The organism is Kitasatospora sp. NPDC098652, from assembly GCF_044760155.1.
In the GTDB taxonomy this organism is placed as follows: domain Bacteria; phylum Actinomycetota; class Actinomycetes; order Streptomycetales; family Streptomycetaceae; genus Kitasatospora.
Map to the genome: position 1 here is coordinate 284,010 of NZ_JBIWAQ010000001.1, position 225,777 is coordinate 509,786.

202 protein-coding genes and 2 pseudogenes (2 of these 204 running past the window's edge) are annotated in these 225,777 nt (G+C 73.4%); 103 read left to right on the forward strand and 101 right to left on the reverse strand.

Annotation, left to right across the window (positions count from 1 at the left end; genetic code table 11):
* Positions 1-468, reverse strand: partial view of an AAA family ATPase gene (locus ACIQWA_RS01235; RefSeq protein WP_402476564.1) — the 5' portion only. The gene continues 192 nt to the left of window position 1, outside the view; the window shows 468 of its 660 coding nt (coding positions 1-468); its start codon is at positions 466-468; its stop codon lies off the left edge, out of view.
* Between the two features lie 192 nt (positions 469-660).
* On the opposite strand from ACIQWA_RS01235, the gene ACIQWA_RS01240 reads away from it, so the two are divergent.
* Positions 661-2,208: an AMP-binding protein gene (locus ACIQWA_RS01240; protein WP_402476567.1), complete on the forward strand. Its 1,548-nt coding sequence runs from the start codon at positions 661-663 to the stop codon at positions 2,206-2,208.
* A 150-nt stretch (positions 2,209-2,358) separates the two neighbouring features.
* Positions 2,359-2,541: a hypothetical protein gene (locus ACIQWA_RS01245; RefSeq protein WP_360240896.1), complete on the forward strand. Its 183-nt coding sequence runs from the start codon at positions 2,359-2,361 to the stop codon at positions 2,539-2,541.
* A gap of 43 nt (positions 2,542-2,584) precedes the next feature.
* On the opposite strand, the gene ACIQWA_RS01250 is transcribed toward ACIQWA_RS01245, so the two are convergent.
* The 3 genes from ACIQWA_RS01250 to ACIQWA_RS01260 form a co-directional block, all read right to left on the reverse strand.
* A complete protein-coding gene (locus ACIQWA_RS01250; protein ID WP_360240893.1) occupies positions 2,585-3,574 on the reverse strand; it encodes an ABC transporter ATP-binding protein in 990 nt (329 codons plus the stop codon).
* A gap of 196 nt (positions 3,575-3,770) precedes the next feature.
* Positions 3,771-6,575 (reverse strand): hypothetical protein, encoded by a 2,805-nt coding sequence (locus ACIQWA_RS01255; RefSeq protein WP_402476570.1) that lies wholly within the window; start codon positions 6,573-6,575, stop codon positions 3,771-3,773.
* Entirely contained in the window at positions 6,572-9,901 is a 3,330-nt protein-coding gene (locus ACIQWA_RS01260; RefSeq protein WP_402476573.1) for an FtsX-like permease family protein, read from the reverse strand. The genes ACIQWA_RS01255 and ACIQWA_RS01260 overlap by 4 nt, the downstream gene beginning before the upstream one ends.
* Positions 9,902-10,306: 405 nt before the next feature.
* Between ACIQWA_RS01260 and ACIQWA_RS01265 the strand changes: the two genes are divergently transcribed.
* A complete protein-coding gene (locus tag ACIQWA_RS01265) occupies positions 10,307-11,041 on the forward strand; it encodes an ABC transporter ATP-binding protein (RefSeq protein ID WP_402476575.1) in 735 nt (244 codons plus the stop codon).
* A 611-nt stretch (positions 11,042-11,652) separates the two neighbouring features.
* Here the strand turns inward: ACIQWA_RS01265 and ACIQWA_RS01270 are convergent.
* Together ACIQWA_RS01270 and ACIQWA_RS01275 are read right to left on the reverse strand one after the other, a co-directional pair.
* Positions 11,653-13,275, reverse strand: coding sequence for an alpha/beta hydrolase (locus tag ACIQWA_RS01270; protein WP_402476578.1), 1,623 nt, complete (start codon positions 13,273-13,275; stop codon positions 11,653-11,655).
* Between the two features lie 312 nt (positions 13,276-13,587).
* Positions 13,588-14,244 (reverse strand): TetR/AcrR family transcriptional regulator, encoded by a 657-nt coding sequence (locus ACIQWA_RS01275; protein WP_402476579.1) that lies wholly within the window; start codon positions 14,242-14,244, stop codon positions 13,588-13,590.
* A 174-nt stretch (positions 14,245-14,418) separates the two neighbouring features.
* On the opposite strand from ACIQWA_RS01275, the gene ACIQWA_RS01280 reads away from it, so the two are divergent.
* Positions 14,419-15,600 carry an FAD-dependent monooxygenase gene (locus ACIQWA_RS01280; protein WP_402476580.1) on the forward strand — a complete coding sequence of 394 codons (1,182 nt, stop codon included), beginning with the start codon at positions 14,419-14,421 and terminating at the stop codon, positions 15,598-15,600.
* A gap of 194 nt (positions 15,601-15,794) precedes the next feature.
* Positions 15,795-17,282 (forward strand): purine-cytosine permease family protein, encoded by a 1,488-nt coding sequence (locus ACIQWA_RS01285; protein ID WP_402476582.1) that lies wholly within the window; start codon positions 15,795-15,797, stop codon positions 17,280-17,282.
* 140 nt (positions 17,283-17,422) lie between these two features.
* Here ACIQWA_RS01285 and ACIQWA_RS01290 read toward each other — a convergent pair whose 3' ends face one another.
* Positions 17,423-17,800: a bleomycin resistance protein gene (locus ACIQWA_RS01290; RefSeq protein WP_402476584.1), complete on the reverse strand. Its 378-nt coding sequence runs from the start codon at positions 17,798-17,800 to the stop codon at positions 17,423-17,425.
* A 115-nt stretch (positions 17,801-17,915) separates the two neighbouring features.
* On the reverse strand, positions 17,916-18,482 hold the full coding sequence (locus ACIQWA_RS01295) for a dihydrofolate reductase family protein (RefSeq protein ID WP_402476587.1): 567 nt from the start codon (positions 18,480-18,482) through the stop codon (positions 17,916-17,918).
* A 257-nt stretch (positions 18,483-18,739) separates the two neighbouring features.
* On the opposite strand from ACIQWA_RS01295, the gene ACIQWA_RS01300 reads away from it, so the two are divergent.
* Together ACIQWA_RS01300 and ACIQWA_RS01305 are read left to right on the forward strand one after the other, a co-directional pair.
* Complete coding sequence (locus ACIQWA_RS01300; RefSeq protein WP_402476589.1) at positions 18,740-19,156, forward strand: hypothetical protein; 417 nt, start codon at positions 18,740-18,742, stop codon at positions 19,154-19,156.
* Positions 19,153-19,584, forward strand: coding sequence for a thiol-disulfide oxidoreductase DCC family protein (locus ACIQWA_RS01305; RefSeq protein ID WP_402476592.1), 432 nt, complete (start codon positions 19,153-19,155; stop codon positions 19,582-19,584). The genes ACIQWA_RS01300 and ACIQWA_RS01305 overlap by 4 nt, the downstream gene beginning before the upstream one ends.
* A 285-nt stretch (positions 19,585-19,869) precedes the next feature.
* Here ACIQWA_RS01305 and ACIQWA_RS01310 read toward each other — a convergent pair whose 3' ends face one another.
* A complete protein-coding gene (locus ACIQWA_RS01310) occupies positions 19,870-20,436 on the reverse strand; it encodes a DUF4232 domain-containing protein (protein ID WP_402476594.1) in 567 nt (188 codons plus the stop codon).
* A 384-nt stretch (positions 20,437-20,820) separates the two neighbouring features.
* On the opposite strand from ACIQWA_RS01310, the gene ACIQWA_RS01315 reads away from it, so the two are divergent.
* Positions 20,821-21,081, forward strand: a complete 261-nt coding sequence (locus ACIQWA_RS01315) for a hypothetical protein (protein ID WP_402476597.1) — start codon at positions 20,821-20,823, stop codon at positions 21,079-21,081.
* Between the two features lie 146 nt (positions 21,082-21,227).
* Positions 21,228-22,436 (forward strand): response regulator, encoded by a 1,209-nt coding sequence (locus tag ACIQWA_RS01320; protein ID WP_402476600.1) that lies wholly within the window; start codon positions 21,228-21,230, stop codon positions 22,434-22,436.
* Positions 22,437-22,538: 102 nt separating this feature from the next.
* Here ACIQWA_RS01320 and ACIQWA_RS01325 read toward each other — a convergent pair whose 3' ends face one another.
* The 3 genes from ACIQWA_RS01325 to ACIQWA_RS01335 all read right to left on the reverse strand — a co-directional run bounded on the left by ACIQWA_RS01325 (position 22,539) and on the right by ACIQWA_RS01335 (position 24,708).
* Positions 22,539-22,862: a hypothetical protein gene (locus ACIQWA_RS01325; RefSeq protein ID WP_402476602.1), complete on the reverse strand. Its 324-nt coding sequence runs from the start codon at positions 22,860-22,862 to the stop codon at positions 22,539-22,541.
* An 83-nt stretch (positions 22,863-22,945) separates the two neighbouring features.
* Entirely contained in the window at positions 22,946-23,899 is a 954-nt protein-coding gene (locus tag ACIQWA_RS01330) for a hypothetical protein (protein ID WP_402476604.1), read from the reverse strand.
* Positions 23,900-24,021: 122 nt separating this feature from the next.
* Positions 24,022-24,708 (reverse strand): alpha/beta fold hydrolase, encoded by a 687-nt coding sequence (locus tag ACIQWA_RS01335; RefSeq protein ID WP_402477840.1) that lies wholly within the window; start codon positions 24,706-24,708, stop codon positions 24,022-24,024.
* 371 nt (positions 24,709-25,079) lie between these two features.
* Here ACIQWA_RS01335 and ACIQWA_RS01340 point away from each other — a divergent pair, with 371 nt between their 5' ends.
* Complete coding sequence (locus ACIQWA_RS01340; RefSeq protein ID WP_402476607.1) at positions 25,080-25,571, forward strand: YcxB family protein; 492 nt, start codon at positions 25,080-25,082, stop codon at positions 25,569-25,571.
* 7 nt (positions 25,572-25,578) lie between these two features.
* Here the strand turns inward: ACIQWA_RS01340 and ACIQWA_RS01345 are convergent, their stop codons facing one another.
* Positions 25,579-26,436, reverse strand: coding sequence for a hypothetical protein (locus ACIQWA_RS01345; RefSeq protein ID WP_402476609.1), 858 nt, complete (start codon positions 26,434-26,436; stop codon positions 25,579-25,581).
* A gap of 594 nt (positions 26,437-27,030) precedes the next feature.
* Here ACIQWA_RS01345 and ACIQWA_RS01350 point away from each other — a divergent pair.
* From ACIQWA_RS01350 to ACIQWA_RS01390, 9 genes are all read left to right on the forward strand, one after another.
* Positions 27,031-28,020, forward strand: a complete 990-nt coding sequence (locus ACIQWA_RS01350) for a nucleotidyl transferase AbiEii/AbiGii toxin family protein (RefSeq protein ID WP_402476612.1) — start codon at positions 27,031-27,033, stop codon at positions 28,018-28,020.
* Positions 28,021-28,147: 127 nt separating this feature from the next.
* The gene (locus ACIQWA_RS01355) at positions 28,148-28,669 is read left to right on the forward strand and encodes a MarR family winged helix-turn-helix transcriptional regulator (protein ID WP_402476614.1); all 522 of its coding nucleotides are present in this window, start codon (positions 28,148-28,150) and stop codon (positions 28,667-28,669) included.
* Between the two features lie 157 nt (positions 28,670-28,826).
* Positions 28,827-29,369 carry a hypothetical protein gene (locus ACIQWA_RS01360; protein WP_402476617.1) on the forward strand — a complete coding sequence of 181 codons (543 nt, stop codon included), beginning with the start codon at positions 28,827-28,829 and terminating at the stop codon, positions 29,367-29,369.
* Positions 29,366-30,232: an NmrA family NAD(P)-binding protein gene (locus tag ACIQWA_RS01365; protein WP_402476619.1), complete on the forward strand. Its 867-nt coding sequence runs from the start codon at positions 29,366-29,368 to the stop codon at positions 30,230-30,232. The genes ACIQWA_RS01360 and ACIQWA_RS01365 overlap by 4 nt, the downstream gene beginning before the upstream one ends.
* 370 nt (positions 30,233-30,602) lie before the next feature.
* Positions 30,603-34,553, forward strand: coding sequence for a Pls/PosA family non-ribosomal peptide synthetase (locus tag ACIQWA_RS01370; RefSeq protein ID WP_402476621.1), 3,951 nt, complete (start codon positions 30,603-30,605; stop codon positions 34,551-34,553).
* An 83-nt stretch (positions 34,554-34,636) separates the two neighbouring features.
* Positions 34,637-35,962 carry a M1 family metallopeptidase gene (locus tag ACIQWA_RS01375; RefSeq protein WP_402476623.1) on the forward strand — a complete coding sequence of 442 codons (1,326 nt, stop codon included), beginning with the start codon at positions 34,637-34,639 and terminating at the stop codon, positions 35,960-35,962.
* 71 nt (positions 35,963-36,033) lie between these two features.
* On the forward strand, positions 36,034-37,428 hold the full coding sequence (locus tag ACIQWA_RS01380; RefSeq protein WP_402476624.1) for a serine hydrolase domain-containing protein: 1,395 nt from the start codon (positions 36,034-36,036) through the stop codon (positions 37,426-37,428).
* A gap of 340 nt (positions 37,429-37,768) precedes the next feature.
* Positions 37,769-38,605, forward strand: a complete 837-nt coding sequence (locus ACIQWA_RS01385; protein ID WP_402476627.1) for a GNAT family N-acetyltransferase — start codon at positions 37,769-37,771, stop codon at positions 38,603-38,605.
* On the forward strand, positions 38,602-39,459 hold the full coding sequence (locus ACIQWA_RS01390; protein WP_402476628.1) for a lysophospholipid acyltransferase family protein: 858 nt from the start codon (positions 38,602-38,604) through the stop codon (positions 39,457-39,459). The genes ACIQWA_RS01385 and ACIQWA_RS01390 overlap by 4 nt, the downstream gene beginning before the upstream one ends.
* 165 nt (positions 39,460-39,624) lie before the next feature.
* On the opposite strand, the gene ACIQWA_RS01395 is transcribed toward ACIQWA_RS01390, so the two are convergent.
* On the reverse strand, positions 39,625-41,187 hold the full coding sequence (locus ACIQWA_RS01395; RefSeq protein WP_402476630.1) for an MFS transporter: 1,563 nt from the start codon (positions 41,185-41,187) through the stop codon (positions 39,625-39,627).
* 125 nt (positions 41,188-41,312) lie between these two features.
* Between ACIQWA_RS01395 and ACIQWA_RS01400 the strand changes: the two genes are divergently transcribed.
* The 4 genes from ACIQWA_RS01400 (at position 41,313) to ACIQWA_RS01415 (ending at position 44,675) form a co-directional block, all read left to right on the forward strand.
* Complete coding sequence (locus tag ACIQWA_RS01400) at positions 41,313-42,011, forward strand: TetR/AcrR family transcriptional regulator (RefSeq protein WP_402476632.1); 699 nt, start codon at positions 41,313-41,315, stop codon at positions 42,009-42,011.
* Between the two features lie 108 nt (positions 42,012-42,119).
* On the forward strand, positions 42,120-42,545 hold the full coding sequence (locus ACIQWA_RS01405; protein ID WP_402476635.1) for a hypothetical protein: 426 nt from the start codon (positions 42,120-42,122) through the stop codon (positions 42,543-42,545).
* 133 nt (positions 42,546-42,678) lie between these two features.
* Positions 42,679-43,641 carry a prolyl aminopeptidase gene (gene pip / locus ACIQWA_RS01410; protein ID WP_402476638.1) on the forward strand — a complete coding sequence of 321 codons (963 nt, stop codon included), beginning with the start codon at positions 42,679-42,681 and terminating at the stop codon, positions 43,639-43,641.
* A 35-nt stretch (positions 43,642-43,676) separates the two neighbouring features.
* Entirely contained in the window at positions 43,677-44,675 is a 999-nt protein-coding gene (locus ACIQWA_RS01415; RefSeq protein WP_402476640.1) for a YdcF family protein, read from the forward strand.
* A gap of 107 nt (positions 44,676-44,782) precedes the next feature.
* On the opposite strand, the gene mca is transcribed toward ACIQWA_RS01415, so the two are convergent.
* The gene (gene mca / locus ACIQWA_RS01420; RefSeq protein ID WP_402476643.1) at positions 44,783-45,712 is read right to left on the reverse strand and encodes a mycothiol conjugate amidase Mca; all 930 of its coding nucleotides are present in this window, start codon (positions 45,710-45,712) and stop codon (positions 44,783-44,785) included.
* A 51-nt stretch (positions 45,713-45,763) separates the two neighbouring features.
* Positions 45,764-47,230 (reverse strand): DHA2 family efflux MFS transporter permease subunit, encoded by a 1,467-nt coding sequence (locus tag ACIQWA_RS01425; RefSeq protein WP_402476645.1) that lies wholly within the window; start codon positions 47,228-47,230, stop codon positions 45,764-45,766.
* A 126-nt stretch (positions 47,231-47,356) separates the two neighbouring features.
* Between ACIQWA_RS01425 and ACIQWA_RS01430 the strand changes: the two genes are divergently transcribed.
* From ACIQWA_RS01430 to ACIQWA_RS01440, 3 genes are all read left to right on the forward strand, one after another.
* Positions 47,357-48,046: a TetR/AcrR family transcriptional regulator gene (locus ACIQWA_RS01430; protein ID WP_402476648.1), complete on the forward strand. Its 690-nt coding sequence runs from the start codon at positions 47,357-47,359 to the stop codon at positions 48,044-48,046.
* A 164-nt stretch (positions 48,047-48,210) separates the two neighbouring features.
* Complete coding sequence (locus ACIQWA_RS01435) at positions 48,211-49,182, forward strand: hypothetical protein (protein ID WP_402476650.1); 972 nt, start codon at positions 48,211-48,213, stop codon at positions 49,180-49,182.
* 86 nt (positions 49,183-49,268) lie between these two features.
* On the forward strand, positions 49,269-49,715 hold the full coding sequence (locus ACIQWA_RS01440) for a nitroreductase family deazaflavin-dependent oxidoreductase (RefSeq protein WP_402476653.1): 447 nt from the start codon (positions 49,269-49,271) through the stop codon (positions 49,713-49,715).
* Positions 49,716-49,729: 14 nt separating this feature from the next.
* On the opposite strand, the gene ACIQWA_RS01445 is transcribed toward ACIQWA_RS01440, so the two are convergent.
* Positions 49,730-50,500 (reverse strand): alpha/beta fold hydrolase, encoded by a 771-nt coding sequence (locus ACIQWA_RS01445; protein ID WP_402476656.1) that lies wholly within the window; start codon positions 50,498-50,500, stop codon positions 49,730-49,732.
* 106 nt (positions 50,501-50,606) lie between these two features.
* Between ACIQWA_RS01445 and ACIQWA_RS01450 the strand changes: the two genes are divergently transcribed.
* Complete coding sequence (locus tag ACIQWA_RS01450) at positions 50,607-51,467, forward strand: AraC family transcriptional regulator (protein ID WP_402476659.1); 861 nt, start codon at positions 50,607-50,609, stop codon at positions 51,465-51,467.
* 400 nt (positions 51,468-51,867) lie between these two features.
* Here ACIQWA_RS01450 and ACIQWA_RS01455 read toward each other — a convergent pair whose 3' ends face one another.
* Entirely contained in the window at positions 51,868-52,320 is a 453-nt protein-coding gene (locus ACIQWA_RS01455; protein ID WP_402477843.1) for a hypothetical protein, read from the reverse strand.
* Between the two features lie 485 nt (positions 52,321-52,805).
* On the opposite strand from ACIQWA_RS01455, the gene ACIQWA_RS01460 reads away from it, so the two are divergent.
* From ACIQWA_RS01460 to murQ, 8 genes are all read left to right on the forward strand, one after another.
* Positions 52,806-54,200 (forward strand): DUF2079 domain-containing protein, encoded by a 1,395-nt coding sequence (locus ACIQWA_RS01460; protein ID WP_402476661.1) that lies wholly within the window; start codon positions 52,806-52,808, stop codon positions 54,198-54,200.
* A gap of 809 nt (positions 54,201-55,009) precedes the next feature.
* Positions 55,010-55,606 (forward strand): hypothetical protein, encoded by a 597-nt coding sequence (locus ACIQWA_RS01465; protein WP_402476663.1) that lies wholly within the window; start codon positions 55,010-55,012, stop codon positions 55,604-55,606.
* A 218-nt stretch (positions 55,607-55,824) separates the two neighbouring features.
* On the forward strand, positions 55,825-56,787 hold the full coding sequence (locus ACIQWA_RS01470; protein WP_402476666.1) for a phosphotransferase family protein: 963 nt from the start codon (positions 55,825-55,827) through the stop codon (positions 56,785-56,787).
* 117 nt (positions 56,788-56,904) lie between these two features.
* Positions 56,905-57,312 carry a GntR family transcriptional regulator gene (locus ACIQWA_RS01475; RefSeq protein WP_402476668.1) on the forward strand — a complete coding sequence of 136 codons (408 nt, stop codon included), beginning with the start codon at positions 56,905-56,907 and terminating at the stop codon, positions 57,310-57,312.
* A gap of 113 nt (positions 57,313-57,425) precedes the next feature.
* Positions 57,426-58,421, forward strand: coding sequence for an ABC transporter ATP-binding protein (locus ACIQWA_RS01480; protein WP_402476669.1), 996 nt, complete (start codon positions 57,426-57,428; stop codon positions 58,419-58,421).
* Entirely contained in the window at positions 58,418-59,434 is a 1,017-nt protein-coding gene (locus ACIQWA_RS01485) for an ABC transporter permease (protein ID WP_402476672.1), read from the forward strand. Before ACIQWA_RS01480 ends, ACIQWA_RS01485 begins: the two co-directional genes overlap by 4 nt.
* Positions 59,435-59,639: 205 nt before the next feature.
* Positions 59,640-60,320, forward strand: a complete 681-nt coding sequence (locus ACIQWA_RS01490) for a DUF6445 family protein (RefSeq protein ID WP_380587683.1) — start codon at positions 59,640-59,642, stop codon at positions 60,318-60,320.
* 70 nt (positions 60,321-60,390) lie between these two features.
* Positions 60,391-61,341, forward strand: coding sequence for an N-acetylmuramic acid 6-phosphate etherase (gene murQ, locus ACIQWA_RS01495; protein WP_402476676.1), 951 nt, complete (start codon positions 60,391-60,393; stop codon positions 61,339-61,341).
* Between the two features lie 112 nt (positions 61,342-61,453).
* On the opposite strand, the gene ACIQWA_RS01500 is transcribed toward murQ, so the two are convergent.
* The gene (locus tag ACIQWA_RS01500) at positions 61,454-61,966 is read right to left on the reverse strand and encodes an isochorismatase family protein (protein ID WP_402476679.1); all 513 of its coding nucleotides are present in this window, start codon (positions 61,964-61,966) and stop codon (positions 61,454-61,456) included.
* A 54-nt stretch (positions 61,967-62,020) separates the two neighbouring features.
* On the reverse strand, positions 62,021-62,686 hold the full coding sequence (locus ACIQWA_RS01505; RefSeq protein ID WP_402476681.1) for a TetR/AcrR family transcriptional regulator C-terminal domain-containing protein: 666 nt from the start codon (positions 62,684-62,686) through the stop codon (positions 62,021-62,023).
* 195 nt (positions 62,687-62,881) lie between these two features.
* Between ACIQWA_RS01505 and ACIQWA_RS01510 the strand changes: the two genes are divergently transcribed.
* Positions 62,882-64,156 (forward strand): MFS transporter, encoded by a 1,275-nt coding sequence (locus ACIQWA_RS01510; protein ID WP_402476684.1) that lies wholly within the window; start codon positions 62,882-62,884, stop codon positions 64,154-64,156.
* Between the two features lie 62 nt (positions 64,157-64,218).
* Here ACIQWA_RS01510 and ACIQWA_RS01515 read toward each other — a convergent pair whose 3' ends face one another.
* The 3 genes from ACIQWA_RS01515 to ACIQWA_RS01525 form a co-directional block, all read right to left on the reverse strand.
* On the reverse strand, positions 64,219-65,427 hold the full coding sequence (locus tag ACIQWA_RS01515) for a hypothetical protein (RefSeq protein WP_402476687.1): 1,209 nt from the start codon (positions 65,425-65,427) through the stop codon (positions 64,219-64,221).
* Complete coding sequence (locus ACIQWA_RS01520) at positions 65,424-68,159, reverse strand: hypothetical protein (RefSeq protein ID WP_402476689.1); 2,736 nt, start codon at positions 68,157-68,159, stop codon at positions 65,424-65,426. The genes ACIQWA_RS01515 and ACIQWA_RS01520 overlap by 4 nt, the downstream gene beginning before the upstream one ends.
* Before the next feature lie 215 nt (positions 68,160-68,374).
* A complete protein-coding gene (locus ACIQWA_RS01525; RefSeq protein ID WP_402476692.1) occupies positions 68,375-69,937 on the reverse strand; it encodes a glutamate synthase subunit beta in 1,563 nt (520 codons plus the stop codon).
* Between the two features lie 162 nt (positions 69,938-70,099).
* Here ACIQWA_RS01525 and ACIQWA_RS01530 point away from each other — a divergent pair, with 162 nt between their 5' ends.
* A complete protein-coding gene (locus tag ACIQWA_RS01530; protein ID WP_360242265.1) occupies positions 70,100-70,783 on the forward strand; it encodes a response regulator transcription factor in 684 nt (227 codons plus the stop codon).
* On the forward strand, positions 70,780-72,165 hold the full coding sequence (locus ACIQWA_RS01535; protein WP_402476695.1) for an ATP-binding protein: 1,386 nt from the start codon (positions 70,780-70,782) through the stop codon (positions 72,163-72,165). The genes ACIQWA_RS01530 and ACIQWA_RS01535 overlap by 4 nt, the downstream gene beginning before the upstream one ends.
* Before the next feature lie 115 nt (positions 72,166-72,280).
* On the opposite strand, the gene efeB (ACIQWA_RS01540) is transcribed toward ACIQWA_RS01535, so the two are convergent.
* The 3 genes from efeB (ACIQWA_RS01540) to ACIQWA_RS01550 form a co-directional block, all read right to left on the reverse strand.
* On the reverse strand, positions 72,281-73,654 hold the full coding sequence (gene efeB / locus ACIQWA_RS01540) for an iron uptake transporter deferrochelatase/peroxidase subunit (RefSeq protein ID WP_402476698.1): 1,374 nt from the start codon (positions 73,652-73,654) through the stop codon (positions 72,281-72,283).
* Positions 73,654-75,732: an iron uptake transporter permease EfeU gene (efeU, locus tag ACIQWA_RS01545; protein ID WP_402476700.1), complete on the reverse strand. Its 2,079-nt coding sequence runs from the start codon at positions 75,730-75,732 to the stop codon at positions 73,654-73,656. Before efeU (ACIQWA_RS01545) ends, efeB (ACIQWA_RS01540) begins: the two co-directional genes overlap by 1 nt.
* A gap of 249 nt (positions 75,733-75,981) precedes the next feature.
* Complete coding sequence (locus tag ACIQWA_RS01550) at positions 75,982-76,308, reverse strand: hypothetical protein (protein WP_402476703.1); 327 nt, start codon at positions 76,306-76,308, stop codon at positions 75,982-75,984.
* A 409-nt stretch (positions 76,309-76,717) separates the two neighbouring features.
* Between ACIQWA_RS01550 and ACIQWA_RS01555 the strand changes: the two genes are divergently transcribed.
* Positions 76,718-78,340 (forward strand): ubiquinol-cytochrome c reductase cytochrome b subunit, encoded by a 1,623-nt coding sequence (locus ACIQWA_RS01555; protein ID WP_360242279.1) that lies wholly within the window; start codon positions 76,718-76,720, stop codon positions 78,338-78,340.
* A gap of 83 nt (positions 78,341-78,423) precedes the next feature.
* Here the strand turns inward: ACIQWA_RS01555 and ACIQWA_RS01560 are convergent, their stop codons facing one another.
* Positions 78,424-78,822 carry a cytochrome C oxidase subunit I gene (locus ACIQWA_RS01560; protein WP_402476706.1) on the reverse strand — a complete coding sequence of 133 codons (399 nt, stop codon included), beginning with the start codon at positions 78,820-78,822 and terminating at the stop codon, positions 78,424-78,426.
* Positions 78,823-79,025: 203 nt separating this feature from the next.
* Here ACIQWA_RS01560 and ACIQWA_RS01565 point away from each other — a divergent pair, with 203 nt between their 5' ends.
* The 4 genes from ACIQWA_RS01565 (at position 79,026) to ACIQWA_RS01580 (ending at position 82,595) form a co-directional block, all read left to right on the forward strand.
* Positions 79,026-79,640: a TetR family transcriptional regulator gene (locus ACIQWA_RS01565; RefSeq protein WP_360230815.1), complete on the forward strand. Its 615-nt coding sequence runs from the start codon at positions 79,026-79,028 to the stop codon at positions 79,638-79,640.
* Between the two features lie 27 nt (positions 79,641-79,667).
* Entirely contained in the window at positions 79,668-81,218 is a 1,551-nt protein-coding gene (locus ACIQWA_RS01570) for an FAD-dependent monooxygenase (protein WP_402476709.1), read from the forward strand.
* Between the two features lie 217 nt (positions 81,219-81,435).
* Positions 81,436-82,089, forward strand: coding sequence for an NADPH-dependent F420 reductase (locus ACIQWA_RS01575; RefSeq protein ID WP_402476712.1), 654 nt, complete (start codon positions 81,436-81,438; stop codon positions 82,087-82,089).
* 74 nt (positions 82,090-82,163) lie between these two features.
* Positions 82,164-82,595, forward strand: coding sequence for a YchJ family protein (locus tag ACIQWA_RS01580; protein ID WP_402476714.1), 432 nt, complete (start codon positions 82,164-82,166; stop codon positions 82,593-82,595).
* A 22-nt stretch (positions 82,596-82,617) separates the two neighbouring features.
* Here the strand turns inward: ACIQWA_RS01580 and ACIQWA_RS01585 are convergent, their stop codons facing one another.
* Complete coding sequence (locus ACIQWA_RS01585) at positions 82,618-83,652, reverse strand: polysaccharide deacetylase family protein (protein WP_402476717.1); 1,035 nt, start codon at positions 83,650-83,652, stop codon at positions 82,618-82,620.
* 157 nt (positions 83,653-83,809) lie between these two features.
* On the opposite strand from ACIQWA_RS01585, the gene ACIQWA_RS01590 reads away from it, so the two are divergent.
* Positions 83,810-84,331 carry a GNAT family N-acetyltransferase gene (locus ACIQWA_RS01590; RefSeq protein ID WP_402476718.1) on the forward strand — a complete coding sequence of 174 codons (522 nt, stop codon included), beginning with the start codon at positions 83,810-83,812 and terminating at the stop codon, positions 84,329-84,331.
* A 20-nt stretch (positions 84,332-84,351) separates the two neighbouring features.
* Here ACIQWA_RS01590 and ACIQWA_RS01595 read toward each other — a convergent pair whose 3' ends face one another.
* Positions 84,352-85,257 carry a carbohydrate kinase gene (locus ACIQWA_RS01595; protein WP_402476720.1) on the reverse strand — a complete coding sequence of 302 codons (906 nt, stop codon included), beginning with the start codon at positions 85,255-85,257 and terminating at the stop codon, positions 84,352-84,354.
* Positions 85,258-85,768: 511 nt separating this feature from the next.
* On the opposite strand from ACIQWA_RS01595, the gene ACIQWA_RS01600 reads away from it, so the two are divergent.
* On the forward strand, positions 85,769-87,292 hold the full coding sequence (locus ACIQWA_RS01600; RefSeq protein ID WP_402476723.1) for a M1 family metallopeptidase: 1,524 nt from the start codon (positions 85,769-85,771) through the stop codon (positions 87,290-87,292).
* Positions 87,293-87,500: 208 nt separating this feature from the next.
* Here ACIQWA_RS01600 and ACIQWA_RS01605 read toward each other — a convergent pair whose 3' ends face one another.
* Positions 87,501-88,040, reverse strand: coding sequence for a pyridoxamine 5'-phosphate oxidase family protein (locus ACIQWA_RS01605; RefSeq protein ID WP_402476726.1), 540 nt, complete (start codon positions 88,038-88,040; stop codon positions 87,501-87,503).
* Positions 88,041-88,233: 193 nt separating this feature from the next.
* On the opposite strand from ACIQWA_RS01605, the gene ACIQWA_RS01610 reads away from it, so the two are divergent.
* Positions 88,234-89,271 carry a terpene synthase family protein gene (locus tag ACIQWA_RS01610; protein ID WP_402476729.1) on the forward strand — a complete coding sequence of 346 codons (1,038 nt, stop codon included), beginning with the start codon at positions 88,234-88,236 and terminating at the stop codon, positions 89,269-89,271.
* Between the two features lie 29 nt (positions 89,272-89,300).
* Here ACIQWA_RS01610 and ACIQWA_RS01615 read toward each other — a convergent pair whose 3' ends face one another.
* Positions 89,301-89,984 carry an alpha/beta fold hydrolase gene (locus ACIQWA_RS01615; protein WP_402476732.1) on the reverse strand — a complete coding sequence of 228 codons (684 nt, stop codon included), beginning with the start codon at positions 89,982-89,984 and terminating at the stop codon, positions 89,301-89,303.
* Between the two features lie 178 nt (positions 89,985-90,162).
* Here ACIQWA_RS01615 and ACIQWA_RS01620 point away from each other — a divergent pair, with 178 nt between their 5' ends.
* Positions 90,163-90,399, forward strand: a complete 237-nt coding sequence (locus tag ACIQWA_RS01620) for a hypothetical protein (protein WP_402476735.1) — start codon at positions 90,163-90,165, stop codon at positions 90,397-90,399.
* Positions 90,400-90,500: 101 nt separating this feature from the next.
* Here ACIQWA_RS01620 and ACIQWA_RS01625 read toward each other — a convergent pair whose 3' ends face one another.
* The 8 genes from ACIQWA_RS01625 to ACIQWA_RS01660 form a co-directional block, all read right to left on the reverse strand.
* Positions 90,501-91,259 (reverse strand): hypothetical protein, encoded by a 759-nt coding sequence (locus tag ACIQWA_RS01625; RefSeq protein ID WP_402476738.1) that lies wholly within the window; start codon positions 91,257-91,259, stop codon positions 90,501-90,503.
* A gap of 215 nt (positions 91,260-91,474) precedes the next feature.
* The gene (locus tag ACIQWA_RS01630; RefSeq protein WP_402476740.1) at positions 91,475-93,052 is read right to left on the reverse strand and encodes a sigma-70 family RNA polymerase sigma factor; all 1,578 of its coding nucleotides are present in this window, start codon (positions 93,050-93,052) and stop codon (positions 91,475-91,477) included.
* A 199-nt stretch (positions 93,053-93,251) separates the two neighbouring features.
* Positions 93,252-94,238 (reverse strand): CAP domain-containing protein, encoded by a 987-nt coding sequence (locus ACIQWA_RS01635; protein ID WP_402476742.1) that lies wholly within the window; start codon positions 94,236-94,238, stop codon positions 93,252-93,254.
* A 186-nt stretch (positions 94,239-94,424) separates the two neighbouring features.
* On the reverse strand, positions 94,425-94,904 hold the full coding sequence (locus tag ACIQWA_RS01640) for a GNAT family N-acetyltransferase (protein ID WP_360230786.1): 480 nt from the start codon (positions 94,902-94,904) through the stop codon (positions 94,425-94,427).
* Positions 94,905-95,147: 243 nt separating this feature from the next.
* Complete coding sequence (locus ACIQWA_RS01645; RefSeq protein WP_402476745.1) at positions 95,148-96,539, reverse strand: MFS transporter; 1,392 nt, start codon at positions 96,537-96,539, stop codon at positions 95,148-95,150.
* Between the two features lie 6 nt (positions 96,540-96,545).
* Positions 96,546-97,337 carry a glycerophosphodiester phosphodiesterase gene (locus tag ACIQWA_RS01650; protein WP_402476748.1) on the reverse strand — a complete coding sequence of 264 codons (792 nt, stop codon included), beginning with the start codon at positions 97,335-97,337 and terminating at the stop codon, positions 96,546-96,548.
* Positions 97,338-97,425: 88 nt separating this feature from the next.
* Complete coding sequence (locus ACIQWA_RS01655; RefSeq protein ID WP_402476751.1) at positions 97,426-98,184, reverse strand: hypothetical protein; 759 nt, start codon at positions 98,182-98,184, stop codon at positions 97,426-97,428.
* Between the two features lie 98 nt (positions 98,185-98,282).
* The gene (locus tag ACIQWA_RS01660) at positions 98,283-98,633 is read right to left on the reverse strand and encodes a hypothetical protein (RefSeq protein ID WP_402476753.1); all 351 of its coding nucleotides are present in this window, start codon (positions 98,631-98,633) and stop codon (positions 98,283-98,285) included.
* A 109-nt stretch (positions 98,634-98,742) separates the two neighbouring features.
* Here ACIQWA_RS01660 and ACIQWA_RS01665 point away from each other — a divergent pair, with 109 nt between their 5' ends.
* The 5 genes from ACIQWA_RS01665 (at position 98,743) to ACIQWA_RS01685 (ending at position 102,938) form a co-directional block, all read left to right on the forward strand.
* On the forward strand, positions 98,743-100,284 hold the full coding sequence (locus tag ACIQWA_RS01665) for an ATP-dependent DNA ligase (protein ID WP_402476755.1): 1,542 nt from the start codon (positions 98,743-98,745) through the stop codon (positions 100,282-100,284).
* 269 nt (positions 100,285-100,553) lie between these two features.
* Entirely contained in the window at positions 100,554-100,772 is a 219-nt protein-coding gene (locus tag ACIQWA_RS01670; RefSeq protein ID WP_402476758.1) for a ferredoxin, read from the forward strand.
* Between the two features lie 93 nt (positions 100,773-100,865).
* On the forward strand, positions 100,866-102,077 hold the full coding sequence (locus ACIQWA_RS01675) for a cytochrome P450 (protein ID WP_402476761.1): 1,212 nt from the start codon (positions 100,866-100,868) through the stop codon (positions 102,075-102,077).
* A gap of 239 nt (positions 102,078-102,316) precedes the next feature.
* Complete coding sequence (locus ACIQWA_RS01680; RefSeq protein ID WP_360230773.1) at positions 102,317-102,493, forward strand: hypothetical protein; 177 nt, start codon at positions 102,317-102,319, stop codon at positions 102,491-102,493.
* A 103-nt stretch (positions 102,494-102,596) separates the two neighbouring features.
* A complete protein-coding gene (locus ACIQWA_RS01685) occupies positions 102,597-102,938 on the forward strand; it encodes a hypothetical protein (RefSeq protein WP_402476764.1) in 342 nt (113 codons plus the stop codon).
* A 128-nt stretch (positions 102,939-103,066) separates the two neighbouring features.
* Here ACIQWA_RS01685 and ACIQWA_RS01690 read toward each other — a convergent pair whose 3' ends face one another.
* From ACIQWA_RS01690 to ACIQWA_RS01700, 3 genes are all read right to left on the reverse strand, one after another.
* The gene (locus ACIQWA_RS01690; RefSeq protein ID WP_360230769.1) at positions 103,067-103,351 is read right to left on the reverse strand and encodes a DUF427 domain-containing protein; all 285 of its coding nucleotides are present in this window, start codon (positions 103,349-103,351) and stop codon (positions 103,067-103,069) included.
* Positions 103,352-103,459: 108 nt separating this feature from the next.
* Positions 103,460-103,696, reverse strand: a complete 237-nt coding sequence (locus ACIQWA_RS01695; protein ID WP_360230768.1) for a DUF6296 family protein — start codon at positions 103,694-103,696, stop codon at positions 103,460-103,462.
* A 23-nt stretch (positions 103,697-103,719) separates the two neighbouring features.
* Positions 103,720-103,956 (reverse strand): DUF2277 domain-containing protein, encoded by a 237-nt coding sequence (locus ACIQWA_RS01700; protein ID WP_360230766.1) that lies wholly within the window; start codon positions 103,954-103,956, stop codon positions 103,720-103,722.
* Positions 103,957-104,139: 183 nt separating this feature from the next.
* Here ACIQWA_RS01700 and ACIQWA_RS01705 point away from each other — a divergent pair, with 183 nt between their 5' ends.
* Positions 104,140-105,408 carry an MFS transporter gene (locus tag ACIQWA_RS01705; RefSeq protein WP_402476768.1) on the forward strand — a complete coding sequence of 423 codons (1,269 nt, stop codon included), beginning with the start codon at positions 104,140-104,142 and terminating at the stop codon, positions 105,406-105,408.
* Between the two features lie 3 nt (positions 105,409-105,411).
* Here the strand turns inward: ACIQWA_RS01705 and ACIQWA_RS01710 are convergent, their stop codons facing one another.
* The gene (locus ACIQWA_RS01710) at positions 105,412-106,668 is read right to left on the reverse strand and encodes an alpha/beta hydrolase (protein ID WP_402476770.1); all 1,257 of its coding nucleotides are present in this window, start codon (positions 106,666-106,668) and stop codon (positions 105,412-105,414) included.
* A 113-nt stretch (positions 106,669-106,781) separates the two neighbouring features.
* On the opposite strand from ACIQWA_RS01710, the gene ACIQWA_RS01715 reads away from it, so the two are divergent.
* Complete coding sequence (locus ACIQWA_RS01715) at positions 106,782-107,243, forward strand: MarR family winged helix-turn-helix transcriptional regulator (protein WP_402476772.1); 462 nt, start codon at positions 106,782-106,784, stop codon at positions 107,241-107,243.
* A gap of 34 nt (positions 107,244-107,277) precedes the next feature.
* Here the strand turns inward: ACIQWA_RS01715 and ACIQWA_RS01720 are convergent, their stop codons facing one another.
* From ACIQWA_RS01720 to ACIQWA_RS01730, 3 genes are all read right to left on the reverse strand, one after another.
* Positions 107,278-107,796, reverse strand: a complete 519-nt coding sequence (locus tag ACIQWA_RS01720; protein ID WP_402476774.1) for a gamma carbonic anhydrase family protein — start codon at positions 107,794-107,796, stop codon at positions 107,278-107,280.
* Between the two features lie 58 nt (positions 107,797-107,854).
* A complete protein-coding gene (locus ACIQWA_RS01725; RefSeq protein WP_402476777.1) occupies positions 107,855-109,219 on the reverse strand; it encodes a serine hydrolase domain-containing protein in 1,365 nt (454 codons plus the stop codon).
* A gap of 184 nt (positions 109,220-109,403) precedes the next feature.
* Positions 109,404-109,970, reverse strand: a complete 567-nt coding sequence (locus ACIQWA_RS01730) for a DJ-1/PfpI family protein (RefSeq protein ID WP_360230754.1) — start codon at positions 109,968-109,970, stop codon at positions 109,404-109,406.
* Between the two features lie 414 nt (positions 109,971-110,384).
* Between ACIQWA_RS01730 and ACIQWA_RS01735 the strand changes: the two genes are divergently transcribed.
* Positions 110,385-110,933: an RBBP9/YdeN family alpha/beta hydrolase gene (locus ACIQWA_RS01735; protein WP_402476779.1), complete on the forward strand. Its 549-nt coding sequence runs from the start codon at positions 110,385-110,387 to the stop codon at positions 110,931-110,933.
* 19 nt (positions 110,934-110,952) lie between these two features.
* Complete coding sequence (locus tag ACIQWA_RS01740) at positions 110,953-111,573, forward strand: hypothetical protein (RefSeq protein WP_402476782.1); 621 nt, start codon at positions 110,953-110,955, stop codon at positions 111,571-111,573.
* A 73-nt stretch (positions 111,574-111,646) separates the two neighbouring features.
* Here the strand turns inward: ACIQWA_RS01740 and ACIQWA_RS01745 are convergent, their stop codons facing one another.
* Both ACIQWA_RS01745 and ACIQWA_RS01750 read right to left on the reverse strand, forming a co-directional pair.
* The gene (locus ACIQWA_RS01745; RefSeq protein WP_402476784.1) at positions 111,647-113,956 is read right to left on the reverse strand and encodes a transglycosylase domain-containing protein; all 2,310 of its coding nucleotides are present in this window, start codon (positions 113,954-113,956) and stop codon (positions 111,647-111,649) included.
* 163 nt (positions 113,957-114,119) lie between these two features.
* A complete protein-coding gene (locus ACIQWA_RS01750) occupies positions 114,120-115,604 on the reverse strand; it encodes an alpha/beta hydrolase (RefSeq protein WP_402476787.1) in 1,485 nt (494 codons plus the stop codon).
* A gap of 234 nt (positions 115,605-115,838) precedes the next feature.
* On the opposite strand from ACIQWA_RS01750, the gene ACIQWA_RS01755 reads away from it, so the two are divergent.
* On the forward strand, positions 115,839-117,146 hold the full coding sequence (locus ACIQWA_RS01755) for a YibE/F family protein (RefSeq protein WP_402477846.1): 1,308 nt from the start codon (positions 115,839-115,841) through the stop codon (positions 117,144-117,146).
* 31 nt (positions 117,147-117,177) lie between these two features.
* Here ACIQWA_RS01755 and ACIQWA_RS01760 read toward each other — a convergent pair whose 3' ends face one another.
* Both ACIQWA_RS01760 and map read right to left on the reverse strand, forming a co-directional pair.
* The gene (locus ACIQWA_RS01760) at positions 117,178-117,603 is read right to left on the reverse strand and encodes an acyl-CoA thioesterase (RefSeq protein ID WP_360230744.1); all 426 of its coding nucleotides are present in this window, start codon (positions 117,601-117,603) and stop codon (positions 117,178-117,180) included.
* A 61-nt stretch (positions 117,604-117,664) separates the two neighbouring features.
* Positions 117,665-118,432 (reverse strand): type I methionyl aminopeptidase, encoded by a 768-nt coding sequence (map, locus tag ACIQWA_RS01765; RefSeq protein WP_402476791.1) that lies wholly within the window; start codon positions 118,430-118,432, stop codon positions 117,665-117,667.
* A gap of 86 nt (positions 118,433-118,518) precedes the next feature.
* On the opposite strand from map, the gene ACIQWA_RS01770 reads away from it, so the two are divergent.
* Positions 118,519-118,788 carry a helix-turn-helix domain-containing protein gene (locus ACIQWA_RS01770; RefSeq protein ID WP_402476794.1) on the forward strand — a complete coding sequence of 90 codons (270 nt, stop codon included), beginning with the start codon at positions 118,519-118,521 and terminating at the stop codon, positions 118,786-118,788.
* A gap of 77 nt (positions 118,789-118,865) precedes the next feature.
* Here ACIQWA_RS01770 and ACIQWA_RS01775 read toward each other — a convergent pair whose 3' ends face one another.
* The 3 genes from ACIQWA_RS01775 to ACIQWA_RS01785 all read right to left on the reverse strand — a co-directional run bounded on the left by ACIQWA_RS01775 (position 118,866) and on the right by ACIQWA_RS01785 (position 122,153).
* Complete coding sequence (locus tag ACIQWA_RS01775; protein ID WP_402476797.1) at positions 118,866-120,260, reverse strand: ABC transporter substrate-binding protein; 1,395 nt, start codon at positions 120,258-120,260, stop codon at positions 118,866-118,868.
* A 109-nt stretch (positions 120,261-120,369) separates the two neighbouring features.
* Complete coding sequence (locus ACIQWA_RS01780; protein WP_402476800.1) at positions 120,370-121,266, reverse strand: carbohydrate ABC transporter permease; 897 nt, start codon at positions 121,264-121,266, stop codon at positions 120,370-120,372.
* Complete coding sequence (locus ACIQWA_RS01785) at positions 121,263-122,153, reverse strand: carbohydrate ABC transporter permease (protein WP_402476802.1); 891 nt, start codon at positions 122,151-122,153, stop codon at positions 121,263-121,265. Before ACIQWA_RS01785 ends, ACIQWA_RS01780 begins: the two co-directional genes overlap by 4 nt.
* A 281-nt stretch (positions 122,154-122,434) precedes the next feature.
* Between ACIQWA_RS01785 and ACIQWA_RS01790 the strand changes: the two genes are divergently transcribed.
* Complete coding sequence (locus ACIQWA_RS01790; RefSeq protein ID WP_402476805.1) at positions 122,435-123,088, forward strand: SMI1/KNR4 family protein; 654 nt, start codon at positions 122,435-122,437, stop codon at positions 123,086-123,088.
* A 64-nt stretch (positions 123,089-123,152) separates the two neighbouring features.
* On the opposite strand, the gene ACIQWA_RS01795 is transcribed toward ACIQWA_RS01790, so the two are convergent.
* The 3 genes from ACIQWA_RS01795 to ACIQWA_RS01805 form a co-directional block, all read right to left on the reverse strand.
* Positions 123,153-123,914, reverse strand: a complete 762-nt coding sequence (locus tag ACIQWA_RS01795; RefSeq protein ID WP_402476808.1) for an SDR family NAD(P)-dependent oxidoreductase — start codon at positions 123,912-123,914, stop codon at positions 123,153-123,155.
* A complete protein-coding gene (locus tag ACIQWA_RS01800; protein WP_402476810.1) occupies positions 123,911-125,425 on the reverse strand; it encodes an MFS transporter in 1,515 nt (504 codons plus the stop codon). Before ACIQWA_RS01800 ends, ACIQWA_RS01795 begins: the two co-directional genes overlap by 4 nt.
* 143 nt (positions 125,426-125,568) lie before the next feature.
* Positions 125,569-126,147 carry a TetR family transcriptional regulator gene (locus tag ACIQWA_RS01805; protein WP_360230726.1) on the reverse strand — a complete coding sequence of 193 codons (579 nt, stop codon included), beginning with the start codon at positions 126,145-126,147 and terminating at the stop codon, positions 125,569-125,571.
* Positions 126,148-126,298: 151 nt separating this feature from the next.
* Here ACIQWA_RS01805 and ACIQWA_RS01810 point away from each other — a divergent pair, with 151 nt between their 5' ends.
* The gene (locus ACIQWA_RS01810) at positions 126,299-126,766 is read left to right on the forward strand and encodes a DoxX family protein (protein ID WP_402476814.1); all 468 of its coding nucleotides are present in this window, start codon (positions 126,299-126,301) and stop codon (positions 126,764-126,766) included.
* A 3-nt stretch (positions 126,767-126,769) separates the two neighbouring features.
* Here the strand turns inward: ACIQWA_RS01810 and ACIQWA_RS01815 are convergent, their stop codons facing one another.
* Both ACIQWA_RS01815 and ACIQWA_RS01820 read right to left on the reverse strand, forming a co-directional pair.
* Positions 126,770-127,066, reverse strand: coding sequence for an MTH1187 family thiamine-binding protein (locus ACIQWA_RS01815; RefSeq protein ID WP_360230722.1), 297 nt, complete (start codon positions 127,064-127,066; stop codon positions 126,770-126,772).
* Between the two features lie 146 nt (positions 127,067-127,212).
* Positions 127,213-128,733, reverse strand: coding sequence for a SulP family inorganic anion transporter (locus tag ACIQWA_RS01820; protein WP_402476815.1), 1,521 nt, complete (start codon positions 128,731-128,733; stop codon positions 127,213-127,215).
* Between the two features lie 638 nt (positions 128,734-129,371).
* Between ACIQWA_RS01820 and gcl the strand changes: the two genes are divergently transcribed.
* Both gcl and ACIQWA_RS01830 read left to right on the forward strand, forming a co-directional pair.
* Positions 129,372-131,153 (forward strand): glyoxylate carboligase, encoded by a 1,782-nt coding sequence (gene gcl, locus ACIQWA_RS01825; protein WP_402476818.1) that lies wholly within the window; start codon positions 129,372-129,374, stop codon positions 131,151-131,153.
* A 147-nt stretch (positions 131,154-131,300) separates the two neighbouring features.
* Positions 131,301-131,789 (forward strand): glutathione peroxidase, encoded by a 489-nt coding sequence (locus ACIQWA_RS01830; RefSeq protein ID WP_360230716.1) that lies wholly within the window; start codon positions 131,301-131,303, stop codon positions 131,787-131,789.
* A gap of 39 nt (positions 131,790-131,828) precedes the next feature.
* Here ACIQWA_RS01830 and ACIQWA_RS01835 read toward each other — a convergent pair whose 3' ends face one another.
* Together ACIQWA_RS01835 and ACIQWA_RS01840 are read right to left on the reverse strand one after the other, a co-directional pair.
* A complete protein-coding gene (locus ACIQWA_RS01835) occupies positions 131,829-132,659 on the reverse strand; it encodes a glycosyltransferase family 2 protein (protein ID WP_402477847.1) in 831 nt (276 codons plus the stop codon).
* 349 nt (positions 132,660-133,008) lie between these two features.
* Entirely contained in the window at positions 133,009-133,977 is a 969-nt protein-coding gene (locus ACIQWA_RS01840; RefSeq protein ID WP_402476822.1) for a LysR family transcriptional regulator, read from the reverse strand.
* A 96-nt stretch (positions 133,978-134,073) separates the two neighbouring features.
* On the opposite strand from ACIQWA_RS01840, the gene ACIQWA_RS01845 reads away from it, so the two are divergent.
* The 4 genes from ACIQWA_RS01845 to ACIQWA_RS01860 all read left to right on the forward strand — a co-directional run bounded on the left by ACIQWA_RS01845 (position 134,074) and on the right by ACIQWA_RS01860 (position 138,107).
* Positions 134,074-134,778, forward strand: coding sequence for a succinate dehydrogenase cytochrome b subunit (locus ACIQWA_RS01845; RefSeq protein ID WP_402476825.1), 705 nt, complete (start codon positions 134,074-134,076; stop codon positions 134,776-134,778).
* The gene (locus ACIQWA_RS01850) at positions 134,775-136,724 is read left to right on the forward strand and encodes a fumarate reductase/succinate dehydrogenase flavoprotein subunit (RefSeq protein WP_402476827.1); all 1,950 of its coding nucleotides are present in this window, start codon (positions 134,775-134,777) and stop codon (positions 136,722-136,724) included. The genes ACIQWA_RS01845 and ACIQWA_RS01850 overlap by 4 nt, the downstream gene beginning before the upstream one ends.
* A complete protein-coding gene (locus tag ACIQWA_RS01855) occupies positions 136,721-137,458 on the forward strand; it encodes a succinate dehydrogenase/fumarate reductase iron-sulfur subunit (protein WP_360230706.1) in 738 nt (245 codons plus the stop codon). Before ACIQWA_RS01850 ends, ACIQWA_RS01855 begins: the two co-directional genes overlap by 4 nt.
* A gap of 337 nt (positions 137,459-137,795) precedes the next feature.
* Complete coding sequence (locus tag ACIQWA_RS01860) at positions 137,796-138,107, forward strand: hypothetical protein (RefSeq protein ID WP_360230704.1); 312 nt, start codon at positions 137,796-137,798, stop codon at positions 138,105-138,107.
* Positions 138,108-138,179: 72 nt separating this feature from the next.
* Here ACIQWA_RS01860 and ACIQWA_RS01865 read toward each other — a convergent pair whose 3' ends face one another.
* Entirely contained in the window at positions 138,180-139,118 is a 939-nt protein-coding gene (locus ACIQWA_RS01865) for a DUF2797 domain-containing protein (protein WP_402476830.1), read from the reverse strand.
* Positions 139,119-139,275: 157 nt separating this feature from the next.
* Here ACIQWA_RS01865 and ACIQWA_RS01870 point away from each other — a divergent pair, with 157 nt between their 5' ends.
* A complete protein-coding gene (locus ACIQWA_RS01870) occupies positions 139,276-139,908 on the forward strand; it encodes a maleylpyruvate isomerase N-terminal domain-containing protein (protein ID WP_402476833.1) in 633 nt (210 codons plus the stop codon).
* Positions 139,909-139,942: 34 nt separating this feature from the next.
* On the opposite strand, the gene ACIQWA_RS01875 is transcribed toward ACIQWA_RS01870, so the two are convergent.
* The gene (locus ACIQWA_RS01875) at positions 139,943-140,161 is read right to left on the reverse strand and encodes a hypothetical protein (RefSeq protein ID WP_402476835.1); all 219 of its coding nucleotides are present in this window, start codon (positions 140,159-140,161) and stop codon (positions 139,943-139,945) included.
* A gap of 320 nt (positions 140,162-140,481) precedes the next feature.
* Here ACIQWA_RS01875 and ACIQWA_RS01880 point away from each other — a divergent pair, with 320 nt between their 5' ends.
* From ACIQWA_RS01880 to ACIQWA_RS01890, 3 genes are all read left to right on the forward strand, one after another.
* Positions 140,482-142,710, forward strand: coding sequence for a restriction endonuclease (locus ACIQWA_RS01880; RefSeq protein ID WP_402476837.1), 2,229 nt, complete (start codon positions 140,482-140,484; stop codon positions 142,708-142,710).
* 205 nt (positions 142,711-142,915) lie between these two features.
* Positions 142,916-143,686 (forward strand): ABC transporter ATP-binding protein, encoded by a 771-nt coding sequence (locus tag ACIQWA_RS01885; protein ID WP_402476840.1) that lies wholly within the window; start codon positions 142,916-142,918, stop codon positions 143,684-143,686.
* Positions 143,687-143,745: 59 nt separating this feature from the next.
* Positions 143,746-146,313: an ABC transporter permease gene (locus tag ACIQWA_RS01890; RefSeq protein WP_402476843.1), complete on the forward strand. Its 2,568-nt coding sequence runs from the start codon at positions 143,746-143,748 to the stop codon at positions 146,311-146,313.
* Between the two features lie 230 nt (positions 146,314-146,543).
* Here ACIQWA_RS01890 and efeU (ACIQWA_RS01895) read toward each other — a convergent pair whose 3' ends face one another.
* From efeU (ACIQWA_RS01895) to ACIQWA_RS01910, 4 genes are all read right to left on the reverse strand, one after another.
* Entirely contained in the window at positions 146,544-147,377 is an 834-nt protein-coding gene (gene efeU, locus ACIQWA_RS01895) for an iron uptake transporter permease EfeU (RefSeq protein ID WP_402476846.1), read from the reverse strand.
* A 34-nt stretch (positions 147,378-147,411) separates the two neighbouring features.
* The gene (efeB, locus tag ACIQWA_RS01900) at positions 147,412-148,716 is read right to left on the reverse strand and encodes an iron uptake transporter deferrochelatase/peroxidase subunit (RefSeq protein WP_402476849.1); all 1,305 of its coding nucleotides are present in this window, start codon (positions 148,714-148,716) and stop codon (positions 147,412-147,414) included.
* Between the two features lie 152 nt (positions 148,717-148,868).
* A complete protein-coding gene (gene efeO / locus ACIQWA_RS01905) occupies positions 148,869-150,017 on the reverse strand; it encodes an iron uptake system protein EfeO (protein WP_402476852.1) in 1,149 nt (382 codons plus the stop codon).
* Positions 150,018-150,159: 142 nt separating this feature from the next.
* A complete protein-coding gene (locus ACIQWA_RS01910) occupies positions 150,160-150,975 on the reverse strand; it encodes an ATP-binding cassette domain-containing protein (RefSeq protein WP_360230688.1) in 816 nt (271 codons plus the stop codon).
* 229 nt (positions 150,976-151,204) lie between these two features.
* On the opposite strand from ACIQWA_RS01910, the gene ACIQWA_RS01915 reads away from it, so the two are divergent.
* The gene (locus ACIQWA_RS01915; protein ID WP_402476855.1) at positions 151,205-151,471 is read left to right on the forward strand and encodes an AMP-binding protein; all 267 of its coding nucleotides are present in this window, start codon (positions 151,205-151,207) and stop codon (positions 151,469-151,471) included.
* Complete coding sequence (locus tag ACIQWA_RS01920) at positions 151,444-153,321, forward strand: AMP-binding protein (protein ID WP_402476857.1); 1,878 nt, start codon at positions 151,444-151,446, stop codon at positions 153,319-153,321. The genes ACIQWA_RS01915 and ACIQWA_RS01920 overlap by 28 nt, the downstream gene beginning before the upstream one ends.
* 111 nt (positions 153,322-153,432) lie before the next feature.
* Here ACIQWA_RS01920 and ACIQWA_RS01925 read toward each other — a convergent pair whose 3' ends face one another.
* Positions 153,433-154,761, reverse strand: coding sequence for a hypothetical protein (locus tag ACIQWA_RS01925; RefSeq protein ID WP_402476859.1), 1,329 nt, complete (start codon positions 154,759-154,761; stop codon positions 153,433-153,435).
* Between the two features lie 228 nt (positions 154,762-154,989).
* Between ACIQWA_RS01925 and ACIQWA_RS01930 the strand changes: the two genes are divergently transcribed.
* The gene (locus ACIQWA_RS01930) at positions 154,990-156,579 is read left to right on the forward strand and encodes a M4 family metallopeptidase (RefSeq protein WP_402476862.1); all 1,590 of its coding nucleotides are present in this window, start codon (positions 154,990-154,992) and stop codon (positions 156,577-156,579) included.
* Positions 156,580-156,637: 58 nt separating this feature from the next.
* On the opposite strand, the gene ACIQWA_RS01935 is transcribed toward ACIQWA_RS01930, so the two are convergent.
* The 4 genes from ACIQWA_RS01935 to ACIQWA_RS01950 all read right to left on the reverse strand — a co-directional run bounded on the left by ACIQWA_RS01935 (position 156,638) and on the right by ACIQWA_RS01950 (position 160,261).
* The gene (locus ACIQWA_RS01935; protein ID WP_402476865.1) at positions 156,638-157,678 is read right to left on the reverse strand and encodes a hypothetical protein; all 1,041 of its coding nucleotides are present in this window, start codon (positions 157,676-157,678) and stop codon (positions 156,638-156,640) included.
* Between the two features lie 41 nt (positions 157,679-157,719).
* A complete protein-coding gene (locus ACIQWA_RS01940) occupies positions 157,720-158,688 on the reverse strand; it encodes a D-2-hydroxyacid dehydrogenase family protein (RefSeq protein ID WP_402476868.1) in 969 nt (322 codons plus the stop codon).
* Positions 158,685-159,071: a hypothetical protein gene (locus ACIQWA_RS01945; protein WP_402476870.1), complete on the reverse strand. Its 387-nt coding sequence runs from the start codon at positions 159,069-159,071 to the stop codon at positions 158,685-158,687. Before ACIQWA_RS01945 ends, ACIQWA_RS01940 begins: the two co-directional genes overlap by 4 nt.
* Positions 159,072-159,202: 131 nt before the next feature.
* A complete protein-coding gene (locus tag ACIQWA_RS01950; protein ID WP_402477849.1) occupies positions 159,203-160,261 on the reverse strand; it encodes a DUF5937 family protein in 1,059 nt (352 codons plus the stop codon).
* Positions 160,262-160,334: 73 nt separating this feature from the next.
* Between ACIQWA_RS01950 and ACIQWA_RS01955 the strand changes: the two genes are divergently transcribed.
* From ACIQWA_RS01955 to ACIQWA_RS01980, 6 genes and pseudogenes are all read left to right on the forward strand, one after another.
* A complete protein-coding gene (locus ACIQWA_RS01955; RefSeq protein ID WP_402476872.1) occupies positions 160,335-161,267 on the forward strand; it encodes an oxidoreductase in 933 nt (310 codons plus the stop codon).
* A gap of 76 nt (positions 161,268-161,343) precedes the next feature.
* Positions 161,344-162,018 carry a histidine phosphatase family protein gene (locus ACIQWA_RS01960; RefSeq protein WP_402476874.1) on the forward strand — a complete coding sequence of 225 codons (675 nt, stop codon included), beginning with the start codon at positions 161,344-161,346 and terminating at the stop codon, positions 162,016-162,018.
* Between the two features lie 142 nt (positions 162,019-162,160).
* Complete coding sequence (locus ACIQWA_RS01965; protein WP_402476875.1) at positions 162,161-162,751, forward strand: TetR/AcrR family transcriptional regulator; 591 nt, start codon at positions 162,161-162,163, stop codon at positions 162,749-162,751.
* 246 nt (positions 162,752-162,997) lie between these two features.
* Positions 162,998-164,062 (forward strand): SDR family oxidoreductase, encoded by a 1,065-nt coding sequence (locus ACIQWA_RS01970; protein ID WP_402476878.1) that lies wholly within the window; start codon positions 162,998-163,000, stop codon positions 164,060-164,062.
* A 109-nt stretch (positions 164,063-164,171) separates the two neighbouring features.
* Complete coding sequence (locus ACIQWA_RS01975) at positions 164,172-164,324, forward strand: hypothetical protein (RefSeq protein WP_402476881.1); 153 nt, start codon at positions 164,172-164,174, stop codon at positions 164,322-164,324.
* A 46-nt stretch (positions 164,325-164,370) separates the two neighbouring features.
* A pseudogene (locus ACIQWA_RS01980) lies at positions 164,371-164,922 on the forward strand (IS5 family transposase); the annotation flags it as partial.
* A 36-nt stretch (positions 164,923-164,958) separates the two neighbouring features.
* On the opposite strand, the gene ACIQWA_RS01985 reads toward ACIQWA_RS01980, so the two are convergent.
* Complete coding sequence (locus ACIQWA_RS01985; RefSeq protein ID WP_402476883.1) at positions 164,959-166,179, reverse strand: IS30 family transposase; 1,221 nt, start codon at positions 166,177-166,179, stop codon at positions 164,959-164,961.
* A gap of 46 nt (positions 166,180-166,225) precedes the next feature.
* On the opposite strand from ACIQWA_RS01985, the pseudogene ACIQWA_RS01990 reads away from it, so the two are divergent.
* Positions 166,226-166,486: pseudogene (locus ACIQWA_RS01990) on the forward strand (transposase); the annotation flags it as partial.
* A 5-nt stretch (positions 166,487-166,491) separates the two neighbouring features.
* Here the strand turns inward: ACIQWA_RS01990 and ACIQWA_RS01995 are convergent.
* Together ACIQWA_RS01995 and ACIQWA_RS02000 are read right to left on the reverse strand one after the other, a co-directional pair.
* Positions 166,492-166,896 (reverse strand): DUF6896 domain-containing protein, encoded by a 405-nt coding sequence (locus ACIQWA_RS01995; protein ID WP_402476886.1) that lies wholly within the window; start codon positions 166,894-166,896, stop codon positions 166,492-166,494.
* Positions 166,897-167,099: 203 nt separating this feature from the next.
* Positions 167,100-167,936, reverse strand: coding sequence for a helix-turn-helix domain-containing protein (locus ACIQWA_RS02000; protein WP_402476888.1), 837 nt, complete (start codon positions 167,934-167,936; stop codon positions 167,100-167,102).
* A gap of 127 nt (positions 167,937-168,063) precedes the next feature.
* Here ACIQWA_RS02000 and ACIQWA_RS02005 point away from each other — a divergent pair, with 127 nt between their 5' ends.
* Entirely contained in the window at positions 168,064-169,128 is a 1,065-nt protein-coding gene (locus tag ACIQWA_RS02005; protein WP_402476889.1) for an aldo/keto reductase, read from the forward strand.
* Between the two features lie 631 nt (positions 169,129-169,759).
* Here the strand turns inward: ACIQWA_RS02005 and ACIQWA_RS02010 are convergent.
* Positions 169,760-170,731, reverse strand: coding sequence for a S41 family peptidase (locus ACIQWA_RS02010; RefSeq protein WP_402476892.1), 972 nt, complete (start codon positions 170,729-170,731; stop codon positions 169,760-169,762).
* Between the two features lie 57 nt (positions 170,732-170,788).
* Between ACIQWA_RS02010 and ACIQWA_RS02015 the strand changes: the two genes are divergently transcribed.
* Positions 170,789-171,307: an ArsR/SmtB family transcription factor gene (locus tag ACIQWA_RS02015; protein ID WP_402476895.1), complete on the forward strand. Its 519-nt coding sequence runs from the start codon at positions 170,789-170,791 to the stop codon at positions 171,305-171,307.
* Between the two features lie 321 nt (positions 171,308-171,628).
* Here ACIQWA_RS02015 and ACIQWA_RS02020 read toward each other — a convergent pair whose 3' ends face one another.
* Genes ACIQWA_RS02020 through ACIQWA_RS02030 form a run of 3 tightly spaced genes read right to left on the reverse strand, consistent with a single transcriptional unit; the run spans position 171,629 to position 173,099 of the window.
* Positions 171,629-172,324, reverse strand: a complete 696-nt coding sequence (locus ACIQWA_RS02020) for a class I SAM-dependent methyltransferase (RefSeq protein WP_402476898.1) — start codon at positions 172,322-172,324, stop codon at positions 171,629-171,631.
* 8 nt (positions 172,325-172,332) lie between these two features.
* A complete protein-coding gene (locus tag ACIQWA_RS02025) occupies positions 172,333-172,827 on the reverse strand; it encodes a hypothetical protein (RefSeq protein ID WP_402476901.1) in 495 nt (164 codons plus the stop codon).
* A gap of 41 nt (positions 172,828-172,868) precedes the next feature.
* Positions 172,869-173,099: a hypothetical protein gene (locus ACIQWA_RS02030; RefSeq protein ID WP_360230653.1), complete on the reverse strand. Its 231-nt coding sequence runs from the start codon at positions 173,097-173,099 to the stop codon at positions 172,869-172,871.
* Positions 173,100-173,225: 126 nt separating this feature from the next.
* On the opposite strand from ACIQWA_RS02030, the gene ACIQWA_RS02035 reads away from it, so the two are divergent.
* From ACIQWA_RS02035 to ACIQWA_RS02045, 3 genes are all read left to right on the forward strand, one after another.
* Positions 173,226-173,888 (forward strand): hypothetical protein, encoded by a 663-nt coding sequence (locus ACIQWA_RS02035; RefSeq protein ID WP_402476904.1) that lies wholly within the window; start codon positions 173,226-173,228, stop codon positions 173,886-173,888.
* A gap of 259 nt (positions 173,889-174,147) precedes the next feature.
* Entirely contained in the window at positions 174,148-174,621 is a 474-nt protein-coding gene (locus ACIQWA_RS02040) for a hypothetical protein (protein WP_402476906.1), read from the forward strand.
* Entirely contained in the window at positions 174,611-175,504 is an 894-nt protein-coding gene (locus tag ACIQWA_RS02045; RefSeq protein WP_402476909.1) for a pentapeptide repeat-containing protein, read from the forward strand. Before ACIQWA_RS02040 ends, ACIQWA_RS02045 begins: the two co-directional genes overlap by 11 nt.
* Positions 175,505-175,567: 63 nt before the next feature.
* On the opposite strand, the gene ACIQWA_RS02050 is transcribed toward ACIQWA_RS02045, so the two are convergent.
* The 3 genes from ACIQWA_RS02050 to ACIQWA_RS02060 form a co-directional block, all read right to left on the reverse strand.
* A complete protein-coding gene (locus tag ACIQWA_RS02050; RefSeq protein WP_402476911.1) occupies positions 175,568-177,775 on the reverse strand; it encodes an acyltransferase family protein in 2,208 nt (735 codons plus the stop codon).
* 181 nt (positions 177,776-177,956) lie between these two features.
* On the reverse strand, positions 177,957-179,741 hold the full coding sequence (locus tag ACIQWA_RS02055) for a glycosyltransferase family 2 protein (protein ID WP_402476914.1): 1,785 nt from the start codon (positions 179,739-179,741) through the stop codon (positions 177,957-177,959).
* Positions 179,742-179,982: 241 nt separating this feature from the next.
* On the reverse strand, positions 179,983-180,531 hold the full coding sequence (locus ACIQWA_RS02060) for a GNAT family N-acetyltransferase (RefSeq protein ID WP_402476916.1): 549 nt from the start codon (positions 180,529-180,531) through the stop codon (positions 179,983-179,985).
* Between the two features lie 357 nt (positions 180,532-180,888).
* Here ACIQWA_RS02060 and ACIQWA_RS02065 point away from each other — a divergent pair, with 357 nt between their 5' ends.
* From ACIQWA_RS02065 to ACIQWA_RS02085, 5 genes are all read left to right on the forward strand, one after another.
* Complete coding sequence (locus ACIQWA_RS02065; protein WP_402476918.1) at positions 180,889-181,458, forward strand: hypothetical protein; 570 nt, start codon at positions 180,889-180,891, stop codon at positions 181,456-181,458.
* Between the two features lie 252 nt (positions 181,459-181,710).
* Complete coding sequence (locus tag ACIQWA_RS02070) at positions 181,711-182,112, forward strand: hypothetical protein (RefSeq protein WP_402476921.1); 402 nt, start codon at positions 181,711-181,713, stop codon at positions 182,110-182,112.
* A 163-nt stretch (positions 182,113-182,275) separates the two neighbouring features.
* The gene (locus tag ACIQWA_RS02075) at positions 182,276-182,692 is read left to right on the forward strand and encodes a hypothetical protein (RefSeq protein ID WP_402476924.1); all 417 of its coding nucleotides are present in this window, start codon (positions 182,276-182,278) and stop codon (positions 182,690-182,692) included.
* Between the two features lie 399 nt (positions 182,693-183,091).
* The gene (locus ACIQWA_RS02080) at positions 183,092-183,757 is read left to right on the forward strand and encodes a response regulator transcription factor (protein WP_402476926.1); all 666 of its coding nucleotides are present in this window, start codon (positions 183,092-183,094) and stop codon (positions 183,755-183,757) included.
* The gene (locus tag ACIQWA_RS02085) at positions 183,754-185,064 is read left to right on the forward strand and encodes a sensor histidine kinase (RefSeq protein ID WP_402476929.1); all 1,311 of its coding nucleotides are present in this window, start codon (positions 183,754-183,756) and stop codon (positions 185,062-185,064) included. The genes ACIQWA_RS02080 and ACIQWA_RS02085 overlap by 4 nt, the downstream gene beginning before the upstream one ends.
* A gap of 73 nt (positions 185,065-185,137) precedes the next feature.
* Here the strand turns inward: ACIQWA_RS02085 and ACIQWA_RS02090 are convergent, their stop codons facing one another.
* The 17 genes from ACIQWA_RS02090 to ACIQWA_RS02170 form a co-directional block, all read right to left on the reverse strand.
* Positions 185,138-186,358: a HEAT repeat domain-containing protein gene (locus ACIQWA_RS02090; protein WP_402476932.1), complete on the reverse strand. Its 1,221-nt coding sequence runs from the start codon at positions 186,356-186,358 to the stop codon at positions 185,138-185,140.
* Between the two features lie 166 nt (positions 186,359-186,524).
* A complete protein-coding gene (locus ACIQWA_RS02095) occupies positions 186,525-187,454 on the reverse strand; it encodes an ROK family protein (protein WP_402476935.1) in 930 nt (309 codons plus the stop codon).
* Between the two features lie 303 nt (positions 187,455-187,757).
* Complete coding sequence (locus tag ACIQWA_RS02100; protein WP_402476937.1) at positions 187,758-189,128, reverse strand: alkaline phosphatase family protein; 1,371 nt, start codon at positions 189,126-189,128, stop codon at positions 187,758-187,760.
* Positions 189,125-190,312 (reverse strand): metabolite traffic protein EboE, encoded by a 1,188-nt coding sequence (gene eboE, locus ACIQWA_RS02105; RefSeq protein ID WP_402476940.1) that lies wholly within the window; start codon positions 190,310-190,312, stop codon positions 189,125-189,127. The genes ACIQWA_RS02100 and eboE overlap by 4 nt, the downstream gene beginning before the upstream one ends.
* Positions 190,312-191,172, reverse strand: a complete 861-nt coding sequence (locus ACIQWA_RS02110) for a TatD family hydrolase (protein ID WP_402476943.1) — start codon at positions 191,170-191,172, stop codon at positions 190,312-190,314. Before ACIQWA_RS02110 ends, eboE begins: the two co-directional genes overlap by 1 nt.
* Entirely contained in the window at positions 191,159-192,556 is a 1,398-nt protein-coding gene (locus tag ACIQWA_RS02115; RefSeq protein ID WP_402476946.1) for an EboA domain-containing protein, read from the reverse strand. Before ACIQWA_RS02115 ends, ACIQWA_RS02110 begins: the two co-directional genes overlap by 14 nt.
* Complete coding sequence (locus ACIQWA_RS02120) at positions 192,553-193,422, reverse strand: SCO3242 family prenyltransferase (protein ID WP_402476949.1); 870 nt, start codon at positions 193,420-193,422, stop codon at positions 192,553-192,555. Before ACIQWA_RS02120 ends, ACIQWA_RS02115 begins: the two co-directional genes overlap by 4 nt.
* Positions 193,419-194,606, reverse strand: coding sequence for an inositol-3-phosphate synthase (locus tag ACIQWA_RS02125; RefSeq protein WP_402476951.1), 1,188 nt, complete (start codon positions 194,604-194,606; stop codon positions 193,419-193,421). The genes ACIQWA_RS02120 and ACIQWA_RS02125 overlap by 4 nt, the downstream gene beginning before the upstream one ends.
* A gap of 1 nt (position 194,607) precedes the next feature.
* On the reverse strand, positions 194,608-195,627 hold the full coding sequence (locus ACIQWA_RS02130) for a sugar phosphate isomerase/epimerase family protein (protein ID WP_402476954.1): 1,020 nt from the start codon (positions 195,625-195,627) through the stop codon (positions 194,608-194,610).
* 84 nt (positions 195,628-195,711) lie between these two features.
* Entirely contained in the window at positions 195,712-196,941 is a 1,230-nt protein-coding gene (locus ACIQWA_RS02135; protein WP_402476957.1) for a ThuA domain-containing protein, read from the reverse strand.
* A 69-nt stretch (positions 196,942-197,010) separates the two neighbouring features.
* Positions 197,011-200,544, reverse strand: coding sequence for a ThuA domain-containing protein (locus tag ACIQWA_RS02140; RefSeq protein ID WP_402476959.1), 3,534 nt, complete (start codon positions 200,542-200,544; stop codon positions 197,011-197,013).
* Positions 200,545-200,591: 47 nt separating this feature from the next.
* Positions 200,592-201,425, reverse strand: coding sequence for a sugar phosphate isomerase/epimerase family protein (locus tag ACIQWA_RS02145; RefSeq protein ID WP_402476961.1), 834 nt, complete (start codon positions 201,423-201,425; stop codon positions 200,592-200,594).
* Complete coding sequence (locus ACIQWA_RS02150; RefSeq protein ID WP_402476964.1) at positions 201,426-202,619, reverse strand: substrate-binding domain-containing protein; 1,194 nt, start codon at positions 202,617-202,619, stop codon at positions 201,426-201,428.
* A 9-nt stretch (positions 202,620-202,628) separates the two neighbouring features.
* Positions 202,629-203,567, reverse strand: coding sequence for an ABC transporter permease (locus tag ACIQWA_RS02155; protein ID WP_402476967.1), 939 nt, complete (start codon positions 203,565-203,567; stop codon positions 202,629-202,631).
* Positions 203,564-204,553 (reverse strand): ABC transporter permease, encoded by a 990-nt coding sequence (locus ACIQWA_RS02160; protein WP_402476969.1) that lies wholly within the window; start codon positions 204,551-204,553, stop codon positions 203,564-203,566. Before ACIQWA_RS02160 ends, ACIQWA_RS02155 begins: the two co-directional genes overlap by 4 nt.
* Positions 204,550-205,986, reverse strand: a complete 1,437-nt coding sequence (locus tag ACIQWA_RS02165; RefSeq protein ID WP_402476972.1) for a sugar ABC transporter ATP-binding protein — start codon at positions 205,984-205,986, stop codon at positions 204,550-204,552. The genes ACIQWA_RS02160 and ACIQWA_RS02165 overlap by 4 nt, the downstream gene beginning before the upstream one ends.
* Positions 205,980-207,071, reverse strand: a complete 1,092-nt coding sequence (locus ACIQWA_RS02170) for a Gfo/Idh/MocA family protein (RefSeq protein WP_402476975.1) — start codon at positions 207,069-207,071, stop codon at positions 205,980-205,982. The genes ACIQWA_RS02165 and ACIQWA_RS02170 overlap by 7 nt, the downstream gene beginning before the upstream one ends.
* 138 nt (positions 207,072-207,209) lie before the next feature.
* Between ACIQWA_RS02170 and ACIQWA_RS02175 the strand changes: the two genes are divergently transcribed.
* Both ACIQWA_RS02175 and ACIQWA_RS02180 read left to right on the forward strand, forming a co-directional pair.
* On the forward strand, positions 207,210-208,385 hold the full coding sequence (locus ACIQWA_RS02175; protein ID WP_402476977.1) for an ROK family protein: 1,176 nt from the start codon (positions 207,210-207,212) through the stop codon (positions 208,383-208,385).
* Between the two features lie 997 nt (positions 208,386-209,382).
* Entirely contained in the window at positions 209,383-210,831 is a 1,449-nt protein-coding gene (locus ACIQWA_RS02180; protein ID WP_402476982.1) for an LPXTG cell wall anchor domain-containing protein, read from the forward strand.
* Between the two features lie 140 nt (positions 210,832-210,971).
* On the opposite strand, the gene ACIQWA_RS02185 is transcribed toward ACIQWA_RS02180, so the two are convergent.
* From ACIQWA_RS02185 to ACIQWA_RS02195, 3 genes are all read right to left on the reverse strand, one after another.
* Positions 210,972-212,003 carry an ABC transporter permease gene (locus tag ACIQWA_RS02185; RefSeq protein WP_402476984.1) on the reverse strand — a complete coding sequence of 344 codons (1,032 nt, stop codon included), beginning with the start codon at positions 212,001-212,003 and terminating at the stop codon, positions 210,972-210,974.
* Entirely contained in the window at positions 211,987-213,588 is a 1,602-nt protein-coding gene (locus ACIQWA_RS02190; protein WP_402476987.1) for a sugar ABC transporter ATP-binding protein, read from the reverse strand. The genes ACIQWA_RS02185 and ACIQWA_RS02190 overlap by 17 nt, the downstream gene beginning before the upstream one ends.
* Before the next feature lie 83 nt (positions 213,589-213,671).
* Positions 213,672-214,724, reverse strand: coding sequence for a sugar ABC transporter substrate-binding protein (locus ACIQWA_RS02195; RefSeq protein ID WP_402476990.1), 1,053 nt, complete (start codon positions 214,722-214,724; stop codon positions 213,672-213,674).
* A 389-nt stretch (positions 214,725-215,113) separates the two neighbouring features.
* On the opposite strand from ACIQWA_RS02195, the gene ACIQWA_RS02200 reads away from it, so the two are divergent.
* The 11 genes from ACIQWA_RS02200 to ACIQWA_RS02250 all read left to right on the forward strand — a co-directional run.
* A complete protein-coding gene (locus ACIQWA_RS02200; protein ID WP_402476992.1) occupies positions 215,114-215,965 on the forward strand; it encodes a fumarylacetoacetate hydrolase family protein in 852 nt (283 codons plus the stop codon).
* Between the two features lie 11 nt (positions 215,966-215,976).
* A complete protein-coding gene (locus ACIQWA_RS02205) occupies positions 215,977-217,317 on the forward strand; it encodes an L-fuconate dehydratase (protein WP_402476994.1) in 1,341 nt (446 codons plus the stop codon).
* Positions 217,314-218,075 (forward strand): SDR family NAD(P)-dependent oxidoreductase, encoded by a 762-nt coding sequence (locus tag ACIQWA_RS02210; protein WP_402476996.1) that lies wholly within the window; start codon positions 217,314-217,316, stop codon positions 218,073-218,075. Before ACIQWA_RS02205 ends, ACIQWA_RS02210 begins: the two co-directional genes overlap by 4 nt.
* Complete coding sequence (locus tag ACIQWA_RS02215; RefSeq protein ID WP_402476998.1) at positions 218,072-219,061, forward strand: aldo/keto reductase; 990 nt, start codon at positions 218,072-218,074, stop codon at positions 219,059-219,061. Before ACIQWA_RS02210 ends, ACIQWA_RS02215 begins: the two co-directional genes overlap by 4 nt.
* Positions 219,061-219,801, forward strand: a complete 741-nt coding sequence (locus ACIQWA_RS02220) for a (Fe-S)-binding protein (RefSeq protein ID WP_402477001.1) — start codon at positions 219,061-219,063, stop codon at positions 219,799-219,801. The genes ACIQWA_RS02215 and ACIQWA_RS02220 overlap by 1 nt, the downstream gene beginning before the upstream one ends.
* Positions 219,798-221,279, forward strand: a complete 1,482-nt coding sequence (locus ACIQWA_RS02225) for a LutB/LldF family L-lactate oxidation iron-sulfur protein (protein ID WP_402477003.1) — start codon at positions 219,798-219,800, stop codon at positions 221,277-221,279. Before ACIQWA_RS02220 ends, ACIQWA_RS02225 begins: the two co-directional genes overlap by 4 nt.
* Entirely contained in the window at positions 221,276-221,935 is a 660-nt protein-coding gene (locus tag ACIQWA_RS02230; protein WP_402477005.1) for a lactate utilization protein C, read from the forward strand. The genes ACIQWA_RS02225 and ACIQWA_RS02230 overlap by 4 nt, the downstream gene beginning before the upstream one ends.
* A complete protein-coding gene (locus ACIQWA_RS02235) occupies positions 221,932-222,243 on the forward strand; it encodes an L-rhamnose mutarotase (protein ID WP_402477008.1) in 312 nt (103 codons plus the stop codon). The genes ACIQWA_RS02230 and ACIQWA_RS02235 overlap by 4 nt, the downstream gene beginning before the upstream one ends.
* Positions 222,240-223,091, forward strand: coding sequence for an amidohydrolase family protein (locus ACIQWA_RS02240; RefSeq protein WP_402477011.1), 852 nt, complete (start codon positions 222,240-222,242; stop codon positions 223,089-223,091). Before ACIQWA_RS02235 ends, ACIQWA_RS02240 begins: the two co-directional genes overlap by 4 nt.
* Before the next feature lie 73 nt (positions 223,092-223,164).
* Positions 223,165-223,860 carry a FadR/GntR family transcriptional regulator gene (locus tag ACIQWA_RS02245; RefSeq protein WP_360230600.1) on the forward strand — a complete coding sequence of 232 codons (696 nt, stop codon included), beginning with the start codon at positions 223,165-223,167 and terminating at the stop codon, positions 223,858-223,860.
* 446 nt (positions 223,861-224,306) lie between these two features.
* A protein-coding gene (locus tag ACIQWA_RS02250; RefSeq protein ID WP_402477013.1) for a sigma-70 family RNA polymerase sigma factor crosses the window boundary here: on the forward strand, positions 224,307-225,777 show its 5' portion. The gene runs 224 nt beyond the window's last position; 1,471 of the gene's 1,695 nt are visible here — the first part of the coding sequence; the start codon lies at positions 224,307-224,309; its stop codon lies off the right edge, out of view.

Here is a 225,777-nt window from a genome sequence, read left to right on the forward strand (position 1 = left end):
CCGCTGGCCGTCGAGGGCGGTGGCGGCGCCGACGTCGAGCAGCACCAGGTGCAGTTCGCGGCCCTGCCGGTCGGCCTCCCGGGCGAGCCAACGTCGCATCCAGGCGCGGCTGCCGCAGTCGTGCACCAGCAGCGGTCCGCCGCGCCGTACCGAGCTCCGCAGCAGCCGGACGTGCTCCAGTCGCGCCCACGGCCGGTAGACCGCGTACGGCAGGCGCGCGGGCATCACCGCCTCGCAGGCCTCGTGCACCGTCCGCGGGTCCACGGTCGCGGCCTCGCCGCCGGCCGCCCAGCGGCGCAGCAGCGTGCTCTTGCCGGCTCCCGGCAGGCCGGACACCACCACCACGGCCCCGGCCGGGTACCCCACGACGAAGCGCACCCCGGCCTCGCCGCGCAGGTCGAGCACCCCACGCGGCGCCAGCACCGCCGCCGCCGTCATCTCCGCCGTCCCCGCCTCGCCGCTGTCCACCGCTCCCCGTTCCCCGTTCCCCGTCCGATCGACCGCCGACCCTAACAAGCCGGGCGCCCGTCCCCGCACGACGCCGACGTCGACGTCGACGCCGACGCCGACGCCGACGCCAGGAGCGGGCCCCACCCGCACGGCACCCGTGGTGCCGCCGCACCCTAGACTGACGCCTCGTCAGACACGGGAAGGGTGGGCATGACAGAGGCTGGCGGGACGTACACCGGGCTGGTGCTGGACGGATTGGCGCGGGATCCGGGCCGGACAGCCCTGTCCTGCGGCACCACGGCGCTGACCGCCCAGGACTGCCTGGACTCGGTGTTCCGGACGGCCCGCGCCCTGGACCGGGCCGGGCTCGGGCCCGGGGACGGCGTCACCGTGCTCGCCGGGAACACCCCGGAGGCGGTGCTGGTGCGGCTGGCGGCCAACCTGCTGGGCTGCCGGGTGGCGATGCCCGGCCCGGACCTCCCGGTCTCCGAGCTGGTGGCGCTGGCCGGGTTCGCTGAGACCGCGGCACTGGTCTTCGACCCCCTCCGGTACGCCGCGGCGGCCGGGTCGGTGGCGCGGGCGCTGCCCGCCGCGGGGGCTTTCGCCCTCGGCCCGACGGCCTTCGGCACGGACCTCGCGGAGCTCGCCGCGGCCTGCTCCGCCGCCCCGTTGGAGCCGCGCTGCCGCCCCGAGGACGTGATGGCGATCCGGTTCACCAGTGGTACCACCGGTCGGCCGAAGGGCGTGCTGCGCCGCTTCGCCCGTCCGCCCCGGCCCGCGCTGTTGTCCGGGGCGTCCTTCCTGCTCTGCACCCCGCTGGCGCACGGCGGCGGCACGAGTGCGGACCTCGCCCTGGCCGCCGGGGGCGCGGTGGTACTGCAGGAGGGGTTCGCGGCCGAGGAGGTGCTCACGGCCGTGGAGCGGCACCGGGTGTCCCGGGCGTACCTGCCGCCGCACCTGCTCTACCGGCTGCTGGACGACCCGCTGCTGGCCGGGACGGACACCGGCAGCCTGCGCCGGGTCGGGTACACGGGCTGTCCGCCCTCGCCACGCCGGCTGGCGGAGGCGACCCGGCGGCTGGGCCGGGTGCTGCACCAGACGTACAGCCTGACGGAGTGCGGGCCGGTCTCCCGGCTGAGCCCGGACGAGCACCTGGACCCACGGCTGTTGACGACCGCTGGGCGCCCGTACCCGGACACCGGGGTGCGGATCCTGGACGAGGAGGGTGCGCCGCTGCCGCCGGGCCGGACCGGGGAGATCTGCGTCCGCACCCCGACCGCGATGGCCGGTTACTGGCGGGACCCGGAGCTGACCGCGCGGGTGCTGCGGGAGGGCTGGCTGCGCACCGGGGACCTGGGCAGCCTGGACACGGCGGGCTACCTGACGGTGTCGGGCCGACGGGACGCGATAGCGATCGTCGAGGGGCACAATGTGTTCCCTCATCAGGTCGAGGAGCCGCTGCGCAGCCATCCGGACGTACGCGAGGCGGTGATGTTCACCAGCACCGACCCGGACCGCCTGGAGCGCGTCCACGCCGCCGTCGCGGTGGCTCCGCACGCCCGGGTGACGGCGGACCAGCTGCGCCACTGGGCCCGGGAGCGCGGGGACGCCCGGTGCGTCCCGGACGCCGTCCTGCTCCTGCCGGCGATCCCGCTGACCGGGCTGGGCAAGCCCGACCTGCCGGCCCTGCGCGCGCTGGCCGAGGAGCGGACCGGTCAGGCCGTCAGCACCGCCACGGGGGCGCGCGAAGCCATGTGACGCGCCCCTCCTGTGCTTCGAGCGCCCGCGTAGGCCACCTGTTGCGCACCAGTCGACGGGAAGAACCCCCACCGTGGGCACTCGACCGTGCGGGCCGAGCTGCCGATACACCCCGGCGGCGCTCCCTCGCACCGCCCCCAGGAGGCACCCTTGACCTGGCTACGCGTCCTGACCGCGCTCGGCATCCTCGCCGCGGCGGCTGGTGCCCTGTTCCTCTTCGCCCGCTGCACCGCCCCCTCCCGGGGGGAGCGCACCGGCGGAACCGCGCCGCCCGACCTCCGGCAGGAGGCCGAGGGCAGCGGCCTCTTCCAGCGGACGGGCGGCGACGGCTGAGGAACCGCCCCTTCGGCTCCCGCGATCTCGGCTCCCCCCGATCTCAGCTCCCCGCGAGGTCGTCCGGACGGACCTCGATGTGGTCGGCCGCGAGGTCGACCGCCACCCGGTGCTCCATACCGAGCGACTCCAGGAACTTGACGGGCAGCTGGACCCGTCCGGCGCGGTCGAGCATCACGTACTCGCGCTCGCTGACCGACTCCTCACCGTGCTCGTCCGTCACGGTGCGGCGCAGCACCTCGCTGCTGGTCCGCCCGTCCCGGATGGCCACCGTGCGACGGACCTCGCCCGCGACCATCGGGTCGTGGGTGACGATCACGACGGTGGTGCCGAGCTCCCGGTTGACGGTGCGGAAGGACTCGAAGATCACCCCCGCGGTCTCGGAGTCCAGCTCACCGGTCGGCTCGTCAGCGAGCAGCACCGGCGGGTTGTTGGCCATCGCCACCGCGATCGCGACCCGCTGCTGCTGACCGCCGGAGAGCTCGTTGGGGCGCCGGTGGGCGAGGTCCCCGATCTCCAGGGCCTCCAGCAGCTCGGCCACCCGGGCGGCCTGCTGCTTCGAGCCGCTCGCCCCGCTCCGTCGGCCGCGCAACTGCATCGGCAGCGCGACGTTCTCGGCGGCGGTCAGGAACGGCAGCAGGTTGCGGGCGGTCTGCTGCCAGATGAAGCCGACCACCTCGCGGCGGTAGCGCAGCCGTTCCTTGGCGGCCATCTCCAGCAGGTCGCAGCCCGCGACGGTGGCGGTGCCCGCGGTCGGCACGTCGAGGCCGGCGAGGATGGTCAGCAGGGTCGACTTGCCGCTGCCGGAGGCCCCGACCAGGGCGACCAGGTCACCCTGCTGGATGGTCAGCTCCAGACCCTGCAGGGCCTGGACCTCGATCCCCTCGGCGCTGAAGATCCGGACCAGCCGGTCGCAGACGATGGCCGCGCCCGCTCCGTAGGCCTTGGGCGAGGCGGCGGCCAGGGCCCGCTGCCGGAGCTCCTGCAGGCTGGGAGCCTCGACCGCCGGCCGCTCCTGGGAAGTGCTCTTCACGGCTGCTCTCCTGTCTCGACGGTCCGGTAGGTCCGGTCGGTGCGATCGGTCTGTGCGGCCCGGCCGGTCTGTGCGTCCCGGCCGGTCTGTGCGGTCCGGCCGGTCGGTGCGGTCCGGCCGGTCGGTCCGGTTCCGGTAGCCGGTCCGGTGCAGGCCGTTCCCACGGCGGCGGCCCCGGCCGGTGCCCGTCGCGGTGTCATGACTGTTCCCCCGCTCGGAGTTCGGTGGCGATCTGGCGTCGACCGGCGACGAGGGTCTCCAGGACGATGCCGAGGCCGACCAGCAGGGCCAGGCCCGCGGTGGGCAGCAGGACCGGCAGGAGGACGGGGGTGATGACCTCGCCGACCTTGGCGCCGACCAGGGTGGAGATGTCGAAGGCGCCGCCGAGCAGGGCGACGGCCGCGAGGGCGACCAGGCCGCCGCCGACGGCGGCCGCGAGGGTCTGCGGCAGTGCCTCGGTGATGATCAGCGCCAGGCCCTGGCGGGGCCGCAGGCCCATGGTGCGCAGCCGGGCGAGGACGGCGGTGCGGTCGGGTGCGGCGCGGAACAGCGTCAGCAGCACGGCGAGCAGAGCGTAGCCGGCTCCGGCGGCGGCCGCGTACCAGAACAGCCGCTCGGCGGCGTGCTGCAACGGATCGTCGGCGAGCGCGGTGACCGTCTCCGCGCTGCTGTGCACCGTGTACCCCACGGGCAGGCCGTGGGTTCCCTTGCCGGCGGCCGCGGCGTCGTCCGCGACCAGCTTGGCCAGACCCGTCGGCTGGGCGCCGCCGTTGTCCCGCAGGGCCGACCTGACCTGCTCGGGGTCGATGTCCCCGACGGCGAACCACTTGTTCACCCGCTTCGCGTCCGGCAGGCGCTCCCAGGCGGGACCGGCCGGAACCACGACGAAGGGCTTGCCCGGGTCGGGCAGGGCCGGGGTCGCGGCGACGGTCGCGGCGACGCTCAGGTGCAGGTCGTTGCCGTTGGGCGTGCGCACCCGGGCCGGCCCGGCGGCCAGGCGCTTGGTCAGGTCGCGGCTGACCAGGGCGGGTACCGGGGTGTCCCGGCCGCCCGAGGTCCCGGCCAGCTTCGCCGGGTCGAACTCGCCGACCCCGACCGTGCGGGAGATCTCGGCGTAGGCCGCCGGCTCCACCATCACCAGGTACGCCTCGGTGTAGTCCTGGTCGGCGCCGACGAAGCGGGCCTTGGGCTCGACCCAGACCGCGGTGGAGGCGTGGACGCCGGGCAGGGCGTCGGCGGCCTTGGTGAAGGACTCGCCGAGGGTCGCGTAGTCGGGCAGGGAGACGCCGATGTCCCCGCCGGTGGCGATCCGCGCGGCCCGGGTGCGGACGTGGTCGACGGTGTCCAGCACGGTGGCACCGAAACCGGTGGTGGTCACGGCGATCAGCAGGGCGAGCAGCGGCAGCACGGAGGGCCGGCGCCGCCCCGTGCTGTCCCGGGCCGCCCGGGCCAGGCCCAGGAACGCGATCAGACCACGGCCCCGCCCGGCCAGCGCCGCCAACCGCCCGACCACCACCGGTTCGATCCGCGCCAGCACCAGCCCACCCGTCACCGCCAGCAGCAGCGGCGCGGCCACCAGCAGCGGATCCAACCCGCCACCCGTGCCCACACCCCGGCGCCTCACCTCGGCCACGGCCGCCACGGTGACCGCCAGCACCGCCAGCTCACCCACCAGCCGACGCCGACCACCGGCCCCCCGCCCACGCGACCACAACAGCGCCGCGCGCGCCGGGAAGGCCAGCAACGCGATCAGCGCCGCCACCGCCGCCGCCACCATCGCGCCCTCCCAGCGCGGCGTCGGCAGCAGCACCACCGCCAGCGCCGCACCGGCCACCGCCGCCGGCAGCACCGTCACCGCACCCTCACCCACCAACCGCCCCAACACCCCGGTCCGCGAACCACCACGGGCCCGCAGCAACCGGATCTCCGCGCCGCGCCGGTCGGTGGTCAGCGCTGCCGCGAGGAACAGCACCACGATCGCGACACCCGCGACACCGGCCGGACCGATCGTGCTGAGCGGCAACGACGCCCGGTAGCGGTCGTCCGCCCGGCTCAGGATGTCGGGGAGGCTGGAGCCGGTCCGCAGGTCGCCCCGCAGGGTGGCCCTGGACAGGGCCGTGGCACCGGGCCCGGTCAGGAAGGAGCTGACCGCGGTCCTGGTCCGGCCGAGCTGGTCGGCGCGCAGGGAGGCGGGGTCGACGGGCAGCCGCCAGAAGTTCTCGGCGCCCGCGCCCCAGCGGGCCAGCGCGGGCAGGCTGTCGCCGTCGACGAACCCGCTGGTCGCCCAGTGCTCGTGCTCGGGCACCGGCTTGAGGCAGGCCCGGGCCGGGCAGCCGAGGTTGTCCCAGAACGGGTCCTGGGGGTCGTTGATCCGGTAGAAGCCGACCACCACGGTGGTCCGCTGGGCGCCCGGTCCGTCCACGCCGTTGTCGATGACGTCACCGAGCTTGATGTGGATGGTGTCGGCGGCCGTCCTGCTCAGCACGATGGGCAGCGGACCGTCGCGGGTGCCGGGAGTCGGCCAGGTGCCGTCGGTGAGGGTGGCCCGGTCGGCCAGGTCCTGGAGGTAGAACAGCCCGAGCTCGGGGTCGGTGCTGTCCGAGAGCCGGACGTACTCCCGATTGCGCATGGTGCGCCCGCTGAGGGCGCGGGTGCCGTGGGCCTGGCCCGCCTGGGCCAGCGTCAGCTGTCGGCCGACCGTCCCGGTCAGCTGCCGCTGCACCCGGTCGAGCACGACGGCGTTGTCGTCGCCCTGCGTCCGGGAGGTGACCTGGAGGCTGGTCGCGTTGAGGCCCTTCTGGCCGACGAAGTCGTGCAGCGCCGCGTCCGCGCCCCGGTCCGCGATCCGCGGGAAGGCCGCCGCCAGGAAGACGGTGACGAATGCGAGCACTGCCATGAGCAGCGCGGCCAGCGGGTTCGCCCGCAGCCTGGTGGGGACCCAGCGCGCGGGGCGGTGGGCAATGTCGGGGACGGGCACGCGGGTGCCGGCCTGGGTGGTCACATCTCCTCCACGTGGCGCAGCCGGTTGGCCACGTCTCGACGGCGGCGTCCGATCAGGAAGGCCGACAGCAGCGGGGCGACGGCGATCGCGGCCGCGAACAGCAGGGCCTGGCCGACGGGCAGGTCGATCAGGGCCTCGGGCAAGGGGCGGTGGGCGGCGGGTGTCAGGACGACGAACGGGACGATCAGGTGGACCAGCAGGGCGCCGAGGGCGAGCCCGACCGTCCCGCCGAGCCCGACCAGCAGCGCCTGTTCGGCCGCGACGGTACGGGTGACCTGCTTGCGCGGCGCGCCCAGGGCGAGCAGCAGCGCGGAGTCCCGGGCGCGCTCGTGGGCGGAGCCGGCCACCGCGGCGACGAAGCCGATCGCGGCGAGCAGGGCGGTGACGAGCGCGATGGCCATCAGCGCGTTCTGCGGGGCGGCGCCCACCGGGTCACTGAGCATTCCCTCGGTGACCTCGTCGTAGAGCTGGACGTCCTGGGTGCCCGGGGCGGCCCGCAGCGCGGCGGCCAGTTCGGCCGGAGCGCGGTCGCCGGGCCCGGTGGCCGGCAGCCACCACTCGGCGTGGCTGGGCAGCGCCCGGCCCTGCGCGGCCAGTAGCCGCGCCACGGTGTCGAGGTCGACGACCAGCGCGCTGCGGCCGCCGACCGGCACGGCCTCGATCGCCTTGGTGATCTTGACCGGGACGACGCCCCCGGCGAACGGCACCCGGACGACGTCGCCGGCGGAGCCGCCGATGAGTTTCAGGTAGTCCTTGGTGGCGACTCCGGACACGGTCGTCGGAGCGTCCGCCCCGGCGATGCCGAGAGCGGCCCGCAGGGAGAGGCCGGTGCCCTTCGCGAAGCGGTAGGCGGCGGTGAACAGCCGCCCGGCGTCAGCGGGTTCGGGCGCGACAGTGACGAACGGGGGCTCCCCGCTCCTGAGCGCCGGTCCGTCGACCAGGTCCCCCTTCCAGGAGAGGCCGGCCGGCACCGGGACCTCGGTCGCGGGGCCGTCGGCGCTGTCCGAGACGGCCAGCCGGCCGACGGTGACCTCGCCCTCGGCCCGGTCGCTGTAGGAGACGGTCGCCCCGACCAGGGTCAGCGGCGCGGCGACGGAGCCCATCGGCGCGTCGACCAGCGTGGTCAGCGGGGCCGAGGCGTGCTGCCGGCCGCTCACCGGGAGGCCGACGAACGGGGCCTTGTGGACGTAGCCGTTGCGGTCGCGCAGCAGCAGGGTCACCTCCGGCGGGGAGGGGGCCATCGGGTACCGGCCGGTGTACAGGCCCGTGGTGTCGACCGTCTGCCGGATGGACAGGTCCGCGTCGATCCGCAGCGGGCGGCCGGGGAGCGGGACCCCGCCCTTGACGCCGGTCGGCGCCGGCTGGGCGAGCGGGCCGAACACCGCCGCCCGGTCGGCCCCGTCGAGCAGGTCGGCGCGGATCGGGACGCGGTCGGCGACGGCGGCCGTGTCCAGGGCGAGCAGCTGGCCCGTGCCGTTCTGGAGCGGCTGCTGCTCGTGGTAGACCGGGATCAGCCGGTCGCCGCCGGGCAGTGCGCCGTAGCGTCCGCCCTGGCCCATCAGCGCGGTGTGGGCGGCGGAGATGCGCAGGCCGCCGGCCGTGCCGAAGGCGGCCTGGTCGCGCTGGGAGGCGGTCCAGGTGGCGTGCTGGCCGAGGGCGAGCACGCCGGTGGCCACCGCCATCACCAGCAGCAGCACCGGCCCGTTGGCCCGGGCGGGCTGACGGGACAGCTGCCAGCCGACCATGGCCGGGCCGAGGCCGCTGCCCCGGGCGGCGACCCGGGCACCCAGCCGGGCGACCAGCGGCAGCAGCCGCAGCACCACCAGCGTCCCCGCGCACAGCGCGAGGGTGGGGGTGGCGACCAGCAGCGGGTCGACGCCGAGCCGGCCGGAGGAGTCGGCGGACAGTCCGCCGCCGTACTGGTCGAGTTGCTGGTAGGCGAGCACGGCCAGGGCGAGCACCGCGAGGTCCCCGCCGTTGCGGACGATGCCGGAGACCACCGCCTGGCGGCGGCCGGCCTTGCGGCGCAGCGCGGCACCGGCGCCGCGCAGCAGGCCGGGCGCGCTGGCCAGCGCGATGCACAGCAGGGCGCAGGCCACGGCCACCGGCCAGAGCGTCCAGCTCAACCGGGTGTCCAGGGCGACCTGGTGGGCGCGGCCGAGGCCGGCCAGGACGCGGACCAGGAACGGGGTGAGCAGGGGTGCGAACACCGCGGCCGGGAGGGCGAGCAGCACCGCCTCCAGGGCGGTGAAACCGCCGAGCCGGGCGCCGGAGGCACCGCGGGCGGCGAGCAGTTCGTTCTCCCGCTCCTGGCGGGTCGAGATCAGCCGGACCACCAGCAGCAGGGCCGCGGCGGCGAGCACGGCGAGTTGCAGTGCGCCGATCAGCAGGGTGGACCGGGCGACCATCAGACTGGCCGACAACTCGTGTACAAGGTCGGGAAGTTCGGTGGTGGCGGCGAGACCGGAGGTCTTCCGCAGGTCGTCGGCCAGGGGCTGGACCCGGTCGCCGATGGCCTCGGCCGTGTCCTGGTCGACGCCCGCGAAGTCGGCGTCGAGCAGCCAGCCGCGGCTGCTCTGCGGCAGGGCACCGGCCGCGAAGGCGCTCCGGTCGACCATCATCGGGCCGTAGGTGGTGAATCCGCCGGTCTCGACCTCGTGGCCGCCGACCGGGTCGATGCGCCAGTACGCGGCGAACGGGTCGGCGGCCCGGTAGACGCCGGTCACCCGGACGGTCAGCGCCGTGCCGTCGAGCCGGTCGGTGAGCGGGACGTCCACGGGCAGCGCCTGGGCGGTCAGGCCGAGCCGGGCCAGCATGGTCTGCGGCACGGCGACCTGCGGGGCCGCGGAGCGGACCGGACCGGTGACGGCACCCGGCCAGGCACCGGCGACCAGGCTCACCCGGGAGCGGTCGAGATCCGCGAGGACCGTCAGGTCGACCTTGTCCGTGCTGGACTGACCGCCCGCCGGAGCGCCATGGGCCGCACCGGTCCCGGCCGCCGGGGCGTCAGCGCCCGACAGGCCGAAGGAACGGCTGCGCAGCAGGCTGTCGGTGTGGACCGGTAGATCCCCGAAGAGCTTCTGCCGGTAGGAGGCGAGCGCCTCCTCGTCCTTCTGCCGCTGGTCGGAGCCGTGTTCCGCGGTCACCACCACAGCGGTCCGGGCATGGCCCGGTCCCTGGAGCGCCTGCCGCAGGCCGGCCTGGCCGACACTGCTGTTGAAGGTCACCAGAGCGGTCAGTACCGCCGTGGTGATCAGTACCGTCAGCAGGACGGCAGCAGCCAGCGGCAGTCGCCCGCGCACTCTGCGCACGACGAAGCCGAGCATCAAGTTCCTCCCCCGGTCTCAGACCCGGTCGCGATCCAGCCCCCACCCGTCGATCCGTTCCGGACCCTCGTCGGTCACGGACGGGCACCCCATGGGCGTACCGGCGCAGTGATCACCGGCATCGGTCGCCGGATAGCGGACGATGCTGTCAGATCTGATCCGGGAACGGAAGGGACTTGCGCGAATCAAGTAAGCAATGAGCAAATTCTTTCTATTGGCGACATCCCAAGCAGGGAGAAGCCGATGAAATGCCATGCACACTTCATGACCTCGGGTTCGCCGACCTCCTTCTGACCAGGGAACTTCTCTTTTCCGAATTCTCTGCTCGGGAGGCTGAACCCACGAAACCACCTCATCCGTTGACCCGGACAGAACCGGGTAGTCACCACCCCAGGGGGACGCCGCATGACGCAAGACCAGGCCGCCGACACCACCTTGACGGCCACCGGCCCGATGGTGGCCGTGTCCGATCTGCGGCGCAGCTTCGGCAGCGGGGAGCGGGCCGTCCACGCCCTGCGCGGCATCGACTTCTCCATCGAGCGCGGTGAACTCACCGCGCTCAAGGGCCGCTCCGGATCCGGCAAGACCACCCTGCTCAACCTGGTCGGCGGCCTGGACGCACCGACCAGTGGCAGCATCGTCCTGGACGGCACCGACCTCGGCGGCCTGGACGAGGACGGCCGACTCGCCCTGCGGCGGGAGCGGATCGGATTCGTCTTCCAGTCCTTCGGACTGATCCCGATGCTCACCGCCGCCGAGAACGTCGGCGTGCCGATGCGACTGCGCAAGGTCCCGCCGGCCGAGCGCGAGGAGCGCGCACACACCCTGCTCGCCCTGGTCGGCCTCGCCGACCACGCCAACCAGCGGCCCGGCGAGCTCTCCGGCGGCCAGCAGCAGCGCGTCGCGATCGCCCGCGCGCTGGCCAACGACCCCGGCCTGATCATCGCCGACGAGCCCACCGGCCAGCTGGACTCGGAGACCGGCCGCTCGATCATGGAGCTGCTGCGCGCCGTGGTCCGGAGCGAGGGCGTCACCGTCCTGGTCGCCACCCACGACCCGACGCTGATGAACCTCGCCGACCGGGTCATCGAACTCCACGACGGACGGATCCTCGAGGAGGAGCCGGAGCAGGCCGCCTAGCGGCGGCGGGCCGAGGCTACGGGGGGACTACGGGCCGGGGTACGGGCCGGACCACGGGCCGGGGTGCGGCGGGCGGTAGGCCAACGCCCCCGCGACCCGGCCCCGCTCTGCCCAACCCGGCGCCGCTCGGCACAGTGCAACTCGGCTCAGTGCAGCTCGCTTCGGCGCCCCGCGCGAGCCGCGGCTCAGGAGCGGACCGGCCGGAGAATTCGTTTCGCATGCGCTTCCCCCGCTTTCTCGGGTTCGAGAGAGTATGGCGAGCGGCACGCTAACAGCCGTATTCGGCTTTGTGAATTCATTTACGACTTAATGTGACTGTACGTCATTTCCTGTGCCCTGGAAGCGGGCTGCCGCACCGATAAATCAGGTGCCGATTGTCAGTGGCATCGACTACGGTCCACCGCAAGTCGCTGGAATCCGCTCCACCGGGAGGTTCGATGACGATCTTCTGCCGCGTTCTCCACCATCTCCGCGCGCTCCCCGCCCTCCGCACTCTGCGCTGCCTCCGCTCGCCCCGGAGCACGGGCCGCCGCACACGACTGTGGTGGCCGACGGGATCGTCGGCCACCACAGCCCCGGCCTCAACGGCCGGTCGTTCGAGAGGAGATCCCTCAGGCCGCCGGGAAGATCTCGGCGTCCGGCTTGAGCAGCTGGCCCGGCTGCGGCGCGGTGCCGTCCACCAGGTAACGGGTGACCAGCGCGTTCAGCGCCTTGCTACGGCCGACGGCGCAGTGCTCGATGGAGTCGACGCTGACCAGCACGGCATTGCCCAGCTCCTGCTGCATCCGCTGGGCGAACTTGTACTGGGTGGCCGGGTCGTAGAGGTTGCCGACCACCATCACGGTGTTGGAGGTCTTCTTGTTCCAGGGGCCGGTGAAGCGCTCGGCGTCCCGGGCCGGGGCCGGCCAGCTCGCGCACGCCGGGGCGTCGAAGGCCTGGTAGCGGCCGAAGGTCGGCGACTCCTTCTCCCACGCGCGGGCGACGTTGGCGAACACCCGGTCGTTCGACGGGTACGGCTTGTCCTGGCAGTTGACGCCCATGTAGGAGTCGTCACCGGCGTACTCGGAGTCGGCCGGGGCCTCGCGCAGCGCCCGCGGGACGTTCACCGTGAGCTGGTTGGCCTCGTCGTCGGAGACGTTCGCCTTCGGCGCCAGCAGGGCGGCCGCGGCCGGCTTCTGCATCACCTGGTAGGTGGCCTGCAGCGACTTCGCCAGCGGAGCCAGCTTGGCCTGCGAGTACAGCGCACTGGCCACCTCGCTGGTGAAGCTGCTCAGCGTCACCTGGGAGCCGTTCGCCAGCGTGATCGGGCTGGTCCGCAGGTGGTCGCGGAGCGCGTCGAACTTGGCGCGGGTGTCGCCGTCGCCGAAGGCACAGCGCGGGGCGCCGGCGGCCTGGCAGCGCTTGAGGAACTCGTCCAGGGCGATCTCGAAGCCGCCCGCCCGCTGACGGTCGTACTCCAGGCCGTTGTGCAGGCGCAGGTTGGGGTCGACGTTGCCGTCGACGATCACCGCGCGCACCTTGTTCGGGTACATGGCGGCGTAGGTGGAACCGATCAGGGTGCCGTAGGAGAACCCGGCGAAGGTCAGCTGGGAGTCACCGACGGCACGACGCATCCGGTCGAGGTCGCGGACCACGTTGATGGTCGACATGTGCTCGATCAGCGGGCCGGCGTTCTTGCTGCAGGCGTCGGTGTAGTCCTGGTCGGCGTCCAGCGTCTCGTCGACCTCGGCCTTGGTGACGGGCACGCCCACCATGCGGTTGTTGACCGCGTCGGCCTCTTCCTGGGTCTTGAAGCACTTGAGCGGGTTGCTCCGGGCCACCCCGCGCGGGTCGAAACCGACCAGGTCGAACTTGGCCTGCACCTCAGCGCCGAAGCGGGTGGTGGTCGCCCACATGTAGCCGCTGCCGCCGGGACCGCCCGGGTTGAGGAACAGCGAACCGATCCGCTTGGCCGGGTCGCTGGCGCGGTGCCGCATCATGGCGATGCCGACCTTCTGGCCCGACGGGTCGTCGTAGTCCAGCGGCACGGGGTAGACGGCACAGTCGAAGCCGCCCGGATCCGGCTTGGTCGGGTCGGGGTTACAGGGCTTCCAGTCGACGGGGTCGACCTTCGCTTCGGCGGCCGCCGCACCCGGGGCCTGGTCGATCGGCGCGGCCGACGCGGCCACAGCGGTTCCGGTGACAAGGGCGAGCGCGCAGGTGACCGCTCCGGCCAACGTGGATATGCGGGACAAGGAACCTCCTCCGTACTGAAAGGGCGGCCCCAGCCTGTCAGTCTGAGATCTCCCTGTGAAGACCTCGTGGCGGCGGAATTGTCCCTGACTTCCTGTCGCTCTCCCCCGGAACATTCTGTGAATAAACCAACTTGACGGTTGATTGACCTGACGGCAGTTCACCCACACCCGATGGATGAACGGCGACCGCCGGCCGGGCCGTGGGCTTCCGGCGTCACCCCCGGCCCGGGGCTCGACCGCTATTCGGCGATCGGCTGCGACAGAACAAGGCTCACCGTCCTGGCCACCCACCCGGCCGCCTCCCCGGCCGCGCTAACCGCCCGTCGCCCCGCGGAGGGCGGCCGTCACCAGCCCCTGGAGTTCGTCGGGCCCGGTCTCACCGCCACCGACCAGGCGGTCGAAGACCAGCCCGTCGATGCAGGCCAGCAGCGTGGCGGTCCGCCCGTCCGGGTCGGCGACACCCTGATCGGCCAGGAAGGCCCGGACGACGGCCCGCCCCGCGTTCTCCCGCGGCACGAGGATCTCCCGCAGCTCGGGGTCGCGCACGCTCTCGACCGCACAGGCGTACCGGGCGAGCGAGCGTCGCCGCCCCTCACCGGTCAGTCGGCGTCGCATCAACTCCCGGATGCTCTGCACCAGTTCGTCCGCCGATCGGAGCACCGCCCGCTCCCCCAGGGTCTGCAGTTCACGCTGGTCCAGCTCGACCAGCCGTCGCACCAGCGCGGTCAGCAGCGCCTGCCTGGTCCGCAGATAGGCCGAGGTGGTACCGATCGGCAAACCGGCCGCCGCGTCCACCGCCCGATGGGTCAGCCCCCGCACGCCCGCGTCCGCGAGCACGCCGATCGCCGCGTCCGCCAGCACGGTCCGTCGGTCCGGCCTCGCGACAGCGCCCTCGCCGCCCCGCCCCTGCTCCTGGTCCCGCCCCTTTCCCTGATCCTGCCCCTGGCCCTGGTCCCGATCTCGCCGCATCCCCCCTTTCTACCCGGCCGACACCTCCCGCCGGAGCGGCGCCCCACCCCCCGGCACCCACCCCGGGCACCCACCCACCAGCCCGACCCCACCCCTCCACCGCCCCCCGTAAGCCCGTAGTACGCTCCTTCTGCAGCTGTAGAAGGCAACACGGCGACAGGGGAAGGACCGGGCATGAGCAGCGGCAACAGCGCGGTGGTGGTCGGGGGCGGGATCGGCGGACTGGCCGCCGCGATCGGGCTCCGACTGGCGGGGTGGCAGGTGACCGTGATCGAGCGGGCGGCCGTCCTGGACGACGCCGGCGCCGGGATCTCCCTGGCGGCCAACGGAATGCGGGCACTCGCGACGCTCGGGGTGGCGGAGGCGATCGAGGCGGTGTCCCGGCGGCAGTACACCGGCGGCACCCGCACCCCGGACGGCCGCCGCCTCGCCGCAATGGACGGCGCGGCGCTGGAACGCGAGCTGGGCGCACCGATCGTCGGCATCCCGCGGGCGGACCTGCACCGGATCCTGCGCGAGGCCCTGCCCGTCGAGTCCCTGGTGATCGGCGCCGAGGTGACCGACCTCGACACCAGCGCCCCCGACCGGATCACCGTGAGCCACGGCAGCAGCACCGTCGCGGCCGACCTCGTGGTCGCGGCCGACGGCATCAACAGCCGGATCCGACGCCGCCTCTTCCCGGCCCACCCCGGGCCGGCGTACAGCGGCTCGACCGTCCTGCGGGCGATCACCGAGCGCCCGGTCGCGGGGCTGACCACCGACTTCGAGCTGACCTGGGGCCACGGGGCCGAGTTCGGCCACATCGCCTTCCCGGACGGCCGGGCCGAGTGGCATGCCGTCCTGAACGCCCCGGCCGGGGTCCGCTACCGGGACCCGTTGGCCGAGGTCCGCCGCCGTTTCGCCCGCTGGCACGACCCGATCCCCGCGCTGCTGGCGGCGACCGACCCGGAGGCGGTGCTGCACCACGACGTCAACGCGCTGGCCACCCCCCTGTCCTCGTACGTCTCGGGCCGGGTCGCGCTGCTCGGCGACGCGGCGCACGCCATGACGCCCCACCTCGGCCAGGGCGCCTGCCAGGCCCTGGAGGACGCGGTGACCCTCGCCGCCGCGGTCGCCGCGAGCCCGACGGTGGAGGGCGCGCTCGCCCGCTACGACGCGGTCCGCCGCCCGCGCAGCCAGACCGTGGCCCGGGACGCCCGCCGGGCGGGCCGGATGGGCCAGCAGCTCGCCAACCCGCTCGCGGTCGGCCTGCGCAACGCCGCGATCCGCCTGACTCCGCCCGGCGCGATGATGCGGACCGTCCTCAAGCACGCCGACTGGACGCCGCCCCGGATCGCCCCAGGCGCCGCGGCCTGACGGGCTGCGCCACCGAGCGGCGGCGCTCCAGCACGGGAGGGCTCCGGGTGGCGAGCGGCGAGCGGCAGGGCAGTGCAATCGGGATGCATCCGGAACAAAGTAGGATGACTCAACTCCCGCGCTACGCGCGAAGAGTTCCATAAATGTTCCATTTGCCCGATTTACTACCGCTTCACACGCCCGGAGCCCCCCTCATGGACAACACGTCCACCGCCGACACCGCCGCCGGCGCGATAGAGACGCGCGGAATCGAACCCGTCCCCGACCACGAGCGTCAGGGCAGAGTCCGCGAGCTCTTCCCGACCTGGGTCGCGGCGAACATCAGCGTCCTGCTGCTCACCATGGGTGCCGCCCTGGTGGTGCTGAACCAGCTGAACTTCTGGCAGGTCCTGATCGTCGCCGCGTGCGCCGCGCTGGTCTCGTTCGGCCTGGTCGGAGTGCTGTCGGTCTCCGGCAAGTGGGGCGGGGCGCCGGGTGCGACCCTCTCCCGGGCCACCTTCGGGGTGCGCGGGAACCTCTTCCCCGGCGCGATCCTGTGGATCGCCCGGTTCGGCTGGGAGACGATCAACGCCGTCACCGGCGCCTACGCCGTGCTGACCGTGCTCGACCTGCTCTTCGGCGTCAAGAGCAACACCGCGCTGATCGTGATCACGCTGTTCGCGTTCGTCGCCTGCACCTTCCTGGTCTCCGGCATGGGCCGGAAGGCGCTCAACGTCTGCAACACCTGGTCGACGTACCTCTTCGGCGTGTTCAGCGTGCTGGTGCTGGGCTACCTCGTCGCGACCATGCACTGGAGCGAGGTCTTCTCCAAGCCCGCGGGCACCACCGCGATGATGATCGCCGGCATCGGGACCATCGCCGCCGGCGGCATCAGCTGGGTCCCCACCGGCCCGGACTTCGCCCGCTACCTGCCGCACTCCGCCTCCGGCAAGAAGATCGTCGGCGTGACGGTCTCCGGCGCCGGCCTGGTCATGGTGCCGATGGTGCTGATGGGCGCCGTGATGGCGGTGGCCTCCCCCGGTCTGGCCGAGGCCGCGGACCCGGTCTCCTTCCTCGGTGACCTGCTGCCGACCTGGCTGGCCGTGCCCTACCTGCTGACCGCGATCGTGGGCATGCTGCTGATCAACAGCCTCTCCATGTACTCGGCCGGCTTCACCGCGCAGACCATGGGCGTCAAGCTGCCGCGCGCCCTGGCCGTCAGCATCAACGCCGTGATCTCGCTGGTCGGCGGCCTGCTGCTGATGCTGGTCGCGAAGAGCTTCCTGGGCTCCTTCATCACCTTCCTGATCCTGCTCGCCGTCTCCTTCTCGGCCTGGATCGGCGTCTACGCGGTGGACATGTTCCGGCGCCGGACGCGTGCGGTGCGCTACGACGCCGCCGCGCTGATGGACACCACCCGGAACAGCCGCTACTGGTACGCGGGCGGCTTCTGCTGGCAGGCGATGGTCTCCTGGGTGCTCGCGCTGCTGTTCGGGCTCGCCTTCACCAAGTGCGACTGGTTCGCCGGCCCGCTCTCCGACACCCCCGTCGGCAAGTACGGCCTCGCCTGGGCCGCCACCATCGTGATCTCCGGCGTGATCATGGCCCTGCTCCCCACGCCCCGGGAGAACACCCCGGCCACCGGCGACCAGCCGGCCGCCGCGCACGCCGCCGCCGAGCGGACCGAACAGGTCACCGTCTGACCCCGGCAACACCCGGACCCGAACCTCGGGCCCACACCCCGGACCGCCCGGTCGCAGCGACTCAGCCGAGTCGAGGCGACCGGGCGGTCCCGTTTCCACCTGCCCGAGAAACACTCCCCGTGGAACGACGACCGCAGGTCTCAGCCGGCCGCCGGGCTGCCGACGCGCAGCAGGTTGCCGCTGCGGTCGACGAGGGCGAACTCCCGCATCCGGTAGTCGGTGCCGTGCACCGGCTCGAGCCGGCTGCCGGTGGCCGGGTCGGCCGGAACCCCGATCCGCGCCCACTCCCGGTGCCATGCGTCCGCGTCCCGGACGTGGAGGTAGCAACTGCCCGCGGTGGCCAGCGGGTCCACCCCCGGTTCATGGCGGAAGTGCAGCTCGACCGTGCCCCGGACGACGATCAGGTAGCCGTCCGGCCCGTCCCAGCGGCCCCGGGGCTCAAAGCCGAGCCGGCCGTAGAACTCCTGGGTCTCGTCCAGGTCCCGGCTCGGCAGGACCGGAACCGCGTACTCGTCCATGCCGGCACCCTACCCGCGGCCTCAGAACGGGGTGTTGACAGAGCGTCATACCGTTGCGCTCGGCATCTGAGACGACGCGCGGGAGGAGAACCGACCAGTCGGGTACTCGAACTGCTCAGCGCCTCCTCTCGTACCTGGCCAGGAGCACTCCCCCGGGGAACGTCCGTGTCTCCACCAGGTTCAGGTTCACCCAGCTGTCCAGCGCGGTGAAGAACGGCGTGCCGCCGCCCACCAGGACCGGATGGGTGGCGATCACGTACTCGTCGATCAGCCCGGCGCGCATGGCGGCCCCGGCGAGCGTTGCGCCGCCGATGTTCATCGGACCGCCGTCCTCGGCCTTGAGCCGGGCGATCTCGGCGATCGCGTCGCCGGTGACCAGGCGGGCGTTCCAGCCGACCTCGTCGATCGTCGAGGAGAACACCACCTTCGGCGTGACCCGCCAGTTCCGCGCGAACTCGATCTCCGCCGGGGTGGCGCCGGCCCGCTGGTCGCCGGTCGGCCAGAAGGAGCTCATCGTGTCCCACAGCTTGCGCCCGTACAGCGACAGGGCGCACGCCTGCTCCAGTTCGAGCCACCACTGGAAGAGCTCGGGGCTCGGCGGTCCGCTCCAGCCGATGTCGTCGCCGGCCGCGGCGACATAACCGTCCAGGGTCAGGTTCATGCCGTAGATCAGTCTCCGCATCGCCCAGCCTTCCGTCCGTGGGTGTCCGGCGTACCGACCAAGCGTGCCGCGGGAAGCTCATCGGCGCACGGACCCGGGACCGGTCGCCACGTCGGCGTGGCCGGGGTCGCCGAGGACCGACGGTGCCCTGCACGGCGGCGACGTTGCAAGGGTCCGCGATCACCCCCCCCCGCCTCACTTGAACGCGTTCAAAATTGCGCTACAGTATTCCTCGACACGGTTTTGAACACGTTCGAAACATGAAGAGGAGTAGTCCCGTGGACTACACAGTCATCAGCTACGCCGTCTATCTGCCGGTCGCCACCGGTGTGACGGTCTGGGTGGCCCGTACGCTCAGCCGGAACGGCCGGATCTTCCTGGCGGACGTCTTCGCCGGGGACGACCGGCTCGCCGACGCGGTCAACCACCTGCTCGTGGTCGGCTTCTACCTGATCAACCTCGGGTTCGTCGCGCTCTGGATGCGCAATGACGAGCAGGTGGGCGACGTCCAGGGCATCTTCAACGCCCTGTCCTACAAGCTCGGCACCGTCCTGCTGGTACTCGGGGCGATGCACCTCGGCAACGTCTACGTGCTCAACCGGATCCGCCGCCGGGGCGCCCAGGAGCGCGAGCCCATGGCAGCGTCGCGCCCGCCGGTCCCGGCGCAGGGCCACGTCAAGCCGGGCGTGGCGTGACCGCGCACGGGTACGAGCCGCCGCCCGTGCGGCGGCTCACCGTGCTCCACGATCCCGCCTGCCCGCTCTGTCGCGGCCTCACCTCCTGGCTGCGCGGGCAGCGGCAGCTCCTCCCGCTGGAGTTCGTCGCGGCCGCCTCCCCCGAGGCACGCGAGCTCTTCCCCGGGCTCGACCACGACGCATCGCTCGGCGAGATCACCGTGGTCGGCGACACCGGCGAGGTGTGGCGCGGCCACCACGCCTTCGTCGCCTGTCTCTGGGCACTGGCCGACCACCGGCCGCTCGCCCGGCGGCTCGCCACGCCGGCCGGTCTCCCGCTCGCGCGGGCCGCCGCCTTCGCGGCCGCCCGGATCCGCGCGGTCACCAAGGGGCCGACCCGCGACTGCCGGCCCAACGCGTGTGACCTCCCCGCTCGTGCGGCCGAGTAGGGTGCTGCTCCGCAGGAAGCGTGGGTGCAGTGCCCATGACCCGCGAGACGGCGGTCGGGCCGGTGCAGAAGGTCATGGACGCCGAGTGCTCCGAGGCCGAGACGGCACGGGTGTTGCAGCAGCTCGGCCGGGCTCTCGCCTGCCCGACCGGCTAGTGGCCGCAAAGTCAGTGGCATTGCGCCTAGCGGTTGAAGGACGCGTTCCCGGCCTCCCGCCAGATCCCGCTCACCGCCTTCTCTCGTTCTCACTTCTCTCGTGTTCTCGCCGAAGGGTGTTGCCGAGGCGTCACCAGGAGGTGGCGTCGTCCATCGACTGCTGCCAGTAGGTGACCTTGAGGAAGTCGTCCACGAAGACGCCCTTGGCGGGCAGCGAGGGCTGGGATCCGGCGCCGACGCTCTCGTTGCCGGACGGGCCGTGGAAATAGACAGCCAGGGAGTTCACCGTCTGGCCGTTGGTGCTGTCGGTGCTGTCGGTGCCGTCGGTGGAGGACAGGTTCACGGAGGCGTAGCCGGACTCGCCGGGCTTGAGCGTGACGACGGCCTGCGGCTTGGAGTCGGCGATCACCGGGGGCACGGACTGGGCCTCCCCGAACCGGACCGCCGGGTAGCCGTACAGGAAGCACCTGCCGCTGCCGGTGTTGGTGACCGTGAGCAGCATGTGGTTCACGGGGCGGTTCAGCGGGGCGGCCGTCGTCCTGGTGTTGTCGCCTGTGCAGGTGACCGACTTGGCCTCCTCCGAGGCCTGCCCGCCGGACGACTTGGACGCGGGGGCGTTCGGTCCGGGCTTCGCACCGGTGGACGCGGACCCGGTGGCCGCGGGCTTTCCGGCGCTGCCGGTCGGAACGGCGGGCACCGGCGTGGTGCTCGGCCCCTTTCGGAAAGTCCCAGCCGCCGGACCGCACGCCCCGTTGGGGACACTGGAACGGCGAAATGCCCCTGACCTGCGGGAACGAGGCGCCCCTGGAACGTCGGAACGGGACGCCGAGGGGCTTCGCGGGCCCTTGCATCCCCCGTCAGTGCGGCTGCCGGTCGGACTGTTCGTCGTCCTGCGTCGCCCGGCGGGCAGCGCGCCGCGCCGCGTCGATCCCGACATCGGTGTTGCCGATCGGTGTTGCCGCCCCGGAAACGGGGGCGCAACGGGGGCCGGACTGTCCATGCTGTGACGCACCGTCAGCTCGGTCCGACTGGCGGGCAGGTCGTGGTCGGCGGAGGCCGCCACGGATCGAGGAGGTTCACGGTGCGGCGTCCGCTGCTGTCGACCAGGGCGACCCTGGTACTGCTGATCGGCGTGCTCACGGGGATAGGTGCGGGCGTCCTGGCCGCCGCTGGGGGCGTGCACGCGGCCCAGTGCGTGCTGTACGGCGCCGGGGCCTTCGGCGTCAGCGTGCCCTTCGTCGACCGGCTCATCGCCGGTCCGGAGCAGGAGCCCGCCGAGAAGGCGCCGGCCGAACGGGCCCCGGCGGGAACGGCTCCGGCCGGAACGGAGCCGACTTCCTGACACCGGCGCGGCCCGGGCCCCGGGCTCCCGGTCCCCGGGCCGCGACCGGACCAACGTGCCGATACACCGACACGCCGACACACCAACACACCGATACTGCAAGGATGGTGCCGTTGTGGAGCCCGTAGGACGCCGGGGGTGACCGAGTGGGGAACCTGCAGCCGCTGAGCCCCGATCTGAACGAGGAGTGCCGTGCCTTCGCCGAGGCCCTGCGCAGTCTGTTCGCCGGGCTGTGGCCCGCGGTGTCGGTGCGCCGCTACGGCTCGCGCCGGCACCTGAGCCCGGGGGCGCTGTCCCGCTACCTGTCCGGGCAGCGAATCCCGTCCTGGCAGTTCGTCCAGGACCTGCTCACCGACGTGGGCGCCGACCGGGGCACCGTCGCCACCCTGGAGACCGTCGAGCTCCTCCGTTCCCTGCACGCGGCCGCGCTGCGGACCAGTGCCTCGGTGGGCCACGCCGTGCAGCAGCTGCAGTTCCAACTGGCCGAGGCCGACCGGCTGTCGAGGCGCTCGGCCGCGCACAGCGACGTCCTGGGCGACGCCCTGCTCGACAAGAACCACCGCATCGCCGATCTGGAACTGCGCCTCAACCAGTTGGAGAGCGACTGGGCGCGGGAGCGCGCCCGCGCGGACGAGATCGCCGTCTACGTCGACGACCGCGAGGACCTGCTCCTGGAGAAGCAGGACCTGGAGAAGGAGGTCGCCCGGCTGGAGGCCGAGTTGGGCGAGGCACTCCGGCGCCGGCTCGCCGCCGAGGCCCGCTGCGAGCTGCTGGAACGCCAGCTGATCGCGGCGGAGCAACAGGCCGGCGAGGACCCGCTGCGGATCGAGGCGGTCGCGGCCGAGACCGCCGTCCCGGCCGTCACCGGTCGGCCGAGGGTCCTGGTGGTCGACGACCAGCCCTCGAACCTGGTGGCCCTGGAGGCCGTCCTCGCGGCCGCCGACTGGGACGTCCTGGCCGTCACCTCCGGTCCGGACGCGCTCAAGGCACTGCTCCAGCACAACGACATCGCCGTCATCGTCCTGGACGTGCAGATGCCCGGCATGGACGGCTACGCGACCGCGGCCCAGATCAAGGGCCGCGCACAGACCCGCGACATCCCGATCATCTTCGTCACCGCGATCGGCTCCGACCCGGAGAACACCCTGCGCGGCTACGACGCGGGGGCGGTCGACTTCATCGTCAAGCCCTTCGACCCCTGGCTGCTGCGCGCCAAGGTCACCGCCCTGACCGGCATGTACCTGAGCTACCGCGGCACCCCCCGCCCGGCCCCCGCACACCGGCCCCCGCACCCCACCACCGACTGGCTCCTGCCCTCCACCGCCGCCCCCGCTCCCCCGCACCAGCCGTCCTGACCCCGGGCCTTCTTCGTGGCGCAGTCGGGGGCGCGGGAGGTCTTCCAGGTCTTCACGCGTCGAAACGAGACGCCCTCCTCGCTGAGAACGACCGAGCAGGGTTCAGCCCACGACCGCGCCATTGCCAGCGCCGAAGAACTGCTCGTACGAGATGCGGTACTCCTTCAGCGCCTCTCCACGGAAGAGCGCCAGTTCCTCCGCCGTGAGCGGGGCGGTCCGTGCGGCGATCTCCCCCAGGGACTCACCCGCACAGGCCGCGGTCAGCGAGTACCCGGCCCCCCGGTCACAGCAGACCTGAACCAGTGCCGCGCGGACACGAGGGTCATCGCTCTCGCCCAGGTACATGGCGGCGTCCACCCGCTCATCCTCACGCGCTGCAGAATCCAGCACGAGCTTGATCAATGCCTCAATCCGCCATGCCTCCATGCGAACATCCTGCCCGATCAACCCGACAAGTGGCGCCGGTCGGACGCGCGGAGCACACGGGGCGAACGTGGTCTGATGCGGCACTAGCAGGGCTCGGTGGGGCTACGGGTGACGTGCACCGTCGTCCAGTCCGTCGTTCCCCGATCGGGGCTGAACTCGAGCCGTTGGGAGTCACCGCCCAGGAGTTCGGCGCACACCGTGCCCTCGGCGTTCACGGCGCCGTCCACGTTCAGCAGCGTGACGACGATTCCGAACTGCCTGGCGAGCCCGGTGTTCGGATCGTGCGAGGTCACATCGAGGAGGAGGTCGACGGTCGTGGTGTTGGCGGGGTTGGCCAGGCTCATCCTGACGCCGTAGTCGCCGATCGTGTAGGTCTGGGCGAGCGCCTTCTGCTGCGCTGCCGCCGTCCGGACGGCGGCAGCGGAAGCCGATGCGGACGCTGCCACCGACGCGGACGCCGATGCCGCAGCAGAGGCCTCGCCCCGCGCAGCGCCCGACGCCCCGGTGGACGCCGACGACGACGCCTCCGTGCCGACCCGGCCGGAACCACCACCGGTTCCCGGCCTCGCCAGCGCGGCCGCCAGCACACCGTCGGGGGACGCCGCCGGCTGCGGCCTGCCGTCCTCCGGCGTCAGCTCCTGGGCGCTCACCGGACCGATGCGACAAGCCAGATCGCGATCGGTGACGCTGTCCAGGATGCCGACGGCGGCGATGGTGTGCCGGCCGGGCGGCACGTAGTAGACCGTGCGGCCGGCGTCGAAGGCGTGGCGCTCGGTACTCGTGCAGGCAAGGTCGATCGTGTACGCCAGCATGCGGGGAGAGCCGTTGTCGACCGATAGCGCGCACCGCTCCGTTCGCATCCGACCGCCCAGGACGGGATCGACGCCTTCCGATGCACACAGGATGAGTCCCACCTCCGCACTGCGGTCCCGATCCGGCACCGAGGAGGAGCAACCGGACAGCAGGGTGACCGCCGCCAGGGCCGCGGTGACGCACGCGGAGGGGACGGCGGAGGCGGCCAGGGAAGCACGGCGCATGAAGGGGCGCTCCTCAACTCGGGCAGGACGACGCCGACATCCTGCCGCAGAGCGCACCCCACGGGTGGGTGATCCCGACCGCGGGGCACCGACCCGGTTCCGGGGCCGGAGTGCGGGCGCGATCAGCCCCGGGGCGCCATCCCGTGGAGGAGGTGGGCGAGTTCGGCGGGCCTGGTGAACATGGGCCAGTGGCCGGAGTCGATGTCGACGAAGTCGACGTGCTCGGCCCGGGCGAGTTCCGGGGCCTCGCCGGCGGCGATCCACTCCCGGGCCTGCTGCGGGGTGAACTCCGGGCAGACCACCACGACCGGCACCTGGTAGCGGCGGCGGTCCGTCAGCCGGACCACGCCCCTGGCCACCTGTTCGGGGACGGGGACGGCCTCGGCGGCGATGCGGCGGCGGAGCTCCGCGTCGAGGTCGGCGCTATCGGCCCCCTCGAACGGGCCCCAGCCGGGGAAGGGCATCGCGCCGTCGTGGATGGCGAAGAAGTCGGCGTAGGGCCGGCCGTCCTGGTGGGGGAAGCCGCCGATCAGCGCCAGTTTGGCGACCCGGTCCGGGCGGGCGTCGGCGGCAAGCCAGCCGAGGGTGGCGGCGGCCGAGTGCGTCACGACGAGGGGCCTCTCCTCGGCGGCGTCCACGGCGGCGAGGACGGCGGCGAGCTGGTCGTCCAGCGTGGCGGACGAGCGTCCGTCGCCCTGGCCCGGCAGGGTCACGGCTAGCGGGCGGTGCCCCAGCGCCTCCAACGCGGGTACCACCGCGTCCCAGGCGCTGCCGTCGAGCCAGAGGCCGCCGATGAGCAGGATGTCCACGGTGGGACTCACTTCCTTCGTCGAGGTGTGCGGGGAGGCAGCGGAAGGAGGCCGCGAGCGTCCCGGAGCGGACGCGCCGCGCCGCGCCGCGCGGACAGCGTACGCACCTGCCGGATCGACCGGGTGCAGGCCGCCGAGGAACTCCCGGCCGGATTCCGGATGCCCGAGGGCCTCGACCCGGTCGCGGCGCGGGAGCGGCACATGGGCGCCGCCCTGGCCGTCCGTCTCACCGCGGCCGTGTCCGGACCTGCGGCGCCATCCCGTCCCCGCCCCCTGAACCCCGGTGCGGGCCAAAGCACTTGGCGCCCGCCACCGCTGCTGTCAGGATACCGGGGCGGCGGGACAGTGGACGAACCACCGGAGGGCGAACTGTGAGCATCCACGTCAGCTACGAGCTGACGGCCGAGGAGGAGTACCGCGGGGTGCGGCGGGCCTACCGGCGCCGCTTCGCGGTGGTCCGGGCCTGCTGCGCGGCGCTCGCGGCCTGCGGCATCGCCCTGCTGGTGACGGGTGGCCAGACAGTGCTCGGCGTGGTGCTGGTGGTGGTCGCCCTGCTGCTCGCCTTCTGGCAGTCGTTCGTCACCGGGCTCCGCGTCGCCCGTCACCGGGCGCAGTACCCCGGCCCGCTGACCATCACCTTCGCCGACAGCGGCTGCGCCTTCACCACCGGGGGCTTCCGGCAGGCGTTCTCCTGGTCGCGCTTCTCCCGGATCAGGGACGACCGGGACCACCTGTACCTCTACGCCCGCGGTGAACTCCCGGTGGCCGTACCGAAGAGCGAGTTCCACCCCTACGAACTGGGCGAACTGCTGCGGGTGTTGCGGTCCCGGCCGAACTACCGCCCGCCCCGGCACTCTCCCTGAGGCACCGTCAGAGCGAGTAGCCGCGCGGCCGCATGGCGGTCGAGAGCCCCAGCGCGCCGCGGACGGCCTGGTCCGCGTCCATGGCGGCGTGGTCGGCCTCGCGCGCGGCGTCCATCTGGTGGTGGATCTCGGCGCGGGTCGTCCCGGCCGCCGCCGCCTGCCAGGCGGACACGGCCTTGCGGTGCTGGTCGAGGACGACGGCGAACTGCTGCTCGGCCCCGGCCGGTGCTCCGGCCTTCCGGAGTTCGTCCACCGCGTGCTGCTCGGCCGTGGCCATCTCGCCCGCCCAGGCGGTCAGGTGGTCGTTGGTCGACTCCCCCGCGTCCAGGCCGACCGAGGAGACGTTGTCGTAGGAGCGCACGGCGTCCAGGTAGCGGCGCTGCCCGGCGGTCAGGCGGGAGGTGTCGGCACGCAGCGGGCGGGTGAGCGGGATGCTCCGGCCCAGGTAGAGGCAGGTCGCGACCGGGTGGTCCTTGAAGTCCTGCTCCCGCGGGGGCACGAGGGTGATGACGGCGTTGTCCGGGAGGGCCCAGAAGTCCGGGTTGTAGTCCGCGAAGGGCTCCCGGCAGGCCAGTTGCGAGGCGGTGGCGAGGTCGTTGTGGCGGACCTGGTCGGGGTCGAGGGCGGCCTGGGCGACCACTTCGCCGCGGTGCGGCTCGGCGCATGTCACGGGCAGCACGTCACGGCCCGGCCCGTCCGGGGCATCGTGATGGGCCTGGAGGTAGCTCGCGGAGGGGTTCCGGAAGCAGGTGCCGGGCGCGAGCGAGGTCAGCGCCACCGGACTCTCTCGGTCATCCGACGGGGAGGCGAGGACCACGGCCAGTCCGGCGGCCAGCAGCACGCAGCCCGCGATCCCGGCCCACATCCACGCCCGGGCACGCGGGCCACGCCCCGAACGCCCCGCAGGCCCCGCAGGCCCCGCGGGCCCCGCACGCCCCGCAGGCCCCGCAGGCCACCCCGACCGGGCCGCGGTCGGCGCGGCGTCCGTGAGCCGGCCCGGCCCGTCGGAGGGGTGGTGTTCGGCACTCGGTGGCGGCTCGGCCGGAGTTGACACGCGGAACCCCTTCATGAAGATCACCCGATACGACTGCGAGACCCTACTCCAGCGGTCGCCGAAGGATCCGGTCGGGCATCGGCATCCTCCGCGTCCGAGCTGTGCCCACCGGCGCTGAACCACCGGCCCGCTGGCATGTCCGCGGCCGAAAGTTCGCAGGTCAAAGCTCTGTTCATGCGGCCCGGACCGGTCTAGCATTCCGGGTCACAGCAGCCCCACCACCCCCTCGCGGGGCTGCTGGGCAGACCGGCCACGCCCCCACGTCGGCCGGTGCCTCCCACGGCCGGGACCGCGGGCCTCCCCCCGTCCCCGCGGTCCCGGCCGGCCCGCCCGCTGTCGGTGGTGGCCGCTACAGTCGGCCACCGACGAGCGGACGGACGGACGAGCAGGCGCGGAGTGGCGGAAGTGAAGGATCTCGCGGGGGACTTCGAGCACGACGACGGGCGCCGTCGAGCCCACCGGGCCGTCCTCGACCACCTCCTCGCCCTGGTCGCCACTTCCCGCCTGGGGGACATCCTGGTGCTGCGCGGAAGCATGGTGATGCCGGCCTGGGTGGGGGCCGACGCACGGGAGCCCGCCGACCTCGACTGGATCGTCCCGCCGCCACCACTGATCCCCGTCGATCCCGGGCACCCGTACCCGTACGTGGCGGAGCCGGCCATCCTCCAGCAGTGGCCGGAAGCCGCCGACGGCGCTGCCCGGTACGAGATCTGGAGCTTCGAGGAGGTCGACACGCCCGGTCTGCGACCCGTGCTCGCCCCCGAAGGACTGCACTGGATCGGCGCGGCGGAGCCGGAGGCCGACCCGCCCCACCGGACGCTGCTCGACCTGGTGCGTGAGCAGCCGACGGCCGCCCCGGGGCTGGTCCTCGACCCGGCCGCCGCCCGGTTCGACGGCACCTGGACCTACGCGGAGTACGACTCCCCGGGCATCCGCCTGGCCATCCCCTGGCGGGCCGACGGTCTCCCGCCCGGCGAGGTGACACTGGACTTCGCCCGCGACGAGCGGCTCCCCGAGGCCCCCGTGTGGACGGCGGTCCCCCGTGGCGACGGCGCTGCGCCGACCCCCGTACGCACCGCGAGCCGTGAGCTGTCGCTCGCCTGGAAGCTGTTGTGGCTGCACGCCGACTCCGCGACGGAGGGCCGCGCCGAGCCCAAGGACCTCTACGACGCCGTCCTGCTCGCGGAGGCCGCCGGCACCAGCCCCTCCCCGCAGCTGCTGCACCGGGTGTTCCGCCGAGGACCCGTCACCCCGGCGAGCGGGACCACCTTGCACCTGGACTCGCTGGCCCTCCAGCCCGGGGCCTGGGACGACTTCCGGGCACGGCACCGCAGGGTCCGGGGCACGGCCCAGGACTGGCTGATCCGTCTGCGCCGGGCAATGAACGGGCGCTGACGGGGGCGCTGACCGGGCGCTGACCGACCGAAGGGGCCCTACCGCACCACCGTCGCCGGGCCGGTCTCCCGGGCACGGGCGACCAGGGCAGCTTGACCGGAATCTGATGAGGCGCCATATTACTTTCATGACGCAGCACCCCGAGACCGGTCCCGCCGCCCCGAGCATCGAGCAGGTCCGTCGGCAGATCGCCCGCTACGGCCTGTCGGCCGATCCGCAGGCGATCCTGGTCGCGGCCCGGCTGATGACGGCGGGGGCGCGGCTCGGGCAGGCCGGGGAGGTGCACTTCGGGCGGTTCGGCCTCTCGACCGGCCGGTACCGGCTGCTGGCGGACCTGGAGGACCACGGCGGCGAGAAGTCACCGTCCCAGCTCGCGGCGACCCTCGGGGTCTCCCGGGCGACCGTGACCGGCCTGGTCGACGGGCTGGAGCGGGAGGGGCTGGTGGTCCGCCGGCCGTCGGCCGAGGACGGCCGCGGCAACGTGGTGATCCTGACCGCGCGCGGCGCCGACCGGCTGCGCGAGCTCGCCCCCGAGCACTTCGCCCGGATGCAGTCGCTGGTCGGCGGCCTCAGCGTCGAGGAGCGCGCGACCTTCCTGGACCTGCTGGCCCGAATCGTCGCGGGCGTCGACGCCCTCACCGAGGACTGACGCCGCCACACCGAGGACCGACACCCCGCCCCGAGGGCGGCAAACACGACCCGAGCCCGAGGCGGGCCGCCGAGCGGTCCGCCTTCTCTTCACCCCAATAGTTAGGTACCTAAGTACAAATGCTTAGGCGCCTCACCAGATCCATCGAGGAGCAACCGTGAGCAAGAAGGCCCCCGGGGCACCCCCGCCCTTCGTCCTCTGGCGGGAGGTCCTGACCTCCTACGCGATGCCCGCCGTCAGCGCCGGGATCGGCGGAGTCGCCACCCAGCAGCCCCAGCTGATCGTCGCCGCCTTCACCACCATCGGCGGCACCTCCGCCCTGGTGGCCGCCGTGCTGGGCGCCGCGCTCCGCCGCCGCTCGGCCCGGGCCGCGCCGGCCCGGACGCCCCGGACGCCCCGGACGCTCGCGGCCGCCGCCTCCGGGCTGCTCGCCGCCGCCCTCGGCCTCGCCGTCGGCCTGGCCGCCGCGCGCTGGCTCCCGCACCTCCCGCCGCTCGCCCACAGCCCCTGGCCGCGGCGGCTGCCGGTCGACCTGCCGGTCTCCTCGGCGATCGCCGGAACCATCTCCACCTGGCGCTGGCGCGGCAGCCGGCCCGCCCGGGAGCCGCAGCACCGGCTCCCCGCCGACTCCACGACCAACACCACGACCAACACCAACACCAACACCAACACCACCCGACCCGCAAGGCAGACGTCATGATCGTCATCATGGGCGCCGGAGGCGCCACCGGCGGTGCCACCCTCCGCAGCCTGGCCGCCCTCGGCATACCGACCCGCGCCCTCAGCCGCGACCCTGCCCGACTGGCCGCCGCGCTCGACGACCACACGCTCGCCCGGACCACCACCCTCCCGGCCGACGCCGCCGACCCTGCCTCACTGCGCCGGGCGTTCCAGGGCGCGCGCCAGCTGTTCCTCACCATGGCCAACGGCCCGCGCCAGGCGCAGTACGAACTGGCCGCGATCGAGGCGGCCGTCGACTGCGGCGTGGAGCACATCGTCAAGGTGTCCGCCCCGGCCGCGGAACCGGACTCCCCGGTCGCCGTCTCCCGGGGCCACCACCTGATCGAGAAGCACCTGCGGTCGCTGCGCGTCACCACGACCGTGCTGCGGCCGTACGCCTTCCTGCAGAAGCTGCTGCTCCTGGCGCCCGGCGTGGCGGCCGGCGGGGTGCTGCACGGCGCAATGGGGCCGGCCCGGTGCAACTACGTGGACGTCCGGGACATCGGCGACGCCGCGGCGGAGGTACTGACCCGCCCGGAGCTGGCCGGCGGCAGCTACCCGCTCACGGGCGGGCGCGCCTACAGCCACCCGGAGCTCGCCGCGCTGCTGGGCGAGCTGCTGGGCCGACCGGTCCGCTACCTGGACCTGGCGCCCGGCGAACTGCACGCCCACCTGGTCGGCCGGGCCGGGATGCCGGACTGGCTGGCCGCCCACGTGGTGGAGATCCAGCAGCTCGCAGTGGTCCGCAAGGAGGTACCGGACGACACCTTCACCCGCCTGACCGGACGCCCCCCGCGCAGCCTGACGGCCTTCCTCGACGAGCACCTGCACCTCTTCCACTGACCGTCCGACCCCCGGGCGGTGCCGGGCCCGGCACCGCCCGGCCCGGCCCGCCACCCGAACGGAGCAGCATTTCCTGTGGCATGGGTCACGATCGGAAAGTCGACCTGACGGTCCGTCAATTCGACTGACGAATCGTCACATCGATACGAACGGGCATCAGTTGTTGACTGACGTAACGTCAGATTCGGCCGTTCGAGGCCAAGTTGAGCCTTCTGCGGCCCACTGCCGGCTCGCCGCCCCGGGGCTACCATCGGTCGGGTTGTCCGCTCCGGCCCCGGAGCGGGGTCACCCGTCGCACAGGTGATCCCGCCGCCCCAGGGGCCGGACATCGGTAGGAACGGGGCGAGGACAGAGGAGCGCACGGGCTGCCATGACCGCTGAACCGAGCCACCCGAAGCAGAACGCCACGCCGCCGCGGCCCGCGCCGGAGCCGGTGCCGGTGCCGGAGCCGGTGCCGGTGCCGGACTCCACACCGCCGCGGCCCGCGCCGCCCCGGGCCCTGTTCCCCGGCCGCCCGGCCGCCGCCCCGCGCACCCTGGTCGACGTGCTGGACGCCACCGTGCGCGCCCACCCCGACGAGCCGGCCCTCGACGACGGGCGCACCGTGCTCAGCTACCGGGCCCTGGCCGCCGAGGTCGAGCAGCTGCGCCGCCGCCTGGCCGCCGCCGGGATCGGTCGCGGCGACCGGGTCGGCGTCCGGGTGCCCTCCGGCACCAACGACCTGTACGTCTCGATCCTCGCCGTACTCGCCGCCGGCGCCGCCTACGTCCCGGTGGATGCCGAGGACCCGGACGAGCGCGCCCAGCTGGTCTTCGGCGAGGCCGCCGTGGCCGCCGTGCTCGGCGCCGGGCGCGCCCTGAGCGGCACCACGGAGCGCGGGCCCGCCCCGGAGCGCCGCCCCTCCCCCGCCGACGACGCCTGGATCATCTTCACCTCCGGCTCCACCGGGAAGCCCAAGGGCGTCGCGGTCACCCACCGCAACGCCGCCGCCTTCGTCGACGCCGAGGCCGCGCTCTTCCTCCAGGAGGAGCCGATCGGCCCCGGCGACCGGGTGATGGCCGGCCTGTCGGTCGCCTTCGACGCCTCCTGCGAGGAGATGTGGCTGGCCTGGCGGCACGGCGCCTGCCTGGTGCCCGTCCCCCGCTCCCGGGTGCGCAGCGGCGCCGACCTGGGCCCCTGGCTGGCCGAGCAGGAGATCACCGTGGTCTCCACCGTCCCGACCCTGGCCGCGCTGTGGCCCGCGGAGGCGCTCAACGAGGTCCGACTGCTGATCTTCGGCGGCGAGGCTTGCCCGCCCGAGCTGGTGCAGCGCCTGGTCACCGAGGGCCGCGAGGTGTGGAACACCTACGGCCCGACCGAGGCCACCGTGGTCGCCTGCGCTGCCCTGCTGACCGGTGACGGCCCGGTCCGGATCGGCCTGCCGCTGGACGGCTGGGACCTCGCCGTGGTCGACGAGGCCGGGCAGCCGGTCGCCCCCGGCGGCACCGGGCAGCTGGTGATCGGCGGGGTCGGCCTGGCCCGCTACCTCGACCCGGAGAAGGACGCCGAGAAGTACGCCCCGCTGCCCTCGCTGGGCTGGGAGCGCGCCTACCGCAGCGGTGACCTGGTCCAGGCCGACCCGGCCGGCCTGCTGTTCCTCGGCCGCACCGACGAGCAGATCAAGCTCGGCGGGCGCCGGATCGAGCTCGGCGAGGTGGACGCCGCCCTGCAGGCGCTGCCCGGCGTGGCCGGCGCGGCCGCGGCCGTACGGACCGCGCGCGGCGGCAACCAGCTGCTGGTCGGCTACCTGGTGGTCCAGGACGGCTTCGACCGCGAGCGGGCCGTGGAGCGGCTGCGCGCCGAGCTGCCCGCCGCCCTGGTGCCGCTGCTCGCCCCGGTCGACGTGTTGCCCACCCGCACCTCCGGCAAGGTCGACCGCAACGCCCTGCCCTGGCCGCTGCCCGAGCTGGAGGCCGCCGGGCCGGGCGAGCGGCTGTACGGCACCGAGGCCTGGCTGGCCGAGCAGTGGTCGGAGATCCTCGGCGTGCAGGTGGCCGGGGCCCGGGACGACTTCTTCGCCATCGGCGGCGGCAGCCTGGCCGCCGCCCGGCTGACCACCCTGCTGCGCACCCGTTATCCGAACGCCGCGGTGCTGGACATCTACCAGCACCCGACGCTGCGCAAGCTCGCCCGCCACCTGGAGCGCACGGCCACCGCCGACGGCGAGGCCCGTACGGTCACCCTGGTGCCGACCAGGGCCAAGCTGCTCCAGCTGCTCCTGCTGGTCCCGCTGTTCACCGTGGTCGGCCTGCGCTGGACGGTCGCCCTGCTGACCGCCGGGAACCTGCTCGCGCACGTCGGCGACTACCCGTGGGCGCCCACCGCCTCCTGGTGGGTGGTCGGTGCGGGCGCGCTGCTGCTGTACAGCTCGCCGGGCCGGCTCGCGATCGGGGCCGGCGGCGCCCGGCTGCTGCTGCGCGGCCTGCGCCCCGGCCGCTACCCTCGCGGCGGCGCCGTGCACCTGCGGCTGTGGGCGGCCGAGCGGCTCGCCGAGCTGAGCGGCGCGACCGAGCTGTCCGGCGCCTGGCTGGTCCCCTACGCCCGGGTGCTGGGCGCCAAGGTCGCGAAGGAGGTGGACCTCCACTCGCTGCCGCCGGTGACCGGGATGCTCAAGCTGGGCCGGGGCTGCGCCGTCGAGGCCGAGGTCGATCTCGCCGGCTACTGGCTGGACGGCGACCGGCTGGAGGTCGGCCAGATCAAGGTCGGCGCCGACGCGGTGGTCGGCACCCGTTCGACGCTGCTGCCCGGTGCCCGGGTCGGCAAGCGCGCCCAGGTGCTGCCCGGCTCCAGCGTCACCGGCCAGGTGCCGACCGGCCAGCGCTGGGGCGGCGCGCCCGCCGTCAAGCTGGGCCGGGCCGAGTGGTCCTGGCCGACGGAGGCTCCCGTGCGCCGGCCCGCCTGGGCCGCGCTGTACGGCGCCGGCGACGCCCTGATCGGCCTGCTCCCGGTCCTGCCCGCCGCGGCCGCCCTAGCCGTGCTCTCCCGGTTCGTCGAGCAGGGCGCGGACCTCGGTCCGGCGCTCGGCGGCGCCCTGCTCGGCCTGCTGCCCGCCACCCTGGCGTACGGCGCGCTGTACGCGGCGCAGCTGGTGGTGCTGGTCCGGCTGCTGAGCATCGGCCTGGTGCCCGGGGTGCACCCGCTGCACGGCCGGGTCAGCTGGCAGGCGTGGACGGTCAGCCAGCTGATGGACCGGGCCCGCGAGGTGCTCTTCCCGCTGTACGCCGGACTGGTCACCCCGCTGTGGCTGCGGGCGCTGGGGATGCGGGTCGGCCGGGGCGCCGAGGTGTCCACGGTGCTGGCGCTGCCCAGCCTGACCACCGTCGGGGACGGCGCGTTCCTGGCCGACGACACCCTGATCGCGCCGTACGAGCTGGGCGGCGGCTGGATGCGCCTGGGCGAGGCGAAGGTCGGCGACCGGGCGTTCCTCGGCAACTCGGGGATGACCGCGCCGGGTCGCTCGGTGCCCAAGCGGGGCCTGGTGGGCGTGCTGTCGGCGACGCCGGCGAAGGCGAAGAAGGGCAGCTCCTACCTGGGCATGCCGCCGGTGCGGCTGCCGCGCGCGGCCGACCGGGCGGACCAGAGCCTGACGTACGAGCCGCCGGCCCGGCTGCGCTGGGCGCGCGGGCTGGTCGAGCTGGCCCGGCTGCTGCCGGTGCTCGCCTCGGGGGCACTGGGCCTGCTGACGGTGGCGGCGCTGTCCTGGCTGGCGGACGGCTCCCCGCTGGCGGCGGCGCTGCTCTCCGGCCTGGTGCTGCTGGCGGCGGGCGGGGTGGCCTGCCTGGTGGCGGTGGCCGCGAAGTGGCTGCTGGTCGGCCGGTTCCGGGCGGTGGAGCACCCGCTGTGGAGCGGCTTCGTGTGGCGCAACGAGCTCGCCGACACCTTCGTCGAGGTACTGGCGGTGCCCTGGCTGGTCGGCGCGGTGCCGGGCACCCCGGTGCTGAACCTGTGGCTGCGCGCGCTCGGCGCCAAGGTCGGGCACGGCGTGTGGTGCGAGAGCTACTGGCTGCCGGAGGCGGACCTGGTCACCCTCGGCGACGGGGTCAGCGTGAACCGGGGCTGCGTGGTGCAGACCCACCTCTTCCACGACCGGATCATGCGGATGGATACTGTGGTCCTCCGCGAGGGTGCCACCCTGGGCCCGGGCGGGATCGTGCTGCCCGGCAGCACGGTGGGCGAGCGCAGCACGCTGGGCCCGGCCTCGCTGGTGATGCGGGCCGAGTCCGTCCCCGCGGACACCCGGTGGCTGGGCAACCCCATCGAGGCGTGGCAGACCACGTCGTGACCACCCCTCCCCCCGGTACGACCACCCCTCGCCCTGGTGCGAACACCCCCACCCGTCCCGGCCCGCAGGAAGCGCCCGCCCCCGTGAAGCCCAAGCACGCCCCGCCGGCCGCCGCCGGACCGGACCCGTACTTCCCGAACAGCGGCGACCACCGCTACCGGGTGCACCGCTACGAACTCGCGCTGGACTACCGGCCCGGGCCCAACCGGCTGGCCGCCTCGGCCCGGCTGAGCGCGGTCGCGGACGCGGCGCTGGCCGAGTTCGCGCTCGACCTGGCCGAGTTCCGGATCGGGCGGGTGCTGGTCGACGGCCGGGCCGCCCGCTACACCCACCGCGGCGGCAAGCTGCGGATCCGCCCGGCGAAGGCGCTCGCGGCGGGTGCGGCGTTCACCGTCGAGGTGCACTACACCGGCAACCCCCGCCCGGTGCGCAGCCCGTGGGGCGGCCTGGGCTGGGAGGAGCTGACCGAGGGCGCGCTGGTGGCCAGCCAGCCGGTCGGCGCGCCGTCCTGGTTCCCGTGCAACGACCGGCCCGCGGACAAGGCGACGTACCAGGTGGCGGTCACCACGCCGTCCCCGTTCACGGTGCTGAGCGGCGGACGGCTGCTCACCCGGACCACCCGGGCGTCCAGCACCACCTGGGTGTACGAGCAGAGCGCGCCGACCTCGCCGTACCTGGTGACGGTCTCCATCGGGCACTACCGGGCGGTGCCGCTGGCCGCCCGGCCGTCGGTGCCGCAGACCGGGTACGTGCCGGAGCGGCTGGTCGGGGACTTCACCCGGGACTTCGCCCGGCAGCCCGAGATGATGGCCCACTTCGCCGAGGTCTTCGGGCCGTACCCGTTCGGCGAGTACGCGGTGGTGGTCGCGGACGAGGAGCTGGACGTCCCGGTGGAAGCGCAGGGCGTGGCCACCTTCGGCACCAACCACCTCGGCGGCGGCTGGGAGCGGGAGCGGCTGATCGCCCACGAGCTGGCCCACCAGTGGTTCGGCAACAGCGTCACGATCGCCGACTGGCGGCACATCTGGCTGAACGAGGGCTTCGCCAAGTACGCGGAGTGGCTCTGGTCCGAGCACGCCGGGGGCCCGGCCGCCGCCGTGCACGCCGCCGCCGCGCACCGGCTGCTGGCCGGGCTGCCGCAGGACCTCCGGCTCGGCGACCCGGGCCGCCGGCTGATGTTCGACGACCGGCTGTACCAGCGCGGCGGCCTGGTGGTGCACGCGCTGCGGCGGGCGCTCGGCGAGGACGCGTTCTTCGCGATGCTGCGGGACTGGGCCGGCGTCAACCGGCACGGCGTGGTCACCACCGGCGACCTCCTGACCCACGCCTCCCGGTACACCACGGCCCCGCTCGGCCCGCTGTTCGAGGCGTGGCTGGAGCGGCCAGAGCTACCGCCACTGCCGGGCTGAGCGGTATGGCCGCTGCCGGGCCGAGCGGATATTCGGCCGGACCCACGGGTCGGCTGGGCTACTGTCCGGGCATGCCGAACAGTGATCACCTCGCCGACCTGCCCGACCGACTGCTGCCCACCACCGCCCGCGCCCTGCTGCACCGCACCGCCGTCGCCCAGGCCGAGGGCCGCACCCCCTCGATGGTGACGGGCGTGGTGCGGGACGGCCGGCTGGTGTGGACCGGCGCCCGCAGCATGATCGAGGGGCACGCACCGGACCTGGACGTCCAGTACCGGATCGGCTCGCTCAGCAAGACCTTCGCCGCGGTGCTGGTGCTGCGGCTGCGCGACGAGGGCCTGCTCGACCTCGCCGACCCGCTCGGCCGCCACCTGCCCGGCACCCCGGCCGACGACCTCACCGTCGCCCAGCTGCTCGCCCACTCCGGCGGGCTCGCCGCCGAGACGCCCGGGCCCTGGTGGGAACGGACCGAAGGCGCCCTGCGGCCCGGACTCGGGGACCTGCTGGAGGAGTCGAGCCCGCTCAAGCACCCGGCCGGGCGCCGCCACCACTACTCCAACCCCGGCTACGCGCTGCTCGGCGCCCTGGTCGAGCGGCTGCGCGGCGAGCCCTGGGGCGAGGCGCTGCGCCGCGAGGTGCTGGCCCCGCTCGGCATGGACCGCACCACCCTGCTGCCCGAGCAGCCGCACGCCGGGGGCTTCGCCGTCCACCCGTGGGCCGACGTCATGCTCCCCGAACCCCCCACCGACACCGGGCTGATGGCCCCGGCCGGTCAACTCTGGTCCACCGGTGCCGACCTGGCCCGCTGGGCGGCCTTCCTCGCGGCCGGCGACGACCAGGTGCTCAAGGCCGACACCCTCGCCGAGATGCGCCGCCCCGAGGTCGGCCCGGAGGACGCCGAGTGGACCTCCGCCTACGGCCTCGGCGTGCAACTGTCCCGCCACGAAGGCCGGGTGCTGTACGGCCACACCGGCTCGATGCCCGGCTTCACGGCCTGCCTGTGGATCAGCGCCGAGGACGGCCTGGCCGCCTTCGCGCTGTCCAACGCCAACGGCAGCGGCACCGGCCGGCTGGCCGCCGAACTGATCGGCATCACGGCCGCCCACGAGCCCCGGCTGCCCGAACCCTGGCGCCCGCTGCCCGAGGTGGACGAGGAACTGCTCGCCCTCACCGGGCCCTGGTACTGGGGCGCCGCACCCAACGCCCTGCGGCTGCGCGCCGAGGGCGTCCTGGAACTGACCCCGCTGACCGGCGCGGGCCGGGGCTCCCGCTTCCGGCCGCAGCCGGACGGCACCTGGCTGGGCCTCGACCGCTACTACGCGGGCGAGACCCTGCGGGTGGTCCGGCAACCCGACGGCACGGTCAGCCACCTGGACATCGGCTCCTTCGTCTACACCCGCGAACCGTACGGGCCGGCCGACGCCGTCCCGGGCGGCGTCGACCCGGCGGGCTGGCGGGGCTTCTGATCCTGGGTCCGGACCCAGGGCTGGCCCCAGGGCCGGACCCCTCGGGCCGACCCTGGGGGCCGACTCTGGGGGCGCGTACGAATCAGGTGCGCGCCCCCGTTGTCCACCCCGGACGAACGACCGCCCGGTGCCCGGCAGATGACCGACAGGCCAAGGCCCGCCACGGGTGGCCCCATTCAACAGGTGCACATCTGCGCTCCTCCGGCCCGCAACGTGAATGCCAACCGGCTTGGAGACACATACGGGGACCGGTCCGCGCCCGATGCACGACCCCTGCGGGCCGGGACGGTGCCCTGGCGATCCACGGCACCGCCGATCGTGCTGCCCTGGAGGGTCCGCCATGACCACCGTCCCCACGTACGCTCCGTCCGCAGTCGCCCCCACCCACGACACCCCGGCGGTCCCCGCGCCCCGCACCCGGCCGGCCCCGGCGCCGACCGCCTACACCGTCTCCCTCGCCCGCGACGAGGACGACGTGCGCGCCGCCCAGCGGCTGCGCCACCAGGTCTTCGCCGCCGAGCTCGGCGCCGTCCTGCACAGCCCCGTCGCCGGACTCGACGTCGACCCCTTCGACGAGTACTGCGACCACCTGCTGGTCCGCGAGGGCCAGGACGGGCCCGTCGTCGGCACCTACCGGTTGCTCCGTCCCGAAGCCGCCCGCCGGGCCGGACGGCTGTACTCCGACGGCGAGTTCGACCTCTCCGCGCTCGCGCCCGTCCGGCCCGGCCTGGTCGAGCTCGGCCGCTCCTGCATCAGCCCCGAGCACCGGGGCAGCGGTGCCGTCATCAACCTGATGTGGGGCGGCATCGCCCGGTACCTCGCCGACACCGGAAACACCTGGGTCGGCGGCTGCTGCTCCATCGACCTGGAGGACGGCGGCGCCACGGCGGCCCGGGTCTGGGACACCATCAGCGCCAAGCACCTGGCCCCGGCGGAGTACCGGGTCACCCCGCACCGACGCTGGGACGCCACCGGCGTGCCGCGTGCCGAGCGCGGCGCCCTGCCCGCCCTGCTCCGCGGCTACCTGCGGCTCGGCGCCTGGGTCTGCGGCGAGCCCGCCCACGACCCGGACTTCAACTGCGCCGACCTGTACGTCCTGCTGTCGCTGGAGCGCACCGACCCGCGCTACCTGCGGCACTTCCTGTCCGGAGCGGCCGCCCTGGGCAGCTCGTCATGAGCGTCTGGCTGCCGACCGCGCCCTGCCGGCCGGAGACCTGCCTCGGCGAGCGCGCGCCGGAGGTCTCGCACCCCCGGCGGGTGCTGCGGCTGACCGCCTGCCTGGTGACGGTGGCGGCCGGCGTACTGCTCACCCTGCCGGTGCGGCTGCTGCCGTACGGCGCCCGGGACCGGCTGATCCGGCTCTGGGCGCGGGTGGTGCTGCGCTCCCTCGGGGTGACCGTGCACCTCGGCACGGCCCGGCCCCCCGGGGCGAACGGGCGGACCGGGGCGAACGGTCGGACCGGGGCGGTCGGCGCCGACGGGGCGCTGGTGGTCGCCAACCACGTCTCCTGGCTGGACATCCCGCTGCTCGCGGCCGGTCGCCCGGGGCGGTCGCTGGCCAAGACCGAGGTCCGGCGGTGGCCGGTGCTCGGGCCCCTGGTCGCCTGGGGAGGAACCGTGTTCCTGGACCGCGACCGGCTGCGCACGCTCCCGGACACCGTGGCGGCGGTGGCCGAGGTGCTGCGCTCCGGACACCCGGTGATCGTCTTCCCGGAGGGGTCGACCTGGTGCGGGCGGGAGAGCGGGCGCTTCCGGCCCGCGCTGTTCCAGGCCGCGGTGGAGGCGGGCGCCTTCGTCCAGCCGGTGACGATCCGCTACCGGCTCGCGGACGGGCGGCCGACCAGCGCGCCCGCCTTCATCGGCGACGACGGGCTGCTCACCTCGCTCGCCCGGGTGGTCGCGGTGCGCGGGCTGGTCGCCGAGGTCACCTTCCTGCCGCCGATCCCGCCGCCCGGACCGCAGCCCACCCGGGCGGGGGCCCGGCGGGAGCTGGCCCGGGCGGCCCAGGCCGCGGTGGAGGGGATCCGCTGAGCCGGCCGGACCCCGGGCGTCAGAGCTGTCCGGTAGCGCCCGACCGGGGGCACCGGCCGACCGGGGCACCGCTCGACCACGGCAACGGCCGCCCAGGGGCACCGGCCGACCGGGGCACCGCTCGACCACGGCAACGGCCGCCCAGGGGCACCGGCCGACCAGGGCCTACCGGTTCGCCCCGGCCAGTTCCTCCGGCTGCGCCGCGCCCGGGGCGGCCCCGGCGATCGGGCGGGCCCGGCCCAGCAGCACCGCGACCAGCACGGCGGTGACGGCCAGTGCGGCCGATCCGCAGCGCAGCGCGAGGTGGATGCCGTCGACGAAGGCGCCGTCCACGGCCTGCTGGACCGGCGCGGGCAGCGCTCCGGCCGGACCGCCACCGCCGTGCGCGGCACCGGTGGGCGCGTCCGCGATCGGCCCCACCGCCCCGGCCGGGACACCGAGCCGGTGCAGGGCCGAGGTCAGCTCGTCCGTCATCCGGTTGGTCAGGACGGCGCCGAGCACCGCGATCCCGAGCACGCCGCCGAGTTCCCGCAGGGTGTTGACGGTCGCCGAGGCCATCCCGGTCTGCGCCGGAGCGACCCGCCGGAGCACCGCGATCGAGATCGGGGTGAAGGTCAGGCCCATCCCGAAGCCCAGCGTGAACAGCGTCCAGAGGTACTCGACGTAGTGGGCGCGGTCGCCGTACAGCGACAGCCCGCCGAGGCCGACCGCGCAGAGCGCGAGCCCGAGCACCATCGGCAGCCGGGGACCGTACCGGGCCGCCAGCCGGCCGGACAGCGGGCCCGCCACCACCAGCATGGCGGTCATCGGCAGCCCGCCGTAGGCCGCACCGGAGGGGGACCAGCCGAGCACGCCCTGCATCATCAGCGGCAGGAAGAACAGCGCCCCGAACATCCCGAAGCTGACCATGAAGCCGCTCAGCAGCGCTCCGTTCAGCGCGCCGTCCCGGAACAGCCGCAGCTCCAGCATCGGCTCGGCCAGGCGCAGTTCGAGCAGCAGGAAGGCGACCAGCAGGGCGAGCGCGGCGGCGCCGCAGCCGACCACCAGCGAGTCGGTCCAGCCTCGTGACGGGCCCTCGATCAGGGCGTACACCAGCAGCCCGAGGCCTGCCGCGGAGAGCGCGAAGCCCCCGAAGTCGATCCGCCGGGCCCGTGGCGGGATGCCCGGGAGGACCCTGGCGGCGAGCACCACGCCGACCACGCCGATCGGCACGTTGATCCAGAACACGCCGGCCCAGCCGAGGTGTTCGACCATGGGGCCGCCGATCACCGGGCCGATCGACAGGCCCAGTGCGGACACCCCCGACCAGAGGCCGACGGCCCTGGTGCGCTCGCGCTCGTCGGTGAACACGTGGCCCAGCAGGGTGAGGCTGCCCGGGGTGAGCAGCGCGGCCCCCACGCCCTGGACCATCCGGCCGCCGACCAGCACCTCGATCGTCCCGGCGAGCGCGGCCACCGCGGAGCCCGCCGTGAACAGGCCCAGGCCCAGCACGAACATCCGGGTGCGGCCGTAGCGGTCGCCCACTGCACCGCCGGTCAGCACGAGAGCGGCGTAGACCAGGCTGTAGCCCTCGGCGACCCACTGGAGGCCGCTGATCCCGGCGTCCAGGTCCTGCCCGATGCGGGGCAGGGCGACGTTGACGACGACGTTGTCCAGCATGGCCATGAACATGGCCACGCAGAGCGTCAGCAGGGCGAGCCGCTTGCGGCGGGCGCTCGCTCCTTCCATGGATTCCCTCCCACGACTGAGCCCCTAACATCGTTAGGGGCGGATTCGGTGTCCACAGGCTGCCCCTAACGGTGTTAGATTGCAAATGGGATTCCGCAGCCGCACCCGGAGGTGTCCGCACAGCCGTGCCGGAGAACGACAGCGCCACACCGGCGCACCACACCACGCCCCCCGCCCTGACCAGGGAGAGCCTCGCCCAGGCAGCGCTCCGCGTGCTGGAGCGGGACGGCCTGGCCGGGCTGTCCATGCGCAAGGTCGCCGCCGAGGTCGGCGTCAAGGCCGCCTCGCTGTACTGGCACGTCCGCAACAAGGAAGAGCTGCTCGACCTGCTCAACGACGCGATCATCGCCTCGGCCGAGCCCCCGCCCCGCGAAGGCGGCTGGCGGGTCCAGATGCGCGGATACTGCTGGAACTACCGTCGGCTGCTGCACGAGAACCGCGACGCCGCCAAGGTCATGGCCGGACGCCTCGCACCGGGACCGCACATGCTCGGCCTGCTGGACGACCAGCTGGACCGCCTGCGCGAGGCCGGGTTCTCCGACGCCCACGCCGCCCTGACCACCTACCTGCTGAGTTCCTTCGTCCAGGGCTTCGTCCTCCAGGAGCAGTCGCCGCTGTCGGCCGCCGAGGCCGAGGGCGCCAGCCGGCTGGAGGTCGTCACCGAGGTCCGCGAGCGCTTCCGCGCACTGCCCGTCGAGGACTTCCCCAACCTGGTCGCGCTCGCCGCCGACCTCACCGAGCCGAACCACGACGTCCGCTTCGAGTTCTGCGTCGAGCGCATCCTCGACGGGCTGGCCGCCCTGCTGCCGCCGGACCACCGCTGACCTGCGGCACCGCAGCGAGGATCCGCTACGCTACCCACCAGGTAAAGGGTGGGCAAAGGGGTGGGGTGGGGCATGGCCGGGGAGCAGGCAGCACAGGAGCCGGGGGCGGTGCCAGGAGCGGAGCCGGTCCGGCACCAGCCCGGGGACCCGACCCCCGTCCCCGGCGGCCAGGTGGGACTGGCCACCGGACTGACCACCGGCCTGGCCCGCCACTCGGCCGGCTGCCTCGGCGAGTTCGTCCTCGAAGCCGTCGGCGGCGTGGTGCTCCTCGCGCTCACCACGGCTTCACTGGCGGGCTCGTTCCTGCTCGCCCAGACCCTCCACCGGGCCAGCCCGGCCGCCGCCTACGCACTCGCCGCGGCGGGCCTGCTCGGGCTCGTCCACGGCATCCGCCACCGGCGCAGGCCGAAGGAACAACGCAGCCGGCTCGGCCGGATCACCGCCGGGATCGTGGGCGCGCTCGGCCTCTGGCTGATCCTCTGCGTCGGCTACGCCTCCTTCGACAGCGCCTTTGGACTCAACATCGGCCTCTGAGCATCGGGCTCCGAACGCCGTCCTTTGAGTACCGGACCCTGAGCACCGGACTCTGAATATCGGACTCCGCCCCGCCCGACTACGGGTAGGCTCGCCCGGCGCCCCGCCCGAACGTTCACGGAGGAGTTCCCCGATGTCCGAGCCGTACCAGCACGACGAACCCTACGCACAGGGTCTGTTGGACGTCGGCGACGGGCAGCGGATCCACTGGAACACCTCCGGCGCCCCGGACGGGAAGCCCGCCGTGGTGGTGCACGGCGGGCCCGGATCGGGCCACAACCCGGGCAGCCGACGGTACTTCGACCCGCAGCGCTACCGCGTCGTCCAGTACGACCAGCGCGGCTGCGGGCGCAGCCTGCCGCACGCCGCCGACCCGTCGACCGGGCTGGAGCACAACACCACCGCCCACCTGGTCGCCGACCTGGAGCGGCTGCGCGAGCACCTGGGCCTCGACAAGTGGCTGCTGTACGGCGGCTCCTGGGGCTCCACCCTGATCCTGGCGTACGCGCAGGCCCACCCGGAGCGGGTCTCCGCGATCGTGCTCTGCGGGGTGACCACGACCCGCCCGGCCGAGACCGAGTGGCTCTACCAGGGTGTCGGCCGCTTCCTGCCGGGCCCGTGGGCGGAGTTCCGCGACTTCCTGCCCGCTGCCGACCGGGACGGCGACGTGTTCGACCTGCTCTCCGCCTACAGCCGGCTGCTCAACAGCCCGGAGGAGAGCACCCGTCGGGCCGCCGCCCGGGCCTGGGCCACCTGGGAGGACGCGGTGATCTCGCACGAGGTGCTGGGCAAGCCGAACGCCTACTCGGACCGGCCCTCCGACGCCCTGATGGCCTTCACCCGGATCGCGGCGCACTACTTCTCGCACCGGGCCTTCCTCCCCGACGACCAACTGCTGCGCGACGCCGGCCGACTGGCCGGTATCCCGGGCGAGCTGATCCACGGACGACTCGACCTCGGTGGCCCTCTCGACACCGCCTGGCACCTGGCCGAGGCCTGGCCGGACGCGAAGCTGACGGTGATCGACGAGGCCGGGCACACCGGAAGTCCCAAGATGGCCGAGGCCCTCCGCGCGGCGGTCGACCGCTTCGCCTGATCCACCTCTCCAACCCTCCCCCTACGATACGAACCATGCTCGCCTACGCTCCGGCCGCCCTGTTCTTCCTCCTGTTCGGAATAGGGGTACTGCGCGACCGACGCCAGTTCAGCAACGCCGTGCTGCTCGGCATCGCCGTCTCACTCCTCTCGCTCGCCCTGCTCGCCGAACTCCGCAGAGCACCCACACTGGTGGCGGAGCTCGCGGCCGTGGCGATCATCCTGCTGCCCACCGTCGGAACGGTGGCCCTGGTCTGGTTCCTGCTCTCCAACGGCGTGACGATGATCCGCAAGGAGGGCACCCGTCCGGCCAACCTGCTGTCCCTGCTGGCCGGGCTCGGCATCGTCGCCGTGATCGCGCTGCTGGCCGCGGCCATCGTCACCCACTCACCGCGGCTGGCCATCCTGGCCGGCACCGCCGTCCTGGTGGTCGGCTACATCTCCTTCCTCTTCGTCTGCTTCGTCGGCTACGCCTTCCTGTACGGACGCCACCGGCCCCGCCGGGACGTCGACTTCGTGGTCGTCCTCGGTTCCGGGCTGATCGGCGGCGAACGCGTGCCGCCGCTGCTGGCCAGCCGGCTCAACCGGGGCCGCGAGGTGTACGAGGCCCAAGCCGCACGCGGCAACCCGCCGGTGCTGATCACCTCCGGTGGCCAGGGCCCGGACGAGAAGCTGCCGGAGTCCCACGCCATGGCCGACTACCTGGTCGAACGCGGCTTCCCCGCCGAGCACATCGAGCGGGAGGACCGCTCGCGCACCACCGAGGAGAACCTGCTGTTCAGCCGGGCCATCATGGAGCAGGCCAAGCCCGACTACCGCTGCGTCGTGGTGACCAACAACTTCCATGCCTTCCGGGCCGCGTTGACCGCCCGCAGGACCGGCGTCAACGGGCACGTCTTCGGCTCGCCCACCGCCCGGTACTACTGGCCGAGCGCGACCATCCGCGAGTTCGCGGCGATCTTCCTCTCGCACAAACTGGTCAACTTCGGCATCTGCGGACTCCTTGCGCTCTGCGGGGTGCTGGCCGCGCTCTGAGCGGTAGTTGACCGGTGGGACCCCTGGCCCGGTGGGACCCTGGCCCGGGCCTCAGCCGTTGCCGTCAACCTGCCCTATTCGAACGCCCCAACGCCCGAACGCCCGGCTCAAGGCTTGCTCAGTGCTCCTCCTTCCCCGGCGTTCCGGTCGGCCCGCAGCCCCGCGAACAGATCGGTCTCGACCCCACCCGCCCCGCTTGCACCTTCGGCACCGGCCACGAAACTGCGCGCCAGGTGGTAGTCCTCGGTCGGCCAGACCTCGCGTTCGACGTCCCGCGGGTGGGCCATGAAGGCCACCCCGGGCTGGACCTGAGTGGCGTGCGCCAGCATCGCCGCGTCCCGGACGGCGAACTGCTCGGCGCACGCGATCCGGGTGGTGGTCGCGAGGGCGGGCGGGGTGTCGGGCCACCCGGCAAGCAGTTCACCCATCGCCGAGGGGATCCCACGCTCCGTCATGGCGTCGTGCATCGCCTGGAACCAGGGCCGGGAGAGGGCCAGGTGGTAGTAGAGCTTCGCCGTCTGCCAGGGTTCGCCGGCCTCCGGGTGGCGCTTCGGGTCGGCGGCGGCCTCGAAGGCCTCCACGGCGACCTTGTGGGTCATCACGTGGTCCGGGTGCGGGTACCCGCCGGTCTCGTCGTAGGTGATCAGGACGTGCGGACGGAACTTCCGGATCAGCTCGACCAGCGGCGCCGCCGCTACCTCCACCGGCTGGGCGGCGAAGCAGCCCTCCGGCAGCGGTTCGTCCGGGCCCGGCATCCCGGAGTCGACGAAGCCGAGGAACTGCTGTCGCACACCGAGGATTTCGCGCGCGGCCGCCATCTCCTCGCGCCGGATCCGGGTGAGGTCGGCGCGGACCTCCGGGCGGTCCAGCTCCGGATTGAGCACCGACCCGCGCTCGCCTCCGGTGCAGGTGGCGACCAGGACGTCCACGCCCTCCGCGGCGTACCGGGCGAGGGTGGCCGCCCCCTTGCTGGACTCGTCGTCGGGGTGGGCGTGCACGGTGAGCAGACGCAGGCCACCGGGGTGCTTGGTGAACACGGATACCTCCAAGGTCGGGGTTCGGAAGGGGAACTGCGGAATGATCTACAGTCAGGCCGCCCTGCGGGCGGTGCCCGGGTAGAGCAGGGCCGGCGCGATCGAGAGTGCCGACAGGGCCAGCACCCACCAGAAGGTCGTGCCGAAGGCCGCAGCGGGGCGATCCGGCCGCGCCGCCTGTGCGTGCTGGAGGACCAACGTCAGCACCGCCGTACCGAGCGCCCCGCCGAGCCGGTTGAGCACGTTCACCGCACCGGCGGCAGCGGGCACCTGGGTCCTGTCGACGCTCCCGTACACCGCCGCCATGCCGGGGATCACGATGATTCCCATGCCCACCCCGCGCAGCACCAGCGAGCCGACGACCAGCCAGTCCGCCGGGCCGGAGCCACGCCCCAGCTGGGTGAAGGCGAGGGTGCCGAGCAGCGAGCAGCCGATGCCGAGCAGGATCAGCGGGCGCGGCGCGACGCGGTCGGCTATTCGGCCGGACAGCAGCGAGGTGACCGCCGTGCCGAGCGCCTGGGGCGCCAGCAGCAGCCCGGCCGCGACGGCCCCGGTGTGCTCCAGCTGCTGGTAGTAGAGCGGCACCAGGAACATCGAGCTGTACAGCACGGCCCCTTGCAGGAAGCTGTTCGCCGTCGCCACCGCGAAGCCCCGCCGGGCGAACAGCCGCAGGTCGATCAGCGGGGCCCGGCCGGCACGGCGCCCGACCCGCAACGCGTGCCACCCGTAGACCACCAGCAGCGCCGCCCCCGCCCCGACCGCAACCGGGCCGAGCGCGCTGCCCTCACCGCCCTCACCGGCCGCGCCGATCGTGGCGAGCCCGTAGACCAGGGCGGTCAGACCGGGCGACAGCAGCGCCAGGCCCGTGACGTCAAGCCTGGGCGCCGGGAGTTCGGACCGCTCCGCGGCCGGGAGCCACCGGGCCGCCAGCAGCACCGTCACCAGCCCGACTGGCACGTTCAGCAGGAACATCCAGCGCCAGTCCAGGTGCTCCAGCACCAACCCGCCGAGGATCGGCCCCAGGACGGGAGCGAGGCTGATCGGAAGCAGCAGCGTGCCCATCACCCGGCCGATCCGGGACGGTCCGGCCGCCTGCACCATGATCGCCTGCCCCAGCGGCTGGATCATCCCGCCGCCGACGCCCTGCAGCACCCGGAAGGCGATCAGGCTCCCCGTCGACCAGGCCAGGCCGCACAGTGCGGACCCCAGCACGAACAGCACCACCGAGGCCAGCCAGGCCCGGCGGGCCCCGAACCGGCCGGCGGCCCAGCCCGAGAGCGGCATGGTCAGCGATATCGCCAGTAGGTAGCCCGTCACCACCCACTGCACCGCCGCCACCGAGCTGTGCAGCTCACGGGTGACGGCATCGATACCGACGTTCACGATCGTGGCGTCCAGCAGTGCCAGGACCGGGCCCAGCGCGAGCACCGCCCCCATCCTCATCAGGCCGGGCGGCAACGGCTCCGGCCTCGTCGACCGGGCCTCCCCCGGCCTGCCCTTCCTCGCGACCGAGACGGTCATGCGCCCTCCCCAGGCTCGTTCCTCGGCAGCCGCTCCGGCCGCCGAGGAAGAACTTAGGACGGACCCACTGATTAGGTCAAGCCTAATTACTGTGACCGACCCAGCGAACTGCGCTAGGCTCGCGCCATGACCGACACCGGGACCGCACCGAACCTCCGCGAGCTCAACAAGCGCCGCACCCGCGAGGCGATCTCGCACGCCGCGACCAGGCTCTTCATCGAGCGCGGCTTCGACCGCACGACCATCGCCGAGGTCGCGACCGCGGCCGGGGTCGCCAAGATGACCGTCACCAACCACTTCCCGCGCAAGGAGGACCTCTTCTTCGACCTGCACGAGGAACTCGCCGGCCGGCTCGCCCGGACCGTCGCCGAGCGCGCCCCCGGCGAGTCCGCCCTCGCCGCGCTGCGCCGCGGCTGCCTGGCCGGACTCGACCGCCACGACCCCCGACTCGGCTTCTCCGGACCGGACTTCGCCCGGACCGTCGCCGAGAGCCCCGCCCTCGGCGCACGACTGCGCGAACTGCACGAACTGAGCGAGACCGCACTCGCCGAGGCGCTCGCCGAGGCCGTGCACGCGATACCCGTCGACTTCGAGAGCCGGGTCGCCGCCGCCCTGCTCGCCGCCGTCGACCGGTCCGTGCTCGCCGAGGTCTTCCGCCGCACGCTGGCCGGCGAGGACCACGCCACCATCGCCGCCGCCGTCCGCCCCTCGGCCGTCCGGGCCTTCGACCGACTGGAGGGCACCCTCGGCTCGTACGCCGTCCGCGAGGAGCCGGAGGGCCGGGCGGACGGAAGCGCTCCGGAGGAACGGGGGTGAGGCGGGAGAGGACGACCCGGGCCGTGACGGCTCGCCAGTTCTGACAGCGGTGAGCACTGGCAACGGGGGTGACGGACGCTCTTATCCTTCCCTTATAACCTCCACCTAGCGTCTCGCCCATGATGACGCCACGCAGTGCATTCGGAGCCGTTGCCCTCGCGGCCGTGACCTTGACGGCCACCGTCGGGGCGGCCGCCCCCGGCAAGGGCCCCGCAGCCCACGGCCACGGCAAGGTGACGGACAACCTCTACATGTCGCTCGGGGCCTTCGAGGACGCGACCTCCGGCGCGGACCCGAGGGTCAAGGCGATGATCGACCGTGCGGACATCGGCGACGTCCAGGTGGTGGCCCCCTGGAAGGCCCTGGAGGGAAAGAAGGGAGAGTACAAGTGGTCACGGCTCGAGAGCGCGCTGGAGTACCTCCAGGAACGCCACAAGAAGCTGTTCGTCCAGGTTCAGGACCGGTTCTTCGACGTGGCCGTGGGAGACGCCAACCTTCCCCAGTACGTGAAGGACGAGGGCGGGGTCACGCCGACGGTCGACGAGAACCCCGACAATCCGACCACCCACGGCGCGATGGCCGCCCAGTGGAACACGCAGGTGCGAGCGGACTTCCAGGCCATGCTCAAGGCGATGGCGGAGAAGTTCGACGGCAGGCTCGCCGGGGTGAACCTGCCGGAGACCGCGGTCGAGGTGGACACCGCGAAGGACCGGACGGGGTACACCTCGGCGTCCTACATCGATGCCGAGATCGACAACATGCGCTACGGCAGGAAGGTCTTCACCAGGACGCAGTTCATCCAGTACGTCAACTTCCTTCCGGACGACGACGACCACAAGCGCATGAAGGAGATGTTCGACGTCGCCAGGGAGAAGAAGATCGGCATCGGAGGACCGGACACCCTGCCGGACCGGCCGTACCAGATGGAGAACTCCTACAAGTTCCTCCACGAATACCGGAATTCAATTCCCCTCGTCGCAATGGCCGTCCAGGAACCCGACATCAACGCCAAGGACCCGAAGACCGGCAGGCCGTACACCCGCGAACGGTTCACGGACTTCGCACACGACTACCTCGGTGCCCGCCAGATGTTCTGGACCGTCGAAGCAGACTGGCTGCAGCGGCCCAAGGCATGACACCCGCACGAGTGCAGCCACCGGCCGGGCGGCACCCGATATGCTTCCCCGGCCACAATTCGCGACGTGACGATGGGGTGAAGGCGATGCCTCTTGAGGGCGAGTACGAGCCGAGCACGGCACAGTGGGTGCGCGATCAGGTCGAGTTGTACGAGAGTTCGGGCGGCACCCAGGGGACGACGCTCTGGGACACGGGCTTGCCCGTCATCATCCTCACGACGCGCGGCGCGAAGAGCGGCAAGATCCGCAAGACCCCGTTGATGCGCGTGGAGCACGAGGGTCGGTACGCGGCTGTGGCCTCGAAGGGCGGCTCCCCGCACCACCCGGTCTGGTACTTCAACGTCGCCTCGGACCCGCACGTGGAGCTCCAGGACGGCCCCGTACGGCAGGACATGACGGCCCGCGAGGTCACGGGGGACGAGAAGGCCGAGTGGTGGGAGCGCGCGGTCGCCGCGTACCCGCCGTACGCCGAGTACCAGGAGAAGACCGACCGCGAGATCCCCGTCTTCGTGCTGGAACCCGTGCGGGGTTAGGTCGCCGGGGCGCGTCAAGCGCCAGCACGCGCCATCCGGAGTGGGGACGGGACGGTGCCTTCGCCGTACCCCGCCTGCCCGGCGAGTGCGTGCGGCCCGGCGGGTGCGTCCGCGCCGTCGAGCAGAAGCGCGGCGACCGCCCTCGGGGCCTCGCGCATCGCGTTGTGGCCGGTCGGCAGCTCGTGGACGGTCCAGCCCGGGTCAGCGAGCAGCCGGCTGCGCTGCGCCGCGAAGGGCGTACGGTCCTCCCACGCCGAGCAGTAGACGAACTCACGCCGGGGGACGGCGGCGTGGGCGCCCGTCAGGTGGACCGTCTGAAGGAAGGCGGCGAGCGGGTGCGGGCGGCGGCGCGGGTCGCCGTCCGGCCGCCACGGGGGCCGGACGGCGTAGCCGGTGGCGGCGGCACCGGCGACGAACGAATGCCGGTAGCCCTCGTTCATGATGGACCAGCAGGACTCGCCGTCGCGCGGCACGCAGGCGTCCAGGTACACCAGACGGGAGACCCGGCCGCCGGCGCGGTCGGCGGCCGCGGTGATGACCATTCCGCCGTAGCTGTGACCGACCAACGTCACATCCTCCGGACAAGCCCGCTCCAGCAGGCGGAGCACGTCGGCGGCATGGGTGTCCAGGTTGGCGGCGGCGACCACGGCAGGATCGTCGTGGGGGTGCAGGCCGGTCAGGGTCAGGGCGTGGACGGTGTGACCGGCCCGCTCCAGCAGCGGGACCACTCCCTCGAACGCCCAGGAGCCGTGCCAACCACCGGGTACCAGAACGAATGTCGCCATGGGACTTCTCCTTCTCACTGCTCGGCGGTGGCACCGGGGGCCACCGCTCACGACCAGAAGTCTCGTCGGGGCGCGTCACGGCGTGCTACCGGTAGAGTGCCAACCGATGCCCGTTCCCCGCCAAGCCCGCCCGGTAGCCGGCGCCACGTCCCTGACCTGGCCCTCCGGCGGGCGCCACCTGTGGTCCTCCGGCGGCAGCAGCGAGGAACGGGTGCACGCGCGCGGGCACCTGGTGTACGCGGCCAGCGGTGTGCTGGTGCTGCACACCGAGAGCGCGACGTCGATCGTCCCGGCCAACCGGGTCGCCTGGACACCGGCCGGCTTCGCCCACCGCCACCGCGCCCACGGGGACACGGACATGCGGATCGTCTTCCTGCCGCCGTCCCTGGCCAGGCTGGTACCGGGGCGTCCGGCGGTGTTCTGCGTCTCCGGTCTGGCGCGGGAGGTCCTGCTCGCCCTGACCGGCCCGCGCGACGACGGCCACGGCGGCGCGGGCGCCGGGGGCGGGGACGCCGGGGACGGGAGCGGGGACGCCGGGGACGGGGGCGGAGCGGTGCCCGGTTACGGACGCGCCGCGCGTCAGCGGCTGCTGCGGGTCCTGGTCGAGGAACTGCGCGAGGCGGACGAAGAACCGCTCCACCTGCCGCACCCGCGCGACGACCGGCTGCGGGCGGTCGAGCAGATCCTGTCCGAGAAGCCCGCCGACGCCACCACCCTGGCCGGGCTCGGCCGACAAGTCGGAGCCAGCGCCCGCACCCTGAGCCGCCTGCTGCGCGACGAACTCGGCATGACCTTCTACGAGTGGCGGACGCAGTTGCGTGTGCACCACGCGCTCGTGCTCCTCGCCGAAGGCCACGACGTCACCCACACGGCCCACGCCTGTGGCTGGGCCAACCCCAGCGGCTTCATCGCCGCGTTCACCGACCTCGTCGGCACGACCCCCGGCCGCTACCGGTCCGGCCACTGACCCGCGCCAGGGCGGGGCAGGGCCGGGACCGAGGCCGAGGACAGCGGCGGGGCCCGAGGCGTCCAATGCTCCTGAGCTTCTTCGGCACCAGCGCCCCGGCCGAGCCCGCGAGGCGCCCTCGACCAGCCTGCGGATCGCGCGACCCGGACATATCGGGACGACGCCCGTAATCACGCCAGCAGCGCCGTTGATTGACAGGCCGTCAGATCGGCACATGGTGACGGCCCGTTGCATGCAGAAAGGCTGCACGCAACGGGCCGTCTGGCACGCGCCGTACGGGCGGGCCGCCCCCGCCCCGCGCGTCACGCACTCACACCTGCCACCGCAGGACCCGCCGCCCCGGAACCGAAAGTCCGGGCCGTCAACACGCCCTCCGGAGATCCAGGTTGTGCAACGCCGGTCAGCGCACGGTCACGGTGAACACGGGCGAGGCGGTGTTCCCGCTGATGATGCGCAGCTCGTTCAGGCCCTTGATGCCGAGCTTGACGCCGAGCGAGTAGGCCCCGTTGCGGTTGGTCTGCACGGAGGCGGGCAGGGTGACCCACTTGCCGTGCTGCTTCTGCTGGAGGGTCACCGTGCTGCCGGTCTTGAGGCCGGTGGTGGTGCCGGTGACCCGGAACAGCTGCCAGGCGTTCACTGAGGTGACCGACGGCTTGGCGGTGATGGAGGCGGACGCGGACACGGCGGCGGGCGCAGGCGCGGAGGCGGAGGCGGAGGCGACGACCGCGGACGCGGTCGCGGGGAGGGCCGGCGCGGCCGAACCGGCCGCCATGGCGGTGCCCGCCGCTCCGGCGAGCAGCGCGCTGAGGGTGACGACGGCGGCCAGGCGCATGGAGTTCCGCTTGGAGACGATCACTGGTGCACCCCTTTCAGGGGAGGTGGTCGTTCGACCCGAAGCACCGTCGGTGCGATCGGGTGCTGTCACCAAGGAGGACGCCCCACCCGGCGCCACCGGTTGTGTGCGGAACGTCACTGTCATGTAACAGTCGCCCTGCCCGCCCGATCGCCCCAACTGGCAGCTCCCGTACGGTCGTTCCACCCCCTCCGGGCAGCGCGAAGGCCCGGTCGGCGCCGCCGGACCGGGAGTTGACGCCTGTGCGCCCTTCCACCACCCTTCCACTAATCGAATAGTGAAAGGGTACTTTCCCGATGCCCGTGGCCTTCACCCCGCTCGACTCACCGAGCCCACAGGGCCCGCCAAGCCCGCGCCGCCCAGTCGCCCGATCCGCCCTTCTCACCCCACTCGACCGAGCGCCCCGCCCGCGCCACCGCCGACTCCCTATCCGCCGACTCCCGACGCGGCTCCTGCGCGCCGTCCCACTCCCCCGTCGCCCTGCCGTGCTGGCCTGGGGCCTGGCCGCCGGCTTCGCCGCGCTCTACACCTGCGTCGGCGTCAACCGCCACCGGCGAGGCCTCACCAAGGCCTACGACCTGGGGATATTCGAGCAGGCCGTCCGGGCGTACGCCGACGGCCGGGCGCCGATCGTGCCGCTCAAGGCACCCGGCTACAACCTCCTGGGTGATCACTTCCACCCACTGCTCGCGCTCCTCGCCCCCGCCTACCGCGCGTTCCCGAGCCCGCTCACCCTGGTGGTCGCCCAGGCCGTGCTGATGGCACTGGCCGTCGTCCCGCTCACCCGCTGGGCGCACCAGGTGGCCGGGCCGCGGGCGGCGCTGCTGGTCGGCTGCGCGACCGGGGCCTCCTGGGGGATCGTCCGGGCCGCGGCGGACGACTTCCACGAGATCGCGTTCGCCGTCCCGTTGCTCGCGTTCGCCGCCACCGCGCTCGGCCGGCGCCGACCGCTCGCCGCCGCGCTCTGGTCACTGCCGCTGCTGCTGGTGAAGGAGGACCTGGGGCTGACGGTCGCCGCCGTCGGCCTGCTGATCGCCCACCAGGCCCGACAGGACCGACGCACTCCGCTGCCCGGGCTCGCCCTCGCCGTCACCGGTGTCGCCGCGACCGCGCTCACCCTGCTGGTCGTCCTGCCCGCGTTCAACCCCAACGGGGGCTTCGACTACTGGCAGCAGCTGGACGCCGGCGGCGGGCGGGCCCCGCTCTGGACGCTCCCGCTCCGCCTCGGCTGGCCGCCGATCAAGTGGCTGCTGCTGTTCCTGCTGGCCGCCACCACCGGCTTCCTCGGCCTGCGCTCACCGCTCCTCCTGCTCTGCGCACCGACCCTGGCCTGGCGGCTGCTCTCGGCCAACCCGCACTACTGGGGCGTCAGTTACCACTACAGCGCGGTGCTGATGCCGATCGCGTTCGCCGCCCTGGTCGACGCCGTCCGCCGCGCCCGCGCCGGCGACCACGCCAGCGGCCACGTCGGAGAAGCCGCCACTCCCCGCCGGGTCCGGCGCGCCCTCGCCGTGACCGCCCTGGTGACGGTCGTGACGCTGCCGCTCTACCCGCTGCACGAGGTGGTGATGCCCGAGGCCTGGCGCACCTCGCCCCGGCTCACCGAGACCCGGGCGATGCTCCGCCTGATACCCGACGGCGCCACCGTCGCCGCCTCCAACCGGCTGGCCGCCCAGCTCACCGGCCGGGCGGAGGTCACCCTGGTGTGCCAGGAACCGGCCGGCCCCGGCCCGGACTGGGTGGTCGTCGACCTGCGCGATCCGAGCGTGCAGTCCCCGTGCGCCACCGCCGCCACCGCCCGGATGCTGGCCGTCTACCAGAGCCGGGGCTACCACCGACTGATCGACCAGGACGGCCTGCTGCTCCTCGAACACCCCTGAGCGGCCACACCGGTGGCGAGAGCGAGACGGGCAGGTCAGGACCGGCGGGGCAGGGCAGGTCAGGACTGGCGGGGCGGGTGCGGGCGTCGGCGCGAGCAGGGCCGGTTGCGGCCCAGGTCACCGGCCGTGCGCCCGCACCGGCGAACGACAGTCGGATGACTGATGCCGGGGCGTCGGCGTCCGCAGGGCAGTGAGGGGCCGGGCAGCGCCCCGGCCCCACGGGGGTCGCGCTCCCCTGCCCGGGCCGGTGTTCACCATGCCCGTCGTCGCGCCCCGTCGCACGCCGCCGGCCGCGTCGGCACGGCGAGCGCCGACGTGCCGTTCCGCACGGTGAAGCACGTCCGACTCGACCTCGACGGGGCCGGTGACGCGATGCGGCGGGACTACCCGGCCTTCACCACCGGCCTGCGGCAAGCCGCCGGTCACGACTGGCAGCCGCGCATGCGGCAGGCGCAGGTCGCCGCGTCGGGCAACGAGCTGATCCGGGCCGACCTCAACTCCGGTTCCCCCGGGTCCAGCTGTGGATCAGCTCCGGCGACCTGTACGGCCGCGGTTGGGTCCAGCGTCGGTAGGTGCCTCAGACCGTTCCGGCGCGGTCCTCGGTAGGTGCTGATCGCCGCTGTGGTGCCCGCGTCGTGCGTGTCTCACAGAGCGGTTGGCTCTTTCGGATGGCGCAAGGGCATGTCGGCCGGAACTTCCGATTGGCGTGTTCACGCCCGTGCCACTCTGGGATTTCCAGTGAGGAAGTCTCCGAACGAGAGGGAATCGGTGCCATGAGGAGAATCGCGCGCGGGCTGGCAGTACTCGGGGTGGTCGCGGCGACGGTTGCGCCTGTGCCGGCGCACGCGCAGATCCGGCTGTTCCATCCTCCGGAGCTCGGAATCCGGTTCAACCCCGATGGTGTTCCCGGCCAGTGCGGCGGCAGGACCGGTGATCAATGGGCCGAGGAGAGAACCTGGACCGACGCCATCCGTTTCGATACCGACAGTCGTCCGGGCGGCTGCCAGCTGGCGTTCGGCGTCTACGACCCCGACGGCGACCTGGAGGGCGTGTCTCTCACCTACGAGCTCCGCTCCACCCCCGGCGGGGACCCGGCACAGTGCGGCAACCAGGGCACGTTCAGGATGCCGATAAGCAAGGATGCCCGAACCTTCGGTCCCGCCGTCCGGATCGACACCGACAGTCGTCCGGGCGGCTGCAACCTCACCTTCGCCGTGCCGCAGATCAAGCAGACGTACGTCGCCCTCGACATCCAGTACGACCCGGACGGCGACCCGGCCCAGTGCCACAACACCGGGCGCAGACGGGCCGAAACCGACCGTGGCCCGGTGACGATCGGCATCGACACCGACGACCGTCCCGGAGGGTGTCGGCTCCAACTCCGGCTCACGGTAGGAGCGGGCTGACCGCAAGGAGGCCGCCCCGGGTGGCTCCGCACGCGGCCACCCGGGTACGAAGTACCGGTGGGCCCCGAGTGATCTCGGGGCCCACCGGCCTCGCGCAGTCCTACGCCGAACACCCCTGACCACCGCGAGGAACGGCGTCCCCGGGGTGCCTGGCAAGGCGCTGGTCATGCCGCTGAATGCCTTTGCGCGTACCGCCGCCAGAATGATGAGGTGACGCGGTGACCGACCATCATGGAGCTGCACCAGTAGGACCGTTGACGCTGGCCTGGGTCCACCGACACCTGTCGCCCGACGAACGGATCGTCGGCACCGAGGCGCTGCACGGCGGCATCACAGCCGATGTGCGGAGGCTGACCATCGACACCCGGGACGGAGGCACCCGTCACCTGGTGCTGCGGTCGTTCGTCGACCCGTCCTCCGTGGAGCGCGCCGAGGAGTGGCTGAACAGGGAGGCCGACGCCCTGGCGCTGCTGGCGGGGACCGATGTGACGGCTCCTGGACTGGTCGCGGTTGATCCGACCGCCGCCCACTGCGAGTACCCCTCGCTCCTCATGACACATCTGGCGGGCCGGACGGTCCTCGATGACGAGGGACTGGAGGCGCGCGTCCCGCTGCTGGCCCGGCAACTCGTGGCGATCCACGCCGTGCGCCCCGCCGAACGGCCCCGGGAGTACGAGGCGTTGACGACCGCCGACACCGTGGTGGTCCCGAGGGGCGCCGACACGGCGGCATGGGCCGCGGCGATCAAGGTGATCCGCAGGCCCGCGCCGCGCTACGAAGGCCGGTTCCTGCACCGGGACTTCCAGCCCGGCAATGTGCTGTTCGACGTGCCGACCGCGAGGTCGGCGGGGGCGCGGATCACCGGCGTCGTCGACTGGGCCGCCGCCTCCTGGGGCCCGGCGGACCTGGATGTGGCGCACTGCTCCACCAATCTCGCGCTCCTGCACGGCCCGGCCTGGGGGCAGCGGTTCGCCGAGGCGTACGAGGAGGCCGGCGGGGTGCTGGCCGCGGCCGCGGGCGAGCGACTGTACTGGCAGGTGCGGGATTCGCTCGCCTGCTCGGAGGAAGTGCAGGTGGTGGCGCGGGCCTGGCGGGAGGCGGGGAGGGCGGAGCTGACGACGCGAGCCGTGGAGGAGCGACTGGATGCCTACGTCACCGGCCTGATGGACGCGTTGGGCTGAGCCCAGGCGGCCCTGGGCCCGACTTCCGCCCGCGAACGCGGCCCCCGTCCCGGCTTGACCCGCGGGCCACCGTGGGCCACCATTCCACTATTGAACTAGTGAAAGGCCGCAACGGGTGTGATCGAGTACCGCATCGATCGGCGCAGCGGGGTCTCCACGTACCAGCAGATCGTGCAGCAGACCAAGCAGGCCCTGCGGCTCGGGATGCTGGAGCCCGGGGACAAGCTGCCGACCGCCCGCGAGGTGGTCGAACTGACCGCCATCAACCCCAACACGGTGCTCAAGGCCTACCGCGAACTCGAACGCGAGGGACTGGTCGAGCCCCGCCCGGGGCTCGGCACCTTCGTCCGGCGTTCGCTCGCCCGGCCGGAGGCGGCGGCCGACGGACCACTGCGTGCGGACCTGGTCGGCTGGGTGGACCGGGCCCGCGAGGCCGGGCTGGAACGCGAGGACATCGCCGCACTGATGGCCTCCGTGCTGGAGCAGCGCTTCGACGCCGGGGTTCCGCCGACGCCACCGAACTGACGCACGCCGGAGCGGGGGCCGGTGTCGTACCGAACAGACAGATGGACAGACACATCACAGCCGTACGCCGGGCCACCCGGCAGCACCGAACCGAGAACAGTGGGGGGGACCGGGTGAACGACGACCCGACAACCGTGGCTCCGGCGCTGGAGGCCGTCGGGCTGGGCAGGCGCTACCGGGGTGAATGGGCCCTGCACGCTTGCGACTTCACCGTCCCGAGCGGACGGATCTGCGGGGTGGTCGGCCCCAACGGTGCTGGCAAGAGCACCCTGCTCTCCCTCGCCGCCCGCCAACTCACCCCCACCGAAGGCGAGTTGCGCGTGTTCGGCGCACCGTCCGACACCCGCGAGGAGCGCGCCCGGGTCGCCTACGTGGCACAGGACAAGCCGCTCTACCCGGGCCTCACCGTGGCCGAGACCCTCCGGATGGGCCGCGAGCTCAATCCGGCCTGGGACCAGGAGACCGCCGAACAGATCGTCGACCAGGGCGAGTTGCGCCGCAAGGCCCGGATCGTCTCGCTGTCCGGCGGCCAGCGCACCCGGGTCTCGCTGGCGCTCGCCCTCGGCAAGCGCCCCGACCTGCTGCTGCTCGACGAGCCGATGGCCGACCTCGACCCGCTCGCCCGGCACCAGCTCATGGGCACCCTGATGTCGGCCGCCGCCGAGCGCGGTACGACCATCGTGGTGTCCTCGCACATCCTCCCGGAGCTGGACGGCGTCATCGACCACCTGCTGCTGGTCCAGCGCGGACGGATCCGGCTGTCCGGCGACCTGGACGACATCCTGGCGGGGCACCAGGTGCTCACCGGCCCCGCGGCCACCCGGTCCGGGGGTGCCGACCTCCCGCCCGGCCTGGTGGTCGAGCAGCGGACCGCCGGTCGCCGGGTGACCGCGCTGGTACGCACCGGCGAGCCGCTGGACGGCCCCTGGGAGAGCGAACGGCCCAGTCTGGACGAGCTGTTGCTCGGCTACCTCCGCGCCGCCCCAGCCGAACCGGCCCCGGGCACCACGGGCACCAGTGGCACCACCGGCACCCCGGGCACCCCGGGCACGACCGGCACCAGCGGCACCACCGGCACCACCCCGGCGACCGACGAGAAGGCAGCATGAGCACGGATGTCCTGACCGACCCCACGAAGCCCGCCCCCGCCCCCGCCCGCCGGTCCGCCACCCCGGACCGTCCCGGAACCCCGCGGCTGCGCGGCCTGATCTGGCTGACGCTTCGCCAGAACCGTGCGCTGCTCTGGGCGCTGTCGGCACTGTTGGTCCTGCTGACGGCCGACCTCGTCTGGATCCACGTCGTCGACCAGCACATCACGGGCGTGCTGCGGCGAACGGGCTGCTACAGCCCCGAGAGCTGGGACAGCAACAAGTGCTGGATCCTCCTCTCGCCGATCAACCGGCCGAACTTCTGGTTCATCTCCGTGCTCCAGCCGGTGGTCACCGCCGTCCCGCTGCTGATCGGTGTGTTCATCGGCGCACCGCTGCTGGCCCAGGAGCACGAGCGCGGCACCATCCGGCTGATCCGCGCCCAGTCCGTCAGCCCCGTGCGCTGGCTGGCCGCCCGCCTCGCGGTGCCCGGCCTCGCCGTCCTGGCTGCCACCGGCGTGCTCGCCTCGCTGATGACCTGGGTGTGGTGGACGGACATCGTGCACGGCCCGGTCGCCTTCGACCCGCCGTTCCAGTTCTTCACCTACCCGGCCCTCGGGGTGGCACCGGTCGCCTGGTCCCTGTTCGCCCTGGCCCTGGGCGTCCTGGTGGGCCAGCTGGTGCGCCGGAGCCTGCCCGCGATGTTCCTCACCGGTGCGCTGGTGGCGATCGTCCACGGCCTGGTGCGCTGGGCGCGTCCGTCCTTCTACCCGACGGTCGACGCGGTGGCACCGCTCAGGGCCATGCAGCCCACCAACGCATGGCTGGTCGACGCGAAGACCATCCTGCCCGACGGCAGCCGGGTCGACTCCGTCGCGTGCGTCGAGACGCATCGGTGCGACGGGGCCACCGGCACCTGGCTGAGCTACCACCCCTCCGCCCACCTCGTCCCGGTCCAGCTCGTCGAGGCCGGCATCCTGTTGGCGCTCACCGTCCTCGCCCTCACGGCCGCCTTCCGCCTCGTCCGCCGGTAGCCCTCCCGGCAGCACGCCGACCGCACGCCGACACCTCGTCGGCAGCACGCCGACCACGCGCCGACACCTCGCCGGCACCACGCCGACGCCACGCCGACCCGCGCCCGGGGCCGGGCGCCACCCCCTCCCCACCCACCGCGCACTTGACGAAAGGTTGACCTGTTCACGGCAGATAGTTGACGCTCGACGCCCCTATGGTCGGCCCATGCCCTCACAGCCCATCAGGCCGACCGCCCTGCCGGTCCTGCCCTACCGCAAGCCCACCCGCGGCCGGGACTACTGGGTCCTGGACAACGTCCTGCCCGACCCGGACGCCGTCCGCGAACGCGTCCTGGCCCGCGGCGACTGGACCGAGGGCTACCCGTACCGCCCCGAGACCTGGCCCGGCCTGCGCACCATGCCCGGCCTCGAACCGGACGAGCTGGCGCGGGTCGAGGCCCAGGTCCGCAAGGCCACCGGCGCCTCCCGGCTCTGGGTGCAGAGCACCCCCGGCGGCGGCACGCTCAACCACAACTGCGTCCAGGTCGTCGGCGCCGGGGAGTCGGAGTCCCGCCCGCACACCGACTCACGCGCGCTCTGCCGCTACGCCGCCGTGCTCTACCTGAGCCCCGGCGCCCCCAAGGACGCCGGCACCAGCTTCTACCGCCAGCAGTTCCCCGGCGGCCGCCTCGGGGGCAACCTGGTCAACGCCCCGCACAACAACCTGGTCGAGGCGCTCGGCACCCGCCACGTCCCCGCCGACCACTTCACCGAGGACGTCCGGGTCCCCAACCGCTACAACCAGCTGCTCCTCTACCACGCCAACCTGATCCACAGCGCCACCGACTACTACGGCGCGGAACTGGCGGACCGCCGGATGACCGCCGTGTTCTTCTGGATGGCCTGACCGGCGGACCACGCCGGCCCGGGGCTATACGGACCGGTTCGAGCGCCGCCCACCCGGGGACGCTCCCCGCATGAACCCCGACGCCGTGCCCCCCACCGAGACCGTCCGCCCCGACTGGGCCGCCATCGACCGGCTGCCCACCGCCGACCTGCTCCGCCTGATGAACGCCGAGGACCGCACCGTCCCCGTGACGGTCGCCGGGCAACTGGCGCGGATCGCCGCCGTGGTCGACGCGGCGGCGGCGAGGATGGCGCGCGGCGGGCGGCTGGTCTACGCCGGGGCGGGCACGGCCGGTCGGCTCGGGGTACTGGACGCCGCCGAGTGCCCGCCGACCTTCGGCACCGACCCCGAGCTGGTGGTGGGCCTGATCGCGGGCGGCCGGAGCGCCGTGACGGAGGCCGCCGAGGGCGCCGAGGACCGCACCGACCTTGCCGAGGCCGACGTGGCGGCACTCGCCCTCACCCCGGACGACACCCTGGTGGGCGTCTCCGCCTCGGGCCGCACCCCGTACGCGGTCGCCGCCGTGCGCGCCGCCCGGGCGGCCGGGGCGCTGACCGTCGGGCTGGCCTGCAACCGTGGCTCGGCGCTGGTGGCGGCGGCGGAGCTGGGGATCGAGGTGGAGGTCGGCCCGGAGGTGCTCGCCGGGTCCACCCGGTTGAAGGCGGGCACCGCGCAGAAGCTGGTGCTCAACATGCTGTCCACCGCGCTGATGATCCGCCTCGGCCGGACGTACGGGAACCTGATGGTCGATCTGCGGGCCACCAACGTGAAACTCCGGGAGCGCGCCCGCCGGATCGTCGCGGAGGCGACCGGCGCCGACGCCCCGACGGTCGACCGCGCCCTCACCGCCACCGACGGCCGGACGAAGGACGCCGTCCTGCTGCTGCTCGCCGACGTGGACGCGCCCACCGCCGCCCGGCTCCTCACCGCCTCGGCCGGACGACTCCGCGACGCGCTCGAACTCGCCCGCCGCCAGGGCCCGTTGCCCGACCCGGGATCGCCGGAGCCGAGCCGGCCCTGACCGGAGACGGCCACGACCATCGAGCGGTCCGGCCCCACAGCCGGTGCGCACCCTCCACGGTTCACCGCTCCCGCAGGGCAGGGACCGGGGCCGGGAACCCGCCGGGAACCCGCTACCCCAGCCGCAGGTCCGCGGCCGCCACGACCTCTCCCAGACGCGGGAAGTCCAGCTCCACCGAGGCCCGGTGCTCCGCTTCCGTCAACCCGGCCATCGCGTCCTCGACGAACACCAGTTGGTAGCCGTGGTCGGCGGCCGCGCGGGCGCTCGACTCCACGCCGAGGTTGGTCGCGATCCCGGCGAGGACGAGTGTCTCCACACCCCGGGCCTGGAGCAGTTCGTGCAGTCCGGTGCCCTGGAAGGCGCCGATGGTGCGCTTCACCACCACCTCGTCGGCCGCCGCCGCGACCTCGGCCACCAACCCGCTGCCGGGCGGCTGTTCGGCGACGCCCGGGCGCTCGACCCGCACCGCGACGACGGGGGCGCCGGCCGCCCGGAACTCCTCGGCCAGGCGCAGCGAGGCCGCCACGACCTCCGGGCCGGAGTGCGGCGCGAGCTGGTTGGCGACGATCCGGTCCATCAGGTCGATCAGGACCAGGGCCGTGCTGCGGGGGTCAAGGGTGGTCATGGCGCTCACGCTAGCCCATCGCCCACGGCGTCCGGCCCCGCCCCTGCGGCAGCCTCATCCGCCTCCGACCCCGTCCGCCGCTTCCCGCCCTTCCGCCGCCTCCCGGGCGATCTCCGCCCGGAAGCCCTCCACCAGTACCCGCAGCCCGTAGTCGAAGTCCGCGTCGTGGTCGGTCATCCGCAGCACGTCGGCGGCCTCGCTCAGCAGCGGCAGGTCGCGCAGCGCCTCGTCGGGGAACGGCGGCCGGGTGCGCTGCGCGGCGTCCTGTCGCCAGGCCTGTTCCTCGGTGACCCAGCCCATGATGTAGCGGTCGACGGTCAGCAGCAGTCGCAGCGCGGTGCGCGGGCGCAGCCCGGCCCGACACAGGGCACTCAACTGGGCCTCGACTGCAGGGAGTTCGTCCTCGGTCGGCAGGGTGCCGGCGTGCACCCGGGCGCCGTCACGGTAGGCCAGCAGGGCGTTGCGCTTGGCCCGGGCGTCGGCGGCGATCCAGTCGGGCCAGTGCTCCGGGTCCGGCTCACGGTCGGGCGGGAGGGCCTCGGCGAGCATCGCCTCGGCCATCAGGTCGAGCAGTTCCCGCTTGTTCTTGAAGTGCCAGTACAGCGCCGGTGACTGCACGCCGAGCTCGCGGGCGAGCCGCCGGGTGCTGAGCCCGTCGATGCCCTCCTCGTTGAGCACGCGCAGCGCGGTGCGCACCACCTCGTCGCGTTGCAGCGCCATCCGATCGGCCTCCCGGTAATCCGCTTGCGGGGCCACCTTATCGCCGCTAAGTTCCGACCCGGACTTTATCAGTGATAAGGACGCAATGACCGACACGACTGCCACCCACCCGACGGCCACCGCCACGACGGCCACCGACACGACTGCCACCGGCACCACGACCACCGACAGCCCCACGACACCCAAGGGCCCCGCATGACCTCAGGAACGGACCGCCGACGGTCCCGACTGCTCCCCGACACCACGCCCTGGCGCACCTCCCGGGACTTCCGCCTCACCTGGACCTCCGGCACGGTGACCCTGCTCGGCTCGGTCTTCACCATGACCGCGATCCCGCTCCAGATCGCCGACCTCACCGGCTCACCGCTGGCCGTCGGAGCCGTCGGAGCGGTCGAGCTCGTACCCACCGTCCTGTTCGGCCTCTACGGAGGCGTGCTCGCCGACCGCGCCGACCGCCGTACCGTCGCCCTGGCCACCGAGGTCGCCCTGGCCGCGCTGAGCGCCCTGCTGCTGGCCAACGCGCTGCTCGGGGCGCCCGCCGTCTGGCCGCTCTACCTGGCCGCCGGCCTGGCGGCGGCCGTCCAGGGCATCCAGCAGCCCTCGGTGGAGGCGATGATCCCCCGGCTGGTGCCGCCGGAGCAGCTGATGGCGGCCGGGGCGCTGCTCTCGCTGCGCTGGAGCATCGGCGGCGTGGCCGCGCCGGCCGCCGCCGGACTGCTGATCGCGACCACCGGCGCCCCGGCCGCGTACCTGATCGACCTGGCCACCTTCCTGCTGTCGATCGCCCTGCTCGCCCAGGTGCGGCCGGTCCCCTCGGCGCGGGACGCCGAGGCGCCGCCACTGCGCGACTTCACCGAGGGCGTCCGGTACGCGGCCCGCCGGCCCGACCTGTTGGGCACCTACCTGGCCGACCTCGCCGCCACCGTCTTCGCCCTGCCCACCGCCCTGTTCCCCTTCCTCGCCGGGGAGCTGGACGCGACCTGGGCACTCGGCCTGCTCTACTCGGCCTCCGCCGCGGGCAGCCTGCTCGCCGCCGCCACCGGCGGCTGGACGGAACGGGTGCACCGGCACGGACGGCCGGTCCTGCTCTCCGCCGCGCTGGTCGGCACGGCCACCGCCGCGGCCGCCGTCGCCCCGGGCCTGTGGGCCGTACTGCTCTGCCTGGCCGTCGCGGGCGCCGGCCACTGGATCGGCGACACCTTCCGCAGCGCCATCTGGAACCGGTCCGTGCCGGACGAGCTGCGCGGCCGGGCCGCCGGCCTCGAGCTGCTGATCGGCTCCACCGGACCGGCCCTCGGCGACCTCCGGGCCGGCGGCCTCGCCGCCCGGCAGGGCGTCCGGGCCGCCCTGGGCACGGGCGGGCTGCTCTGCCTGGGCAGCAGCACCCTGCTCGCCGCCGCGCTCCCGGCTCTGTGGCGCTACGACCAACGCACGCCCGCCACGGCGGCCGGGTCCCGTCCCGCGCCGTGAAGGCGGCCGGACGACCCCCCTCGCCCGGCCGTCAACCATCAACCCTTACCCCCCACCCCCGACTACCCCCCGGCCGGCAAGAGGTACCCCAACTGGGAGATCACCGACCAGAGTCGGTCCGCCAGCTCGGACGCGGCCGCGACCGCCCCGACGAACACCTCGGGCGCACTCGCCGCCGCGACCAGCCCGCCCTTGGCCACCGCCCCCAGCCCGGCCACCGCACCCGCCCCGACCGCCGCCCACACCCCCAGGGCCAGCAGCCCGACCGCCCCCAGCCCGGCCAGGAACAGTTCCCCCTCGGGGGTGAACAGCCGCCGGTCCCGCTCGATCGTCACCGCCAGCTCGGGCACCAGGGTGGGCCCCAGCGGCGCCGGCCGCTGCCGGGCCCGGACCAGGTTGAGCATCGCCTCCCGGATCTTGTCCGGGAGTTGCACGGCCCGCAGCGGCACCCGGTGGATGTGGTACAGCACCAGCCCGTCGTACCCGGGACGGCCGTTGGCCGGCCTCGGGTACTCGCGGAACTCGGCCCGGTCGGTGGGCCAGTAGCAGATCCAGTCGACGTACGTCTCCCCGTTCTGCTCGGTGACGTTGACCGGCACCGGAAGGATCATCAGCCCGGCGCCGAGCCGCCAGCTGGTGGCCCCGGCGACCACCGAGTACGGCAGCTGCTTGACCGCGGTGCGCTGCAGGGCGATCAGCCGGTTCTCGATGATCCGGCCGCACGGGTCCCGCAACACCGCGATCTTGCCCTGGAGTTCGCGGTAGGTGTCGAGCGCGGTGCGCTCGGTGCCGACCTCCAGGGCCTCCATCCGCAGGTCCGGCACGTGGTTCTGCAAGCCGAGCAGGTCCGGCTTGAGCGCACCGCCCGGGGTGAGTTCGCGGATGGCCTTGACCAGTTTGACCGCCGGGGTGCTCCGGTCCTTGAGCATCCGCTTGATCGCGTCGACCTTGGCCGTCGGAAAGGTGTTGGTCAGGTCCTCCGACAGCACCTGGAGCACCATCCGCAGCACCGGGTCCTGCGGCTGGGCGGTGAGCCGCCCGTACGGCAGCGCCTCCTCGGGGCCCAGCCGGTCCCGGCGGGGCGTGCCCCACCACTCGGCGATCCGGTCGAGCTGGAAGGTCACCCAGGTCGCTCCGGGGCGGGCGTCGAAGTCCACCCCGAAGTGGTGGCGCACCCACAACTCGGCGGCCAGGTACTCGAAGACCGTCGGCGGCTCCTCCCGCGCCGGCCCCAGCAGTAGACACGTGTCCTGGTCCCTGAGGAAGCTCACGCGATGTCCTTCAACGGGCTGCTCACCGCGATGTCCGTCCCCGAGGTCGGCGTGTACTCGTTCCACTCCGCGATCAGCGTGCCCCGGTGGCCGGGCCGGCGGACCGGGAACGGCGTCAGGGTGCCGTCGTGCCGGTGGGTCAGACCGCTGAGCACCAGGTGGGTGTCGTCCGGCACCCGGACCACCCTGGCGGTCTCCTGGATCCGCCGGTCGTCGTACTCGTCCACGACGACCGCGGTGCCCGGGGCGAAGCCGGCGCTGGAGGCCACCGGCACCACCACCGGGGCGCCCCCGGCGGGCGGGTCGACCACGGCGGCGCAGGTGGTGACCGCCTCGTCCTCCAGCAGCAGCGAACTGCTGCCCGGGTTGGCCGGCGGGATGCCGGGGTAGTTGCGGTCGTCGTAGGCGGCGATCTCCCGGGCGATGCTCAGGTACGGGTGGTCGGCGGGCAGTTGGGCGCCGTGGAAGCCGCCCTCGGCGAACCGTACCCAGGCCTCCTCCCAGCCCTTGCGCACGGTGAGCACCACCCGGGCGCTGCCCGCCCGCAGGAAGGCCTGCCGGTTGGCGTCGGGGTGGCTGATCCGGCTGACGAAGGGCCAGGCGGCCGGGGCGTCCCAGAAGTAGGAGTAGAGGAAGGTGACCACGTTCTCCCACTCGATGGCCTGGTTGACGAAGGCCACCTCGGCCTCGTGCCCGAGCACCGCCGCCCAGGCCGCGGCGCTCACCTTGAGCGCGCCGGTGTCGTCACCGGGGAAGCCCGCGCCGTGGCCCAGCCGGTCGGGGTCGCTCGCGACCGAGTCCTTGAAGGCGTTCACCACGTCGGAGGGCATCAGGTGGTAGTCCACGCCGAGCAGGAAGCGCAGTACGCCCTTCATGATCTCGTCGCTCTCCTCGCGCCGGAGCGTGAGGGTGTCGACCCCGTTGAGGCGTTCGCGCAGTGCGGCGGCGCGGGCGGCGAGGTCCTGCTGCTCGGCGTAGTACTTGGTCTGGGCCGCGTTGAACAGGGCCGCCCAGACGTCGTTCTGCCACTGCCGGCGGGCCTCGTCGGTGGGTTCGACGACGGCGGTCAGGTTGAGCCAGGTCTGCCGGTTGTTGACCAGGTGGAAGCTCACCGTGCACGGCCCGCCGGCGTGCCGCAGCAGGGCGCCGTTGACCGGGTCGGCGAGGTCGACCGGTCCGTGGGTGCCGAACGGCTCGTTCCACTCGGGGATGGTGCTGCCGAGCACCTTGAGGTTGTAGTTGTAGTCACCGGTGCGGCTCTCGGAGGCGAACTGGAACCAGAGGTTCTTGATCCAGTACCGGTCCGGGACGTTCAGCGGCGGCGCGTCGAAGATCCCGGCGCCGTCGTTGTTGGGCGCGGTGACATTGACGTGGAGGTCCGGGTGCGGGCCGGGGGCGAGCGGCACCACCGCGCCGTACCGCTCGGCGAGCACCAGGTAGTGCGGCTGGCTCTCGCCGGGGCGGACCTCCTCGGTGATGTCGGAGTGCGGCACCTCGAACTGGAACGGCCCCAGCTTCGCCTCGATGGCCGCGAGTTCGGCATAGGCCTGGCGCAGGGCGCCGGCCGGTTCGGGGATGGCCAGGTCGTAGGTCAGCCGCAGCCCGGAGCGGTAGAGCCGGACCCGCCACTTGCGCATCATGCTGAAATAGTCGATCCGGACCGGATCGGTGGCACTGGCGTTCTTCAAGGTGCGGGTGGTGGTCTCCGAGGAGCCGGTCACGGTGGTGGTCGTGATGGTGACCTTGTGCTCCTGCTTGGTACGCGCGGAGGCCTTCTGGGTGATCGTGGTCGCGTGCTTGCGGCTGTCGGTGGCGGACTGCGAGTCGGCGCTCTGGCTGGTCATGCCGGAGGTGGCGGAGCCGGAGATCAGCGGGATCCCGCCCGAGACGGTGCCGGTGACGTTGAACTGGTTGCTGTGCTGGAGCTGGTTGGTGGTGGACTGGGCGAGTTCGGTGTTGTCGGTGACGCCGGTCTCGCTGAAGTTCTCCAGCGAGTCGGTGACGATCGAGCTGAACTCCTTGGAGGTGACGGACCATTCCTTCTGGGTGACGGCCGTCTCCTCCAGCGGCGCGAGCGGGATGGTCGCGACCAGTTCGCCGCGCTCGATCCCGGCGGGGGCCATCTCCAGGCGCTCCAGGTTCATCATGCCGATCGGGTCGACGGCCGCGTTGTGGTCGTACGCGGCGTTCGCGACGGCGGCCAGCCCGGCCCGGGCCCGGCCCGCCGGGGTGGTGTCGGATCGGCGCAACTGCTCCAGCTCACGGCCGAGTTCACGCAGCGCGGGACCGTCGGCGGCGGCCAGGACGGCGGCCCGCAGCGGGCGGTCGGCGGGGTCGGCGGCCGAGGCGGCGAGCAGCTCCCAGGGCAGCTCGGCCGTCAACCGGCCGCGCAGCGCGGTCACTTCGTCCGGTCGGAGGTCGAGCCCGCGCAGGTAGGCGTGCGCGACCAGACCCGGCCCGCCCGGCGCACCGGGCACCTTCAACGGGACGAGGGTGGCCTTGTCGATGCTGCGGGCCGCGTGCCCGAGCACCGGCGGCGGCTGGTCCCCGCCCGGCCACGGTGGCACGGGCGGCACGGGCGGTACGGGCAGGCCCACCACGGCGGGCGGCGGCGCGACCCGGGGCGCGGGTACGGCTTCGGGCGCGGGCACCGCCTCGGGCGCTGGCACGGCCTCAGGTACGGCCTCGGGCAAGGTCGTGAGCTCGGGTGTCTCCGGGGTGCGATCCGACATGACGGTCCCCTCCGTAATCCGTCCGGTTGCTGCCCGCCACCTACCCGGCGCCACCGGGCAGACGCGCCGCACCCGAACGGCTCGCGGAGCGCACACCGTTGCGCGGAGGTGCACACCAGCGTGCAAGCCCACCGCACGCCCTCCCCTTGGCCTGCGCGCCCTCCGCCCGTCCTCGGCCTGGGCCGACGACCGCCGTCCGGCCCGGGCCCCGCTCCTCAGAGCGTGAGCGCCCGCGCCGACGCCCGTACCGGGGACGGGAGCTCGGTCCGCCCGCGCAGGTAGCGGTCCACCGCCGCGGCCGCCGACCGGCCCTCCGCGATCGCCCAGACGATCAGCGACTGGCCCCGCCCGGCGTCCCCCGCGACGAACACCCCGTCGGCGGCGGTGCCGAACCCGTCGTCCCGCTCCAGCGTCCCCTCCGGCCCGATGCCCAGCCCGAGTTGGGCGTACAGCGGCTGGTCCGGCTCCGGCCCGACGAAGCCCAGCGCGAGCAGCGCCAGCTCCGCCGGGAGCACCCGCTCGGTGCCCGCCCGGGGGCCGCGGTCGCCCGGCTCGGCCTCGGCGTAGCGGACGGCCGCCAACCGCCCGTCCGGCCCCGGCTCGAACCCGACCGTGACCGCCGCGAACACCCGGCCACCGGCCGACGACAACGACCGGCCCGCCGCCTCCCCCGACGCCGACCCTTCCTCCCCGGACGACGGCCCCGCCTCCCCCCACAACGACGACGCCCCCGCCCGCCCCGCCAACTCCTCGTGCGAGGTGGTCTCCCGGTACACCTTCGGGTGGACCGGCCACGGCTGCCCCGGCCCGCGCCGCTCCGGCGGACACGGGTTGATGTCCAGCTGGGTCACCGAGGCCGCGCCCTCGCGCAGCGCCGTCCCCAGGCAGTCGGCCGCGGTGTCCCCGCCCCCGACGACGACCACCCGCCGCCCCCGCGCGGACAGCGGCGAGACCTCCCGATCCCCCTCGTCCACCCGGTTCGCCCAGGTCAGGTACTCCAGGGCCGGGTGCACCCCGGCCAGCCCGCACCCGGGCACCGCCGGTACCCGCCAGGCACCGGCCCCCACCGCGACCACCACCGCGTCGTACCCGGCCCGCAGCTGTTCCCCGGTGACGTCCCGCCCGGCCCACACCCCGGTGCGGAACTCGGTACCCTCGGCCCGCAGCTGCGCCAGCCGCCGCTCCAGCCGGTGCTTCTCCAGCCGGAACGGCGGGATCCCGTAGCGCAGCAGCCCGCCCGCCCGGTCGGCCCGTTCGTAGACGGTGGTGGCGTGCCCGGCCCGGGTCAGCTGCTGGGCGGCGGCCAGCCCGGCCGGCCCGGAGCCGATCACCGCCACCCGCCCGCCCGGCTCCGGCCGCTCGGGCGGCTGCGCCGCGTCCCAGCCCTCGGCCCAGGCCCGGTCGGCGATGGCCAGCTCCACGTTCTTGATCGTCACCGCGTCCCCGTCGATCGCCAGCACGCAGGCGCTCTCGCACGGGGCCGGGCAGAGCCGCCCGGTGAACTCCGGGAAGTTGTTCGTGGCCAGCAGCCGGGCGGCCGCGGCCCGCCAGTCCGCGTCCGCGACCAGCCGGTTCCACTCCGGCACCAGGTTCCCCAGCGGGCAGGCCGCGTGGCAGAACGGCAGCCCGCAGTCCATGCAGCGCTCCGCCTGTCCGCCCACCACCGGCAGCAGGGCCCCCGGCCGGTACACCTCCCGCCGGTCCCCCAGCCGCTCCTGGGCGTCCCGGCGCGCCCGCTCCGCGCGCGGGGTGGTGAGGAAGGCCATCCGCTCTGCCATCGAGGCCTCCGGCGGGGCGTACCGAAACGGACCGGCGGCCGCCCGGCGGCGCGCCACCGTGTGGCCACCGTACGCCCACGAAGCGGCACGCGACACCCGTGCCGGCCGGGAATCCGTGCCCCGCTCTCCACTGCCGTGAGCACGCCAGGGAGAATCTCCCGCATGAGCCACACCGTGCTGATCGCCGAGGACGACCGCGCCATCCGCGACTCGCTCACCCGCGCCCTCACGCTGGAGGGCTACCGGGTGCGGATAGCCGCGGACGGCACCCAGACCCTGGCCGTCCTCGCCGAGCAGCGGCCGGACGTCCTGGTGCTCGACGTGATGATGCCCGCGCCGGACGGCCTGGAGGTCTGCCGCCGACTGCGCGCGGCCGGCGACCGCACCCCGGTGCTGATGCTCACCGCCCGGGTCGAGGTCCCGGACCGGATCGCCGGCCTGGACGCCGGGGCCGACGACTACCTGGTCAAGCCCTTCGACGTGGACGAGCTGTTCGCCCGGCTGCGTGCCCTGCTGCGCCGCAACCCGCCCGCCGACACCCCCGAGGACGTCCTGACCGTCGCCGACCTGCGGGTCGAGCCCCCGGCCCGCCGGGCCTGGCGCGGCGGCGCCGAACTGGAGCTCTCCCGCACCGAGTTCGACCTGCTGGAGCTGCTCACCCGGCACGCCGGCGCCGTCCTCGACCAGACCACCCTGTACGAGCGGATCTGGGGCTACGACTTCGGCCCGGGCTCGAAGAACCTCGCGGTCTTCATCGGCTACCTGCGCCGCAAGCTCGACCGCCCCGGCCTCACCCCGCTGATCCACACCGTCCGCGGCGTCGGCTACACGCTGCGCGAGCCGTGACCGGCCCGGCGGCCCGCCGCCCCCGGCTGCCGCGCCCCGGCCTGCGCACCACCCTCTCGCTCGCCTTCGCGGTGATGGCGGCCGTGGTCGCGGTGGTGATCGGCACGCTCGGCTACCGCGCGGCGGCCGCGCTGATCCGCGACGACGAGTCGGACGACTTCAACTCGGCCGTCCACGCGGTCAGCGGCCAGGTGGACCGCCAGAAGCTGTTCCCAGGGGACTTCAACAGCCCGAGCGGGCTGAGCGAGCAGCTGCTGCACCCGATCAGGGTCACCGCCCAGGCCCTCGACTCGCACGGGGCCATCCTCCCGGGCACCGGGCACCTCGCCCTGCCGACCACCGCGACCGACCGCGAGCTCGCCCGCGCCGACGAGCCCGCCCGTACGGTGATCGACGAGCGCCGGGTCGGCGGCCGGACCTGCCGGGTGGGCGTGGTCTCGCTCGGCGGCAGCCGGGGCGCCGTCCAGGTCGTGCTGCAACTCGACGACATCGAGGAGCTGTTGGAGGTGCTGCGGCACCGGATGGCGGCCGTGGTGGCCGCCGTCGTGCTGGTGGCCGGCGGATCCGGGTGGCTGGTCGCCGGGCGGATCACCGGCCGGCTGGTCCGGCTGACCGACGCGGCCGAACGGGTCGCCGCCAGCGGCCGCCTGGACGTCCCGGTACCCGCCTCGGGCCAGGACGAGGTGGGCCGGCTCGGCCGCGCCTTCGACCGGATGCTGGTGCGCCTGGCCACCGCCAAGGAGAACCAGCGCCGGCTCGTCCAGGACGCCGGGCACGAACTGCGCACCCCGCTGACCAGCCTGCGCACCAACCTGTCGGTGCTGCCCAGCATCGACCGGCTGCCGCCCGCCGAACGCACCGCGCTGCTCGCCGACCTGGCCGAGGAGGCCCGGGAGCTGACCCAGCTGGTGGAGGAGCTGGTGGCGCTGGCGGCGGACCGCAAGGCCGACGAGGACCCGGTCGAGGTGGTGCTGGCGGAGGTGGTCCACGAGGCCGCCGGTCAGGCCCGCCGGCGCAGCGACCGGGAGATCACGGTGGTCGCGGACGACACCGTCGTCATCGCCCACCCGGACGCGCTGGCCCGGGCGGTGGGCAACCTGCTGGACAACGCGGCCAAGTTCGACCCGGCCGGGACGTCCCCGATCGAGCTGGTGGCGCACGGCCTCCGGGTCGAGGTCCGGGACCGCGGTCCGGGCATCGACGAGACCGACCTCGACCGGGTCTTCGACCGCTTCTACCGGGCGACCGCGGCCCGCAGCCTGCCCGGCTCGGGCCTGGGCCTGGCCATCGTGGCCGAGGTGGCCCGCTCGCACGGCGGCACCGCCTACGCCGCCAACCGGGCCGGCGGCGGTGCGGTGATCGGCTTCACCCTCGGCGGCTGAGCACACCCGAGCAGTGGCCGAGCAGCGCCTGGGCAGTGCCCGAGCAGCGCCTGAGCACGCCGAACGGGCCCGGCGCGCACCAGGCGCACCGGGCCCGTTCAGGTGCCCGACCGGCTCAGACCGCGGCGAGCAGTCCCCGCCCGAGCCAGTCGGCGTCGTCCTTCACGCCCGGCAGGACGAAGAAGTACCCGCCGCCGGTCGGCGAGATGTAGTCCACCAGCGGCTCGTCGATCAGCCGGGTCTGGGTGGCCTCGAACTGCCGCACCACGTCCTGCTGGTAGCAGCAGAACACCAGGCCCATGTCCAGGTTGCCCGCCTTGTCCACGCCCCGGTCGTAGTTGAACCCGCGGCGCAGGATGCGCGAGGCGTCGGTGTCGGCGGTGCGCGGGTTGGCCAGCCGGATGTGCGCGTTGAGCGGGATCGCCTTGCCGTCCGGGTCCTTGCCGTAGTCCGGCGCGTCGTTCTCCTGGTGCCCGTCCAGCGGCGCGCCGGTGTCGCGGCGGCGGCCGAACATCTTCTCCTGCTCGCTGAGCTTGACCCGGTCCCAGAACTCGATCAGCATCCGGATGATCCGGATCACCTGGTAGCTGCCGCCGGTCGCCCAGGCGGGCTCGCCCGCGCCGTCGGTCACCCAGATCAGCCGGTCCGTCTCACGAGCGGAGGTGGTGTCCGGGTTGGCGATGCCGTCCTTGAAGCCGAGCAGGTTGCGCGGGGCGCCGTCCGGGCGGGAGGCGCTCTTGAAGCCGTCGATCCGCCAGAGGATCTGCATCGCCCCGCGGGTGTGCCGGGTTATGTCGCGCAGCGCGTGCAGCACGGTGTCCTGCTGGTCGGCGCAGATCTGCAGCGAGAGGTCGCCGTGCAGTTCGCCGGGCTGGAGGTTGTCGTTGGGGAAGGTCTTCATCGGCGTCAGCTTGACGGGCTTGGCCTTGGCGAGCCCGTAGCGGTCGTCGAACAGCGAGGCGCCGACGCCGACCGTGACGGTGAGGTTGTCGGTGGGCACGGTGGGGCCGAGGATGCCGCTGTCCGAGGGCGGGGCGCCGACGCCGAGATCGGGCGGGGTGCCGCCGGCGGTGAGCAGGCGGATCCGCTCGGTCAGGGTCTTGAACAGGTCCTCCAGGCCCTTGCGGTCCTGGGCGATGACCTGGCAGGAGACGAACGCGGCGAAGCCGGGCGCCGGGGTGATGACGCCGGCCTGGTGGGCGCCGTGGAACGGGACGACCCCGTTCGCCGGCTGGTGGGAGTCCCCGGCGGCGGCCGGTTCGGCCCCGAGGGTGAACGCCCCGCCGGCCAGCACGGCGGCCCCGGCGCCCGCGCCGAGCGCGGCCCGGACGAAGCTGCGCCGGGCCGGACCGGCCGGGCAGCCGCCCTGGTCGGCGTCGGCGACCGTCTCGGCGACCGGCCCGGCGACCGACTGGGCGACCGGTGCGGCGACGGCGGCAGCGGCGTGCGGGAACGGGCAGGAGCCGGTGGCTGCGGTGTGGTCGGTCATCAGGCGGCCTTCCGGATCTCGAGCAGGGCGGGGATGGGCGAGAGGTCTTCGAGCAGCTGGCCGGTGGCGCCGTTCAGCTGGCGGCGGGTGCCGTCGGGCAGCTTGTCGAGCGGGGTCCAGCCGTCGGCGGTGTGCGCCGCGGCGACGAGGTCGCCGACCCGCTTCATCCCGGCGTCGACCCGGACCAGCACCTGCGGGTCACGCTCGTCGAGCAGCGGCCGGAGCAGGGTCAGCAGCTCCTGGGTGCCGGCCAGGTTGGCCTGGGTGGTGGCGAGGTTGGTGCCGCTGCCCATGTCGGTGTCGCCGGTCAGCTCGAACTGGAGGGTGTTCTCCAGGATCTCGTGGGCGCGCAGCGGGAGGTCGCCCGGATCGAAGTCCTGGGTGGGGAAGTCGTGCACCAGCTTGGCGACGTTCTGGGCGAGTTCGTCGGCGACCGGCGTCAGGTCGGCGGCGGACTGGCCGTGCCAGAGGCCGTACTCCAGCCGCAGGAAGCCGGTGAAGCCCGGGTCCTGGGCCTTGTCGGCGTAGCCGTCGGCCCGGCCGTCGATCTTCTTGTCGAGGTCGGCGAAGGTGCCGTAGGCGGCGCCGAGCGAGGCGTACTGGAGGTGGGCGGTGAGCCAGTCCGCCTTGGCGGCGTTGAGGTCGCCGCCGTGCACGTCGGTCTGGATCTTCTGGGTCTGCGTCATCAGGGTCGCGAGGCCCTTGGTGACGTAGTCCTTGTAGCTGTCCAGCGGGGCCTTGAGGTCGTCCTCGGAGACCGGCTTGACGGCCTTGACCTCGGCACCGCCGGAGACGTGCACGGTGGCGGAGGTGGCGGTGGTGCCGCCGGTGGGCACGCAGCGCCAGGCGTAGTCGCCGGAGCCGATGGTGGCGGTCAGCGCCCGGGTGGTGCCGGGGGCCAGGCCCTCGATCTCGCCGTAGACCGCGCCGGTGCCCGGGTTGACCAGGTAGACCTCGGAGACCTTGTCGCCGGTGTTGTGCATCTGGAACACCTGCTGGCCCGGCTGGGGGTTGCCGAAGCCCTTGCCGCACTCCTTCTCGGAGACCGCGACGGTGGCGGAGCTGTCCTGCTTGCCGTCGCTGACGGCGATCACGGCGCCGGCCACCACGACCGGTACGGCGACCAGCGCGGTCGGCAGCACCCAGCGCGGCCGCCCGGTGCGCACCGGCCCGGCCTGCTCCGCATCCGCCGCATCCGCCGCGGGCTTCGCCTCGACCGCCGCCGCCGCTGCCGCCGCCGCTGCGGCCGGGGCCGGGGCCGCCTTGCCGCCGCGCACGCCCTCGATGAACAGGGTCATCACGATGCTCAGGTAGGCGATGTAGCCGACGACCTGGAGGACCGTCATGGTGACGGTCAGGTTGAGGGTGCCCTGGACCAGCGTGGCGTACCAGGACGAGGCGTCCAGGTGCCCGCTCAGGTCGAAGGCGTACGAGCTGCCGCCGCCGACCAGCCCGGACTCCTGGAGGTCGCGCAGGCCGTAGCCGAGCACGCCCGCGGCGACCACGATCAGGCCGGCGCCGGTGATGGTGAAGAACTTGGTGAGGTTCATCCTGAGGGCCCGGCGGTACAGGCCCCAGCAGAGCGCGACGGAGAGCAGCAGGCCGACGGCGGCGCCGATGATCGGCCCGGTGGACTCCCCGGCGGTGCGGGCGTTGGTCCACAGGAAGAGCGAGGTCTCCAGGCCCTCCCGGGCGACGGCGAGGAAGCTGGTGAGCACCAGCGCACCCGCGCCCATGGCCAGCGAGGCCTGGACCTTCTCCTTGATGTCGGCGGAGAGGGTGCGCGCGGAGCGGCGCATCCAGAACACCATCGCGGTGACGAAGCCGACCGCGATCAGGCTCAGCACCCCGCCGAACGCCTCCTGGGCGTGGCCGGAGAGGTTGGCGGCGGTGAAGGTGAGTACCGCGCCGAAGCTGAGGCTGAGTGCGACGGCCGCCGCGACGCCCGTCCAGACCTGGGGGAGCCGGCCCTTCTGACCGGCCCGCACCAGCGTGGCGACCAGGATCGAGACGATCAGGCCCGCTTCGAGTCCCTCGCGCAGCCCGATCAGAAAGCTCGGAAACGCCTCATCCCACATGCAGCGGGCTCCTCCCCCGGGCCGCCCCGGGTCGTACCTGTCTGGAGTGCGCCGCCGCGGCGGCGGCGGAACGGCACGGCGAACGCCCCGGACACCGTGGTCCAGGGCGTTTCGCTTAGCTTAGGCAAACCTTAGAGGGACGGCGGTCAACTGCACCCCCCGTTCAGGTAAGGGTTCGGTATGGGAACGCCCATGCTCCGGCCAACTCCGCACGTCGGAGCCGTCGGGGCCGTCCACGGCCGGGCCGGGTCACCCCCACCACTGCTCGGGTGCCACCTCGGGCCCGGGCTCCGGAGGGACCGTCACCGGTTCGGCGCAGCGCACCAGCAGCTCCCCCTCCTCCGTTCCGGTGACCAGGAAGCCCCGCTCCCGCAGGACGAGTGCGGCCGCCCCGCTCAGCGCCGCCCGCGCCGACCCGGAGGGCTGACCGTCCGTCTCCACCCCGGGGGACCAGCCGACCGCCACCCCCTCGGGGTGACGGTCGATCGACAGCGGCGAGGTGCCCGGCGTGGTGTCGAACCCGGCGCGGGACAGGGCCTCGGTGACGGACTCGAGGAGTTCACGGTGATCCACCATTGGCGCAGCGTAGGCCCGGCCCCGTGCGGCACCCGGACGCGGCACGCGCCGAAACGGTTCAGCTGCACCCGGGCGCAGCATCACCCCCGCCCGCCCCGACCGGCGGCCAGCCGATCGGGCGTCAGCAACCCCCGTCCGGCCCGACACGAGCGGCCGGACGGCCCGATGGACGTGCACAGTCGGCCCCCTGCCGACAGCATGACAGAGTAAGCGCTCCATCACCCTGAGCAACGGGTCCAGCGAACCGCCCAGGTCCGCGCGCCGGTCCACCCGGCGGACCCGTATCGAGAGGTCCCATGATCACAACACTTCGCCGGCCGGCGTCCTCGCCGACGGGCCTCCACGCCGGCACGCCGAGAACGCCGGGGAGCCCGTCGTGAGAACCGACCAGCAGTCGCAGCCGGGACCGGTGACCAGCACCCGCGCCAAACCGGCCAACCCGGCCGAAGCCCTCGCCGACTGGACGGACGGCCGGCTCGGCATCTACTCCCTCGCCAAGGCCAACCTGCGCAAGATCTTCCCGGACCACTGGTCCTTCATGCTGGGCGAGATCGCGCTCTACACCTTCGTCATCATCATCCTGACCGGCGTCTGGCTGACCCTCTTCTTCAATCCGAGCATGGGCGAGGTCGTCTACGACGGCTCCTACGTCCCGCTCAAGGGCATCCGGATGTCCGAGGCCTACGCCTCGACGATCAACATCAGCTTCGAGGTCCGCGGCGGCCTGCTGATGCGCCAGATCCACCACTGGGCGGCCGTCGTCTTCATCGCCTCGATGCTGACCCACATGCTGCGGGTGTTCTTCACCGGCGCCTTCCGCAAGCCCCGCGAGATCAACTGGATCTTCGGCGCGCTGCTGCTGTTCCTCGGCATGTTCGACGGCTTCATGGGCTACTCGCTGCCCGACGACCTGCTCTCCGGCACGGGCATCCGCTTCATGGAAGGCGCCGTGCTGGCCGTCCCGATCGTCGGCACCTACCTGCAGTTCTTCATCTACGGCGGCGAGTTCCCGGGCACCGACATCATCCCGCGGCTGTTCACCGTCCACATCCTGCTGATCCCGGGCATCATGGTGGGCCTGCTCGCGGCGCACCTGATCCTGGTCTTCTACCACAAGCACACCCAGTTCGCCGGGCCCGGCCGCACCAACGACAACGTGGTCGGCATGCCGCTGATGCCGGTCTACATGGGCAAGGCCGGCGGCTTCTTCTTCCTGGTCTTCGGCGTGATCGCGTTCATGTCGGCGATCGCCACCATCAACCCGATCTGGGCGTACGGCCCCTACCGGCCGGACCAGGTGTCCACCGACGCCCAACCGGACTGGTACATGGGCTTCTCCGAGGGCCTGATCCGCGTGATGCCGGGCTGGGAGATCAGCGTCTGGGGCGGCCACACCCTGAACCTCGGGGTGTTCATTCCGCTGATGGTCTTCCCGACGGTACTGCTCGCCATCTGGTGCTGGCCGTTCCTGGAGGCCTGGGTCACCGGGGACCGCGGCGAGCACCACATCGCCGACCGTCCGCGCAACCACCCCGTCCGCACCGCCTTCGGCGTGGCCTGGATGGGCCTCTACCTGATCCTGCTGGCCGGCGGCGGCAACGACCTGCTGGCGACCCACTTCCACCTGTCGATCAACGCGATCACCTACGCCGTGCGGATCGGCTTCTTCGCCCTCCCGGTGGCGCTGTTCGTGATCACCAAGCGCTGGTGCCTGGGCCTGCAGCGGCGGGACAAGGAGAAGGTGCTGCACGGCCGGGAGACCGGCGTGATCAACCGGCTGCAGCACGGCGAGTTCATCGAGGTGCACGCGCCGCTGCCGCCGGGCCGGGTCTACACCCTCACCTCGCACGAGCAGCCCGAGCCGGTCGAGCTGCAGCCCGAGGTGGACGAGAACGGCGTCGCCCGCCGGGCCGGCCTGTGGACCCGCACCCGGGCCAAGCTGTCCCGCGGCTTCTACGGCGAGGGCAGCCAGATCGCCAAGCCCACCGTCGAGGAGCACGAGGAGATCACCAGCGGCCACGGCCACCACTGACCGCGCTCCCGGCACGACCAGGGCCCGCTGCACCGGAAACGGCGCGGCGGGCCCTGGTCGTGTCGTGAGCGCGGATCGGCGGTTCAGCCCCGCAGGGCCGCCGGGACGACGGCGAACAGGGCCGCCGCCAGGGTGACGGAGAGGCAGAGCGCCGCCCAGCGGGTGCAGACCCGGCGGCACTCGGCGCGGTAGCGGGCGGCCAGCCGGCGGCAGCGGTCGACGGCGCGGTCGACGACCTCCTCGGCGTAGCGCAGCCGGTCGGCGGCGTAGGCCCGCTCCAGGTCCTCCCGCTCGGCCTCCGGCAGCCAGGAGAACTGGGCGGCGAAGGCGCGGGCGTCGCGTTCGGCCGCCGCGACCTCCGCCTCCCAGGCCAGGAAGCCCTCGATGCGGGCGATCTCCACCCGGGAGTTCATCCGGCCGCCGCCGGCCGCGCCGCCCTGGCGCGGGGTCCGCGCCCGCGGTGGACGCCGTCTGCCACTCATGCCCGCTCCTCACGTCCTGTCGGTCGTCCCGCCGGAATTCCTGCGCGGACGGGCTCCTGCGCGGAGCCGCTCCGCGACCACGCAACTACTACCAGCGACGAACCGCAGGTGGCGGGCGGCTCGCCATGGCCCCGGCCGCCCCGAAAAAACTTGCGTGCCACGCACTATTGCGCAACACGCATGTTTGGCGGGAGAGTGGTGCCATGACGGACGGAGAGCCCGGACTGCGGGAACGGAAGAAGGCCGCGACGCGGGAGGCGCTCAGCTGGGCGGCGCTGAGCCTGGCGGTGGAGCGGGGACTGGAGAACGTCCGGGTCGAGGACATCGCGGCCGCGGCCGGGGTGTCCCCGCGCACCTACAACAACTACTTCTCCAGCAAGGCCGAGGCGATCGTCTTCCGGCACCGCAACCGGATCCTGCGCGCCGCCGAGGCCCTGGCCACCCGCCCGGCGGAGGAACCGCTGTGGGAGGCGCTGTCCCAGGCCCTGGTCGAACCCTTCGAAGGCGCCGAGGAGGAACCCGCCCCCGGCTGGGTCGCCGCCCTACGACGACTGCTGCGCGAACCCTCGCTCCAGGCCGAGCTGTTCCGCGGCGGCGCGCAGACCAGGGCCGGGCTCACTGCCGCGGTCGCCGCCCGCACCGGCACCGATCCCGACCGGGACCTCTACCCGAAGCTGGTGGCCGCCGCCGCGCTCTCCGCGCTGCAGGTCGCCAACGAGCACTACCTGGTCGCCGATCCGGTGGTGCCCTTCAAGTCGCTGTTCGCCGAGGCGCTGCGCCAGCTCGCGGCGGGGCTGCCCGATCCGTCCATCCGGTGAACCCGTCACACCCCTGGGGGAATTGACATGACCAACGAGGTCGTCATCGTCGGCGCAGGCCCGGTCGGGCTGTTCCTGGCCTGCGAACTGACCCTGGCCGGCGTCCGGCCGGTGGTGCTGGACCGGCTGGCCGAGCGCTCCGGCGAGCAGAAGGCCAACGGCCTGGTCGGACAGGTGCTCCGGCTGCTCGACCACCGCGGCCTCCACCAGCCGCTCAGCGGTGCCGCGGGTGCGCCGCGGCCGATACCCCGGTTCGTCTTCGGCGCCTTCCCGCTGGAACTGCACCGGCTCGACGACAATCCGCTGCACGCCCTGCCGGTCCCGCAGCACCGGATCGAGGCCGTCCTGGAGGAACACGCCCTCGCGCTGGGCGTCACCATCCTGCGCCGGTGCGAGGTCACCGGCTTCACCCAGGACCAGGACGGGGTCACCGTGGACCTCCACGGCCCGGACGGCGCACGGCAGTTGCGCACCCGCTACCTGGTCGGCGCGGACGGCGGCCGCAGCACCGTCCGCAAGCACGCCGGGATCGGCTTCCCCGGCGTCACTTCACCCGAGCCGGTCTCCCGGATCGCCCACGTGCTGCCGCCCGAGGGCCTGAGCACCACCGACGACGGCAGGATCCTGCTGCCCGGCTGCCCGACCCCGTTCGGGCCGTGGACCCACACCCGCACCGAGCACGGCGTGTTCGTCATCTCCCCGTTCGGCCCGGACGCCACCATGATCGCCACCATGGAGTGGGGCGGCCCGCCGGTCGACGAGGCCGGCCCGCTCACCCTGGACGAGCTGCGCGCCAGCATCCGCCGGGTCACCGGCGCCGACCTGCCGCTCGCCCCGGCCCGTACGGCGGGACCGTTCACCCCGCGCCGCACCGTCGGTTACAACACCCGGCTCGCCGAGCGGTACCGCGAGGGCCGCGTCCTGCTGGTCGGCGACGCCGCGCACGTGCACGCCGCGACCGGCGGCCCCGGCCTCAACCTCGGCCTCCAGGACGCCGCCAACCTGGGCTGGAAGCTCGCCGCCGAGCTGCGGGGCTGGGCCCCGCCCGGCCTGCTGGACAGCTACCAGCACGAGCGTCGGCCGGTCGGCGAGCGGGTCTTCATGCACTCCCAGGCCCAGCTGGCCCTGATGGCCCCCGGCCCCGGGATCACCGCGCTGCGCGCCCTGGTCGGCGAGCTGATCGCCCACCAGGAGAACCTCGCCCGGATAGCCGCCCTGATGGCGGGCAGCGACGTCCGCTACGACACCGACTGCCCGCACCCGCTCGCTGGGGGCTTCGCCCCGGAGCTCGCCCTCGACACCCCGACCGGGAGCACCCGCCTGGCCGAACTCACCCACAGTGGAAGGCCGTTGCTGCTCGACCTGACCGGCGGCACGCTCGGCCTCGCGGACCGGGCGGCCGGCTGGAAGGACCGGGTCGACGTCCTCGCCGCCCACTGCCCCCAGGCACCACCGCCCGCCGGAGCACTGCTGCTGCGCCCGGACGGCTACGTCGCCTGGGCCTGCACCCCCGGCGAGGCCGATTGGGAGGGGCTGGACCGGGCGCTGCACGGCTGGTTCGGCGAACCGCGGATCTGAGTACCCGCCCCCGGGCGGACTCCAGTGGCCCGCGGCCCGGCTGTTCCGACGGGCCCGGGTGGCCCTCTCCCTGGTGGCGCCGACCGCGCTCGCGGTGGAGTTCTTCGCCATCCTGAGCATCGGCCCCGGCGTGTGCCCCCCGGAATCCCACCGGGCACCCCCTAAGGTCGTCGCGGCCGCCCTTCGACGGGCGGAGGAACCGGACGAACGGGGAACCATGCGCATCGGAATCATCGGCACGGGCATGGTCGGGCAGACCCTCGCGGACAAGCTGGTCTCGCTCGGCCACCAGGTGGCACTGGGCTCCCGGAGCAAGGACAACGAGAAGGGGCTGGCCTGGGCCCGGCAGGCCGGCCCTGCCGGCAGCTGCGGGACCTTCGCCGAGGCGGCGGCCTTCGGGGAGGTGGTGCTGAACGCCACCGGCGGAACGGTCTCGCTGGCGGCGCTGCGCGCGGCCGGGGCGGAGCACCTCGCCGGGAAGCTGCTGATCGACGTGTCCAACCCGCTGGTGTTCGGGCCCGAGGGCGTCAGCCTCGCCCCGTGCAACACCGACAGTATCGGCGAGCAGATCCAGCGCGAGTTCCCCGAGGCCCGGGTGGTGAAGGCGCTCAACACGCTGAACTGCGAGCTGATGGTCGCACCGGGCAAGCTGGCCGGTGCGCACAACCTCTTCATCGCCGGGAACGACGACGCCGCCAAGGCCGAGGCGGTCGCCCTGCTGGGCGAGTTCGGCTGGCCGGCCGACTGGATCGTCGACCTCGGGGACATCACCGGCGCCCGGGCGACCGAGATGCTGATGCCGTTCTGGCTCCGGATGATGGGCCACTTCGGCGACGCCGCCTTCAACTACTCCTTCCGGCGGCCCGCGTAACCCCCTGGGCCCGCCCTCCCGGTGGTGGGGCGGGCCCGGCGGGCGCCGACCGGCCGTGGGGGACAATGGTCGGCATGTCCCGACGTCGTTCCGCGCCCCGCCCCGCCGCTCCCCGGCTGCTGCCGTCCTCCCCGTGCCCGTGCGGCCTGCCCGCCGCCTACGGCGACTGCTGCGGCCGGCTGCACCGCGGCCTGGCGAAGGCCACCACCGCCGAGTCGCTGATGCGCTCCCGGTTCAGCGCCTTCGCCGCCCAGGACGAGGCCTACCTGCTGCGCACCTGGCACCCGGACACCCGGCCCGACCAGGTCGACTTCGATCCGGCCCTGCGCTGGACCGGGCTGGAGGTGCTCTCCACCAGCGAGGGCGGTGCCTTCCACGCCGAGGGCACGGTCGCCTTCCGCGCGCACTGGACCGAGGACGGCGAGCAGGGCGTGCTCAGCGAGCACAGCCGCTTCGTCCGGCACGAGGGCGCCTGGGTGTACCTCGACGCCCTCTCGCTCGGCTGAGGCCCGGCCGGCCGGGCCCGCCCTACAGGTAGTCGTCCAGGCGGCCCAGCGAGTAGCCGGCCGCGGTGACCTCGTTGAGCACCTTGCGCAGCAGGTCCGGCATGGTGGCCTTCCAGTCGGAGATGCCGCGGAAGTGGGTGAGGATGATGTCGCCCGGGTGGAGCGTCCGGTCGTCGTAGCGCCACTCCATGTGGTCCGGGAAGGCCTCCTCGTTCCACAGCGGGACGGCCTGCACCCCGCAGGAGGCGGCGGCGCGCAGGGTGTCGTCGTTGTACTCGCCGTACGGGGGGCGGAACAGCCGGGGGCGTACGCCGATCTGCTGCTCCAGCTGGTCCTGCTGGTCGCAGATCTCCCGGCGCTGGGTCTCGTAGTCGAGGACCTTGAGGTTGCGGTGGTTGATCGTGTGGTTGTTGATCTCCACGCCCTGCTTGTGCAGGTCCCGGAAGTAGCCGTAGTTGTCGCGGACGAGGTAGTCGGAGAGGAAGGCGCTGAGCGGGATCCCCAGCTCCGCCGCCATCCGGGAGAACTCCGGGTCCTTCTCGAAGCCGTCGTCGATGGTGAGGAAGACCACCTTGTCCTGGGTCGGCACCCGGAACACCACGGGCGGGCGGCCGTCCTTGAGCTTGACGCCCTGCACCGGGGTGAGGACGGCCTTGGCCGCCGGGCGGCCCGGGGCCTTGAGCGGCGGGCGGTCCAGGCCCCAGCGCCGGGCGGTCTCCAGGGCGGCGCGGGCCAGGTCGGCCTGGCGGGCGGCCGCCTCGCTGCTGGTCTCCTCCTGTTCCCGGGCCAGGCCGGGGAGCAGCGGCGGGGCGGCTTGGGCCGCCCCGGTGGCCGTCGACGCCGCAGCGGAGCCGGCGGGCGCGGCGGCGGGCGCCGCGGGAGCTCCGGCGGCGGGTGCCCCGACGGCCGGGGCGGGCTTCGACGGGGTGGCGGGACCGGCGCAGCCGGTGACCACGGCGGTGAGGCAGACGGCGGCCAGCAGGCCGGTGCGTGCGCCGCGCCGCTGCTGACCTTTCCTCAGATCTCCGTTAATGCGACAAACTGATGGTCCGTTCATAGCTGCTACTGCTCCCCCGCCGGGCGCTCCCGCCAACCCTCCGTCACCCGCCCGGGGCAACGGCACGCCGCCCGCCTTGCCGATCCTTTGCCGAATCCTCCGCCACCGGCAGGAAAACCCTTTGCGACCACCGCGCCCGGAAACGGATCATGCGCGCATGACCGACCGCTGGACCATCACCACCACCGACGTGACCACCCCCGAGGCCACGGACCTGCTGCGCGAGTACTACTACGACGTGGCCAACCGCTACTACCGCCTCCACCTGGGCCGCGAGGGCACCCCGGAGGAACTGGAGTCCGGCCTCGCCGACTCCCCCAGCGACGACCTGGCCGCCCCCACCGGCCTCTTCCTGCTCGGCCGCTACGACGGCGCGCCCCAGTCCTGCGCCGGCCTGCGCCGCTACGACGCCACCACCGTCGAACTCACCCGGGTCTTCGTCCGCCCCGGCCTGCGCGGCACCGGCGGCGGCGCCCAGCTGCTCGCCGCCGTCGACCGGGCCGCCCGCACCATGGGCGCCGAGCGGATCGTCCTGGACACCCGCCTCGACCTGATCGAGGCCCGCACCCTCTACCTGCGCAACGGCTACCGGGAGATCCCGGCGTACGGCGACACCGGCCCGTACTCCGAGGTCTGGTACGGCAAGGACCTCACCGAGCCGGGCTGCCAGGGGAGTTGAGCGCCGCCGGGCGGCCCCGGCTACCGCGCCCCGGCCGCCCGGCGGCGCTCCAGGACCGCGGCCAGCTCGGCGGCCGAGGGCGGGTTGGCACCGGGGCGGGAGACGGTCAGCGCGGCGGCGGTGACGGCCTCGGCGAGGCAGTCGGCCAGCTCCTCGCCGGCCGCGCGGGCATGCAGCAGGGCCGCCATGAAGGAGTCACCGGCGCCGACGGTGTCCGCCACGGCGACCGGGACGGCCGCCACCCGCTCCCGGCGGCCCGCCGCGGTGAGCGCCAGGGCGCCCTCCGCCCCGAGGGTCACCGCGACCACGGCGGGCCCCAGGGCGAGCCAGCGCTCGGCGACCGCCTCGACGGGCTCGCCCGGGTAGAGCCAGCCGAGGTCCTCGTCGCTGGCCTTCACCAGCTCGCTCAGCGCCACGCAGCGCTCGACCCGGCGCACCGCCGCCGCCCGCTCGCCCATCAGCGCGGGGCGCACGTTCGGGTCGTAGCTGACCGGCACCCGGTCGCGCCAGCGCTCCACCAGGGCGAGCACCGCGGCGGCGCCCGGCTCGGTGACCGCGCCGATCGAGCCGAGGTGGATCGCGGCGGGAGCGGCGGGGAGTTCGGTCGGCGGCAGCGTCCAACCGATGTCGAAGGTGTACTCGGCCCGCCCCTGCCCGTCCAGCCGCACCACCGCCGAGGGCGTCCGGGCCACCTCGGCCGCCCGGACCACCACCCCGGCCGACTCCAGGTGGCGGCGGATCAGCCGCCCGTCGGCGTCCGGCCCCAGCTCGGTGAGCAGCACCGCCGGGTGGCCCAGCCGGGCCAGGCCGTACGCGACGTTCGCCGGGCTGCCCCCGGGGTGGACCCGGTCGGGGGCGCCGTCCGTGCGGACGATGTCGGCGACGCACTCACCGATCACCAGGAGGTGCGAAGCGGGGCTGGTCACGGCGGCTCCTGGCATCCGGTACGCGGGCGTCGTCCGGGGGCCAGCCTACGCGGTGCGTCCGGGAGGGCGTCCGGGCACAGGAGTACGGGCACAGGAGTACGGCCGCCGGACCTGGCCAGGTTCTCCGACGGCCGTGGCCCCGTCCGTCAGGGGACGGAGCACTACGAACGCTAGCCCCGGCCCGGGGGCGCCGCCAGCACCGTGGTCCGTCCGGGGGACGCGCGCGTGTCGGCACGGTTCGGCCGGGCGGAGCTGACGGTCCACTAGGGCGTGTCTGACAATTCGCGTCGGATCAGCGCGCGCCGTTGGGGTGCGTGCATCGCAAGGCGGAGGAGGGAGTCCATGCGGAGCATCGGCGACTGACGACAACGCGGCGAGGTGCGTGCCCCGGCGTCGCGCGCCCGGCGGGAATTGTCAGACACGCCCTAGCATCCGTCATCCGTGGCCAGTGCGTCGCGCACGCACCGGCCCCGACCCTCCGGCCCCGACCTCCGAAGTGTGGTGATCCCCCTTGGTCCCGCTGCGCAGGCTCCGTGCCGGACTCGCCCCGGCGCTCGCCCTCGGTGCGGTGCTGCTGGCCGCGAGCGCCCCGCCGGCCACCGCCGCGGACGGGCTCGGCGATCCGGTCTACCCCTCGCTCGGCAACCCCGGGTACCGGGCGCTCGCCTACGACCTGTCCTTCGAGTACCGGGCCGACACCCGGACCGTGGACGCCACCGCGGTGATCACCGCCCGGACCACCCGGACCACGGCCGCCCTGTCACTGGACGCGCTCGGGCTCGACGTGCACGCCGTCCGGGTCGACGGGCGGGCGGCCCGGTTCGCCGTCCACGACGAGAAACTGACCGTCACCCCCGGGGAACCGCTGCGCCGCGGCAGCACCGCGCGGCTGACCGTCGAGTACACCGCCGACCCGCGCGCCGCCCTGCCGCACACCGGCTGGGTGCCGACCGCGAACGGCTTCGCGGTGGCCGGGCAGCCCGCCAGTGCCCACACCGTCTTCCCGTGCAACGACCACCCGAGCGACAAGGCCCGCTTCACCATCACGGTGACCGCGCCGGATCCACTGCTGGGCGTCGCCAACGGGGAGCTGACCCGGACCGTGCCGCTCGGCGACGGCCGCACCACCCGGCGGTACGTCTCCCGCGAGCCGATGGCCACCGAACTCGTCCAGGTGTCCGTCGGCGACTACACCGTCCGCGCGCGCACCGGCCCGCACGGGCTGCCGCTGCGCGATGTCGTACCGACCGCCCGGGTCGCCGAGCTGGCCCCGGCCCTGGACCTCACCGCCGACCAAGTCCGCTGGGCCGAACAGCACTTGGGGCCGTTCCCGTTCGAGTCCTACGGCATCCTGCCGGTCGACACCGACGACCCGGCGGCCTTCCGCTTCACCGGGCTGGAGACCCAGACCCTCACCCTCTACAAGCCGGGCTTCCTGCGCCAGGCCGAACCGGCGATCGGCTCGCACATGATGCACGAGCTGGTGCACTCCTGGTTCGGCGACAGCGTCACCCCCGCCACCTGGGCCGACCTGTGGCTCAACGAGGGCCATGCCGACTACTACGGCCTCGCCTACCGCTACGAGCGCGGCTGGCCCGACGCCTGGGGCGACACCACCCTGACCGCCCGGATGCGCCGGGTCCACCACCTCGGCGACCAGTGGCGGCACGACTCCGGCCCGGTCGCCTCGCCCACCGCCGACACGCTCTTCGACGACCAGCGCTACACCGGCGGCGCCCTGGTGCTGTTCGCCCTCCGGGAGAAGGTCGGGGCGGCCACCTTCGACCGGATCGAGCGGACCTTCCTGCGCGAGCACCGCCACGGCACCGCCACCACCCGGGACTACGTCCGCACCGCCTCCGAGGTCTCCGGGCAGGACCTCAGCGGCTTCCTGGACGACTGGCTGTACGGGCGGCGCACCCCGCCGGTGCCCGGCCACCCGGACTGGACGGTGGCGCCCGTGTCCACCACTCCGGACGCCGCCGGCGCACGCCCCGCCGGCCCCCGGACGCCGGAGCACTCGGGAACGGTCTGACCCGCTTCGCGGGGTCCGACCGGCTTGCGGAGCTTTCGGACGCTCCGTCGCCGTTCGCCCGCCCGGGCGCGCCACCGTGCACGCCCGGGCGCCCCCGTGCGCCCCTGGCCGTCCGGGGGCGGACGGGCCATGGTGGTCCCCACGGCCCGCCTGCCGCCCGGCCTAGCCCCGGCCGGCACGCGGGCCGTCCAAACCCTTCCTCCTCCGGTCAGGTCCGCGGCTCGGCGGTCCGGTCACCGTCGAAGCGGTAAGCGGTCTGGCCGAAGCCGCCCTTGGCGAAGGCGAGGACCTTGGCGGGCCGCACCGCGAAGACCAGGGCCTCGCCCCCGTCCTGGTGGGCGAAGCCCTCCGCCGTCACCCGGAACCGCCACTCGCCGTTCCACTTGGTCGTCCAGGCGGCGGCGAGGCGTTCGAGCGCGGGGCGCGCGGTGACCCGCTCGGCCAGACCCTCCACCACCACGTCGAGCCCCCGGTCCCAGTGGTTGCAGCCGGTGGCCAGCGCCACCTGCCGGTTCCTGTCCAGGTTCACGGCCTTCTGCTCCTCGGAGCCGGTGGTGAAGTGCAGTTGCCCGTCGAGCCACACGGCCACCAGGGGCGTGACGTGGGGGCGGCCGTCGGACCGCACCGTGGTGATCCAGAACAGCTGTGCCGACTCCAGCACCTCACGGACGGTCTCCCACGGCGTCGCGCCCGCCCCGGGGTCGCTGAACCGTTCGTCGAACCGGACTTCCGGGTCGTTCGCGCTCATTCGTCGCTCCCGTCAGGAGGAGGTGGCCGGACACCACCGGACCACGATCGGCGGCTACGGGGCAAGGTAACCGCCGGCCCCGGCCGTCGACGGCGACACGCCCCACCGTGCGCCCTTGCGGCCGGAGGGCCGTCGCGGCGACCCTTGGGGCGAACGGCGGCCGGCCCACCCTCGCGTTCGAAAGGGCGTCCCCATGCCTCAGGACACCGCGTTCACCCTCCCCTTCGACGCCGCGACCAGCCCGGACGCCGACGCCGCCCGGCGGCGCAGCCTGCTCTGGAGCCGGCGGCAGGGGCTCCTCGCGGACCCGGTCGACGAGGCGCGCTTCCTGCGCTGGGACATCGCCGGACTGATGGCCGTCTGGAACCCCCGGACGGGCGGGGCCCGGCTGGACCTGACGGTGGACGCCGTGGTGGTCGCCACCTTCCTCGACGACCACGTGGACGGCCCGCTGGCCGACCGGCCCGACCGGGTGGGCGCCGTCTGCGCGGACTTCAACCGCGTCATCGCGGCCGGTGGCCGGCCCCCGGCGGGTGCCGGGCCGCTGCTGCGGGCGTTCGGCGACGTGTGGCGGCGCCTCGCCGACGGCGCCTCCCCCGCCTGGCTGGAGCGCACCGGACAGCACTGGCAGTGGTTCCTCGGCGCGTACACCCAGGAGGCCCGGAACCGCGCCCACCGACACGTCCCGACCCTCGCCGAGTACGCCGAACTGCGCCGCCGCTCCGGCTTCGTCCACGCCATGCTGGACCTCAGCCAGAAGGCCTACGGCTTCGAACTCCCCGACCGGCTGTACAGCCAGCCCGTGGTGCGCCGGATGCTCGACATCACCGCGGACGTCGTCGACACGCTCAACGACGTCCACTCCGTCGAGAAGGAGGAGTCGCGCGGCGACCTCCACAACCTCGTCCTCGTCATCGAGAACGCCCCGGACCGGGCGCGCGCCCACGCCGGGGAGCGGGGCCGGGAGCGGGAACGCGCGGACACCGTCCGGGAGATCCAGGGCATGGTCACCGCGTGGTGCGAGGAGTTCCTCGTCCTGGAGCAGCGGCTGACGGACGGCGTCGGGGCGCGGGACGCCGGAACCGCCGCCCTGATCACGGACTGCATGCGCACGGCGATGAGCGGCTACCTGGAGTGGAGCAGGACCACCCGCCGCTACTCCCACCTGGTGCCCGCCGGCGAGGCCGCCCTCGCCGCGGACCTCGTCCCGGACCTCGTGCGGGCGGACTGACCGTTCTCGCCGGACGGTGCGCCCGGGCCCTACTCCAGGGTCTTGGCGGCGTCCCGGATGACGTCGAGGACGAAGTCGGGGTGCGACAGCATGGGGACGTGGCTGCTGTCGATGTCGAAGGTCTTCGCGCCCATCCGCTCGGCGGCGGCCCGTTCCAGGTCCGGGTTCACGGTGCGGTCGTTGTTCGCGACGATGTACCAGCTCGGCTTGGTGCGCCAGGCGGTGCCGGGGACCTGCTGGGCGAACAGGTCGGCGACCGGCACGGCGCCCGTCGCCAGGACGAGCTTCTGCTCGGCGACCGGCAGGTCGCCGCAGAAGTCGGCCACACCGGCCTCCTGCAGCCAGAGGCGGCCGTCGACGACGCCGACGTGCTGGAAGACCGGTGTCGGGGGGAACTTCTCCTGTTGGCCCACCGAGGTCTCGTCCTCGTCCGGGGCGAGCGCGGCGATGTAGACCAGGGCGCCCACCCGGTCGTGGACACCGGCCTTGGTGATCAGCGTCCCGCCGTAGGAGTGGCCGACCAGCACCACCGGGCCCGGCACGTGCTCGATGGCCCGGGTGACGCACGCGACGTCGCCCTCCAGCGAGTCGAGCCCGTGCTGCGAGCTGTAGACCTCGTGGCCCTCGGCCTGGAGTGTGGGGATCAGCTTGTTGAAGCACGAGCCGTCGGCCCAGAGCCCGTGGGCGAATACGATGCTGGCCTTACCGGCCATGACGTCCTCCTTCGTCGATACCGCGCCGTGACGGAACACGGAACACTGCGGTCAGTATCCGTTCGGTCACCGTGCGCGGCATCCCGGTCGTACCGACCTCGCACCCCGCGCACCGTTCGGGGCCGCGATGCTCCGGGGCTGCCCGTAACCCTTGCGGCGCGGTTTCGTTGGACCGGCCATGAAGAAGCGCAGCATGCTCGCCGTCGCCTCGCTCGCCGTCGGCGTGGTGGCCTCCCTGACCGCTCCGAGTGCGCACGCCAGCGAGATCGGCGGCCAGGAGGGCCTGCCCGGTCCGCTGGCCAGTGCCCCGGACGCGGTGCCGGGGCCGGTCGGGGACGCGGGCGGCGTGGTCGGCCAGGCCACCGGTTACGTGACCGGCTCGGCGGACGGCCTGGTGCCGGTCACGCCCGCCTAAGTCCGAGCGCCCTCCCCGGGCCCTCTCCGGACTCTCGGGGCGGGCCCGGGGAGGGGTGGGTGCGGCCGTCGCGCGGCTCCCCTCCCCGGGCCCGGGTCGGCTCAGGCGCGGAGGAGGTACCAGCCGCCCATGCCGCTGCAGCCGGTGTTGACGTAGGCACCGAGGCGGAAGCCGGCCGGAACGGGCTGGTACGGGCAGACCACCTGTCCGGCTCGGGCCACCACCTGCAGCCAGGAGCCGATGCCGCCGCAACCGGGCACCTGGTGGCCGATGTTGACGTAGCCGGGCGGGATCGGCGAGCCCGCGCAGGTCCAGATGCCGTCCCTGGCGAGCTGCATGAACCAGGCGTCGATGTTGGTGCAGCCGTTGCCGTTGGGGGCGTGGGCGGTCAGTACGTAGCCGGGCGGGACGGGCGAGGTGCCGCAGGTCCACAGGCCGTCCACGGGCAGGCGCATGTACCAGGAGTCGTAGCCGTCGCAGCCGGTGGGGTTGTGCCCGGAGAGCACGTAGCCGGCCGGGATCGGCGAGGTGGCGCAGGTCCAGATGCCGTCCCGCACGGGCTGCTGGTACCACATGCCGGCACCGTTGCAGCCGTTGTTGGAGTGCATGGTGAGGACGTAGCCGGGGGTCACGGGCGCGCCCCGGCAGATCCAACCGGGCCCGGCCGCAGCGGCGTTGGTGGCGGCGGGCGCGGCGGAGGCGGAGGCGGAGGCCCCGGAGGGTGCGGCGGAGGCGGGTGCGGCACCCGCTCCGACCAGGAAGGCCACCAGCAGCGCGAGCGCCCCGGCCAGCGCGGCCAGTCGGCCCCGGAGGGCAGTGGTCGACGAACGGTCCAGCTGTCGGTCACGCGGTTCTGTCACTTCACACCAGTCCTGTCGGCAGGTCCGTAGGGCCCCGCACGGCGGATGTGCGGGCGCCGGGGTGGTGGAACGGTGCGACGGTAGCAAGAATTGGAACGCTCCAAGAGGGGTTCCAGACGAGCGGCATGCACACGTCAGAGATTGGCCGGAAACGCTCGCCCGGCCCGGCCCGGGCGGAGCAGCTCCGGGCCGGGCGGGGGGCGGGCGAGGGCCGGTCAGGACATCGGGGCGCCCAGGTCCTGGGTCCACAGGGTGCCGGCGGGGCTGGCGGCGACGCCGACACCGATGTCCTTGAAGCCGCAGTCGAGCATGTTGGACTGGTGGATCCCGCCGTCCATCCAGCGGGCGAAGACGCTCGCCGCCGTGGTCGGGCCCCGGTCGAGGTTCTCGCCCCACTGGGACCAGCGGTAGCCCGCCGCGGTGATCCGGGCGTCCGCGCGGACACCGTCCGGGTTCACGTGGTCGAAGAAGCCGCGGGCGGCCATGTCGTCGGAGTGCTTCTGGGCCGAGGCGTGCAGTCGGGGATCGATCCGCAGCGGGGCGCAACCCGCCTTGGCGCGTTCGGCGTTGACCAGGTCCACCAGCTGCCGTTCCGGGTTGGGCTGGGGCGCGGCCGGGGTCGACCGGATGGCGGTCGGCGAGGGCGTCGCGGTCGGGGTCCCGGTGGGGGTCGGCGTAGGCGTGGGGGTGGCGGTCGGGGTGTCCGGGACAGCCGCCGGCAGGGCCGCCGGGGTGTCCATCGCGGCGGCCGGGGTGGTGGGTTCGGGCACCGCCGCCCGCGGCGGCTCGGTGGGGTTCGACCAGACCAGGGCCAGGGTGGTGACGGCCACCGCCGCGGCCGTACCGCCCGCCAGCGCGGCCTTGCGGGCGGCGGTGCCGGCCCAACCACCGTGCGCGCCACCGCCGGTGGCCGCACCGGCAGCCGTACCGCCCGCGCCCGATCCCGCACCGGCCGCCGCCGTGTGGGCGCCCGCCGCGGCGGTCGCGGCCGTGTGCTGGAAGTGCAGCAGCGTGGGCGAGGCGGACGGGATCGGGACCAGCGCGAGGCCGGCCAGCAGGCCCTCGGCCGGGAAGAGGTCGCGGCCCAGGCCGTCGCAGCCGGCGCAGCCGCGGATGTGCCGGGCGATCCGCTTGCGCCAGACCGAGTTCGGGGTGCCGTCGAACCCGGCGGTGACCTCGGCGAGTTCGGGGCAGCGCGGGTAGGCGCCGAGGGCGCGGACCACGACCCGCCCGGCCTCCAGCTGCTTCTTCATCCGCTGGACCCGCACGGCGGCGTGCGGCACGGTCAGGTCGAGGGCCGCCGCGAGTTCGGCGCGGGTGAGGTCGCCGGCCGCCTCCAGCCACCACAGGGCGAGCAGTTCACGGTCGTCCGGATCCAGCCAGCGGGTGGCCTCCGCCACCTCGCGGCGCTGGCCGGACAGGCCCAGGCGCAGGATGGTGAGGTCGGTGAAGTCGGCCCGGGGGTCGGGGACTTCCCAGGTCTCGTCCAGGCCGCCGACGGTGGGCTGCTGCTGCCCGGCGGCGTGGCGGCGGCGGACCTGGTTCATGGTGATGGCGACCAGCCAGGAGCGGAAGGACTCCGGGTCGCGGAGCCCGTCCAGGCCGTCCAGGGCCCGGATCATGGTCTCCTGGGCCACGTCGTCCACGTCGGCGTGGCCGCGCAGGGCGCGGCCGGCCACGTTGTAGACGAGCGGCAGCCAGGTGGCGACCAGGGCCTCCTGGGCCTGCCGGTCACCCGCCTGCGCCGCGCGTACCAGGGTCGTCCCGGTCCTGTTCTGCACATCAGCGTTCATGGTCCGCACTCCGTCTTGCCGTGTTTCCGTCCGCCGCTGCCTCCTCGGAGACCTGTGGGGAGTGATCAGATAACAACAATGTGCACGGAATCGGAAAATCGGACTGCCCGGTGGCCGGCGGTACCGGCCACCGGGAGTGAGCGGCGGCGGGGTCAGGGGCGGACGGCGATGACGAGGGGCGGAGCCGGGGCGGGCCCGGTCAGGCCGGAGCGGCGAACACCTGGGTCCACCACGGGCCGTTGGCGCCGGTCCGCACCCCCACCCCGAGCTGCTTGAAGTCGCAGTTCAGGATGTTGGCGCGGTGGCCGGGGCTGTTCATCCAGGACTCCATCACGGCCGCCGGGTCGCTCTGCCCCCGGGCGATGTTCTCGCCCCAGGTGCTCCAGCGGTAGCCGACCGCCTCGATCCGGTGGTCGGCGTGGTAGCCCTCCGGGCTGGCGTGGTCGAAGTAGTTGCGGTTGGCCATGTCGTCGCTGTGCGACTGGGCCGCGCTGGCCAGCCGGGGCTCGGCGGTGACCGGGCCGCACCCGGCCTTGGCCCGCTCGGTGTTGACCAGGTCGACGACCTGCTGCGCGAACGCCGGGGACGATCCACCGCCTGCCGGAGCCGCAGCGGCCCGCTGGGCGGTGCCCGCGGCGGGGTTGGCGCTCGGGCGGGTGGGCGTCGGGCTCGGCTTGGCGGTGGTGGTGGCGGTGGCCGTCGGGGTCGGCGTCGCGGTGGGCCGGGCCGTCGGGGAGGCGGAGTCCGTCGCGGTGGCCGTCGGGCTCGGGGTGGCCGACGGGCCCGTCGCCGTCGGACTGCCCGAGGGCGGCACCGCGCCCGCGAGGCCCGCTCCCCCGGCGCCCGGCACCTGGATGCCCTCGTGCGTCCCCAGCTCGGCGGCGACCAGCGAGTCCGCCGCGGCGGCCTGCCCGGCGAGGTCCCGGTCGCTCTGCTTGCCGCCGTACGCCGCGTAGCCCGCCCCGGCCAGCGCGGCTATCAGGCCGGTCCCGGCCACGGCGGCGACGACCGCGCTCACCGGCACGAACCCGCCACGCCGGCGCCCCCGGCGCCCGTGCCCGGTGTGCCGCTGGGCGGCTCGCCGCGCGGCCCGGCCACCCGGGCGGCCGTGGCCGCCGCTCCCGCCGGCGCCGTCGTTGCCGCCGCCGCTCGCCGGGATGATGGTCGTCCTGTCGTCGCTGTTCACGTGGCCACTGCTTTCTGTCCAGGTCGGCTGGTCGGGTGCCGACACCTGGGAGACCCCCCGGCGGAACGCCGATAACAGAAACTCCGTACGAATGTTCCGGCGACTTGGTCAGGTGATCCGGTCGGCCGCTCCGGTCTGCCGTACCGGTCTGCCGTACCGGTCGGCCGTACCGGTCCGCCGGCGGGCTCAGCCGGCCGGGGCCTCCGGGGCCATGTCGTACGTGACGAACATCGTCCGGGTGGCGACCTGGTCGTACTTGCTGCGCGCCCGGTGGTTGTCGTCCGCGGTGATCCAGCGCACGGTGCTCCAGCCGCGCTCGGCGGCGATCTCCCGCAGCCGGGCCAGCAGTTCGTCCACCGCCCCGCCGCCGCGCACCTCGGGCGCGACGAACAGGTCGTCCAGGAACCCGGCCACCGTGCCGTGCAGCGGCCGGGCGAACGGCCGGAAGTGCGCGAAGCCGACCGGCGTCCCCGCGCCGTCCCGGACCAGCAGACCCTCCACCTCGTGCTCCGGGTCGTTGAGCCAGGACCACACCAGCTCGGCCTTCTCCTCCGGCATCGGCACCCGGTAGAACTCGCAGTACCCGCGGAAGAGTTCGCGCCAGCGCGGGTAGTCCCCCTGCTCCGGCGCACTGATGCTCCAACGGTTCGCGGCGGCGGTGCTCAACTCGGTCTCCTCGCTGGTCGAACGGCTCGGACCAGCATGCCGTCCCGCGCCCCGCCCGCCGATCTCCACCCCGGCCAACACCACCCGCTCCCGCACTCCACTCCGGCGCTTCCCAGCCGGCCGCTCTGCGGCTCCACCCGGGGAACGCGACGGCGGCCGGGCCGGAGCCCGGCCGCCGGGAGCGAGCCGTTCGGGGTGAGCCGTTCGGGGTGAGCCGTTCGGGGTGAGCCGTCGGAGTGAGGGTCAGAGACGCTCGGGGACGGGGTTGCCGACCGCTTCGATGGCGCGGCGGACCGGGACCTTCGCCAGGACGGCGAACCCGATCACGAAGAAGATCAGCAGCGAGATGATCGCCGAGCGGTAGCTGCCGGTGACCTGGTAGGCGAGGCCGAAGACCAGCGGGCCCATCCAGCTGGTGCCACGGTCGCTGACCTTGTAGAGGCTGAAGTACTCGGCCTCCCGGCCCGCCGGGATCAGGTGCGAGAACAGCGAGCGGGAGAGCGCCTGGCTGCCGCCGAGCACCAGGCCGATCATGCAGGCCAGGACGTAGAACCAGGCCGGCTGATGGGCCGGCATGAAGTAGCCGAGGGCCAGCGTGACCACCCAGCCGACCAGCGAGCCCAGGATGGTCTTCTTGGCGCCGTGGCGCTGGGCGATCCGGCCGAGCAGCAGGGCCCCGCCGATCGCCACGATCTGGACGATCAGCACCGCGATGACCAGGGTGCCCTGCTCCATGCCGAGTTCCTCGCTGCCGTACAGCGAGGCCTGCGAGACGACGGTCTGGATGCCGTCGTTGTAGCAGAGGAAGGCCGCCAGGTAGAGCAGCGTCAGCGGGTGCTTGCGCATGCTCTTGAGGGTGCGCCCGAGTTCGCGCAGGCTGCCGGCGGCCGGCTGGTCCGGCGCGGCCTCGGCGCGCGCCCGGACGACGCCGGCCCGGGAGGGCAGCCGCAGCATCGGGACGATGGTGAACAGCGCCCACCACAGGCCGGCCGAGGCCAGGCAGATCCGCACGGCGGTGCCGGAGGAGAGGCCGAGCGCCTCGTGGCCCTGGAACAGCGCCAGGTTGGCGATCAGCAGCAGTCCGCCGCCCGCGTAGCCGTACGCCCAGCCCTTGGAGGAGACGGCGTCGCGCTCGTCGGGGGCGGCCAGGCCCGGGAGGTAGGCGTAGGAGAGCGCCACGGACACCGCGTACGAGATGTTGGCGACCACCAGCAGCGCGCCGCCCAGCAGGTAGCGGTCGCCGCCGAGGAAGAACATCCCCATGGTGGCCAGCGCGCCCACGTAGGCGAAGCCGCACATCAGCTCCTTGTGCCGCCCGGTGCGGTCGGCGACCGTGCCGGTCAGCAGCATCGCCGCGACCGAGATCAGCACGGAGAAGGAGACCGTGTAAGGGAAGAACGATCCTGCACGGATCGCCAGGCCGAGCGGGTGCACGTCGCCGGACGCGTCGGCGGCGTTCTTCGCCACCTCGGTCAGGTACGGCCCCAGGAAGACCGTCAGGACGGTGGCCGAGAAGGCGGCGTTGGCCCAGTCGTTGATGTACCAGCCGAACTGCATCCGGCGCAGGGCGCGGCCGTCGTCGGCGGCCGCCGGAGGCGACGAGACGTCGTCCGGCAGGTGGTCCGTGGTGCTCATGGGCTCCTATTTCACTGTGCTGGAGCCGGTGCTGCCGTCCGTCCAGCAGCCGCGCTCGCCGAGGACGCCCTTCAGGACGTCGATGCGATCCGCCATGATGCCATCCACACCCAGGTCGAGGAGAGACCGGATCCGTGTGGCATCGTCCACAGTCCACACGTGGACCTGCAGGCCGAGGCGGTGGGCGGCCCGGACGAAGGCCCGGTCGACCACCCTGACCCCGCGGTGCCGCTCCGGCACCTGGGCGCACACCCCGGCGAACGGCGCCCCGCCCCGCGCCAGCGGGCCCGTCAGCGAGCGCAGCCGTAGCCGGGCCACCTCGCGCGGGCCGAGCGAGGTCGCCAGCCGGGGGCCGGCGGCGGCGCGCGCGGCGGCGATCCGGCGGTCGGAGAAGCCGCCGACGCAGACCCGGTCCCAGGCGTTCGTCCGGCGGATCGCCTCGACCAGCGGCCGCACGGCGGGCGCCGCCTTCACGTCCACGTTGAACCGGGCGCCGGGGAACGCCCCGAGCAGGTCCTCCAGCAGCGGTACCGGCTCGGTGCCCCCGATCCGGGCGCGCCGGACGGTCTCCCAGGGCAGCTCGGCGACCGCCCCGGCGCGGTCGGTCACCCGGTCGAGCCGGGAGTCGTGGAAGGCCACCAGCACGCCGTCCGCGGTGGCGTGCACGTCCGTCTCCAGGTAGCGGTAGCCGAGCGCCACGGCGGCCTCGAACGCGGCGAGCGAGTTCTCCGGGTGCCCGAGCTCACCGCCCCGGTGCGCGAAGGCCAGCGGCCCCGGGTGGTCGAGGAAGGGGTGCATGCGGTGCTCCGAGCTGCGGGGACGGGACGCCGCGCGGCCCGCTCCGACGGCGCCTCGGACCGCGCGCGTTACAGTATTACGCACCCTGTCAAGGAGTAACGGCGGTGGGCGTCGGCTCCGGCGACGCCCCGGCAGTGACGAGCCGATGGATCTGTGCGGTCACCAGGTCGGTGGGCAGGGTGGGGGCGAGTGCGGTGTCGTCGATCTTGCAGAACACCGCGCGGTTGTCACCGACCGCCGCGTACAGATAGAGCCAGGTGGATCCGCCCCGGGTGGTCGCCGCCCCGGTGGACGACAGGAGCCGGAAGCCGACGACCGGCACCTCCGAGGCCTGCGAGGCCACCGGCTCGACCTCCAGCGGCTCGGCGCCGAACCGGTCGCTCAGCCGGAGGCTCGTGCAGCTGCCCCCGTGGACGGCGTCCCGCAGCGCCTCGAAGCGTTCCCGGGCCCGACCGCCGGGGACGGCGGCCACCTCGACCAGCGTCCGGTTGCTGCGGGTGTTGTCGCCGGTGACGTACGTGAGCCGGGCGGCGCCGACCGACTGCTCGATCATCGCGTCGAGGACCGGTGCACAGCCCGGACTCCGCTTGGCCGCCCTGGCGATCGTCTCCGCCGTGGTGTCGGACACCGGCGCCTCCTCCTCGGTGGTGGTGCCCGCCGACAACTCGGAGACGGGCACCAGCGTCGCCCTCAGCTGCTCACGGGAGAGCGGCGCGAGCGGGCGCCAGGCGGTCGCGGCCTCCGGCGGCACGGAATGCGGCGCCCGGGCCGCGGAGGCGGACCCGGTGGGCCGTACGCCCGGGTCGGCCGTGCAGCCCACCCCGAGGGCGAGCAGCCCCAGAGCCACCGGTACCGTGCGTGCGGCGCGCCTTGTCAAGGTTGTCTCCCGTCCCCTGCCCGGCCTCCAGGCCGCCCCTCGGAACGGGACGGCGGCGGGCGCGGCCATTATGGTCGCGGGGCGCGGCGGCCCGCCTCGGGTTTTCCGTCCTCGAACGGTCCGGTGGTCAGGCGCTCCTCGAACTCGTCGGTGCGGCGCAGGTCGTAGAGGTAGGACCTGCCGGCCTTCCAGCTGCGCCAGGGGCCGAGCGGCGGGAACGGGCCTTCTCCGGTACGGCCGGACAGCGGCCAGCCGTTGGCGGTGCCGTCGGCGCCCACGGTGCACCAGCCCCGCTCGGGCAGCCACCGGCACCACACGTCGAGGTCCAGGCGCCGGAAGGACGGCCGGCCGTTGAACTCGCCGTCCCTGCGGTAGCGGTAGACCAGGCCGTCCGCCCGGCGCACGAACTCGATCGACACGGCCGCTCCCCTCACCGTCCAACTGCTGGACGGGAAAGGCTACGTGCCCGGGTTGCCGGGGTGCGGGGTCGGGGGGCCGCGCGGATGCTGGGGGTGGAGGTGGCGGCGGATGGGGTTGCGGCGGTTGGCGGAGGTGTCGCGGGAGGTGGCGGCGGAGCCCGGGCGGCGGGCGAAGGTGGGCCTGCTGGCGGGGTGTCTGCGGGAGCTGGGGGCCGAGGAGGGGGCGGCGGCGGTGGTGCTGCTGTCGGGTGAGGCGCAACGGCTGCGGACGGGGGTGGGGTGGGCGGCCCTGCGGGAGTTGCCGGCGCCGGCGGTGGCGGCCTCGCTGGGGGTGCGGGAGGTGGAGCGGGAGCTGGAGCGGATCGCCGGGGTGCACGGGGCGGGGTCGCAGGCCGAGCGGCGGCGGCTGCTCGCAGGTCTGTTCGGGCGGGCGACGGAGGTGGAGCAGGGGTTCCTGCGGGCGGTGCTGGTCGGGGACCTGCGGCAGGGGGCCCTGGACGCGCTGGTCGGGGACGCGGTGGCGCAGGCGGCCGGGGTGCCGGTGGCGGCGGTGCGGCGGGCGTTGATGTTCCGGGGGTCGGCGCGGGCGGTGGCGCGGGCCGCGCTGGGCGGTGGCGCGGAGGCCCTGGCGGAGTTCCGCCTGGAGGTGGGGCGGCCGGTGCGGCCGATGCTGGCGGCGGCCGCGCCGGACGTGGCGTCGGCGCTGGAGCGCACGGGTGCGGCGGCGCTGGAGTGGAAGCTGGACGGGATCCGGGTGCAGGTGCACCGGGACGGCGGGGAGGTCGCGGTGTTCACCCGCAGCCTGGAGGACATCACGGCGCGCGTCCCCGAGGTGGCGGAGGCGGCACTGGCGTTGCCGTTGCGCTCGGCGGTGCTGGACGGCGAGGCGATCGCGCTGGGTGCGGACGGGCGGCCGCGTCCGTTCCAGGAGACCGCGGCGCGCACCGCCACCCGGCGGGATCCGGACCGGCTGCGGGCCGAAGTCCCGCTCAGCGTACGGTTCTTCGACCTGCTGCACCGGGACGGCGAGGACCTGGTGGACCGGCCGGGCCGGGAGCGTTGGGCGGCACTGGCCGGGTCCGTGCCGGAGGGTCTGCGGGTGGCCAGGATCGAGACCGGGGACCGGGCGGAGGCGCTGGCGTTCTTCCGCGGGGCGCTGGCGCTCGGCCACGAGGGGGTGCTGGTGAAGGACCCGGCGGCCGGGTACGCGGCCGGGCGGCGCGGGGCGGGCTGGATCAAGGTGAAGCCCCGGCACACCCTGGACCTGGTGGTGCTGGCGGCGGAGTGGGGCAGCGGCCGGCGGCAGGGGTTCCTGAGCAATCTGCACCTGGGGGCGCGGGCGGCGGGCGAGCCGGGCCTCGGCCCGTGGGTGATGCTCGGGAAGACCTTCAAGGGGCTGACCGACGCCACGCTCGCCTGGCAGACCGCCGAGCTGCTCGCCCGGGAGGTCGACCGGGACGCCCGGACGGTGCGGGTGCGGCCGGAACTGGTCGTCGAGATCGCCTTCGACGGCCTCCAGCGCAGCCCCCGTTACCCCGCCGGACTGGCCCTGCGGTTCGCCCGGGTGGTGCGGTACCGGCCGGACAAGTGTGCCGCCGAGGCCGACACCGTGGCCTCCGTAAGGGAGTTGGCCGCCGCCGAAGGCCTGTGAGGCCGCCCGCGCTGGTGAGACCGCCCGCGCCGCCCGTCCGCCGACCCGCCTGCCGACCCGTCCGACGGCGTTCCGACGGCGTTCCGACGGCGTTCCGACGGTTGAAACGCATTGCGCGGCAAGGGCGTTCACACAGGAGCCGAATCGGCCATTCTTGACGATCCGCCCGCCGCACCCCTCCGTGGACGGACCAGCGGCGGCTAGGTTGACCGTGACAACGAGAGGCGGCCGCCGGGCAGCCGGCGGCGCCCTGGCGAGAGGTGCCCGACATGCAGGTGAGCGTCGACCGGGACCGTTGCTGCAGCTCCGGGATGTGCGTGCTGAACGCCCCCGCGGTCTTCGACCAGGACGAGCGCGACAGTCTGGTGAGGCTCCGTCAGACCGCCGTGCTGCCCGAGCAGTTCGACGATGTCAGACTCGCCGCCGATCTCTGCCCGGGCCGGGCGATCACCGTCACCGAGGGCGAGCCCGCCCGGACCGAGGCCTGACGGCCCCCGCCGCCGGCCCCGCACGCCGCCCGGACCCGTCCCGGACGCCCGACAACCCCACGAGGACACCCGCGCCCTGAGGAGACCCCCGCCTTGACCTCCGTACCCACCGCCCCCGCCGTCCCGCTGCTGCCCGCCCCGCACTCCAGTGGCTGCCCGTTCGGCCCGCCGCCCGCGTACACCGAGGCCGCCGCCACCGCGCCGATGACCAGGGCCGAACTGCCCGACGGCGACTCCTGCTGGCTGGCCACCGGCTACGCCGAGGTCCGCGCCGTGCTGTCCGACCGCCGGTTCAGCGCCGACGTGCGCCACCCGGCCTTCCCACTGCTGGTCGCCGGCGCCCGCGAGGAGCTGGTCACCGACAACCCGTCCTTCCTGCGGCTCGACGACCCCGAGCACGCCCGCCAGCGCCGCATGGTCACCGGGGACTTCCTGGTCAAGCGGGTGGAGGCGCTGCGCCCGGAGATACAGCGGATCGTGGACGAGGCACTGGACCGGATGACCGCGGGCCGGACCACGGCCGACCTGGTCACCGAGTTCGCGCTGCCGGTGCCCTCGCTGGTGATCTGCTCGCTGCTCGGCGTGCCGTACGAGGACCGCGACCGCTTCCAGGGCCTGAGCCGCACGCTGCTCAGCCGGGACAGCACCGTGGAGGAGCTCCGGGCGGCCCAGGACGAGGTCCTGGACTACCTGCGCGACCTCACGGCCCGCAAGCGCGCCCGGCCGGAGGACGACGTCCTAAGCCGGCTCGCGGCGCGGGACGACCTGAGCCCGGACGACGTGGCCGGCACGGGCGTGCTGCTGCTGATCGCCGGGCACGAGACGACCGCGAACATGATCTCGCTGTCCACCGCGCTGCTGCTGGAGCAGCCGGAGCAGATCGCCAGGCTCGCCGACCCGGCCGCGCTGCCCGGCGCGGTGGAGGAGCTGCTGCGGCTGCTGACCATCGTGCACACCGGGCTGCCCCGGGTCGCGCTGGAGGACGTGGAGCTGGGCGGGGTCACCATCCGGGCCGGGGAGGGCGTGATCGCGATGCTCTCCACGGCCAACCGGGACGAGGCGGTGTTCGGCGGCGGCGACCACCGCTCGCCGGACGAGCTGGACCTGGACCGGGACGCCCGGCGGCACCTGGCGTTCGGCTTCGGCGTGCACCAGTGCCTGGGGCAGCCGCTGGCCCGCGCCGAGCTGCAGATCGCCCTGGAGACGCTGTTCCGGCGGCTGCCGGGGCTGCGGCCGGCCGGTGAGCGCCAGTTCCGCACCGAGTCGTTCATCTACGGGATGCGGTCACTGCCCGTGACCTGGTGAGCCGACCGACCCGGTGGTCCGACTGACCTGGTGGCCCGACTGACCTGGTGGTCCGGCGGCCCGGCGGTCCGTTGGCCCTGAGGTCCCGCCGCAGGCCGGGCGCCGGCCGCCGGATGTGCGGGTCACCCGGCTGGCCCCGGCGCCGGGGCGGAGGCAGGCTGGAGGGGCGAGTGACAGACCCGGCCCAGCCGCGCCTGCGTCCGGGTGTGCCGGAGCCGGCCGAGGAGACGGAGCCCGCGATGACCGACATGAGCGAACGCTCCGGAGTGAGCACCGACCGCGAGGAGGACGTCCGCGCCGCCGATCCGGAGGAGGGTGTCACCTCGATGCAGAACCTGCACGCGCAGGACACCTCCCAGGCGGAGGGCGACCCCATCCTGGACGAACCCGGCGCGAGGGGCCCGGAGCGGGCCTGACCGTCCGCCACACCGATCCGACCGCCCGGCGGGACCGGGCGGTCCTTGTGACCGCAGGTGTCGTTGCCCGGGCGGCGGCGCACCGGCGGGGGAGGATAGGCGCATGACCGAACACGATCAAACCGACCGGCAGACCCGGCCGCCCACGGACCCGCGCACCTCGTGGGCGACCTGGACCACCCAGTCGATCATCAGCGGCCCCGGCGGGGTCATCACCACCGAGGTCGGCCCCATCTCCGGCGACCTCACCGTGCACACCACGTGGGTGGACGGCGAGGCGCGGCTGACCGTCCAGTACACCGGCGCGCTGGACTGGTACACGGTGTCCGGCAGCCCGGTCGCCGCGGCGGACGAGAGCACCGCGCGGGCCATCCACCAGGCGATGGTGAACGGCGTCAAGGCGGGGCACGGAGCGGTCGCCCCGCCCCCGGCCCTCGGCGGCTGACCGCACCCTGCGTACGGAACGGGACGGCCCCCGGCGCGGCCCTCTGTGCGGCAGCCGCGCGGCCCTCGGCGCCGAACGGCGCGGCCCTCGTGGCCGGCCGACCGGGCGCGGGGGCCGCGCGGCGGCCGCTACTCGGTGATCTCCACCCCGCGCCAGAAGGCCACCCGGCCCCGGACGTGCTCCGCCTCCGGCTTCGGGTCGGCGTAGTACCAGGCGGCGTCCGGGTTGGCCTGCCCGGCCACCTCCACCGTGTAGTAGTTGGCCGTACCCTTCCAGCTGCACACCGTGGTGGTGTCGGAGGGCCGCAGGAACTCGGCCCGGACCGCCTCCAACGGGAAGTAGTGGTTGCCCTCGACGAGGACGGTGTCCTCGCTCTCGGCGACGACGGTGCCCTGCCAACTCGCTGTGGTCATGGGCCGATTCTGCCGCACGGGCACGCCCGCGACCCGGGCTTCGGGAGGATTGCGCGACCCGGGGCGGCCCGGGGCGGCGCGGCGCGGCGCGGGGCGGGTGCGGGCGGCTCAGGGCAGCGGGTGGGCGTGCACCGGCAGGTGCGGGGTCTGGTGGCCGCCGCTGGCGAGCATCCGGACCTCCCCGGCCTCGCTGATCTCGGCCCGGACGATCCCGCTGGCGTCCTCGTAGACGGGGTGCCCGCCCGGGCCCTTGGCGCTGGTCCGGACGACCACGACCACGTCCTGCGGGGCCTGGGTGCCGGGCGTGCCGGGGAAGGTGAGGGCGTAACGGTCGACGGGTTTCATCAGCGGATCCTGCTCCTCACGTCTCAGACGCTCGCCCCGGCGGCCCGGGCGTGCGAGCCCCGCACCTCCAGCTCGTCGAGCAGCCGCGCGGTGGCCTCGGCGACCGCGTCCACGGCCCGGTCGAAGGCCTCCCGGTTGTGGGCCGCCGGTGCACGGAAACCGGACACCTTGCGGACGTACTGCAGCGCGGCGGCGTGGAAGTCCTCCTCGTCGGCATCGGGTGTGACGGGTGGACGCAGCGTCTTGATGTTGCGGCACATGAACCCAGTCTTGCGCGCGGGGGCCGCCGAGGCGAGCGGCCTGCGCCGCACGCCCCCGATTCGTCACACGGGCCTCACAGGGACGTCATCCGGGCGGATTAGGATTTCCGACGAACGAATTCCCTCGCCCACGCACCCCGCCACGCACCCGGCCGGGCGCGGGCATCACCCCGGAGTCACCCCTTGCCTCTCGCGCTGTTCGCGCTGGCCGTCACCGCTTTCGCCATCGGGACCACCGAATTCGCCGCCATGGGGCTGCTCCCCCAGGTCGCCGACAGTCTGCACGTCTCCATCCCACAGGCGGGCTGGCTGATCTCCGCGTACGCGCTGGGGGTGGTGGTCGGCGCGCCGCTGCTCACCGCCCTGGCCGCCGGGAAGCCCCGCAAGGCGGTGCTGGTGGCGCTGGCCGGGCTGTTCGCGACCGGCAATCTGCTGTGCGCGCTCGCCCCCGACTTCTGGACGCTGGCCGCCGCGCGGCTGATCACCGGACTGCCGCACGGCGCCTTCTTCGGCGCCGGGGCGGTGGCCGCCGCCGAGCTGGTGGCGCCGGACCGGCGGGCCCGGGCGGTCGCGGTGATGTTCTCCGGGCTGACCGTCGCCAACATCGTCGGCGTCCCGGCCGCGACCCTGCTCGGCCAGCACCTGGGCTGGCGGGCGACCATGCTGGTGGTGGTGCTGATCGCCGCCGCCGGGACACTCGCCATCGCCCGGCTGGTGCCCGCCCTCCCCTCCCCCGGCCAGTCCGGGCTCCGGCACGAACTGCGGGCCTTCCGCAGCGGCCAGCTGTGGCTGGCGCTGGCCACCGTGATGGTCGGCTGCGGCGGGATGTTCGCCTGCTACAGCTACATCGCGCCGCTGCTCACCGAGGTCTCCGGGTACGCGACCGGCTCGGTGACCGGGGTGCTGGCGCTGTTCGGGGTGGGGATGACGCTCGGCAACGTGATCGGCGGGTTCGCCGCCGACCGGGCGCTGCGGCCGACCGTCTGCGTCTCCTTCCTGCTGCTCTCGGCCACGCTCGCGCTGTTCGCGGTGACCGCGCACGCCCGCTGGTCGGCGGCCGTCACGGTGGTGCTGATCGGGCTGTTCGGCTTCGCGATCGTCCCGGCGGTGCAGACCCTGGTGCTGCAGAAGGCGCGCAGCGCGCCCACCCTGGCCTCGGCGACGGTGCAGGGCGCGTTCAACCTGGCCAACGCCCAGGGGGCCTACTTCGGCGGGCTGGCCCTGGCCGCCGGGCTCGGCTGGACCTCGCCGCCCCTGGTGGGCGCCGGCCTGGCCGCGGCCGGCGCCGTGGTCGCGGTGCTGGCCTGGGCGGCCGACCGGCGCCCGCCCGCCCCGGTGCCGTTGGAACCGGCCGCGGAGCGGACGGGCGCGGGCCTGTCGGCGGCGGAGCGGACGGGCGCTGGCCTGTCGGCGGCGGAGCCGACGGGCGTGCCGCTGGCACCGGCTCCGTAGGCGTCAGCCGCGGCGCAGCGCGGTGAGCTCCGTCGGGGCTGCGCCGCGCCACCAGGTGGGGTCTGCGGAGCCGTCGGTGGTGCGCCCGTCGCGGTGGACGTAGTGCCGGACGTCGCGGCCCGGCTCGGCGAACTCACCGGCCAGGGCGCGCTCCAGCCACTCCGCGCCGAAGCGGAAGGCCTCGGCGGCCACCCCGCCGAGCGGGTGGAACTCGTCCTCGTAGACCCGCAGCTCCTTCGGGGCCCGGACCCGCTCGAAGCTCGCCAGGGCCTGGCCGAGGTCGGTGAGCTCGTCGAACTCGCCGATCCCGTAGAGCACCGGGCAGGTGATCTCGGCCACCAGGTCGCCGAGCGGCATGCGGTGGGCGAGGTCGCGGTCGAAGGCCTCCTCGTCGGTGTACCCGGCCATGTACATGTAGTTGTTCTTGAAGGTCGGCTGGGCCCGCTCGAAGATCGTGGCGAAGTCCCCGGTGACGGCCTCGAAGGCGGCGAGCGCGGCGATCCGGCGGTCGGTGGCGGCGGCCCGGGAGCCCCAGTAGCCGCTCATCGAGATGCCGAACATGCCGATCCGGTCGGCGTCGACCTCCGGGAGCCCGGCCAGGTGGTCGAGGTAGCGGCCGATCGCCCGCTCGTAGTTGCCGAGGTCGACGGTCAGCCCGTCGGCCCGGGTCTTGCCCTGCCCCGGACCCTCGATGGAGAGCGCGACGATGCCGCGGGAGGTGTAGTAGCGCTCGGCCGCCCAGATGTAGTCCTCCTTGATCATGTCCATCCCGGGGCCGAGGATGACGGCGGGCGCGTTCTCGACCCGCCCGGCGGGCAGGTGCAGCAGGGCGTGGATCGTCGAGCCCTCGAAGTCCAGCACCACCCGGCGGACCCGGCCGTCGCGCAGGGCGCCCAGGCGGTCCACGCAGTGGTCGGTGTGGGCGCGCAGCACCGCCTTGCGCGGGTCGGCGGCGTCGAAGATCGAGTACTGGGCCCGGCCCCACATGACGGCGGCCCGCAGGTAGAGGTCGGCGGCGGTCTGCGCGAAACCCGCGCGCTCGTGGTGGGCGGCGCGCTCCTCGGCCTGGCCGGCCACCGTCGCCCACGCCTTGGGCAGCATGGCACCGCTCCTGACCAGGGCGAAGACCTTGGCGAAGTCGGTGTGGTCGTGGCCGAGCTGCTCCATCGTCCCGACAGCCTCGGGGTGCAGCGCGTCGAAGCCGCCCTGGGCGAGGGCGATGTCCAGGGCCCAGTTCTGGCCGGTCGAACGGATGGTCATGGAGGTCTCCTCCTGGAGCTGGATAGATAAGTACTTACTGACTCAGTACTTATTCATTAAGTACTGAGGCTAGGCTGTTGTCAACCCGCCGAGGCCGAGAAGGAACCCCCACCATGACGACCGCACCGCCGCCCGCCCCCGAACGCGCCCAGGCACTCGACCGCCTGGCCCGCGCCGCCTACCGCCTCAGCGCCGCGGACTCCCGGCTGCGCGGGCGCGCCACCCGCACCCCGGGCGCCCTGTCCCTCACCCACGCCCGGGCCCTGCGCACCCTGGCCGAGCAGGGGCCGCTCAGCATCACCCAGCTCGCCGCCGGCACCGAGACCACCGGCCCGGCCACCACCCAGCTGGTGAACGGCCTGGTCAACGCCGGCTACGTCACCCGCACCCGCCCGCCCGAGGACAAGCGGTCCGTCCTGGTCGCCCTCACCGAGGAGGGCCGGGCCCGGCACGAGCAGCGGCAGGCCGCCCTGGTCGAGGCCCTGCACGCCGACCTCGACGACTACGACGAGGAGGCCCTGGACCGGGCCGCCGAGGTGCTGCGCCGGCTGTCCGCCGTCTACGACCGGCTGTAGCGGCGGACGGCCGGCGCGGCCCCGGGACCAGGCCTCAGACCTCCCGGTGCGCCTCGGCGAGGAGCAGGTAGCCCTCGCCGTTGGCCTTGATCCCGGCCCGCTCCTCCTCGGTCAGCTCCCGGCGGACCTTGGCCGGGACGCCCGCGACCAGCGAACCGGGCGGGACGTCCGTCCCCTGGGTCACCACCGCACCCGCCGCGACCAGCGAACCGGTGCCGATCCGGGCGCCGTTGAGGACGGTGGCGTTCATCCCGACCAGGACGTCGTCCTCGACGGTGCAGCCGTGCAGCACCGCGTTGTGGCCGACCGAGACCCGCTCGCCGACCACCAGCGGGAAGCCGGGGTCGGCGTGCAGGGTGCAGTTGTCCTGGATGTTGCTGCCCGCGCCGACGGCGATCGACTCGGCGTCGCCGCGCAGCACCGCCCCGTACCAGACGCTCGCCCCGGCGGCGACGGTGACGTCCCCGACCACGACGGCGTTCGGCGCGAGGAAGGCGCCCGGGTCGACGGCGGGCACCTTGCCCCCGACGGTGGCGATCAGCGGCTCTGCCATGGCTGGATCCTCCTGGTGGTGATCGGCTGCACTGTCGCCGGTCAGCGTAGGGGGACGGTCAGGGCGCCGGGAGGGCGAGGTCGGGGGCGAGGTCGGGGGCGGCGGCGGACGCCTGCGGGCCGCACAGGGCGGTGACGATCACCTTGTTCCAGGCGGCGCGGCCGGCAACCTCGTCGGGGACGTCGTAGATCGTGGTGTCGGCCGCGAACTGGCGCGTGCCGTCCGGGGAGCCGAGCATCATCGTGGTGTAGCCGGGGATGCCGCCGGAGTGGCCCCAGAACGTTCCGCAGGGCGTGTCCACGCGCTGCAGCCCGAGGCCGTAGGCCTGTCCCCCGCCGTGCGCGGTGGTCTGTTCCATCGCGGCGAGTTCGGCCGGCCGCAGCAGCCGGCCGCCGAGCAGGGCGCGCAGGAAGGCGGTCAGGTCGGCGGTGGTGGAGACCAGGCCGCCGGAGGGGCCGGCCATCGAGGGGTTGAGCAGGGTGACGTCCACCGGGCCGCCGGGGAGCTTGAAGTAGCCGTGGGCGTGCGGGCCGGGGATCAACGGGAAGTCACCGGGGTACCAGGTGCCGGTGAGGCGCAGCGGGCGGATGATCCGGCGGGCGACCTCGTCGCTCCAGCTGTGGCCGGTGAGCTTCTCGATGATCATCCCGATCAGGACGTAGTCGGTGTTGGAGTACTTCCAGTCCTGCCCCGGGGCGAAGCTGGGCGGGTACTTGTTCGCGATGTCCACCAAGTCCTGGAGGCGGTAGGAGCGGTAGCGGCGGCCGTCCAGCCAGTCCTGGTCGTCGAAACGGAAGGCCGGGTCCTTCGTGTAGTCGGCGACGCCGCCGGTGTGGTCGAGCAGTTGGCGGACGGTGATCCCGGTGCTGTTGGGGACGATGCCGGGCAGCAGGCACTCCAGCCGGTCGTCGAGGTCCAGCCGGTGTTCGCCGACCAGTTGGAGCAGGGTGGTGGCGACGAAGGTCTTGGTGGCGCTGCCGATCCGGAAGCTGCCCCTGGGGTCGGCCGGGCCCCCGCCGACGAGGTCGGCGACACCGGTGGCGTTGCGCCAGACCAGGCGGCCGTCGGCGCGGACGGCGGCGAGCGCGGAGGTCCCGTAGCCGGGGTCGGTGATCCCGGCGAGGGCGGCGTCGGCGGCCGACCAGTCGCCGGGGCGGCCGGTGGTACCGTCCGCCGCGGCACCGGTGCCGCCGTCGCCGGCGAGGCCGCCGGTGTTCTCGTCGGTGCTGTCGCCGACGCCGAGGCCGGCGGCGGTGAGGTGGAGGGCACCGTGGCAGCCGGCGGCCGGGCTCGAATCGGAGGGCGCGGCGAGGGCGGCCGGGGCGAGGGTCGCGAGCAGGGCCGCAGTCGCGGCGGCCGTGACGGCGGCGCGCAGCAGCGGGCGGCGGAGCCGGCTGGCGGGGGCGGTCGGATCGGCGGTCATGCCGTTCTCCCTGGGTCAAGGCACCGGATCATCAACTCCGACTGTTTCCATCGGTGTTGACACCATGGCAGGGCGAGCGGCGGCGGTCGTCAGCCTCCGGGAGGGCCCGCTACCCCGACCCCGGCCCGGGGCCGTACCCGGAGACGTCTCGGGGTACGGCCGGGGCCGGCCGGCCGGCGGTGGGTCAGGCCACCGGGGCCTTGGTACGCAGGACCTCGATGAAGGCACGCAGCCAGGCCGGGTGGTCGGGCCAGGCGCGGGCCGAGACGACCACGCCGTCCACCACCGCCTCGCCCTCCACGAACTCGGCGCCGGCCGCCTTGATGTCCGGGGCGAGCGCGGGGTAGGCGGAGGTGCGGCGGCCGTCGAGCACCCCGGCGGCGGCGGTGATCAGCGGGCCGTGGCAGATCTGCGCGACGGGCTTGTCGCCGGCGAAGAAGTGCCGGGCGATCCGCTGCACCTCCGGGTCGTTGCGCAGGTACTCGGGGGCGCGGCCGCCGGGGATCACCAGGGCGACGTAGTCGGCCGGGTCGACGTCGGCGAAGGCGAGGTCGGCGGGCCAGGTGTACCCGGGCTTCTCCGTATACGTGTCGTAGCCGTCCACGAAGTCGTGCACCACGAACTGCAGGCGCTTCTTGGTCGGGGCGGCGATGTCGACCTGGTAGCCCTCCTCGCGCAAGCGCTGGTACGGGTAGAACACCTCCAGCGACTCGGCGGCGTCCCCGGTGACGAGCAGGATCTTCGATGTCATCGCCGACATCCCTCCACGTGATCGAACCTCGGTCCTGGTACGGGCCCGGGCGCGGTGGCCGCCGTGCCCGGGCCCGGTCCAACCTCCCGTACCCGGCGCGCCGTTGGCAACGGGGCGCACCGGGCGCACGGCGGTGGACTGCGCAGCGTGCGCGCCGGTCGCGAGCCGTGCGCGCCGGAGCGGGAGCGGGTACGGCTGAGGGCGGGAGCGGGTACGGCCGGGGCGGGAGCGGGTACGGCCGGGGCGGGAGCGGGTACGGCCGGGGCGGGAGCGGGTACGGCGGCGGGTGCGGCGCCCGGCTGTGGGGGCGTCGCGGGCGAGGCCTAGACTCTCGTGCTGCCCGCCCACCGACCGTCCACGACCCGTCCACCGGCCGTCCACCGGCCGCGGCCGGAACCCGCCCCGGAGGAGCCCATGACCGACCGCACGACCTACCTCGTCCTCCCCGGGTACCAGAACTCGGGCCCGGAGCACTGGCAGACCCGCTGGGAGGCCGCCGACCCGGAGGCCTTCCGCCGGGTCGAGCAGGCCGACTGGGACCACCCGGACCGGACGGACTGGGTGGCGCGGGTGGACGCGGCGGTGGCCGCGGCCGCCGCCGACGGGCCGGTGGTGCTGGTGGCGCACAGCCTGGGCTGCGTCACCGCCGCCGACTGGGCGGCCGGTGCGTCCGCCGAGCGGACCGCCGCCGTGCGGGGCGCGATGCTGGTCGCCCCCGCCGACGTGGACCACGCCGACATACCGGAGCTGCTGGGCTTCCGGCCGGTGACGCTGGAGCGCTTCCCGTTCCCGACCGTCGTGGTCTCCTCCACCGACGACCCGTGGATCACCCCGGAGCGGGCCCGGGAGTTCGCCCGGGCCTGGGGCTCCCGCTACGTCGAGCCGGGCGCGTACGGACACCTCAACGCGGACTCCGGGCTGGGCGACTGGCCGGAGGGCCGGAAACTCCTCGCGGAGCTGTGAGCACATGATCGGGGGGACCATGGACGAGTGGACGGAGCTGCGCCGGCGCCACCGGACGCCGCGGGCCAGGCGGCTGCTGGCCCGGCTGCTGCTCGCCGCGGGGGCGGCGGCCGTCCTGCTGTACACCGAGGGCCAGTGGGAGAGCCGCTCGGGCGGCCTGATGCTGGTCGCCGACCTGCTGAACCGGCCGGAGCTGCTGCTCGGCGGCGCGCTCGGCGCGCTGATCGCGGCCGCCTGGCTGAGCGACCGCCGCACCGCCGTACGGGCCGCCACCCGGGCGGTCACGGTGACCGCCGGGGTGGTGTTCCTGCTCGGCGTGCTGGCCGCGCACAAGGTGTCGGCGGCCGAGACCCGCAGCCGGGAGGACGCGCCGGCCGGTGCGGAGCGCGCGCTGGTGGTGGTGCACCGCTCGTACGCCTCCGGACCGCAGGCCGGTGAGCACTGGCAGGTGCTGCTGGAGAGCGGCGAGGGCTGGTCGGCCCGGCGCTGGCTGCTCGCGGACGTCGGCGGCGGCCCGGACGACGCCCGGCTGGTGACGGCGAGTTGGACGGGGCGCAGCCAGATCACCGTGGTCACCGACTCCTACCGGCGGGTGTTCAACCTCGACCAGGACACCGGCGATCCGGTCGAGGCGCGGTAGACCGGCTCCCCGGCAGGTGCGGCCCCGCCCGAGTCCCCGCACGCGTGCGGGGACTCGGGCGGGGCCGCGGGCGTCACTGGTCCGACGGGTCGGGAGCGCCCGGCGGGGTGCCGGGGGCCGAGCGGCCGACCGTGCCGCCGTCCGACGGGGAGTTGCCGCGCGGGCGGCCGGTCGAGCCCGGGCTGGGCGCCCCCGTGCAGGTCGCCGAGGACGGCGAGCCGGTGGAGGTGCCGCACCCGGGGGTCGGCCGGACCGGGTCCGGGATGTGGACGGTGCTGAACTCCTTGTCCGGCATGGTCCGCACGGCGTCGCTCATGGCCTGCTGCCAGATCGGCCCCGGGCCGGTCGCCCCGAACACCTCGGGCTGGTACTGGCCGCCGATCCGGATGTTGCGCATCGGCACCTTGACGCCCGGGCTGCCCAGCCAGACCGAGCCGGCCAGGTTGCCGGTGTAGCCGGTGAACCAGGCCGACTTCTTCTCGTCCGTGGTGCCGGTCTTGCCCGCGATCTGGCGGTCGTCGTCGAGCCGGAGGTCCCGCGCGGTGCCGCCCTTCTCGGTCACTCCGAGCAGCACGCTGTTGATCACGTCGGCGGTGTCCGGGGACATCACCTGGTCGCAGTGGGCCGGGGCCACCGGCACGTCCTTGCCGTCCACCGTGGTGATCCGGTTGATCGCCACCGGCGCGCAGTAGGAGCCCCGGGCGGCGAAGGTCGCGTAGACGTTGGCCATGGTCAGCGGGCTGACCTCCTGGGTGCCCAGGCCGAGGGCGGGCACCTCCTGCAAGGGGTCGCCGCTCGCCTTGCCGGTCACCCCCAGCTTGTTGGCCATCTGCTTGACGGCGCAGAGCCCGATCTCCTGCTCCATCTGCACGAAGTAGGTGTTGACCGAGAGCGCCATCGCCTGCTTGAGCTGGTACGGCCCCTTCTCGCTCGGGCTCTCGTTGGGGATCGTCCCCTCCTTCTTGCCCTTGCTGAGGTTCTTCCAGGTGCCGTCGCAGGTCTTCATCGTCGGCCAGTCCATCCGGTTCGGCGAGTCGTACTGCTGGGTCGGCGACAGGCCGGCCTCCAGGGCGGCGGCGGCCACGATCGGCTTGAAGTTGGAGCCGGGCTGGAAGCCGATGCCCCCGCCCATCGCCGCGTCCACGTTGAGGTTGACGACGGTCTGGTTCTTCTCCTTCGCCAGACCGTACGGGCGGGTCTGGGCCATCGCCAGGATCTTGCCGTTGCCGGGCTCGACCATCGTCATCGCCGCCGAGACCGGGTCGGTGACGTACACCTTGGTGGAGACGGCGTTCTGCGCGGCGGCCTGCTTGTCCGGGTCGAGGGTGGTGTAGATGTTCAACCCGCCGGTGTCCCACAGCTTCTTGCGCTCGGCGGCGCTCTTGCCGTAGGCCGGGTCCTGCTTGACCACGTGGCGGACGTAGTCGCAGAAGAAGCCCATTCCGGCCTGGGCGGTGATGCAACCGTTCTGCGGGTCCTTGTAGTTGAGGCCCAGCGGGGCGGCCTTGGCCTCGGCCGCCTGCTGGGCGGTGATGTGCCTGTTCTCCACCATCTTGTCGATCACGGTGTCCCGGCGCTTCTGGGCCGCCACCGGGTGCAGCTTCGGGTCGTACTGGGAGGGGTTCTGCACCAGCCCGGCGAGCATCGCCGCCTCGGGGAGGGCGAGGTCCTTGGCGTCCTTGCTGAAGTACCGCTGGGAGGCGGCCTGGATGCCGTACGCCTGGTGGCCGTAGAAGGTGATGTTCAGGTAGTTGGTGAGGATCTGCTCCTTGGAGAGGTCCTCCTCCAGCTTGATGGCGTACCGCAGTTCCTGGATCTTGCGGCCCAGGGTCTTGCGCTGCGCCTCGCGCACCGCGACCGGGTCGTCCCCGGCCATCTCGACGTTGACGTTCTTCACGTACTGCTGGGTGAGGGTGGAGGCGCCCTGCACGGCGGCGCCGCTCTCCGCGTTCTTGGTGATCGCCCGCAGCACGCCCTTGAGGTCGACGGCGCCGTGCTCGTAGAAGCGCGCGTCCTCGATGTCCACCTGGGCCTTGCGGATCAGCGGCGACATCTGCTCGGCGGTCAGGACCGTGCGGTCGCGCTCGTAGACCTTGGCGATCAGGCCGCCCTTGGCGTCGAAGATCTGGGTCGCCTGGGTGAGCGGCGGGGTCTTGAAGTCGTCGGGGATGCTCTCGAAGCCCTCGGCGCCGCTCTTGGCGCCCAGTCCGACCGCGCCCGCGCCCGGGAGGATCAGCCCCGCCAGCAGGACGCCGCCCAGCACGCTGGAGCCGAGGAAGGTGGCCGCATGGCGCAGGAGTCCGAGCGGGGTCTCACGGCGCCTCGGGCGCGGGACCCAGGTGTCGCCCGGGTCCGGGGCAGGTATGCGGTTCTTCGGTGGCATGGTTCGAACACTACGGCCGTGAATCCCCACCGCGGGGGGCCTGTTGGCGAACTATTGTCACAAAATCGCGACAGGTCCGACTCATGTGTGAGGGCCGAACGTGGGTACACGCAGGGACAAGGGCCGTTCGTCCACGGCCGTTGCCCCAGCTGCTGGGGTCGCGTCAGCCGGCGGCCGGGCAGAACACGTCCTCGGCCGGGCGACGGCCCGTCACCAGGAAGTCCGTCACCGCCGCGTCGCCGCAGGCGTTCCCGTTCGCCCGGTAGACGTGGTGGCCGCCGGAGTCGACCGTCACCATCCGGGCCCGGTCGCCGAACGCCGCCCGGAGCTTGAGCGCGCCGGAGTACGGGCTGGCCGGGTCGCGCAGGTTCTGCGCCAGCAGGACGTTCGACGGGCCCCGGCCGGTCACCCGCACCGGCGGCTCGGCCGGGGCGAACGGCCAGAAGGCGCAGGGCATCACGTTCACCGGCATGCCCGCGGTGAGCGGCCGGGCGGCCCGGTCGGCGGCCGCGTCCTTGGCGTAGACCGCCGGGTCGGCGGGCCAGCGGACGTCGTTGCAGAGCGTGCCGACGGAGGCCGCGAGGGTGTTCTGCACCGCCGCGTCGGGCGGCACGACCGGGGCGGGCAGCGGGCGGCGGCCGAGGCCCGCCAGCATCAGCCGGGCCAGGTCGGGGAAGCCGGCGTCCGCGTTCAGGCTGGTCAGCATGGACTCGCGCAGCACATTGCCGTTCAGCTCGGCCGGGTTGGCGCCGGGCCAGGGCAGCGGGGCCGCGTCCAGCCGGGCGGCGAGGTCCAGGAACAGCGGGCGCACCTGCTCGGGGGTGTCCGCGACCCGGTCCGGATTGTCCGGCGCCGACGCCCACGCGGCGAAGTCGGGGAAGCGGTCCTCGGCGCCCTGGCCGAAGGCGGCCAGCCAGCCGCGGCCGACCTTCGACGGGTCCGGGTCGTCGTTGCTGTCCAGCACGACCCGGTCGGTGCGCCCGGGGAACATGGTGGCGTAGACGGCGCCCGCGTAGGTGCCGTACGAGGTGCCCCAGACGGAGAGCTTGCGCTCGCCGAGGGCCTGGCGGATCCGGTCGATGTCGCGGGCCTCGTTGGCCGTGGAGATGCTGCGCAGCACCGGGCCCCCGTTGCGCACGCAGGTCTCGGCGACCCGGCGGGCGGTGGCCAGGTTGGTGTCGATCGAGCCGTCGGCGGCCGGCCAGGGGCGCAGGTTGACCATCGCCAGGTCGGAGTGGTCCAGGCCGCAGCTGACCGGGGTGGAGCCGCCGACGCCGCGCGGGTCGAAGCCGACCAGGTCGAAGCGGTCCAGGACGGACTGCGGGAGGCGCCCGACGGCGCTCGTGGGCAGGCCGAGGCCGGAACCGCCCGGCCCGCCGGGCACGGTCAGCAGCACGCCGCGGCGCAGGCCCGGCTTGGCGGTGGCGATCCGGGAGACGGCGAGCGTGATCTGTTGGCCGTCCGGGTCGTTGTAGTCCAGGGGGACGGTGAGGTCGGCGCACTGCTGGCGGGGGTCGACCCGGCCCTGACAGGTGGTCCAGTCGAGGCCGCCCGCCCCGGAGTGCTCCGGGGCGGCGGCGGCAGCGGGGAGGACGGTCAGCACGGTGACGGCCAGGGTGGCGAGGGTGGTACCGGTGAGTTTCGACATGCCCAAGAGTCTGCTGCGGCAGGGGAGTCGGGCCCATGCCGCCAGCCGGTCGATCGGTGGTGGGGTAATCCCCCGTCGGCGGGCGGGGGCCGCCCCGCACCCGGCGGCGGCGCGCCGATCGTTCGGGCCCTGCGGGGTGACGGCGGGCCGTACGCCGATGATTTCGGGTGCCGGGGAGGAGATCTGAGGAGGCGTGAGGTGACGGCAGGGAGCCCGCAGGACGGAAACGCGCTCGTGCACGAACACGAGCAGGAGCACGAGCACGAGCACCGGGGCGAGGGGCCCGCCGCGCCCGTGGGGCACGGCCACGGCCATGTGCACGGCCACGCGCACGGCCATGCGCACAGCCACGCCCACGGGCCCGCCGCGCCGGTCTCCGCCCACCTGCGCAAGGTGATCGCGGCCGTGCTGATCCCGTTCGCGCTCGCCGTCGCCGTCGGCCTGGTGGCGCTCTGGCCGGGCGGAATCCCGGCCCACCAGCACACCGGGGTCGGCTTCGACCAGCAGATCCGGCACGGCCGGGTCACCGGGATCCAGGAGCTGCCCTGCGGCGACCTCGGCCCCGCCGACGGGGGCAGCTGCCGGCAGGGCACCGTCGAGGTCACCGACGGCCCGGACCGGGGCCGCACCTTCACCGTGGTCGTCCACCCGTCCGAGTCCCGGCGCTACGAGCTCGGCGAGCGGGTCGTCCTCACGTACGCGCCGAACGCCCCGGCGGACCTTCGCTACAGCGTCGTCGACGTGGACCGGAACCTGCCGATGGGCGTGCTCGCCGGGCTGTTCGCCGTGGTCGTGGTGGTGATCGGCCGCTGGCGCGGGGTCGCCGCGCTGATCGCGCTGGCGATCAGCTTCGCCGTGCTGTCGCTGTTCATCCTGCCCGCCATCCTGCGCGGCTCGGACCCGCTGCTGGTGGCGATCGTCGGCGCCAGCGCGATCATGCTGATCGCCCTCTACCTGTGCCACGGGCTCTCCGCCCGCACCTCGGTGGCGGTGCTGGGGACGCTGGCGTCGCTGGTCCTGATCGGGGTGCTCAGCCTGGTCTTCGCCGCCTGGGCGCGGCTGACCGGCGACACCTCGGAGGAGACCGGGCTGGTCCACGGCCTCTACCCCGGCATCGAGATCCGCGGCCTGCTGCTCGCCGGGTTCGTGATCGGCTCGCTCGGCGTGCTGTTCGACGTGACGGTCACCCAGACCTCGGCGATCTGGGAACTGCACGAGGCCGACCCGACGATGGGCGCCGGCCGGCTCTACCGGACCGGCATGCGGATCGGCCGCGACCACATCGCCTCGACCGTCAACACCCTGGTGCTCGCCTACGCGGGTGCCGCGCTGCCGCTGCTGCTGCTGTTCTCCGTCGCGCACCGGACGCTGGTGTCGGTGGCGACCAGCGAACTGGTCGCCGAGGAGATCGCCCGCACCCTGGTCGGCAGCATCGGACTGGTCGCGGCGGTGCCGGTCACCACCGGTCTGGCCGCCCTGATCGCCGCCGCCGACCACCCCCGGACGGCACCGGTCCCCACCGGGCGGCACCGGCCCGCCTGACACCCCCCCCGGGGGGGGAGCGGACGGGAGGTCAGAGGCCGAGCAGCCCCGGGTCCGAGGCCAGGGCGCGCAGCGGCTCGCGCGGGTCGGCGACCAGCCGGCGCGCCGCCAGGTCGAGGATGCCGCCCACCCCGGTGACCTCGGCGGCCAGCACGCCGTCCTCGCGGGTCAGCCGCTGCACCACCTGGAAGGTCTTGCCCCCCAGCCAGACGAACGCGCAGCTGATCTCCACCGTGTCCCCGGCGCGCAGCTCCCGCAGGTACTTCACGGTGGTCTCCAGCACGACCGGGCCCACGCCCTTGGCGACCAGCTCGGCCTGGCGGATCCCGGCCGCCTGCAGGTACTCCCAGCGGGCGTGCTCGGCGTACTGCAGGTAGACGGCCTGGTTCAGGTGGCCCTGGGTGTCGGTCTCGTAGCCGCGCACGGTGACCCGCGTGGTGAAGTCCTGATCGGTCATGCCCCGCACGGTACTCCAGCGGGACGGGCACGGCGGCGTAACCTCCGTCACCACCCCGGGGTTACGGGAGGGTGAGGATGCGCGGGCCGTCCTCGGTCACGGCGACGGTGTGCTCGATGTGGGCGGCGCGGCTGCCGTCCGTGGTGCGCAGGGTCCAGCCGTCCGGGTCGGTGTCGTAGTCGTCGCGGCCGCCGGCCGTCAGCATCGGCTCGATGGCCAGCACCAGGCCCGGGCGCAGCGGGTAACCCCGGCCGGGGCGGCCCTCGTTGGGGACGTGCGGGTCCTCGTGCATCCGGCGGCCGATGCCGTGGCCGCCGAAGCCGTCGAGCAGCCCGTACCGCGCGGAGCGGGCCACCGAGCCGACGGCGTGGGCGATGTCGCCGATCCGGTTGCCGACCACGGCGGCGGCGATCCCGGCCTCCAGGGCCCGCCGGGTGGCGGCGATCAGCTCGGCGTCCTCGGGGCGGGCGGGGCCGACGGTGAAGCTCACGGCGGAGTCGCCGCACCAGCCGTCCAGGACGGCCCCGCAGTCGATGCTCACCAGGTCGCCGTCGCGCAGCCGGTAGCCGTTCGGGACGCCGTGCACGACCGCGTCGTTCACGGAGGCGCAGATGACGGCGGGGAAGGGCACCGGTGCGAAGGCCGGCCGGTACCCGAGGAACGGCGAGGTCGCCCCGGCGGCCGAGAGCACCCCGCGCGCCACCTCGTCCAGCTCCAGCAGGCTCACGCCCGCCGCCGCCTCCCGCTGCACGGCCGCCAACGCGTTGGCGACCACCCGCCCGGCCTCGCGCATCGCGTCGAGGGCGGCGTCCGACTTGAGTTCGACCATGGTGAACCTCTCCCCTGGATCCAATTCTTATACCGGTATTTGTATCACGGTTCCCGGGGACGGGCGGACGCCCTAGACTCGACGGCATGGTGAGGACTCCGCTGACCCCGTGGGAGCGCGAGCGCGGTGAGCGCTTCGGGGCGCTGCTGCGCGAGGCGCGTGGCGAGCGCAGCATGGTCGAGGTGGCGGCGGTGGCCGGTGTCTCGGCGGAGACGCTGCGGAAGATCGAGACGGGGCGGGCGCCGACGCCGTCCTTCTTCACCATCGCGGCGCTGGCGTTCGCGCTGGACCTGTCGCTGGACGAGCTGGCGGGCGCGTGCGCGCTGCCCGAGGACGGCGCCGCGCTCTCCGCGTAGGACAGGCCCGGAACGGGGACGGCCCGCCGGGCGCGTGCTGCGCCGGGCGGGCCGTCGGTCGGGGCGGGTGACCGGCCTCAGCCGACCGAGCTGTTGTAGCTCTCGATCGCGGGCTGGAGCTCCTTGGCCGCGTCGGCGAGCGCCTGCTGGGCGGTCTTGCTGCCCGAGACGGTCTGCTCGATGGCCGTCTCCACGCCCTTGCGGGCCTGCGGCATCACGCCGAGCAGGCAGCCGGCGGTGGCCGGGGTGGGCTTGGTGGCCTTCAACTGGTCGATGGCCGTCTGGAACTGCGGGTACTTGCCGACCCACTCCCTGTCCTTGGGGTCGTCCAGGGACTTCTTGTTGACCGGGAAGTAGCCGGTCCCGGTGTGCCAGACGGCCTGCTGCTCGGGGCCGGTGACGAACTTCTCGAACTCCCAGGCCGCCCGCTTCTCGGCGTCCGAGTGGCCCGGGCCGCTGATCCACAGCGAGGCGCCGCCGATCACCGGACCACCCTGGTCGGCGGCCGTCACCTTGGGGAAGGGCGCCGTGCCGACGCCGAACTTGGCGGCCTCGGTGTAGCCGCGCAGCACGCCGGTGGACTCCAGGTGCATGGCGACCGTGCCGGACTTGAACGCGGCCTGGGCGTCGTCGGTGACCCGGCCGGTGTTGGCCGCGTAGCCGCCCTTGACCAGGTCGGCCCACCACTGGACGATCTGCGCGCCCTGGGCGGAGTCGAAGACGACCTTGCCCGCCTTGCTGCTGCGGCCGTTGTCGTTGTCGCAGTACATGGTGCCGGACTCGGCGAGCAGTTCCTCGACGAACCAGCCGTAGATCGCGGCCCCGAAGCCGTAGCGGACGGTCTTGCCGTCGGCGTCCTTCTTGGTCAGCTTCTTGGCCAGGTCGGCCAGCTCGTTGAGGTCCTTCGGCGGCTGCGCCGGGTCGAGGCCGGCCTCCTTGAAGGCGTCGGTGTTCAGGTAGAGCAGCGGCATCGAGGAGTTGAACGGCATCGAGACCAGCTTGCCGTTGGCCGAGTAGTAGTTGCGAATGTTGGGGTCGAGGTCGTCCAGCGAGTAGCCGTCCTTGTCGGCGAAGGCCTGGGCGGGGACGGTCTGCTTGGAGTCGATCATGAAGCGGGTGCCGATGTCGTAGACCTGCACCAGGGCGGGGGTGCCCTTCTGCTGCACCGCGGCCTTGTACTTGGTGACCAGCTCGTCGTACTTGCCCTGGAACTGCGCCTTGACCTCGATCTTGCCCTGGTGGGCCGCGTTGAAGTCCTTCACCAGGCCGTTCAGCACCTCGGCGTTCTTGCCGGTCATCGAGTGCCAGAACTCGACGGTGGTGACGCCGGAGGCCTGGTCGAGCGCCTGGGCGCCAGGCGCCCCGGCGTCGGTGGAACCGCCCGAGCCGGAGCCCGAGCCGCTGGAGCTGCAGGCGGTCAGGGACAGGCCGGCCACCAGCAGGGCCGCGAGCGCGCGTGCACTCTTCTTCACGAGGGATCCTTCTTCTTCCGGTTGACGGGCGGGATGTACGGGCGGGACGGACGGGCGGGACGGACGCGCGGGACGGACGCGCGGGACGGACGATCCGGTCCGGCGCGGCTCAGCGGACAGCGCCCGCGGTGAGGCCGCGGACGATGAAGCGCTGGCCGAAGACCACCAGGGCGAGGGTGGGCAGCAGCGAGAGCACCACGCCCGCCAGGATCAGGCCGGGGTCGGCCATCTCCGCGTCGCGCAGCGAGGTGAGGCCGATCTGCAGGGTCTGCATCTCGGCGGTGCGGGTGATGATGAGCGGCCAGAAGTACTGGTTCCAGGCCGACAGGAAGACGTAGATCGACAGCGCGGCCAGGGCCGGCTTGTTGAGCGGCACGACGATCCGCCACAGGAACCGCCAGTGCCCGGCGCCGTCGATCCGGGCCGCGTCGCGCAGTTCGCCGGGCAGCTGACGGAAGGCCTGGCGCAGCATGAAGGTGCCGAAGCCGGAGGCGAGGAACGGCAGCACCAGGCCGAAGTAGGTGTTGCCGAGGCCCCAGCCCGACAGCGTCAGGTAGTTGGGGATGATGATGGCCTCCCAGGGGACCATCAGCGTCGCCAGGAAGAGCCCGAACACCACGGCCCGCGCCTTCATCGGCAGGAAGACGAAGGCGTACGCGGCCAGGATCGAGGTGACCAGCTGGGCGAGGGTGATGCCGGTGGCGGTGATCGCCGAGTTGGCGTACTGCCGGAACAGCGGGATGGTGTCGACGGCGCCGGAGAAGTTCCGCCCGGTGACCGAGTGGGGCACCAACGCGGGCGGGTTGGAGGCGAGTTCGGACGGCTCCATGAAGGCGCCGACGACCGCGTAGTACACCGGGAAGGCCACCGTGACCACGGCGACGGCGAGCAGCAGGTAGACGGCGGCGCGGCCGAGCAGGTCGCGCGGGGAGCGGCCGGCCAGCGGGCGGACCCTCGGGCGGGGCGGGGCGGCCTGGGCCTCGGCCTCGGTGACGACCGTGCTCATGCGTAGTGCACCTTCCGCTCCAGGACGCCGAACTGGACGGCCGTGCAGGCGAGGACGACCAGCAGCAGCACTACGGCCTGGGCGCTCGCCGTGCCGAAGTCGCTGGAGCCGTAGGCGAAGGCCTTCTCGTAGACGGAGTAGACCAGGGTCCGGGTGGAGCCGTCGGGCCCGCCCTTGGTGAGGATGTGGATCTGGCCGAAACTCTGCAGTGCGTGGACGGTGGAGACCACCGTCAGGAAGAACAGGTTCGGGCCGAGCATCGGGACGGTGATCGAGCGGGCCAGCCGCAGGCCGGAGGCGCCGTCGATCCGGGCCGCCTCGACGACCTCGCCGGGGATCGATCCGATGCCCGCCGAGAGCACCAGCACGTTGTAGCCGAGGTTCATCCAGACCGTGGTCAGGGCCACCGAGAACAGCGCGTACCGGGAGTCGGTCAGCCAGCCGACCGGGCCCAGGCCGAGGTGCGACAGCAGGCCGTTCAGCACCCCGCTGGCCGGGTTGTAGAACACCGCGAAGACCACCGAGGCGCTGGCCACCGAGAAGGCGAAGGGCAGCGCGAAGGCGGAGCGCAGCAGCCGTACGCCGCGGATCCGGTTCTCCAGCAGCAGCACCAGCACCAGCGCGCCGAGCACCCCGGGCACCACGGTGAGCAGGGTGAACAGCGCGGTGGTGACCAGCGTCCGGCCGAAGTCGGCGGAGGCCAGCAGGTCGGTGTAGTGCTTGAACCCGACGTAGCGGGAGGGCGCGCCGAAGAGGTCGTTGGCGTGCCCGCTGAGGTAGATCGTCCGTCCCAGCGGATAGCCGATGAACAGGACGAAGACCACCAGGGAGGGCAGCAGGAAGGCCCAGGCGAGCCCGTGCTCGCCCCAGCGGCTTCGACGGCCCACGAGGGGCACGGGTTGGGGTGCGGTCGGCATCGGTGGCACGTCCGCCTTTCGTGTGTTGGTTCCGGCCGAAACCGTGTCCTGCCCGAACGACGGCGCGGGAACCCCACGGTGATCAACCGGTGTCCCCGGGATTACGCGTTCGCGTCAGATTTCGGCCGGTCGTGCGCGCAACAGCCGCTCCCGGCACGGCGGCCGGCCGGGCGCCCTCGGCCGGCACCTGGGCGTCGGCGGGTCTCGGCGGCCGGCACCGGGCTGTCAGCGGAGTGCCGTACGGTGCGCGGGTGAACGAGACGGATTTCGACATGCGGGCCGCGATGGCCGGAGCGCCGGACGGCCGGGCGGGCGCCTGGGCGCTGGTCCGGGGCTTCGCCGGGTACTGGGGCGAGCCGCTGGGCTCGCGGGACGGTTTCACCGAGGCCGAACTGGACGCGGCCGAACAGCGGCTGGGGCTGCGGCTGCCGGTGGCCCTGCGCGAGGCGTACCGGCTGTTCGGGCGCCGGGCCGACCTCACCAGCTCCCAGGACGTGCTGCTGACGCCCGACGAGCTCCATGTGCTGGACGGCGCGCTGGTGTACCGGGCCGAGAACCAGGGCTGCGCGCACTGGGGCGTGCTGCTGGCCGACCTCGCACTGGAGGACCCGCCGACGGTGGGCCGCCTGGACCTCGCGGACAAGTCGCAGGAACGCTGGGAGCCCTGGGAGGAGCGCTTCTCGACGGCGGCGGCGGTGATGGCGATGAGCGAGAAGCTGCTGGAGGACGCGGAGTTGAGCGTCTTCTTCGCGCCCGGCGACGAACTGCCCGACGGACTGGAGGAGTTGCCCGCGCTCGGCTGCCACTACCGGTGGTACGCGGGGCCGGACGTGCTGCTGCTGCGGATCGAGGAGGACTTCATGGTCGCCCGAGCTCGTACCGAGGCGGCGCTGGACGCGCTCTAGAACTTTCGAACGGCTCCGACGCCCCCTTGGTGAAGGGGGCGTCGGAGCCGTTCGACGGGCAGGCTCAGGCGGTGACGCCGCCGTCCAGCACCAGGTCGGCGCCGACGGTGTAGCCCGCCTCGTCCGAGGCCAGGTACAGCACGGCGGCGGCGATCTCCGCGACCGCGCCGGCCCGGCCGACCGGCACCTCGGCCTTCATCCGGTCGCTCTTGTCGGCGTCGCTCTCGCCGGGCCGGGTCGACATCGGGGTGTCCACCGGGCCCGGGCTGACAGTGTTGATCCGCACGCCCTCGCCGATGTGGTCACGAGCGGCGGAGCGGGTCAGCGCGGTGACGGCGGCCTTGCTGGCGTTGTAGGCGCCCGCGCCCTCGATCCGCTTGTGGACGCCCAGGTTGGACGAGACGTTGACGATGGCCCCGCCGCCGTGAGTGCGCATGTGGCCGATCTGGTGCTTCATCGCCAGCAGGGTGCCGGTCACGTTGACGTCGAAGACCCAGCGGAACTGGTCCTCGTCGATGTCGGCGACCGGACCGGCCGCGCCGAAGACCCCGGCGTTGTTGACGGCGACGTCCAGTCCGCCGAACTGCTCGACGACCTCCCGGACCAGCCGGGCGGCGTCCTCACTGTTCGTCACGTCGCCGGTCAGCGCGACGGCCTTGCCGCCGGCCCGCTCGATCAGCTCGACGGTCTCGGCCAGCGGGCCGAGGCTGCGCCCGGCGACCGCGACCCGGGCGCCCTCCGCGGCGAAGGCGAGCGCGATCCCCCGCCCGATGCCGCTGCCGCCGCCGGTGATCAGGACGGACTTGTCGGCGAAACGCGTGCTCATGAGGTGAACTCCTTGATCCGAGTGGTGCGTTCAGGTGCGTTGGTGGTGGTCGTGGTGGTGCTCGTGGTGTTGGCCTCGGCGGTGCCCCCGGTGGCGCCGCCCCGGGGCAGGACCGCGACCGCGACGGCGGTCAGGGCTAGCCCGGCGGCGGCCGCGGCGAAGGCCGCCGCGTAACCGCCGACGACGGTCGGGCGGGTGGCGGCGAGGGCCATCAGGGCGGCCAGCCCGGCGGTGGGGCCGAGCTCCATGGCGGTGTTGAAGACGCCCGCCGCCAGGCCGGTGCGTTCGGGCGCCACGCCGCCGGTGGCGAGCACGGCCGCCCCGGCGAAGGACGCGGCGGCGCCGGCGGGCAGCAGGAGCAGTCCGGGCAGCAGCCCGGTGGGGTAGCCGCTGGCGGGGTCGAGCCCGGCCAGCAGGGCGAGTCCGGCCGCCTCCAGGGCGAGGCCGGCGGCGGTGACCGGCACCGGACCGTACCGGGCGATCAGCGGCCCGGCCAGCCGTCCGGACAGCAGCAGGGCGACCGCGTACGGCACGAACGCGGCGGAGGTGTCGGCCGCGCTCCAGCCGCGCAGTTGCTGGAGGTAGAGCGAGAGCAGCACGAAGGCCAGGGCGGTGCCGGCGGAGGTCGCCATCACGGCGACCAGGGCGGTGGCCCGGCGGCGGTCGGCGAGGAAGCCGGGCGGCAGCAGCGGGTCGGCGGTGCGGCGTTCGGCGGCGGCGAAGGCGAGCAGCAGGGCCAGGCCGACGGCGAACGGCGCGAGCACGCCGGGGCTGCTCCAGCCGTGCTCGGTGGACGCCACCAGGGCGTAACTCGCCGCGCAGACACCGGTGGTGGCGAGCAGTGCGCCGCGCAGGTCGAGCGCCGGGCGGCGGCTCGCGGGAGCGGGCTCCCGGTCGGAGCCGGAAGCGGCGTCGGGAGCGGTGTCGGGCTGGGCGGCGGGAGCGGTGTCGGGCTCGGGCAGGGTGCCCGAGCGGAGCAGTCCGGCCAGCGCGACCAGGACGGGCACCGCGAACAGCCAGCGCCAGGAGACCACGGCGGCGACCGGGCCCGACACCACGCTGCCGGCCGTCGCGCCGAGCACCGAGAGTCCGCCCCAGCTGGCCATCGCCCGGCGGTAGGCGGCGGGTTCGGGGTACAGCCGGCGGACCACGGCGACCGCCGCCGGGGCGGTGAGGGCCGCGCCCGCGCCCTGGACGAAGCGGCTCGCCAGCAGAACGGGGTAGTCCGGTGCGAGGGCGCAGGCGACCGAGGAGGCGGCGAGCAGCGCCAGGCCCCACCTGATCATCCGGCGGCCGCCGTGACGGTCCGTCAGTCGCCCGCCGAGCAGCAGCAGGGCGGCGAAGGAGAGCCCGTACGCGGCGCTGAGCAGCAGGACGTCGGACGGGCCGAGGCCGAGCTCCCGGGCGACCAGGGGCAGCGGCACGGTGAGGATCATGATCGTGAAGATCAGCACCGCCTGGACGACACCGAGCAGCGCGAAGCTCCCCCGGGCGTTTGTGGTGACACTCATGGACTCCCCCCCACATCAAATTTAAGAACGCTCGGTCCAGAATCAGGACGGCAGAAGACGGCAAAAGACGGCACGAGACGGCGAAGGACGCCAGGCCGACCGAGCCGGAGGCACCCCCGTGGGCCGCCGGTTCGGGCCTGGGCTCAGTCCAGCAGCGTCAGCGCCTGCTCGGCGGCGTCGCGCACCCGGGGCTCGCCCTCGGCGGTCTTGCCCACCACCCGGATCCCCTGCAGCAGCACCACCAGCATCCGGGCCAGCGCCCGCGGCTCCCGCCCGGCGGGCAGTTCGCCCTGGGCCTCGGCGCGCAGCAGGGCGGCGGTCAGCGCCGTCTCCAGGTGGTCGTAACTGACCTCCACCCGGCGGGCCGCCGCCTCGTCGTGCGGGGCGAGTTCGACGGCCGTGTTGGTGATGAAGCAGCCGCGCCTGCGGTCCTCGGCCCCCATCCCCGCATATCGACGCACCAGGGCGCGGACGGCCGGCAGCACCGGGCCGGGCTGGGACAGCTCGGCCAGCAGGCCGGGGTTGTGCTGTTCGTTGTAGCGTTCCAGTGCCCGCAGGTAGAGCTCGTGCTTGCTGCCGAAGGTCGCGTAGATGCTGGCCCGGGCGATGCCCAGCCCTTCGACCAGGTCGGCCATCGAGGTGGCCTCGTAACCGCGCCGCCAGAACAGTTCGAGAGCTGCCTGGAGCGCCGTGTCCGGGTCGAATTCCTTGGTCCGCGCCATGACCGGAACAGTAGCCCTTTCAAGACCGTTCGGTCAAGAAAGATCGAGGAGTGGTCCAGACCGATATCTGACGGAGCATTGCCAACTGGACTAGACCAAGCCTAGCCTTACCGCCCCATCCCTCCTTCTCCCCCACAGGAGGTGTTCCGGCATGCCCGCACTCATCCCCCCGACCCCCCAACAGGCCGTCGAGGCCGCGCGACCGCTCGTCCTGACGGTCTTCCGGATCGTCGTCGGCCTGCTCTTCGCCTGCCACGGCGCCGCCGCACTCTTCGGCGTCCTCGGTGGCGCCAAGGGCGGCGGCAGCATCCCGCCCGGCCAGTGGCCCGGCTGGTGGGCCGCGCTGATCCAACTCGTCGGCGGCGCCCTGGTGCTGCTCGGCAGCGGCACCAGGACGGCCGCCCTGCTCTGCTCCGGCTCGATGGCCTACGCCTACTTCACCGTCCACCAGGAACAGGCCCTGCTGCCGCTGCAGAACGGGGGCGAGCCCTCGGTGATGTTCTGCTGGGCCTTCCTGGCCATCGCGGTGCTCGGCTCCGGCCCGTACTCCCTGGACCGGCTGCTCGCCGCCCGCCGGCCGGCCGCCGAGCCCAGCCCCCAAGCCACCTCGACCGGCTGAGCCTCAGCCCTCCGCGAGGTACCGCTCGACCGAGGCGACCTTGGCGGTGAGGCCGTCGGTGACCCCGGCCCGGTCGTCGATCTTGATGACCGTGCTCACCCGGTCGCTGTGCGCCTTCACCGCCTCGATCGCCGCCTTGATCACCGGCATCACCTCGTCCCACTCCCCCTCGATGCTGGTGAACATCGCGTCCGTCCGGTTCGGCAGCCCACTCGCCCGCACCACCCGCACGGCCGCGGCCACCGCCTCCCCCACGTCCTCGCCGATCCCCAGCGGGGTCACCGAAAAAGCTGCGATCACGGTCTGCGCTCCTTGACGTCCGACGACACCTGGTCGCGACCCGGACCACTCCGGGCCGCGACCAGGCTAACCGGGGCCACCGGGCCAACCGGGCCGCCAGACTCGGCGGGCTCGCCGGGTACTCACCCGGCTCGCCGGAGGGACCGTCAGACGACGGTCGGCAGCGGTGGTTCGACGGCGAGCGGGGCGCTGGCGCGGGCGCGGTGCTGGTCGGCCCAGGAGGTGAGGGCCAGGGTGCAGGCGTGGTCCAGGTGGCGCAGGCCGGACCAGTCGAGTTCCACCGGGCGGTCGCCGGGCAGCCGTTCCAGCGCGTCCAGCAGCCGGGGCAGCCGCAGGAAGGTGGCGTTGCCGCTGAGGCGGACCCGGTGCAGCGGCCGACCGCCCGTCAGTACCACCTCCTCGACCGCGATCTGCAGGTGCGAGGTCTGCCAGGCGGACTTGGCCACGGCCAGGCCGACCCCGATCAGCACCCCCTCGAACAGGTCGGTGGCGACCACGGCGAGCGCCGTCGTGACGAGCACCACCGCCTCGCCCCGGTCGCCCCGGCACAGCGCGGCAATCCGGCGCAGCGGCACCAACTTGGCCCCGGCGTGCACCAGGACGGCGGCCAGCGCGGTGAGCGGGACCAGCCCGAGCACCCCGGGGAGCAGGGCGGTGAACAGCAGCAGCCACAGCCCGTGCAGGAAGCGCGCGGCCCTGGTGCGGGCGCCCGCCTGGACGTTGGCCGCGCTGCGCACGATCACCGCGGTCATCGGCAGGGCGCCGAGCAGTCCGCAGACGGTGTTGCCGACGCCCTGGGCGGTGAGTTCGCGGTCGTAGTCGGTGCGCGGGCCGTGGTGCATCCGGTCGACGGCGGCGGCGCTGAACAGCGTCTCGGCGGAGGCGATCAGGGTGAAGGCGACGACGGTGCCGATGCCCGCGGCACCGGCCAGGCCGCCGAGCGCGGCCGGGTCGGGCAGTCGGAGGACGTCGAGCAGCCCGGCCACTCGTACCCGGGCCACCGGCAGGTCGGCCGCCGCGGTGACGGCGGCGGCCAGGCCGACCGCGGCCAGCGGCGCGGGGACGGTACGGGCGGCGCGGCCCGGCAGGTGCTTCCAGCCGACGAGCACCAGCAGGGTGCCCAGGCCCAGCGCCACCGCGGCGGGGGTGGCGGCGGCGGTGGCCGCGTCGGCGAGCAGGGCGGGGAGTCCGGCGAGCTTCTGCGGGCCGGTGCCGGGGGCGGTCCGGTCGGCGAGGGCGTACAGCTGGCCGGACACCAGGGTCAGCCCGATGCCCGCCAGCATGCCGTGCACCACCGAGGCGGACATCGCCCGGAACCAGCGGCCGAGCCGCAGCGCGCCCATCCCGAGCTGGAGCAGGCCGGTGGCGAGCACCAGCGGGCCGAGGGCGGCGAGGCCGAAGCGCTGGACGGCGTCGGCGACCAGCACGGTCAGCCCGGCGGCGGGCCCGCTGACCTGGAGGCTGCTGCCGGGGAGCAGGCCGACGGCCAGGCCGCCGACGACGCCGGTGACCAGCCCCAGCTCGGCCGGGACGCCGGAGGCGACGGCGACCCCGACGCAGAGCGGGAGGGCGACCAGGAACACCACCAGCGAGGCGGGCAGGTCGTGCCGCCAGGGGACGGCGCGCAGCCCGGCGAGCAGGGAGCGGCGGCGGGACGGCGGGCTCATCCGGTCACCGCCGGGGGCCGGGCAGGGGTGCGGCGCATGGCTGCGCTCCTTCCGCGCGCCCACCGTTGCGGGGGCGCGCCGTAACGGACCGGGGAGGGTGGGAGGGGACTGCCACAGGCGACGGGCGGGCCGGCGGTGCGGGGCGAGGCGGGCCGGCGGTGCGGAGGGAACCGGCGGGGAGAGGCGGGCCGGAGGGGCGCGCCGGCGGGGCGGGACAGGCCGACGGGAGGGCGGGCCGGGGAAGACGTACGGAGCGGAGGCGAGGCGGTGGTCGGACCGCCGCAGTCGCAGCGCGCCCCCCTGCCGTGGCCGGGTCGGATGTGCCGGGCCCGGCGTGCCACCGACGGTACCCAGGTCGGCGGGGCGGCCCGACACCCGGCACCGTCCCTTCACCGGCACTGCACGCCGGCTGCGCGATCCGGCCCGGAGCCTCCGCTTCCCCGGGCACACCAGCGCGAGAGCTGTGCACTTGTCCGAACGGCTCCCCCGCGCCGACTTCCACATTCTGTTGAAGTCCCCTTGACGCCCCGCCGGGCCCGACCCTACCGTGTTTCCACATACAGAAACCGTTCTTCCGTATGGTGGAATTCAGGAGATGAGCCCTCCGAGCCACTGCGGGCCGACGCAGGAGAGACCCGATGCCTCGTATGACAGCCGCCCGCGCGGCCGTGGAGATCCTCAAGCTCGAAGGCGTCGATGTCGCCTTCGGTGTCCCGGGTGCCGCCATCAACCCCTTCTACGCCGCCCTCAAGGCCTCCGGCGGGATCAGGCACACCCTGGCCCGGCACGTCGAGGGCGCCTCGCACATGGCCGAGGGCTACACCCGCGCCAAGGCCGGCAACATCGGCGTGTGCATCGGCACCTCGGGCCCGGCCGGCACCGACATGATCACCGGCCTGTACTCGGCGATCGCCGACTCCATCCCGATCCTGTGCATCACCGGCCAGGCCCCGGTCGCCCGCCTCCACAAGGAGGACTTCCAGGCCGTCGACATCGCCTCGATCGCCAAGCCGGTCACCAAGGCCGCCACCACCGTCCTGGAGGCCGCGCAGGTCCCCGGCGTGTTCCAGCAGGCCTTCCACCTGATGCGCTCCGGCCGCCCCGGCCCGGTCCTGATCGACCTGCCGATCGACGTCCAGCTGACCGAGATCGACTTCGACCCGGAGGCCTACCAGCCGCTGCCGGTCTACAAGCCGACCGCCAACCGGATCCAGATCGAGAAGGCCATCGCGCTGCTCCAGGAGTCCGAGCGCCCGCTGATCGTGGCCGGCGGCGGCGTCATCAACGCCGACGCGGCCGACCTGCTGCTGGAGTTCGCCGAGCTGACCGGCGTCCCGGTCATCCCGACCCTGATGGGCTGGGGCATCGTCCCGGACGACCACGAGCTGAACGCCGGCATGGTCGGCCTGCAGACCTCGCACCGCTACGGCAACGAGAACTTCCTCGCCTCCGACTTCGTCCTCGGCATCGGCAACCGCTGGGCCAACCGCCACACCGGCGGCCTGGACGTCTACACCGCGGGCCGCAAGTTCGTCCACGTCGACGTCGAGCCCACCCAGATCGGCAAGATCTTCGCCCCCGACCTCGGCATCGCCTCCGACGCCAAGGCCGCGCTGGAGCTGTTCGTCCAGGTCGCCAAGGAGCTCAGGGCCGCCGGCACCCTCAAGGACCGAAGCACCTGGGCCGCCTCCACCCAGGAGCGCAAGGCGCGGCTCCAGCGCCGCACCCACTTCGACAACGTGCCGCTCAAGCCGCAGCGCGTCTACGAGGAGATGAACCGGGCCTTCGGACCGGAGACCCGGTACGTCACCACCATCGGCCTGTCCCAGATCGCCGGCGCGCAGATGCTGCACGTCTACAAGCCGCGGCACTGGATCAACTGCGGCCAGGCCGGGCCGCTGGGCTGGACCATCCCGGCCGCGCTGGGCGTCGCCACCGCCGACCCCGAGGGCCAGATCGTCGCGCTCTCCGGCGACTACGACTTCCAGTTCATGATCGAGGAGCTGGCGGTCGGCGCCCAGCACCGGATCCCGTACGTCCACGTCCTGGTGAACAACTCCTACCTGGGCCTGATCCGCCAGGCGCAGCGGGGCTTCGACATCGACTTCCAGGTCAAGCTGGAGTTCGAGAACATCAACGCGCCGGAGCTGGGCGTCTACGGCGTCGACCACGTCAAGGTCGCCGAGGGCCTGGGCTGCAAGGCGATCCGGGTCACCGAGCCGGAGGGCCTGCTGCCGGCCTTCGAGGAGGCCAAGAAGCTGGCCGCCGAGTTCCGCGTCCCGGTCGTGGTCGAGGCGATCCTGGAGCGGGTCACCAACATCTCGATGAGCGGCAACGACATCGACAAGGTCAACGAGTTCGAGGAACTGGCCACCCTCCCCGAGCACGCGCCGACCGCGATCAGGCCGCTGGCGCTCTGACCCCGTGGGGGGCGGGGGCGTACGAGCCGCTCCGTACGCCCCCGCCCCCGCGGAACACTGGCGGCGCCGACACGGTTGAGCCGTCCGGGGCCGCTACGGTGTGCCCGGGCGAGACCCCGCTGCCAACCTGCCGAAAGGACCACCACCGTGAGCCTGTACGACATCCCGCTGCGCACCCTGGCCGGCGAGCCCACCTCGCTGGGCGACTTCAAGGGCAAGGCGCTGCTGCTCGTCAACGTCGCGTCCAAGTGCGGGCTGACCCCGCAGTACACCGGGCTGGAGAACCTCCAGAAGCGGTACGCCGAGCGCGGGTTCACCGTGCTGGGCTTCCCGTGCAACCAGTTCGCCGGGCAGGAGCCGGGCAGCGCCGAGGAGATCCAGAGCTTCTGCTCCACCACCTACGGCGTGAGCTTCCCGCTGTTCGAGAAGATCGACGTCAACGGCGACGACCGGCACCCGCTGTACCAGCAGCTGACCGAGGTCGCCGACGCCGAGGGCGCGGCCGGTGACGTCAGCTGGAACTTCGAGAAGTTCCTGATCTCGCCGGACGGCACCGTGGCCGCCCGGATCCGGCCGCGGACCGAGCCGGAGTCGGCCGAGCTGATCGCCGCGATCGAGGCCGTCCTGCCGGCCTGACCACACACCTGCCGGACCGGCCCGGCCGGGCCCTGCGACCTAGATGATCGGGGGCCGGCCGAGCCGGGTCATGGTCCACACCGTGCGCCAGCGCATCGGCTCGCGCCGACCGCACGGGGTGCGCCAGCCCTCGGCGAAGCCGGAGAACCACGCCTTCAACCCGCTCGCGTTCCTGGTACGGGCGACGGTGAGCGTCACCCACACGCCGAGGTAGACCGGGACCAGCAACGCGGGCAGGTGACGGCGCGCGAGGTACACCCGGTTGCGGGCGTTCACCCGGTAGAAGAACGCGTGCCGGGTCGGGCTGGTCCGCGGGTGCTGCAGCAGCAGCTCCGGGACGTACAGCACCCGCCAGCCGGCGTCGAGCGCCCGCCAGGCCATGTCGGTCTCCTCGTGCGCGAAGAAGAACGCGTCCGGCCAGCCCCCGACCTGTCGCAGCATCCTCGTCGACAGCGCATGGCCGCCGCCGAGGAAGCTGGTCACCTCGCCACCGCGCATCGGATCACCGGCCCGCAGCCGGGGAACGTGACGGCGCTGGGTCAGCCCGGTCTCGTCGGCGATTCGGAAGGACACCACGCCCAGCCGGGGGTCGGCCTCGTAGAGGGACTCGATCCTCGCGAACACGTCGTCGGCGACCAGCAGGCCGTCGTCGTCCAGGTCGATCACCACGTCCACGTCGCGCAGGTGCTCCAGCGCCACGTTCCGGCCGCCGGTCACCCCGAGGTTCTCGGCCAGCTCCACACCCTCCACCCATGCCGGCACCTCCGGCAACGGGCAGCCCTGGGCGACCACCACGACCTTCGCGGCCGGGACGGTCTGCATCTCCACCGAGGCCAGCAGCTCGGCCAGTTCCTTCGGCCGCGTGCCCATGGTCAGCACCGCCACGCCCAGCTTCAAGCCCACCGCACCCATCCCTTCGAGGAAACAGCCATGACCTGACGAACGGAGCGCTCGGGCGCCGCGTCGCTCGGAGAACTCACCGAGCGGCAGATGCTTCCGGACCACCAGGTCATGGACCGGCCCGCACCGGACCGGATCGCCGGGATGCGGCCCGAGGCCTCCGCCGCGCCGCCCACCCTGCCACACCGGCCGCTGGTGCTGGTACCGGACGTCACCCGGTTCGCGGAGCCCCGGTGTGCCGACTCACTCCACGGTGTCCGGCACAACGCCCCGCCTCGCCGCTCTCGTCGATCCTCGCCCAGGAGTACGGACTCGGACCTCACGGCAGCAACAGCCTTGTGCCGGGCGGGAGTTCGCCGGAGCGGGCGGCGTCGCGCAGGTGTGCCAGGAGGGTGGCGCGCAGGGCCTCGGCGGCGCGGGTGAGCGGCACCTCGTGGCCGTGCGCGACGGCGATGGTGCGGCCCAGCCCCGGTCCGGCGAAGGGTGTCACCGCGAGGCCCGAGCGGGCCGCCACCATGCCGGGGACGATCGCGGGCCCGAGCCCGGCCCGGACGAAGCCCAGTACCGCGTCCATCTCGCCGCCCTCCACGGCGAACTCCGGCTCGAAGCCCGCCGCCCGGCAGGCCGCCAGGGCCGCCTCCCGGACGTCGTAGCCCTCCCGGAACATCACCAGCGGCCGCCCGTCCAGCTCGGCCACCCGCACGGTGCGCCGGCCGCGCCGCTCGCCGCCCGGACGCTCGCCGCCCGGACGCCCGCCGCCCGGACGCTCGGCCGAGACCAGCACCAGCGCCTCGTGCAGCAGTTCGGTGACGGCGAGGGCGGGCGCGGCCTCCCCGCTGGTCGGGGTGATGATCAGCGCGAGGTCCAGCTCCCCCGCGGCCAGCCAGCGCACCAGGTCGCGCGAGCCGCCCTCGCGCACCCCGAGCGCGACGCCCGGGTAGCGGTCCCGGAAGACCCGCAGCACGTCCGGCACCAGGCTGGTGCACAGGCTCGGCGGGGCGCCCAGCCGGACCCGGCCGCGGCGCAGCTGGACCGTCTCCTGGACGGCGAGGCGGGCGCTCTCGGTGTCCGCGAGGATCCGCCGGGCAAGCGGCAGCAGGGCGTCCCCGGCGTCGGTGAGGGCGATGTTGCCCCGGGTGCGGTGGAACAGTTCGGCGCCCAACTCCCGTTCCAGCGAACGGATCTGCTGGGAGAGCGAGGGCTGGGCGACGTGTTCGGCCTCGGCGGCCCGGGTGAAGTGCCGGGTCTCGGCGACAGCCAGGAAGTAGCGGAGTTGCTGGAGCTGCACACGGCCAGGGTAAGCCGCGACGATAGGCCCTGGCTATCGTCACCAGCCGCAGCATGTCTTGGACGCACCCTGGCGACCATCCCTACCGTTGCTGCCATGACAACCGCGACTCAGACGGCCCGGCATCCGTCCACCCTGGTGACCCTGTGGCGGTCGACCGTCGGCAAGAAGGCGGTCATGGCCGTCACCGGACTGGCGATGCTGCTGTACCTGGTCGCGCACATGCTGGGCAACCTCAAGGTCTTCTTCGGCCCCGACGACATCAACGGCTACGCGGCCTGGCTGCGCACCATCGGCCAGCCCTTCCTCGGCCACGAGTGGTTCCTCTGGATCGCCCGGGTCGGCCTGGTCGCCGCCGTCGTCCTGCACGGCGTCTCCGCGTACCAGCTCAGCCGCCGGGACCTCGCCGCCCGCCCGAGCAAGTACGTGCACCAGCGCCGCCGGGCCAGCTACGCGACCCGCACCATGCGCTGGGGCGGGGTGATCCTCGGGCTGTTCATCGTGTGGCACATCCTGGACCTCACCACGCTCACCGTGAACCCGGTCGCCGAGCACGGCCACGTCTACCAGAACGTCGTGGGCACCTTCGGCCGCTGGTACAGCGACGTGTTCTACATCCTCGCGGTGGTGGCCCTCGGCTTCCACATCCGGCACGGCTTCTGGAGCGCCGCGCAGACCCTCGGCGCCAACAACGCCCGCCGCGACAAGGTGCTCAAGCTGAGCGCGAACGGCCTGGCGCTCCTGCTGACCGTCGGCTTCCTGTCCGTCCCCCTCGCCGTGATGTTCGGAGTGGTGAAGTGAGCAGCACGTACGTCGACTACACCGTCGGCGAGCCGATCGCCGACACCAAGGCCCCCGCCGGGCCGATCGAACAGCGCTGGGACCAGCGGCGGTTCGACGCCAAGCTGGTCAACCCGGCGAACCGGCGCAAGCACACCGTGATCGTGGTCGGCACCGGCCTGGCCGGCGGCGCGGCCGGCGCCACCCTCGCCGAACAGGGCTACCACGTCGTCCAGTTCTGCTTCCAGGACTCCCCGCGACGGGCCCACTCGATCGCCGCCCAGGGCGGCATCAACGCGGCCAAGAACTACCGCAACGACGGCGACTCCGTCCGCCGGCTGTTCTACGACACCGTCAAGGGCGGCGACTTCCGCGCCCGCGAGTCCAATGTGCACCGGCTCGCCCAGGTGTCGGTGGAGATCATCGACCAGTGCGTGGCCCAGGGCGTCCCCTTCGCCCGCGAGTACGGGGGCCTGCTGGACACCCGCTCCTTCGGCGGCGTTCAGGTCTCCCGTACCTTCTACGCCCGCGGCCAGACCGGCCAGCAGCTGCTGCTCGGCGCCTACCAGGCGCTCTCCCGGCAGATCGCCGCCGGGAACGTGGAGATGCACCCGCGCACCGAGATGCTGGACCTGCTGGTGGTCGACGGCCGGGCCCGCGGCATCGTCGCCCGGGACCTGGTCACCGGCGAGATCCGCTCCTACACCGCGGACGCGGTCGTCCTCGCCACCGGCGGCTACGGCAACGTCTTCTACCTCTCCACCAACGCCAAGAACTCCAACGCCACCGCCATCTGGCGGGCCCACCGGCGCGGCGCCTACTTCGCCAACCCGTGCTTCACCCAGATCCACCCCACCTGCATCCCGCGCTCCGGCGACCACCAGTCCAAGCTCACCCTGATGAGCGAGTCGCTGCGCAACGACGGCCGGATCTGGGTGCCCAAGGCCAAGGGCGACACCCGCCCGCCCGGGCAGATCCCGGAGGAGGAGCGGGACTACTACCTGGAGCGGATCTACCCCTCCTTCGGCAACCTGGTGCCCCGCGACATCGCCTCCCGGGCCGCCAAGAACGTCTGCGACGAGGGCCGCGGGGTCGGCCCCGGCGGCCAGGGCGTGTACCTGGACTTCGCCGACGCGATCCGCCGGATGGGCCGGGAGGCCGTCGAGGCCAAGTACGGCAACCTCTTCGACATGTACGAGCGGATCACCGCCGAGGACCCGTACCGGGTGCCGATGCGGATCTACCCGGCGATCCACTACACGATGGGCGGGCTCTGGGTCGACTACGACCTGCAGACCAGCGTCCCGGGCCTGTTCGCGATCGGCGAGGCCAACTTCTCCGACCACGGCGCCAACCGGCTCGGCGCCAGCGCGCTGATGCAGGGCCTGGCCGACGGCTACTTCGTGCTGCCGCCCACCATCAACGACTACCTGGCCCGCAACCCGGTCGCCGCCGTCCCCGCCGACCACCCGGTGCTCACCGAGGTCGAGGCGGAGGTCGAGGACCGGCTCAACCTGATCCTCTCCGTCGACGGCGACCGCACCCCGGACTCCTTCCACCGCGAACTCGGCGAACTGCTCTGGGACGAGTGCGGGATGGCCCGGGACGAGGCCGGCCTCAGGCGCGCCCTGGCCCGGATCCCGCAGCTGCGCGAGGAGTTCTGGCGCCGGATCAAGGTGCCCGGCACCGGCCAGGAGCTCAACCAGTCGCTGGAGAAGGCCAACCGGCTGGTCGACTACTTCGAGCTCGCCGAGCTGATGTGCCTGGACGCGCTGCACCGCGCCGAGTCCTGCGGCGGCCACTTCCGCACCGAGAGCCAGACCCCCGACGGCGAGGCCGCCCGGCGCGACGAGGACTTCAGCTACGCCGCCGCCTGGGAGTTCACCGCCACCGGCGAGGCGCCCGTCCTCCACCGCGAGCACCTCGAGTTCGAGCACGTCCACCCCACCCAGCGGAGCTACGCATGAACCTCACCCTGCGCATCTGGCGCCAGGCGGGCCCGGACGCACCCGGCTCGATGACCACCTACCAGGTCAGCGGCATCAGCCCGGACATGTCCTTCCTGGAGATGCTCGACACCCTCAACGAGGAACTGATCACCCGCGGCGACCAGCCGGTCGCCTTCGACCACGACTGCCGCGAGGGCATCTGCGGGGCCTGCGGCATGGTCATCAACGGCCAGGCGCACGGTCCCGAGCGCACCACCACCTGCCAGTTGCACATGCGGCACTTCCGGGACGGCGACACCATCGACGTGGAACCCTGGCGGGCCTCGGCCTTCCCGGTGGTCAAGGACCTCGTGGTGGACCGCTCCGCCTTCGACCGGATCATCGGCTCCGGCGGCTACATCACCGCCCCCACCGGCAGCGCCCCCGACGCGCATGCCACGCCCGTCCCCAAGGAGGCCGCCGACACCGCCTTCGAGCACGCCGAGTGCATCGGCTGCGGCGCCTGCGTGGCCGCCTGCCCGAACGGCTCGGCGATGCTGTTCACCTCCGCCAAGGTGGTGCACCTCAACGTGCTGCCGCAGGGCGCGCCGGAGCGGTCCGCCCGGGTGCGGAACATGGTCGCGGCGATGGACGCCGAGGGCTTCGGCGGCTGCACCAACACCGGCGAGTGCGCCACCGCCTGCCCCAAGGGCATCCCGCTGCCGAGCATCGCGGCCATGAACCGGGAGTTCCTGCGGGCCGCCCGCGGCTGACGCCCCTCCCCCGAGACGGTCGGCCCCTCGCTCTGGTGCTCAGGCGAGGGGCCGACGCCTTCTCCGGGGCGCGCGAAGGCAGTTCGCGCTCCCCGAACGAGTGGTGGAACGCCGCGCTCGGTGCTTCCTGACGGAAAATCGCGCTACGGTGGTGCTCCGCGAGGGAAGGACGGCATATGCCCGAGGTTCAGTCCTGCTCCGGCTGCGGCGGGTCCGGGGGGACCCAGAAGACCGAGGCAACGGTCGAACTGGACGAGGAAGGAAGCATGGTGCCCAGCGTTCACACCTTCTGGTCGCCGTGCGGTCGGTGCCACGGATCCGGGACGGTGATCGTCGGATGAGGTTGTGCTTCGAGTGCGTCGAGTGCGGTGGGCACTACCTGCCGCCGGAGGGCATGGTCTATCCGGACGGGCCAGCCTCGCCGGTCTGGTGCTCCTCCTGTCAGACGTCCAAGCGCGCGGCGGGCCTTCGGGAGGACCCGCTGCTCGCCCGGGTCGCGCTGGCCGCCGCCCGGGCCGCGCTGGCCCGGCGCGCCGCCGAGGCCGCCGAGCCGGTCTCCGCCGGGCGCGCCGACGTCCGCCCGTCCCGTCCGCCGCTGTCCCGGCGGGCCCGCTCCGGTCCGGGCGGGGTGCGCGGCAAGCTGGGCTGAGCCGCTCCTCCGAGGGCCCCGTCAGGTACCGCAGGCGAAGTGCCGCAGGCGAAGTACCGCAGGCGCGCGTGCTCAGAACAGCGCCTCCTGGGTGTCCGGTTCCGGCGGGCGGACCCGCTCCTCCAGCACCAGCCCTGCCGAGGCCCGGCCGGCCACCGGCGTGAGCGTCCAGCCGGTCAGCCGCCGGGTGTCCAGCAGCAGCGGGCCGGAGCCGTCCGGCTGGTCCAGGAAGAGGTGGCGCCCCACCGGCGGGCGCAGCGTACCGGCGATCACCGCGCCCGCGGCCAGTCCGGTGACCTCCCGGTAGGTCTCCGGGGCGCCGTCGGCCAGGCCGTAGCGCTCCACGTGGTCCACCACCGGGCGGTCCGCGAGCAGCTCCACGGCGTGCCCGTCCAGCAGCCGGTGCGCCCGGGCGCGGGCCTCCGTCAGCACGGCGCGGCGGTACGGGGCGTCGCCGTGCGACCACCAGTGGTCGGTCTTGAGCCGGGACTTGTACCGCTCGCGCGCCAGGCCCGAGGCGGCGACGGTGAGTTCGGCGCGGCGCACCGCGGGCAGGCCGCCGCGCGCGGTGAACGCGTAGGCCAGCGCGCCCTGTTCCAGCAGCCGACTGTCGCCGCGCTGCTCGGCGGTGAGGCCGACCTTCAACAGGCCCTCGCCGAACCAGGCGAGGTAGAGCAGGTAGGTGCGGCCGTCGTCGAGGATCTGGTCCCGGGCGAGCGCCAGGCCGCGGTCCACGCTCTGGCAGGCCGGGCACTGGGTGGCGCTGCCGCCCGGGTCGACCACCGCGTGGTGCGGGCAGGGCGTGCGCTCCGTCGCCCCGGCCAGCCAGGCGCCCACGCAGCGGCGCGGGCCGCCGAGCAGCCAGCCGACCTGCGTACCGGGCGCCACGGCGCGCTCGTGCACCCGGGCGCCGCGCACGGCGCAGAGCAGGGCCCGGCCTTCGTGCCAGCTCAGGCCGGTGGAGACCCAGCCGGCGGGCCGGTCCGGGTGCTGCGGTGCGGGGACCGTCACGGGCATCCCTCCCTGGAGCTCTTCGATCAGGTGAGGCTACCCGCTGCCACTGACAGTCGCGTCCTGCGGGCCGAAAGCCGTGAACGACTCGGACACCGACGGCCTGCGCCGCGCCTTCCGTGGCCGCCGCCCCGCAGCCGCTGCTAGCGTCCGGCCCATGATCGACTCACCGACCCCGGACGACCTGGCCCTCGCCCTCCGCCTCGCCGTGGACGCCCTCGCGGGCGCCCCGGCGGACGCGGACTGGTCCCGGCCCGCCGGCGCCCTCGACTGGAGCTGCTGGGAGACCGTCGAGCACCTGGCCGACGACCTCCTCGCCTACGCCGCCCAGCTGGGCCCCGCCCGACCGCCCCGCGACCGGTACGTGCCCTTCGTGGCGACCCGCCGCACCCCGGGCGGCCCGAACAACTTCGTCCGCGCCGATCCGGCCGACGGCGTCCCGGGGCTGCTCGAAGTCCTCGACGCCAGTGGCGGGTTGATGGTCGCGATCGCCCGGGTCGCCTCGCCGCAGGCCCGCGCGTACCACCCCTGGGGCCTCGCCGACCCAACGGGCTTCGTCGCCATGAGCCTGGTCGAGACCCTGGTCCACCTGCACGACGTCACCCAGGGCCTCGGCCTCCGCTGGGACCCGCCGGCCGAGCTCTGCACCCGCACCCTGGACCGCCTGTTCCCGGACGTCCCCCGCACCGCCGCCCCCTGGCCCACCCTCCTGTGGGCCACTGGCCGCGCCACCCTCCCCGACCGCCCGCTCCGCACCGACTGGCGCTGGTACGCGGAACCGCGCGACTGACGGACCGGCGCAGGGGGTGCGTCGGTTCGACGGGCTACCGGACGGGCACGCCGACCTGACCGGAGACCGGACCGGAGACCGGACCGCCGACCTGACCGGAGACCGGATCCCCGGCCTGCACCACGAAGGCGGGGTAGGTGTTGCCCGTGTCCGGAGCCCCCGTCGCGGCGGCCGGCCCCGCACCGGCCGCCAGCACGGCGAACCCGACGACGGCGGCCACCGCGGCGGCGCGGACGGCACTGCTGATGCTCATGAACTCTCCCCCTGGGTCGGCTTCCTGACGATGATCCGCCCGACCGCCCCGGCTGTCCACCGCCCCCGCTGTCCAGTTCCACGGCGCCCAACCGGCGACACGCACGACGGCCCCGGCGGCCCCAACGGCCGAGCCACGCAAGGCCCGTACCCCGCCGCCCGGCGGGTCGCCCCCACCGGCCCGGACAACCGACAGCCGCCCTGGTCGCGGGGGCTTGGCCGGGCGGGGCGTCCACGTTCTATTCTGGCGGGCGCGGTCGGCGGTGGTGCCCGGAGGTGGCGCGGGGCGGCCGAGTCGGTGTGAGCGCGAAGGGGTGGCTGGTGGCGGGGCGGCGGAACAGCGGGGTGCTGGCGGTCTGGGCGGAGGCGCAGCGGCAGCAGCAGCGCCGGGAGGAGGCCCGGTGGCGTGCCGAGGCGGCGGAGTTGCGCCGGCACGAGCGGGCCCAGCGCGAGGCGCAGCGGGCGGCCGCCCGGGACGAGCGGGAGGCGCAGCGCGCGTACCAGCAGTCACGGGAGGCGGAGGCGGCCCGGCGGACGGCGGAACTGGACGCCCGGGTGGAGGAGTTGCGCGGGCTGTTGACGGCCGGCCTGGCCGCGCCGGCGTTCGGGCCGCAGGCCCTGCTGGCGCCGCGCCCGGTGCCGCCGTTCGATCCGGGGCCGCTGGGCGTGCCGGTGCCGATGCCGGACCAGACCTCCGCCGCCTACCACGTGCCGCCGCCGGACGCGGCGCAGGCCCGCAACCCCGGGGTGCGCCGCCAGTACGAGCAGTACCTGGCGCAGGCCCGGGCCCGGTTCGAGCAGGACTGGTACGCCGCGCAGGCCCGGGAGGCGGACCGGCAGTCCCGGCTGGCCGCGTACCACCAGGAGTACCTGAGGTGGGCGGAGGGCTTCCGCCGGCAGGAGGAGGAGCGCGGCACCGGGACGGAGGAGTTGCTGCGGCGGCTGCGGGCGGGCGAGCCGGAGGCCGTGCAGGAGTACTTCACGGCGGGGCTGTACGCCTCGGCGGGCTGGCCGGAGGGCTTCCCGCACCGGCTGGTGGCGGCCTGGGAGGTGTCGAGCCGTCAGCTGGTGGTGAACTGGGAGCTGCCCGGCCCGGACGTGGTGCCGGCCGCCGCGCGGGTGCGGTACGTGAAGGCGGACGACCGCGAGGCGGAGGTGGCCCGGCCGGCGACCGAGCGCAAGGCGCTGTACCGGGAGGTGCTGGCGCAGTCGGCGCTGCGGGTGGCGGCCGAGCTGTTCCGGGCGGACCGGGACGGGATGCTGGACTCGGTGGTGGTGAACGGCTTCGTGCTGGGGATCGATCCGGCGACGGGCCGGGAGGCCGAGCGCTTCCTGTCCACGCTGACCGCGACCCGGGCCGAGTTCTCGGGGCTGGCACTGGACCGGGTGGCCCCGGTGGAGTGCTTCCAGGGGCTGGGCGGCAAGCTGTCGGCGCGGCCGGAGCGGCTGGACGAGGTGAAGCCGGACCGGCTGCCGGAGTCGGTGGGCGGCAGCCTGGCCGGGCACTTCGGCGACGAGGACCCGGACCTCTTCGAGATGGATCCGCTGGACTTCGAGGACCTGATCGCCGAGCTGTTCCGGCTGCGCGGCTTCCGGGTGATGACGACGGCCCGCAGCGGTGACGTCGGGGTGGACGTGGTCGCCGAGGACCTGGACCCGGTGACCGGCGGCAAGATCGTGATCCAGGCGAAGCGGTACCGGAAGACCGTCCCGCCGACGGCCGTGCGCGACCTGGAGTCCACCGTGCGCCACCACGGCGCGATCAAGGGCATCCTGGTGACCACGGCGGGCTTCGGCAAGGGCTCGTACAGCTACATCGAGGGCAAGCCGCTGACCCTGGTCAGCGGGCCGGAGCTGGTGGAGCTGCTGGCCGACCAGGGGCTGCGCGGCCGGCTCGGCGGCGGCACCGGGGCCGGTACGGGCGCCGGGAGCGGTACGGGCGGCGCGGAAGGCAGCGGCGACGCGGGCGGCAGCGGCCGCAGCGGGACCGACCACACGGGCGGCCCGGCGGCGGGACGGCAGGAGCCGGACGCCCCGCACAGCAAGGTCACGGTGAGCTGGCAGAGCCGGACGGCCGGCGGGGAGCCGGTGGAGCTGGACGTCACGGCGTTCCTGTGCGCCCGCGGCCGGGTGCTGAGCGACGAGCACTTCGTGTTCTTCAACAACCCGCAGGACCCGGACGGCGCCGTCCGGCTGCACCCCACCCACTCGGTGCCGGGCGAGCCGGCCCGGGCGGCCCGGCTGAGCCTGGACCTGCACCGGCTGCCGGCCGCTGTGGACGAGGTGGTGCTGGCGGTGTCCACCGAGGAGGAGGAGCACCCGACGCTGCCGCTCGGTCACGTGTACGGGCTGGCCGTCGCGGCGGAGTACGGGCCGGGGGCGGCCGGTCCGGCGCGGTGGCCGGGGGCGAACGGCGGCATGCCGGACTCGGCGATGCTGCTCGGGAGCTTCCGACGGGCGTCCGCGGGCTGGCAGTTCGAGCCCTCGGCGCGGCCGGTGACGAACGGTCTGACCGGGCTGGCAACGGCCTTCGGCGTCGCGGTGGAGTGACGGACCGGGACTTTGGTCCCGACCTGACCGGTATGCGGTTCCCGGGACTTGGGTCCGCGGGGACGCGTCATACCTAAGGAGGAGAAGGCCCCCGCCGCACCGCCGGGTCGGCGGGGGCCGACCGTCCGATGGGCATACGAATCGAGCGCGAACCGCTTGGGAGGATGGATCGGTAGGTAAATCCGATTCATCCCCAGGAGTCCACGTGTCCTTCCCCGCAACCGCCGTCCGTACCGGCCGGGCGGCTGCCCGCGCCACCGGTCTGAACAAGGTCTACGGGGAGGGGGAGACCCGGGTCGTCGCCCTGGACAACGTCAGCGTCACCTTCCCCCAGGGCGAGTTCACCGCCATCATGGGCCCCTCCGGCTCCGGCAAGTCCACCCTCATGCACTGCATGGCCGGCCTGGACACCGTCTCCTCCGGCTCCACCACCATCGGCGACACCGAACTCGTCGGCCTCAAGGACAAGCAGCTCACCCAGCTGCGCCGCGACCACATCGGCTTCATCTTCCAGGCCTTCAACCTGCTGCCGACGCTGACCGCCCTGGAGAACATCACCCTGCCGATGGACATCGCCGGCCGCAAGGCCGACCAGGCCTGGCTCGACCGCGTCGTCGACACCGTCGGCCTCTCCGGCCGCCTCAGCCACCGCCCCTCCCAGCTCTCCGGCGGCCAGCAGCAGCGCGTCGCCTGCGCCCGCGCCCTCGCCGGAAAGCCCGACATCATCTTCGCCGACGAACCCACCGGCAACCTCGACTCCCGCTCCGGCGCCGAGATCCTCTCCTTCCTGCGCAACTCCGTGCGCGAACTCGGCCAGACCGTCGTCATGGTCACCCACGACCCCGTCGCCGCCTCCTACGCCGACCGCGTCGTCTTCCTCGCCGACGGCAAGATCGTCGACGAACTCCACACCCCCACCGCCGACACCGTCCTGGACCGCATGCGCCGCTTCGACGCCAAGGGCCGCACCAGCTGAGCCCGTTCGCACGTCCGAGCCCACCTCCCCCCGAGTACCCCCAGGACTGACGCTCCCCCATGTTCCGCACCGCACTGCGCAACGTACTGGCCCACAAGGGCCGCCTGCTGATGACGATGCTCGCCGTCATGCTCGGCACCGCCTTCGTCGCCGGCACGCTCATCTTCACCGACACCATGGGCCAGGCCCTCCGGACCCAGAACTCCAAGAGCTACGCCGACATCGCCGTCACCGTCAGCGACGACTCGGCCGTCGGCCGCGGCTACGACCACGGCGCCAACCACACCGCCAACACCCCGGCCCTCACCGAGGACGCCCGTAAGAAGATCGCCGCCCTGCCCGGCGTCGCCGACGCCCGCGGCGTGGTCAGCGGCTTCGCCGGCATCGCGGACAAGAAGGGCGCACTGATCGGCAACGGCTTCTCCACCACCGGCACCAACTACGTGCCGGGCGCCGACGGCACCGACCCGCGCTACCCGCTGGTCGAGGGCCGCGGCCCCAGGAACGCCGCCGAGATCGCCCTGGACACCCGGACCGCCGACAAGGGCGGCTTCAAGGTCGGCGACACCGTCCGGGTCGCGGTCAACGGCCCGGTCATGGAGCTCAAGCTCACCGGCACCCTGCACACCAACGACCCGCGCGTGATGGCCGGCGGCTCGCTGGCCGCCTTCGACGACGCCACCGCCCAGGAGCTCTACCTGAGCCCCGGCCGCTACGCGTCGCTGGACGTCAAGGCCAAGCCCGGCACCGACGACGCCGCGCTGCTCACCGCCGTCAAACAGGCGCTGCCCCAGGGCGACAACATCGAGGCCCGGACCGGCCGCGAGCTGGCCGCCGAGCAGGACAGGATGATCGCCCAGGGCACCAAGATCCTGAACACCTTCCTGCTGGGCTTCGCCGCCATCGCGCTGTTCGTCGGCATCTTCATCATCGCCAACACCTTCTCCATGCTGGTCGCCCAGCGCACCAGGGAACTGGCCCTGCTGCGCGCCGTCGGCGCCACCCGCCGGCAGATCACCCGCTCGGTGAAGGTCGAGGCCGTACTGGTCGGCCTGACCGCCTCGATCGGCGGCCTGCTGGCCGGCATCGGGATCGCCGTCGGCCTCAAGGCGCTGCTCAACGGCCCGATGGACGCCAACCTGCCGGACGGCCCGCTGGTCATCGCCCCCACCACCGTGCTGACCGCGCTCGCGGTCGGCGTGCTGGTGACCCTGGTCGCCGCCTGGCTGCCCGCCCGCCGGGCCTCCCGGATCGCGCCGGTGGCCGCGATGAGCGCCGTCGAGCAGCCCGCCACCCAGAAGAGCCTGGTGGTCCGCAACACCGTCGGCCTGCTGTTCGCGGTCGCCGGGCTGGGCGCGCTGGCCGCCGGCATCAGCGGCAAGGAGGTCAAGCTGGTCGGCCTCGGCGCGGCCGCACTGCTGCTCGGCGTGTTCGTGCTGACCCCGCTGCTCTCCCGGCCGCTGATCGCCCTGCTGGCCCCGGTGCTGCGCGCCGTGTACGGCACCCCGGGCAAGCTGGCCCAGGAGAACGCCGTCCGCAACCCGCGCCGCACCGCCGCCACCGCCTCGGCGCTGACCATCGGCGTCACCCTGATCACCTCGCTGACGGTGATCGGCGCCTCGGTGAACAAGGCCGTCGACGACTCCACCGACAGCGACATCAAGGCCGACTACACCGTGGCCATGCAGAACGGCACGATGCTGTCCGACCAGGTCGCCACCCAGATCGCCAGGACCCCCGGCGTCAGCGCGATGAGCCCCGAGCGCACCGTCCCGGTCACCGTCGGCGGGGCCGACGACCGGTCCGAGTGGATGACGGCGGTGGACGCGACCACCATCGACCAGCTGGCCACCGTCAAGATCAAGGAGGGCTCCGCGGACGCCCTCAGGCAGGGCAAGCTGCTGGTCAGCGCCGCCCGCGCCCAGAGCGCCGGCTACCAGGTCGGCGACACCCTCGCCGTCACCTACCCGGACGGCAGCAAGGGCTCGCTCACCGTCGGCGGCATCCTGGAGGCCAACACCGCGCTGGCCCCCGTGATCGCCCCGGACGCCGTGGTCGGCCGGCACGCGGAGCCCGGCTCCGGCCCGAACAAGGTCCTGGTCAAGGGCGAGCACGGCGCGACCGAGCAGCTCAAGCAGGCGCTGCGCGACGCCACCGGCGGCAACCCGCTGATCGCGGTCAAGGGCGACAAGGACATCAGGGCGGAGAGCCGCCAGGCCGTCACCAACATCCTGAACATGATGTACGGGCTGCTCGGCATGTCCGTGGTGATCGCCGTCCTCGGTGTGGTCAACACCATGGCGATGTCGGTGTTCGAGCGCCGCCGGGAGATCGGCATGCTGCGCGCGATCGGCCTGGACCGGCTCGGCATCCGCCGGATGGTCCGGCTGGAGTCGCTGCTGATCGCGCTGTTCGGCGGGCTGGTCGGGGTCGGCCTCGGCATCCTGACCGCCTGGGCGGCCGTCCGGACGCTGGCGGGCGACCTCAAGGGGCTCAGCACCGTGGTGCCGCCGCTGCAGATCCTCGGCTTCCTGCTCGCGGCTGCCGTGATCGGCCTGCTGGCCGCGCTCTGGCCGGCCCACCGGGCGGCGAAGCTGGACATCCTGGGCGCGATCAAGAGCGAGTAGTCCCGCCTGGTATCACCCCCCGCGGAGCCCCGGAGCCCCGGACGGTCGAACCGTCCGGGGCTCCGGCGTTGCTGCTCGTGCTTGCTGCTCGTGCTCGCCCCTCGTGTCGGAGAGCGGCGTCCCGGGGTGGGTCGTGACGCCGAAACGACACCGCCCCGCCCGGCGGGTGCCGGGCGGGGCGGTGCGGTGCGGTGCGGTGCTGTGCAGCGGGTGTGCGGTGAACGACTCGGTCAGGCGGCCGACTTGGCGGCGACGGGCTTCGCCCGGTTCCCGAACAGGTTGAAGAACACGGCCAGCGTCGGCAGCAGGTACGCCAGCCAGACCACCAGCTGGAGCACGGTCGGGTCCGGCTGGAAGTTGAACACGCCCTTGAGCAGGGTGCCGTACCAGCTGTCCTTCGGGATGGTGCTGGAGATGTCGAAGGCCGTGGCGTGCAGGCCGGGCAGCCAGCCGGCCTCCTGGAGGTCGTGGACGCCGTAGGCGAGCACGCCGGCCGCGACCACGACCAGCATCGCGCCGGTCCAGGTGAAGAACTTGGCCAGGTTGATCTTCAACGCGCCGCGGTAGAACAGCCAGCCGAGCACCACCGAGGTGAGCAGGCCGAGCGCGGCGCCGATCAGCGGGTTCCAGCCGTCGTCGGTGGCCTGCACCGCGGACCAGATGAACAGCGCGGTCTCCAGGCCCTCGCGGCCGACCGCCAGGAAGGAGGTGACCACCAGCGCCGTGGTGCCCATCGCGATCGCCGCGTCCAACTTGCCGTGCAGCTCGGTCTTGAGGTGCCGGGCGGTGCGCCGCATCCAGAACACCATCCAGGTCACCAGCCCGACCGAGATGATCGACAGCGAGCCGCCGAGCGCCTCCTGGGCCTCGAAGGTCAGCTGCGAGGAACCGAACTGGAGGACCGCGCCGAAGACCATGGAGAGCACCACGGCCGCGGTGACGCCGAGCCACACCGGCGGCAGCTTGTCCCGGCGGTCGGTCTTGACCAGGTAGGCGATCAGGATGCAGACGACCAGGCTGGCCTCGAGGCCTTCGCGCAGGCCGATCAGGTAGTTGCCGAACACGGCTGACTCCTCGGGGTGTTGGGGGTGGGAAGGATCAGCCGAAGAGGGCCTGGCCCCACCACTCCCCCGGCTTGCGGACACCCGCCGGGCAGGCGAAGTGGGCGGAGCCGACGTGCTGGATGTACTCGTTGAGCTTGTCCGAGGCCGCGAGCCGCTGCTGGAGCGGGACGAAGGCCTTGCGGGTGTCGCGCTGGTAGGCGAGGAAGAACAGTCCGGCGTCCAGGCGGCCGAGGCCGTCGGTGCCGTCGGTGAAGGAGAAGCCGCGGCGCAGGATCATCAGGCCGTTGTTGGCGTCCGGGTGGGCCAGGGCGACGTGCGAGGTCGCGGGCATCGCCTTGAGGTCGGGGGCGTCGTGCTCCTTGGCCTTTCCGTACGGGGCGCCCTCGCCCTTGGTGCGGCCGAAGGTGTCCTCCTGGTCCTTGAGCGGGGCGCGGTCCCAGGTCTCGATGTGCATCCGGATCCGCCGGGCGACCAGGTAGGAGCCGCCGGTCATCCACTCGGGGCCGTCGCCGGGGGCGGCCCAGACGTGCTCGGCGAGGTTGGCACCGTCGCTGCCCGCGATGTTGTGGGTGCCGTCCTTGAACCCCATCAGGTTGCGCGGGGTCTGCTGGTCCGGGGTGGTCGAGGAGGTCTTGCCGAAGCCGAGCTGGGACCAGCGGATGTTGACGGTGCCCATGCCGATCCGGGCCAGGTTGCGGATCGCGTGCACCGCGACCTGCGGGTCGTCGGCGCAGGCCTGGACGCAGAGGTCGCCGCCGCTGCGCAGCGGGTCGAGCTTGTCGCCCTTGAAGGTGGGCAGCTCGATCAGGGCCTCGGGGCGCTGGGCCTTGAGGCCGAAGCGGTCGACGCCGTCCTTCTCGAACAGGCCGGGGCCGAAGCCGATGGTGAGGGTGAGCCGGGAGGCGGGCAGGCCGAGGGCCTCGCCGGTGTCGTCCGGCGGGGCCTCCGCGGAGGCCGGGACGGCGCCGGTGCCGACCTCGCGGCCGCCGGTCATCGCGGCGGCCGCCTTGGTCCACTCCTTGAGCAGCTTGACCAGGGATTCCCGCGTCGCCTTCTCGGAGACGTCGAAGGCCGCGAAGTGCAGCCGGTCCTGGACGGGGGTGGCGATACCGGCCTGGTGGTCGCCGTAGAACGGGACCTCCGCCGCGACCGTCGCGCCGGCCGCCGGGACGGGGTCGTCGTCCTGGCGGCTCGCCGCCGCGACCGAGCCGACGGCCGCGGCGCCGAGCGCGACGCCCGCGCCGGCCCAGCCGATGACGGCACGGCGGCTGACCGCGCCCGGGTTGGGGGTGGCGGCAGCGGCCGGGGCACCCTGCTGCTGCTCGTTCTCGGCGTCCATCGGCGGGCGGGCCCTTCTCACTCTTGCTGAACTACTGGAACTACTGGAGGTGCTGGATATGCCGGGAGTCCGGGGGTGCTGGAAGTCCGGAAGCGCTGGAAGTCCGGAAGCGCTGGAGCTGCCGGCGGTGCCGGACTCCCGGTGCCGGTCGGCTACTTGACGACCACGGCGGCGGCCAGCTTCGACAGCGGCTCGCCCAGCGAGTTGACCGCGTCGGAGAAGGTCTTGCGCTCGGCCTCGGTGACCTTGTCGTACGGGGTGAAGGTGCCGTCGGCCTGCTTGTACTTGGCGAGCAGGGCGTTGATGGCGGTGAACTCGGAGTCGAGGGTCTTCGACAGCTCCGGGTCCTTCTCGGCGGCGACCGGCTTCAACAGCTCGTAGGCCTTCTGGGCGCCCTCGACGTTGGCCTGGAAGTCCGCGAGGTCGGTGTGGCTGTAGCGGTCCTCCTCACCGGTGATCTTGTTGGTGGCGACCTCGTCGAGCAGTTCCTTGGCGCCGTTGGCCATGCTGGTCGCGGTGATCTCCGCCTCGGGGATCTTCTTCTGCCAGTCCTTGAGGTCGGTGACCAGCTGGTCGGCGAGGGTCTTCTCCTCGTCGCCGATCCTGGCGTCGGCCCAGAGGGCCTTCTCCAGGCGGTGCCAGCCGGTCCAGGCCTGGCCCTGCTCCAGCTTGTCCTCGCGGGTGTCGGTCTTGGGGTCGACGTCGCCGAAGCTCTCGGCGACCGGCTCGGTGCGCTCCCAGCCGGTGCGCGAGGGGGCGTACAGCGACTTGGCCTTCTCCAGGTCGCCGCCCTTGATCGCGGCGGCGAAGGCCTCGACCGCCGGGACGGTGGCGTCGGCCTGCTCCTGGGCGTACTTGCGGTAGGCGTCGACGGCGGCGGCCAGGCGCGGGTCGGCGGGGGCGGCGCTGCCGCTGTCGCCGGTCACGGTGATCTTCTGGCGGATGCCGTCGCCGACCATGCCGGGCTTGCAGGCGACCTCGTAGCTGCCCGCCTTGATCTCGGCGTTGATGCTGGCCTTGGTGCCGGGGCCGATGTTCTCCCGCTCGGTGACGATCTTGTCGCCGGCGGCGTAGACGTAGACCTCGGTGGTCTTGGAGCCCTTGTTGCTGATGTCGATCACCACGTGACCGGCCGGGAAGCTGGTCCTGGACACCTCGCAGGCGGTGTCGGTGGCGTTGACCTTGACCGCGTCCGAGGCGCCCGCCTTGTCGTCCTTCTTCGACGCGCAGCCCGCCAGGGCGGCGGTGGCCACGGCGAGGCTGAGCAGCGCGGCTGCGGTGGAACGGCGGCGGGCGGACATGGGGGCTCCAACGGAAAAGGGCATGGGGGTGCCAAGGCCGGGTAAAGCACCGGCCGGGCCGGTGCCTCCTGATTTAGCTAAGGCATACCTTACGTAAGAAGTCTTTACCGTCGACACCCGGCCCCCTGCCCTGCCCGAACCGTTACCTCCCGGGCGCGCGGCGGGCGGCGGCGCGGGCCGTCCAGCGGCCCTCCTGGCGGGTGATCCGGATCGGGTGGCCGAAGGTCGCGCTGATCAGCTCCGTGGTCATCACCTCGTCCACCGGACCGGCCGCCAGGCACTCGCCCTCGCGCAGCAGCAGCGCGTGGGTGGTGCTCTCCGGCAGCTCCTCCAGGTGGTGGGTGACCAGCACGCTGGCCAGTTCGGGGTGCTGGTGGCGCAGCAGGTCCAGGCTGTCCAGCAGCAGCTCGCGGGCGGTCAGGTCGAGACCGGTGGCGGGCTCGTCGAGCAGCAGCAGGCGGGGGCTGGGCATCAGCGCGCGGGCGATCAGGGCCCGGCCGCGCTCGCCCTGGGAGAGCGTGGTCCACGGGGCGTCCGCCATCGCGGCCATGCCGAGGGTCTCGATCAGCTGCTCGGCCCGCTCCACCGCCTCGGGGGCGGGCTTGCGGTGCCACTCCGGCTCGATGGTGTTGGTGTGGCCGGTGAGCACCACCTCGCGCACGCTCAGCGGCGAGCGCAGCGGGTGGCGCGGGTTGACGTGCCCGAGGTGGGCGCGCAGTTCACGGATGTCGACCCGGCCGAGCCGGCGGCCGAGCACGTCCACCGTGCCGCGGGTGGGGTGGGAGACCGCGCCGAGCAGGGCGAGCAGGGTGGACTTGCCCGCCCCGTTGGGGCCGAGCAGCGCCCAGTGCTCGCCGGGCTGGATCTCCAGGGTGATGCCGCGCAGCAGGTGCCGGCCGTCGCGTACGACGTCCACGTCCTGGGTGCGCAGCAGCGGGCCGTCGAAGGACGGGGCCATGGTGCGGTTCTCCGATCACGGTGCCGGTCAAGGGGGTGGTCGGCGCCGCACCGGACCGGCCCGGCGCCGACCGTCCGCGTGCACAGTACAACCGTCGGCCCGGGGCGGCCCCGCGGCATCCGAGGGGTGGACCGGGACGGCCGGGGGCGGAATCACCAGAACCCTGTCGTCCGGGGTGAGTTGGGAGGAGGATTGGGTCCTTCCGAGGGGGACAGGGGGAGGTCCGACGATGACTGCGGATCCGAGGGCGACGGACGGGGAGCGGGCCGCCGCCACGCTGCACGAGCTGGTCGAACGACAGGCCCGCCGGGCACCGGAGGCGGTGGCGGTGCGGTGCGGCGGCGAGGAGCTGACGTACCGGGAGCTGGACGAGCGGGCGGTGCGGCTGGCCGCCCACCTGGCGGGGCGCGGGCTCGGCCCGGGCGGCCGGGCGGCCGGGCGGCCGTCGCACTGGGCCGGGGCACCGAGGTGTACGTCGCCCTGCTGGCGGTGTTGAAGACCGGCGCCGCGTTCGTGCCGCTGGAGCCGACCGCGCCCGACGCCCTGCTGCGGCACGTCCTGGGCGACGCCGCGCCCGCATTGCTGCTGACGGAGCGCCGCCACCTGGTCCGGCTGGCCGACGCGGGCCCTGCGGAGCCGGTCTGCCTGGACGAACTGGACCTGCCTGAGCGGGAGTTCGTGCCGCCGGAGGTCTCCCCCGAGGACGTCGCCTGCGTCTTCTACACCTCCGGCTCCACCGGCCTGCCCACCGGCGCCCTGGTCGAGCACCGCAACCTGCTGGCCGCGTACGCCGGTTGGCGCGAGGTGTACGGGCTGACGCCCGCCGACCGGATCCTGCAGACGGCGAGCCTGGAGTTCGACGTCTTCACCGCTGACTGGGTGCGCGCCCTGGGCACCGGCGCGACCCTGGTGGTCACCGCCTTCAACCTCACCCTGGAGCGCACCGCCGACCTCGCCGCGCTGCCCGCGCTGGTGGCGCAGGAGCGGATCACGGTCATGGAACTGAACGTCCGCACGGCGCGCCGGCTCACCGACCTGCTGGCCGCGACCGGCTCCGGGCTGCCCGGCGTGCGGCTGCTCACCGTCGGCGCCGAGAAGTGGTACCTGGACGAGCAGTTGGGCCTGCAACGGCTGCTCGGCGGGGACACCAGGGTGCTGAACGTCTACGGCCTGGCCGAGGCCACCGTCGACAGCACCTGGTTCGAGGTCCGCGGCGCGGCCGCCGCCGAGGGCGCGGAGCGGGTCTCGCTGGTCGGCCGGCCCTTCCCCGGCACCCGGGTGTACGTGCTGGGCCCCCAGGCCACCCCGGTGGCGCCCGGGCGGGTCGGTGAGATCGCGATCGCGGGCTCCGGCCTGACCCGCGGCTACCTCAACCGGCCGCTGGACACCGCCCGGCGCTTCGTGCGCGCCGACTACGACCCGGACGGGAAAGTGCTGCTCACCGGCGACCTCGGGCGGCTGCGGGCGGACGGCGTGCTGGAGTTCGTCGGCCGGGCCACCACCGTGGTCGGCCCGCTCGGCACGGACCGGGCGACCACGGTGACCACCCGGGTCAAGGCGGCGGCCCGCGCCGAGGGCGCGCTGCGCGCCCATCCGTCGGTCCGGGAGGCCGCCGTGGTCGAGGTGCGGCCCACACCGGGGAAGCCGGTGCTGGTCGGCTACGCGGTGCCCACCCAGGGCGTTCCGGAGGGGGTGGACGGCTGGTCGCTCACCCAGTACCTGCTGACCGAGCTCAAGGGCTTCTCGGCGCCGGCCGCGGTGGTCGTCGTCCCGGAGCTGCCGCGCACCCGGGCCGGGAAGCTGGACCGCGCCGAGCTGCCGCTGCCGGCCCCGCCGGAGCACACCGCGCCGCGCTCGGCCAAGGCGGGCGGCAGCCGCAAGGGCGGCGGGAAGGCCGGGGGCGGGGCGGGTGCCAAGGACGCGGCGGGCTGCCTGGCCCTCTTCCTCACGGTGACCGCCACCATCGTCTCCCGGGCCCTCACGGACACCTTCTTCCCCGGGTCGACGGACCTTTCGGGGGTGCCCGGCGCGTACCACTTCTGGTTCGGCCTGCTCTACTTCTGCGAGTGCGCCGCCTTCGGCGCCGGGCTGGCCTTCCTGGTCCTCGGCCTCCCGTCGGTACTGCGGCTGGGCCGCTCGCCCGGGCTGTCGGTGCTCACCTACCTGTCCGTGTTCTGGCTGCTCGCCAACTGGTGGCCGCAGGACAACCTGTACCGGCTGACCGCGGCCGACGACTGGCCGCGCGAGACCACGATGGTGTACGTGTTCAACATCCCGCTGATGCTGGCCGCGGTGATCGTGGTGATCTTCCTGCTGCGCAAACCCGTGCCACGGGTGGTGAACTGACGGTTCGTCAGCTCAGTTCGTCAGCTCAGTTCGTCAGTTCAGTTCGTCAGCTCAGTTCGTCAGTTCAGTTCGTCAGCGCAGTTCGTCAGCGCAGTTCGTCAGCGCAGTTCGTCAGCGCAGGGCCTCGAACATTCCGGTCAGGGCGTGGTTGGCCGCCGCGACCAGTGCCTGCGCGGCGTCCAGCGCCTCGGCGTCGGGCCCGGCCAGGGCAAGTCCGACGGCGGGCTCCGGGTCGTGAGCGGCCGTCGGGATCAGCGGCAGCAGGGTGACGCCGAGCCGGGCGCAGCGCGGGCGCAGTCGGTCGAGGTGCCCGTGCAGCGCCTCGGGGGCGAGCCGGGCGCCGAGCGGCAGCGCATCCAGGGTGCGGACCAGGTGGCCCGGGCCGCGCACCCGGTCCAGCCGCTCGCGCAGCACGAAGGCGACGGCGGGGCCGGTGAGCCGCAGGTTGATCTCGGTGGGGGCGAGGCGGCGCTGCCGGTCGGTGACGAAGTCGACGTCGTACCAGCCGCGGTAGCCCTCGGCGGCCAGCCGCTCCCCCACCGCCAGGGCGAAGCCGCGGGCCGTGTCGGCGGCGGCCCGCGGCACGGTGCCGGGGCCGACGGTGACGCCCTGGTAGCGGGTGCCGGCCACCTCCATGGCGCCGGCCCCGACCGGGTGCACGGTGCCGTCCGGGCCGATCACGGCATCGTAGGTGACGTCCCGCAGCCGGGCGGCCGGGCCCGGGTCCACGTACTCCTCCAGCAGCAACTCGCCGTCCGGTGGGAGGAGTTCGGAGCGCACCAGGCGGCGCAGCAGGGCGCCTCCGCCGCCGGCGGCGAACAGTCCGGCGGGCTCGACCACGACGGTGCCGTAACCGCCCACGCCGTACGGGCTCTTGAGGACGGTGGTCAGGCCCCGGACAGCACGGACGGTGAGTCTGCGCGCGGCGCGACGACGGCTCTCCGCGCGCTCCTGGGCGGGGACGACGATCCCGGGGTGCTCGGGGGCGAGGGCGGTGAACAGCCCGTGCGCGGCGGCCTTGGACTCGTAGCGGCGGACGGCGGCCAGCTCGGGCCCCTCGCCCTGCGCGGTGGTGCGGCCCCAACTCACCACCGGACGGCCGGAGTCGGCGATCCTGGCGGCCAGTGTGGGGCGGGCGGCGAGCGCCTCGGCGAGCGTCCGGTCGGCGGCCACCCCGGTGTGCACCTCGACCGGCCCCCAGGCCAGTTCGCGGCCCAGCCAGTCGGTCCAGGCCCGGTCGACCTCGGCGGGCAGCACCAGCACGGCCGGTTCCGGGCTGTAGCCGACGGCCAGACAGGCGTAGTGGTGCGCCTGCCGCAGCCGCCGCGCCCGCTGGGCGGCGTCCATGCCCGGGGCGAAGAACTGGGCGTTGAAGTCCGCGACGTTGCCCAGGTGCACCGCCGCCCGCCCGCCGGTCCAGGCCCCCACCCATCCGTCCATGGAGCGGAAGCATAGGGCGTCGCAGCGCCGACGGGCCCCGCCTCGGTAGTCGACCGTCACGACGGCAGTGTGGACGGCTTGTTAAGTTCCGATCATTTTTGACTGGACCAGGACACAACTTGGCAAAGTTATGACTTTTCCTCTAGCCCGACCTGACTGATCGCCGTCAATCTCGGTCGCAGCTCTTTGCAGCCCCTTTTCCTGCACCCCACCCCCACTGGAGTCAGAGTGAGCCCCAACTCCTCCTCCCGTCGTGCCCGCACGGCCGGAGCGATAGCCGTCGTCGCCGCCCTCGCCGCCGTGGCCGTCCCCACCACGGCCTCCGCCGCCCCGGTCGGCCGCGAGGCCGCGATCGCCCAGGCCCGCGCCAACGTCACCCACAACCCCGGGGTGTTCGGCTACGGCGCGGGCCAGGACCTCGTCCTCAAGGACGTCGTCCTCGACCCCGACGGCACCTCGCACATCCGCTTCGACCGCACCTACCAGGGACTTCCCGTGGTCGGCGGCGACCTGGTCGTCCACCAGGACGCCCGCGGCAGGCTCAAGGACTCCTCCCGGGCGGCCGCCCACGACGCCGCCGTGAAGACCACCGTCCCCAAGGTCCCCGCCCAGGCCGGCGCCGCCGACGCGCTCTCCGCCGCACCCGGCGTCCGGGACGCCACCAGCAGCCCCGAACTGGTCGTCTGGGCCGCCGACGGCACCCCGCGACTGGCCTGGCGCACCGTCGTCGAGGGCACCGGCGAGCACGGCCAGCCGGCCGGCAAGGTCGTCGTCACCGACGCCACCACCGGCGAGCAGATCGAGTCCTACGACGCCGAGCACCAGGCCGCCGGCACCGGGAACTCCGAGTACACCGGCCAGGTCACCGTCGACACCACCCCGGCCAACGGCGGCTACACCCTCACCGACCCGGTCCGCGGCCACGTCACCAAGGACGCCGGCAACCTGTCCGCGAGCTCGATCAAGGCGAGCTCCGGCACCCCGTTCACCAGCACCACCAACGTCTGGGGCGACGGCAGGAAGTTCTCCACCGACCGTGCCACCGCCGCCGTCGACGCCCACGCCAACACCGCCTGGACGTACGACTACTACAAGAACGTGCACGGCCGGAACGGCATCAAGAACGACGGCAAGGGCGCCACCGTCTTCGTGCACGTCGGCACCAACTGGGACAACGCCCAGTGGTCCGACAGCTGCTTCTGCATGATGACCGGCGACGGCGACGGCACCACCGACCCCGAGCAGGTCGACCTCGACACCATGGGCCACGAGATGACCCACGGCGTCACCAGCGCCACCGCCAACCTGCGCTACAGCGGCGAGTCCGGCGGCCTCAACGAGTCGACCAGCGACATCTTCGGCACCATGGTCGAGTGGTACGCCAACAACAGGATCGACACCGGCGACTACCTGTTCAGCGACCAGTCCACCCCGCCGTGGCTGCGCCGCTTCGACAAGCCCTCGCTGGACGGCAAGTCGGCCGACTGCTGGAGCAGTTCGGTCGGCAAGCTGGACGTCCACAACTCCTCCGGCGTGGGCAACCACTGGTTCTACCTCGCCAGCGAGGGCAGCGGCAGCAAGACCGTCAACGGGGTCGCCTACAACAGCCCCACCTGCAACAAGTCCACGGTCACCGGCATCGGCAACCAGAAGGTCGCCAAGATCTGGTACCGCGCGCTGACCGTCTACATGACCTCCACCACCAACTACAAGGGCGCCCGCGCCGCCTCGCTCAACGCCGCCCGCGACCTCTACGGCGCCGGCAGCACCGAGTACAACGCGGTCGCCGCGGCCTGGAGCGCCGTCAGCGTCAACTGATGCGTCAGGCAGTGCGTCAAGTAGTGCGTCAAGTAGTGCGTCAACCAGTGTGCGGAGATCAGCTGTTGAACCCGACGTGGACGTGGTCGTGATGGGTGTCGTCGGTGAAGAACTGGTTGCCGACGCCCGCGATCGCCACCGGCCCGCCCACGTTGTACGAACCGGCCGCCGCCGCATCCCGCATGAAGGACTCGATCAGCTGCCGGGGAGTGGTCGGGTCCACCACCGCCCGGCCGTCGATCCGCCAGACGTCGAAGGCCCGGCCCAGCGGATGGTCGCTGGGCCGGGTCGTCCCGAAGACGTCCAGGGGGTGGCCGGTGCGTACCACGCTCACCGACAGCGCGTACGGACCGGCCAGCCGCAGCATCGCCGTCAGGACGGTGTCGTGGACGGTGCCGCTGAGCAGGTCGGCGGCGGCCTCGGGCGGCAGTTCGATCCTCGGCTCGGCCAGCACCTTCGCCACCGCGGGGGCGGGTGAGGCGGTGGCCGGGCCCGGGTCCCCCGGGTTCACGGCGGTGACCGTCCAGCGCGGCGTCGCCCGGCTCAGCCGGACGTCCACCGTGATGCCGCCAGCCGCCACCGAGCCGTCCGGCCGCCTGGTCCACTGGCGGCAGACCACCAGCACGCTCGCCGAGTCGGCGAGGATCCCGCCGTACTGGGCGTCGATCACCTCCAGGGCCGCCTCCGGCGCCGCCGGGGCGAGCCGCCCGGCCCCGTCCGCCAGGCCCGGCGGCAGGCCCAGCGCGGCCACCCGGGCCCGGGCCGCCCCGGCTCCCTGTCCGCCGGGCGGCCAGGCGCCGAGCGCGGCGACCAGCTCGACGGCGCGGCGCTTGACGTCGGGCTGGATCTCGCCGGGGCCGGGCTGCCAGAGCGGCGGGGTGGGCAGCGGGGTCGGGGGCTGGGGCGCTGTCGGGGACGGGGCCGTCGTGGGAGTCGGGGTGGGCCGGTCGGTCGAGTGCGGGGTCGGCGGCGAACTCGCCGGGGCAACGGCGGACTTCGCTCCGCTCGTACAGCCCACCGCGCCCAGCAGCACCGCCGCCGCACCCGCCCGCAGCACCCCGCGTCGGCCCGTACCCCGGCCACCGTCTCCGCTCGTCATGCCGTCAGTATGCGACCGGCGGCCGGGCCGGGGCGCGGGCGTCAGCCCAGACGGCGGATCGGCTCACCCGCCAGGAACGCCGCGATGTCCTCCACCGCCTCGGTGAAGTACCGCCGGTAGTTCTCCTGCGAGACGTACCCCAGGTGCGGGGTGGCCAGCAGCCGGGGCGCGCGGCGCATCGGGTGGTCGGCGGGCAGCGGCTCGACGTCGAAGACGTCCACGGCGGCCCCCGCGATCCGGCCGCCGGTGAGGGCGGCGAGCAGCGCGTCCTGGTCGACGATCGCCGCCCGGGAGGTGTTCACCAGGTAGGCCTCCGGCTTCATCAGGGCGAGCTCGGCGGCGCCGATCAGCCCCCGGGTACCCGAATTGGAAGCGAGGTGGATCGACACGAAGTCGCTCTCCCCGAGCAGTTGCTCCTTCGAGGCGGCCCGACGCACACCGGCCGCGGCCGCCCGTTCGTCGGTCAGGCTCCGGCTCCAGGCGAGCACCTCCATGCCGAAGGCCAGCCCGACCCGGGCCACGGCGCCGCCGATCCGGCCGAGGCCGAGCACTCCGAGCGTCCGGCCGTGCAGATCGGCCCCGACGGTGCTCTGCCAGGGCCCGCCCTCGCGCAGCGCGGTGTTCTCCTGGACGATGCCGCGGGCCAGACCCAGCAGCAGCGCCCAGGTCAGCTCGACCGGCGGGGTGCCGGAGCTGGCCGTACCGCAGACGGTGACGCCGTGCGCCGCGGCGGCCGGGAGGTCGATCACCGAGTTGCGCATGCCGGAGGCGATCAGCAGCTTGAGGCGGGGCAGCCGGGTGAACAGCGTGGCGGGGAACGGCACCCGCTCGCGCAGGGTGACCACGATGTCGAACCCGGCGAGCGCGGCGGCCAGTTCCGCCTCCGAGGCGTGGTGCTCGCGGAAGGCGGTCACCTCGACCCGGTCGGCGACCGGGGTCCAGTCGGCGGAGCTGGTGGCGACGCCCTGGAAGTCGTCCAGGACGGCGCAGCGAAGGAGCGGAAACGTCATGCCCGCAGCTTCCCAGACGGCGGCGGGCCGGGGGGCCGCAGGCCGTAGCGGTCCCGGTCTCGTTCCCGGTTCCCTTCCCGATCCTCTTCCTGTTCCCGGACGATCCACGGGGGCTCGCCGAGCCTGGCCCGCAGGACGGCCATCGGGTGGCGCAGCTCCCGGGGGTCGAACAGGCCGTCCCAGCCGTGCTGTTGGATGTCCAGCAGGTCGTGCATCCCCTCGCCGAGCTCGATCAGGGCGCGCAGCACCCGGGTGTCCTGGTGGGTGAGCGGGACCTCCCGGCCGTCCACGGTGGCGATCCGGGTGGCCAGGTCGAGGACGATGCGGCCGTCGAAGGCGGTCAGCGGGCCCGGCGACTCGTTCACGGGGTGTTCCTGCTCCATGCCGGGCAGCCTATCCATTGCAGCCCCGCGCCGAACTCCCCCCGGCCCGAGGGCGCGTGACCGGCGGATCGGGTTCGTGGCCCTGGCCAGGTAAGCCGGGGGAACAGCGGCCGAGAGAGCGGCCGCGCCGCTCAGCCGTCCGGGGCGAGCAGCGCCTCGGCGGTGGCCGTCCGGGCGTACAGCACCCAGCGCCCGGCGCGGTGGGCGCTGACCAGGCGGGCGTCCCGCAGCGCCGTCAGGTACTGGGAGACGGCCGAGGGCGACAGGCCGGTGCGGTGGGCGAGATCGGTGGTCGAGGCGGGGGCGGCGAGTTCGGCGAGCAGCAGGGCGCGGGAGCGGCCGAGCACCGCGGCCAGGGCCGCCGTGCCGGGGGCCGGTGCCTCCGCAGTCCAGAGACGGCCGATCCCCCGTGCCGGGTAGGCGAGTTGGGGCGGGGCCGGCGGGGCGAGCAGGGTGAACAGGCCGGGGCCGGTGAACGCGGAGGGGATCAGCAGCAGGCCCGGCCCGGCGGTGCGGCGGGGCATCGGGCGGGAGCGGTGGCTCAGCCGCAGGGCGCCGTCGGTCCAGCGCAGTTCGGCGTGCAGGTCGTTCAGCACCCGCTCGGCGCCGTGCTCGGCGGCCTGCCGGGCCCGGTACAACACGTCGGCGTCGAGCACGGCGCGGATCCGCGCCCAGTACGGCGCGAGGGCCAGCTCCCAGTAGGCCTCGACCGCCTCGGCGAGCCGGGCCAGCCCGGCCTCCGGGTCGGCGTGCAGGGCCCGCAGCCTCGGGCCGAGCCCGCCCTGGTCCGCGTGGTGCGCCCTGTTCGCCCGGTGCGCCCGGTGCGGCCGGTACGGCCGGAGCGCCCGGTCCGCCCGGTCCGCCTGGTCCGCCGCCAGCCGGTCCAGGTCGCGCCGGACCTGCGCGGCGGGGGTGGCCCGGATCGCGGCGAGTTCCCCGGCCAGGGTCGGCGCAGGGCCGGTCGGGGCCGGGTTGAGGAAGTCCGGCACGTAGCCGGTGGGCGGCACGAGTTCGGCGAGCAGCCCGTACGCCGGGCCGAGCGCCGCCAGCCGGGGCCGGACCTGCTCCACCCAGGGGCCGTGGACGGCGTGCGGCACTCCCGAGCGCAGCAGGCGCAGGCTCGGCCCGACCTCCCACATGGGTGCGACCACGAACCGCATCCGGGCCAGGTCGCCCGCCGTGAACAGCAGTTCCGCCAACGCCCGCCCCCGTGGATTCACACATGTCCGAATCAGTGGCGATCAGGTTAGTTCAATGGCGATCATGACCAGCATGACTTCCGACACCACTCTGACCGCCCCCTCCGTGTCCGCCGCCTCCTCCGGCACCTGGCAGCTCGGCGACCGCACCGTCCACCGGATCGGCTTCGGCACCATGCGCCTGCCGCAGACCGGACCGGCGCTCGTACCGGACGCCGTACCGCGCGACCGCGACCAGGCCCTGCGGGTGCTGCGCCGTGCAGTCGAACTGGGCGTCAACCACATCGACACCGCCGCCTTCTACTTCTCCCCGCTGCGCTCCGCCAACGAGCTGATCAACAGCGCCCTCGCCCCGTACTCCGACGACCTGGTGATCGCCACCAAGGTCGGCCCGGCCCGTGGCACCGACGGCCAGTGGATCGACCACGCCCGCACCCCCGAGGCCCTGCGCGCCCAGGTCGAGGAGAATCTGCGACAGCTCGGCCGCGACCACCTCGACCTGGTCAACCTGCGCATCCTGGGCACCGACTCGATCGCCGAGCGCTTCGGCGCACTCGCCGAGTTGCGGCAGGCCGGACTGATCCGGCAGCTCGGCCTCTCCAACGTCCACCCGCACCAGCTCACCGAGGCCCAGGCCATCGCCCCGGTCATCTGCGTACAGAACCCGTACGGGATCGGCGCCTCGGCCGCCCAGGACGAGGTGCTGCGGCTCTGCGGCGAGCAGGGCATCGCCTTCGTCCCGTTCTACGCCATCGCCGGCGCCGGGCGGGAGGGCGGCGCCGGCGGGACGGAACCCGGCGAGGTCCGGACGGTGGCCGAGGCACGCGGTGTCAGCACCGCCCAGGTCCGGCTCGCCTGGACCCTCCACCGGGGCCCGCACGTGCTCGCCATCCCGGGCACCGGCGACGTGGCGCACCTGGAGGACAACATCGCGGCCGGCGCCCTGCGGCTGACGGCCGAGGAGCTCGCCCTGCTGAACCGGGCCCACACCGGCTGACCGGGAACCACCACCGACCGAACGGGCGTCACTCCGGGGCCAGACCGTCGCACCGAACGAACCCCGGAGCCCGCCCGTGCCCGACAGCGCCACCCGCTACCTCTACCTCGCCCGCCACGGCGAGGCCGCCCACCACAGCCCCACGGACAAGGAGTCGGGGCGCGAGCCGGAGGGCGAGCCGGAGGAGGGCGGCGGACTCACCCCCACCGGCCGCCGGCAGGCCGTCCTGCTCGGCCGCCGCCTGGCGGAGCGCCCCCTCACGGCCGTCCACCACGGGCCGCTCCCCCGGGCCGCGCAGACCGCCCGGCTGATCGGGGAACAGCTCGGCGGGGTACCGGTGTCGGCCTGTGAGGAGGCCGGCGACTACGTCCCGTACGCGCCATCGGCCGACGAACTGCCGCCCGACAGCGCAGAGTTCCTGCTGCGCTTCCTGGCCGGAGCCTCCGCCGAGGAGCTCTCCCGCGGGCCGGAACTGGCCCGCCGGGCCGTCGACCGCTTCACCGGACCGGTCGACGGCCCCGAGGACCGGCACGAACTGGTCGTCACCCACGCCTTCCTGATCGGCTGGCTGGTCCGCCACACCCTCGATGCCCCCGCCTGGCGCTGGCTCGGCCTCAACGCGGCCAACGCGGCGCTCACCGTGCTCCGCTTCGCTCCCGGCCGCCCCTCCGCTGTCCTCCTCCTGAACGACCAGTCCCACCTGCCCGAGGACCTGCGCTGGACGGGCTTCCCGCCGGAGCTGCGGGCCTGAGCAGCCGTCGCGAGGCCTCCGCCCGAGCTGGCACGTCGGTACGAGGGCGGGCGGGCCGGTCGACAGGCATGCGGCCGCCGGGAATGCGGCCGCCAGAAATGTGGTCGACAGGAATATGCAGACCGGTCTACAGTCTCCGTCCATGGGAGCAAAGGGCGAGGAGACCCGGGCCCGGCTGGTCGCCGGCACCCGGGAACTGATCGAGCAGCACGGGTACTCCGGCACGGGCCTCAACCAGGTCCTGGCCATCACCGGCGCACCGCGCGGCTCCCTCTACTTCCACTTCCCCGGCGGCAAGGACCAACTGGTCGCGGCCGCACTGCTGCAGTCCGGCCAGGAGGTCGCCGACCTGCTGACCGGACTCGCCGCCGACGGAGCCGACGCCGCAGCGCTGGGCCGGCACCTCACCGAGGTGTTCGCGGACCGCCTGGCCCGCTCCGACTACACCAAGGGCTGCCCCATCGCCACCGTCGCCCTGGAGGTCGCCGGCACCAACGAGGCACTGCGCGCCGTGTGCGCCGAGGTGTACGAGGGCTGGCAGCGCATCCTTGCCGAGCAGCTGACCGCCGGCGGCTTCCGCCCGGCCGAGGCCGCGGTGGCCGCCGGCCAGGCCCTGGCCCTGCTGGAGGGCGCGGTGCTGCTGGCCTCGGTCCGACGCAGCCGCGAGCCCCTGGACGACGCCCGGCACGCCGTCCTCCACCTCCTCGGCGCGAAGGCGTCCGGCCGCTCGTAGCCGTCGCACGGGCACCCCGTGGCCGTAGCCGTAGCCGTATCCGTGGCCATGGCCGGCCGGTTGCCGCGCCGACCGCCCGTCCAAGAATATGCAGACCGGTCTACAGACCAACTGTGCCTGCCATCCCACCAACCCCTCCCCCTCCCCCTTCCACTCCCCGCCCTGCCCCGCCCCACCATGACCAGAAATTATGCAGATCGGTCTACAGAAATATGCCGACCGGTCCACAGAAAGCAGGGAACACTCATGCCATCCGCTCCCCCGCACCCGCTCCCGCAGACCCTCGTCCTGGGCGCCGGCGGCTTCCTCGGCCGCTGGCTGATTCTCGAACTCCTCGGCCGCGGCGAGCCCGTGGCCGCCGCCGTCCGCACCACCGGGAGCGGCACCGCCCTCCGCGCCTGGCTGCGCGAGCACGACACCGACCCCACCCCGCTGACCACCGTCACCGCCGACCTCACCCACCCCGGCCTCGGCCTCTCCCCCGAGGACGACGCCCGCCTCGGCGAGGTCCGCGACGTCCACAACCTCGCCGCGCGCTACCAGTTCGGCCTCACCCGCGCCCAGGCCGAACCCGCCAACCTCCACAGCGCCCTCCACGCACTGCACTGGTCCGCGACCCGCCCCCGGCTGCGCCGCCTGGTCCACCTCTCCGGCTACCGGGTCGGCCGTGACCCCCACCCCCGCCACCCGCTCGACCAGGGCGCCGCCGCCGCCCTCTACGCCCGCCTCGGCGCCTACGAGGCCTCCAAGCAACTCGCCGACGCCGCCGTCCGCGTCACCGCACCCCGGCTCGGCGTCCCGCTCACCACCGTCAACCCGAGCAGCGTCATCGGCCACTCGGCCACCGGCGAGGCCGGCCAGTACCTCGGCCTCGCCCAACTGGTCCACCAACTGCACCGCGGCCGCCTCCCCCTGCTGCCGGGCACCCGCCGCACCTTCGTCCCCGTCGTCACCGTCGACCACCTGGCCCGCTTCCTGGCCGCCGTCCCGGCACACGACCACGCGCCCAGCGCCGCCCACACCGTCCTCGACCCGACCACCCCCGCCCTCCCCGACCTGGTCGCCCTCCTCGCCACCCACCTCGGCGTGCGCCCACCCCGCGGCCTGATTCCCGTCCCCCTCGTCCGCCGTCTCCCCCGCGCCCTCACCGGAGCCGACCCGGAGACCCTCAGCTTCCTCTCCGAGGACCGCTACGACACCACCTCCGCCGACCACCTCGCCACCGCCGCCGGCCTCACCCACCCGCCCCTCACCCCCGCCCTCCACCACTGGGCCGACCGCCTCGTCCACGACGCCTTCGGCACCCGATAGCCACCCCCACCCCGCACCGGAAGTCGACCCACCCGACTTCCGGTGCACCCCACACCCACCCGCCACAAGTGGACCGTCTGAATCACCGGTTGAGGTCTGCCGTCGCGTGATGCCCAATGAGCCCGGGATCGAGCCGCTGCTGCCGGATCCGGCTCCGAAGAACGGTTGGCGTTGGCGCGCGGACGATGCTGGCGTCGACCGCCACGACTCTGCCGAGATCGCCTTCGGCATCGGCCTAACTGATCGTTTCAGAATGAGTTGAGCCGCGGGTCTTGCGCTCGACAATCTTGGTCGGCAGGGTGTCCGAGGTGCCTGCTGATCTTGTTCCTGACGACCTGTGGGAGCGGGTGGCCCCGCTGCTGCCACCTGCTCCCGAACGGCGCCACCGTCATCCCGGGCGGTTGCGTGTTCCTGACCGAACAGCACTCGCCGGCGTCCTGTTTGTGCTGCGGACCGGTCGCCTGGGGCGACGTCCCGGCGGAGACGGTGGGGTGCTCCGGAGTGACGGCTTGGCGCCGGCTGCGGGACTGGACCGCGGCCGGCGTCTGGCCACGACTGCACGCCGCCCTGCTGGCCGAGCTGCGTCGTGCCGACCTGCTGGACCTGAATGACTGTGCCGTGGACGGCTCACACATCCGAGCCCTCAAAGGGGGGACCATGTCGGCCCCTCGCCCGTTGACCGTGCCCGCCCCGGCTCCAAGCATCACCTGATCGTCGACCGGCACGGAACCCCGCTCGCCGTCACGCTCACCGGCGGCAACCGACACGACGTCACCCAGCTCCTGCCGCTGCTGGACTCGGTACCACCGATCCGGGGCCTGCGGGAACGTCCCCGCCGCAAGCCCCGGCGGCTATACGCGGTTTCTAGCGGTCGTTGCAACACGTGGTCGGTTTGATCAGGCCGCGATGAGTTTATGCAGGCGCTCGGCTGGGGTTTCCCAGCCGAGCGTTTTGCGTGGGCGGCCGTTGAGTTCGGCGGCGACGAAGGCCAGGTGCTCCGGGCCGTGGAGGGACAGGTCGGTGCCCTTGGGGAAGTACTGCCGCAGTAGGCCGTTCGTGTTCTCGTTGGAGCCGCGCTGCCAGGGGCTGGCCGGGTCGCAGAAGTAGACCGGGACGCCGGTGGCGACGGTGAACGAGCCGTGGGAGGCCATCTCGGAGCCCTGGTCCCAGGTGAGCGAACGCACCAGGTGCGCGGGCAGGGTCTGGACGGTTTCCACGAGGGCGTCGCGCACGTGCTCGGCGGTGCGGCCGTTCGGCAGGTGCAGGAGCATCACGTAGCGGGTGTGGCGTTCGACCAGCGTGCCGATCGCGGAGGCGTTGTCCTTGCCGATGATCAGATCGCCCTCCCAGTGCCCGGGGACGGCGCGGTCCCCGGCCTCGGCCGGGCGGTCGCTGATCATGACCATCGGGGTGGCGAACCTGGGCTGGCGGCAGTTGGCCTGGCGATGCGGTTTGCGGCGCGCGCGGCCACTGCGCAGGGCGCCCGCCAGCTCGCGGCGCAACTCGCCCCGGCCCTGGACGTAAAGGGCCTGGTAGACGGTCTCGTGGGCCACGTGCATCTCCGGCCGCTCGGGGAAGGTGTCCCGCAGAGCCTGGCAGATCTGCTCCGGGCTCCACTTCTTGTCCAGGTGGTCCTGGATGAAGTCCCGCAGTTCCCGGTTCTGCCCGATCTTCCCCGTCTTCGGACGGGGCCGGCGGGCATCGGCGCGGGCCTGAGCGGCGTGGGGCCGGTAACTCCCGCTGACGGGATGGCAGTTGCGGTGGATCTCCCGGCTGACCGTGGACGGGCTGCGGCCCAGCTCGGCTGCGATCTCGCGAACGCCGGCCTTCTCCCGCAGCCGGTCGGCGATGTGGATCCGCTCGTCCTCGCGTAGGTAGCGGGAGGATCCTGCGGACAGGCGGGAGGGCGCCCGCTCGGGTCGAGCGGGCGCCCTGAACCTGTTCGGGTCCGTCCGGCCGTTGCGCCACTCGCGTCCGGTGCGCGGGTGGACGCCCACCAGCCGGGACGCCTCTGTGTTGCCGTAGCCCTGATGCACGAGCCGGAAGTATTCCTCCCGCTCGGCACGGAGCTTCCTGGACCCCTGCGGTTTCCGGTCCTCACGGATCTCGAAGTCCATCGCATCCCCTGAGCTGGGGTGTTGCGACGACCGTTAGAACCCAAGATACGCGGACCGGGGCTACGATTTCGACAAGTACAGGCGCCTGCTGTGGAAGCGAGGCATCAAACCCCTGATCGCCCAACGCGGCGTCGCCCACAGCTCCGGGCTGGGCAAGGTGCGCTGGGTGGTCGAGCGCGCCTTCGCCTGGCTCCACCAGTTCAAACGCCTCCGCACCCGCTACGAACGACACTCCGATCTCCACCAGGGCCTGCTCGAACTGGCCTGCAGCCTCATATGCCTCCGCCGCCTGCGAACCTCATCCTGAAACGATCAGGTGGCTACGCTGAACCACCCCGGCCGTACCTCGGTCAGAAGCGGTTGCAGCGACCTCACGGCGGACCGCAGGTCGTCATCCGTGATGTCCACAGGCTCCGGCAGGCTCAGCCCGTACCGGCGCAGCCGCCAGAGGTCGAAGACTTCGCTCCCGTCGGCTGCGAAGTCCACATCGATCTCAGCGCCGTCGTCGCGCACGAAAAGGCACCCGGCCCCATGAACCATGTAGGAGTAGGTGCCGATGTGCCCGCTCCGGCTGATGATCCGGCGCGAACGGACCAGGCCCAGGACATCTGCGAGTCGCTCAAGCGAGGGGATCGCCGCCCTCATGGCCTCGTCAACCACGCTCAGAGCGTGGACGTAACCGAGCACGAGCTCCCGTGCAGCCCCAACCCGTTCCATACGGCGTCATCCCCCCTGAGCCCGTGGCTGAAGGGATTGTTCCATAGGCAGCCAGCGTCTCCGCAGGACGGCATTCTGAAACGATCAGTAAGCGAGCAGGGCGGTGGAGATCCTCTCCCAGGTTCCGACAGCGGCCCGGTTCCTCAGTTGCTCGTGGGCGCCACTCCAATGGTCGGGGGCAAGCAGCCCACAGCTTGGCCCAGTCACCGCGCGCACAGCCGGTCCAGGGCCGCGCGGCTCTCCTCATCTGCGGCGCGGTAGACCAGCAGGCGCAGTTCCGGGTCCTGGAGCGGCAGCAGGACTTCGAAGTCGACGGTGATCGCACCGGCGACCGGATGCCGCAGCAACTTTCGGCCGCGTCCGTTGACGCCGACCTCCCGCTCCGACCACAAGCGGGCGAAGTCCTCGTCCTGCGTGGCGAATTCGGCGATGAGGCCGGACAGTTCCCGGTCCTGCGGATGCGCGGCCCATGCCGCGCGCAGGTGGGCGATCCCGTCCCGCAGCACCTGCTCCCGGTCGACGTAGAAGCCGCGCATCGCCGGGTGCAGGAGGCACAGCCACATCGCGTTTCGCCGTGACGGCGGCACAGCCTCGAAGTCCGGTAGCAGCCGGTCCATTTCGGGGTTCCAGGCGAGGATGTCGTAACGGTGGTCCAGCAGCATGGCCGGCAGCGGCGAGAGGTCATCCACCAGGCGGGCCAGCGACGGCGCCGCACCGGCGGCCGGCCCACCGGTGGTGCCGGGCCGGCGGTGTCCGGCCAGGTCGAAGAGGTAGTCGCGTTCACTCGGGTTCAGGCACAGGGCCCGGGCCAGCGCCGCCAGCACCTCCGCGGAGGGCCGCAGCCCCCGGCCCTGCTCCAGCCGGACCACGTAGTCGGTGCTGACCCCGGCCAGTTCGGCGACCTCCTCCCGGCGCAGTCCGGGCGTCCGCCGGGGCCGCCGGTGCGACGGCAGGCCCAGCCGGTCGGGGTCGAGGCGTTCGCGCCTGCTGCGCAGGAAGGCGGCCAGCTCCTGGGTGGTGTCCATGGTTCGGGTCGTCATGACCGGTGCAACCGCCAGGGTGGGACCGGCCTTCCCAGGAAGTGCCGTCCCTTATCCGGGGCCGACCGCCGCCGCAGACTCGGTCCCGGCAACGGAACGCGAGCACACGCGAGCACAGGAGGACCTGATGGCACTGGCCTTGGACGACTACCGGCTGCTGGGCCGCTCGGGACTGCGGGTCTCACCGCTGGCCCTGGGTACGGCGACCTTCGGCACCGAGTGGGGCTGGGGCGCCGAACGGGCCGAGGCCCGCAAGCTGTTCGCCCGCTACGTCGGGCTCGGCGGCAACCTCCTCGACACCGCCGACACCTACACCGACGGCAGCTCCGAGCGACTGCTGGGCGAGTTCGCCCGCGAGGAGCGCGAACGCCTGGTGCTGGCGACCAAGTACTCGACGCTGCGCCGCCCCGGCGACCCCAACTCCGGGGGCGGTCATCGTAAGGCCCTGTTCGGTTCGGTGGAGGGGAGCCTGCGGCGGCTGGACACCGACTACCTCGACCTGCTGTACCTGCACGTCTGGGACTTCCGGACGCCGGTCGAGGAGGTGCTACGCGGCCTGGACGACCTGGTCCGGCAGGGCAAGGTGCTGTACGTGGCGATCTCCAACACCCCGGCCTGGCAGGTGTCCCGGATGCAGGCGATCGCCGACCTGCGCGGCTGGTCGCCGCTGGTCGCGCTGCAGGTCGAGTACAGCCTGATCGAACGCACCGCGGAGCGCGACCTGATCCCGATGGCCCGGGAGCTGGGCCTGGGCGTGGTCCCGTACTCGCCGCTGGGCGGCGGGGTGCTCAGCGGCAAGTACGGCCGGGACGACCTGAGCGCGACGGGCGCCGCCGCCGGCGACGGAACCCGCAGGGGCGTCAACCTCGTGCTGGGCACGCTCACCGAGCGCAATCTTTCCGTGGCCGGGGCCGCCCGGGAGGTCGCCGCCGAGCTGGGCCGCACCCCGGCCCAGGTCGCGCTGGCCTGGACCTTGCGGAACCCGGGCGTGGCGACCACGCTGATCGGGGCGCGCACCCCCGCCCAACTGGAGGAGAACCTGGGCGCCCTGGAGGTCGAGTTCACGGCCGCCCAGCTGGCCCGCCTGGACGCGGCGAGCGCGATCGAGCTCGGCCAGCCGCACGACCTGCTGGCGAGCGACCACATCCGCCGGGTGACCACGGGCGGCCTGCGGATCGAGACCCGCCGCTGAGGGCCGACGGTCAGCCTGGGCATGCGCTGCCGCCAGCCTTGCGGTGCCGGATCCGCCGTCAGTCCTCGCCGGTCAAGTGCTTGATGATGTCGCTGGCGGCGAGGTGCAAGGGCGGGGCGAGTCCCCGATTTCGGGTTGGAGCCGTGGGAGAGTCCGTCGAGCACTCGGGCGCTACCACGCACCTCTCGCCCACACGTCGGTCCCGCGCAGTACGACCATTACCGCGTGCCCCGTCGAGCGACGGGGCACGCGCCCCGCCGGTCGGAAGGATTTGCGAGCTATCGGAAAGTAGTGCTCAAGTGTCAATCAAATGACCTTGTTTGACGCCTCATCAGCACCGTAGCGTGCTGCCAGCCTGACGCCGGGCGCCGGGGGCAGTCCGCGGAAAATCCCCGACGGCGGCATGTGCATTCTTCAAAGCTTCGATGTCGACATCGACAGAAAGGGGGGCTCTTTCCGTGCGCTCCAGGATTCTCAAGTCAGACACGCCCTAGGGGCGGGAGATCGCGACGAGGCCACGAGGCGTCTGCGTCAGGCCACCGGCCTGGACCTCGCCAATGCCTACCTACTGGTCAAACAGCTGGCAGAAGCGGCGGACTGAGTCCGTGCGGGGTGCTCTGATCAGGTCCTCCTACGCGAGGCGTGCCACGGCCAGGGCCAGTGCGCGGTCGAGCGCCGCATCGGGGTCGCACGGTACGTCGGGACGGACGCCGGTGCCCTCCCAGTTGGCGCCCGAGACCGGGTTGAGCGCGCGGGCGACCGGCACGCTGAGCTCCAGGTTCGGGTGCACCGTCCAGCCCTCGCGCGGGTGCGCCCCGCCCCGGGTGGCCTCCCCGACGACCTCGGCGCGGCCGAGCTGCTGGAGGTCGTAGGCGAGTTCCTCGCCCGCCGAGAAGGTGTTCCCGCTGGTCAGCACGTAGAGCGGCTTGCTGCCGCCGAAGCGGGCGCCGGGCACGAACGGGGGCGTCCAGGACTGCTCGGCCACCTCGCCCTGCCGCGAGAGCAGGGTGTTGAGGTGCGTACGGCGGTCGAGCAGGTAGCCGCAGACGAAGGCGACCGTGTCCGGGTCGCCGCCGGTGTTGCGGCGCAGGTCCAGGACGAGGGCGCGGGCGGGGGCCACCAGCGAGAGCGCCGCGGCCAGCGGCTGTGCCGCCCAGTCCAGCGGGAACATCTTGGGCCCGATCTCCAGGACGGCGACGCCGCGGTCGAGGAGTTCCACCCGCGGCACACCGCCCAGGGAGGAGTCGAAGTCCCGCCGCATCGCTGCGAGTACGGCCGCGCCGCGCTCCGGCGGCACCGGCACGGCGTGGTGCTTGAGGGCCAGGTGCAGGTCGCCGTTGACGGACCGCAGGTCGGTGGTGACCGCGTCGGCCAAGTCCTCGATGTTCAGGGGTCGGTAGCAGCCCTCGGCGTTGCGGCGGCGCAGCAGGTCCGCCAACTGCCGGGCGGCGTCGGGGAAGACGTAGTTCTCGCCGACCAGGTCGGCGATCGACTCGACGACGGCGACGGCGTCCAGCGGCACGGACAGCGGCACGGACAGCGACTCGGGCACCGGCACGGACAGCGACTCGGGCAGCGACGTGGGGGAAGGTGTGGAGGTCATGGGAGGGAGTAGACCAGCGACTTGCAAAAGCGTCAACCGTACTTAACGCTTGACCGGGTGAGCCATCAACAGGACGAAGTCGAAAGCGAAGACGTGCAGCGGATCACCACGCCGCTCCAGCACACCGCGCTCGCCCACCCCATGCGCCAGCGCCTGCTGTTCGCCCTCAGCACCCGGCCGTCGACGATCAGCCGACTCGCCGCGCAGCTGGGAGCGAACAAGGGCAGCGTCTCCCACCACCTCAGGGTGCTGTGCGAGGCGGGGCTGGTCCAGGACGCGGGAACGCGGCGGGTACGCGGCGGCACCGAGAAGTACTACCGGCGGACCGCCGAACGACTCCTCGTCGCCGAACCTCGGGCCGAGGGCACGGCCGCGCTGTTCGGGGCCGTCGCCCAGGAGCTGGACCGCTCGCCCGTCGACCATCTCATGACGCTGCGTCACCTGCGGCTCAGCCCGGCCAAGGCGGCGAAGCTGGCCGAGGCACTGGCCGCACTGGTCGACGGGGCCGAGGAGGACCCGGAGGGCGAGCCGGTGCACGGCCTCCTGGTGACGCTCTACCAGCAGGCCGGGGGGTAGCAGATGGCGGCCACCCCGGTCGGCCGCCGGTCGCAGATGGGCGGCCGACGTCGCCGGGCCAGGGACGGTGACACGCTGGGTGCGCGGGGCGCGGGGCGCTGCCCTTCCCCTCACCGGTTCGTGTGCGCCGCCGGTCTCCCCGTACGGCACGCACGTGTCACCGGATTTCGCCCGGGGCCCGGGGGTCGGCCCCCCGGGTCCGGCCCCCCGGGCTCCAGGCCCGGCCAATAGGCCCCTGGCCGAAGTGCCCCCAGCGGACGGCGATGACCAGCAGCACCCCGGCGGCGGTGAAGGCCGTCCCCGCGACGGCGGGGACCGCTGTCAGAGCAACGGCGGCGGAGGCCGGTGGCCGCGCTGGAAGACCAGCTCGGTCCAGCTCACGTCCGCGCGGGCGTGCAGGTCGGACCGCTCGCCCTGGTGGAGGAGGTGGAGGCCGTGGGCTTCCGCGAGGGCGGTGGTGCGGTCGGGCGGGAGGTCGAACATCCGGCGGCCGGGCGGGACGGGGCCGTGGCGCAGGGTGAGGGCGAGGCGGGCGCCGGGGGCGAGGAGGCGGGCCACAGCCCGCATGGCGGGCGGGCGTTCGGCGGGGGCGAGGTGCATCCACACGGCGGTGACCAGGACGAGGTCGTACTGCTCGCCCCGTGCCGTCAGCTCGGGCAGGTCGGGCAGGGCGTCGGCGATCCAGTGGATGCCAGCCCGGGGGTGCAGGCGGGCGCCGACGGCGCGCAGTTCGGGGGTCGGCTCGACGGCGGTGACCCGGTGGCCGAGGGCGGCCAGGGCGGCCGCGTCGCGGCCGGTGCCGGCGCCGATGTCGAGGACGGCGGCGGGCGCGGCCGGATAGAGGTGCAGCAGGGAGCGGTGGACCTCGGCGAAGTCCACGCTCTCGTACTGGACGGCGAGTTGTTCCGCCGCCTCGCCGTAGCCGACCGTCCCCGGCGGACGCTCCGGGTCCGCCAGGCGCGTCGGGTCGGCAGGGCGCCCCGATTCGGCGGGGCGTATCGGTTCGGTAGATCGCATCGGTTCCCTCATGCGGATTCCCGGACGACGACGGCATCCCCCGCAGCGGCCGCGCCGGCGAAGAAGTCCCGCAGTTCGCGCAGGTCGTTGACGACGCGGGCGGCCCAGGACTCGGACCAGGGCGGTTCGGAGTCGAGCTGGGCGACCCGCCGGGCGAGCACCGTGTCCTGCTGGCGGACGAGTTCGCCGAGCGCCGAGTCGCGCAGGAAGGTGAAGGCGGCGGCCACCTGGTCGGGCCGCAGCACCGGCATCCCGACCCCGATGTCACGGCGGGTGCCGCCGTAGACGGGGAGCCGGGCGGCCGGGTCGGGGTGGAGGCCGTTCTCGGTGAGGGCGAGTTCCATCAGGACGGCGGTCCGCCGTACGCCGAGGGCGAGTCCGGCGGCGACCAGCCGGTCGTAGCGGACGTCGCGGCTCCGGGGCACGAGTTCGCCGAGTTCCTCGGGCGAACAGGCGTCCACGGCCTGACCTGGCAGGCGGCGCCAGAAGTGATCCACGCTCACCCGGAAAGCGTAGCGAACCCGTCGTCGGGGCGATCACTGACTCAGGCTTCGCCGGGGTGCCAACTCGGCCACTCCCAGGGGCGGTCGGCCCAGTGCACCTTGACGGGGTCGTGCGGGTCGAGGTCGGGGAAGACCTGGTGGAGGCGGGGTTCGAACTCCTCGGGGGCGAGGGGTTCCCAGCCGTGGCCTTCGAGGTGGACGAGGCGGTAGCGACTGTCGGTCCGGAACTCGGCCACCTCGACCAGGTGTGCGGACGTGCTGTTGGTCTCCATGACCCCAGCATGTGGGTCGGCGGCAATCAGCGCCCGTCCAGGCCCCTCTTCCGGGTCATGTCCCGTGGTCGGCGCGCTCGTTGAGCACGGTAGAAACGGCGGGGGCGGCGCTGGAAGGACGAGCACATGACTGGGCAGCCCACCGGAGGACAGTGGCAGTGGCCGTCGAACGCCTGGCAACCACCTCCCGTCCCCCTCCCGATCCCGTCGCAGGCGGAACCGTTCCGCACGGCGCCCCCGCAGGCCGGGCCGCCGCAGGCGGAGCCGCCGCCCGGCGGCACACCTGCGCCGCGGCGCCGGTCGCGTAAGGCCCGGGCGGTGGCGGCCGGCGGGACGCTGGTGGTGCTGGCCGCGTTGCTGGTGATGTGCGGTCCGGGGTCGGGCGACGACGTCCGGGTGGTGGCCCTGCCGGAGGCCTCGCCGTCGGCCACGCCGTCCGGCCTGTTGCCGCTCGCTCCGCCGGCCGGCACGCCCTCGCCGTCCCCCGGCCCCTCCCCCACGCTGGCAGGCACCCCGGCCCTGCCGGGCGGCGGCGACCCGGCCTCGGCGGCCGCCCCGGGCAGCGGGGCGGAGCAGACGGGGGCCCAGCACGCCTCGGCCTCGCCGCACACCAAGGCGGGCCGCAGCCCGCGGCCGAGCCCGTCCGGCCGCCCGGCACCGAACGCGGGCCCGGGTGCGCCGGGGCTGCCCTCGCTCGGCCCGGGGACGATCTGCGACCAGGCGGAGCGGGTGGGCCGCTGGCCGGCCGGTTCCGAGCAGGCACGGCTCTGCCGCGGCGTCTACGGCTGACCGGAACGCCGACACCGACGCCCGCACCGACACCGACCTCCACGCCCGCATCCGCATCCGCGCCCACACCCACCGGCCGCACCAGGGCCCGATCGCTATACCACGGCGGGCCCGCCCCCGCCCCCGGAACGCCGGTGTTTCCCGAGGATCGGTGCCCTGCGGGGTGCCGGGCCCGGCAGTGCACGGCCCGGTGCACCAGCATGGTCGGCGAGAGGGCCGTCGGGAATCAACGGTGCGGTGGGTGCGAGGAGTTGCTCGGATGCAGATGCTGGCCGCATGCCTGTGGGGGCTCGGTGGCGCGGCTGCCATCGAGGCGTGGACCCTCCACGAGCGGATCAACTCCGTGGGCGGCTTCCCGTGGACGTACCGGGGGCAGATGAAGCCGGCCCCGTACGTCGTGGCGGTGGCGATCCGGCTGAGCGTCGGGGTGATCGTGACGGCGGCGTCCACCGCCTCGAACCAGGTGGCGGGCCCGGTGGGGGCGTTGGCGATCGGCATCGCGGCGCCGCAGATCCTGCAGCAGATGTTCGCGCGCGGCCCGTCACGTCCGGAGCTCCCCTCGCCGCCCCGGACCGGTGCCGAGCCACGGCCCGGACCGCGCCGGACCCCGATCGTGCCCCGGGTGGACGACAGGGTGAACAACCGGGTGAACGACCGGGTGAACGACAGGGTGGGCGTCAGGTACGGCCCCGCCGACGGGGCCGACCAGCGGAGGAGGCGTCGTGGCCGGTGATTCCGTACGGGACGGACGGGGGTCGGCGGCGGCCCGGCCCGCGGAGCCGCCGAGGGAGGGCTTCCGGACCTGGCTGCGGGCCGCGCTGGCCTTCGAGCCGCTCCGGGTGCCCGGCCCGGGCGCGGTGCTCCACAACGCCGAGCTGGCCGGAGCCGACCTGTCCGGGGCGGACCTGCGGGCGGCGGACCTGACGGGCGCGAGCCTGGCCGGCGCGCGCCTGCACGACGTGGACCTGAGCTCGGCGATCATGACCGACATCAACCTCTGCCAGGCCGAACTGTGGCGCGCCGACCTGTCGGACGCGACGCTGGACGACGCGAACCTGTACGCCGCCGACCTGTCCGGCGCCACCCTGGTGCGGGCCCAGCTCTTCAACGCCCACCTGGCGGGCGCCCGGCTCCGCGACACCCGGCTGCCGGAGTCCGACCTGCGCTACGCCCTGCTCACCGGCGCCGCCATGGACGGGGCGGACCTGCGCCGGGCCCAGCTGTGCGGGGCGGTGCTGGCCGGGGCGACGCTGCGCGGCGGCGCCCTGGCCAGGGCCGACCTGAGCCAGGCGTACGTCACCTCGGCGGACCTCACCGGCGCCGACCTGTCCCGCGCGATCCTGGACCACGCCTGCCTCGCGGCCGCCGTCCTGGTCGACGGGAACTTCACGGGCGCCGGCCTGGCCCACGCCGATCTGACCGACGCGGACCTGACCGGCGCCCGCCTGGACGGCGCCGATCTGATCGGCGTCAGCTGGTCGCTGCGGACGGAGTGGCCCGCCCACCTCTACATGGACATCCGCAGCCGCTCCGAGGAGGTGGGGCCGGGGGTGTTCCGGATCGTCGGGGCGGACTCCCGCCTGGAGGAGCTGCCCCGCGAGCCGGTGCTGATCTGAACCCACGGGGCAGTGCGGGGCGGCGCGGCCGCGCGGGCGTTCGACGTCGCGCCCACCGGGTGCTCACTGCGCGCCCAGCACCCCCTTGTCGATCCGCGGCGCCAGCACCCGCGCCAGGGTGTCCGTGATGTGCCCGGTGTCCCGGTAGAGCACCACGCCCTCCAGCACGGCCGGGCAGCTCGCCCCGCTGCCCGGGCAGAGCAGCGGCCCGAGGTCGAGGGTGCGGACGCCGTAGCGGGCCGCGAGGCCGCCGTCGAGCATCGGGTCGGGCTCGAAGGCCGTGTCGCGGGGGAAGAAGCAGGCGTCGGAGCGGCCGTCGGAGGCGGCCAGGCAGGTGGGGATGTCCTTGCCCGGCATCGGGGTGTCGCCGAGGTAGGCGAGCGGGGCACCGAGGGCGGTGAGGCGGTCGAGGGTGCGGGTCCAGCCCTCGGTGCGCTCCTCCTGGCTGCCGTAGCGGTTGAGGCCGGAGATCAGGACCAGCCGGGGCTTGGGCCCGGAGGTGAGCCGGGTGAGGGTGTTCTCGCGCCAGCGGTCGCACTCCTCGAAGGTGCGGCCGAGGACGTTGTTACGCACGGTCAGGGTGGCCAGCGGGCAGCCGGGCTTGACCAGCACTTCCAGGGCCCAGTGCCGCTGCTCGGCAAGGGCGAGCCCGGCGGAGATCCACTGCCCGGCGTGCGAGTCGCCGAGCAGCACGATCCGGTCGGGGCTGTCCTGGTTGCCGAAGAGGCAGCGGGGGCTGCTGTCGGCGTTGAGCGGGATCTCGCAGCCCTTGCCGGGCGGGAAGTCCTCCCGGGCGCGGGCGAGCGAGGGGGTGAGGCCGAGCACCCGCGCGCCGGGCGCGAGCAGCGCGGGGCCGTCGACGGCCCCGGCGGGGGCGACGGTCCGGGCGTCCGCAGTGCCGCCGAGCGCGCGGACGGTGCCGCCGCCGAGGGTGAGTGCGGCGATCAGCGGGATGACGAGCGCGCTGGCGCCGACGGCCAGGCCGCGCCGGGGTGCCGGGCTGCTGCCATACCGCAGGGGCTGCTCGACGAGCCGCAGGGTGAGCCAGGCGGGCAGCGCGCTGGCGGCGGTCAGGGCGAGCAGCACCGGCCAGGCCAGCTGGCCGTACCGGGCCTGGGCGATGGTCAGCACCGGCCAGTGCCACAGGTACCAGGCGTACGAGAGGCGCCCGGCGGCGCGCAGCGGGCGGCCGGCGAGGACGCCGCCGAGGATCCGGTCGGCGGGGGCGGCGAGCAGCAGGGCCGCGGTGCCGAGGACGGGCAGCAGGGCGGCCGCACCGGGGAAGGGGGTGGTGCGGTCGTACCGGAGGACCGAGCCGAGCACGGCCGCCAGGCCCGCCCAGCCGAGCAGCCGCAGCACCCAGGTCGTGGCCCGTCCGGAGCCGCGCCCGGCGACGGGGGCGGGAACGCGGTCACGGGCGCCAGAACGGGCAGCGGTACGGGCAGCGGTACGGGCAGCGAGGGCGCTGCCCAGCAGAGCGGCGCAGGCCCCGGCGGCGAACTCCCAGAGCCGGCTGCCGGTGGAGAAGTAGGCGAGCGGCGCCGAGGTCGCCGTCCAGCGCAGGCAGAGCGCCAGCGAGGCCCCGCCGACGGCCAGGGTGGCGAGGGTGATCGCCAGGGTCCGGCGGCGCCCGTGCAGGTAGCGGGCGAGGCCGAGCAGCAGGACACCCCAGAGCAGGTAGAACTGGTTCTCCACGCCGAGGGACCAGAAGTGCTGGAGCGGGCTGGGGTCGTGCTCGGCGGCGAGGTAGTCGGTCTGTTGGCCGACGAAGCGCCAGTTGGCGAACTGGCCGGCGGCGGCGATCAGGTCGTGGGCGAGGTCGGTGCCGCGCAGCGGGTCGAGCAGGGCGCCGCCGGCGGCGGCGGTGGCGACCAGGACGGTGGCGGCGGCGGGCAGGATGCGGCGGGCGCGACGGGCGGCGAAGTCCCACAGGCCGATCGGACGGCCGGTGAGCAGACCGGTGATCAGGAAGCCGGAGATGACGAAGAAGACGTCGACGCCGACGAAGCCGCCGGTCGGGCCGGGGACGGCCGCGTGGTAGGCGAGGACGGAGAGCACGGCGATGCCGCGCAGTCCCTCGATGTCGGGACGGAAGGCGGCGCGGCGGCGGGGCTCGCCCGTCGACGCGACGGTGCCGGAGGCGGAGGAGGTGCCCGAGACGGAGGTCGAGGTGGTTCCGGCGGCAGCGGCCTGCCGGTCCACCCGGACGACTCCGGGCAGCAGTTCTTCGGAGGACGGGGACGACGTCGGTGGTGGTACGGCCGTTGACACGGCGGTGCTCCTTGCTGGGCTGGCGGCGATGGTCGGGCCCGCCGGGCCGATGGGGCGGCCGGGCGGCGGGGGTCCGCGCCGGTGGGGCGACGCGCAAGGAAACGCAGCGGGGAGGAACGAGCGGTTCAACAGGTCAACAGGTCAACAGGTCAACCGACCGTCCGGTCGGCCGACCAGCCGCTCAGAGGATCAGCGGGTCGGCCCAGCCGGAGGCGAGCAGCCCGCAGAGCAGCAGCACGGCGGTGACGGCGACGGCTTCCGCCCGGCCGAAGCCGAGGTCGGGTCCGAGCCCGGTGCGGCGCCGCGCCGGTGCGGCGACCTCTCCGACGGCGGCGCCCTTGCCACCGTCCGCGGCCCGCGCGGCCCGCGCGGCCCGCGCGGCCCGGCCCGTGCCGAGCAGCGGCCACAGCGACCTGATCAGCGGGATCATGGTGTACGCGGTGAGCCCGAGCAGCGCGGCGAGCGCCCAGAAGGGTCGCCAGCCGTACTCCAGCCCGGCGCGCACCAGGCCGGCCGTGCCCGCGAGGACGACGAGGCCGAGCCAGCCGACGCCGAGTCGGGCGACGCCGCGGGCCAGGGCGGTCCCGCCGGAGACGGCTCCGGTGGGCACCCAGTCGGCGGAGCGGCGGCGCAGCGCGTGCGCGATGGCGACCACGTGGCAGAGCCCGCCCAGGAGTTGGACCCGGGTGACCTCGAAGCGCCAGCGGGTGCGGGACATCGCGGGCAGCAGCACCAGGGCGACCCAGATCGGCGGCAGGAAGGGCAGGACCTGCCAGGGCTGGATCTCCTCGGGCGCGAAGAACAGCATGATCAGCGCGGGCAGCGGCACGGCGAACACGTTCACCGCGCTGGTGACGTAGCCGAGGATGCCGTTCCAGAAGCACAGCCGGGCCGACCGGGGCAGCGGGCCGCCGCGGAAGTCCGGGTCGCGGACGAGGGCGAGCGAGCCGAGGCACCAGCGGTACTGCTGGCTGATGAAGGCGGGCAGGCCGGTGGGCGACATGCCCTTGGCGACCAGCGCGGGGACGTACCGGGTGCTCCAGCCGGCCCGGGCGAGGGCGAGGCCGGTGTAGAGGTCCTCGCTGTGGTCGATCTCGGCGAAGCCGCCGATCCGTTGCAGGGCGGCGCGTCGGTAGAGCGCGTTGGTGCCGCAGCAGACGGTGCCGTCCTGGGCGTCCCGGGAGGGCTGGATCCAGCGGTAGAAGATCTCCTGGGTCGCCCCGGCGGCGCGTTCGAGCCAGGACATGTCGGCGTCCGTGTCGAAGCACTGCGGGCTCTGCACGATGCCGACCTCGGGGTTGTCGAGGTAGGGCACCAGGTGGTGCAGGAAGTCGGGGCGGGGGCAGAAGTCGGCGTCGAGGACGGCGATGATCTCGCCGGTGCCCTCGGCCAGGCCGTGGTTGAGGTTGCCGGCCTTCTTGAAGCGGCCGCGGTCGGGGCGGGCGCGGTACTGGAAGCCGTAGGAGCGGGCGAGTTCGCGCACCTCGGGGCGGTCGGCGTCGTCGAGGACCAGGACGGTCAGCTCGCCGGGCCACTGGACGGCGGCGGTGTGCCGGTAGGCGTTGTCGAGGACGGCGAGCGGTTCGCCGGCGGTCGGCAGCAGCAGGTCCACGCTCGGGTGGCGGGCGGGGCTCCAGGCGCGCAGCAGCAGGTCGTGCGAGTCGCGGGTGAAGCGGCGGGCCCGCTGGCCGTCGGTGAGCGAGAGCAGCCAGGTGGCGGCGTTGAGCACGGTGAGCACCAGGAACGGCCAGAGCAGCGGCTTGCTGAGGGCGAACAGGCCGAGGGTGGCGGTGGCTCCCGCGTAGGAGAGGGTGGCGCAGAGCAGCACCCAGCGGCGCTGCGGGCCGAAGTACCAGTAGAGCTCCTGGTCGTCGGGCGGGCTGGGGAGTCGTAGGTCGGGGTCCGCGGGCGTCCGGCGCGGACCGGTGTCGGGCGCGGACATGGCGGTGCCATGGAGTACGGGCATGCGGAAATGGCCCCCCTGGGCATCGGACGGAACTTCGCCGTACGTCCTCAGCCTCTCACATTGGTCTGGACCAATCATGAACGAGGTGTGACATCTCCGCATCGCCCCTGTTCAGCGACTTGACGTCACGTCAGTAGGAGGGCAGACCGTCAAACGATCAACGAATCCGCCCCTCGCCCCGACCCTCCCCACACCCACCCCGCTCCCCGCTCCCCGCTCCCACCCCGGCACCCCCGCGCCCCTACAGCTCCTTGACCAGCTGCTCGAACCGGAGGTCCGGACGGCGCGGGACACCGAAGCGCTCGTCGCCGTACGGGAACGGGCTGTACACACCGGTCCGGCGGAAACCGCGGCGCTCGTACCAGGCGATCAGCTCCGCGCGCTGCTCGATGACCGTCATCTCCATCGCGCCGACCCCCCACTCCTCGCCGGCCAGCCGCTCCGCCTCGGCGAGCACCAGCCGCCCGATTCCGCCGCCCTGGAGGCCGGGGCGCACCGAGAACATGCCGAAGTACGCCCGCTCGCCCCGCCGTTCCAACTGGCAGCAGGCCAGCAGCTCGCCGTCGCGCTCGGCCAGCAGCACCAGCCCCTCGCTGTGGCCGACGGCCTCCGCCACCCCCTCGGCGTCGGTGCGCTGCCCGCCCAGCAGGTCCGCCTCGGTGGTCCAGCCGGCCTTGCTGGCCTCCCCCCGGTAGGCGGACTCGACCAGCTCGACCAGCGCCGGGACGTCGGCGAGGGTCGCGGGGCGGAAGATCGGTTCACCGGGGGTCCTGGCGGCGGTCTCGGGCATGGCGCTACCTCGTTCTCGGGACGGTCGGCATTCCGGTGAATGTCGACTTTTATGCATCGTGCCACATCGCCGCCTCGACCCGGGCGTGCGGGCCGACCCCGCCACGGCACGGCTGCCGTCCGGAACTGCAACGGCGGCGCGACCCGCAGAAACGGACACCGCCTCAACTGATCCGCCCCTGGGAAGCCAGGCCCGTCCGACCTCGCGGAAAGATCAGGCAAAGCTCCGTCGAACAAACGGAGTTGACGCTTCGTCCGTTGTTCACCGCGGTCGCTCTACTCGCATAGATCCATCGATGATGTCATGACGGCATCGCTCGGCGATCCGGACCGAGCCAGCATCAGGGAGCCCTTGCCCATGCCTCACCCCCAGCGTCTCGCCGCCTCGGCGGCCGCCCTCGCGCTCGCCGTCGCCGCGCTCGCGGCCGGCGGCACCGCCCACGCCGCCCCGGCCACCCGCACGGCCACCCGCACCGCCCTCGCCGCGACGTGTTCGCAGGCGTACCTCCCGCTGCCCGACCCGTCCTGCACCCCGGGCGCCACCAACCCGGACGTCAGCCAGGACACCATCGACGACACCATCTGCGTCCCCGGCTACAGCAAGTCGATCCGCCCGCCCACGAGTTACACCAACCGCTTGAAGGTCCAGCAGATCGGCGAGTACGGCTACGAGGACACCGACACCGCGGACTACGAGGAGGACCACCACATCCCGCTCTCCCTCGGCGGCCACCCGACCGACCCCCACAACCTCTGGCCCCAACCGCGCTACGGCACCGGCCCCGACGGCCTTACCGCCGCCGACAAGGACAAGGTCGAGTACAAGCTCTACCGCGCGGTCTGCAACCACCAGGTGAACCTGGACCCCGCCCAGCACGCCATCGCCACCGACTGGACCACCGCCCTCGCGGTACTCGGCCTCGACTGAGCCAGGTCATGGGCCGGAGCGGGGCCGCTACCCCGTTCCACCCCGCGCGCGGCCCCATGGGACGCGCCCCTGGGCGAGCCTTGACAGGGCCGGTCGCACGCCCTGAGACTCGTCGCACCCGAAGTGTTCCGGCCACGCGGCACCCGAAGACGTGCGAACGACCGGCAGTCCCCCTGCTCGCGTCCACTGCCGGGGCCGGCGCCGCCGAGCGGGTCAGTGGCTCCATGTTCCATGGAATCAGGGTGATGAACCATGATCGAAATCCCGGCTTCCGGTGCGTACTCCGCGCCCGGAGCGGTGCGTCCGCCGTCGATTCGATGGCCCGGTTCGGTCCGTCGGCCCGGCACGAGGGAGTTCGAACGGTCCGCAACGGACTGGCTGTTCGACCTGGCCCCGGCACGCTGGCGACACGAGCAGGTGTTCCACCGCAATCCGCTGCACCTGGCCCACCTGGTCCGGCTCCACCTGGATGCCGAGATCCTCGCCGTGCAGGCGGGCTTGCGGGCGCTGCGAGCGGCCCTGCTCGGCGCGCCGCGGCGCGCCGACGACACGGAGACCATCGAGGCCTACCTCCGCGAGCAGACCTGGGCGAAGGCCGTCCGCGAACAGGTCGGGCTGGTCGAGGACGCACTCCACCGAGCGCACCGGCGGTAAGCCGCGCAGCGCACCGTGCACGTCCTGTGACGGACCGGAGCCGCCGCCGGTGAGCCCGTCACCGGCGCCGCCCGACCGACCCGGCCCGCACTCACCGAATCCTCAGCTGCTCCCAGCCAGGCTGTCCCATGCACCGACGGTGGACGCAGGACGGAGCAGAGCCATGCAGGAGTCCATACGGAACGACCGGAAGGCCCGCCTTCCGAGCGCTCGGCCCGGGACGGCCTCCCTGGTCCGGGCGGTACGGAAGCGCTGCACCTTCGCCCTGGTCGCCGCCCGGCGGCAGGTCGTCCGGCGCCTGCACCGGCTGCCGGCGCGGGCCGGATCGCTCCTCCGGCGGGCCTGCTTGGTGGCGGTCGTGCTGGCGGTGCTCCTGGCAGCGGAGGCCGCGCTCAGGACGACGGCGAGCCCGAGCGCGGCTTTCCCGAAGACGGTCTGTCGGCAGGCCGCGGCGACCGGGCAGCACCGGATCGCCGCTCGCCACTGCCGGGGCAACTCGGCCCGCTTCGTGGCAGGGATCAAGTCGGCGACCGGAGGCCGTACCGACGCTCATCGAATCCTCAGGTTCCTGCTGCGATGATCCTCGACGTCGGCGGCGATGCCTTCCCGGTTCACGCGGAGGGGGAGGCAGCCGTGGACAACGCCGGTCCGTTGCCGTAGCGGCGGCCGCGGACCGGCGACTGGCTGTGCACCTCCCAGGTGTCGAATCCCCCCGGGCACGGGGAGGTGCACGGCCCTCCTCGGCACAGATCGGGACGCCCCTCGGCACAGATCGGGACGCCCGACTCCCCGGAACCCCGTCGAGCAGTGAGGAAGCACTCAGATCACCGGCCTCCATCGCACCGCCTCGCGGAAGCGCCCGACCCCGGCACGTCCACCCGCGCGGCGCGCGTCCGTCGAAGCCGCGCCGACCCGCATCGGGAGCTCAGCCGCCCGCCTGCCCGCGACTCCGTCATCGGACGTCATTATTCTGGCCGATATGCGAGTACTGGTGGTCGAGGACGACGAGGACCTGCGGTTCGCCGTAGCGGCCGCGCTGCGCGGCAACGGCCTGGCGGTCGATGAGGCCGCCGACCTTCCCGAGGCCGACGAGGCGTTGTTCGTCACCGCCTACGACTGCGTCGTGTTCGACCGGATGCTGCCTGCCGGTGATTCGGCGGACTACGTGCGCCGAATAAGGTCCGAAGGCCAGACCCTGCCGGTGCTCTTCCTCACCGCGCGTGACACCGTCACCGACCGGGTCGAGGGCTTCGCCACCGGCGGCGACGACTACCTGGTGAAACCCTTCGCCGTGCCGGAACTGGTGGCCCGGGTCCGTAACCTGTGCCGGCGCACCGCCGTCACCCGCCCGCCGGTGGTCCGCTGCGGCGGCCTGGAGATCGACACGGCCGGCCGCACGGTGCACCGCGACGGCGTCCTCCTGGCCCTCACGATCAAGGAGTTCGCCCTTCTGGAGACCCTCGCCACCCGGCCCGGCGAGGCGGTCCGCCGCACCGAACTCATCGAACGCTGCTGGGACGAACTGACCGAGCCCAACTCGAACGTGGTCGAGGTCCTGGTCTCCCAGCTCCGCCGCAAGCTGGGAGACCCGCCGCTGATCCACACCGTGCGCGGGGTCGGCTACCGCCTGGAGTCGCAGGCGTGAGCCGTCCGGCCCTGGCCGACCGCATCCGTCGCCCGCGCCGCCGCCGGACCCCGCCGACGCCGAAGGGCCGGATCCGGCGGCTGCGGCGCCGCATCGCCCTGCTCTTCGGCCTGGTCAGCGCGCTCGGCCTGGTCGGCATGGCGATCATCGCCGTGCAGGGGGACGACAGGTCCTGGCGCGCCCAGGTCGACACCGAGCTCAGGCTCCGGACCAGTGAGATCGGCGCGAATCTGCACTACGACGAGAACGGCGAGCTCACCTACCCCGACCCGAAGGAGGGCGACTACGACTGCCCCCCGGTGACCCTGTTCAAGGAGTCCGGCGGTCAGGTCTCCCCGATCGCCGCTCCGCACCGGCCCTGCCTGGTCGTCCCGGCCGACGCCCTGCAGGCCGTCGCCGACGAGGCCGGACGCGAGCAGGACACCGCCGAGAGCACCACGACGACACCGGACGGCCACCGCCTCCGCCTGTACGCCCAGCCGTTCTCCGGTCCGGGCACGAATGACTCCGGGCCGGTGGCGGTCACCGCGGTCGACATCTCGGGCAACGTGGACGACCACCAACGGCTGGCCCTGCTCCTCACCATCGCCTGCGCGGTGCTGGCGGCCGCCTCGGCCGCGGCGGGCCGCTGGCTCGCCGGACGGGCCGTACGGCCGGCCCTGGCGGCACTCGACCAGCAGGAGGCGTTCTTCGCGGACGCCGCGCACGATCTGCGCACCCCTGTCGCCTCGTTGCGCGTACTCGCCGAGACGGGGCTGCGTGGGGAGGCCGACAGCACCGAGGTCATGCGGCGCACGCTGCGCCAGTCCACCCGGATGAGCGAGCTGGTCGACGACCTGCTCACCCGCGCCCGGTTGCGGGCCGGTGCCGTACAGCTGGACCGGGAGCCACTGCGGCTCGACCAGCTCGTCGACACCGTCGTCGCCGACACCCCGACGGACGGGCACCGGGTGACCGTCCGGACCGAGGCCGTGGTCGTGCTCGCCGACGCGGGACTGCTGCGCCGCGCCGTCGCCAACCTCCTGGGCAACGCGCTCACCCACGGCCACGCCCCGGGGCAGCCGGCCGACGTCGAGATCACCGTCGACTCGGACGGCACCGTCGCGGTGGACGACGCCGGTCCCGGCATACCACCCGAGCTGGCCGAATCCCTCTTCGAGCGGTTCCGCAGCGGAAAGGGCTCCAGCGGCCTCGGCCTGTCGATCGCCGCCTGGGTCGCCCACGCCCACGGGGGTTCGCTCACCGTCGCCACCAGCGACCGGGGCGGGACCAGGTTCCTCCTGCGGCTGCCCGTCCAGAAGCGCTGACGCGCCCGCCCCGCCCGTGACGGGCGCAGGCTCATCGCGGAGGTGCCCGATTCGGCCTCACCGGCACCCGACGTCAGATGTCGGCCTGTCGGCCGGTCCGGACACTCCCGACGTATACGCGTAGGTCGGAGCGCCCGGTCGGCACCTTCCACCGGTTCAGAGCGTCCGCTACGTGGTGCGGCCAGCCGACGTCGTCCTGGTCGGCGAGGAACCGCACGACCCGCTGCTGCACGTCGCTCAGATCTCCGAAGGACTGCGGCACTTCGGCGGGCTCGCCCGGGAAGACCAGCGTGAACAGCCCGTGTGCCGTGTAGTACCTGTCGGGGTGCCAGTCGACGCCCATGCAGTCGGCCAGGCCGACAAGCATGGCCTCGACCGCCCGGGGCGTCGTGGCCTCGGACGTCTCGGCCAGGGCCAGCACCGCGAGGCTTCGGTAGGAGCCGCTCAGGAAAGGCATGGTCTCGGTCCTCTCCGGCGGCCAGGCGATGACCCGGATCAGCACGTCGACGACGGCCGGGTCGGCGATGCCGAGCCGTGTCAGCGCGAAGGCGGAGGCCCAGCGCAGCTCGACGACAGGGCTGTCGAGGTAACTTTCGACGAAGGGGACGGCCGCCGGATCGCCGAGCAGCCCGAGGGCGACCAGGCCCGTCGCCGCGACGCCGGGCGAGGCCTCATCGGCGACGAGCGCCTTCAGCAACGGAATCGACGTCGAAGCGGACTCGGGGAACCACGCGAACAGGTTCGCCGTCTCGGCGCGCAGCTCAGGGCTGTCCGAGGTCAGCAGGACGGCGAGTGCGGGAAGTGCCTCCCGAACGGCGTTGTAGGAGGACACGATCGCTTCGGCGTCGATGAGCATCTGCTCGCAGCTCGCCTCGCGCCACTGGCGCTGCTCGTCGTCCGTGGCTTCGGCGATCCACCTGGCCCGGTCCTCGGCCTCACCTCGCACCGTTGCCAGATGGTCGCGGTCCTCCCGGGGGTCGTAGCCGTCCGGCAGGTGGTTGTTGTCCAACCCGATCGCGATGGCGACCAGCAGAGCAACGAACCGGTGCCTGTTGACCAGCCTCGGATCGAGCGCCATCCGCACGAGAAACGGAACGGTGTACACCGCAGCCTGCGATCGCGTGCCCTGGTGCACGATGTGGTTCGCGAGCTGCACACTCGGCGGGTAATCGCCCTCCCGGTCCCCCGCCTGCATCGCCCTGAGGTGTGCGGGAACGTCGTCGGCCCGGCCGTAGGAGTGCCGCAGTTCAGCCCAGGGCACATCGTCCAGGCCGGCAAGAGGGTCGCTGATCACAGCGACAGATCCTGGCACATCAGGGGTTCGACTTCGACTTCGAACCTGCCGCAGAGGCTGTCCCCCTCCTCAGCACCGTGATCCGTCCCCCCAAAGGCCTCTGCACCCAACCCCGTTCGCTTCCTGACCTGGCCGTCTGTTGCCCCGGACCTTCGGAAGCCGGCTCTCACCCGGGTGCGGCAGCCGCCAGCGCGTCGCGGGCTGCCGCCTGCCCGAGCGCCAGGGCGCCCAGGAACGGGGTGTTGAGGGGGAAGTCCGCCAGGACGAGGTCCGGCGGGTGGGGCACGGCGGCGGCGAGGGCCCTGCTCAGCGGCGGGTGCAGGACGTCCCAGGCCCGCGCCATGCTGCCGCCCACCGCGATCCGCTCCGGGTCGACCGCGATGGCCAGGTTCGTGAGGTGGAACGCCAGCTCGGCGGTGAACTCCGCCAGCAGACCGGCCAGTTGCGGGTGTCGGGCAGCATCCGCGAGGGCCTGGCCCGCGCTGTCCAGGCCCGGCAGCACCGTGAGGGCTTCTTTCAGGAGTGCCTTGCCGCTGACGGCCTCCTCCAGCAGGATCCGGTCCTCGGTCGGCTGCCCGACGTCGGCGATCCGGCGCAGGTTGCGGCCGATCCCGCCGGCGGTGCCGTTGCGGCCGAGGACGACCTCGCCACCGACCACGATGGCGACGGCCAGGCCGGTGCCCAGGTTCAGGTAGACCGCCGGGTCGGCGCCGGCCAGGGAACCGTACTCGGCCTCGACCCGGGCGGCGGCCATCACGTCGGTGGCGACCCGGACCCGGGCACCCCCGAACGCGGACGCGAGTTCATGGCGCACGGCCGGGCTGCTCCAGTCCTGATCGGTCGGCGGGGCGGCGCCCGCGCGTTCGCCCAGGGCGCCGAGCATCGAGACCCCGACGCCGACCGTCGCCCGGCCGGGCGCCACCCGCTCCAGGAGGACCCTCGTGGCACCCACGGCCCGGGCCAGGCAGCCTGCGGGGCTCGGCTCGGTGTGCGTCGGCACCACGTCCGACCCGAGCCGGACGCCGCCCGTGTCGGTCGCGGCGACGGCGATCCGGGTCCCGCTGATGTCGAAGCCCAGCACTACAGGCGATGGCACGCGCCGCTCCTTGCTCGTGGATGTCGCCGGGGGGCTCTCCGCCGCACCCCGGCCAGCCACTCACAGTGCCACGGGGACCCTGAGGATCTGATGAACCGCCCTGCCCCACCCCTGCCCGCGACCCCGCCCGCCCCGCCGTCCACCTCCGCTGGGCGGTTGCGCCCACACCCACATATTGTTAATCTTCGTTACGAAGAAGCTGCGGCCCCCCGGCGGCCGGCCTCCGACGACGGCCGGCCCGGCCCACCGACCGGTCCGGTGTGTGCCACCCGTTCCGCACAACGAGCGGCACACACCGGGCCCTCAACCCCCGGCCCCCAGGCAGGAGAGCAGGAACCGCTTCACCTGGGTGGCGTGGAAGCGGTCACGGGCGTGCTCGCGGCTGGAGCACAGCAGCACGGGGGCGTCCTGCGGGTCGTCCGGGAGGCGTCCGTGGCTGCCGCGGACGCAGGACGGGTCGGTGGGCACCACCGACATGGTGCCGCGGATGCCGAGCCGCAGCTTGGCCAGCGACATCGCGGCACGCACCATGACCAGCGGGTCGCCCGGGTCGAAGAAGAGCTCGGCCGGGTCGTAGCCAGGCTTGCGGTGGATCTCCACGCCGTGGGCGAAGTCCGGGGCGCGGTCGTCGTCCAGCCAGTAGTAGTAGGTGAACCAGCTGTCGGCGGAGGCGATCGCGAGCAGCTCGCCGCCGCGGGGGTGGTCCAGACCGAACTCCGCCTGGCCGTCCCGGTCCAGCACCCGGTCCACGCCGCCGGTCCGCAGCAGCAGCCCCCGGACCCGCTCCAGATCGGCGGGATCGGCCACGTACACGTGCGCCACCTGGTGGTCGGGCGTGGCGAAGGCGCGGGACGTCCACGGGTCCAGGTACTCCATGCCCTGCTGGGTGTGGACGTTCAGCAGGCCCTCCCGGCGCAGCGCCCGGTTGATGTCGACGGGGCGCCGCACCTCGGTGATGCCGTACTCGCTGAGCGCGACGACCGTGGTTCCCCGGGCGCCCAGCCACTCGACGAACGGGCCGAGGAGGGCGTCGAGTTCAGCCGCGGCCGCCCTGGCCTGCGGTGAGTCCGGGCCGTGGCGCTGGAGGTCGTAGTCGAGGTGCGGCACGTAGACGAGCGTCAGGTCCGGGTCCTCCCGCTCGATGATCCGCCGGGCGGCCCCGATGATCCACCGGGACGAGGCGAGGCCGGCCCTGGGCCCCCAGTAGTCGAACAGCGGGAAGCGGCCGAGTTCGGCGGTGAGCGTCTCGCGCAGCGAGGCCGGAACGGTGTAGCAGTCCGGGGACTTGCGGCCGTCGTAGTGGTAGACCGGCCGTGGGGTGACGGTGATGTCGACGTCGGCCCCCATCGCGTACCACCAGCAGATGTTGGCCACTTTCAGACCGGGGGCGGTGCGGCGGGCCGCCTGCCAGACCTTCTCCCCCTGGACGAGCCCGTTGTGCTGGCGCCAGAACGCGACCTCGCCGGTGTCGCGGTCGTACCAGCCGTTGCCGACGATACCGTGCCCGGCGGGCGGCTCCCCGGTCAGGAAGGTGGACTGCACCGAGCAGGTGACGGCGGGAAGGACGGTGTCCAACCGCGCGCAGAACCCGGAATCGGCGACGGCCCGCAGGCGGGGCATGTGGACGAGCACCCGCGGGGTGAGTCCGACGACATCGAGGACCACGACACTCATCGGGTGCTCCCGCCCTGCATCGACGGGAGCGGCGTCAGGCCCAGCCGCAGGAGTTCCCGGCGGGTCCAGTCGAGTTCGGCGGCGACTCCCTCGACCAGATCGGCGCTGCCGCGCGGAGGTTCGGGGAGCGCCGACCAGGTGTACGTCTCGACTTCCAGGTGGCGGGTCTGCGGCCGGTCGGCGGCGAGCAGCGCCGCGAGCGCGCGCTGGAGCACCGGGCGGGTGGAGGCCAGCGGGGGCGACGGGTCCGCGTGCACCGGGATGTGGAAGTGCGTGCGCCACGGGCCCGCACCGCTCGGGGCCGTGGGCCCGGTGAGCGCGTCCGGCAGGTCGTCGGTGCCCACCGGTGGCCGGCCGGCCTGCCTGGTCTGATGGAGGAACCTCGGCTCGTCGAACGCCGCCAGCGCGCCGCGCGCGGCGGGGTCCGTCGGCGTGGCCGTGTGGAGGGCGCAGGAGACCTGGACCTTCATGACGCCGATGCCCGCTCGTGCCAGTTCGGCCAGGGCCGCCTCCGGCTCCTCGAAGGCGACGGCCAGATGACAGGTGTCGAGGCAGACGCCGAAGTACTCCGGGTCGAGGCTGGACAGGTGCTGGACCGCCTGTCCGGTCGTCTCGATCAGGCAGCCCGGTTCGGGCTCGAACCCGACCCTGATGGTGCGCCCGGTCTGCCGGAAGATCTCGCCCAGCTCCTGCCCGAGGAGGTCGAGGTGCTGCCGCGCCCGGCCGTGGTGGTCCTGGGTCCAACCGGCCCCCCAGCCGAACGGCAGGGTGGAGACGCTGCCCTCGACGACGTCGTCCGGCAAGAGCAGCGCCAGCACCCGGGCCAGGTCCCAGGTGTAGTGGAGGCGTTGTGGCGAGGCCCAGTCGGGCCAGTACACGGAGTACTTGACGACCGGGTCGTGGAATCCCTGGTAGGGGAAGCCGTTGAGGGTCACGACCTCCAGCCCGCGGGCGGTGAGTTCGGCGCGCAGCCGCCGGGCCGCCGACGGGTCGGCCGCCAGTTCGGCGGCGACCTGGTGGGCGAGCCAGAGCCCCAGACCGAGGCGGGACTCCCCGAGTCGCTCCCGCACGGGGACGGCGTAGGTGTCGAGTTGCCGCAGGATGCCGGCCAGGTCCTCGGCCGGGTGCACGTTGGTGCAGTAGCCGAGGTGGACGACCTCCCCGCTCCGGTGCCGCAGCCGCATCAACGACCTCCCCTGCGCACGGAGTTGCCGGCGAACACCGCGTCCTCGGCCGGCCGGTCGGGGGCCGGTTCGAGGACGAGGCGGCCGCTCTGCCCGTAGAACTCGACCGGGTTGCGCCACAGCACCTGCTCGACGTCGCCCTCGGAGAAACCGGCGGCGAGCATGGCGGCCGCGGTGGACCGGGTGAGCAGCGGGTCGCTGTGGCCCCAGTCCGCGGCCGAGTTGACCAGGACGCGGGCGGTGCCGTGCTCCTGGAGGATGCGCACCATCCGGTCCGGGTCCATCTTGGTGTCGGGGTAGATGGAGAAGCCCATCCAGCAACCGGTGCCGGCGACCAGCGGCGCGGTGATCTCGTTGAGGTGGTCGATCGCCACCATGGCCGGGTCGATCCCGTCGGCGCGGACGAGTTCCAGGGCGCGGCTCGTTCCGACGGCCTTGTCGCGGTGCGGGGTGTGGACGAGGGCGGGCAGGCCGTGCTCGCGGGCGAGGGCGAGCTGCGCGGTGAAGGCGCGCTCCTCGGAATCGGTCATCGCGTCGAAGCCGATCTCGCCGACGGCGACGACCCGGTCCTTGACCAGGTATCGGGGCAGGTCGTCGAGGATCGGCGTGCACCGCGGATCGTTGGCCTCCTTGGGGTTGAGCGCGATCGCGCAGAAGTGCTGGATGCCGTACTGGGCGGCGCGGTAGGGCTCCCAGCCGAGCAGGGCGTCGAAGTAGTCGCGGAAGCTGGCGGCCGAGGTGCGTGGCTGGCCGAGCCAGAAGGCCGGCTCGACCAGGGCGCGGACGCCGGCGGCGTGCATCGCCCGGTAGTCGTCGGTGGTGCGGGAGGTCATGTGGATGTGGGGGTCAAAGATGCGCATGGACCGCTCCCGTGCTGTGGTGGTCGATCTGGAGGCCCAGGTCCTCGGGGACCCTTCGCCCCGCGGCGGTGCGCTCGGCGGCGAAGTCCCGGAACATGCGGACGAGTTCGGGGTCGGTGCGGCGGGCCAGGCCCGCCACGGCGTCCAGCGGGATGCCCGTGAAGACGCACTTGAGGACGGCCTGACGCCAGGCGGGCTGGTCGAGGTACCGGGCCGCGTACGGGCCCACCGCCGCCGTCACCAGCCGGATGTCGTTGGTGCGCAGGGCGTCGGTGATCAGCGGCAGCGCGTCCGGGCCGATGCGGCCGGCCTGGTCGAGCAGCGGGAGGGTGCGCAGCACCGCGAGGCGCTCGGCCGCGTCTCCCCCGTGGTAGAGCTTCTCGAGGGTTGCCGCCAGACCGGTGTCCGGGAGCGCCAGCAGCAGTTGGCCCCGCGCGGCTTCTCCCCGCTCGGGGCCGGTGCTGCGGGCGGCGATCGGGAACAGCTCGGTCAGCACGGCGGGGTCGGAGCGCACCCGGTCGACGGCGGCGGCGGTCCAGGGGTCGGCGGAGGCCGCGCGCAGGGCGGTGAGGGAGCGCAGCGCCGTCAGCGGCCCGCTGTGCCCGTGCCGGGGCAGCTCGACCGCGACGAGCCCGCGGTACCCGACCTCCGACAGGGCCGCCAGGACGGGCGGGAAGTCGATCTCGCCCTCGCCGAACTCCAGGTGCTCGTGGACACCCCGGCGCATGTCCTCGATCTGGACGTTGACCAGCCACGGCGCCGCTCGCCGCACGCACTCGGCCGGGGAGGCCGGTTCGAGGCACCGGCAGTGCCCGATGTCGAGGGTGAGGCCGAAGGCGGCCGGCCCGCCGAGGGCGGCCCGCAGCCGCTCGTAGCCGTCCAGGTCCGGGACCAGCATCCCGGGCTCCGGCTCGAAGCCGAGCTGGACCCCGACGCTGCGTGCGGTCTCCACGAGGGCGGCGCAGCCGTCGACCAGGAACTGGCAGGCGTGCTCGTGGCTCGTTCCGGGCTCGGGGGCGCCGCTCCAGAAGGAGAGCACCTCGGCTTCCAGGTCCGCCGCGATCCGGATCCCCCGCTGGAGCAGGTCGAGGCGGCGGGCGCGGCCGCCGGGGTCGGCGTCCACCAGGGTCGGGGCGTGTTTGCGCCAGGGGTCGAGCAGGTAGCGGGCGCCGGTCTCCACCACGAGGCCCAGGTCGAGCGCGGTCAGCTTCCTCCGGACGCGGGCCAGTGCCCCGGGCAGGTCGCGTGCGTACGGGTCGAGGTGGCCGTGGTCCAGGGTGAGGGCGACCCCGGTGTATCCGAGGCCGGCGATCAGTTCCAGGGCCTCGTCGAGGCGGTGGTCGGTCAGCCCGTTGGTGCCGTAGCCGAATCTCAGTGCGGTCATGTCGGGGAGACCTTTCGGGCCAGGCCTCTGGCCAGCGGGTAGGCGGCCAGCAGTGACAGGGCCGCCCGGACGGATCCGGCGCGCGCGGTCAGGGCCGCCTGGAGCGGGATCACGGCGTGGATGCCGGCGGCGACGGCCCGCCGCAGGTGCGCCGCGTCGGGGCGGACGGTGGCGGCGAGCTGCGCGCCGCCCGCCGCCAGCAGGTAGCCCCCGAGCACGGCGGTCGCGGTGGCGCGGTGGGCGGGGGCCGCGTCCGCCGGGGGCAGGGCCGCGGCGCCCAGGCCGATGAGGCCGGTGGCGGCCAGCGCGCCGGCCGGGAGCGCCGCGGTGGCGCCGTGGGCCTCCCGGCGGCTCACCGTCGTGACCGCGTAGGTGTGGCAGGCGATCGTGCCGGCGGGGGCGAGGGCCTGCCGCCAGCGCGTCGCCCCGGCGCCCATGAGCACGTCGAGTCCCCGGGCGGTGGCCATGGCGGTCGGCCCGAACGGGGTGTGCTTGAGCTTCAGGTCGTACGCCCAGACGGTCGCCGCGAGCGGCAGGGCGAGCGCCAGGGTCGTTCGTCCGCCGCTCGCGCCCGCCAGGGCCAGGCCCGTGCCGGTGAGGACCGAGGCGGTGACGAGCGCGGAGCGCGGGCTGATCCGGCCGGAGGGGATGGGTCGGCCGGGCCGTTCCTCGGCGTCGATGTGCCGGTCGGCGTAGTCGTTCAAGGCCATCCCCGCCCAGTAGAGGCTCACCGATGCCGCCGCGAGTCCGACCGCCCTGGCGCCGGCCGGCCGGCCCGCGGCGGCGGCGCCGAGCAGGGTGTCGCCGGGGACGGTGAGCGCGGCCGGGGCGCGCACCAGTTCCGCCAGCGCCCGCAGGCCGGTCACGACCGGCCTCCCCGGTACCAGGCGCGCAGGGTCTCGAACTGGGTGACCAGCCGGTGCTCGCCTGCCGACCTGTCGGCCCTGACCGGGTCCTTGAAGAAGAAGGCGAGCTGCTCCTGCGGGCCGGCGGCGCCCAACTGCCGTGCGCGGGCGAGGAACCGGGCCAGGTCGAGGACCAGCGGCGCGGCGAGCGCCGAGTCCACCCCCTGCCAGGTGAACTGCATGGTCATCGGCGTGCCGAGGAAGCCCTCGAAGGCGATGTGGTCCCATGCGGTCTTCTGCTCGCCCAGGCTGGGCACGTAGTCGATGTGGGTGCAGCCCTGGACCTGGTCGCCGAGCATGGCGGCCAGGCCGCTGCGTTTGGAGGCGTTCTTGCTGGCGGCGGCGGCCGGTTCGGCCAGCGTGGCGCCGTCCCCTCCGCCGAGCAGGTTGGTGCCCGACCACGATCGCACCCGCAAGGCGCGGTGGGTGAACATCGGGGCGAGGGCGGCGCGCACCAGCGTCTCACCGGTCTTGCCGTCGCTGCCGGCGAAGGGCAGCCGCCGCTGGCCGGCGAGTTGACGCAGCGCCGGTAGCCGGATGCCCCGTGACGGGGTGAAGTCCACGTAGGAGCAGCCGGCCCGCAGCGCCGCGTAGGCGTACAGCGAACTCGTCGGCAGGACGTCGGGCCTGGTGGCGAGGGCCTCCTCCAGCGCGCCGACGCTCTGGTGGGCGCGACGGAGCGGGGCCACCGGTTCGGTGGAGGAGACGTTCACCACCACGACCTGGCTCAGCCGGTTGCGTTCCCGGAAGGAGGTCAGGTCGGCGGTGAGGGAGGCGGCCGCCGCTTCCTGGGGCTCGCCCGACCGGGCCGGGGTGGCTCCCAGCCGGACCTCCAGCTCGGCGAGCTGGAGGGCGCGGGCGACGGCGGGCAGCAGTGCCGGGGAGAACACCCCCGCGTCGGCGAGTTGCTCGGCCCGCTTGGGGAGCGAGGTGGTGACGATGTCGTGGCCGCCGAACACCAGCCTGGCGAGCGGGGGCAGGCCCGCTCCGACGAACTCGGGGAGTTCGCTCACCATTCCGGTCGGCGGGACCAGGCCGGCACCGACGGCGGCGGCGCCGACCACCGCGGTGGTGGCCACCGAACCCCGCGCCCCGATGAACCAGACCCCGACACGCCCGGTGTCCTGTCCGGGCAGGTTGCCCATGTCATGCCTCCGAGGGGGTGCTTGCGCCGAACACGGAGTCGAACGCGGCCGCCGGGGGCACGATGGCGGCGATCCGGCGGATGAACGAGACGGCTTCGGCGGCACCGTGCCGGCGGTCCATTCCGGCGTCCTCCCATTCGATGGAGATCGGGCCGTCGTAGCCGACCGCGTTCAGCGCGCGGAAGCAGTCCTCCCAGGGGACGTCGCCGTGTCCGGTCGAGACGAAGTCCCAGCCGCGCCGCGGGTCGCCCCAGGGCAGGTGGGAGGAGAGACGCCCGCGGCGGCCGTCGCCGACGCGCACCCGGGTGTCCTTGCAGTCCACGTGGTAGATCCGCTCGGCGAACTCCAGGATGAAGCCGGCCGGGTCGAGGTCCTGCCAGACCATGTGGGACGGATCCCAGTTGAGACCGAACGACGGCCGGTGGCCGATGGCCTCCAGCGTCCGGTGGGTCGTCCAGTAGTCGTAGGCGATCTCGCTCGGATGCACCTCCAGCGCGAACCTGACACCCACCTCCTCGAACACGTCCAGGACGGGGTTCCACCGGTCCGCGAACTCCCGGTACCCGGCATCGACCCTCGCGGACGTGACGGGCGGGAACATCGCCACGGTGTGCCAGACCGGGGAGCCGGTGAAGCCCACCACCGTGTCGACACCCAGCAGCCGCGCCGCCCTCGCGGTGTCCCCCATCTCCCGAGCGGCGTTGCGCCGCACCTTCTCCGGATCCGCGTCCCACAACCGCCCCGGCAGGATCGCCCGGTGCCGCTCGTCGATCAGGTGGTCGCACACCGCTTGGCCCACCAGGTGGTTCGAGATCGCCCACACCTGAAGGCCGTTGCGCTCCAGGATCTCGCGTCTGCCACGCACGTACCCGGGGTCGGCGATCGCGCGGTCGACCTCGAAATGGTCACCCCCACACGCGATCTCCAGACCGTCGTAACCCCAACTGGAGGCCAGCTCACAGACCTCCTCGAACGGAAGGTCCGTCCACTGTCCGGTGAAAAGGGTGACAGGACGTGTCATCGCGGTTCCACTTCTGCTGTGCTGGGAGGATGGGGTGGACCCGACGCCCGCCGGAAGGCGGTCGGGCGCCGGGCCTGGGCCGGGTCAGCCGACCCGCGTGAGCTTCCACTGCTGGGCGGCGGTGCCGTTACAGGCGTACTGGTTCAACTGGAGACCGTTCGCGCCGGAGTTCCCCGGCACGTCCAGGCACTTGCCGCTCGCCACCGACACCAGCCGGTACACGCCCGAGCCGACGGGCTCCACCGTCCACCTCTGGTTGTCACCGCCCGAGCAGGCCCACTGCTGGAGCTTGGCGCCGTCCGCGGCGATCCTGTCGCCCGGCACATCGAGGCACTTGCCGCCGGCCGCCGTCAGCGTGAACGCGCCGTCCCCGGCGTCGCTCAGCCTCCACCGCTGAACGGCGCTGCCGTTCGGCGCGTTCTGGACGACCGCGGCACCATCCTCCACCGGTGCGGACGCCGCGTCAACGGCCTTGCCACTGGCCGCATTCGTCACGGTGAACGTACCGGCACCCACCGGGCCCACCGGCCCCGCAGGACTGCAGTCGGCCTGCTCCACGCCCGCCGCAAGGCGGATGCCGCCGAGGAGCATGGCCCGGAAGGCGGGGTCGGCGTAGGACTCGATGGTGTGGCCCATCCCGGTGTACCAGGACCGGCCGCCCTGGACGTTCTGGCACCACGTGATGGGGTGGTCGCCCATCCCGTCCCCCGGGTCGTACGTCGACTCGTCGACGGAGGCGAGGACGTGCACGGAATCCCGGGGATTCGTACGGAAGTTGTACCACTCGTCCCATCTGCTCCAGGTGGCGGGCAGGTGGGCGGTGCTGGGGTTGGTCCGGTCCTCGACGACCACCGTGGCCTGCTGCTGGTCGGGATGGCTCTTGAAGTACGCGCCGACGACCTGGCCGTAGAAGGGCCAGTTGTACTCGGTGTCGGAGGCGGAGTGGATGCCCGCGTAGCCGCCGCCGGCGCGGATGTAGCCCTCGAAGGCGGCCTTCTCGGTGGTGTCGAGGACGTCACCGGTGGTCAGGGCGAAGACGACCGCCCGGTAGTTCGCCAGGTTGGCGGGGGTGAACACCTGGTCGTCCTCGGTGGCGTCGACCGCGAAACCGTTCGCGGCGCCGAGGTCCTTGAGGGCCTGGACGGCGGCGGGGATCGAGTCGTGCCGCCAGCCGTCGGGCTTTTGGGTCTTGGAGAAGACGAGCACCTTGAAGGCGGGTTGTGCGGGGTCGGCCACCGGGGAGCCGGCGGGGACGGTGAGGGTGAGTGCGAGGCCGAGGCCCAGTGCGGGCAGGAGTGTTCTGAGCGGGCGCATGTGAACTCCGTAGGAGGGGGACCGGGAGGTGGGCCCGGCGCCCACCGCTGGTGGGCGCCGGGCGGACGGTCAGTTGACCTTGCTCAACTTCCACTGCTGGGCAGGGGTGCCGTTGCAGGCGTACTGGTTCAGCTGGAGCCCGTTCGTGCCGGAGTTCTCCGGCACGTCCAGGCACTTGCCGCTCGCCGCCGAGACGATCCGGAAGGTGTCGGAGCCGACGGACTCCACCCTCCACTGCTGGTTGACGCCGCCCCAGCAGCCCCACTGCCAGAGCTTGGCGCCGTCGACGCCGACCTGGTCGGCCGTCAGGTCCAGGCACTTGCCGCTGTTCTGCGCCTTCATCGTGAACGGCCCGTTCGCGCCGCCGTTCAGCGTCCACTGCTGGGAGGCCGCGCCGGTGTTCGGGTTCTGGACGACCGCTGCGCCGTCGGCCGTGGACGCCGCCTGGACCTCGAGGGCCTTGCCGCTGCCGGCGTTCGTCACCACGTACCTGCCACCGGGCTGCGGGCCGGTCGTCACGGAAACGCCCTTGCCGCCGAAGGTGAAGGAGTTCACGTTGAACGACCCCCCCGTGACGCCGAACACCGCGTACAGGGTGTGGGTGCCGCCGGGGTCGGCGACCTTGACGGGCGCGGTGGCGGCGAAGGTCTCCCATCCGCCGGTCGCCGGGACCGCGATCGTGGAGACGAGCGTGCCGTCCGGCGCGTCGGCGTGGATCTCGATCGTGCCGCCACCGTCGGCCGGCGAGGACACCCGGGCGGACACGGTGTCGATCCCGGCCAGGTTCATCTCGTCGAACGAGATCCAGTCGCCGTTCCTGATGGTGCCGAGGACCCTGCCGCCCTCGGCCCCGGCCGACGCGACGATCTCGGTGCCGGAGTGGCTGGTGTAGTGCGGGGCCTGCTTGCGCTTGGGCTGCAGCATGATGCTGGTGGTTCCGGTCAGTCCGTTCGGACTGATGTAGTCGGCGGTGAGCACCATGTAGATGTCGGCGAACTCGCCGTGTCCGCTCGAGTTGGTCGTGAACGTTCCGGAGCAGCCGGTGAACTGACCGGTCTCGTGGGTGTGGGTGTGGTCGTGGCCGAGCGCCGGGGAGACCTTCACTTTGGCGCAGTCGACGGGTCCGCCGTCGGGGTCGGTCACCTCGACCGTGTAGCTGACGCTGTCACCCCAGCCGAAGAAGCCTCCGTCGGGCGGGCTGGTGAAGCGGACCGTCGGGCGGACCACGCCCACCGCGACCGGCACGGTGATCGCGGCCGACTTCCCGCTCGCATTGGTGACCGTCAGCCGGGCCTTGAACGTGCCCTTGTCGGTGTAGGTGTGGGTGGGGTTGGCGTCGGTGGACGTCGATCCGTCCCCGAAGTCCCACAGGTAGGTGAGCGCCTCGCCGTTCGGATCGACGGAGCCCGCCGAGGAGAATGCGACGTCCAGCGGCGGCTGCCCGGAGTCGGGGGTTGCGCTCGCCTTCGCGAGCGGGGCCTGCTTGCCGGAGACGTAGTCGATCCGGTAGATCCCGGCGTCCTTGTTGGTGCGGCCGAAGCCGTTGCCCCACTCGGCCAGGTACATCGCGCCGTCCGGACCGAACTTCATGTCGATCGGCCCGCGCGGCTTGAGGTCCGCGGGGAAGGGGTTGATCTTCAGGAGCTCACCGTTGGAGTCGAGCTTGAATTCCTTGACGAAGTTGCGGCTCCACTCGTAGAAGAACGGCGTCTTGTCGTAGTACTCGGGGAACTTGCGGTCCGAGGGGTTGTCCGGGTCGTAGTGGTAGAACGGCCCGCCCATCGGGGCCGCGCCCTGCCCGTGGTCGATCTCGGGGAACTTCGTGGAGGGATCGTAGGTGTACCAGACCGTCGCCGCCTTGGTCGGCGGCAGGTCGGTCAGCCCGGTGTTGTTGGGCGAGTGGTTGACCGGCTTGTCGCAGTCGAACTTCGCGCCCGAGGTGTGGGTCGCGAAGTCGTACTTGTTGTACGGGATCTTGTTCGCCACGCAGTACGGCCAGCCGTAGTTGCCGGGTTCCTTGATCAGGTCCCAGGTGACGTGCCCCTCGGGGCCGCGGTTCGCGTCCGGCACCGAGGCGTCGGGCCCGTAGTCGCCGGCCGAGATCCACCCGGTCTCCTTGTCCACGGAGAACCGGAAGGAGTTGCGCATGCCCATCACGTAGATCTCGGGCTTGGTCTTCGCGGTTCCGGGCGCGAACAGGTTGCCCGAGGGGACCGTGTAGCTCCCGTTGCTCTCGGGGTGGATGCGCAGGATCTTGCCGCGCAGGTCGTTGGTGTTGGCGGCGGAGCCCTGCGCGTCGAACCTCTGCCGCCCGGGCCGCTCGTCGATGGGGGTGTAGAGGTCGGACTCGAACGGGTTGGTGTCGTCACCGGTCCCGATGTAGAGGTTGCCGCCGGGGCCGAACGTGAGGTAGCCGCCGGTGTGGCCGGGCTCGCTGTCACGGCCGACCGGGATGTTCAGCAGCTGCTTCTCGCTGGCCTTGTCGAGGGTGTCGTCCGCGTTGACGGTGAAGCGGGAGAGCCGGTTCACCTGGGGGCTCTTCGGCGCGTAGTAGAGGTAGATCCACCGGTTGGTGGCGAAGCCCGGGTCGAGCGCCACGCCGACCAGGCCGGCCTCGCCGCCGTCGTAGACGTCCAGCTTGCCCGCGAGGTGGGTCTCCGGCACTCCGTCGTGGGTGTGGATGACGTTCAGCTCGCCGGAGCGGGAGACGTAGAAGACCTTCCCGTCCGGCGCGACGTCCAGCGCCATCGGCTGGGTGGGGCGCCCGTCGAGGGTCACCTTCTGGAAGCTCTTGGTGACGGTGCCGCTGCAGTCGCCGGCCGCGCTGCCCGCGGCCCACTTGATGCCGCCCAGCAGGTGCTGCTTGAACAGCGGCTCGGAGTAGGCCGAGGACTCGTGGCCCATGGCGGTGGCCCAGACCTTGCCGCCCTCGGCGTTGCGGCACCAGGAGATCGGGTGGTCGGGGCCCATCTTCTTCGGCCCGGCGTCGTAGGTCGTCTCGTCCGCCGTGACCAGGACGTGCACGTCGCCGCGCTGGTCCTTGTCGAAGTTGTACCACTCCTCGGCGCGCGTCCAGCGGTCCGGCAGCCCCTGGGTGGAGGGGTGGACCTTGTCCGCGACCTTGGCGGTGCCGTTCAGGACGCCGGCCGAGTGCTCGGTCATGTGGGCGCCGCCCATCAGGACCTGGTCCCACCAGGGGAACTGCCCCTGGATCCTCATGTCGGTGGCGTTGTGGACCGCGACGATGCCGTGGCCGCTGTGCACGTAGTCCTGGACGGCCTTCCGCTCGTCGTCGGTGTCCCAGACCATCCCGGAGGTCTGGAACATGACGACGGCACTGTAGGTGCTCAGGGTCGCCGAGTTGAAGACGGTGGCGTCCTCGCTCCGGTCGACCTGGAAGCCGTTGTCGGCGCCGAGCTGCTGGAACATCTTTACGCCGGCGTCGATGGAGTCGTGCCGGAAGGATCCGTCGGCGGTCTTGGTGAACAGCAGCACCTTGAACGCCGGCTCCGCCGCGTGGGCGGCCGGTATCTGCAGGAGCGCTGCGCCGAGGACGGCGGCGCCGAGCGCGGCGAGGCCGCGCTTCAGTCTCGATCGTTGCACTGTGGTTCTCCAGTGGTGGGTGGAGGAACGTGGGGGTCGATCAGTGCTCAGAGGGTGCGCAGGAACGCCAGGCCGTCCGCGGCGAGGGCGTCCGGGCTGGGGGCCAGCGGACGCCAGACGGAGGCCGCGGTGGCGATCGTCGTGTTGTCGGGGGTGAAGGACTCGATGACCAGCGGGCCGCCGTAGCCGACGAGGTCGGCGGCTTCGGTGAAGGCGGGCCAGTCGAAGTGGTCGGCGCCCGGGGCGCCGCGGTCGGTGCCGCAGACCTGGAGGTGGACGAGCCGTTCACCGGCCGCCCGGACGGCCTGCGCCGGGCTCCTCTCTTCGATGTTGAGGTGGTAGGTGTCGAGGGCGAGCCCGCATCCTTCGGGCAGCGCCTCCAGTGCCTGGTCGACGGTGTTGATCAGGCTGGTCTCGTAGCGGTTGAGCGGCTCGATGCCGATCCGCACCGAGCGCTGGGCCGCGTGGTCCACGACGGGCTTGAGGTTCTCCCTCAACTCGGCGTAGACGGACCGGCGTTGGTCGGCGTCCAGGTGCCAGGTGCGACCGACCGACGCGTAGGCGGGGCCGCTGACCGCCGGCGCGCCGACGATGCCCGCGACGTCCACGCAGTGCCGCAGGTAGTCCTGGGTCGCCCGGACGGTCCCGGGTGGGGCGGCGACCAGTTCCCGGCCCGGGGGCATGACGAGCACGACCGAGGCGCCGAGTCCGTAGCTGCGCAGCAGTTCGGCGGCGCGGTGGGGATCCCACTGGCCCGGGTGCTCCACCGGGAGTTCGATCACGTCGAACCCCAGGGTGGCGACGTGCGGGACGAGCTCGGCCAGCCTCTCGTCCGTCAGCGGGGAGGTCCAGACCCAGGTGTTGACACCGATCTCGCGCATCTACCTGCCACCCCAGGCCTGCGGGTAGCCGGGCAGCGTCTCGCACCCGCAGAGGGCGTAGTGCAGCGGGGGCATGCCTGGCTTGAGGTAGGTGGCGAGGGTGTCCTGGGTGATGGTCGGCTGCGGGAGGTTCCAGACCTTCGGCACGCTCTCGCCGTTGAGGATCCTCAGCGCGGCGATCACCGGGGTGCGCCACTGGTAGGTCGGGTAGGTCGGGGCCACCGCCGTCAGCTTGGCGTCCTTCCACTTCTGCAGGAAGTCCTGCTGGTCCTCGCCGTTGATCGGCGGGACGGGCTGACCGGCGTCCTCGAAGGCCTCGACGGCCGCGACGGCGGTGGCGCCGGCGTCCATCCAGATGCCGTCGAGCTTTCCGTAGCGCTGGATGTAGTTCGAGACGATGCTCTTGGTCTTGGCGGCGTCGCCGTCGGTGAACTCCACACCGACCACGTCCAGCTTGCTCTTGTCGAAGGCGACCTTCGCGGCCGACCAACGGGTCTCCAGCACGTCCACGCCGGGCAGGATGCGCAGGGCGAGCACCTTACCGCCGGGCTTCACCTTCTGGGTGAGGAACTCGGCACCGGCGGCGCCGAAGGCGTAGCCGCCGATCGGCTTGATGAAGGTGACCGGGCAGTCGGTCTGGACGCCCCGGTCGAAGACGATGACCGGGATCTTCCCGCAGGCGGCCTTGACGGCCGGGGTGAGGGTGGCGGTCGTGTTGGGCGAGACGATGAGTGCGTCGCAGCCCTTGGCCTGGAGTTCCGCGATGTCGGAGATCTGCTTGTCGTCCTTGCCCTCGGCGTCCAGGGCGGTGAGCTCGGCGATCTCCGGGTGGCTCTTGGCCTCGGCCTGCATGGTCTTCCAACCGACCTGCCGCCAGGGGTTGTTGGTCGCGGCGTTGGAGAAGCACAGGTGGTGCGGGCCGGCCTTCTTGTACGTCGAGGTGTCGACCGGCTGCGGGTCGATGGCCTGCTCCCACGGCTTGTCGGCCGGGCCGGTCGGCGTCTTGGTACGCATCGCGAGCTGGGCGTCGTAGTCCTCCTGGACGAAGAACTTCGATTGGTCACCGGTCTTCTTCGTGGCACCGGCGGACGCGGACGCGCCGTCGTTCCCAATCTTGTCCGACGAGCAGGCCGTCAGCGGGAGCAGCACGGCGAATGCGGCGGCGGCGAGTACGCGTCTGTGGGTGAGGAGCATGGTGGTCCCTTATGCGGTGGAGGTGGAGCGGCGGCCTCGCCGCGGAAGCTGAACGGTCCCGAGGGCGACCGCGGCGATGAGGATGAGCCCCTGGACGGTGTACTCCATGGCCCCGGAGATGCCGTGCAGGTTGAGGAGGGTGAAGAGGGACTGCAGGGTGAAGGCGCCGGCGATGGCGGCCACGACCGAGCCGCGGCCTCCGCCGAGCACCACGCCGCCGACCACGACGGCGGTGATCGCCCTGAACTCCAGGCCCTGTCCGACCTTGGCGGAGACCCCGGCGAACCCGCCGAGCAGGATCGCGCAGACGGCGGCGGACAGTCCGGAGAGGACGAACGCGAGCGTCTTGACGCGGTGGACGCGCACACCGGACAGCCCGGCGGCGAGCGGGTTGTCACCGGTGGCGACGAGGGTGCGTCCGAAGTCGGCGCGCATCAGGGCGACCACGGCGGCCACCGCTGCGGCGAGGATGAGCACCGACCACGGCACCGGTCCGAGGCTGCCGCGCCCGAACTGGCGGAACTCCTGGGACAGGGCGCCGCGCGGGGCTCCGTCCGTCCACAGGAAGACCGCGCCCGAGAGGATCAGCATCGTGCCGAGCGTCACGATGAACGACGGCACCCGAAGCCGCGTGGTCACGAGCCCATTGACCGCGCCGACCAGCGCCCCGATGGCGAGCAGCAGCGCGATCACCGGCCAGGTCGCCCCCGACTCGCCGTCGATCAACCGGGCGGCGATCACGACCTCGGCGGTGACGAGCGAACCGACGGACAGGTCGAACTCGCCCGAGACGACGACGAAGTACTGGCCGGCGGCGAGGATCGCCAGCGGAGCGGCCCGCTTGACGAAGGCCAGGAAGCTCTGGGGTTCGAAGAACGAGGGGTTGGCGGCGGCGATCGCGACGAGCAGGACGGCCAGGACGCCGAGGACGGGCAGGTTGCGTCTCATCGGGCGAGCCTCCTCCGGGCGTAGATCGCCAGGGCGGCGACCAGGACGACGCCGCGGACCACGTCCTTGGCGAAGGAGTTGATCTCCAGCTGGTTGAAGATGCTGTCGAGGACGGCGAGCAGCGCCACTCCCCCGACGGTGCCCGCGACCCCGCCCTTGCCGCCGGCGAGAGCGGTGCCGCCGAGCACGACGGCGGCGATGGACTCCAGGTCGTAGCCGCCGTCGGTGCCGACGGTGGGCGAGCCGGCCCCGAGGCGGGCGGCGAGCAGCAGACCGGCGGCGCCCGCGGTCAGCGAGCAGAGCACGTGGGTGGCGACGACGACCCGCTCGGTCCGTACGCCCGACAGCCGGGCGACCTCGGGGTCGCCGCCGACGGCGTGGATCCGGTAGCCGAGGGTGGTGCGGCGCAGCAGGAACCAGGCCGCCGCCGCGATCGCCAGCCACAGCAGGGCCGAGACCGGCACCGGACCGATCCGGTCGTAGCCGAGGTGCTGGAAGGATTCCGGGACGCTGCCCGCGGGCCCGGCGTACCGGCTCTCCAGGATGCCCTTGATGATGAGCGAGACGCCGAGGGTGGCGATGAACGCATGGACCTTGAGCCGGGTGATGACCAGTCCGTTGACCAGCCCGGTCAGGGCGCTGACGCCCAGGACGGCGGCGATCGCCGGAACGACGCCGTAGTCCGCCATGGTCTCGGCGGCGACGAGCGAGCACAGGCTGATCAGGTAGGTCACGGACAGGTCCAGCGAGCCGGCCAGGATCGCCAGGGTCTGTCCGACGGCGACGATGCCGAGTGCGGCCGATCGCTGCTGGATGCCGACGATGTTCGTCTGGCCGAAGAACTGACCGCCGTCGATGGTGAAGAGGAGCCAGCCGACCAGGAGCAGGACGGCCAGGGCGAGGAAGACGGGCCGGGCGGGGCTGTCGGCGGCGAGTCCCCGCAGCGCGGGTCTCTTCGGGGGAAGGGTTTCGAGCTGCTGGGTCATGACCCGGCCGCCAGGTGCATCACGTCTTCCTCCGAGGAGCCTGCGGGCAGGTGGCCGGCGATCCGTCCTTCCCGCAGGACGACCACGCGGTCACTCATGCCGATGAGTTCGGGCAGCTCGGAGGAGATCATCAGGACGGCCGTGCCGTCCTCGGCGAGTTCCCGTACGAGCTCGTGGATGGCCGCCTTCGCGCCGACGTCCACGCCGCGGGTTGGCTCGTCGAAGAGCAGGACGTTGGGCGCGACGGTCAGCCACTTGGCGAGGACCACCTTCTGCTGGTTGCCGCCGGAGAGGTGGCGCACCTCCTTCTCCGGGGCGGGCGGCGCGAGCCGGACGCGCCGCAGCACGTCCAGCACCGAGGCGCGGTCGCCGGCCCGGCCTGTGCGCGCGACCAGGAGGGCGTTGTCGCGCACCGACTGGTGCAGGACCAGGCCCTCGGACTTGCGGTCCTCGGTGACCAGTCCGATGCCCGCGGCGATGCCCTCCTGGACCGACGCGGGGCGGTTCGGGGTCATCTCGCCGCGGGTGAACGGTTCGGCGCCGAACAGGGCCTTGGCCAGTTCGGTGCGGCCGGCGCCCTGCAGTCCGGCGAGTCCCACGATCTCCCCGGCGCGCAGTTCGAGGTCGATGCCGTCGAGTTTGTCGTTGCCGCCGCCGCGCACCGAGAGCAGCACGTCTCCGGCGGGGCGGGTGGCGCGGGGCGGGTAGTAGTCCGTCAGTTCGCGACCGACCATCAGGCGGACGAGTTCGGCGGTGGTGAGTGCGGAGACCGGGAGGGTGGTGACCTTGGCCCCGTCCTTGAGGACGGTGACGCGATCGGCGAGTTCGAAGATCTCCCGCAGCCGGTGCGAGATGTAGAGGACGGCGATGCCGCGTCGGCTCAGCTCGCGGACCAGGCGGTACAGCAGCTCGACCTCGTGCTCGGCGAGCGCCGCGGTGGGCTCGTCCATGACGACGATCCGGGCGTCCACCGAGAGGGCTTTGACGATCTCGACGACCTGCTGCTGTGCCACCGAGAGGCGGCGTACGAGGTCGCGCGGGCCGAAGGAGTCCTCGCCGAGTTCCTCCAGCAGCCGGGCGGTGGTCGTCTCCATGGCGGCCCGGTCGACCAGGCCGCGGCGCACCGGCTCGCGGCCGAGGAAGACGTTCTCGGCGACGGTCCGCTCGGGCAGGAGGGTGAGCTCCTGGTAGATGATCGCGACTCCGGCGCGCTGGGCGTCGAGCGGGTGCTTGAACGCCACTGCGCGGCCGTCGAGCTCGATCGTGCCCTCGTCGCAGGGGTGCACACCGGCGAGGATCTTCATGAGCGTGGACTTGCCGGCGCCGTTCTCCCCGATGAGGGCGTGCACTTCGCCCGCCGCCACGTCCAGGTCGACACCGGTCAGCACCCGGGCGCCGGGGAAGCTCTTGCCGATGCCCGTCATCCTCAGCATGCGACCCACCCGCCGTCGCGGACGGACTCCAGGACGGCGTCGGTGATGCGGGCGGCGCGCGCTCCGTCCTCGAAGGTCGGCAGGCCCTCGCGTCGCACGCCCCGGATCGTGGCGTAGGTGTCGGCGACGAACGCGTCGAAGCAGTCGTGGAATCCCTGCGGGTGGCCGGCCGGGAGCGGGGAGTACGGCCTGGCGGCGGGCGACAGGGTCATCGGGTCGCGCACCAGGGCCCGGGAGCCGGTGCGTCCGCCGAGCCAGAGGTGGTCGGGGTTCTCCTGGTCGAAGACGAGGCTGCCGTCGGCGGCGGAGATCTCCAGGAAGAGCCGGTTCTTGCGGCCGGGGGCGACCTGGCTGACGGCGACCGAGCCGAGCGCGCCGGAGGCGGTGGTGAACTGGACGGTAGCGAGGTCCTCGGTGAGGACCGGACCGCTGGTCACCCGGTCGGCGACGACCACGGAGGTCTGCGCGCACACCCTGGTGACCCGGTCCCTCGTCACGAACTCGACCAGGTCGAACCAGTGGGAGCCGATGTCTCCGATGGTCCGTCCGGGCCCGCCCCGGTCGGGGTCCACCCGCCAGTTGTCGTCCGTCGACTTGAGCAGCCAGTCCTGTAAGTAGCTGCCCTGGACCAGGCTGACCCGGCCGAGTTGGGTGAGCAGCGCCCTGGCCTCGCGGACCATCGGGTGAAAGCGGTAGACGAAGGGGACGGCGGCGACCGCTCCGGTGTCCCGGGCGCGGGCCGTCATCAGGGCGGCCGTGGTCGCGTCCGTCGCCAGTGGCTTCTCGCAGACCACGGCCAGGCCGGCGTCCAGCGCTTTCAGTGCGACGGGGGCGTGCAGGTGGTTGGGCGTGCAGATGTGCAGGACGTCGACGAGGCCGGACTCGATCAGCTCCTCTGCCGACTCGAAGGCCTTCTCCGCACCGAGGCTTCGGGCCCCGTCGACTGCGCTGTCCATGGTCACTCCTGCGATCCCCACCAGTCGGGCGCCGGCTTGCCGGACGGCCCTGGCGTGGATCCGGCCGATGAAGCCGGTTCCAACGATGCCTGTTCTGACTTCCGCCGACTGTCGTCGTATGTCGAGCATGTTTCAGAGCGTAGGAATGACTTATGACGGCCGTCAAGCATAAGTACGATTCCCGTTATGATTAAGTGCGGCTGACACGCCGACAGGCAGCCGGCTCGAGCCGACGGGCGGCAGGTTCGACATGAAGGAGACGCGAAGTTGACCACCGAAGCGGCAGGCGCGGGCGCCCTCCTGGCGATCCTGCGCGACGGTCAGGCCCGCACCCGTGCCGAGTTGATGCAGCTCACCGGTCTGGCCCGGTCCACCGTGTCGCAGCGGCTCGACGCCCTCCTGGACCAGCAGTGGGTCGTGCCGGCCGACGGCGCGATCTCCTCGGGCGGCCGGCCCGCGGTGGCGTTCGCCTTCAACGCCGGAGCGCGGATCGTGCTCGCGGCCGACCTCGGAGCCACCCACGCACGGATCGCGCTCACCGACATGACCACCCGTGTGCTGGCCGAGCGCAGCCAGGACGTGCCGATCACCGACGGACCGGAGCACGTACTGGGCTGGCTGGTCGAGGAGTTCACCAGCCTGCTGGCCGAGTCCGGGCACACCCTCGCCGACGTCTGCGGCGCCGGCATCGGCCTCCCCGGACCGGTCGAACACACCACCGGACGGCCGGTCAACCCGCCGATCATGCCCGGCTGGGACGGTTTCGACGTGCCCGGCTGGCTCGGCCCGCGGATCGGCGCCCCCGTCCTGGTCGACAACGACGTCAACATCATGGCGCTCGGGGAACACTGGGCGGCCAGCCCCGAGGTCGCGCACCTGCTCTTCGTGAAGGTCGGCACCGGGATCGGCAGCGGCATCATCACCGAGCACCGCCTCCACCGAGGGGCACAGGGAGCCGCCGGCGACATCGGCCACATCCGGGTCGCCGCCGCCGCCGACCGGCTCTGCCGCTGCGGGAACCTGGGCTGCCTGGAGGCCGTCGCCGGTGGCGCGGCCCTCGCCGCCCGGCTGCGGGCGGAGGGCGCGGAGGCCGCCGACGGCCGAGACGTGGTCAAGCTGGTGCGCGCCGGGAACCCGACCGCCGTCCAGCTGATCCGCCAGGCCGGGCGGGACATCGGCGACGTCCTGGCGGCCCTGGTGAACTTCTTCAACCCCGGCGTGATCATCATCGGCGGCGACCTCGCGGACGCCGGCGAGCACCTGCTGGCCGGCGTCCGCGAAGTCATCTACCGCCGCTCCCTCCCCCTCGCCACCCAGCACCTGGCCATCCGGGGGCGCGAACTCGGCGACCGCGCAGGCGTCATCGGCGCATCCGTCATGGTCATCGAACACGTCCTCAGCCCCACGGCCGTGGACCGCGCGGTCGCCGTCGCCGAACGGTAACGGGCCGTCCTGGCCCGGCAGTTGGAGTTCGGAAGGAGACATGGACCACCGAGACCTCGTCGTCGATTCGGAGGACGGGGCGAACGTCCGTGTCCCTCGCCCCGGAGCACGCAGGCGCACACGCTCGGGGCCGCACCCGCGCGACCCGCGAGCCGGGGACCAATCCGGTTGCCCGCCGGTCGAGTTCAGAAGCGTCGAGTTCAGAAGCGTCGACCTCAGAAGCGTCGACGCCGAGCAGGCGGCGCCCGCCGCCCTCTCCAGGGCGAGGGCGGCGGGCGCCTCGGGATGAGCGGCTGCACCGTCCCCGATCAGCCCCCATCTCCTTGTAACAGAAGTTAACTATTCCAGGGCCGAGGGGCAATGCCCTGGGGGCGGAGCTTGATAACAGATCGGCAACGCGGCGCCGGGAGCGTCCGGCAGCGGCGGGGCGATCGCACAGCCCGCGGTGAAGGACCCCGCGGACCTCCCCGCCGCGTGGGCCTCATGACCGCCGCTTCCGGCGCGCCAGGCGCAGCCAGGCCTCGAAGACGACCGCGGCGGCGTTCGCCACGCCGGCCAGCAGCGCGGCAGTGGCCCTGGAAATCACTGGAGATGACACGGGAACTCCCCTCGTTGACGAGCACACCAGGAGCGCCCGGTCCTGCGAGCTCCCCGCGGGACCGGCGCGGACCTGACGCCCGGCCAGCTTGTCGGAAGGAAGCTGAGGTTCTCGTGAGGCCGCACCGCCTCCGGGCCCCTCCGGCCGTGGCCCACCGCGCCCCTGCTCGACCCCGACGACAGGGTCGCGATTCCCGTCGAACGAATTTCTGTGACCTGGACCGCCGCGGCCCGTCTCCCAGGACGGAGGCACATCACCGGCCCCCGCCGTACCCCGGTGCCTCCGTGTGACGGCACGACCGGACCCCCGGGCAGCAGCTGTCACGAGAACCTGTTGTCAACCGATCCTCGGGACGCACGACGCGAGGTCGTGGCGCCCGAGAAGTTAAGGAATGCGCGCATGGCACGCACAGCTCTCCCTCCCACCCGCTCCGGTCGGCGGCCACTCGGCCGCCGGGCGGTCGCCCTGGCGGCCGCCACCGCGGCGACGGCTCTCGTCGGAGCCCCGTTCGCCGTTCCCGCCGCGGCCGAGCCGGGGCCGGAGAAGACGGACCGCCACGCGGTGGTCCTGGTGAACTTCCGCAATGCCTCGCTGTCCGACGCCAAGGTGGTGCACGAGAAGGCCGTTCAGCAGCTCTTCAAGTCCAAGGACTCCGTCGCCGCGTACTACGCCACGAACTCCGGCGGTCGGCTGGCCGTGGTGCCGGCGCAGGGCGACGGCGTCTTCGGACCGTTCGACATCGACGTCGACAAGACCAAGTGCGAGCCCGGCAGGATCGCCGACCTGGCCGCCAAGGCCATGCCGGCCGAGGTCAAGTACGACCACCTGTCGATCGTCATGCCCGGCGACAACGCGTGCGGCTGGTGGGGGCTGGGTTCGCAGCCGGGCCCGACCACCTGGTTCCAGGAGGGCGCGATCAACCAGGACGACACCACCGCCGCCCTCCACGAGTTCGGGCACAACATGGGCTTCGCCCACGAGGAGCGTGAGCTGTGCCCCGTCGGGCAGTTCACCGGCTGCTCCGCCTACGGGAACAGCCACCTCACCCCCATGGGCGGCGGCGGCAGTCACAAGGGGCTGTCCTCGCCCGAACTCATCGCCAAGAAGTGGCTGCCGGCCGACCGGATCGTCTCGCCCACGACGACCACGACGGTCCACCTCACCCCGCTCCACGCCCCGGCGGCCGCCGGTGGCACCCGCGCCGTCGACATCCCCTTCGGCACCGACGGCGACCGGCTCGTCCTCGACTACCGCGCCGTTGCCGCGAACACCCTGGACACCGACATCGAGAACCCGGGCGTCTTCGTCTTCCGTATCAACAAGGGGAACTACTCGGCCGCGGTCAACCTCCGTAACCCCGCCGAGGACAAGGACACGATGTTCGGTTCCTTCAGGGGCGCCGCTCCGATGACCGACCTCGCGCACCACATCTCGCTGACCTACGGCAGGATGACCCCCGAGGGCATCGACGTCACCATCGATCTCGCCTACCAGGGCGCCCAGCCCAGCACCGCGACCGCCACCACCGCGGCGGCCGGCGCGGGCACCGCGGCAACCGCGGCCACCGCGAGCCGGAGCGCCGGTGCCGGAACCAGCCCGACCGCCACCACCCGTCCGACGCCGAGCGCGGTGAGCTCCGAACACGGAGACGCGCCGGAGGCCCTGAACGCGACGAGGCGACCGGTCAAGGCGGCGGGCCACTCCGCGTCCCCGTCCGAGAAGGGCTCGCAGCTCGCCGCCACCGGCGGGAGCGTCCTGGTCCCGACCCTGATCGGTACCGCTCTCCTCGGTGCGGGTGCGCTGCTCGTCCTGCGCCGCCGGCGCCAGGTGCGGCACCGCCGCCACTAGTTCGGTCAGCGCGGGGGAGGGGCCGTCCGGGCGGACGGCCCCTCCCCCGCCCCCTCTCCACCCAGAAAGGGCCGGAGCGGCGCGACCAGTTCCCCGATGGACTGGTGGCGCCGCTCCGGCGGTTCAGGTCGTGGGACCGGTCACTCCTGTTTCTCGCCGGAGGCGTAGCGGGAGATGATCAGCGCGATGATGATGATCGCGCCGTTGAGGAACTGGTTCCACAGGGGCGGCACGCCGGCGAGGGTCATGACGTTGACCACCAGCTGGAGGGTGAGGACACCGGTGAGGGCGCCGAAGAGGGTGCCGCGGCCGCCGTTGAGGCTGACGCCGCCGATGACGGTGGCGGCGAAGACCTGGAAGATCCAGCCGTTGCCCTGGTCGGCGGAGATGGAGCCGTAGTGGCCGGTGTAGAGGATGCCGGCGAAGGCCGCGAGCAGGCCGCCGAGGATCAGCACGGCCCAGACGATCCGGTCGACGCGGATGCCCGCCGCCCGGGCGGCCTCCGCGTTGCCGCCGATCGCGTAGAGGGCGCGGCCGTGCCGCAGCCAGGCGAGCGCACTGCCGCCGGCGAGGAAGAGCAGGGCGCAGATCCAGATCGCGGCCGGGACGCCGAGCCAGCTCGCGCTGCCGAGGTAGCGGAAGGAGTCGGGCACGTTGACGATGGACTGGCCCTGGGAGACGGCGACTTGGAGGCCGCGCAGCAGGGTGAGCGCGCCGAGGGTGACGATGAAGCCGTTGAGGCGCAGCTTGAGGATCAGGAAGCCGTTGATCGCGCCGATGAGCGCGCCGACCAGCAGGCACAGCGGGATGGCGGTCCATTCGGGGAACAGCCCGAGGCCGTTGAAGCGGGCGCCGTGGTCGGGCAGGACGAGCCAGACGGCGATCACCGGGGCGACGCCGATGGTGGACTCCAGGGAGAGGTCCATCCGTCCGGCGATCAGGATGAGCGCCTCGGCGAGGACCAGCAGGCTCAGTTCGGTGGCCTGCTGGCCGACGCCGAGGAGGTTGTCGGAGGTGAGGAAGGCGGGCGAGACGATGAAGCCGATGACGCCCAGCACGAGCAGGACCGGCACGAGGGAGAGGTCGCGGTAGCGGGCGAGCTGGAACCGGCGCTCGGCGCCACCGGCGACGGCGGTGGCCGCGTGGGGGCGGAGCTCAGTGGTGGGAGGCATGGGGTTCCTTCGTATCGGTCGGGCCGGACACGCCCTCCATGGCTGCGACCAGCTGTTCGTCGCTCCAACCGTGTTCGAACTCGGCGACGACGCGGCCGTGGAACATGGCCAGGACCCGGTCGCAGACCCGCAGGTCGTCGAGTTCGTCCGACACGATCAGGGCGGTCCTGCCGGCCTCGGCGACCTCGCGCACGGTGCCGAGCAGGGACTCCTTGGACTTGATGTCGACGCCGTTGGTGGGCCGGACCGCGACCAGGACGTGCGGTTCGGTGGCCAGCGCCCGGGCGATCACGACCTTCTGCTGGTTGCCGCCGGACAGGGCCGACACCGGGGCGGAGGCACCGGGCGTCTTGATGTCCAGGTCCCTGATCATCCGCTCGGCGAACGCCCGGGTGCGTGCGGGCAGTACCGTGCCGAAGGGGCCGAGCTGGTCGGTGACGGTCAGGGTGGCGTTCTCGGCGACGCTGCGCTGGGGGATGATGCCCTGGACGTGCCGGTCCTCGGGGACGAAGCCGATGCCGGCCGCGAGGGCCGCGTGGACCCGCCCGGTACGGACCGGACGGCCTGCGACGGTGACCGTGCCACTGGCGGGCCGGTGCAGGCCGGCGAGGGTCTCACCGAGTTGGACGTTGCCGCTCGCGGCCGCCCCGGCCAGCCCCACGACCTCTCCGGGGCGCGCGGTCAGGGAGAAGTCCGCGTAGGCGCCGGCCAGGGTGAGGCCGCAGACGTCCAGCAGCGGGTCGCCGTCCGGGCGCCGCCGCCCCTGCACCGACCACGCGGGTTCGGTGCCGCCTGCCCGCTCGCCCGTCATCGCCTCCACCAGTGCCTGCTGGTCCAGTTCGGCGACCGGTGCGGTGATGATGTGCCGGGCGTCGCGGTAGACCGTGACGGTGGCGCAGAGGTCGTAGACCTCCTGGAGGTGGTGGGAGATGAACAGGAAGGCGACGCCCTGCTCCTGCAGTGCGCGCAGCTTGTCGAAGAGCCGCTCGATGCCGCGGGCGTCGAGCTTGGCGGTGGGCTCGTCCAGGATGATGAAGCGGGCCCCGAAGGACAGGGCCCGGGCGATCTCGACGAACTGGCGCTGCTCGACGGTCAGTTCCTCGGCGCGGGCGGTGGGGTCGACGTCCACGCCGTACTCGGCGAGCAGTTCGGCGGCGCGGTGGCGCAGCTGCTTCCAGCTGATCGGGCGCAGCGCGGAGCCGCCCGGCCTGTTCAAGCTGTGCCGGTTCAGGCTGTGCCGGTTCAAGCTGTGTCTGTTCAAGAACAGGTTCTCGGCGACGGTCAGCGCGGGAATGATCATGGAGCGCTGGTAGACGCAGGCGACCCTGGAGCGCCAGGCGTCGGTGTCGCCGGGGGCCGGTGCCGGTTCGCCGTTGAAGCGCAGGGTGCCGGTGTCGGGGTTCTGCAGGCCGGTGAGGATCGACACGAGGGTGGACTTGCCCGCGCCGTTCCGGCCGACGAGGGCGTGCGACTCGCCGGGCGCGACCGAGATGCGCGCGTCGCTGAGGGCTACGGTGGCGCCGAAACGCTTGCTGATCCCGTCGGCCTCGACGACGGGGCCCCGGACGGGGCTGGCGTCCGCCATGGGGGATGTCCTTTCCGCTGGGGGATTTCCGGGAGTGGCGGCTCGGGAACCGTGCCGGCCGCCGCTCAACGGGGTCCGGGGGACTACTTGCTGACGCTGTTGCCCCAGAGGCTCTTGTCGTCGACGTTGTCCTTGGTGACGAGGGGCGCGGGCAGTTGGTCCTCGAGGCCGTTGGGCAGCTGGATGACGGTGGACTGGTGGTCGGTCGGGCCGGGCTGGAAGGTCTTGCCCTCGGCACCGGCCTGCGCGTAGAACAGCGCGTACTTGGCGTAGAGGTCGGCGGGCTGCGAGACGGTCGCGTCGATGTCGCCCTTGCGGATGGCGTCGAACTCCTGCGGGATGCCGTCGTTGGAGACGATGGCGATGTGGCCCGGCTGGCCGGCCGGCTTGAGCAGGCCCTTCTGCTGGAGCAGCGCCAGGGTCGGCTGCAGGAAGACTCCGCCGGCCTGCAGGTAGATGCCGCCGAGGTCGGCGTTGGCGGCCAGCGTGGACTGGAGCTTCGCCGAGGCGACGTCCCCCTTCCACTCGGTGGCCAGCTCGATCACCTCGATGCCGGGGAACTTCTCCTTCATGCAGGCGGAGAACGCCTCGGAGCGGTCGCGCCCGTTGATGGAGCTCAGCGCGCCCTGCAGTTCGGCCACCTTGCCCTTGCCGCCGAGCTGCTTGCCCAGGAACTCGCACGCCTTGGTGCCGTAGGCCTTGTTGTCGGCACGCACCACCATGTAGACGTTGCCCTTGTCGGGGCGGGTGTCGACACTGACCACCGGGATCTTCTTGGCGGACAGCTGCTCGAGGGTGGAGGCGATCGCCCCGGTGTCCTGCGGAGCCATCACGACGGCCTTGGCGCCCGTGTTCTGGAAGACCTGGACGTTGGCGACCAGCTTGGTCACGTCGTTCTGCGAGTTGCTGACCGGCAGGGTGTTCAGGCCCTGGGAGGAGGCGTCCTGCTTGACGTACTGGGCGTAGGAGTTCCAGAAGTCGGAGTCCGCACGGGGCAGGTCGACGCCGATCGCCGGCTTTCCGCCGCCCGAGGCGGACGTAGTCGCGTCGCTGCCGCGGTTGCAGGCCGTGGCGAACCCCGCCAGGACGACCACGGTGGCGGCCGTGGCCGCGATTCTGGAGGAGCGAAGCTTCATGGTGCTGATCTCCTTGGCTGGGATGCCGGCGTCCTGGGGACTGGGTGGGAACCGGTTCGGTCCGCGACGGAGGAGCGGATCACACCTCCCGCAGTCATCGGATGGCTTGCGGTAGTGAGGACCTTACGAGGCTGTCCTCAGGCTGACAAGAGAAGACCTCGGATGATTCCGAACCGTAACATCAAGGTTTCCAACCCGCAGGGAAAAGATCTGTGACCTGCGCCCTGACCTGCACATATGGCAGAGCGGGCGGCTCGGCGCCGCGACCGGCGCCCGAGGACTCCTTGCGATGACGCCACTCCCGCTCGTATGGTCGGAGCCCGGCAGATTCATCCGATGTATTGCCGGTGGAGGGCGACGACCTCCGGAATGACGACAGGAGACCCGGCATGAAGCTACTGCGCATCGGCGCTCCGGGGGCGGAAGTCCCGGCGGTCCTCGGCGAGGACGGCGAGGCCTACGCCCTCTCGGAACTGACCGACGACATCGACGGACCCTTCCTCGCCTCCGGCGGACTCGACCGGGCCCGGGAGGCACTGGCCGCGGGTGCACTGCCGCTCATCGACCCGGCCGGCCGGCGGATCGGTCCGCCCGTCGCCCGGCCGGGCAAGGTGGTGTGCATCGGCCTCAACTACCGCGACCACGCCGAGGAGACCGGGGCCGCCGTCCCCGAGCGTCCGGTGGTCTTCATGAAGGACCCGTCCACCGTGGTCGGCCCCGACGACCCGGTGCTGATCCCGCGCGGCTCGGTCAAGACCGACTGGGAGGTGGAACTCGCCGTGGTCATCGGCCGGGAGGCCCGCTACCTCGCCGACCCGGCGCAGGCCCCGGAGTGCATCGCGGGGTACGCGATCAGCAACGACGTCTCCGAGCGGGAGTTCCAGCTGGAGTACTCCGCCCAGTGGGACCTCGGCAAGTCCTGCGAGACCTTCAACCCGCTGGGACCCTGGCTGGTCACCCCGGACGAGGCCGGCGATCCCCGGGCGCTGGGCCTGCGCCTCGCCGTGAACGGCGAGACCCGCCAGCGCGGCAACACGAAGAACATGATCTTCGACGTCGGGTACGTCGTCTGGTACCTCAGCCAGTACATGGTGCTGCGCCCCGGAGACGTCATCAACACCGGCACCCCGGCCGGCGTGGCCCTGGGCCTGCCCGGCACCCCCTATCTGCGCGCGGGCGACACCGTCGAGCTGTCCATCGACGGCCTCGGCACCCAGCGTCAGACCTTCGTCAACGCGTGAAAGGCACTTCGTTGTCCGCAACCGCCGCGCGGATCACCGCCGTCGACACCTACGACATCCGCTTCCCCACCTCCCGGGAGCTGGACGGGTCCGACGCCATGAATCCCGACCCCGACTACTCCGCCGCCTACGTCGTCCTGCGGACCTCCGCGGGCGGCCACCAGGGCCACGGCTTCACCTTCACCATCGGCCGCGGCAACGAGGTCCAGGTGGCCGCCATCGACGCGCTGCGCCCGCACGTCCTCGGACGTCCGGTCGCCGAGCTGTGCGCCGACCCCGGCTCGCTCTCCCGCGACCTCGTCGGCGACAGCCAACTGCGCTGGCTGGGCCCCGAGAAGGGCGTGATGCACATGGCCATCGGGGCCGTCGTCAACGCCGTCTGGGACCTCGCGGCCAAGCGGGAGGGCAAGCCGCTCTGGCGGCTCCTCGCCGACGCCGACCCCGCCTGGCTGGTCTCCCAGGTCGACTTCCGCTACCTCACGGACGCGCTGACGCCCGACGAGGCCCTGGAACTGCTGACCAAGGGCAAGCAGGGTGCGGTCGGGCGGGCGGCCGAACTGCTGCACCGCGGCTACCCCGCGTACACCACCTCCCCCGGCTGGCTGGGCTACTCCGACGAGAAGCTCACCCGGCTCGCCCAGCAGGCCGTCGCCGACGGTTTCACCCAGATCAAGCTGAAGGTCGGCGCCGACCTGGCGGACGACATCCGCCGCTGCCGGGCCGCCCGCGCCGCCATCGGGCCCGACATCCGGATGGCCATCGACGCCAACCAGCGCTGGAACGTCGCCGAGGCCATCGAGTGGACCAAGGCCCTGGGGCAGTTCGACCCCTACTGGATCGAGGAGCCCACCAGCCCCGACGACGTCCTCGGCCACGCCACCGTCCGGCGCGGCGTCCACCCGGTCAAGGTCGCCACCGGCGAGCACGTGCAGAACCGCATCGTCTTCAAGCAGTTGCTCCAGGCCGGCGCCATCGACGTCCTCCAGCTGGACTCGGCGCGGGTCGGCGGCGTCAACGAGAACCTCGCCATCCTGCTGCTCGCCGCCAAGTTCGGCGTACCGGTCTGCCCGCACGCCGGCGGCGTGGGCCTGTGCGAGCTCGTCCAGCACCTGTCCATGTTCGACTACGTGGCGCTCACCGGCACCACCGAGGACCGCGTCATCGAGTACGTCGACCACCTCCACCAGCACTTCCTCGACCCGGTGGTCATCACCGACGGCCACTACCGCGCGCCCACCGCACCCGGCTTCTCCGCCGCGATGCACCAGGCCGCCCTCGACACCTACCGCTACCCCGACGGCACCTTCTGGGCGGCCGACCTGGCCGGACCGGACACGGAGGAGGACGCATGACGACCGACCTCGACGGGCTCACCGCGCTGGTCACCGGGGGCGCCTCCGGCATCGGACTCGCCACCGCCCAACTGCTCAGCGAACTCGGCGCCGACGTCGCCGTCCTCGACCTCGACCCCGGCGGCGCCCACGCCCCGCTGCACGGCTTCACCGCCGACGTCGCCGACGACCACTCCGTACGCGAGGCCGTCCGGGCGGCGGCCGAGACGCTCGGCGGGATCGACATCCTGGTCAACAACGCCGGCATCGGCGCCGCCGGAACCGTCGAGGACAACCCGGACGAGCAGTGGCACCGCGTCCTGGACGTCAACGTCCTCGGCATCGTCCGCACCACCCGCGCCGCCCTGCCCCACCTGCGCCGCTCCGCCCACGCCGCGGTGGTCAACACCTGCTCCATCGCCGCCACCGCCGGGCTTCCGCAGCGCGCGCTCTACTCCGCCAGCAAGGGCGCCGTCCTGTCGCTCACCCTGGCCATGGCCGCCGACCACGTCCGCGAGGGCATCCGGGTCAACTGCGTCAACCCCGGCACCGTCGACACCCCCTGGGTCGGCCGGCTGCTCGACGCGGCCGCCGACCCGGCCGCCGAACGCGCCGCCCTGAACGCCCGCCAGCCCACCGGACGGCTGGTCACCGCCGAGGAGGTCGCCGCCGCCATCGCCTACCTCGCCTCCCCCGCCGCCGCCAGCGTCACCGGCACCGCCCTCGCGGTCGACGGCGGCATGGCCGGTCTGCGCCTGCGACCGGAGCCCCCCGCGTGAACCTCCACCCGCTCGGCCGTACGGCCGTCCGAGTCGGCCGGCTCGCCTTCGGTGCCGCCGGGATCGGCAACCTGTTCACACCGGTGGGCGACGAGCAGGCCGCCGAGGCCGTGGCCGCCGCCTGGGCCTGCGGCGTCCGGTACTTCGACACCGCCCCGCACTACGGCCTCGGTCTCTCCGAACGACGCCTGGGCGACGCGCTGCGCGGCCTCCCCCGGCACGAGTACGTGCTGTCCACCAAGGTCGGCCGCCTGCTGGACCCGATTCCCACGGCCGGCGACGACCTCGCCAACGGCTTCGCCGTCCCCGCCGACCACCGGCGCCGTTGGGACTTCACCGCCGAGGGCGTCCGCCGCTCGATCGAGGACAGCCTGAACCGGCTCGGCCTCGACCGGATCGACGTCGCCTACCTGCACGACCCCGACGACCACGCCGAACAGGCGCTCGACCAGGCCTACCCGGAACTCGAACGCCTGCGCGCCGAAGGCGTGCTCGGCGCGATCGGCATCGGCATGAACCGGACCGAACTGCCGGCCCGCTTCGTCCGCGAGACCGACCTCGACGTGGTCCTGCTGGCCGGCCGGTACAGCCTGCTCGACCAACGGGGACTCCTCGAACTCCTGCCGCTGGCCGAGGAACGGCAGGTCGCCGTGGTGGTCGGCGGCGTCTTCAACTCCGGCCTGCTCGCCGACCCGAAACCCGGCGCCACCTTCGACTACCGCACCGCGTCCGCGGAACTCGTCGGTCGAGCCCTGCAGTTGAAGGAGGCGTGCGGGCGGCACGGGGTGCCGCTGCGGGCCGCCGCCCTGCGCTTCCCGTTCGGGCACCCGAGCGTCACGAGCGTCCTGGTCGGCACCCGCAGCGCCGCCGAGGTCGAGGACGCCGCCGCTATGCTCGACCGCCCCGTCCCGGACGCGCTCTGGGCGGACCTCAAGGAACGGGGACTGCTCCCGGTCGACGTCCCGACCCCCGAGAAGGAGGGCTGATGCGCATCGCCCTGTTCGTCACCTGCGTCGCCGACACCATGTTCCCCGACACCGGCCGGGCCGTGGTGACCGTCCTGGAACGGCTCGGCCACACCGTGGAGTTCCCCCAGGAACAGACCTGCTGCGGACAGCTGCACTTCAACACCGGCTACCGCCCGGACGCCGTCCCGCTCGTCGCCCGCTTCGCCCGGACCTTCGCCGAGTACGACGCCGTGGTCACCCCGTCCGCCTCCTGCACCGGCATGATCCGGGACAACCACCCGCTGCTGGCCGAGCGGTACGGGCACCACGACCTGCGCCGGACGGTGGCCGAACTCGTGCCCCGGGTCCACGAGTTCACCGAGTTCCTGACCGACGTCCTGGGCGTCACGGACGTCGGGGCCCGCTTCCCGCACCGGGTCACCTACCACCCCACCTGCCACTCCCTGCGCGGCCTGCGGCTCGGCGACCGCCCCCAGCGACTGCTGCGCGCGGTCAAGGACATCGACCTGGTCGACCTCCCGGCCGCCGACTCCTGCTGCGGCTTCGGCGGCACCTTCGCCGTCAAGAACGCCGAGACCTCCGGCGCCATGCTCGCCGACAAGGCCGCAGGCGTCCTGGAGACCGGCGCCGAGGTCCTGTGCGCGGCCGACAACTCCTGCCTGATGCACATCGGCGGCGGACTCTCCCGCCGAGGCAGTACGGTGCGCACCGTGCACCTGGCCGAGATCCTCGCCACCACCGAAGGAACCCCGCGATGAGCGACCCGCACACTCGCAAACCCGCCGACCGCGGCGTCGTGTGGCTCGGCTCCCCCGCCTTCCCCGACGCGGCCCGCAGCGCGCTCAAGGACACCCAGCTGCGCGCCAACCTGCGACGGGCCACCGGCACCATCCGCGACAAGCGCCGCACCGTCGCCGCGGAGCTCGACGACTGGGAGGAGCTGCGGACGGCGGCCGCCGCGATCAAGACCCGCACCTCCCGCCATCTCGACCGGTACCTGCTGCAGTTGGAGCGGTCCGTCACCGCCGCGGGCGGCACCGTCCACTGGGCCGCCGACGCCGCCGAGGCCAACCGCATCGTCACCGCACTCGTCCGGGCCACCGGCGAGCGGGAGGTGGTGAAGGTCAAGTCCATGGCGACCCAGGAGATCGGGCTCAACGAGCACCTCGCCGAAGCCGGGATAGCGGCCTACGAGACCGACCTCGCCGAACTCATCGTCCAGCTCGGGGACGACCGCCCCTCGCACATCCTGGTCCCCGCGATCCACCGCAACCGCACCGAGATCCGCGACCTGTTCGTCGCCCGGATGGGCGACTGGGGCCGACCGGCTCCCGACGGGCTCGGTGACGACCCGCACGAGCTCGCCGAGGCGGCCCGCCGCCACCTGCGGGAGAAGTTCCTCAGCGCCAAGGTCGCGGTCTCCGGCGCCAACTTCGCCGTCGCCGACACCGGCACGGTCGTCGTCGTCGAATCCGAGGGCAACGGCCGGATGTGCCTGACCCTCCCGCAGACCCTGATCACCGTGATGGGCATCGAGAAGGTCGTCCCCACCTGGTCCGACCTCGAGGTGTTCCTCCAGCTGCTGCCCCGCTCCTCCACCGGCGAGCGGATGAACCCCTACACCTCCACCTGGACCGGTACCACCGACGGGGACGGCCCCTCCGAGTTCCACCTGGTGCTCCTCGACAACGGCCGGACCGACACCCTCGCCGACACCGTCGGCCGCCAGGCCCTCGCCTGCATCCGCTGCTCCGCCTGCCTCAACGTCTGCCCGGTCTTCGAGCGCACCGGCGGCCACGCCTACGGCTCCGTCTACCCCGGCCCGATCGGCGCCGTCCTCACCCCGCAACTGGTCGGAGTCGGGCAGGCGGCCTCCCTGCCGTTCGCCTCCACCCTGTGCGGGGCCTGCTACGACGCCTGCCCGGTCAAGATCGACATCCCTGAACTGCTGCTCCACCTACGGGCCGAGGCCGTCGAGGCCGAGCGGGCCGCGAAACGCCTGCCCACCGCCGAGGCGGTGGCGATGAAGGCCGCGGCCGCCGTACTCGACTCCCCGCGGTTGCTCTCCGCCGCCCAGCAGGCCGGGTCGCTCGGCGGCCGCGCCCTCGCCCGGGGCGGCCGCATCCGCCGCCTGCCCGGGCCGCTGCACGGCTGGTCCGACACCCGCGACACCCCGGCCCCGCCCGCCGAGTCCTTCCGTACCTGGTGGCGCAAGAACCGGGAAGGTGACCGATGAGCAGCCGCGACGCCATCCTCGGCCGCATCCGCGGCGCCCTCGCCGACGTACCGGCCGACGAGCTCCCGACCGACGTGCCCGTCCCGCGGAACTACCGCCTCAGCCACGTCGAGCCCGGTCAGGACACCGTCGCCCTCTTCGCCGAACGGGTCGCCGACTACCGCGCCACCGTCACCCGCACGGACCGGGCCGGGCTGCGCGACGCCATCGCCGTCGCCCTCACCCGGCGCGGCGCCCTGCGCCTGGCCCTGCCGGACGGCTTCCCCGCCGAGTCGCTGCCGAGCGGCAGCTGGGAGTGGCACCGGGAACCGCTGGACGTCCCCGCCCTCGACGCGCTGGACGGCGCGATCACGCTCGCCGCCGTCGGGATCGCCGTCACCGGGACGGTCGTCCTCGACACCGGCCCCGGCCAGGGCCGGCGCGCCCTCAGCCTCGTCCCGGACTACCACCTGTGCGTCATCCGCGCCGAGCAGATCGCCGAGGACGTCCCCGCGGCCCTCGCCCGCCTCGACCCCGCCCTCCCCCTGACGTTCGTCTCGGGACCGTCCGCCACCAGCGACATCGAACTCGACCGGGTGGAGGGGGTCCACGGTCCCCGCACCCTGGACGTCATCATCGTCGACTCCGCCCACCCCGACCGTCCGGAGCAGCCATGAGGATCGCCCTGCACACCCGCGTCCGAGAGGACCGGATCGAGGAGTACGAGGCCGCCCACCGCGAGGTTCCGGCCGAGCTCACCACGGCCATCCGGGCGGCCGGTGCCACGTCCTGGAGCATCTGGCGCAGCGGCTGCGAGCTGTTCCACCTCGTCGAGTGCGAGGACTACCCCCGCCTGCTCGCCGCACTCGAACACCTCCCGGTCAACCTCGCCTGGCAGGCGAGGATGGCCGAGCTCCTCGACGTCGTCCACGACTACTCGGCGACCGGCGCCGAGGCCGGGCTCCCGGTGGTGTGGGAGCTGTGACGCCCCCACGGATCATCGACGCGCACCACCACGTCTGGGACCTGACGGTGCGACCGCAACCCTGGATCACCGGCGAGGCCCTCGCTCCGCTCGCCCGCTCCTTCACCGCGGACGACCTCGCCGCCGAGGCCCGCGCCGCCGGCGTGGTCGGCACCGTCGCCGTGCAGACCGTCTGCGTCCCCGAGGAGACGCCCGAGCTGCTCGCCCTCGCCGCCGGCAGCGGCCTGGTGGCCGGGGTCGTCGGCTGGACCGACCTCACCGCCCCGGACGTCGCCGATGCCCTCGCCGCGCTGCGTGCGCTCCCGGGTGGAGACAAGCTGGTCGGCATCCGCCACCAGGTCCAGGAGGAGCCCGATCCCCGCTGGCTGCTCCGACCGGACGTACGCCGGGGCCTGCTCGCCGTCGCCGCCGCCGGCCTCGCCTACGACCTCGTGCTCAGGCCGCACCAGCTGCCGGCCGCCGTACTCGCCGCCGCCGGCCTCACCGGTCTCACCTTCGTGCTCGACCATCTCGGCAAACCTCCGATCGCCACCGGCGCGATCGACCCCTGGGCCGCGGACCTGCGCCGCCTGGCCGCCCTCCCGAACACCGTCTGCAAGCTCTCCGGCCTGGTCACCGAGGCGGCCCCGGGGCACTGGCGGACCGAGGATCTGAGGCCCTACGCCGACACCGCCCTGGACGCCTTCGGCCCGCAGCGGCTGCTCTTCGGCTCCGACTGGCCGGTGTGCACCCTGGAGGCCGGCTACCCGGAGGTCCTGCGGATCGCCGACCGCCTCACGGGCGAACTGTCCCCCGCCGAGCAGCAGGCGGTGTTCCACGACAACGCGGCCCGCGTCTACGGCCTCTGAGCAGCCACCGACCCGCCCCGTCGAACGGCGGGTCTATTCTGGTGAGACATCGGACCACTTGAGGGGCGGAGCTGTGCCAGTCACCGACGAGGCGATCGAGAAGATCAAGGCCATGATCGTCAGCGGGGAGCTGAGCCCGGGCGCCAGGCTCCCGAAGGAGGCCGACCTCGCCGAGCGGCTCGGCCTCTCGCGCAACTCCCTGCGGGAGGCCGTCAAGGCGCTCTCGCTGATCAGGGTGCTCGACGTCCGCCAGGGCGACGGCACGTACGTCACGAGCCTGGCCCCCGATCTGCTCCTGGACGCCCTGGGCTTCGTCGTCGACTTCCACCAGGACGACACGGTGCTGGAGTTCCTGGAGGTCCGCCGCATCCTGGAGCCGGCGGCCGCGGCCATGGCCGCGCGCGCGATGTCGGACGAGGACATCGCCGAGCTCGGCACCGTGCTGGCGAGCCTGAGCGACGACGCCTCGCTCGACGAGTTGATCGAGAACGACCTGGAGTTCCACCGCAGGCTCGCGGCCGGCTCCGGGAACGCGGTGCTCGGCTCCCTGCTCGACGGCATCTCCGGGCCGACCGCCCGGGCCCGGATCTGGCGCGGCCTGACGGAGGAGGGCGCCGTCGAACGCACCCGCCAGCAGCACCGGGCGATCCTCGACGCCATCGCCGCCCGCCGACCCGACCTCGCCCAGGCCTGGACGACGGTCCACATCGGCGGGGTCGAGCAGTGGCTGCGCGGCACCCTGGGCGCGGCGGGCTCGGCCCTCGGCTGACCGGCCCGCCTCGCCCCCGCCGGTGGCACCGACAGGGGGGCGAGGCGCCCGGCGGATCGAGGACATCTGGCAGACCCTCACCAAGGGCGGCCGCGGCAGGGGCCGCAGGTGAGCGGCGACCGCGGACATTGCCCCCCTTCGCCCGGTAATGTAATTTAACTATTATTCGCCGGCAGGGCAGTCGGTCGACCGGACGGAGTTCGGCAACTGCCGGGCGACGACAGGAAACGCGACCGGGCCGCGCCGCGCCCCCTCCCTTTTCGACCGGTCCCGCTCAGGCCGGCTGCCATCCGTCCGGCCGCGGTTCCCGCCCCGCCCGCCGCCGGAGTCCGGGACCCTCACCGCAGTTCGACCGCTGGCGGCGCACGTTTGTGTGACTTCGGCGGCCGTCGCCCGTCTCCCCTTCAAGAGACCTACGAAAACCCGCGAGTCTGGAGTCTGATCGGATGGTCACGGATGTCGACGCGACCCTGGTGACGGCAGCCCGGGACGGTGACAAGGCGGCCCTCGAAGAGCTCGTCGCCGCCTACCTCCCCCTGGTGTACAACATCGTCGGCCGGGCGCTGACCCAGGACGCCGAGGTCGACGACACCGTGCAGGACGTCATGCTCCACGTCGTCCGCGGCCTTCCCGGCCTGCGCGATCCGGAGGCCTTCCGGTCCTGGCTGGTCGCCATCACGATGAACCAGGTCCGCAGCCACCACCGGCCCCGGCAGACCGAACCGCACCCCCTGGACGTCTTCGACACCCTCCCCGACCCCCGCGCCGACTTCGCCGAACTGACGGTCTGGAAGCTGCGGCTGACCGGGCAGCGGCAGGAGACCGCCCGGGCCGCCGCCTGGCTGGACGACGACCACCGGGACCTGCTGTCGCTCTGGTGGCTGGTCGAGTCGGACCAGTTGAGCCGGGCCGACCTCGTCGCCGCGACCGGTGCGAACGCGCACGCGGTCACCGTGCGGATCGGCCGGATGAAGAAGCAGCTCGACACGGCGCGCGGCATCGTCCGCGCGCTGGCCGCCACCCCGCGCTGCCCGGGACTCACGGCCGTCACGGCCGACTGGCCCGGCGTTCCCGGACCGCTCTGGCGCAAACGCCTCGCCCGCCACACCCAGAGCTGCGACCGCTGCCGGAACACCGCCAGTGACCTGGTCCCCGTCGAGGGGCTGCTGGCCGGGCTGGCGCTGGTTCCGCTGCCCGTCGGCCTGGTCGGCAAGGTGACGTCGAAGCTGCCCGGCTTCCCCGCCGGACCGCCGCAGGCACCCCGCCGGGCCTCCCACCGCAAGCCGAAGGCCCGGCACGACCACTGGAGGACGAAGGTCGCCGCGGCCGTCGTGGCCGTCACCGCGATCGGCGGCACGGCGGCCGTGTTCAGGCCGGACACCGGGAATCCGACGATCCGGTCCGCGGCGACCCCTGCCGCCTCCCCTTCGCCGGCGGCGGCGGACGCCACCGCCTCGCCGTCGGCCGGCCCGCCGTCCGTCCCCGTGGCGGCCGCCACGGTCGGGCAGCTCTCCGCCTCACCCACCGGAGCGGGGGCCGTTGCCTCCCCGGCGACGTCGCCGACTCCGTCCGTGTCGGCGCCCCCGTCCGCCTCGCCGACCCCGTCCGCGTCAGCGGCACCTTCCCGGAAGGCATCCCCGGCCGCCGCCTCGACCGCTCCGGCAACGCCCACCGCGTCGACCGCTCCGTCGACGGCCACCCCCTCGGCGGCGTCCTCCACAGGCGGCCCCGCCGGGGCAGCCGAAGCCGCGGAACAGGTACTCGCCGTCATCAACCGGGCACGCGCCGACCACGGCCTGCCGGCCCTGCACCGCACCACCGCGCTGAACCGGAGCGCCGACGGGCACAGCCGGGCGATGCTCTCCGGCTGCGGGCTGAACCACACCTGCCCGGGCGAGCCGCACCTCGGCGCCCGGG

Excerpts from the sequence above, each read along its gene's own strand:
- ACIQWA_RS02010 (WP_402476892.1), bottom strand. The coding sequence starts at position 170,731 with ATGACCTCCACACCTTCCCCCACGTCGCTGCCCGAGTCGCTGTCCGTG.
- ACIQWA_RS01295 (WP_402476587.1), bottom strand. The coding sequence starts at position 18,482 with ATGCGGAGACTGATCTACGGCATGAACCTGACCCTGGACGGTTATGTC.
- ACIQWA_RS01875 (WP_402476835.1), bottom strand. The coding sequence starts at position 140,161 with ATGAGCATCAGCAGTGCCGTCCGCGCCGCCGCGGTGGCCGCCGTCGTC.
- eboE (WP_402476940.1), bottom strand. The coding sequence starts at position 190,312 with ATGCGGCTGCGGCACCGGAGCGGGGAGGTCGTCCACCTCGGCTACTGC.
- ACIQWA_RS01390 (WP_402476628.1), top strand. The coding sequence starts at position 38,602 with ATGAGCGTCTGGCTGCCGACCGCGCCCTGCCGGCCGGAGACCTGCCTC.
- ACIQWA_RS01970 (WP_402476878.1), top strand. The coding sequence starts at position 162,998 with ATGCCATCCGCTCCCCCGCACCCGCTCCCGCAGACCCTCGTCCTGGGC.
- ACIQWA_RS01585 (WP_402476717.1), bottom strand. The coding sequence starts at position 83,652 with ATGAACGGACCATCAGTTTGTCGCATTAACGGAGATCTGAGGAAAGGT.
- ACIQWA_RS01810 (WP_402476814.1), top strand. The coding sequence starts at position 126,299 with ATGCCCGCACTCATCCCCCCGACCCCCCAACAGGCCGTCGAGGCCGCG.
- ACIQWA_RS01365 (WP_402476619.1), top strand. The coding sequence starts at position 29,366 with ATGATCGTCATCATGGGCGCCGGAGGCGCCACCGGCGGTGCCACCCTC.
- ACIQWA_RS01695 (WP_360230768.1), bottom strand. The coding sequence starts at position 103,696 with ATGAAACCCGTCGACCGTTACGCCCTCACCTTCCCCGGCACGCCCGGC.
- ACIQWA_RS01965 (WP_402476875.1), top strand. The coding sequence starts at position 162,161 with ATGGGAGCAAAGGGCGAGGAGACCCGGGCCCGGCTGGTCGCCGGCACC.
- ACIQWA_RS02155 (WP_402476967.1), bottom strand. The coding sequence starts at position 203,567 with ATGAGACGCAACCTGCCCGTCCTCGGCGTCCTGGCCGTCCTGCTCGTC.
- ACIQWA_RS02115 (WP_402476946.1), bottom strand. The coding sequence starts at position 192,556 with ATGACCGCACTGAGATTCGGCTACGGCACCAACGGGCTGACCGACCAC.
- ACIQWA_RS01505 (WP_402476681.1), bottom strand. The coding sequence starts at position 62,686 with ATGGCGCTGCAACGCGACGAGGTGGTGCGCACCGCGCTGCGCGTGCTC.
- ACIQWA_RS01915 (WP_402476855.1), top strand. The coding sequence starts at position 151,205 with ATGACTGCGGATCCGAGGGCGACGGACGGGGAGCGGGCCGCCGCCACG.
- ACIQWA_RS01370 (WP_402476621.1), top strand. The coding sequence starts at position 30,603 with ATGACCGCTGAACCGAGCCACCCGAAGCAGAACGCCACGCCGCCGCGG.
- ACIQWA_RS01570 (WP_402476709.1), top strand. The coding sequence starts at position 79,668 with ATGACCAACGAGGTCGTCATCGTCGGCGCAGGCCCGGTCGGGCTGTTC.
- ACIQWA_RS02200 (WP_402476992.1), top strand. The coding sequence starts at position 215,114 with ATGAAGCTACTGCGCATCGGCGCTCCGGGGGCGGAAGTCCCGGCGGTC.
- ACIQWA_RS02225 (WP_402477003.1), top strand. The coding sequence starts at position 219,798 with ATGAGCGACCCGCACACTCGCAAACCCGCCGACCGCGGCGTCGTGTGG.
- ACIQWA_RS01795 (WP_402476808.1), bottom strand. The coding sequence starts at position 123,914 with ATGAGCACGCGTTTCGCCGACAAGTCCGTCCTGATCACCGGCGGCGGC.
- ACIQWA_RS01485 (WP_402476672.1), top strand. The coding sequence starts at position 58,418 with ATGAGCACGGATGTCCTGACCGACCCCACGAAGCCCGCCCCCGCCCCC.
- ACIQWA_RS01575 (WP_402476712.1), top strand. The coding sequence starts at position 81,436 with ATGCGCATCGGAATCATCGGCACGGGCATGGTCGGGCAGACCCTCGCG.
- map (WP_402476791.1), bottom strand. The coding sequence starts at position 118,432 with ATGGTCGAACTCAAGTCGGACGCCGCCCTCGACGCGATGCGCGAGGCC.
- ACIQWA_RS01445 (WP_402476656.1), bottom strand. The coding sequence starts at position 50,500 with ATGGCGACATTCGTTCTGGTACCCGGTGGTTGGCACGGCTCCTGGGCG.
- ACIQWA_RS01490 (WP_380587683.1), top strand. The coding sequence starts at position 59,640 with ATGCCCTCACAGCCCATCAGGCCGACCGCCCTGCCGGTCCTGCCCTAC.
- ACIQWA_RS01745 (WP_402476784.1), bottom strand. The coding sequence starts at position 113,956 with ATGCCACCGAAGAACCGCATACCTGCCCCGGACCCGGGCGACACCTGG.
- ACIQWA_RS01415 (WP_402476640.1), top strand. The coding sequence starts at position 43,677 with ATGCTCGCCTACGCTCCGGCCGCCCTGTTCTTCCTCCTGTTCGGAATA.
- ACIQWA_RS01630 (WP_402476740.1), bottom strand. The coding sequence starts at position 93,052 with ATGAACGCTGATGTGCAGAACAGGACCGGGACGACCCTGGTACGCGCG.
- ACIQWA_RS02145 (WP_402476961.1), bottom strand. The coding sequence starts at position 201,425 with ATGCGCGAGATCGGTGTCAACACCTGGGTCTGGACCTCCCCGCTGACG.
- efeU (WP_402476700.1), bottom strand. The coding sequence starts at position 75,732 with ATGTGGGATGAGGCGTTTCCGAGCTTTCTGATCGGGCTGCGCGAGGGA.
- ACIQWA_RS01345 (WP_402476609.1), bottom strand. The coding sequence starts at position 26,436 with ATGTGGGCCGGGATCGCGGGCTGCGTGCTGCTGGCCGCCGGACTGGCC.
- murQ (WP_402476676.1), top strand. The coding sequence starts at position 60,391 with ATGAACCCCGACGCCGTGCCCCCCACCGAGACCGTCCGCCCCGACTGG.
- ACIQWA_RS01820 (WP_402476815.1), bottom strand. The coding sequence starts at position 128,733 with ATGAGCCCGCCGTCCCGCCGCCGCTCCCTGCTCGCCGGGCTGCGCGCC.
- ACIQWA_RS01425 (WP_402476645.1), bottom strand. The coding sequence starts at position 47,230 with ATGACCGTCTCGGTCGCGAGGAAGGGCAGGCCGGGGGAGGCCCGGTCG.
- ACIQWA_RS02170 (WP_402476975.1), bottom strand. The coding sequence starts at position 207,071 with ATGCTCGACATACGACGACAGTCGGCGGAAGTCAGAACAGGCATCGTT.
- ACIQWA_RS01530 (WP_360242265.1), top strand. The coding sequence starts at position 70,100 with ATGAGCCACACCGTGCTGATCGCCGAGGACGACCGCGCCATCCGCGAC.
- ACIQWA_RS01265 (WP_402476575.1), top strand. The coding sequence starts at position 10,307 with ATGACGCAAGACCAGGCCGCCGACACCACCTTGACGGCCACCGGCCCG.
- ACIQWA_RS01385 (WP_402476627.1), top strand. The coding sequence starts at position 37,769 with ATGACCACCGTCCCCACGTACGCTCCGTCCGCAGTCGCCCCCACCCAC.
- ACIQWA_RS02060 (WP_402476916.1), bottom strand. The coding sequence starts at position 180,531 with ATGCCCGAGACCGCCGCCAGGACCCCCGGTGAACCGATCTTCCGCCCC.
- ACIQWA_RS01665 (WP_402476755.1), top strand. The coding sequence starts at position 98,743 with ATGGGGTTGCGGCGGTTGGCGGAGGTGTCGCGGGAGGTGGCGGCGGAG.
- ACIQWA_RS02235 (WP_402477008.1), top strand. The coding sequence starts at position 221,932 with ATGAGGATCGCCCTGCACACCCGCGTCCGAGAGGACCGGATCGAGGAG.
- ACIQWA_RS01935 (WP_402476865.1), bottom strand. The coding sequence starts at position 157,678 with ATGACGAGCGGAGACGGTGGCCGGGGTACGGGCCGACGCGGGGTGCTG.
- pip (WP_402476638.1), top strand. The coding sequence starts at position 42,679 with ATGTCCGAGCCGTACCAGCACGACGAACCCTACGCACAGGGTCTGTTG.
- ACIQWA_RS01290 (WP_402476584.1), bottom strand. The coding sequence starts at position 17,800 with ATGGACGAGTACGCGGTTCCGGTCCTGCCGAGCCGGGACCTGGACGAG.
- ACIQWA_RS02110 (WP_402476943.1), bottom strand. The coding sequence starts at position 191,172 with ATGCGCATCTTTGACCCCCACATCCACATGACCTCCCGCACCACCGAC.
- ACIQWA_RS01325 (WP_402476602.1), bottom strand. The coding sequence starts at position 22,862 with ATGGAGGCATGGCGGATTGAGGCATTGATCAAGCTCGTGCTGGATTCT.
- ACIQWA_RS01395 (WP_402476630.1), bottom strand. The coding sequence starts at position 41,187 with ATGGAAGGAGCGAGCGCCCGCCGCAAGCGGCTCGCCCTGCTGACGCTC.
- ACIQWA_RS02070 (WP_402476921.1), top strand. The coding sequence starts at position 181,711 with ATGATCGAAATCCCGGCTTCCGGTGCGTACTCCGCGCCCGGAGCGGTG.
- ACIQWA_RS02220 (WP_402477001.1), top strand. The coding sequence starts at position 219,061 with ATGCGCATCGCCCTGTTCGTCACCTGCGTCGCCGACACCATGTTCCCC.
- ACIQWA_RS02125 (WP_402476951.1), bottom strand. The coding sequence starts at position 194,606 with ATGGGCAACCTGCCCGGACAGGACACCGGGCGTGTCGGGGTCTGGTTC.
- ACIQWA_RS01940 (WP_402476868.1), bottom strand. The coding sequence starts at position 158,688 with ATGACGTTTCCGCTCCTTCGCTGCGCCGTCCTGGACGACTTCCAGGGC.
- ACIQWA_RS01860 (WP_360230704.1), top strand. The coding sequence starts at position 137,796 with ATGAGGTTGTGCTTCGAGTGCGTCGAGTGCGGTGGGCACTACCTGCCG.
- ACIQWA_RS02230 (WP_402477005.1), top strand. The coding sequence starts at position 221,276 with ATGAGCAGCCGCGACGCCATCCTCGGCCGCATCCGCGGCGCCCTCGCC.
- ACIQWA_RS01560 (WP_402476706.1), bottom strand. The coding sequence starts at position 78,822 with ATGAGTGGCAGACGGCGTCCACCGCGGGCGCGGACCCCGCGCCAGGGC.
- ACIQWA_RS01945 (WP_402476870.1), bottom strand. The coding sequence starts at position 159,071 with ATGGAGCAGGAACACCCCGTGAACGAGTCGCCGGGCCCGCTGACCGCC.
- ACIQWA_RS01800 (WP_402476810.1), bottom strand. The coding sequence starts at position 125,425 with ATGAGTGTCACCACAAACGCCCGGGGGAGCTTCGCGCTGCTCGGTGTC.
- ACIQWA_RS01925 (WP_402476859.1), bottom strand. The coding sequence starts at position 154,761 with ATGGACGGATGGGTGGGGGCCTGGACCGGCGGGCGGGCGGCGGTGCAC.
- ACIQWA_RS01650 (WP_402476748.1), bottom strand. The coding sequence starts at position 97,337 with ATGCACCCCTTCCTCGACCACCCGGGGCCGCTGGCCTTCGCGCACCGG.
- ACIQWA_RS02065 (WP_402476918.1), top strand. The coding sequence starts at position 180,889 with ATGCCTCACCCCCAGCGTCTCGCCGCCTCGGCGGCCGCCCTCGCGCTC.
- ACIQWA_RS01835 (WP_402477847.1), bottom strand. The coding sequence starts at position 132,659 with ATGGGCACGCGGCCGAAGGAACTGGCCGAGCTGCTGGCCTCGGTGGAG.
- ACIQWA_RS02005 (WP_402476889.1), top strand. The coding sequence starts at position 168,064 with ATGGCACTGGCCTTGGACGACTACCGGCTGCTGGGCCGCTCGGGACTG.
- ACIQWA_RS01550 (WP_402476703.1), bottom strand. The coding sequence starts at position 76,308 with ATGGTGGATCACCGTGAACTCCTCGAGTCCGTCACCGAGGCCCTGTCC.
- ACIQWA_RS02210 (WP_402476996.1), top strand. The coding sequence starts at position 217,314 with ATGACGACCGACCTCGACGGGCTCACCGCGCTGGTCACCGGGGGCGCC.
- ACIQWA_RS01730 (WP_360230754.1), bottom strand. The coding sequence starts at position 109,970 with ATGACATCGAAGATCCTGCTCGTCACCGGGGACGCCGCCGAGTCGCTG.
- ACIQWA_RS01740 (WP_402476782.1), top strand. The coding sequence starts at position 110,953 with ATGGACGAGTGGACGGAGCTGCGCCGGCGCCACCGGACGCCGCGGGCC.
- ACIQWA_RS01670 (WP_402476758.1), top strand. The coding sequence starts at position 100,554 with ATGCAGGTGAGCGTCGACCGGGACCGTTGCTGCAGCTCCGGGATGTGC.
- efeB (WP_402476849.1), bottom strand. The coding sequence starts at position 148,716 with ATGGACGCCGAGAACGAGCAGCAGCAGGGTGCCCCGGCCGCTGCCGCC.
- ACIQWA_RS01615 (WP_402476732.1), bottom strand. The coding sequence starts at position 89,984 with ATGGCCGGTAAGGCCAGCATCGTATTCGCCCACGGGCTCTGGGCCGAC.
- ACIQWA_RS01855 (WP_360230706.1), top strand. The coding sequence starts at position 136,721 with ATGAACCTCACCCTGCGCATCTGGCGCCAGGCGGGCCCGGACGCACCC.
- ACIQWA_RS02000 (WP_402476888.1), bottom strand. The coding sequence starts at position 167,936 with ATGACGACCCGAACCATGGACACCACCCAGGAGCTGGCCGCCTTCCTG.
- ACIQWA_RS01330 (WP_402476604.1), bottom strand. The coding sequence starts at position 23,899 with ATGCGCCGTGCTTCCCTGGCCGCCTCCGCCGTCCCCTCCGCGTGCGTC.
- ACIQWA_RS01590 (WP_402476718.1), top strand. The coding sequence starts at position 83,810 with ATGACCGACCGCTGGACCATCACCACCACCGACGTGACCACCCCCGAG.
- ACIQWA_RS01605 (WP_402476726.1), bottom strand. The coding sequence starts at position 88,040 with ATGAGCGCGAACGACCCGGAAGTCCGGTTCGACGAACGGTTCAGCGAC.
- ACIQWA_RS01610 (WP_402476729.1), top strand. The coding sequence starts at position 88,234 with ATGCCTCAGGACACCGCGTTCACCCTCCCCTTCGACGCCGCGACCAGC.
- ACIQWA_RS02150 (WP_402476964.1), bottom strand. The coding sequence starts at position 202,619 with ATGCTCCTCACCCACAGACGCGTACTCGCCGCCGCCGCATTCGCCGTG.
- ACIQWA_RS01285 (WP_402476582.1), top strand. The coding sequence starts at position 15,795 with ATGGACAACACGTCCACCGCCGACACCGCCGCCGGCGCGATAGAGACG.
- ACIQWA_RS02035 (WP_402476904.1), top strand. The coding sequence starts at position 173,226 with ATGACTGGGCAGCCCACCGGAGGACAGTGGCAGTGGCCGTCGAACGCC.
- ACIQWA_RS01780 (WP_402476800.1), bottom strand. The coding sequence starts at position 121,266 with ATGAGCACGGTCGTCACCGAGGCCGAGGCCCAGGCCGCCCCGCCCCGC.
- ACIQWA_RS01355 (WP_402476614.1), top strand. The coding sequence starts at position 28,148 with ATGACGCAGCACCCCGAGACCGGTCCCGCCGCCCCGAGCATCGAGCAG.
- efeB (WP_402476698.1), bottom strand. The coding sequence starts at position 73,654 with ATGACCGACCACACCGCAGCCACCGGCTCCTGCCCGTTCCCGCACGCC.
- ACIQWA_RS01845 (WP_402476825.1), top strand. The coding sequence starts at position 134,074 with ATGACAACCGCGACTCAGACGGCCCGGCATCCGTCCACCCTGGTGACC.
- ACIQWA_RS01240 (WP_402476567.1), top strand. The coding sequence starts at position 661 with ATGACAGAGGCTGGCGGGACGTACACCGGGCTGGTGCTGGACGGATTG.
- ACIQWA_RS01500 (WP_402476679.1), bottom strand. The coding sequence starts at position 61,966 with ATGACCACCCTTGACCCCCGCAGCACGGCCCTGGTCCTGATCGACCTG.
- ACIQWA_RS01725 (WP_402476777.1), bottom strand. The coding sequence starts at position 109,219 with ATGACCGCCGATCCGACCGCCCCCGCCAGCCGGCTCCGCCGCCCGCTG.
- gcl (WP_402476818.1), top strand. The coding sequence starts at position 129,372 with ATGCCTCGTATGACAGCCGCCCGCGCGGCCGTGGAGATCCTCAAGCTC.
- ACIQWA_RS02130 (WP_402476954.1), bottom strand. The coding sequence starts at position 195,627 with ATGACACGTCCTGTCACCCTTTTCACCGGACAGTGGACGGACCTTCCG.
- ACIQWA_RS01975 (WP_402476881.1), top strand. The coding sequence starts at position 164,172 with ATGCCCAATGAGCCCGGGATCGAGCCGCTGCTGCCGGATCCGGCTCCG.
- ACIQWA_RS02030 (WP_360230653.1), bottom strand. The coding sequence starts at position 173,099 with ATGGAGACCAACAGCACGTCCGCACACCTGGTCGAGGTGGCCGAGTTC.
- ACIQWA_RS01430 (WP_402476648.1), top strand. The coding sequence starts at position 47,357 with ATGACCGACACCGGGACCGCACCGAACCTCCGCGAGCTCAACAAGCGC.
- ACIQWA_RS01760 (WP_360230744.1), bottom strand. The coding sequence starts at position 117,603 with ATGACCGATCAGGACTTCACCACGCGGGTCACCGTGCGCGGCTACGAG.
- ACIQWA_RS02075 (WP_402476924.1), top strand. The coding sequence starts at position 182,276 with ATGCAGGAGTCCATACGGAACGACCGGAAGGCCCGCCTTCCGAGCGCT.
- ACIQWA_RS01770 (WP_402476794.1), top strand. The coding sequence starts at position 118,519 with ATGGTGAGGACTCCGCTGACCCCGTGGGAGCGCGAGCGCGGTGAGCGC.
- ACIQWA_RS01710 (WP_402476770.1), bottom strand. The coding sequence starts at position 106,668 with ATGACCATCCGTTCGACCGGCCAGAACTGGGCCCTGGACATCGCCCTC.
- ACIQWA_RS01720 (WP_402476774.1), bottom strand. The coding sequence starts at position 107,796 with ATGGCAGAGCCGCTGATCGCCACCGTCGGGGGCAAGGTGCCCGCCGTC.
- ACIQWA_RS01805 (WP_360230726.1), bottom strand. The coding sequence starts at position 126,147 with ATGGCGCGGACCAAGGAATTCGACCCGGACACGGCGCTCCAGGCAGCT.
- ACIQWA_RS01985 (WP_402476883.1), bottom strand. The coding sequence starts at position 166,179 with ATGGACTTCGAGATCCGTGAGGACCGGAAACCGCAGGGGTCCAGGAAG.
- ACIQWA_RS02135 (WP_402476957.1), bottom strand. The coding sequence starts at position 196,941 with ATGCGCCCGCTCAGAACACTCCTGCCCGCACTGGGCCTCGGCCTCGCA.
- ACIQWA_RS01275 (WP_402476579.1), bottom strand. The coding sequence starts at position 14,244 with ATGCGGCGAGATCGGGACCAGGGCCAGGGGCAGGATCAGGGAAAGGGG.
- ACIQWA_RS02080 (WP_402476926.1), top strand. The coding sequence starts at position 183,092 with ATGCGAGTACTGGTGGTCGAGGACGACGAGGACCTGCGGTTCGCCGTA.
- ACIQWA_RS01280 (WP_402476580.1), top strand. The coding sequence starts at position 14,419 with ATGAGCAGCGGCAACAGCGCGGTGGTGGTCGGGGGCGGGATCGGCGGA.
- ACIQWA_RS01995 (WP_402476886.1), bottom strand. The coding sequence starts at position 166,896 with ATGGAACGGGTTGGGGCTGCACGGGAGCTCGTGCTCGGTTACGTCCAC.
- efeO (WP_402476852.1), bottom strand. The coding sequence starts at position 150,017 with ATGTCCGCCCGCCGCCGTTCCACCGCAGCCGCGCTGCTCAGCCTCGCC.
- ACIQWA_RS01715 (WP_402476772.1), top strand. The coding sequence starts at position 106,782 with ATGACGACCGCACCGCCGCCCGCCCCCGAACGCGCCCAGGCACTCGAC.
- ACIQWA_RS01565 (WP_360230815.1), top strand. The coding sequence starts at position 79,026 with ATGACGGACGGAGAGCCCGGACTGCGGGAACGGAAGAAGGCCGCGACG.
- ACIQWA_RS01645 (WP_402476745.1), bottom strand. The coding sequence starts at position 96,539 with ATGAGCACCACGGACCACCTGCCGGACGACGTCTCGTCGCCTCCGGCG.
- ACIQWA_RS01380 (WP_402476624.1), top strand. The coding sequence starts at position 36,034 with ATGCCGAACAGTGATCACCTCGCCGACCTGCCCGACCGACTGCTGCCC.
- ACIQWA_RS01520 (WP_402476689.1), bottom strand. The coding sequence starts at position 68,159 with ATGTCGGATCGCACCCCGGAGACACCCGAGCTCACGACCTTGCCCGAG.
- ACIQWA_RS02180 (WP_402476982.1), top strand. The coding sequence starts at position 209,383 with ATGGCACGCACAGCTCTCCCTCCCACCCGCTCCGGTCGGCGGCCACTC.
- ACIQWA_RS01440 (WP_402476653.1), top strand. The coding sequence starts at position 49,269 with ATGCCTCTTGAGGGCGAGTACGAGCCGAGCACGGCACAGTGGGTGCGC.
- ACIQWA_RS02055 (WP_402476914.1), bottom strand. The coding sequence starts at position 179,741 with ATGCCCGTACTCCATGGCACCGCCATGTCCGCGCCCGACACCGGTCCG.
- ACIQWA_RS02020 (WP_402476898.1), bottom strand. The coding sequence starts at position 172,324 with ATGCGATCTACCGAACCGATACGCCCCGCCGAATCGGGGCGCCCTGCC.
- ACIQWA_RS01260 (WP_402476573.1), bottom strand. The coding sequence starts at position 9,901 with ATGCTCGGCTTCGTCGTGCGCAGAGTGCGCGGGCGACTGCCGCTGGCT.
- ACIQWA_RS01910 (WP_360230688.1), bottom strand. The coding sequence starts at position 150,975 with ATGGCCCCGTCCTTCGACGGCCCGCTGCTGCGCACCCAGGACGTGGAC.
- ACIQWA_RS01450 (WP_402476659.1), top strand. The coding sequence starts at position 50,607 with ATGCCCGTTCCCCGCCAAGCCCGCCCGGTAGCCGGCGCCACGTCCCTG.
- ACIQWA_RS01580 (WP_402476714.1), top strand. The coding sequence starts at position 82,164 with ATGTCCCGACGTCGTTCCGCGCCCCGCCCCGCCGCTCCCCGGCTGCTG.
- ACIQWA_RS01680 (WP_360230773.1), top strand. The coding sequence starts at position 102,317 with ATGACCGACATGAGCGAACGCTCCGGAGTGAGCACCGACCGCGAGGAG.
- ACIQWA_RS01890 (WP_402476843.1), top strand. The coding sequence starts at position 143,746 with ATGTTCCGCACCGCACTGCGCAACGTACTGGCCCACAAGGGCCGCCTG.
- ACIQWA_RS01750 (WP_402476787.1), bottom strand. The coding sequence starts at position 115,604 with ATGTCGAAACTCACCGGTACCACCCTCGCCACCCTGGCCGTCACCGTG.
- ACIQWA_RS02040 (WP_402476906.1), top strand. The coding sequence starts at position 174,148 with ATGCAGATGCTGGCCGCATGCCTGTGGGGGCTCGGTGGCGCGGCTGCC.
- ACIQWA_RS01955 (WP_402476872.1), top strand. The coding sequence starts at position 160,335 with ATGACCAGCATGACTTCCGACACCACTCTGACCGCCCCCTCCGTGTCC.
- ACIQWA_RS01690 (WP_360230769.1), bottom strand. The coding sequence starts at position 103,351 with ATGACCACAGCGAGTTGGCAGGGCACCGTCGTCGCCGAGAGCGAGGAC.
- ACIQWA_RS02190 (WP_402476987.1), bottom strand. The coding sequence starts at position 213,588 with ATGGCGGACGCCAGCCCCGTCCGGGGCCCCGTCGTCGAGGCCGACGGG.
- ACIQWA_RS01735 (WP_402476779.1), top strand. The coding sequence starts at position 110,385 with ATGACCGACCGCACGACCTACCTCGTCCTCCCCGGGTACCAGAACTCG.
- ACIQWA_RS01510 (WP_402476684.1), top strand. The coding sequence starts at position 62,882 with ATGACCTCAGGAACGGACCGCCGACGGTCCCGACTGCTCCCCGACACC.
- ACIQWA_RS02185 (WP_402476984.1), bottom strand. The coding sequence starts at position 212,003 with ATGCCTCCCACCACTGAGCTCCGCCCCCACGCGGCCACCGCCGTCGCC.
- ACIQWA_RS02160 (WP_402476969.1), bottom strand. The coding sequence starts at position 204,553 with ATGACCCAGCAGCTCGAAACCCTTCCCCCGAAGAGACCCGCGCTGCGG.
- ACIQWA_RS01685 (WP_402476764.1), top strand. The coding sequence starts at position 102,597 with ATGACCGAACACGATCAAACCGACCGGCAGACCCGGCCGCCCACGGAC.
- ACIQWA_RS02100 (WP_402476937.1), bottom strand. The coding sequence starts at position 189,128 with ATGAGTGTCGTGGTCCTCGATGTCGTCGGACTCACCCCGCGGGTGCTC.
- ACIQWA_RS01620 (WP_402476735.1), top strand. The coding sequence starts at position 90,163 with ATGAAGAAGCGCAGCATGCTCGCCGTCGCCTCGCTCGCCGTCGGCGTG.
- ACIQWA_RS01700 (WP_360230766.1), bottom strand. The coding sequence starts at position 103,956 with ATGTGCCGCAACATCAAGACGCTGCGTCCACCCGTCACACCCGATGCC.
- ACIQWA_RS02195 (WP_402476990.1), bottom strand. The coding sequence starts at position 214,724 with ATGAAGCTTCGCTCCTCCAGAATCGCGGCCACGGCCGCCACCGTGGTC.
- ACIQWA_RS02165 (WP_402476972.1), bottom strand. The coding sequence starts at position 205,986 with ATGCTGAGGATGACGGGCATCGGCAAGAGCTTCCCCGGCGCCCGGGTG.
- ACIQWA_RS01525 (WP_402476692.1), bottom strand. The coding sequence starts at position 69,937 with ATGGCAGAGCGGATGGCCTTCCTCACCACCCCGCGCGCGGAGCGGGCG.
- ACIQWA_RS01870 (WP_402476833.1), top strand. The coding sequence starts at position 139,276 with ATGATCGACTCACCGACCCCGGACGACCTGGCCCTCGCCCTCCGCCTC.